Origin of the sequence: Amycolatopsis sp. NPDC051045 (genome assembly GCF_040682955.1) — a bacterium.
GTDB lineage: Bacteria > Actinomycetota > Actinomycetes > Mycobacteriales > Pseudonocardiaceae > Amycolatopsis.
In genome coordinates this window covers 114,865-341,251 of sequence record NZ_JBFBCC010000009.1, presented here as the reverse complement: position 1 = coordinate 341,251, position 226,387 = coordinate 114,865, and the positions used below count along the sequence as shown (strand labels likewise).

Annotated in this window: 218 protein-coding genes and 2 pseudogenes (2 of these 220 running past the window's edge); 84 read left to right on the top strand and 136 right to left on the bottom strand. The window is 72.0% G+C overall.

Going from position 1 to position 226,387, the window contains the following annotated elements; translation table 11 throughout:
- The 4 genes from AB0M80_RS23420 to AB0M80_RS23405 form a co-directional block, all read left to right on the top strand.
- Window positions 1-837: the 3' portion of an AraC family transcriptional regulator gene (locus AB0M80_RS23420; protein WP_364568422.1), read on the top strand. It extends 141 nt beyond the left edge of the window; the window shows 837 of its 978 coding nt (coding positions 142-978); its start codon lies beyond the left edge, outside the window; the stop codon is at window positions 835-837.
- A gap of 17 nt (window positions 838-854) precedes the next feature.
- Window positions 855-2,312, top strand: coding sequence for a cytochrome P450 (locus AB0M80_RS23415; protein WP_364568419.1), 1,458 nt, complete (start codon window positions 855-857; stop codon window positions 2,310-2,312).
- Window positions 2,313-2,549: 237 nt separating this feature from the next.
- Window positions 2,550-4,367, top strand: a complete 1,818-nt coding sequence (locus tag AB0M80_RS23410; protein WP_364568599.1) for a diguanylate cyclase — start codon at window positions 2,550-2,552, stop codon at window positions 4,365-4,367.
- A gap of 102 nt (window positions 4,368-4,469) precedes the next feature.
- Window positions 4,470-4,931: a peroxiredoxin gene (locus AB0M80_RS23405; protein WP_364568416.1), complete on the top strand. Its 462-nt coding sequence runs from the start codon at window positions 4,470-4,472 to the stop codon at window positions 4,929-4,931.
- On the opposite strand, the gene AB0M80_RS23400 is transcribed toward AB0M80_RS23405, so the two are convergent.
- The 4 genes from AB0M80_RS23400 to AB0M80_RS23385 all read right to left on the bottom strand — a co-directional run bounded on the left by AB0M80_RS23400 (window position 4,897) and on the right by AB0M80_RS23385 (window position 8,840).
- On the bottom strand, window positions 4,897-5,451 hold the full coding sequence (locus tag AB0M80_RS23400; protein ID WP_364568413.1) for a GNAT family N-acetyltransferase: 555 nt from the start codon (window positions 5,449-5,451) through the stop codon (window positions 4,897-4,899). The two genes, AB0M80_RS23405 and AB0M80_RS23400, sit on opposite strands and share 35 nt — an antisense overlap.
- 41 nt (window positions 5,452-5,492) lie before the next feature.
- Window positions 5,493-6,707: an LCP family protein gene (locus tag AB0M80_RS23395; RefSeq protein WP_364568410.1), complete on the bottom strand. Its 1,215-nt coding sequence runs from the start codon at window positions 6,705-6,707 to the stop codon at window positions 5,493-5,495.
- Between the two features lie 96 nt (window positions 6,708-6,803).
- Complete coding sequence (locus tag AB0M80_RS23390; protein WP_364568407.1) at window positions 6,804-8,057, bottom strand: cyclopropane-fatty-acyl-phospholipid synthase family protein; 1,254 nt, start codon at window positions 8,055-8,057, stop codon at window positions 6,804-6,806.
- Between the two features lie 90 nt (window positions 8,058-8,147).
- Window positions 8,148-8,840 (bottom strand): alpha/beta fold hydrolase, encoded by a 693-nt coding sequence (locus tag AB0M80_RS23385; RefSeq protein ID WP_364568404.1) that lies wholly within the window; start codon window positions 8,838-8,840, stop codon window positions 8,148-8,150.
- Window positions 8,841-8,954: 114 nt separating this feature from the next.
- Here AB0M80_RS23385 and AB0M80_RS23380 point away from each other — a divergent pair, with 114 nt between their 5' ends.
- Both AB0M80_RS23380 and AB0M80_RS23375 read left to right on the top strand, forming a co-directional pair.
- Window positions 8,955-9,683, top strand: coding sequence for an SIS domain-containing protein (locus AB0M80_RS23380; RefSeq protein ID WP_364568401.1), 729 nt, complete (start codon window positions 8,955-8,957; stop codon window positions 9,681-9,683).
- Window positions 9,610-10,949: pseudogene (locus tag AB0M80_RS23375) on the top strand (serine hydrolase domain-containing protein). Before AB0M80_RS23380 ends, AB0M80_RS23375 begins: the two are co-directional and overlap by 74 nt.
- A 104-nt stretch (window positions 10,950-11,053) precedes the next feature.
- On the opposite strand, the gene AB0M80_RS23370 reads toward AB0M80_RS23375, so the two are convergent.
- Both AB0M80_RS23370 and AB0M80_RS23365 read right to left on the bottom strand, forming a co-directional pair.
- A complete protein-coding gene (locus AB0M80_RS23370) occupies window positions 11,054-12,925 on the bottom strand; it encodes an ABC transporter ATP-binding protein (protein ID WP_364568398.1) in 1,872 nt (623 codons plus the stop codon).
- Window positions 12,926-13,022: 97 nt separating this feature from the next.
- Complete coding sequence (locus AB0M80_RS23365; RefSeq protein ID WP_364568395.1) at window positions 13,023-13,469, bottom strand: MarR family transcriptional regulator; 447 nt, start codon at window positions 13,467-13,469, stop codon at window positions 13,023-13,025.
- Between the two features lie 71 nt (window positions 13,470-13,540).
- Between AB0M80_RS23365 and AB0M80_RS23360 the strand changes: the two genes are divergently transcribed.
- Window positions 13,541-14,395, top strand: a complete 855-nt coding sequence (locus AB0M80_RS23360; protein ID WP_364568392.1) for an LLM class flavin-dependent oxidoreductase — start codon at window positions 13,541-13,543, stop codon at window positions 14,393-14,395.
- Between the two features lie 46 nt (window positions 14,396-14,441).
- A complete protein-coding gene (locus AB0M80_RS23355) occupies window positions 14,442-15,824 on the top strand; it encodes a hypothetical protein (RefSeq protein ID WP_364568389.1) in 1,383 nt (460 codons plus the stop codon).
- On the opposite strand, the gene AB0M80_RS23350 is transcribed toward AB0M80_RS23355, so the two are convergent.
- The 5 genes from AB0M80_RS23350 to dgt form a co-directional block, all read right to left on the bottom strand.
- Complete coding sequence (locus AB0M80_RS23350; RefSeq protein ID WP_003071237.1) at window positions 15,811-16,020, bottom strand: helix-turn-helix domain-containing protein; 210 nt, start codon at window positions 16,018-16,020, stop codon at window positions 15,811-15,813. The two genes, AB0M80_RS23355 and AB0M80_RS23350, sit on opposite strands and share 14 nt — an antisense overlap.
- A 177-nt stretch (window positions 16,021-16,197) precedes the next feature.
- Window positions 16,198-17,826: an ABC-F family ATP-binding cassette domain-containing protein gene (locus AB0M80_RS23345; protein ID WP_364568387.1), complete on the bottom strand. Its 1,629-nt coding sequence runs from the start codon at window positions 17,824-17,826 to the stop codon at window positions 16,198-16,200.
- A 153-nt stretch (window positions 17,827-17,979) separates the two neighbouring features.
- Window positions 17,980-18,630, bottom strand: coding sequence for an acVLRF1 family peptidyl-tRNA hydrolase (locus AB0M80_RS23340; protein ID WP_364568384.1), 651 nt, complete (start codon window positions 18,628-18,630; stop codon window positions 17,980-17,982).
- Between the two features lie 96 nt (window positions 18,631-18,726).
- Entirely contained in the window at window positions 18,727-21,651 is a 2,925-nt protein-coding gene (locus tag AB0M80_RS23335) for a S8 family serine peptidase (RefSeq protein WP_364568381.1), read from the bottom strand.
- A 274-nt stretch (window positions 21,652-21,925) separates the two neighbouring features.
- Window positions 21,926-23,497: a dGTP triphosphohydrolase gene (dgt, locus tag AB0M80_RS23330; protein WP_364568378.1), complete on the bottom strand. Its 1,572-nt coding sequence runs from the start codon at window positions 23,495-23,497 to the stop codon at window positions 21,926-21,928.
- A gap of 74 nt (window positions 23,498-23,571) precedes the next feature.
- On the opposite strand from dgt, the gene AB0M80_RS23325 reads away from it, so the two are divergent.
- The gene (locus tag AB0M80_RS23325; RefSeq protein WP_364568596.1) at window positions 23,572-23,913 is read left to right on the top strand and encodes a PASTA domain-containing protein; all 342 of its coding nucleotides are present in this window, start codon (window positions 23,572-23,574) and stop codon (window positions 23,911-23,913) included.
- A gap of 6 nt (window positions 23,914-23,919) precedes the next feature.
- On the opposite strand, the gene AB0M80_RS23320 is transcribed toward AB0M80_RS23325, so the two are convergent.
- Both AB0M80_RS23320 and AB0M80_RS23315 read right to left on the bottom strand, forming a co-directional pair.
- Complete coding sequence (locus tag AB0M80_RS23320) at window positions 23,920-24,555, bottom strand: SRPBCC family protein (protein WP_364568375.1); 636 nt, start codon at window positions 24,553-24,555, stop codon at window positions 23,920-23,922.
- A complete protein-coding gene (locus tag AB0M80_RS23315; RefSeq protein ID WP_364568372.1) occupies window positions 24,552-24,926 on the bottom strand; it encodes a metalloregulator ArsR/SmtB family transcription factor in 375 nt (124 codons plus the stop codon). Before AB0M80_RS23315 ends, AB0M80_RS23320 begins: the two co-directional genes overlap by 4 nt.
- A 136-nt stretch (window positions 24,927-25,062) precedes the next feature.
- On the opposite strand from AB0M80_RS23315, the gene AB0M80_RS23310 reads away from it, so the two are divergent.
- Window positions 25,063-26,727: a GGDEF domain-containing protein gene (locus AB0M80_RS23310; RefSeq protein ID WP_364568370.1), complete on the top strand. Its 1,665-nt coding sequence runs from the start codon at window positions 25,063-25,065 to the stop codon at window positions 26,725-26,727.
- Window positions 26,728-27,214: 487 nt separating this feature from the next.
- Here AB0M80_RS23310 and AB0M80_RS23305 read toward each other — a convergent pair whose 3' ends face one another.
- The 3 genes from AB0M80_RS23305 to AB0M80_RS23295 form a co-directional block, all read right to left on the bottom strand.
- Complete coding sequence (locus AB0M80_RS23305; protein ID WP_364568367.1) at window positions 27,215-28,105, bottom strand: NmrA/HSCARG family protein; 891 nt, start codon at window positions 28,103-28,105, stop codon at window positions 27,215-27,217.
- Between the two features lie 119 nt (window positions 28,106-28,224).
- A complete protein-coding gene (locus AB0M80_RS23300) occupies window positions 28,225-28,650 on the bottom strand; it encodes a MarR family transcriptional regulator (RefSeq protein ID WP_364568364.1) in 426 nt (141 codons plus the stop codon).
- Between the two features lie 346 nt (window positions 28,651-28,996).
- The gene (locus tag AB0M80_RS23295) at window positions 28,997-29,626 is read right to left on the bottom strand and encodes a TetR/AcrR family transcriptional regulator (RefSeq protein WP_364568361.1); all 630 of its coding nucleotides are present in this window, start codon (window positions 29,624-29,626) and stop codon (window positions 28,997-28,999) included.
- Between the two features lie 45 nt (window positions 29,627-29,671).
- Between AB0M80_RS23295 and AB0M80_RS23290 the strand changes: the two genes are divergently transcribed.
- Window positions 29,672-30,868: a nucleotide disphospho-sugar-binding domain-containing protein gene (locus AB0M80_RS23290; protein WP_364568357.1), complete on the top strand. Its 1,197-nt coding sequence runs from the start codon at window positions 29,672-29,674 to the stop codon at window positions 30,866-30,868.
- A gap of 16 nt (window positions 30,869-30,884) precedes the next feature.
- On the opposite strand, the gene AB0M80_RS23285 is transcribed toward AB0M80_RS23290, so the two are convergent.
- From AB0M80_RS23285 to AB0M80_RS23270, 4 genes are read right to left on the bottom strand one after another with little or no spacing between them, the layout of a single operon-like run.
- Entirely contained in the window at window positions 30,885-32,045 is a 1,161-nt protein-coding gene (locus tag AB0M80_RS23285) for a sulfotransferase (protein ID WP_364568355.1), read from the bottom strand.
- An 18-nt stretch (window positions 32,046-32,063) separates the two neighbouring features.
- Window positions 32,064-32,852 carry an SDR family oxidoreductase gene (locus AB0M80_RS23280; protein WP_364568353.1) on the bottom strand — a complete coding sequence of 263 codons (789 nt, stop codon included), beginning with the start codon at window positions 32,850-32,852 and terminating at the stop codon, window positions 32,064-32,066.
- Window positions 32,849-34,039: a hypothetical protein gene (locus tag AB0M80_RS23275; RefSeq protein WP_364568351.1), complete on the bottom strand. Its 1,191-nt coding sequence runs from the start codon at window positions 34,037-34,039 to the stop codon at window positions 32,849-32,851. The genes AB0M80_RS23280 and AB0M80_RS23275 overlap by 4 nt, the downstream gene beginning before the upstream one ends.
- A complete protein-coding gene (locus tag AB0M80_RS23270; RefSeq protein ID WP_364568348.1) occupies window positions 34,036-34,515 on the bottom strand; it encodes a nuclear transport factor 2 family protein in 480 nt (159 codons plus the stop codon). The genes AB0M80_RS23275 and AB0M80_RS23270 overlap by 4 nt, the downstream gene beginning before the upstream one ends.
- Window positions 34,516-34,554: 39 nt before the next feature.
- Here AB0M80_RS23270 and cysD point away from each other — a divergent pair, with 39 nt between their 5' ends.
- Genes cysD through AB0M80_RS23255 form a run of 3 tightly spaced genes read left to right on the top strand, consistent with a single transcriptional unit; the run spans window position 34,555 to window position 37,764 of the window.
- The gene (cysD, locus tag AB0M80_RS23265) at window positions 34,555-35,487 is read left to right on the top strand and encodes a sulfate adenylyltransferase subunit CysD (protein ID WP_364568593.1); all 933 of its coding nucleotides are present in this window, start codon (window positions 34,555-34,557) and stop codon (window positions 35,485-35,487) included.
- Window positions 35,487-37,298, top strand: coding sequence for an adenylyl-sulfate kinase (cysC, locus tag AB0M80_RS23260; RefSeq protein WP_364568345.1), 1,812 nt, complete (start codon window positions 35,487-35,489; stop codon window positions 37,296-37,298). Before cysD ends, cysC begins: the two co-directional genes overlap by 1 nt.
- Before the next feature lie 31 nt (window positions 37,299-37,329).
- Complete coding sequence (locus tag AB0M80_RS23255) at window positions 37,330-37,764, top strand: VOC family protein (protein WP_364568343.1); 435 nt, start codon at window positions 37,330-37,332, stop codon at window positions 37,762-37,764.
- Window positions 37,765-38,053: 289 nt separating this feature from the next.
- Here the strand turns inward: AB0M80_RS23255 and AB0M80_RS23250 are convergent, their stop codons facing one another.
- Genes AB0M80_RS23250 through AB0M80_RS23240 form a run of 3 tightly spaced genes read right to left on the bottom strand, consistent with a single transcriptional unit; the run spans window position 38,054 to window position 40,458 of the window.
- On the bottom strand, window positions 38,054-38,707 hold the full coding sequence (locus AB0M80_RS23250; protein WP_364568340.1) for a response regulator transcription factor: 654 nt from the start codon (window positions 38,705-38,707) through the stop codon (window positions 38,054-38,056).
- The gene (locus AB0M80_RS23245) at window positions 38,704-39,930 is read right to left on the bottom strand and encodes a histidine kinase (RefSeq protein ID WP_364568338.1); all 1,227 of its coding nucleotides are present in this window, start codon (window positions 39,928-39,930) and stop codon (window positions 38,704-38,706) included. Before AB0M80_RS23245 ends, AB0M80_RS23250 begins: the two co-directional genes overlap by 4 nt.
- Window positions 39,931-39,987: 57 nt before the next feature.
- Window positions 39,988-40,458 carry an Lrp/AsnC family transcriptional regulator gene (locus tag AB0M80_RS23240; RefSeq protein ID WP_364568335.1) on the bottom strand — a complete coding sequence of 157 codons (471 nt, stop codon included), beginning with the start codon at window positions 40,456-40,458 and terminating at the stop codon, window positions 39,988-39,990.
- A gap of 109 nt (window positions 40,459-40,567) precedes the next feature.
- Between AB0M80_RS23240 and AB0M80_RS23235 the strand changes: the two genes are divergently transcribed.
- Window positions 40,568-41,458, top strand: coding sequence for a DMT family transporter (locus AB0M80_RS23235; protein ID WP_364568332.1), 891 nt, complete (start codon window positions 40,568-40,570; stop codon window positions 41,456-41,458).
- Between the two features lie 138 nt (window positions 41,459-41,596).
- Here AB0M80_RS23235 and AB0M80_RS23230 read toward each other — a convergent pair whose 3' ends face one another.
- A complete protein-coding gene (locus AB0M80_RS23230; RefSeq protein WP_364568330.1) occupies window positions 41,597-42,139 on the bottom strand; it encodes a snapalysin family zinc-dependent metalloprotease in 543 nt (180 codons plus the stop codon).
- Between the two features lie 184 nt (window positions 42,140-42,323).
- On the opposite strand from AB0M80_RS23230, the gene AB0M80_RS23225 reads away from it, so the two are divergent.
- Window positions 42,324-44,270, top strand: a complete 1,947-nt coding sequence (locus AB0M80_RS23225; RefSeq protein WP_364568328.1) for an AarF/UbiB family protein — start codon at window positions 42,324-42,326, stop codon at window positions 44,268-44,270.
- Here the strand turns inward: AB0M80_RS23225 and lepB are convergent.
- Together lepB and AB0M80_RS23215 are read right to left on the bottom strand one after the other, a co-directional pair.
- Window positions 44,194-44,949 (bottom strand): signal peptidase I, encoded by a 756-nt coding sequence (lepB, locus tag AB0M80_RS23220; protein WP_364568590.1) that lies wholly within the window; start codon window positions 44,947-44,949, stop codon window positions 44,194-44,196. The genes AB0M80_RS23225 and lepB overlap by 77 nt on opposite strands.
- A 38-nt stretch (window positions 44,950-44,987) precedes the next feature.
- Window positions 44,988-45,320 carry a YnfA family protein gene (locus AB0M80_RS23215; protein ID WP_364568326.1) on the bottom strand — a complete coding sequence of 111 codons (333 nt, stop codon included), beginning with the start codon at window positions 45,318-45,320 and terminating at the stop codon, window positions 44,988-44,990.
- A gap of 18 nt (window positions 45,321-45,338) precedes the next feature.
- On the opposite strand from AB0M80_RS23215, the gene AB0M80_RS23210 reads away from it, so the two are divergent.
- The gene (locus AB0M80_RS23210) at window positions 45,339-46,133 is read left to right on the top strand and encodes a DUF4184 family protein (protein WP_364568324.1); all 795 of its coding nucleotides are present in this window, start codon (window positions 45,339-45,341) and stop codon (window positions 46,131-46,133) included.
- Here AB0M80_RS23210 and AB0M80_RS23205 read toward each other — a convergent pair.
- From AB0M80_RS23205 to AB0M80_RS23175, 7 genes are all read right to left on the bottom strand, one after another.
- Window positions 46,123-46,518 (bottom strand): metal-sulfur cluster assembly factor, encoded by a 396-nt coding sequence (locus AB0M80_RS23205; protein ID WP_364568322.1) that lies wholly within the window; start codon window positions 46,516-46,518, stop codon window positions 46,123-46,125. The genes AB0M80_RS23210 and AB0M80_RS23205 overlap by 11 nt on opposite strands.
- On the bottom strand, window positions 46,515-46,964 hold the full coding sequence (gene sufU / locus AB0M80_RS23200) for a Fe-S cluster assembly sulfur transfer protein SufU (RefSeq protein WP_364568321.1): 450 nt from the start codon (window positions 46,962-46,964) through the stop codon (window positions 46,515-46,517). The genes AB0M80_RS23205 and sufU overlap by 4 nt, the downstream gene beginning before the upstream one ends.
- A complete protein-coding gene (locus AB0M80_RS23195; RefSeq protein WP_364568318.1) occupies window positions 46,961-48,214 on the bottom strand; it encodes a cysteine desulfurase in 1,254 nt (417 codons plus the stop codon). The genes sufU and AB0M80_RS23195 overlap by 4 nt, the downstream gene beginning before the upstream one ends.
- Window positions 48,215-48,332: 118 nt before the next feature.
- Window positions 48,333-49,103, bottom strand: coding sequence for a Fe-S cluster assembly ATPase SufC (gene sufC / locus AB0M80_RS23190; RefSeq protein WP_364568315.1), 771 nt, complete (start codon window positions 49,101-49,103; stop codon window positions 48,333-48,335).
- Window positions 49,104-49,136: 33 nt separating this feature from the next.
- On the bottom strand, window positions 49,137-50,309 hold the full coding sequence (sufD, locus tag AB0M80_RS23185; RefSeq protein ID WP_364568312.1) for a Fe-S cluster assembly protein SufD: 1,173 nt from the start codon (window positions 50,307-50,309) through the stop codon (window positions 49,137-49,139).
- Between the two features lie 2 nt (window positions 50,310-50,311).
- The gene (gene sufB / locus AB0M80_RS23180) at window positions 50,312-51,760 is read right to left on the bottom strand and encodes a Fe-S cluster assembly protein SufB (RefSeq protein ID WP_364568309.1); all 1,449 of its coding nucleotides are present in this window, start codon (window positions 51,758-51,760) and stop codon (window positions 50,312-50,314) included.
- A complete protein-coding gene (locus tag AB0M80_RS23175; RefSeq protein ID WP_364568587.1) occupies window positions 51,757-52,533 on the bottom strand; it encodes a metalloregulator ArsR/SmtB family transcription factor in 777 nt (258 codons plus the stop codon). Before AB0M80_RS23175 ends, sufB begins: the two co-directional genes overlap by 4 nt.
- A 172-nt stretch (window positions 52,534-52,705) precedes the next feature.
- On the opposite strand from AB0M80_RS23175, the gene mptB reads away from it, so the two are divergent.
- The 7 genes from mptB (at window position 52,706) to AB0M80_RS23140 (ending at window position 58,714) form a co-directional block, all read left to right on the top strand.
- Window positions 52,706-54,337: a polyprenol phosphomannose-dependent alpha 1,6 mannosyltransferase MptB gene (mptB, locus tag AB0M80_RS23170; protein WP_364568585.1), complete on the top strand. Its 1,632-nt coding sequence runs from the start codon at window positions 52,706-52,708 to the stop codon at window positions 54,335-54,337.
- A 6-nt stretch (window positions 54,338-54,343) separates the two neighbouring features.
- Window positions 54,344-55,270, top strand: coding sequence for an ABC transporter ATP-binding protein (locus tag AB0M80_RS23165; RefSeq protein WP_364568306.1), 927 nt, complete (start codon window positions 54,344-54,346; stop codon window positions 55,268-55,270).
- Complete coding sequence (locus AB0M80_RS23160) at window positions 55,267-56,052, top strand: ABC transporter permease (RefSeq protein ID WP_364568304.1); 786 nt, start codon at window positions 55,267-55,269, stop codon at window positions 56,050-56,052. Before AB0M80_RS23165 ends, AB0M80_RS23160 begins: the two co-directional genes overlap by 4 nt.
- A gap of 89 nt (window positions 56,053-56,141) precedes the next feature.
- A complete protein-coding gene (locus AB0M80_RS23155; protein WP_364568301.1) occupies window positions 56,142-56,336 on the top strand; it encodes a hypothetical protein in 195 nt (64 codons plus the stop codon).
- Window positions 56,337-56,420: 84 nt separating this feature from the next.
- Window positions 56,421-57,386 carry a COX15/CtaA family protein gene (locus AB0M80_RS23150; protein WP_364568299.1) on the top strand — a complete coding sequence of 322 codons (966 nt, stop codon included), beginning with the start codon at window positions 56,421-56,423 and terminating at the stop codon, window positions 57,384-57,386.
- 63 nt (window positions 57,387-57,449) lie between these two features.
- The gene (locus AB0M80_RS23145; RefSeq protein WP_364568296.1) at window positions 57,450-58,367 is read left to right on the top strand and encodes an acyl-CoA desaturase; all 918 of its coding nucleotides are present in this window, start codon (window positions 57,450-57,452) and stop codon (window positions 58,365-58,367) included.
- A 146-nt stretch (window positions 58,368-58,513) separates the two neighbouring features.
- Window positions 58,514-58,714 carry a hypothetical protein gene (locus tag AB0M80_RS23140; RefSeq protein WP_364568293.1) on the top strand — a complete coding sequence of 67 codons (201 nt, stop codon included), beginning with the start codon at window positions 58,514-58,516 and terminating at the stop codon, window positions 58,712-58,714.
- 66 nt (window positions 58,715-58,780) lie between these two features.
- Here AB0M80_RS23140 and AB0M80_RS23135 read toward each other — a convergent pair whose 3' ends face one another.
- From AB0M80_RS23135 to AB0M80_RS23125, 3 genes are all read right to left on the bottom strand, one after another.
- Window positions 58,781-59,983 (bottom strand): hypothetical protein, encoded by a 1,203-nt coding sequence (locus AB0M80_RS23135; RefSeq protein WP_364568290.1) that lies wholly within the window; start codon window positions 59,981-59,983, stop codon window positions 58,781-58,783.
- A 374-nt stretch (window positions 59,984-60,357) separates the two neighbouring features.
- Window positions 60,358-61,218: a hypothetical protein gene (locus AB0M80_RS23130; RefSeq protein ID WP_364568288.1), complete on the bottom strand. Its 861-nt coding sequence runs from the start codon at window positions 61,216-61,218 to the stop codon at window positions 60,358-60,360.
- Window positions 61,215-61,517, bottom strand: a complete 303-nt coding sequence (locus AB0M80_RS23125) for a hypothetical protein (protein WP_364568285.1) — start codon at window positions 61,515-61,517, stop codon at window positions 61,215-61,217. The genes AB0M80_RS23130 and AB0M80_RS23125 overlap by 4 nt, the downstream gene beginning before the upstream one ends.
- A gap of 91 nt (window positions 61,518-61,608) precedes the next feature.
- Here AB0M80_RS23125 and AB0M80_RS23120 point away from each other — a divergent pair, with 91 nt between their 5' ends.
- Window positions 61,609-62,577, top strand: coding sequence for a quinone oxidoreductase (locus AB0M80_RS23120; RefSeq protein ID WP_364568282.1), 969 nt, complete (start codon window positions 61,609-61,611; stop codon window positions 62,575-62,577).
- Window positions 62,578-62,639: 62 nt separating this feature from the next.
- On the opposite strand, the gene AB0M80_RS23115 is transcribed toward AB0M80_RS23120, so the two are convergent.
- The 4 genes from AB0M80_RS23115 to AB0M80_RS23100 form a co-directional block, all read right to left on the bottom strand.
- Window positions 62,640-63,197, bottom strand: coding sequence for an FKBP-type peptidyl-prolyl cis-trans isomerase (locus AB0M80_RS23115; protein ID WP_364568279.1), 558 nt, complete (start codon window positions 63,195-63,197; stop codon window positions 62,640-62,642).
- Between the two features lie 10 nt (window positions 63,198-63,207).
- Complete coding sequence (locus AB0M80_RS23110) at window positions 63,208-65,457, bottom strand: AAA family ATPase (RefSeq protein WP_364568277.1); 2,250 nt, start codon at window positions 65,455-65,457, stop codon at window positions 63,208-63,210.
- A 57-nt stretch (window positions 65,458-65,514) separates the two neighbouring features.
- Window positions 65,515-65,916 carry a hypothetical protein gene (locus AB0M80_RS23105; RefSeq protein WP_364568274.1) on the bottom strand — a complete coding sequence of 134 codons (402 nt, stop codon included), beginning with the start codon at window positions 65,914-65,916 and terminating at the stop codon, window positions 65,515-65,517.
- 194 nt (window positions 65,917-66,110) lie between these two features.
- Window positions 66,111-67,091 carry a heme o synthase gene (locus tag AB0M80_RS23100; protein ID WP_364568271.1) on the bottom strand — a complete coding sequence of 327 codons (981 nt, stop codon included), beginning with the start codon at window positions 67,089-67,091 and terminating at the stop codon, window positions 66,111-66,113.
- A gap of 295 nt (window positions 67,092-67,386) precedes the next feature.
- On the opposite strand from AB0M80_RS23100, the gene tkt reads away from it, so the two are divergent.
- From tkt to pgl, 6 genes are read left to right on the top strand one after another with little or no spacing between them, the layout of a single operon-like run.
- Window positions 67,387-69,495: a transketolase gene (tkt, locus tag AB0M80_RS23095; RefSeq protein WP_364568268.1), complete on the top strand. Its 2,109-nt coding sequence runs from the start codon at window positions 67,387-67,389 to the stop codon at window positions 69,493-69,495.
- A 14-nt stretch (window positions 69,496-69,509) separates the two neighbouring features.
- Window positions 69,510-70,622 (top strand): transaldolase, encoded by a 1,113-nt coding sequence (gene tal, locus AB0M80_RS23090; RefSeq protein WP_364568265.1) that lies wholly within the window; start codon window positions 69,510-69,512, stop codon window positions 70,620-70,622.
- Between the two features lie 8 nt (window positions 70,623-70,630).
- Window positions 70,631-72,253, top strand: coding sequence for a glucose-6-phosphate isomerase (locus AB0M80_RS23085; RefSeq protein ID WP_364568263.1), 1,623 nt, complete (start codon window positions 70,631-70,633; stop codon window positions 72,251-72,253).
- On the top strand, window positions 72,250-73,773 hold the full coding sequence (gene zwf, locus AB0M80_RS23080; RefSeq protein ID WP_364568260.1) for a glucose-6-phosphate dehydrogenase: 1,524 nt from the start codon (window positions 72,250-72,252) through the stop codon (window positions 73,771-73,773). Before AB0M80_RS23085 ends, zwf begins: the two co-directional genes overlap by 4 nt.
- Complete coding sequence (gene opcA, locus AB0M80_RS23075) at window positions 73,770-74,783, top strand: glucose-6-phosphate dehydrogenase assembly protein OpcA (protein WP_364568257.1); 1,014 nt, start codon at window positions 73,770-73,772, stop codon at window positions 74,781-74,783. The genes zwf and opcA overlap by 4 nt, the downstream gene beginning before the upstream one ends.
- Entirely contained in the window at window positions 74,780-75,559 is a 780-nt protein-coding gene (pgl, locus tag AB0M80_RS23070) for a 6-phosphogluconolactonase (RefSeq protein ID WP_364568254.1), read from the top strand. Before opcA ends, pgl begins: the two co-directional genes overlap by 4 nt.
- Before the next feature lie 81 nt (window positions 75,560-75,640).
- On the opposite strand, the gene AB0M80_RS23065 is transcribed toward pgl, so the two are convergent.
- Window positions 75,641-76,204 carry a helix-turn-helix domain-containing protein gene (locus tag AB0M80_RS23065; protein WP_364568251.1) on the bottom strand — a complete coding sequence of 188 codons (564 nt, stop codon included), beginning with the start codon at window positions 76,202-76,204 and terminating at the stop codon, window positions 75,641-75,643.
- Window positions 76,205-76,274: 70 nt separating this feature from the next.
- Between AB0M80_RS23065 and AB0M80_RS23060 the strand changes: the two genes are divergently transcribed.
- Together AB0M80_RS23060 and AB0M80_RS23055 are read left to right on the top strand one after the other, a co-directional pair.
- Window positions 76,275-77,381: an NAD(P)/FAD-dependent oxidoreductase gene (locus AB0M80_RS23060; protein ID WP_364568248.1), complete on the top strand. Its 1,107-nt coding sequence runs from the start codon at window positions 76,275-76,277 to the stop codon at window positions 77,379-77,381.
- 290 nt (window positions 77,382-77,671) lie between these two features.
- Window positions 77,672-78,871: a histidine kinase gene (locus AB0M80_RS23055; RefSeq protein WP_364568245.1), complete on the top strand. Its 1,200-nt coding sequence runs from the start codon at window positions 77,672-77,674 to the stop codon at window positions 78,869-78,871.
- A gap of 359 nt (window positions 78,872-79,230) precedes the next feature.
- Here AB0M80_RS23055 and AB0M80_RS23050 read toward each other — a convergent pair whose 3' ends face one another.
- The 6 genes from AB0M80_RS23050 to AB0M80_RS23025 form a co-directional block, all read right to left on the bottom strand.
- Window positions 79,231-79,575, bottom strand: a complete 345-nt coding sequence (locus AB0M80_RS23050; RefSeq protein ID WP_364568242.1) for an RNA polymerase-binding protein RbpA — start codon at window positions 79,573-79,575, stop codon at window positions 79,231-79,233.
- A 108-nt stretch (window positions 79,576-79,683) separates the two neighbouring features.
- On the bottom strand, window positions 79,684-79,914 hold the full coding sequence (gene secG, locus AB0M80_RS23045; RefSeq protein ID WP_003071471.1) for a preprotein translocase subunit SecG: 231 nt from the start codon (window positions 79,912-79,914) through the stop codon (window positions 79,684-79,686).
- 127 nt (window positions 79,915-80,041) lie between these two features.
- Window positions 80,042-80,827, bottom strand: a complete 786-nt coding sequence (gene tpiA / locus AB0M80_RS23040; RefSeq protein ID WP_364568239.1) for a triose-phosphate isomerase — start codon at window positions 80,825-80,827, stop codon at window positions 80,042-80,044.
- Window positions 80,827-82,050 carry a phosphoglycerate kinase gene (locus AB0M80_RS23035; RefSeq protein WP_364568236.1) on the bottom strand — a complete coding sequence of 408 codons (1,224 nt, stop codon included), beginning with the start codon at window positions 82,048-82,050 and terminating at the stop codon, window positions 80,827-80,829. The genes tpiA and AB0M80_RS23035 overlap by 1 nt, the downstream gene beginning before the upstream one ends.
- 5 nt (window positions 82,051-82,055) lie before the next feature.
- Window positions 82,056-83,060 (bottom strand): type I glyceraldehyde-3-phosphate dehydrogenase, encoded by a 1,005-nt coding sequence (gap, locus tag AB0M80_RS23030; RefSeq protein ID WP_364568233.1) that lies wholly within the window; start codon window positions 83,058-83,060, stop codon window positions 82,056-82,058.
- A gap of 368 nt (window positions 83,061-83,428) precedes the next feature.
- On the bottom strand, window positions 83,429-84,610 hold the full coding sequence (locus AB0M80_RS23025) for a winged helix DNA-binding domain-containing protein (protein ID WP_364568230.1): 1,182 nt from the start codon (window positions 84,608-84,610) through the stop codon (window positions 83,429-83,431).
- 72 nt (window positions 84,611-84,682) lie between these two features.
- Between AB0M80_RS23025 and AB0M80_RS23020 the strand changes: the two genes are divergently transcribed.
- The gene (locus AB0M80_RS23020; RefSeq protein WP_364568228.1) at window positions 84,683-85,330 is read left to right on the top strand and encodes a LysE family translocator; all 648 of its coding nucleotides are present in this window, start codon (window positions 84,683-84,685) and stop codon (window positions 85,328-85,330) included.
- Here AB0M80_RS23020 and AB0M80_RS23015 read toward each other — a convergent pair.
- Window positions 85,311-85,691, bottom strand: coding sequence for a helix-turn-helix transcriptional regulator (locus AB0M80_RS23015; RefSeq protein WP_364568225.1), 381 nt, complete (start codon window positions 85,689-85,691; stop codon window positions 85,311-85,313). The genes AB0M80_RS23020 and AB0M80_RS23015 overlap by 20 nt on opposite strands.
- Before the next feature lie 35 nt (window positions 85,692-85,726).
- Here AB0M80_RS23015 and AB0M80_RS23010 point away from each other — a divergent pair, with 35 nt between their 5' ends.
- The gene (locus AB0M80_RS23010; RefSeq protein ID WP_364568222.1) at window positions 85,727-86,209 is read left to right on the top strand and encodes a nuclear transport factor 2 family protein; all 483 of its coding nucleotides are present in this window, start codon (window positions 85,727-85,729) and stop codon (window positions 86,207-86,209) included.
- Here the strand turns inward: AB0M80_RS23010 and AB0M80_RS23005 are convergent.
- Genes AB0M80_RS23005 through AB0M80_RS22990 form a run of 4 tightly spaced genes read right to left on the bottom strand, consistent with a single transcriptional unit; the run spans window position 86,206 to window position 93,786 of the window.
- A complete protein-coding gene (locus tag AB0M80_RS23005; protein WP_364568219.1) occupies window positions 86,206-86,997 on the bottom strand; it encodes a TIGR03620 family F420-dependent LLM class oxidoreductase in 792 nt (263 codons plus the stop codon). The two genes, AB0M80_RS23010 and AB0M80_RS23005, sit on opposite strands and share 4 nt — an antisense overlap.
- Before the next feature lie 38 nt (window positions 86,998-87,035).
- Window positions 87,036-91,514: a hypothetical protein gene (locus AB0M80_RS23000; RefSeq protein WP_364568217.1), complete on the bottom strand. Its 4,479-nt coding sequence runs from the start codon at window positions 91,512-91,514 to the stop codon at window positions 87,036-87,038.
- Window positions 91,515-91,526: 12 nt separating this feature from the next.
- Window positions 91,527-92,327: a hypothetical protein gene (locus tag AB0M80_RS22995; RefSeq protein WP_364568215.1), complete on the bottom strand. Its 801-nt coding sequence runs from the start codon at window positions 92,325-92,327 to the stop codon at window positions 91,527-91,529.
- Between the two features lies 1 nt (window position 92,328).
- Window positions 92,329-93,786: a hypothetical protein gene (locus AB0M80_RS22990; RefSeq protein ID WP_364568582.1), complete on the bottom strand. Its 1,458-nt coding sequence runs from the start codon at window positions 93,784-93,786 to the stop codon at window positions 92,329-92,331.
- 87 nt (window positions 93,787-93,873) lie between these two features.
- Between AB0M80_RS22990 and AB0M80_RS22985 the strand changes: the two genes are divergently transcribed.
- The 3 genes from AB0M80_RS22985 (at window position 93,874) to AB0M80_RS22975 (ending at window position 97,995) form a co-directional block, all read left to right on the top strand.
- Entirely contained in the window at window positions 93,874-94,311 is a 438-nt protein-coding gene (locus tag AB0M80_RS22985; protein WP_364568213.1) for a PPOX class F420-dependent oxidoreductase, read from the top strand.
- A gap of 39 nt (window positions 94,312-94,350) precedes the next feature.
- Window positions 94,351-95,190 carry a coproporphyrinogen III oxidase gene (locus AB0M80_RS22980; protein WP_364568210.1) on the top strand — a complete coding sequence of 280 codons (840 nt, stop codon included), beginning with the start codon at window positions 94,351-94,353 and terminating at the stop codon, window positions 95,188-95,190.
- A gap of 243 nt (window positions 95,191-95,433) precedes the next feature.
- On the top strand, window positions 95,434-97,995 hold the full coding sequence (locus tag AB0M80_RS22975; protein ID WP_364568207.1) for a PQQ-dependent sugar dehydrogenase: 2,562 nt from the start codon (window positions 95,434-95,436) through the stop codon (window positions 97,993-97,995).
- Between the two features lie 47 nt (window positions 97,996-98,042).
- On the opposite strand, the gene AB0M80_RS22970 is transcribed toward AB0M80_RS22975, so the two are convergent.
- Entirely contained in the window at window positions 98,043-98,411 is a 369-nt protein-coding gene (locus AB0M80_RS22970; RefSeq protein ID WP_364568205.1) for a hypothetical protein, read from the bottom strand.
- A 161-nt stretch (window positions 98,412-98,572) separates the two neighbouring features.
- Between AB0M80_RS22970 and AB0M80_RS22965 the strand changes: the two genes are divergently transcribed.
- Complete coding sequence (locus AB0M80_RS22965) at window positions 98,573-99,139, top strand: hypothetical protein (RefSeq protein WP_364568203.1); 567 nt, start codon at window positions 98,573-98,575, stop codon at window positions 99,137-99,139.
- A gap of 88 nt (window positions 99,140-99,227) precedes the next feature.
- Here the strand turns inward: AB0M80_RS22965 and AB0M80_RS22960 are convergent, their stop codons facing one another.
- On the bottom strand, window positions 99,228-99,836 hold the full coding sequence (locus tag AB0M80_RS22960) for a TetR/AcrR family transcriptional regulator (protein WP_364568201.1): 609 nt from the start codon (window positions 99,834-99,836) through the stop codon (window positions 99,228-99,230).
- A 69-nt stretch (window positions 99,837-99,905) separates the two neighbouring features.
- Between AB0M80_RS22960 and AB0M80_RS22955 the strand changes: the two genes are divergently transcribed.
- Entirely contained in the window at window positions 99,906-100,766 is an 861-nt protein-coding gene (locus AB0M80_RS22955) for a sterol desaturase family protein (protein WP_364568198.1), read from the top strand.
- A 1-nt stretch (window position 100,767) separates the two neighbouring features.
- Here the strand turns inward: AB0M80_RS22955 and AB0M80_RS22950 are convergent, their stop codons facing one another.
- Complete coding sequence (locus tag AB0M80_RS22950; RefSeq protein ID WP_364568195.1) at window positions 100,768-101,727, bottom strand: glucosyl-3-phosphoglycerate synthase; 960 nt, start codon at window positions 101,725-101,727, stop codon at window positions 100,768-100,770.
- A gap of 185 nt (window positions 101,728-101,912) precedes the next feature.
- Here AB0M80_RS22950 and AB0M80_RS22945 point away from each other — a divergent pair, with 185 nt between their 5' ends.
- Window positions 101,913-102,449, top strand: coding sequence for a hypothetical protein (locus AB0M80_RS22945; RefSeq protein ID WP_364568192.1), 537 nt, complete (start codon window positions 101,913-101,915; stop codon window positions 102,447-102,449).
- A 16-nt stretch (window positions 102,450-102,465) separates the two neighbouring features.
- On the opposite strand, the gene whiA is transcribed toward AB0M80_RS22945, so the two are convergent.
- From whiA to uvrC, 4 genes are read right to left on the bottom strand one after another with little or no spacing between them, the layout of a single operon-like run.
- On the bottom strand, window positions 102,466-103,458 hold the full coding sequence (gene whiA, locus AB0M80_RS22940) for a DNA-binding protein WhiA (RefSeq protein WP_364568189.1): 993 nt from the start codon (window positions 103,456-103,458) through the stop codon (window positions 102,466-102,468).
- Window positions 103,458-104,444: a uridine diphosphate-N-acetylglucosamine-binding protein YvcK gene (gene yvcK, locus AB0M80_RS22935; RefSeq protein WP_364568579.1), complete on the bottom strand. Its 987-nt coding sequence runs from the start codon at window positions 104,442-104,444 to the stop codon at window positions 103,458-103,460. The genes whiA and yvcK overlap by 1 nt, the downstream gene beginning before the upstream one ends.
- Window position 104,445: 1 nt before the next feature.
- Window positions 104,446-105,303, bottom strand: a complete 858-nt coding sequence (rapZ, locus tag AB0M80_RS22930; RefSeq protein ID WP_176178290.1) for an RNase adapter RapZ — start codon at window positions 105,301-105,303, stop codon at window positions 104,446-104,448.
- 42 nt (window positions 105,304-105,345) lie between these two features.
- Entirely contained in the window at window positions 105,346-107,301 is a 1,956-nt protein-coding gene (uvrC, locus tag AB0M80_RS22925; protein WP_364568186.1) for an excinuclease ABC subunit UvrC, read from the bottom strand.
- A 224-nt stretch (window positions 107,302-107,525) separates the two neighbouring features.
- Here uvrC and AB0M80_RS22920 point away from each other — a divergent pair, with 224 nt between their 5' ends.
- Window positions 107,526-108,305 carry an exodeoxyribonuclease III gene (locus AB0M80_RS22920; RefSeq protein WP_364568183.1) on the top strand — a complete coding sequence of 260 codons (780 nt, stop codon included), beginning with the start codon at window positions 107,526-107,528 and terminating at the stop codon, window positions 108,303-108,305.
- Window positions 108,306-108,326: 21 nt separating this feature from the next.
- Here AB0M80_RS22920 and AB0M80_RS22915 read toward each other — a convergent pair whose 3' ends face one another.
- The 5 genes from AB0M80_RS22915 to rpe form a co-directional block, all read right to left on the bottom strand.
- Window positions 108,327-108,725 carry a PH domain-containing protein gene (locus tag AB0M80_RS22915; protein ID WP_364568576.1) on the bottom strand — a complete coding sequence of 133 codons (399 nt, stop codon included), beginning with the start codon at window positions 108,723-108,725 and terminating at the stop codon, window positions 108,327-108,329.
- 44 nt (window positions 108,726-108,769) lie between these two features.
- A complete protein-coding gene (ribH, locus tag AB0M80_RS22910; protein ID WP_364568180.1) occupies window positions 108,770-109,276 on the bottom strand; it encodes a 6,7-dimethyl-8-ribityllumazine synthase in 507 nt (168 codons plus the stop codon).
- The gene (locus AB0M80_RS22905) at window positions 109,273-110,601 is read right to left on the bottom strand and encodes a bifunctional 3,4-dihydroxy-2-butanone-4-phosphate synthase/GTP cyclohydrolase II (protein WP_364568178.1); all 1,329 of its coding nucleotides are present in this window, start codon (window positions 110,599-110,601) and stop codon (window positions 109,273-109,275) included. Before AB0M80_RS22905 ends, ribH begins: the two co-directional genes overlap by 4 nt.
- On the bottom strand, window positions 110,598-111,227 hold the full coding sequence (locus tag AB0M80_RS22900; RefSeq protein WP_364568176.1) for a riboflavin synthase: 630 nt from the start codon (window positions 111,225-111,227) through the stop codon (window positions 110,598-110,600). Before AB0M80_RS22900 ends, AB0M80_RS22905 begins: the two co-directional genes overlap by 4 nt.
- Window positions 111,228-111,307: 80 nt before the next feature.
- A complete protein-coding gene (gene rpe, locus AB0M80_RS22895) occupies window positions 111,308-111,979 on the bottom strand; it encodes a ribulose-phosphate 3-epimerase (RefSeq protein ID WP_364568573.1) in 672 nt (223 codons plus the stop codon).
- 122 nt (window positions 111,980-112,101) lie between these two features.
- Here rpe and AB0M80_RS22890 point away from each other — a divergent pair, with 122 nt between their 5' ends.
- The 3 genes from AB0M80_RS22890 (at window position 112,102) to AB0M80_RS22880 (ending at window position 115,181) form a co-directional block, all read left to right on the top strand.
- Entirely contained in the window at window positions 112,102-113,301 is a 1,200-nt protein-coding gene (locus AB0M80_RS22890; protein WP_364568173.1) for a histidine kinase, read from the top strand.
- Window positions 113,298-113,957, top strand: a complete 660-nt coding sequence (locus AB0M80_RS22885; RefSeq protein WP_364568170.1) for a response regulator transcription factor — start codon at window positions 113,298-113,300, stop codon at window positions 113,955-113,957. Before AB0M80_RS22890 ends, AB0M80_RS22885 begins: the two co-directional genes overlap by 4 nt.
- Before the next feature lie 108 nt (window positions 113,958-114,065).
- Window positions 114,066-115,181 (top strand): serine hydrolase domain-containing protein, encoded by a 1,116-nt coding sequence (locus tag AB0M80_RS22880; RefSeq protein WP_364568168.1) that lies wholly within the window; start codon window positions 114,066-114,068, stop codon window positions 115,179-115,181.
- Here AB0M80_RS22880 and AB0M80_RS22875 read toward each other — a convergent pair.
- The 4 genes from AB0M80_RS22875 to ggt all read right to left on the bottom strand — a co-directional run bounded on the left by AB0M80_RS22875 (window position 115,170) and on the right by ggt (window position 120,057).
- Complete coding sequence (locus tag AB0M80_RS22875) at window positions 115,170-115,667, bottom strand: flavoprotein (protein WP_364568165.1); 498 nt, start codon at window positions 115,665-115,667, stop codon at window positions 115,170-115,172. The two genes, AB0M80_RS22880 and AB0M80_RS22875, sit on opposite strands and share 12 nt — an antisense overlap.
- Before the next feature lie 10 nt (window positions 115,668-115,677).
- On the bottom strand, window positions 115,678-117,102 hold the full coding sequence (locus AB0M80_RS22870) for a transcription antitermination factor NusB (protein WP_364568162.1): 1,425 nt from the start codon (window positions 117,100-117,102) through the stop codon (window positions 115,678-115,680).
- The gene (fmt, locus tag AB0M80_RS22865; protein WP_364568159.1) at window positions 117,099-118,025 is read right to left on the bottom strand and encodes a methionyl-tRNA formyltransferase; all 927 of its coding nucleotides are present in this window, start codon (window positions 118,023-118,025) and stop codon (window positions 117,099-117,101) included. The genes AB0M80_RS22870 and fmt overlap by 4 nt, the downstream gene beginning before the upstream one ends.
- Before the next feature lie 232 nt (window positions 118,026-118,257).
- Window positions 118,258-120,057, bottom strand: coding sequence for a gamma-glutamyltransferase (gene ggt, locus AB0M80_RS22860; RefSeq protein WP_364568156.1), 1,800 nt, complete (start codon window positions 120,055-120,057; stop codon window positions 118,258-118,260).
- 202 nt (window positions 120,058-120,259) lie between these two features.
- Between ggt and AB0M80_RS22855 the strand changes: the two genes are divergently transcribed.
- The 6 genes from AB0M80_RS22855 to AB0M80_RS22830 all read left to right on the top strand — a co-directional run bounded on the left by AB0M80_RS22855 (window position 120,260) and on the right by AB0M80_RS22830 (window position 127,238).
- Window positions 120,260-121,078 (top strand): lysozyme, encoded by an 819-nt coding sequence (locus tag AB0M80_RS22855; protein WP_364568153.1) that lies wholly within the window; start codon window positions 120,260-120,262, stop codon window positions 121,076-121,078.
- A gap of 92 nt (window positions 121,079-121,170) precedes the next feature.
- Window positions 121,171-122,511, top strand: coding sequence for a hypothetical protein (locus AB0M80_RS22850; protein WP_364568150.1), 1,341 nt, complete (start codon window positions 121,171-121,173; stop codon window positions 122,509-122,511).
- A gap of 67 nt (window positions 122,512-122,578) precedes the next feature.
- Window positions 122,579-123,229 (top strand): Crp/Fnr family transcriptional regulator, encoded by a 651-nt coding sequence (locus AB0M80_RS22845; protein ID WP_364568147.1) that lies wholly within the window; start codon window positions 122,579-122,581, stop codon window positions 123,227-123,229.
- Window positions 123,230-123,322: 93 nt separating this feature from the next.
- Window positions 123,323-124,123, top strand: coding sequence for a hypothetical protein (locus tag AB0M80_RS22840; RefSeq protein WP_364568144.1), 801 nt, complete (start codon window positions 123,323-123,325; stop codon window positions 124,121-124,123).
- Window positions 124,120-126,000 carry a hypothetical protein gene (locus AB0M80_RS22835; RefSeq protein WP_364568141.1) on the top strand — a complete coding sequence of 627 codons (1,881 nt, stop codon included), beginning with the start codon at window positions 124,120-124,122 and terminating at the stop codon, window positions 125,998-126,000. Before AB0M80_RS22840 ends, AB0M80_RS22835 begins: the two co-directional genes overlap by 4 nt.
- Complete coding sequence (locus tag AB0M80_RS22830) at window positions 126,000-127,238, top strand: hypothetical protein (protein WP_364568138.1); 1,239 nt, start codon at window positions 126,000-126,002, stop codon at window positions 127,236-127,238. Before AB0M80_RS22835 ends, AB0M80_RS22830 begins: the two co-directional genes overlap by 1 nt.
- Here AB0M80_RS22830 and AB0M80_RS22825 read toward each other — a convergent pair.
- From AB0M80_RS22825 to pyrR, 15 genes are all read right to left on the bottom strand, one after another.
- Window positions 127,235-129,328, bottom strand: coding sequence for a primosomal protein N' (locus AB0M80_RS22825; RefSeq protein WP_364568136.1), 2,094 nt, complete (start codon window positions 129,326-129,328; stop codon window positions 127,235-127,237). The two genes, AB0M80_RS22830 and AB0M80_RS22825, sit on opposite strands and share 4 nt — an antisense overlap.
- A gap of 105 nt (window positions 129,329-129,433) precedes the next feature.
- Window positions 129,434-130,636, bottom strand: a complete 1,203-nt coding sequence (gene metK, locus AB0M80_RS22820; protein WP_364568570.1) for a methionine adenosyltransferase — start codon at window positions 130,634-130,636, stop codon at window positions 129,434-129,436.
- Window positions 130,637-130,729: 93 nt separating this feature from the next.
- Window positions 130,730-131,950, bottom strand: a complete 1,221-nt coding sequence (gene coaBC, locus AB0M80_RS22815; RefSeq protein WP_364568133.1) for a bifunctional phosphopantothenoylcysteine decarboxylase/phosphopantothenate--cysteine ligase CoaBC — start codon at window positions 131,948-131,950, stop codon at window positions 130,730-130,732.
- Complete coding sequence (gene rpoZ, locus AB0M80_RS22810; RefSeq protein ID WP_364568130.1) at window positions 131,943-132,212, bottom strand: DNA-directed RNA polymerase subunit omega; 270 nt, start codon at window positions 132,210-132,212, stop codon at window positions 131,943-131,945. The genes coaBC and rpoZ overlap by 8 nt, the downstream gene beginning before the upstream one ends.
- Window positions 132,209-132,877, bottom strand: a complete 669-nt coding sequence (gene gmk, locus AB0M80_RS22805; protein ID WP_364568128.1) for a guanylate kinase — start codon at window positions 132,875-132,877, stop codon at window positions 132,209-132,211. Before gmk ends, rpoZ begins: the two co-directional genes overlap by 4 nt.
- On the bottom strand, window positions 132,874-133,191 hold the full coding sequence (gene mihF / locus AB0M80_RS22800; protein ID WP_003096398.1) for an integration host factor, actinobacterial type: 318 nt from the start codon (window positions 133,189-133,191) through the stop codon (window positions 132,874-132,876). The genes gmk and mihF overlap by 4 nt, the downstream gene beginning before the upstream one ends.
- 107 nt (window positions 133,192-133,298) lie before the next feature.
- Window positions 133,299-134,147 (bottom strand): orotidine-5'-phosphate decarboxylase, encoded by an 849-nt coding sequence (gene pyrF / locus AB0M80_RS22795; protein WP_364568125.1) that lies wholly within the window; start codon window positions 134,145-134,147, stop codon window positions 133,299-133,301.
- Window positions 134,144-137,473 carry a carbamoyl-phosphate synthase large subunit gene (gene carB, locus AB0M80_RS22790; protein WP_364568122.1) on the bottom strand — a complete coding sequence of 1,110 codons (3,330 nt, stop codon included), beginning with the start codon at window positions 137,471-137,473 and terminating at the stop codon, window positions 134,144-134,146. Before carB ends, pyrF begins: the two co-directional genes overlap by 4 nt.
- Window positions 137,473-138,084: a DUF4276 family protein gene (locus tag AB0M80_RS22785; RefSeq protein WP_364568119.1), complete on the bottom strand. Its 612-nt coding sequence runs from the start codon at window positions 138,082-138,084 to the stop codon at window positions 137,473-137,475. Before AB0M80_RS22785 ends, carB begins: the two co-directional genes overlap by 1 nt.
- Window positions 138,081-139,241, bottom strand: coding sequence for an AAA family ATPase (locus AB0M80_RS22780; protein ID WP_364568117.1), 1,161 nt, complete (start codon window positions 139,239-139,241; stop codon window positions 138,081-138,083). Before AB0M80_RS22780 ends, AB0M80_RS22785 begins: the two co-directional genes overlap by 4 nt.
- The gene (carA, locus tag AB0M80_RS22775) at window positions 139,238-140,359 is read right to left on the bottom strand and encodes a glutamine-hydrolyzing carbamoyl-phosphate synthase small subunit (RefSeq protein ID WP_364568114.1); all 1,122 of its coding nucleotides are present in this window, start codon (window positions 140,357-140,359) and stop codon (window positions 139,238-139,240) included. The genes AB0M80_RS22780 and carA overlap by 4 nt, the downstream gene beginning before the upstream one ends.
- Window positions 140,356-140,850, bottom strand: a complete 495-nt coding sequence (locus AB0M80_RS22770) for a transporter (RefSeq protein ID WP_364568111.1) — start codon at window positions 140,848-140,850, stop codon at window positions 140,356-140,358. The genes carA and AB0M80_RS22770 overlap by 4 nt, the downstream gene beginning before the upstream one ends.
- Complete coding sequence (locus AB0M80_RS22765; protein WP_364568108.1) at window positions 140,850-142,136, bottom strand: dihydroorotase; 1,287 nt, start codon at window positions 142,134-142,136, stop codon at window positions 140,850-140,852. The genes AB0M80_RS22770 and AB0M80_RS22765 overlap by 1 nt, the downstream gene beginning before the upstream one ends.
- On the bottom strand, window positions 142,133-143,080 hold the full coding sequence (locus tag AB0M80_RS22760; protein ID WP_364568105.1) for an aspartate carbamoyltransferase catalytic subunit: 948 nt from the start codon (window positions 143,078-143,080) through the stop codon (window positions 142,133-142,135). Before AB0M80_RS22760 ends, AB0M80_RS22765 begins: the two co-directional genes overlap by 4 nt.
- Entirely contained in the window at window positions 143,077-143,691 is a 615-nt protein-coding gene (gene pyrR / locus AB0M80_RS22755) for a bifunctional pyr operon transcriptional regulator/uracil phosphoribosyltransferase PyrR (protein WP_364568102.1), read from the bottom strand. The genes AB0M80_RS22760 and pyrR overlap by 4 nt, the downstream gene beginning before the upstream one ends.
- Window positions 143,692-143,939: 248 nt before the next feature.
- On the opposite strand from pyrR, the gene AB0M80_RS22750 reads away from it, so the two are divergent.
- Entirely contained in the window at window positions 143,940-144,428 is a 489-nt protein-coding gene (locus AB0M80_RS22750; RefSeq protein WP_003096372.1) for a helix-turn-helix domain-containing protein, read from the top strand.
- A 105-nt stretch (window positions 144,429-144,533) separates the two neighbouring features.
- On the opposite strand, the gene nusB is transcribed toward AB0M80_RS22750, so the two are convergent.
- The 3 genes from nusB to AB0M80_RS22735 are packed head-to-tail and all read right to left on the bottom strand — an operon-like array spanning window position 144,534 to window position 146,685.
- Window positions 144,534-144,989 carry a transcription antitermination factor NusB gene (gene nusB, locus AB0M80_RS22745; RefSeq protein WP_364568099.1) on the bottom strand — a complete coding sequence of 152 codons (456 nt, stop codon included), beginning with the start codon at window positions 144,987-144,989 and terminating at the stop codon, window positions 144,534-144,536.
- A complete protein-coding gene (gene efp, locus AB0M80_RS22740; protein WP_364568097.1) occupies window positions 144,989-145,552 on the bottom strand; it encodes an elongation factor P in 564 nt (187 codons plus the stop codon). Before efp ends, nusB begins: the two co-directional genes overlap by 1 nt.
- A 44-nt stretch (window positions 145,553-145,596) precedes the next feature.
- Complete coding sequence (locus tag AB0M80_RS22735) at window positions 145,597-146,685, bottom strand: Xaa-Pro peptidase family protein (protein WP_364568094.1); 1,089 nt, start codon at window positions 146,683-146,685, stop codon at window positions 145,597-145,599.
- 68 nt (window positions 146,686-146,753) lie between these two features.
- Between AB0M80_RS22735 and AB0M80_RS22730 the strand changes: the two genes are divergently transcribed.
- Entirely contained in the window at window positions 146,754-147,173 is a 420-nt protein-coding gene (locus AB0M80_RS22730; protein WP_364568091.1) for a B-4DMT family transporter, read from the top strand.
- Window positions 147,174-147,210: 37 nt separating this feature from the next.
- Here the strand turns inward: AB0M80_RS22730 and AB0M80_RS22725 are convergent, their stop codons facing one another.
- The 10 genes from AB0M80_RS22725 to AB0M80_RS22680 all read right to left on the bottom strand — a co-directional run bounded on the left by AB0M80_RS22725 (window position 147,211) and on the right by AB0M80_RS22680 (window position 156,063).
- On the bottom strand, window positions 147,211-148,692 hold the full coding sequence (locus AB0M80_RS22725) for a beta-xylosidase (protein WP_364568089.1): 1,482 nt from the start codon (window positions 148,690-148,692) through the stop codon (window positions 147,211-147,213).
- Between the two features lie 581 nt (window positions 148,693-149,273).
- Complete coding sequence (locus AB0M80_RS22720; RefSeq protein WP_364568086.1) at window positions 149,274-150,188, bottom strand: GNAT family N-acetyltransferase; 915 nt, start codon at window positions 150,186-150,188, stop codon at window positions 149,274-149,276.
- Window positions 150,185-150,616, bottom strand: coding sequence for a type II 3-dehydroquinate dehydratase (aroQ, locus tag AB0M80_RS22715; RefSeq protein ID WP_364568083.1), 432 nt, complete (start codon window positions 150,614-150,616; stop codon window positions 150,185-150,187). Before aroQ ends, AB0M80_RS22720 begins: the two co-directional genes overlap by 4 nt.
- Window positions 150,613-151,752: a 3-dehydroquinate synthase gene (gene aroB, locus AB0M80_RS22710; RefSeq protein ID WP_364568081.1), complete on the bottom strand. Its 1,140-nt coding sequence runs from the start codon at window positions 151,750-151,752 to the stop codon at window positions 150,613-150,615. Before aroB ends, aroQ begins: the two co-directional genes overlap by 4 nt.
- Before the next feature lie 8 nt (window positions 151,753-151,760).
- The gene (locus tag AB0M80_RS22705) at window positions 151,761-152,285 is read right to left on the bottom strand and encodes a shikimate kinase (RefSeq protein ID WP_364568078.1); all 525 of its coding nucleotides are present in this window, start codon (window positions 152,283-152,285) and stop codon (window positions 151,761-151,763) included.
- Window positions 152,282-153,469 (bottom strand): chorismate synthase, encoded by a 1,188-nt coding sequence (gene aroC / locus AB0M80_RS22700; protein ID WP_364568075.1) that lies wholly within the window; start codon window positions 153,467-153,469, stop codon window positions 152,282-152,284. Before aroC ends, AB0M80_RS22705 begins: the two co-directional genes overlap by 4 nt.
- A gap of 48 nt (window positions 153,470-153,517) precedes the next feature.
- On the bottom strand, window positions 153,518-154,138 hold the full coding sequence (locus AB0M80_RS22695; protein ID WP_364568072.1) for a prepilin peptidase: 621 nt from the start codon (window positions 154,136-154,138) through the stop codon (window positions 153,518-153,520).
- A gap of 395 nt (window positions 154,139-154,533) precedes the next feature.
- Window positions 154,534-155,175: a zf-HC2 domain-containing protein gene (locus AB0M80_RS22690; protein WP_364568069.1), complete on the bottom strand. Its 642-nt coding sequence runs from the start codon at window positions 155,173-155,175 to the stop codon at window positions 154,534-154,536.
- Window positions 155,172-155,684, bottom strand: coding sequence for a sigma-70 family RNA polymerase sigma factor (locus AB0M80_RS22685; protein WP_364568066.1), 513 nt, complete (start codon window positions 155,682-155,684; stop codon window positions 155,172-155,174). Before AB0M80_RS22685 ends, AB0M80_RS22690 begins: the two co-directional genes overlap by 4 nt.
- A gap of 10 nt (window positions 155,685-155,694) precedes the next feature.
- Window positions 155,695-156,063 carry a hypothetical protein gene (locus AB0M80_RS22680; protein ID WP_364568063.1) on the bottom strand — a complete coding sequence of 123 codons (369 nt, stop codon included), beginning with the start codon at window positions 156,061-156,063 and terminating at the stop codon, window positions 155,695-155,697.
- A gap of 105 nt (window positions 156,064-156,168) precedes the next feature.
- Here AB0M80_RS22680 and AB0M80_RS22675 point away from each other — a divergent pair, with 105 nt between their 5' ends.
- Window positions 156,169-156,606: a Rieske (2Fe-2S) protein gene (locus tag AB0M80_RS22675; RefSeq protein ID WP_364568060.1), complete on the top strand. Its 438-nt coding sequence runs from the start codon at window positions 156,169-156,171 to the stop codon at window positions 156,604-156,606.
- A 73-nt stretch (window positions 156,607-156,679) separates the two neighbouring features.
- On the opposite strand, the gene AB0M80_RS22670 is transcribed toward AB0M80_RS22675, so the two are convergent.
- Window positions 156,680-157,135, bottom strand: a complete 456-nt coding sequence (locus AB0M80_RS22670; protein WP_364568057.1) for a PTS glucose transporter subunit IIA — start codon at window positions 157,133-157,135, stop codon at window positions 156,680-156,682.
- A complete protein-coding gene (locus AB0M80_RS22665; protein ID WP_364568054.1) occupies window positions 157,132-157,371 on the bottom strand; it encodes a PTS glucose/sucrose transporter subunit IIB in 240 nt (79 codons plus the stop codon). The genes AB0M80_RS22670 and AB0M80_RS22665 overlap by 4 nt, the downstream gene beginning before the upstream one ends.
- A gap of 243 nt (window positions 157,372-157,614) precedes the next feature.
- Here AB0M80_RS22665 and AB0M80_RS22660 point away from each other — a divergent pair, with 243 nt between their 5' ends.
- The 4 genes from AB0M80_RS22660 (at window position 157,615) to AB0M80_RS22645 (ending at window position 160,838) form a co-directional block, all read left to right on the top strand.
- Window positions 157,615-158,403 (top strand): GntR family transcriptional regulator, encoded by a 789-nt coding sequence (locus AB0M80_RS22660; protein ID WP_364568051.1) that lies wholly within the window; start codon window positions 157,615-157,617, stop codon window positions 158,401-158,403.
- Window positions 158,400-159,635, top strand: coding sequence for a PTS transporter subunit EIIC (locus AB0M80_RS22655; RefSeq protein WP_364568048.1), 1,236 nt, complete (start codon window positions 158,400-158,402; stop codon window positions 159,633-159,635). Before AB0M80_RS22660 ends, AB0M80_RS22655 begins: the two co-directional genes overlap by 4 nt.
- 38 nt (window positions 159,636-159,673) lie before the next feature.
- Window positions 159,674-159,940 (top strand): HPr family phosphocarrier protein, encoded by a 267-nt coding sequence (locus AB0M80_RS22650; protein WP_103335999.1) that lies wholly within the window; start codon window positions 159,674-159,676, stop codon window positions 159,938-159,940.
- 82 nt (window positions 159,941-160,022) lie between these two features.
- The gene (locus tag AB0M80_RS22645) at window positions 160,023-160,838 is read left to right on the top strand and encodes a serine hydrolase domain-containing protein (protein ID WP_364568045.1); all 816 of its coding nucleotides are present in this window, start codon (window positions 160,023-160,025) and stop codon (window positions 160,836-160,838) included.
- Window positions 160,839-161,027: 189 nt separating this feature from the next.
- On the opposite strand, the gene AB0M80_RS22640 is transcribed toward AB0M80_RS22645, so the two are convergent.
- The gene (locus AB0M80_RS22640; protein ID WP_364568042.1) at window positions 161,028-161,963 is read right to left on the bottom strand and encodes a D-2-hydroxyacid dehydrogenase family protein; all 936 of its coding nucleotides are present in this window, start codon (window positions 161,961-161,963) and stop codon (window positions 161,028-161,030) included.
- A 42-nt stretch (window positions 161,964-162,005) separates the two neighbouring features.
- Window positions 162,006-162,569 carry a helix-turn-helix domain-containing protein gene (locus AB0M80_RS22635; protein ID WP_364568040.1) on the bottom strand — a complete coding sequence of 188 codons (564 nt, stop codon included), beginning with the start codon at window positions 162,567-162,569 and terminating at the stop codon, window positions 162,006-162,008.
- Between the two features lie 59 nt (window positions 162,570-162,628).
- On the opposite strand from AB0M80_RS22635, the gene AB0M80_RS22630 reads away from it, so the two are divergent.
- Window positions 162,629-163,939, top strand: coding sequence for a hypothetical protein (locus AB0M80_RS22630; protein ID WP_364568037.1), 1,311 nt, complete (start codon window positions 162,629-162,631; stop codon window positions 163,937-163,939).
- Between the two features lie 25 nt (window positions 163,940-163,964).
- Window positions 163,965-164,624: a TetR family transcriptional regulator gene (locus AB0M80_RS22625; protein WP_364568035.1), complete on the top strand. Its 660-nt coding sequence runs from the start codon at window positions 163,965-163,967 to the stop codon at window positions 164,622-164,624.
- An 18-nt stretch (window positions 164,625-164,642) separates the two neighbouring features.
- On the opposite strand, the pseudogene AB0M80_RS22620 reads toward AB0M80_RS22625, so the two are convergent.
- The 10 genes and pseudogenes from AB0M80_RS22620 to AB0M80_RS22575 form a co-directional block, all read right to left on the bottom strand.
- Window positions 164,643-164,952 (bottom strand): annotated as a pseudogene (locus tag AB0M80_RS22620) (GrpB family protein); the annotation flags it as partial.
- Between the two features lies 1 nt (window position 164,953).
- Entirely contained in the window at window positions 164,954-165,784 is an 831-nt protein-coding gene (locus AB0M80_RS22615; protein ID WP_364568567.1) for a shikimate dehydrogenase, read from the bottom strand.
- Window positions 165,785-165,800: 16 nt separating this feature from the next.
- Window positions 165,801-167,951, bottom strand: a complete 2,151-nt coding sequence (gene mltG, locus AB0M80_RS22610; protein WP_364568032.1) for an endolytic transglycosylase MltG — start codon at window positions 167,949-167,951, stop codon at window positions 165,801-165,803.
- On the bottom strand, window positions 167,948-168,409 hold the full coding sequence (gene ruvX / locus AB0M80_RS22605) for a Holliday junction resolvase RuvX (protein ID WP_051736371.1): 462 nt from the start codon (window positions 168,407-168,409) through the stop codon (window positions 167,948-167,950). The genes mltG and ruvX overlap by 4 nt, the downstream gene beginning before the upstream one ends.
- Before the next feature lie 31 nt (window positions 168,410-168,440).
- Complete coding sequence (gene alaS / locus AB0M80_RS22600; protein WP_364568029.1) at window positions 168,441-171,101, bottom strand: alanine--tRNA ligase; 2,661 nt, start codon at window positions 171,099-171,101, stop codon at window positions 168,441-168,443.
- A 71-nt stretch (window positions 171,102-171,172) separates the two neighbouring features.
- A complete protein-coding gene (locus AB0M80_RS22595) occupies window positions 171,173-171,478 on the bottom strand; it encodes a hypothetical protein (RefSeq protein ID WP_364568026.1) in 306 nt (101 codons plus the stop codon).
- Complete coding sequence (locus tag AB0M80_RS22590) at window positions 171,475-171,861, bottom strand: DUF948 domain-containing protein (protein ID WP_360267303.1); 387 nt, start codon at window positions 171,859-171,861, stop codon at window positions 171,475-171,477. Before AB0M80_RS22590 ends, AB0M80_RS22595 begins: the two co-directional genes overlap by 4 nt.
- A gap of 297 nt (window positions 171,862-172,158) precedes the next feature.
- Entirely contained in the window at window positions 172,159-173,004 is an 846-nt protein-coding gene (locus tag AB0M80_RS22585; protein WP_364568024.1) for an NAD(P)-dependent oxidoreductase, read from the bottom strand.
- Between the two features lie 37 nt (window positions 173,005-173,041).
- A complete protein-coding gene (locus AB0M80_RS22580) occupies window positions 173,042-173,419 on the bottom strand; it encodes a VOC family protein (RefSeq protein ID WP_364568021.1) in 378 nt (125 codons plus the stop codon).
- A gap of 190 nt (window positions 173,420-173,609) precedes the next feature.
- Complete coding sequence (locus AB0M80_RS22575) at window positions 173,610-174,983, bottom strand: replication-associated recombination protein A (protein WP_364568019.1); 1,374 nt, start codon at window positions 174,981-174,983, stop codon at window positions 173,610-173,612.
- A 133-nt stretch (window positions 174,984-175,116) separates the two neighbouring features.
- Here AB0M80_RS22575 and AB0M80_RS22570 point away from each other — a divergent pair, with 133 nt between their 5' ends.
- From AB0M80_RS22570 to AB0M80_RS22560, 3 genes are all read left to right on the top strand, one after another.
- A complete protein-coding gene (locus AB0M80_RS22570; protein ID WP_364568016.1) occupies window positions 175,117-175,812 on the top strand; it encodes a TetR/AcrR family transcriptional regulator in 696 nt (231 codons plus the stop codon).
- Between the two features lie 31 nt (window positions 175,813-175,843).
- Complete coding sequence (locus AB0M80_RS22565; protein ID WP_364568013.1) at window positions 175,844-177,052, top strand: cytochrome P450; 1,209 nt, start codon at window positions 175,844-175,846, stop codon at window positions 177,050-177,052.
- A 63-nt stretch (window positions 177,053-177,115) separates the two neighbouring features.
- Window positions 177,116-177,844: a YfcE family phosphodiesterase gene (locus AB0M80_RS22560; RefSeq protein ID WP_364568010.1), complete on the top strand. Its 729-nt coding sequence runs from the start codon at window positions 177,116-177,118 to the stop codon at window positions 177,842-177,844.
- Here the strand turns inward: AB0M80_RS22560 and AB0M80_RS22555 are convergent.
- The 7 genes from AB0M80_RS22555 to AB0M80_RS22525 all read right to left on the bottom strand — a co-directional run bounded on the left by AB0M80_RS22555 (window position 177,816) and on the right by AB0M80_RS22525 (window position 185,126).
- Window positions 177,816-178,646, bottom strand: a complete 831-nt coding sequence (locus AB0M80_RS22555) for an SGNH/GDSL hydrolase family protein (protein WP_364568564.1) — start codon at window positions 178,644-178,646, stop codon at window positions 177,816-177,818. The genes AB0M80_RS22560 and AB0M80_RS22555 overlap by 29 nt on opposite strands.
- Window positions 178,647-178,782: 136 nt before the next feature.
- The gene (locus tag AB0M80_RS22550) at window positions 178,783-179,964 is read right to left on the bottom strand and encodes a phosphotransferase (RefSeq protein ID WP_364568008.1); all 1,182 of its coding nucleotides are present in this window, start codon (window positions 179,962-179,964) and stop codon (window positions 178,783-178,785) included.
- A gap of 79 nt (window positions 179,965-180,043) precedes the next feature.
- The gene (locus AB0M80_RS22545) at window positions 180,044-180,991 is read right to left on the bottom strand and encodes a DUF389 domain-containing protein (protein WP_364568005.1); all 948 of its coding nucleotides are present in this window, start codon (window positions 180,989-180,991) and stop codon (window positions 180,044-180,046) included.
- The gene (gene aspS, locus AB0M80_RS22540) at window positions 180,991-182,766 is read right to left on the bottom strand and encodes an aspartate--tRNA ligase (RefSeq protein ID WP_364568002.1); all 1,776 of its coding nucleotides are present in this window, start codon (window positions 182,764-182,766) and stop codon (window positions 180,991-180,993) included. Before aspS ends, AB0M80_RS22545 begins: the two co-directional genes overlap by 1 nt.
- 233 nt (window positions 182,767-182,999) lie before the next feature.
- The gene (merB, locus tag AB0M80_RS22535; protein ID WP_364567999.1) at window positions 183,000-183,602 is read right to left on the bottom strand and encodes an organomercurial lyase; all 603 of its coding nucleotides are present in this window, start codon (window positions 183,600-183,602) and stop codon (window positions 183,000-183,002) included.
- Window positions 183,603-183,749: 147 nt separating this feature from the next.
- Complete coding sequence (locus AB0M80_RS22530; RefSeq protein ID WP_364567996.1) at window positions 183,750-184,370, bottom strand: hypothetical protein; 621 nt, start codon at window positions 184,368-184,370, stop codon at window positions 183,750-183,752.
- 258 nt (window positions 184,371-184,628) lie between these two features.
- Complete coding sequence (locus AB0M80_RS22525; RefSeq protein WP_364567994.1) at window positions 184,629-185,126, bottom strand: hypothetical protein; 498 nt, start codon at window positions 185,124-185,126, stop codon at window positions 184,629-184,631.
- A 778-nt stretch (window positions 185,127-185,904) separates the two neighbouring features.
- Between AB0M80_RS22525 and AB0M80_RS22520 the strand changes: the two genes are divergently transcribed.
- Window positions 185,905-186,408 (top strand): hypothetical protein, encoded by a 504-nt coding sequence (locus AB0M80_RS22520; protein ID WP_364567991.1) that lies wholly within the window; start codon window positions 185,905-185,907, stop codon window positions 186,406-186,408.
- Between the two features lie 564 nt (window positions 186,409-186,972).
- On the opposite strand, the gene AB0M80_RS22515 is transcribed toward AB0M80_RS22520, so the two are convergent.
- Window positions 186,973-187,998: a hypothetical protein gene (locus tag AB0M80_RS22515; RefSeq protein WP_364567988.1), complete on the bottom strand. Its 1,026-nt coding sequence runs from the start codon at window positions 187,996-187,998 to the stop codon at window positions 186,973-186,975.
- A gap of 160 nt (window positions 187,999-188,158) precedes the next feature.
- Window positions 188,159-189,571, bottom strand: a complete 1,413-nt coding sequence (gene sthA / locus AB0M80_RS22510) for a Si-specific NAD(P)(+) transhydrogenase (RefSeq protein WP_364567986.1) — start codon at window positions 189,569-189,571, stop codon at window positions 188,159-188,161.
- Between the two features lie 90 nt (window positions 189,572-189,661).
- On the opposite strand from sthA, the gene AB0M80_RS22505 reads away from it, so the two are divergent.
- The gene (locus AB0M80_RS22505; RefSeq protein WP_364567983.1) at window positions 189,662-192,658 is read left to right on the top strand and encodes an AAA family ATPase; all 2,997 of its coding nucleotides are present in this window, start codon (window positions 189,662-189,664) and stop codon (window positions 192,656-192,658) included.
- Between the two features lie 79 nt (window positions 192,659-192,737).
- The gene (locus AB0M80_RS22500; RefSeq protein WP_364567980.1) at window positions 192,738-194,126 is read left to right on the top strand and encodes an FAD-binding oxidoreductase; all 1,389 of its coding nucleotides are present in this window, start codon (window positions 192,738-192,740) and stop codon (window positions 194,124-194,126) included.
- Between the two features lie 16 nt (window positions 194,127-194,142).
- Here the strand turns inward: AB0M80_RS22500 and AB0M80_RS22495 are convergent, their stop codons facing one another.
- Genes AB0M80_RS22495 through AB0M80_RS22480 form a run of 4 tightly spaced genes read right to left on the bottom strand, consistent with a single transcriptional unit; the run spans window position 194,143 to window position 200,076 of the window.
- Window positions 194,143-195,447 carry a glutamine synthetase gene (locus AB0M80_RS22495; protein ID WP_364567977.1) on the bottom strand — a complete coding sequence of 435 codons (1,305 nt, stop codon included), beginning with the start codon at window positions 195,445-195,447 and terminating at the stop codon, window positions 194,143-194,145.
- The gene (locus tag AB0M80_RS22490) at window positions 195,444-197,174 is read right to left on the bottom strand and encodes an IucA/IucC family protein (protein ID WP_364567974.1); all 1,731 of its coding nucleotides are present in this window, start codon (window positions 197,172-197,174) and stop codon (window positions 195,444-195,446) included. Before AB0M80_RS22490 ends, AB0M80_RS22495 begins: the two co-directional genes overlap by 4 nt.
- Complete coding sequence (locus tag AB0M80_RS22485; RefSeq protein ID WP_364567971.1) at window positions 197,171-198,454, bottom strand: SidA/IucD/PvdA family monooxygenase; 1,284 nt, start codon at window positions 198,452-198,454, stop codon at window positions 197,171-197,173. Before AB0M80_RS22485 ends, AB0M80_RS22490 begins: the two co-directional genes overlap by 4 nt.
- Window positions 198,451-200,076, bottom strand: a complete 1,626-nt coding sequence (locus tag AB0M80_RS22480) for an aminotransferase class I/II-fold pyridoxal phosphate-dependent enzyme (protein ID WP_364567968.1) — start codon at window positions 200,074-200,076, stop codon at window positions 198,451-198,453. Before AB0M80_RS22480 ends, AB0M80_RS22485 begins: the two co-directional genes overlap by 4 nt.
- Before the next feature lie 146 nt (window positions 200,077-200,222).
- Between AB0M80_RS22480 and AB0M80_RS22475 the strand changes: the two genes are divergently transcribed.
- The gene (locus AB0M80_RS22475) at window positions 200,223-200,627 is read left to right on the top strand and encodes a CrcB family protein (protein WP_364567965.1); all 405 of its coding nucleotides are present in this window, start codon (window positions 200,223-200,225) and stop codon (window positions 200,625-200,627) included.
- A complete protein-coding gene (gene crcB / locus AB0M80_RS22470; RefSeq protein ID WP_364567962.1) occupies window positions 200,624-200,998 on the top strand; it encodes a fluoride efflux transporter CrcB in 375 nt (124 codons plus the stop codon). The genes AB0M80_RS22475 and crcB overlap by 4 nt, the downstream gene beginning before the upstream one ends.
- 6 nt (window positions 200,999-201,004) lie before the next feature.
- Here crcB and AB0M80_RS22465 read toward each other — a convergent pair whose 3' ends face one another.
- Genes AB0M80_RS22465 through AB0M80_RS22455 form a run of 3 tightly spaced genes read right to left on the bottom strand, consistent with a single transcriptional unit; the run spans window position 201,005 to window position 204,950 of the window.
- Window positions 201,005-201,955, bottom strand: a complete 951-nt coding sequence (locus AB0M80_RS22465; protein WP_364567960.1) for an LLM class F420-dependent oxidoreductase — start codon at window positions 201,953-201,955, stop codon at window positions 201,005-201,007.
- Entirely contained in the window at window positions 201,952-204,051 is a 2,100-nt protein-coding gene (locus tag AB0M80_RS22460) for a prolyl oligopeptidase family serine peptidase (RefSeq protein WP_364567957.1), read from the bottom strand. Before AB0M80_RS22460 ends, AB0M80_RS22465 begins: the two co-directional genes overlap by 4 nt.
- A gap of 20 nt (window positions 204,052-204,071) precedes the next feature.
- Window positions 204,072-204,950: a PPK2 family polyphosphate kinase gene (locus tag AB0M80_RS22455; protein ID WP_364567955.1), complete on the bottom strand. Its 879-nt coding sequence runs from the start codon at window positions 204,948-204,950 to the stop codon at window positions 204,072-204,074.
- 159 nt (window positions 204,951-205,109) lie between these two features.
- On the opposite strand from AB0M80_RS22455, the gene rocD reads away from it, so the two are divergent.
- Together rocD and AB0M80_RS22445 are read left to right on the top strand one after the other, a co-directional pair.
- The gene (gene rocD, locus AB0M80_RS22450) at window positions 205,110-206,342 is read left to right on the top strand and encodes an ornithine--oxo-acid transaminase (RefSeq protein WP_364567953.1); all 1,233 of its coding nucleotides are present in this window, start codon (window positions 205,110-205,112) and stop codon (window positions 206,340-206,342) included.
- An 82-nt stretch (window positions 206,343-206,424) separates the two neighbouring features.
- A complete protein-coding gene (locus AB0M80_RS22445) occupies window positions 206,425-207,783 on the top strand; it encodes a DUF2252 domain-containing protein (protein WP_364567950.1) in 1,359 nt (452 codons plus the stop codon).
- 52 nt (window positions 207,784-207,835) lie between these two features.
- On the opposite strand, the gene AB0M80_RS22440 is transcribed toward AB0M80_RS22445, so the two are convergent.
- A complete protein-coding gene (locus AB0M80_RS22440) occupies window positions 207,836-208,717 on the bottom strand; it encodes an FAD-dependent oxidoreductase (protein ID WP_364567947.1) in 882 nt (293 codons plus the stop codon).
- A gap of 77 nt (window positions 208,718-208,794) precedes the next feature.
- On the opposite strand from AB0M80_RS22440, the gene AB0M80_RS22435 reads away from it, so the two are divergent.
- Window positions 208,795-209,361 (top strand): phosphatase PAP2 family protein, encoded by a 567-nt coding sequence (locus AB0M80_RS22435; RefSeq protein WP_364567945.1) that lies wholly within the window; start codon window positions 208,795-208,797, stop codon window positions 209,359-209,361.
- Here the strand turns inward: AB0M80_RS22435 and zapE are convergent.
- The gene (gene zapE, locus AB0M80_RS22430) at window positions 209,315-210,334 is read right to left on the bottom strand and encodes a cell division protein ZapE (protein ID WP_364567941.1); all 1,020 of its coding nucleotides are present in this window, start codon (window positions 210,332-210,334) and stop codon (window positions 209,315-209,317) included. The genes AB0M80_RS22435 and zapE overlap by 47 nt on opposite strands.
- A gap of 88 nt (window positions 210,335-210,422) precedes the next feature.
- Here zapE and AB0M80_RS22425 point away from each other — a divergent pair, with 88 nt between their 5' ends.
- From AB0M80_RS22425 to AB0M80_RS22380, 10 genes are all read left to right on the top strand, one after another.
- Window positions 210,423-211,163 (top strand): pyrimidine reductase family protein, encoded by a 741-nt coding sequence (locus AB0M80_RS22425; protein WP_364567938.1) that lies wholly within the window; start codon window positions 210,423-210,425, stop codon window positions 211,161-211,163.
- Window positions 211,160-211,714 (top strand): sigma-70 family RNA polymerase sigma factor, encoded by a 555-nt coding sequence (locus AB0M80_RS22420; RefSeq protein WP_364567936.1) that lies wholly within the window; start codon window positions 211,160-211,162, stop codon window positions 211,712-211,714. The genes AB0M80_RS22425 and AB0M80_RS22420 overlap by 4 nt, the downstream gene beginning before the upstream one ends.
- Window positions 211,714-212,121, top strand: a complete 408-nt coding sequence (locus tag AB0M80_RS22415) for a hypothetical protein (protein WP_364567932.1) — start codon at window positions 211,714-211,716, stop codon at window positions 212,119-212,121. The genes AB0M80_RS22420 and AB0M80_RS22415 overlap by 1 nt, the downstream gene beginning before the upstream one ends.
- Window positions 212,122-212,211: 90 nt before the next feature.
- Window positions 212,212-212,649 (top strand): Asp23/Gls24 family envelope stress response protein, encoded by a 438-nt coding sequence (locus AB0M80_RS22410; protein WP_364568563.1) that lies wholly within the window; start codon window positions 212,212-212,214, stop codon window positions 212,647-212,649.
- A gap of 34 nt (window positions 212,650-212,683) precedes the next feature.
- Window positions 212,684-212,860 carry a hypothetical protein gene (locus AB0M80_RS22405; RefSeq protein WP_364567929.1) on the top strand — a complete coding sequence of 59 codons (177 nt, stop codon included), beginning with the start codon at window positions 212,684-212,686 and terminating at the stop codon, window positions 212,858-212,860.
- A complete protein-coding gene (locus tag AB0M80_RS22400) occupies window positions 212,857-213,207 on the top strand; it encodes a hypothetical protein (protein ID WP_364567926.1) in 351 nt (116 codons plus the stop codon). The genes AB0M80_RS22405 and AB0M80_RS22400 overlap by 4 nt, the downstream gene beginning before the upstream one ends.
- A 2-nt stretch (window positions 213,208-213,209) precedes the next feature.
- Complete coding sequence (locus AB0M80_RS22395) at window positions 213,210-213,746, top strand: DUF6286 domain-containing protein (protein WP_364567923.1); 537 nt, start codon at window positions 213,210-213,212, stop codon at window positions 213,744-213,746.
- Window positions 213,743-214,342, top strand: coding sequence for an alkaline shock response membrane anchor protein AmaP (locus AB0M80_RS22390; RefSeq protein ID WP_364567920.1), 600 nt, complete (start codon window positions 213,743-213,745; stop codon window positions 214,340-214,342). Before AB0M80_RS22395 ends, AB0M80_RS22390 begins: the two co-directional genes overlap by 4 nt.
- Before the next feature lie 27 nt (window positions 214,343-214,369).
- Window positions 214,370-215,449 carry an ATP-dependent DNA ligase gene (locus AB0M80_RS22385; protein ID WP_364567918.1) on the top strand — a complete coding sequence of 360 codons (1,080 nt, stop codon included), beginning with the start codon at window positions 214,370-214,372 and terminating at the stop codon, window positions 215,447-215,449.
- Window positions 215,450-215,518: 69 nt separating this feature from the next.
- Window positions 215,519-217,066 carry an alpha/beta hydrolase gene (locus tag AB0M80_RS22380; protein ID WP_364567915.1) on the top strand — a complete coding sequence of 516 codons (1,548 nt, stop codon included), beginning with the start codon at window positions 215,519-215,521 and terminating at the stop codon, window positions 217,064-217,066.
- A 109-nt stretch (window positions 217,067-217,175) separates the two neighbouring features.
- Here the strand turns inward: AB0M80_RS22380 and AB0M80_RS22375 are convergent, their stop codons facing one another.
- The 4 genes from AB0M80_RS22375 to AB0M80_RS22360 all read right to left on the bottom strand — a co-directional run bounded on the left by AB0M80_RS22375 (window position 217,176) and on the right by AB0M80_RS22360 (window position 219,644).
- Window positions 217,176-218,324, bottom strand: a complete 1,149-nt coding sequence (locus tag AB0M80_RS22375; RefSeq protein WP_364567912.1) for a DUF6596 domain-containing protein — start codon at window positions 218,322-218,324, stop codon at window positions 217,176-217,178.
- Window positions 218,325-218,327: 3 nt separating this feature from the next.
- The gene (locus tag AB0M80_RS22370; RefSeq protein WP_364567909.1) at window positions 218,328-218,774 is read right to left on the bottom strand and encodes a VOC family protein; all 447 of its coding nucleotides are present in this window, start codon (window positions 218,772-218,774) and stop codon (window positions 218,328-218,330) included.
- 28 nt (window positions 218,775-218,802) lie between these two features.
- On the bottom strand, window positions 218,803-219,213 hold the full coding sequence (locus AB0M80_RS22365; RefSeq protein ID WP_364567907.1) for a YciI family protein: 411 nt from the start codon (window positions 219,211-219,213) through the stop codon (window positions 218,803-218,805).
- A 188-nt stretch (window positions 219,214-219,401) separates the two neighbouring features.
- The gene (locus AB0M80_RS22360; protein WP_364567904.1) at window positions 219,402-219,644 is read right to left on the bottom strand and encodes a DUF2630 family protein; all 243 of its coding nucleotides are present in this window, start codon (window positions 219,642-219,644) and stop codon (window positions 219,402-219,404) included.
- An 89-nt stretch (window positions 219,645-219,733) separates the two neighbouring features.
- Between AB0M80_RS22360 and trxA the strand changes: the two genes are divergently transcribed.
- Complete coding sequence (trxA, locus tag AB0M80_RS22355) at window positions 219,734-220,105, top strand: thioredoxin (RefSeq protein WP_020645142.1); 372 nt, start codon at window positions 219,734-219,736, stop codon at window positions 220,103-220,105.
- A gap of 8 nt (window positions 220,106-220,113) precedes the next feature.
- On the opposite strand, the gene AB0M80_RS22350 is transcribed toward trxA, so the two are convergent.
- Window positions 220,114-221,043 (bottom strand): proline dehydrogenase family protein, encoded by a 930-nt coding sequence (locus AB0M80_RS22350; protein ID WP_364567901.1) that lies wholly within the window; start codon window positions 221,041-221,043, stop codon window positions 220,114-220,116.
- A 26-nt stretch (window positions 221,044-221,069) separates the two neighbouring features.
- Window positions 221,070-222,698 (bottom strand): L-glutamate gamma-semialdehyde dehydrogenase, encoded by a 1,629-nt coding sequence (pruA, locus tag AB0M80_RS22345; protein WP_364567898.1) that lies wholly within the window; start codon window positions 222,696-222,698, stop codon window positions 221,070-221,072.
- A 124-nt stretch (window positions 222,699-222,822) separates the two neighbouring features.
- Between pruA and AB0M80_RS22340 the strand changes: the two genes are divergently transcribed.
- Complete coding sequence (locus tag AB0M80_RS22340) at window positions 222,823-224,385, top strand: helix-turn-helix domain-containing protein (RefSeq protein WP_364567895.1); 1,563 nt, start codon at window positions 222,823-222,825, stop codon at window positions 224,383-224,385.
- 18 nt (window positions 224,386-224,403) lie between these two features.
- The gene (locus AB0M80_RS22335; protein WP_364567892.1) at window positions 224,404-225,060 is read left to right on the top strand and encodes a maleylpyruvate isomerase N-terminal domain-containing protein; all 657 of its coding nucleotides are present in this window, start codon (window positions 224,404-224,406) and stop codon (window positions 225,058-225,060) included.
- Between the two features lie 61 nt (window positions 225,061-225,121).
- Here AB0M80_RS22335 and AB0M80_RS22330 read toward each other — a convergent pair whose 3' ends face one another.
- Window positions 225,122-226,117: an LLM class flavin-dependent oxidoreductase gene (locus tag AB0M80_RS22330; protein ID WP_364567889.1), complete on the bottom strand. Its 996-nt coding sequence runs from the start codon at window positions 226,115-226,117 to the stop codon at window positions 225,122-225,124.
- Between the two features lie 36 nt (window positions 226,118-226,153).
- Window positions 226,154-226,387, bottom strand: the 3' portion of a protein-coding gene (locus AB0M80_RS22325; protein ID WP_308671184.1) for a DUF6221 family protein. Its footprint extends 159 nt past the window's final position; the window shows 234 of its 393 coding nt (coding positions 160-393); its start codon lies off the right edge, out of view; it ends in the stop codon at window positions 226,154-226,156.

Sequence of the window (226,387 nt, the reverse complement as noted above, 5' to 3'; positions counted from 1 at the left end):
CCCGAGCAGGGCGAGCCCGAGCCGCTGCGTGCCTATGACACCGTCGTCGTGCGCGGGCCGGGCACGTTCACCTTCGTGGACGAGGTCGGCACCCGCGCCGAGCCGGTCGCGTGCGGCGAGTTCTGCGCGACACCCGAGCAGGGCGGGACGCGGCACCGGCGCGGCTGGCACGACGACGGCGACGGCGCGACCACGCTGATCGTCGGCGCCTACCCGGCCGGCGGCGAGGTCAGCCGTCCGCTGCTGGACGCCCTGCCCGTCGTGCTCCGCGTGAGCGGCGGCGGCACGGGCGACGCCGTGCTGGACCACCTCGCCGCCGAAGTTCGCGTCGACGCGCCGGGCCAGCAGGTGGTCCTCGACCGCCTGCTCGACTGGATGCTCGTCTGCACGCTGCGCGCGTGGTTCGACCGGCCCGGCGGTGAACCCCCGGCGTGGTGGACCGCTCAGCGAGATCCGGTCGTCGGCCCCGTGCTGCGCCTGCTGCACGACGCGCCCGCGGCACCGTGGACCGTCGGCGCGCTGGCCGGCCGCGCCGGGGTTTCGCGTTCGACACTGGCCAAGCGGTTCGCCGAACTGGTCGGCGAACCGCCGCTGACCTACCTCACCCGCCGCCGGATGGCCCTCGCCGCGGACCTCCTGACCGAGCGGGCCACCGCCACCGTCTCGGAAGTCGCCCGCAGCGTCGGGTACGCCGACGCCTTCGGGTTCAGCGCGGCGTTCAAGCGGATCCGGGGCACCACGCCGAGCGAGTTCCGGAAGCACCGCCACGGACCACCCGAAAAGACGGCGCCCCAGGTATTGTCAGACCGTCAACAAGGGTGCATCGTGGAGGGGTAGCCGTTCTCGACGGGGAGATGGTCACTTTGCCGGGCACCGTGAGCCGAGCCGCCGAAGCACTGCGCGAACGCGTGCCGCCGCTGACCGCCCTGCCCCTCCCCCGCGGCGTCGACGAGCGCTGGCTGCGCTCGCGCTGGCCCGTCAAGGAACTCGCCACGCCGCCCGCGGGCAGCGGTCTCAAGCCGGTGCTCGGCGACGAAGGACCGCCGCTGGTCGGGCACATGCTCGAGATGATGCGGTTCGGCACCGCCTTCGGGCTGCGCCGCCACGAGCTCTACGGCCCGGTGTCGTGGACCGGCGGGTTCGGCCGCCGGATCGTCGCGCTGTCCGGTCCGGAAGCGACGCAGATCGCGCTGGTCAACAAGGACAAGGCGTTCTCGCAGGAGGGCTGGAAGTTCTTCATCGAGAAGTTCTTCGAGCGCGGCCTGATGCTGATGGACTTCGGCGAGCACCACCTGCACCGCCGGATCATGCAGGAGGCCTTCACCCGCCCGCGGCTCGCCGGCTACGTCGGCGAAATGGGCCCGGCCCTGCGCGAAGGCGTCGCTGGGTGGGGCAGCGGGCGCCCGCGGCTGTACTGGGCCCTCAAGCAGCTGACCCTCGACGTCGCGACGCGCGTCTTCATGGGCATGCCCAGCGGCGACGACGCGGCCCGCGTCAACCGCGCGTTCGTCAGCTCCGTGCGGGCCGGCACCGCGCTCGTCCGCGTCCCGGTGCCGGGCGGCCGCTGGTCGGCCGGGCTGCACGGCCGGAAGGTCCTCGAGCGCCACTTCGGCCAGACCCTGCCCGCCAAACGGCGTTCCGGCGGGGACGACCTGTTCGCCGCGCTGTGCCAGGCCACCACCGAGGACGGCGACCGGTTCTCCGACACCGACGTCGTCAACCACATGATCTTCCTGATGATGGCCGCGCACGACACGACGACCATCACCAGCAGCGCCATGGCCTACTACCTCGCCAAGCACCCGCAGTGGCAGGAACGCGCCCGCGCGGAATCCCTGGCCCTCGGCGACGACCTGCCCGACATCGCGGCGCTGGACAAGCTGGAAACCCTCGACCTGGTGATGAAAGAGGCGCTGCGGCTGGTGGCGCCGGTGCCGTCGCTCGCGCGCAAGACCGTCAAGGACACCGAGGTGCTCGGGCACTACATCCCGGCGGGCACCCTGGTCGGCGTCTCACCGACGGTGAACCACTTCGCCCCCGAGTGCTGGACCGACCCCTTCGCGTTCGACCCGGAGCGGTTCGCGGAGCCGCGCCGCGAGGACAAGGCGCACCGGATGGCGTGGATGCCGTTCGGCGGCGGTGCGCACAAGTGCATCGGGCTGCACTTCGGCAGCCTCGAGGTGAAGTTGCTGATGCACGAACTGCTGCGGGCGTACCGCTGGTCGGTTCCGGAGAGTTACACCGCGCGCTGGGACTACGTCTCGCTGCCGGTCCCCGCGGACGGTCTCCCGGTCCAGCTGACCCCGCGCTGACCCGGATACTGTCCACCACCGCATACACCGGGTAACGAAACGTTACCTTTTGTGGAGATTCGTTCACTCGTTCAGCCGGTAGACACCCCGTGACGTCCATGATGGCGTGGCATCGATCGTGGGCGAAGGCTGCCTGGTGTGGCTTCATGGTCCCCGACACCGTGTCCGACCTGGCCATACCTGTGCGTGAAGAGGTGGAGTGTGCGTGAGCCCGGTGCCGCGCCAGGACTGCTGGACGTGGCGCGCCGGTGGGCGGCGACGTTGGCCGACACCAAAGGAGTAACGCTTCCTCCGGAGAAGCTCGAAGCGCTGCTGCTGGAGGTCGCGCACGACGCGGTCGGCCAAGCCGCCTCGAAGCACGACGGCGCCCTGCAGCGCTTCACCGCGCTTTACGCCGCGTCACCGATGGGGATCGCGCTGGCCGATCCCGACGGCGACATCGTGGAGGCGAACCTCGCCCTCGGCCAGCTGCTCGGCTGCTCGCCGGACCGGTTGCGGGGCAGGCACCTCACCGACCTCGGCTCCACCGACCACGACGTCTCCCGGCTCAAGGCGGGCTTGGAGCAGGTGCGCTCGGGGCGGGACCGCTACCAGGAGCGGATGCTGCTCGACCACACCGAGGACGGGCAGCTCTGGACCGACGTCACCCTCGCCCGGCTGCCCGGCGACCGGCCGGGCTCGATCTACCCGGTGCTGATGGTGTCCGACGCGAACGAGCTGCACCTGCTGCAGGAGCGGCTGCTGCACCAGAACGTGCACGACCCGCTGACCGGGCTGCCCAACGCGTCGTCGTTCACCACCAAGCTCGAAGCCGCGCTCGGCGCCGGCGCGCACGACGACATCGCGCTGATCTACCTCGACGTCGACGGCTTCAAGGTGGTCAACGACGGCCTCGGCGCCGGGGTCGGCGACCAGGTGCTGCGCGGGGTCGCGAACAAGCTGTCGGCGGTGTTCACCGGCCACCACGACGGGTTCGTGGCGCGGCTGTCCGGCGACGGCTTCGCGGTGCTGCTGCGGGGCGAGCTCACGGCGACCGAGGTCGTCGGGCTGGTGGAGCGCGCGCTGGAGGACCTCAACGAGCCGATCTACCTCGGCGGGCACGGCATCGGCGTCAGCGCCAGCGCGGGCATCGTCGTGCGCGCGGCCGTCGAAGGCGGCGCCGCGGAACTGCTGCGGGCGGCGGAGATCGCGCTGCACCGGGCCAAGGAGGCCGGCAAGGCGCAGTGGATGCTGTTCGACCCGGAGCTGGACGCCCGCGACCGCAGCCGCTACCAGCTGGGCGCGGTGATCGCCGGCGCGCTGGAGAACGGCGAGTTCTCGCTGGTCTACCAGCCCACGGTGAAGCTCGCCCGCCCGGACGAGCTCGCCGCCGTCAACGCCGGGCTGCGGTGGAACCACCCGGAGAAGGGCGAGCTGGGCTCCGACGAGTTCTACCCGCTGGCCCAGACCACCGGCATGACGGTCCCGCTCGGCCGCTGGCTGCTCGCCGAGTCGCTGGCGGCGACCGCCCGCTGGCGGACGCACCTGGGCGACGCCGCGCCGGACGTCTGCGTCCGGCTGCCCGTCCGGCTGGCCATCGACCCGGACCTGGTGCTGCTGGTGAAGGAGCAGCTCGACAAGCACGAGCTGCCGGCGAGGGCGCTGCGGCTGTGCACCGACCGCGACTCGATGCTGGACCCGCGCGGCGAGGTCCTGGACTCACTGGCCGTGCTGGCCGACCTGGGTGCGCAGCTGGTGCTGACGATTTCCGGATCGGCGGACCTCGAGCTGATCCCGCAGCACGGCCTCCCGGTGCGGCACGTGATCCTCTCCGGGCCGGTGGTCGACGCGCTCGACGCCGAAGAGCCCGCCGAATCCGACCTGCGGCACCTGAGGCAGCTGATCACCCGGGCCCGCGAGCTGCACCTGAAGGTCGGCGCGGAGGGCGTCCGCACGCACGAACAGGCGGCCCGCCTCCGCCAGCTCGGCGTCATCGCGGCCCGCGGCCCGTTCGTGGCGGACTCGGCCACCGGCGACGAGGTCGACGAGCTCATCGCCCGCCACCCGAGGACCTGAGCCGAACGCAACCGGACCACAGCGGCGGCAGACCAAGCCGGTGGCGCGGCGGCTCCGAACACCGGGCAGGATGGGTTCTGCCGCCGACGAGAAGGGACGTCCATGGACGCCGGAGACCTCGCCCCCGACTTCACCCTGCCCGACGACCGGGGCCGCGAGCGCACGCTCTCGGACTTCCTGGCCACGGGTCCCGTGGTGCTGTTCTTCTACCCGGCCGCGATGACCGGCGGCTGCACGGCGGAGAGCTGCCACTTCCGCGACCTGGCGGCGGAGTTCGCGGCGGTCGGCGCGCACCGCGTCGGCATCAGCCCGGACGCCATCACGAAGCAGCGAGCCTTCTCGGAAGCGAACAGCTTCGACTACCCGCTCCTGTCCGATGTGGAGGGTGAGGTCGCGAAGCAGTTCGGCGTGTGGCGGAAACTCCTGCCGATGCACGCCAAGCGCGCCACGTTCGTGATCGGCGAGGACCGGAGGATCCTCGCGAAGATCAAGAGCGAGCTGAACTTCACCGTCCACGCCGACGAGGCGCTCAAGGTGCTGCGAGAGCGGAACAAGGTGTCCTAGCGAGCCGCCACACGTGGTTGGTGCCGGTGCACGACGGCGCCAGCGGCTTCTCCGCCGGTTCCTCGCGCACCTTGGTGAACCCGAGGCGCGCGGGCACCGCTCCACTTCGGACGTTCAGCTCGTCGTGCTTGATCTCGACGTACCCGGCGCCGAGGCGGAACGCCTCCTCGATCAGCAGCGTGACGGCCCGGGTCATCAAGCCGCGGCCCGTGAAGCCCGGAGCGAGCCAGTAACCGATTTCGACGCCGCCGTCGCGCGTCATCACGCCGACGCCGCCGGCCAGCTCGGCGCCGGCCGCGAGCGCGTATTCGTACGCTTCGCCGCTCTCCCAGCGCTTCACGGTCAGCCGGAGGAATTCCGCCGAGTCGTCGTCGGTGTACCCGCCGGTGGCCCAGATCAGCCAGGCGCCCAGGTGCGCCAGGGACCCGCCGACCACGGCCGTCAGGACGGTGCGGTCGCCGGGGTGCCAGCGGGTCAGCGCCAGGTCACCGTCGCGGAAGGTCTCGGCCGGGGTCTCCATGTGTCCATGGTGCCCCGGCCGGGGCACCGGCCGCGCGGCATTTAGTTCACGATGACGTTGTCCGGCACCGCGGTGTCGTTCTTCAGGGCGTCGAACAGCTGCTTCGACTTGGCCTTGTCCCAGTTCTCCGCCGACCCGCTGGTCACCGGCACCGTCGTCGTCACGACGCCGCCCGAGGAGATCCCGCGCATCGCGATCGCCAGGCCGGCGAGGTTGTGGACGTGGTCGCCCGAGTCCATGGTCAGCGCGTCCGGCGCCGAGGACAGCAGCGGGAAGAGGTCGAACGGGTTCAGCAGCGTGCCGGGGCTGGCGATCTCGCTGACCAGCGCGCCGATGAACTTGCGCTGGTTGGCGACGCGGTCGAGGTCCGACCGCGGTGTCGCGTCGCTGTGGCGCATGCGGACGAAGCCCAGCGCCGACCGGCCGTCGAGCGTCTGGGGGCAGCCCGCCTTGATGCTGATCCCCGTCATCGTGTCGTTCATGTCCTGGTCGATGCACATCTCGACCCCGCCGATCGCGTCGACGATCTTGGCGAACCCGCCGAAGCCGATCTCCGCGTAGTGGTCGATGTGCAGGCCGGTCGCGCCTTCGACGGTCTGCGCGAGCAGCTTCGGGCCGCCGAGCGAGAACGCCGCGTTGATCTTGTTCTTGCCGTGGCCGGGGATCGACACCTGCGAGTCGCGCGGCAGCGACAGCAGCGTCGGCTTGGTGTCGTTGTCCGGCAGGTGCGCGAGCATGATGGTGTCGGTGCGCTGCCCGCCACCCGCCGCGGCGACGTCGCCCGTGGCGAGCCGCTCCTCGTCTTCCGCCGTGAGGCCTTCGCGGCTGTCCGAGCCGACGATCAGCCAGTTGGTGCCGGACTCGGCGACCGGGCGGCCGGAGTAGTCGGCGAGCGCGTCGACGCGCTTGATCGAGAACTCGAGGTAGACCCAGACGCCGGCGAGGAACACGACGAACACCAGCACCAGGGTGCCGAGGACCTTGCCGAAGCTCCACCGGCGCCGGCGCGGCGACCGGGACGGCGGGTAACCGTCGTCGGCCGGACGGCGGGGCGGGTCCTGCCTCGGCGGCGGGGGCGGCGCGTACTGCGGCTCCTGCTCGCGGGTGCCCATCGGGCGGGTGCGCTCGTCGTACGGGCTGCGGCCCCGCCCGGGCAGCGGCATCATCTGCGCGCGCTGGTGGTCCCGGGAGCGTCCGGAAGGCCGGGGCGGCGGCATCCGGCGCCCGCCGTCGTCGCCACGGTACGTCATCACCATCACCCAATCCCGATCCGGACAAACGTGTCGTGGTCAGTACACCGCACGTGCTCGATGGAAGGACGTTCGGCACCGGGGTCGGGTTGCTGCCGGAAGTTACCGGTCGGTCGCCTCGTAGCCGAACTGGTGGACCTTGAGGTACCCGGACCGGAACCCGGCCTCGGAGTAGGCCAGGTAGAACTCCCACATCCGGCGGAAGACGTCGTCGAACCCGAACCCGGCGATGTCGGCCCAGCGGTGCAGGAACCGTTCGCGCCACCACCGTAGCGTGCGTGCGTAGTCCTGGCCGAACTCGCGCATCCCGGCCAGCTTGAGCCGGGTGCCGGCCTTGACGCCTTCCTCGATCGACCGCACGGACGGGATGAGACCGCCCGGGAAGACGTACTTGTGGACCCAGCCGTAGGCGCGTGCCGCCGCCAGCATCCGGTCGTGGTCCATGGTGATGGCCTGCAGGCCGAACCGCCCGCCCGGGCGCAGCCGCTCCCCGATCGTGGCGTAGAACGCCGGCCAGTAGGACGCCCCGACGGCCTCGATCATCTCGACGCTGACCACGGCGTCGTACCGGCCGCTCGACTCGCGGTAGTCGCACAGCTTCACTTCGACGCGGTCGGCGAACCCGGCCGCCGCGATGCGTTCGGTGGCCAGCGCGCGCTGCTGCTCCGAAATGGTCAACGACGTCACGCGTGCGCCGCGGGCCGCGGCGCGGATGGCGAGTTCACCCCATCCGGTGCCGATCTCGAGGACCTCGCTGCCGTCGCGGACCCCGGCGTAGTCGAGCACGCTGTCGATCTTGCGGTGCTGCGCGGCGGTGAGGTCGTCGCCCGGTGCGAACAGCGCCGAGGAGTACGTCATCGACTCATCGAGGAAGGTGCCGAACAGGTCGTTGGACAGGTCGTAGTGCCGGTGGACGTTGGCCCGCGCACCCTCGAGGGTGTTCTCTTCGGACGGCGGCTGCGTCCGCTCGGCGAGCCGGCGGAACTTCTGCAGCACCGGCGGGACGAGCGTGGCCATCCGCTCGGCAAACGGCGTCAGCACGTCGGCCAGGTCGGAGGCGGTCCAGTCACCGGCCATGTAGGACTCGCCGAAGCCGATCTTGGCGTCGACGCCGAGGCGGTGGAAGAACGCGTCCGGGCGCAGGATCCGCATTTCGGGCGCCTCCGAGCCGCCGGCGCCGAGCACGGTGCCGTCTCCGAATGTCACCCGCACGGGGAGCGGGCGGACCGCGCGGCGGAACAGCGCGGCGGCGATCCGCGCGCGCAGCGCGGAGTGCGGCGGCGTGGCCAGGCCCGGCCACCGGGTCCCGTCGGGGGCGTCCGGGGCCGACGCCCGGTCAGTGCTCGAAGTGGTCACGGATGCTCCCTCCGGCCGGCTACGCCGGGGATCGATCCTAGTCGCCGCACCCCGCGGCGCGCTTCGCCGAATGCCCTGTTCGGGGCACTCTCAGACGGGTATCCGCAGCCGCTGCGGCCCGGTCGCGGCCCACGCCCCGCGCAGGGCACCGCCGTCGTCCCCGGCGAGCAGCTCCAGGGTGAAGGCCACGGTCAGCCGGGTCCACACCCGGGCGCGGCGCAGCATCGCGTGACCCTCTCCGGCGATCTCGAACCGGGCGACGCGGGCGGCGACGCCCGCGGCCCGCTCGGCGAAGGCGTGCGACTCCGCCGGGCTCGTCATCCGGTCGCGGGTGCCGTGCACGACGAGCACCGACCGGCCGGCGACGGCCTCGACCGGCTCGCCCCGCGGCGTCCACGGCGCCAGGGCGCAGACGCCGCGCACGGCCGGGTCGTCGGCCACGCGCAAGGCCACCCGTGCCCCCATCGAGTGACCGACCAGCACGACCGGCAGGCCGGGGTGGTCGGCGCGGATGCGTTCGAGGGCCCAGCGGGCGTCGTCGACCGGGTCTTCGGCGGGCGCGTTCCAGCCGTAACGGCGGTTGCGCAGCAGCCGCACCTCGAGGCCGTCCTTGCGGCCGGCCCGGTGCAGGGCCCGCGCGATCGGGACCATCCTGAGGTAGGCGGGCTTCCAGGGCTGCACCGGGCCCGTTCCGTGCTCCGCGCCGCCGTGCAGCACGAGCACGACCGCCCGGGTCCGTCCTCGCGCCCGCCGCACGGACACCGCCGGTTCCGCCTCGCTCACCCGTGTCCTCCTCGCCCGCACCCGGGACAACCCCGGCCGCCCACCCGGCTATTCCACCGCGTAGCCCCATCTTCGCGGTAGATTCGGCGCCCGGTTCCCGACGGAAGGGTGGGTGTGGTGAGCGCCACGGACATCGCAGGCAGCGTCGCCAAGCAGCTGGCGGACGTCGAACAGGCCAACGCCGAAGCGGTGCGTGCCGCGGCGGACCTCGTGCTGGGGGTGATCCGGGCCGACGCACTGGTCTATACCGCGGGCGCCGGGCACTCGCTGGCGGCGGTCGCCGAGACGTTCTACCGGGCCGGCGGGCTGGCCTGCGTCTACCCGCTCTACCACCCGGAACTGCTCCCGCTGCACGGCGCGGTGCCCAGCACGCAGACCGAGCGGCGCAGCGGCCTCGCCGCGGAGGTGCTGGCCGAGCGCGCGCCGGGCCCGGACGACGTGCTGGTGGTGTTTTCGACGTCCGGGTCGAACCCGTACCCCGTCGAGCTGTGCATCGAGGCGCGCAAGCGGGGCGCGGCGGTGATCGCGGTGACGTCGCGGGCCTGCGTGGCGGCGGCGCCGCGGCGGTCGTCGAGCACGCTGGTCGAGCAGGGCACGGTGGTGCTGGACTCCCTGGTGATCCCCGGTGACGCGAGTTACCCGCCGGACGCCCCGCGCACCGCACCGCTGTCCACTGTGGTCAACGCGTTCCTGTGGAACCTGGTGCTGGCCCAGGTGTACGACCGCGGTACCGCCGAGGGCCTCGACGTCCCGCTGTGGCGCAGTTCCAATGTGGAGGGTGGCGACGAGGCGAACGTCGCACTGCTGGCGAAGTACGGCGACCTCGTCCCCCCGCTGCGGTAGTTGGTCGGAAAGCACCGGCCGGGCACGTCTTGACCACGTGCCCGGCCGTCCTAGCGTCGACATACCGACTGGTCGGTGTGGACCGGTCGCCCCCGGAGGAGGTCCGATGGACAGTGCCACGGCGACGGTGCACGGCCAGTGCGCTCCCGGCTTCGAGCCGGTGCGCGAGGCCTTCGAGGAGAACTTCCGCTCCCGGGGCGAGCTGGGGGCCGCGTTCACCGCCATCCGGCACGGCGAAGTCGTGGCGGACCTGTGGGGCGGCTGGTCCGGCCCGGACCGCACCCGGCCGTGGCAGCCGGACACCCTGGCCAACGTCTGGTCGACGACCAAGGGCATGACCGCGCTCTGCGCGCACAAGCTCGCCGACGCGGGTGAGCTCGACGTGGACGCGCCGGTGGCGAAGTACTGGCCCGAGTTCGCCGCGGCCGGGAAGTCCGCGATCCCCGTGCGGTGGCTGCTTTCGCACCGCTCCGGCGTGCCCGGGATCGGCCTGGAGCGGCCGGTGCGGGTCGAGGAGCTGTACGACTGGGACCTGATGACGTCGCTGCTGGCGGCGCAGGAACCGTTGTCCGAACCGGTTCCGCCGGCGGTTACCACGCGCTGGCCTACGGCTGGCTCGTCGGCGAAGTCGTCCGCCGGATCGCCGGGCAGGGCATCCGCGAGTTCTTCGCCGAGCAGATCGCCGTCCCGCTCGGGGCCGACTTCTCGATCGGCCTCCCCGAAGACGCCGACCTCGATCGCTGCGCGACCCTGGTGGACCCCGTCATGACCGAGGAAATGGCGAACGCGCTGGCCACGGCGTTCGCCGACGCGGGCCCGGTCGCGCTGGCTGCGCTGGCGAACCCGCGCGTCCAGGGCCACGACGCCAACGACCCGGCGTGGCGGCACGCGGTCATGCCGGCGTTGAACGGCCACGGCACGGCCCGCGCGATCGCGACGATCTACGGCGCGCTGGCCACCGGCACCCTCCTGTCCGCCCCGGCGCTGGCGAAGGCCCGCGAGAGCCAGGGCAAGGAGATCGACGCGGTGCTCGGCCTGCCGAACGAGTGGGGCCTGGGCTTCTACCTCGGCAGCGACGCCCGCGGCTTCGGCCCGAACCCGGCGGCCTTCGGCCACGACGGCCTCGGCGGCTCCACCGGTGCCGCGGACCCGGAAACCGGCATCGCCTTCGGCTACACCCTCAACCAGCTGGGCCCCCTGATCCGCGACGACCCCCGCAAAATGGCCCTGGTCCAGGCCCTCTACGAGTCCCTCCTGAACACGTAACCCACGTGCTCAGAGCCGGAACTCGCGTGATCAGAGCCGTAACTCGCGAGTTACGGCTTCAATCACGCGAGTTCCGGGCTCAATCACGCGAGTCACGGGGCTGATCACGCCACGGCGGGCTCCTGGTCGGCGAACTGGGTGGCGTGGAGGGTTGCGTAGCGGCCGTTGGCGGCCAGGAGTTCGTCGTGCGTGCCGCGCTCGACGATCTCGCCGTGCTCCAGGACCAGGATCTGGTCGGCCGCGCGGACCGTCGAGAGGCGGTGCGCGATGACCAGGGCCGTGCGGCCCGCCAGGGCGTGCGTCAGTGCTTCGCCGACCGCGGCCTCGGATTCGGAGTCCAGGTGCGCGGTCGCCTCGTCGAGCACGACGATCTTCGGCTGCGCCAGGAGCAGCCGGGCGATGGTCAGCCGCTGACGCTCACCGCCGGAGAGCCGGTAGCCGCGCTCCCCCACCGTCGTGTCGAGGCCGTCGGGCAGCGAATGCACGAGCTCGCCGAGCCGCGCGCGGTCCAGCGCCTCCCAGATCTCGTCGTCGGTGACGCCCGGCCGCGCGTACGCCAGGTTGGCGCGGATCGTGTCGTGGAAGAGGTGCCCGTCCTGCGTCACGACACCGACGGTTTCCCGCAACGAAGCGAAGGTCAGGTCCCGGACGTCCACATCGGACAGCCGCACCGACCCGGCGTCGACGTCGTACAGCCGCGGCAGCAGCGACGCGATCGTCGACTTCCCCGCGCCCGAAGACCCGACCAGCGCCACCATCTGCCCCGGTTCGGCGCGGAACGAGATCCCGTGCAGCACCTCTTCACCGCCGCGGTGGTCGAGCGTGGCGACGTCTTCCAGCGACGCCAGCGAGTACCGGTCGGCCGCCGGGTACCCGAAGCGAACGTCGGAGAACTCCACCGACACTCCCGAAGAAGGCGGCAAGGTCCGCGCGGACGGCTTCTCCTCGATCATCGGCTTCAGGTCCAGGACCTCGAAGACCCGCTCGAACGACACCAGCGCGGTCATGACGTCGACGCGGACGTTGGCCAGCGCGGTCAGCGGCGCGTAGAGCCGGGTCAGCAGCAACGCCAGCGCGACGACGGTGCCCGGGGCCAGCGAGCCGGTCAGCGCGAGGTAGCCACCGAGGCCGTAGACCAGCGCCTGGGCCAGCGCCGAAACCAGCGTCAGGCTCGTCATGAACCAGCGGGTCAGCATCGCGGTCCGCACGCCGATGTCGCGCACGCGCCCGGCGCGCTCCCCGAAGTCCTCGACCTCCTGCACCGGCCGGCCGAAGAGCTTCACCAGCGTGGCGCCGGGCGCGGAGAACCGCTCGGTCATCTGCGTGGTCATCCCGGCGTTCAGGTTGGCCGCTTCCCGCTGCAGCCCGGCCATCCGGCGGCCGAGCCGGCGCGCGGGCAGCACGAAGATCGGCAGCAGCACCAGCGCGAGCAGCGTGACCTGCCAGGACAGCGTGAGCATGACGGCCAGCGACAGCGCCAGCTGGATCGTGTTGGTGACCAGGCCGGACAGCGTCGCGGTGAACGTCCGCTGCGCGCCGATGACGTCGTTGTTCAGCCGCGAGACGAGCGCACCGGTGCGGGTCCGGGTGAAGAACGCGATCGGCATCCGCTGCACGTGCTCGAACACCGCGCGGCGCAGGTCGAAGATGATGCCCTCGCCGATGCGCGCGGACTGCCACCGTTCGACGAGGCCGAGACCGGCGTCGGCGATCGCCAGCCCGGCGATCACGACCGCGAGCCAGACGACCAGCGGCAGGTCGTGCCCGCCGACGATCGTGTCGACCACCTTGCCCGCGAGCACGGGGGTCGACACGGCGAGCACCGCCGAGATCACGGTCAGCACCAGGAAGGCCAGCAGCCGCCGCCAGTGCGGCCGGGCGAACCGCGCGACGCGGTTGAGCGTGCCACGGGTGAGCGCCTTCGGCGTGTCTTCGGCGCGCATCGCCGAACTCCACAGCCCCCACATGTTGTCCATGGGAATCCCCCAGTCTCGAAACCTCTATCTTAACTGAGGTTTTTTCCGGATATGACCTGGACAACGCCACCGCTGTCCGTTTGCTTCCCGATGTCGTTCACTCCCCGCGAACGACCAGGTGCAGCGCGGCGCGCAGCCGCTCGGCATCCTCGGCGGAGAGCGGCTCCAGCAGCAGCGCCTCGGCCTGCCGCGTGACTTCCGCGCCCGCCTCCCGGACGCGCTCCCCCTCGGAAGTGAGCGTCACGAGGCGCTTGCGCCGGTCGCCCGGCGCGACCTCCCGCCGGACCAGCCCCTTGGCCTCCAGCTCGTCGACGAGGGCCACCATCGTCGTCCGGTCGACCCCGAGCCGCGCCGCGCCGTCCTGCTGCGACCGGGCCGGCCCGTCGCCGAAGAGCGTGAGCAACGCGAGCTGCCGCCCGGTGACACCGAGTGGCGCGTACAGCGGCTCGGCCAGCTCGGCGAGCCGCAGCTGGGCGTGCTTCAGCAGGTAGCCGAGCCGGTGGGTGACGGCGGGCGGCGGCCCGGTGCCGAGGTCGCTGGACATGAGAGGACCCTACACCTACACTGATCGTCAGTTTAACTGATAATTCGTTCCACTGATGATCAGGAGTTCCCATGACCACCGTCGGGCTCAAGCCGCCCCAGCAGCACGTCGGCATCGCCGAGCTCCGCGAGATCTGGGCGATCGCCGACGACGCCGGTTTCGACGGCTGCTGGGTGTTCGACCACCTCGCGCCGATGGGCCCCGACCGCACCGGCGACGTCTTCGACGGCTGGAGCCTGCTGGCCGCGATGGCCGAAGCGACGAAGCAGGTGCGGATCGGCTGCCTGGTCTCCGGCAACACCAACCGGCACCCGGGCACGTTCGCCAAGATCGCCGCGACCGTCGACCACCTCTCCGGCGGTCGGCTCGACGTCGGCCTCGGCGCGGGCGGCGACGTGCTGACCGACGGGATGATGGGCACGCCCACGCCACCGCCGGCGGAACGCGTCGAAAGACTGGCCGAAACCTGCGAAATCCTCAGTCTGCTGTGGACGCGGCCCGTCACCGACTACGAAGGCCGCCGCTACACGCTGACCGGCGCGATCAGCGACCCGAAGCCCGTGCAACGGCCGAAACCGCCGCTGTGGCTGGGCAGCAGCGGCGAAAAGCGCGGTTTGCGGGTCGTCGCCGAGCACGCCGACGTCTGGCTCAACGCGGCGCTGCCCGGGACGGAAACAGCCGAGCTGCAACGCCTTTCCGGCGTTCTCGACACGCACTGCGCCGCGGCCGGCCGCGACCCGGCGTCGATCCGCCGCGCCGTGCAGTTCCGCCTGCCGTCCGATGCGGACAGTGCGCTGAGCCTCGCCCGCAGCTACGTCGACGCCGGTTTCACCGAGCTGGTCCTGATGCCGGCCGGGCCCGGGGACGTCGTCCGGGCGGCCGAAGCCGCCGCGAACCTGCTGCCCCGCCTGCGCGAGCTCGGCTGAACCGGGCGGGCGACGGCGATTCCGGCGCGCTCGGTAGCCTGAGGCCGTGGGAACGGAGGTGGGCCAGGCGCCCGCATGGCGACGCGCGGCCCGCCTCTTCACGGCACCGGCGCGCCCCGAAGACTCGGCGCCCCTGCGCTGGGATCTGGGGTTTTACCTCGCCTGCCTGGCTTTCGCACTGCCGACGGCGCTCGCGTCCGAGTTCTACGGCTACCGCATCTGGGGCGACTTCGCGACGGTGGCGTACGCCTTCGGCGCGGCACACAGCGGATACCTGCTGCTGTCCGCGCGCAGCGGGCGCACGCCGCGGGGCGCGTTCGACTCACGCTGGTGCGGCATCGCCGCGGTCGCCCTGTTGGCGATGATCATCCCGTTGACGCTTCTGGTGATTCGCCGGCTGACCGGCGTGGACTGGCTGATCACGCCGTTCTCGTGGGCCGCGCAGCCCGAGGTCTGGGTCATCGAACGGTCCGCGGATCTGCTGCTGCACCACGGAACGCCGTACGTCGACGTCACCGCGCTCGGCCGGGCGCCCGTGGTAAACGATTACACACCGTACGGCCCGGTGATGGCGGTCTTCGGCCTGCCGCGGGCGCTGCTCGGCGGCACCCCGCTGACCGACGCGCTCACCGACGCCCGCTGGATGTTCGCCCTGGCCGCCTGCGCGTGCGTGCTGGGCACGCTGAAGCTGCTGAAGTGGCCGCGGGTGCCCGTCGGCGCCGCACAGCTCGCGCTGGCGTGCCCCCTCACCGCGCTCACCTGGGCCGTGGCCGGCCCGGACCTGGCGATCGTCGGCCTGCTGGTGCTCAGCTGCGCCCTCGCGGCCACCGGACGGGTCGCCTGGTCGGGCCTGGTGCTGGCGCTGGTCCTCAGCGCGAAGCTCATCGTCGCGCCCGCGGCCGCGGTGCTGGCGGTGCTCGTGCTGGTGCGCCGCGGCTCGCTTCGGTTCGGCTCGGTTCAGTTCAAGAGTGGGCTCGACTGGGCGGCACTGGCCCGGTTCGCGGCGGCGCTGGTGGCGACGACGGCCGCCCTGCACCTGCCGGTGTACCTGGTGGATCCGGCGGCGTTCACCGAGCACGTCTTCCGGTTCCCCCTCGGGATGGGCGTCGTGCGGTCGCCCGCGGCCAGCCCGCTGCCGGGCCACCTGATCGCCGAGACCGGCGCGTTCGGCCGGGTGGCGGCGTTCGCGCTGGTCGGCGCCGCGGCCGTGGCGATGCTGGTCTGGCTGGTGCGCCGGCCCCCCGCGAACGGCTGCGGCGCACTGCTGCGCATCGCCGTCGGACTCGGCGCGTTGATCCTGCTCACCCCGGCCACCCGGTACGGCTACCTGGTGTACCCGCTGATCCTGCTCGGGGCCCACCTGGCGTTCCGCGTGGCCGAAGCGCCCACTGCGCCCCCCGCGCAGCAGTCCGCGACTACTTCTTCTTGACCCTCGTGGCCCCGCCGCGCCCCCGCAGCTGGACCCCGGACTCCGACAGCACCCGGTGGACGAACCCGTAGGACCGCCCCGTCGACTCCGCGAGCGCCCGGATGCTCGAGCCCTTCTCGTATTTCTTCTTCAGGTCAGCGGCCAGCTTGTCGCGCGTGTTGCCGGTGATCCGCGCGCCTTTCTTGAGATCAGCCACGTCGATCGCCTTCCCGCCGAGAGTGTTCTGGGCCACATATCGGCCCCTGCCGGGGCAATGATCGAACACTGAGCGCCGGAATGCCAGACGACAGACGCGAAACAGCCGAAATTGCGATCACATTGGGCCATTCCAGTGCTCTGGGGCTGGCGATCTTGCACCCGAATGGACGCACCGTCACGCGAGCTGGACAAGTTCGAGGTAGTCCGCCGACCAGTGGTCCTCGGTTCCGTCGGGCAGCAGGATGACCCGCTCGGGCTCCAGCGCCTCGACCGCGCCGGGGTCGTGCGTCACCAGGACGACGGCACCGGCGAAGCTGCGCAAGGCGTCCAGGACCTGCGCCCGGCTGGCCGGGTCGAGGTTGTTGGTCGGCTCGTCGAGCAGCAACACGTTGGCAGCACTGGAGACCAGGCCCGCCAGCGCGAGCCGGGTCTTCTCGCCGCCGGAAAGCGTGCCCGCCGGCTGGTCGAGTTGTTCGCCGGTGAAGAGGAACGAGCCGAGCAGGTTCCGCAACTCCTGCGCGCCGGTGTCCGGAGCGAGATGTCGGATGTTTTCCCACACCGACGCATCATGATCAAGGGTTTCGTGTTCCTGTGCGTAATAGCCCAAACGCAATCCGTGACCCGGAACGACGGATCCGGTGTCCGGGGTTTCCATTCCGCCCAGCAGCCGGAGCAAAGTCGTCTTTCCCGCGCCGTTCAAGCCGAGTACGACAACCTTCGAACCGCGGTCGATCGCGAGATCGACGCCGGTGAAGATTTCCAGTGAGCCGTACGACTTCGAGAGGCCCTCGGCGGTGAGCGGGGTGCGGCCACAGGGCGCGGGCTCGGGGAACTTGATCCGGGCGACCTTGTCGGCGTGGCGGGTGTCCTCGAGGGCGGAGAGCATCTGCTCGGCGCGGCGCGCCATGTTCTTGGCCGCCACGGCCTTCGTCGCCTTCGCACCGAGCTTCGCGGCCTGCTGCTGCAGTGCCGATGCCTTCTTCTCGGCGTTGGCGCGCTCACGGCGGCGGCGCTTCTCGTCGGTGGCGCGCGCGTCGAGGTAGCGCTGCCAGCCCATGTTGTACAGGTCGAGTTCGCCGCGGGTGGCGTCGAGGAACCACACCTTGTTGACCACGTCGGCCAGCAGTTCGACGTCGTGGCTGATCACGACCAAGCCACCGTCGTGCTGCTTGAGGAAGCCGCGCAGCCAGTTGATGGAGTCGGCGTCGAGGTGGTTGGTCGGCTCGTCGAGCAGCAGGATCGTCTCGGACTTGCCGCCGGCCCCGGCTTCGGCCGCGGCGAACAGGATCCGCGCCAGCTCGACGCGGCGGCGCTGACCACCGGAAAGCGTCTGCAGCGTCTGCGCGAGCACCCGGTCGGCGAGACCCAGGTTGGAGCAGATCCGTGCGGCTTCGCTCTCCGCGGCGTACCCGCCGAGAGAGGCGAAGCGCTCTTCGAGCCGCGCGTAGCGGTTGATGGCCTTGTCACGCGCGGCTTCGTCGACCAGCTCGGCCATCGAGACCTGCGCCTTTTCCATGTCGCGCATCAGCTTGTCCAGACCGCGCGCCGAGAGCACGCGGTCCTTCGCCGTGACCGACAGGTCGCCTTCGCGCGGGTCCTGCGGCAGGTAGCCGAGCGCGCCGGTGCGGCGCACCTCGCCCGCGTGCGCCTCGCCTTCGCCGGCGAGGACCTTCAGCGAGGTGGTCTTGCCCGCGCCGTTGCGGCCGACGAGGCCGATGCGGTCGCCGGGCTGGATGCGGAGGGTGGCGCCGTCGAGCAGGATGCGCGAACCCGCGCGCAGCTCAAGGCCGGTGGCCGAGATCAAGGGAAACTCCCGTGGACGGGGGTGAACGGAGGACAGCGTTGGCGAAGGACAGCGTCGAGCGGCCGCTCGGGCCGCGGGCGTCACTCCAGCTGGATATCCACGGAGCCCAGTGTACGGGGCGGCGTCCACCGGTTTTTCCGGACGTGTGCGGTCTCACCCGTCGCGCAGTGTGACCTGCACCGACAGCGCGCGCACCGCGGCTTCGTCGAGGACGGCGCGGCTCGGTTCGCCGACCTCCAGCACCCGCGGTTCCGCCCGCGCGAACAGCGGGGTCAGCCGGGGGTCCTGACGCAGTTCGTCGAGGGCCCGCCGGTCACCGCCGAGCACCACCGCGTCCACTTCGGACAACCGGGGCAGGAGCACCTCGAAGACGTCCTGCGCCGCCGCCTGAAGGGCGTGGCGAGCCTGTCCGGCCCGACGCCGGGCGAAGCGCTGCTGGGACCAGCCGCCCGCCGCGGACCGGCCGTGGACGAGGTGCCGGTCGGTCCGGGAGAGCTCGACGCGGCCGTCACGGGCGACGCCGACGCTGTGCCCGCCCAGCCGCACCAGCACGAGCGCGATCGTCCGCGGAAGCCGTGCGTGGGCCACGAGCGCTTCGACGGACGGCTCGTCCAGCGGTCCGAAAGGGACGGTCGCGGTCGCCGCGGATCCATCGGCGGCGGTCACGCGAATCTCGTCTTCCGTTCCCGAGGTCGCCACGATCCCGCCGTGCCGCTCGGCGAACCGGTCGAAGAAGCCCGCGAGCCGCTCGGGCGGCACCTCGACCGCCCGCCCGCCGCCCGCGACCTGCCGCGCCTTCGCCATGGGACCCCACGGTACGGGGCCGTGGCCAAGAAGCCGTGAAGGCCACCTCACCGGCCACAAGAGCCGGCAAGGTGGCCTTCACGGCTTTGCGCCGGACTACAGCGGGTGCACCGGGCCGTTGTTCGTGGCCCCCCGCACGTTCGACGGAGCTCCGGCCGCCGGGGGCTGCACGAACCCGTTGATGTGCAGCGCGACCGCGCGGATCGAGCCGCTGTCGCCGCCGGCCGCGTCGACCACCCCGAACGTCCACGTGCCGTCGACGGCCGCACCGGCGAGGTTGCCGGTCAGGGCCTGCGTCGGCCGGTAGGTGCCGGTGAACGGCGCGTTCGCCGAGGTCACCGTGCTGAACGCCGTCGCCGCGTTGTCGGCGAAGACGACCTGGCACAGGTTCTTGCCCGAACCACCGTTGCGCTGGAACACCGTCGCCTTCGCCCCGGAGGGCGCGGTCAGCGTGCCGACCAGGTCACCGACGTACGAGTGGTTCAGGCCCACCGCCGTCGACGTCGGGTCGGTGCTGCAGGTGGTGCCGTCCACGGAGAACGTCACCTTCGACGCGCGGCCGACCCCGGTGACCGGGATGGTCACCGACGCGCCGACCGGGCTGTTGTCCGGGATCGCCACCGGCGTGCCGGCGTAGGCGAAGTTCTGCGCGACCGGCGACGGGGTGCCGACCGGCAGCGAGAACGTCGACGTCGTCGGCGAGTGCGCCCCCGCGAAGGTGACGCGGGCGTTCAGCACCACCGGCGCGCCGAGCTGCTGGCTCGCCGGGACGGTGATGGTGAAGTCGTTGACGCCGGTCTGACCCGGGCTGATGGTGCCGTAGGACTTCGCCCGCGGGGCCACGGTGACACCCGGGGTCGGGCTGGTGAGCACGACGCTGGTGGACACCGCGGTGCCGTCGCCGTCGTTGGTCACCGGCAGCGTCACCTTGGCGGTGTCGCCCGGGTCGAGTGCCGAGCCGCCGTCGGCCGGGGTGACCGTCGGCTGCTTGGCCACGACCAGCGGCTGCGGGCTGGCACCGGTGTAGGCCAGCACCTTGTCCGCGAGGATGACGCCGGCCCCGGTGAAGTTGTCGCGGCCCGGGGTCTCGATGTCGATCGCGGTGTTGATCAGCGCTTCCCGCACCTCCGCGGGCGGCAGGCCGGGGTTGCCGGACAGCACGAGCGCGGCGATCGCGGCCGCGTGCGGAGCGGCGGCCGAAGTGCCGAAGAACGGGTTGAACCCGGTCACGCTGGTGGTGACGCCGTCGGCCGCGGTGATTTCCGGCTTGTTCCGGACCTCACCACCGGTCGACGACACGTTGCCCGGGGTGATCGGCGTGCCGTCGGCCTCGTAGAACACGCGCCGCGGGCCGTCGGAGGTGAACCGCTCGGCCTTGGTGGCCCCGCTGAACGAGCCCGGGTACGGGCCGGCCGGGTTGGCCGGGTCGCCCGGCTCGAGCAGCCGGCCGAACGCCTTGGCCGCCGGGGCCGCCGCGACGCTGAAGGCGTCCCGCGCGGCCGAGTGACCGACCGTCACGCCCGGGGTGTTGTACGCCTTGAGCCCGTCGGCCGAGTCGGAGAACCGGCCGCGCAGCGCCGAAAGCGAGAGGTAGCGGTTCTGGCCGGAGAACTTCACGACGGCCAGCCGCAGCCCGGTGCCGCCGAAGGTCGGCGTCTGCAGGATCTCGTACGGGTCCTGGGTGCCGTCCTGGACGTTCTGGCTGAAGCTGACCACGGCGCCCGCGGAGTTGAGCAGGTAGAGGTCGTAGTCGTTGGCCGAGTGCCCGGTCGGGTCCGACCAGTGCAGCGTCACCGGGACGCCGGCCGAGGACGCGTTCGAGATCGGCTCGTAGATCTGGTTGCCCGCGGCGCCGGCGAAGTTGTGGGCGACGCCGGCGAACTTGCCGACCGACTTGCCGGAGTCGACGAAGTCGCCTTCCCAGTGCCCGGCGGTGCCGCTGGCGACGTTGCCTTCGTTGCCCGCGGACGAGAAGTACAGCGCGCCGTCGGCGGTCACGTCGTTCACGGCCTGGGCGATGATCCAGTCCTGGAACGGCGATTCCTTGAAGTAGATGACGTCGTCGACGATGACGTCGCAGTGCGCCTCGAAGCGAAGTCTGCGGATGTTGTCCGCGAAGCCGGCGTCCGAGTTGAACGCCGTCGCGAAGCCGAGCGCGGCGCGGGGCGCGAGATCGTGGATGATCTCGAGCATCGCGGTGCCCTCGTCGTCCTGGCCCTCCTGGCCGGGGAGGACGTCGACGTCCGGCGGGAGCTCGCCCTTGGCCTGCGAAGCGGCCAGGGAGTCGACGCCGTCGGACAGCGCGCACGCCTTGACGCCGACGCCGGTGACGCCGAACTGCTGGCGCGCGATGTCGGCGTTGTGCGCGCGGTCGCCTTCGCTGGTCAGCGTCGCGGCCGCGGCGGCACTGCGTTGCTGGGACTTGCTCGCCAGGGCCTTCTGCAGCTCACCGGCGATCCGGTCGGCCTTCTGCTGCTTGGTTTCGGCCGGGGCGCCGGACTTGCCGGGCGTCGCGGGCGTGGCCAGTTCCCGGGCGGTCATCGCCTGGTCGGCCTGTTCGACGCGCTGGACGTCGCCCCGCGCGGCGATCTCGCCGACCTTGTCCAGCGGCACTTCGGCGCGGACGCTGGCGTAGCGATCGGACACCGCGCGGATGCCCGCTCCGGCCTTGGTGAGCCCGGCGAGGAGGTCCGGCGAGACCTTGCTCGCGCGGATGTCGACCAGGACAGTCCCGGTCGCGGAAACGGTGGCCCCGGACTGCAACGCGCTGAGCTGCTTCCCCACGCCCTTTTCGGCGACGAGCAGCTTGCTGTCCAATTTGGACTCGGTGGCGGTACGGCCCGCCTTGACCGCCTGCAAAGCGGCGATCTGCTGTTGCGCGGTTTCGCTGAAAGCGTCCGGTGCGGACGCGGTGGCGGCCCCCGCGGCAGGCGGGGACACCAGGCCGAGCGCGGCGAGCAACGCCGCGGCACCGGCTGTGAAGGCGGTGGATCTCGATCTCGTGGAACGGGTACGACGCACGTGCGCCCTCCGAAATCTCCAGGCGCGTGCCCCGACTCACGCTGACCGACAGCCGGTGATCACCGGCTGGATCCAGCTAAGTCCCGGAAGTTCTCCGTAAACATCAGCCGTTCGAGTGACAAAGGACAGATATTTTCCCGAATGGACCGAATGACGTAGGCCGTTCAGCGCAGCGGGGTCCGGATCGCCGGACACGCACCGGACAACGCCGCGGGCGCCACCCCGACCACGGAGTGGGATCGGTGCGCAATGTCCACATGCGCCGGACCAGCGCTCAGAGCACGAACGAGTCCGACCACGGCTGCGCGGCCCGGCCCGACAACGCGTCGAGCAGCGTCACCGCCTGCTTGTCGGTGAGCGAAGCCACGAAGTCGACCACTGCCCGCCCGCGGGCCAGGCCGCGCACCGCGTCCGCACCCGTCACCGGCTCCCCCGTCGCCCCCACCAGCAGCTCCGGCGCGGACCGCGCGAGCTCGGTGTACTCGGCGCGGGCCAGCTCGACGAGGTCGTGCAGCCGGCGCGGCAGGCGAGAGACCTCGTCGCGGTCGAGCAACCACGCGTCGAGCGCGTCGACCAGGCTCTGCACCACCCCGGCCTGGCCGCGCTGGTGGAGCGCGAGGTCGGGGCGCAGCAGCACGAACCGGCGGTGCACGAACTTCAGCACCTGCACCTCGTGCCACTGGGCGGGCCGCAGCGAGACGTGCCCGGTGCGGGTGGACGGCGAAGCCAGCAGGAACACGCCGTCGACCAGCCGGGCGGTCCAGTTCGCGGAGAACGCCGCCGTCGCCTGCTCCGCCTCGATCGAGCCGTCGAACGCCCCGGCGAGCAGCCCGTCGACCAGCTCCGCGAGCACCCGCGCGACGGCGGCGGCGAACGCGTCGTCGTCGACGATCCACGCGTCCTTGACGTGCATGCGGCGGCGGACGCGTTCGAGCGAACGCCCCGGCCGGCGCACCTCCGCCTGCAGCGTCTCGTCGTCCAGCGCGGCCAGTTCGCCCGCGTGCTGAAGCCACTCCCCCAGCTCCGCCGCGACCGGCGCGTGCTGCAGCACCCCGATGCGGTGGAAGTCCTGCAGGTCGTGGATGGCGTAGGCGATGTCGTCGGCGGTGTCCATCACGGACGCTTCGACGGTCTGCTGCCAGCCGTCGACCCGGCCCGCGAACACCGCACGGGCCTGCTCGAAGTCGTCGAGTTCGGTGGCGTAGGCGGAGAACTTGGCCGCGCCGGTGCCCGGCGCCCCGCCCGGTTCGGCGGCACCGCGGGGCGGCACGGCCATCGACGACGGGTGCGGCGCGGGGTGGTGCAGCCGCAGCCACGGGTACTTGAGGACGGCGGCGCGCACCGCGGCGGTCAGGTCGAGCCCGATCGCCGACGGCCCGCGCACGTCGGTCGTGGTGATGATCCGGAACGTCTGGGCGTTGCCCTCGAAGCCGTCGGCGAGGTTGAAGCGGTGCCGGGCGACGCGGTCGAGCGTCTGCTCCCCGAGGTGCCCGAACGGCGGGTGCCCGAGGTCGTGGGCGAGCGCGGCGGCCTCGGCGACGTCGGGGTCGCAGCCGCCCAGCTTGTCGGCCAGCCCGGCGTCGGGCCCGGTGGCGACGCGCTCGGCGATGGCCCGCGCGACCTGCGCGACCTTCAGGCTGTGGGTGAGCCGGTTGTGCAGCAGCCCGGCGCCGCCCGCGCTGACCACCTGCGTCACCCCGCCGAGCCGCGCGAAGAACGGCGAGGCGGCGATCCGGTCGCGGTCGATCCGGAACGGGCTGGTCGCCAGGTCGGTGAACCCGCCGACGTTCGCCACGGGGTCGCGCCGCGCCGCCCGCGGGTCGGGGTGCTCGCTGGCCTGATCCATGCGCCCGACCTTATCCGGAGGTTCACCTGAACGGCGGGCAGGCGCGTGGGTACCCCGGAGGTATGTCCCGACGGATGGTCACGACACTGGCGGCGCTCGCCTTGACCACGGCCGCGTGCGGTACCCCACCCGGCGAGTCCGGCACGACGACCGTGGTCAGCACCTCGACGTCCGCGCCGGCTTCGGCCGCGCTGATCAAGGTCCCGGACGTCTCCGGCATGAACCACCAGGACGCCCAGAACGCGATGCAGCGGGCCGGGCTCTACAACCTGCGCGAGGTCGACGGCACCGGCCAGGGTCGCGCGCTGGTGATCGACCGCAACTGGGTCCAGACGGCCCAGGACCCGGCGCCCGGCACCGAGGTCACGCCCGACGCGGTGATCACCCTGACGGCGGTCAAATACGACGACCGGTGAGGCGCCTCACGCCTCCGGCGGGGTCGTGTACGCCTTCAACGTGCGGTCGGCCGCAGCACGGGCCTTCTCCGGGTCCGCGCCCGCCGCGACGTCCGCTTCGTACCAGGCCTCGTTCGAGGCCGTCATGAAGCGGATGCCCTCGGGCGACATCATCCAGGCCATCGCCGCCTCCGGGTCGACCGCCGTGCCCGGCGAGGCCAGGTGCAGGACCAGGCCGACCAGTGCCCCGTCCCAGCCGATGCCGACCGCGCCCGGACCGAACTCGTCCCAGCGCTCGTCGACGTGGGCGACGTGCTCCAGCTCGAACCGCGTGCCCTCGCCCTCCGGGGTCAGCCGCACCTCGATCCAGCTCACCGCGCCGCCGAACTCCCACGTGGCGGCGAAGCTGTGCGGCGGGTCGCAGCGCTCAACCGTGCCGCCCGCGTTGCCTTCGAACTGGTAGTGCCCGCCGACCTTGAGCTCGCCCGTCACCGGCAGGAACCAGCGGGGGATGCGCTCGGGATTGGTGCAGGCGTCCCACAGGTCGTCGGCATCGGTGTCGTAGACCTGGCTGATCGTGAGAACGCGGGCTTCCTTCCCCTCGAGCACGCGGTCGCCGAGCGTCCTGCGGACGGCGCTGATCTGGTGGCTGACGTCGATCACGAACGTTCTCCTTCTTCGGTGCGGTCTTCGGTGCGGTCTTCGGTGAGGCGGCGGGCCCGCTTGCCGCGGGCGATTTCGGTGGCCAGCGCGTCCAGCGGCGGGGTCCAGTACCGGCGGAACCGGTCGAGCCAGACGTCGACGTCCCGCAGCGGGGCGTGCCCGACCGCGTACAGCCGTCTCGTCCCGTCCTGGCGGACGACCGCGAAGCCGTTCTCCCGCAACACCTTCAGGTGCTGGGAGACCGCCGGTTGCGAGATGCCGAACTCGGCCCGGATGACCTCGGTCACCGCGCCGGCGGCCCGCTCGCCGTCGGCCAGCAGCTCGAGGATCCGGCGGCGGACCGGGTCGCCGAGGACGTCGAACGCGTGCACCCGGCCAAGCTACAAGCAGTGACTTATATAAGTCAACGGTGAAACAGTTACTCCGTTGCAGGGAACCCGGTGCCGCCCCGGTGAACATCAGCCGACATCGGTTTCGTTCCGCCGCGCGACCCGCGACGATCGGGTCGTGAAGTCGCCACGCGCGGTCCGCTTCGCCTTCCAGCCGCTGTACAGCCTCCACACCGGAGGCGTCGTGGCGCACGAAGGGCTGGCCAGGCCCGGCCACGGAACGGTCTCCGCGCTGCTCGCGCAGGCGCGCCGCGACGGCAAGCTCGCCGAAGCCGACCTGGGGCTCGCGGTCGCCGCCGTCCGGCAGGACGAGACGTCCCTGCCGCTGCACCTGAACCTCTCCGCCCGCACCCTCGCGGCGCCACCGGCGAGGTACGACGACCTCCTGGCCGAGCTCGCCGACGCGGGGCGCCGCACCCGCGACGTCGTCCTGGAGATCGGCCCGCCGTTCTCGCCGCTGCCCGCCGGCCGCGCGGTCGCCGGGATGCGAGCGCTCACCGAGCTCGGTTTCCGCCTCGCGCTCGACGGCCTCGGCCGCGGCGACCTGCCGCTGAGCTTGCTCGTCGAGGCGCCGATCGACCTGGTGAAGCTCGACCGCACCGTGCTGCGCGGGCTGCCGGACGACCCGGCTCCGGCGGCCGTGGTCGAGGCGCTGCTGCACTACACGAACCGCACCGGCACCCGGCTCGTCGCGACCGGCGTGGAGACCGACGCGCAGCTCGACGCCGTCCGCGGGCTCGGCGTCCGGATCGCACAGGGGCACCTCCTCGCCCCGCCGACCGCCGCCGGTCCCGCGCCGGCCCTGCTCACCCGGGGCCGCCCCGCGGCCGGACCGGGTGCGGCCGCGCCGTGCGTCGGCGACTTCCTCCGCCCGGCGACGACCCTGCCGGAAACCGCGACGTGCGACGAAGTCCGCGCGGTGCTCGCGGCGGCGGACGCGCCTTCGGGCGTGGTCGGGGTGGACGAGCTGAACCGGCCGCGCTGGTCGGTCGACCGGACCCGGTTCCTGGTCGCGGTCACCGGCCCGTACGGGCACGCGCTGCACGCGAAGCGCCCGGCGGCGCGGCTCGCCGACACCCCGCACACGATCGAGGCCCGCGCCGGCGCGATGGAGTTCCTCGAGCTGGTCACCGACGCCGACTGGGGCCGCACCGGCGACGACGTCGTGGTGGTCGACGAGCTCGGCCGGTGCCTCGGCGTGGTGCTGGTGACCGAGGTGGTCCGCGGCGTGGCCGAGGCGAAGGTCGAGGCGGCGGCGGCGCTGAACCCGCTCACCCGGCTGCCGGGCAGCGACACGATCGCCCGCGACGTGGCCCGCCGCATCACGATCGGCGAGCCGTTCGTGGCGGCGTGGCTGGACATCGACGCGTTCAAGGCGGTCAACGACACAGCGGGCTTCGCGGCGGGCGACCGCCTGATCCGCGAGCTGGGCGCGACGCTGAAGGACCTGTCCGGCGGCCTGCGCCGGATGCGCGTGAGCCATGTCGGCGGCGACGACTTCCTGGTGGTCTGCGACGTCGACGAGATCGCGACGGTGGCGGCGGCCCTGCTGGACCGGCCATGGTCGGCCGAGGGCCTGCCGGTGACGGTGTCACTGGCGACGCTGGTGTGCGCGAGCGAAGCGATCGGCTCGTACCAGGAGGGTTCCCGGCTGTTGGCGCCGTTGAAGAAGCGCGCGAAGGCGGTGCCGGGGCCGAGCTGGGTGCTGAGCCGCCCGGGTTCGGAGCGGGTGGAAGTACTGCGCGGCATCGGAACTCGAGGCCTGCAGGTCGCCGCGGGTTAGTACTCCAGCCGTAGATCTTCATGGCCACTCGAGGGCTGCTTCTCGGCGGTGATAGCGGCTGGTGCGGGCGCGGTGTCGATGGCGTCGGCGCCAGGTTGACCAGGCGTGTGGGCAGGCCGGAACACGTGCGGGCTCGACGACCACGGCGGTGAGCAGCCGGGCTGATCTCGTTGCAGGTCAACGCGATCAGCCCGGCCGGTGCGGGCCGGGCATTGTGCTCGTTCGCGGTGATGACCGCGAGCAGGGCGTGTAGGACGCCAGCTCCCCGGTGCCGCGGTGACGACGCGCCAACAGCCACCAGCACTGGGTGTGTCGCCGCTATCGCCCGCGGACTCCACGGGCGGGAGCAGCCATGCGGGTCGGTGTCACCGGCGTGTTCGGCGATGCTCCAGCAGGAACCGGCCGGCCCGGCGGCGGAGGATCAGGCGGTGATCGTGCCATGTCCGAGACCGCCACGCCGGCAAGATCACGGCCTACGGCTGGAGTACTAGGAACGGACCCGGTCCGCGGGCGCGGTCCAGCCGCTGGCGCGGATCCACTCGGCCAGGTCCCAGGTGGTCGGCTCGATCGCCCGCACTGCTGCGAGGTCCGACGGGTATTCGGACGCCTTGGCGAACTCGCGGAACATCGCCTTGTCGAGGTCGTTGCCGAGGACGCTCAGTGGCAGGGCCTCGTAGCGTGACGGTAGTCCGGCGCGCGCGCCGAACGCGGCGGCGATCTGGGGGCCCGTCGGCTCGTCGCCGATGACCTCGATGGCTCCGCCGGGCACGTCCGCGGTGTCGAGCAGGATCGCGGCGGCGACCTGACCGATGTCCTTGATCGAGATCATCTTCAGGGCGATGTCGTCCGGCAGCGGCAGCCTCAGCACGATCGTTCCGTCCTCCAGGCTCGGCGCCATCACGGTCGCGAAGTTCTCCATGAAGGCGGTCGGGCGAACCATCGTGGCCCTCAGGCCGGAAAGCTTCAGGTATTCCTCGATCCGGTGCTTCGAGTCGTGGTGCGGCACGCCCGTTTCGCAATCCGCTCCGAAGACCGAGTTGAACACGACGTGTGGCACGCGCGCCGCGGCCGCCGCATCGACGAGGGCGGTGCCCACTCGGACCTCCTCCTCGATCTCCTCGAGGCTGTTCGCCTCCGGGGTCATGAAGGAGAACGCATCGACCGCCTCCAGCGCGGCGACCGTTGACGCCGGGTCGTCGATCCGGACAGTCGACAGCTCGACGCCTCGGGCGGCCAGGGCCCGCGCCCGGTCGGACTCAGGGCTGCGGACGAGGGCGCGCACCCGCGCTCCTCGGGCCAGGAGCGCGTCGACGACCGCCCCGCCCTGCTGCCCCGTCGCACCGAAGACCGCGATCGTGCCGTTTTCCCGCGTGACCATGTCGTCACCTCTCGTCAGTTCATGCCATGAACTTCGACTAGTTCATGCCGTGAACCATACTAGTTCACGCCGTGAACTTACGCCAGGCATGGAGGTGCCGAGGAGGACTGCGCGGTACGTCAGGACGAGGTGGACGCCGGGACGCCGGCCGCGTCCACGATGGCGGTGGCGAGGCGTTCGAGGTCGCGCTGGCCGTCGGCGTCGAGGTTCTCCGCGACATCGGGCAGGCGCTTGACGGTCTCGGCGAACACCGCCTCGGCGAGCACCTTCCCCGCGGGCGTCACGCCGAGCATGATGACCCGCCGGTCCTGCTCTGAACTCGCCCGGCTGACCAGGCCGCGCCGCTCGGTGCGGTCGACGAGTTGGCTCAGCGCGTTCTTGGTCATGCCGAGCGAGGCGGCGAGGTACGCCATCTGCCGCGGCTCGTTCCTGACCGCGCACAGCAGCGTGGCCTGCGAGGGCGTCAGGTCGTACTCGGCGCAGATCTGCGCGTACCTGCGCTGGATCAGGACCGAGAGCCAGAAGAGCTTGTCGCCGTAGTCCACGCCCGCCGCCCCTCGTCTGGTACCTGACACCTAGTCTACCGACGCCGACCGGCTTGCCCGACCGTCCAACCGACAGTGAAATCCGCCTTGCCTTGCCTGGAGCGCCGCGACCCCTCCGCGAAGTCCTCGGCGCCTGGCAAATCCTCGTTGGCCGGTGTTCGCGTTGACCTGCAACGAAGTTCAACGGCTGCTCACCAGTCGGAGTACTAGTGCCGCGAACGGACCCGAAGCTTCGGATCTTCGTCTGCCGGGTCAACGTCCTCCGTGTCCTTTTCGGGACCTCCTGACATTTCCCCTCAGTTAGGCGCCGTGCGCAGTGCCGCGTCAACGCATACAGGACCACTTCTCACTCCCAGCCGAGCGTCAGCTGCGCCTGGACTGCCATCACCGCCCAGGCCACGTACTGCTCGTGCGCCCAGCCGCACACCGCGGTCAGGTGGTCGTAAGCCTCGTGCGACAGGATCAGCCCGAGCGCGTCGGCCAAGCGGCCGATCGCTCCGGCGGCGGGTGCGAGCCCGGCCGCCTCGAGGCGGCCCACGATCTCCGCGCGGCGGGCCACCGCCAGCTCCGCGCGGACCGCCGCCACCGCCGGGTCGGCCGCCGCCGCCGTGGTGAACGCGCGCCAGATCGGCAACGACCGGCGCACGCCCTCGGCGACGCGGGGCACCACCGCCGTCCAGTCCGCCGGTCCGGGCGGGCCCGCCAATGCGTCCAGGTCGACCGCATCCGGGTCGCCCGCGAAGCCGTCCCGGAACGCGGCGATCAGCAGCTCCGGCTTGCGGCCCGCCTGCGTCACCGTCTCCAGGCTCACCCCCGCCTCCGCGGCGATCTGCCGCATGCTCGTGCCCGCATAGCCGCGCGCGGCGAACAGCTTCCCCGCCGTCGCCACCACGTGGGCCCGGGTGCGCCGGGCGCGGGCCTCGCGCACCGGCGACTCGTAACGGCGCCGTGCGCCCTCGGCATCAGGTACTGTCATCGATATTGGATAGTACAGCGTATCGATCAATAGCGGGGAGGGACCATGACCCGGGTACTCGTCTGCGTGCAGCCCGCGCGCGGTCACGTCGGGCCGACCAAGCCGGTGGTCGAGGCGCTGATTGCCGCCGGCCACGAGGTCGCCGTCGTCACCGGGGCGCGCTACCGGCAGGCGTTCGAAGAACTGGGCGCCGAGGTGAGCGTGCTGCCGCCGGAGGCCGACTTCGACGAGACCGACCTGGACGGCACGATCCCCGGCCGCGCCGGGCTGAGCGGGCTGAAGCTCGCCCGGTTCGAGCTGGCCCACTTCGTCCGCGCCGTGCCCGCGCAGCTGAGCGTGATCGATGAGCAGGAAGCCGACGTCGTGCTGTGCGACCCGCTGATGATGGCCGGGCTGGCCCTGGTCCGGCGCAACCGGCGGCCACGCCTGTTGACGCTCGGGTTCCTGCCGTTCATGCCACCGGTCCCGACCGGCCCGCCCGGGCATCCCCTGCGCGGCGCGCTCCTCAAGACGCTCGCGCCGTGGGTGACCGGGCCGGCGCAGAAACTGGCGAAAGACCTGCTCGGCGGCGACCCCGGCATGCTGTTCACGGACTGGCCCCTGCACAGCGACGGCGTCCTGCAGATGACCTGCCCCGGCTTCGAGTACCCGCGCGAAGGAGCGCCGCTGCACTTCATCGGGCCGACGACGGTCAGCGCGGCGAGCGAGCACCCGCTGCCGTCGTGGTGGACCGACCTGGACGGCGGTCGGCCGGTGGTGCACGTGACCCAGGGAACGATCGCGAACGACGACCTCGGCCGGCTCGTCGAGCCCACGATCGACGCACTGGCCGAAGAGGACGTCCTGGTCGTCGCGACGACGTGCGGCGGGCGGCTGCGGCCCGGTCCGCTGCCGGCCAACGTCCGGGTGGCCGATTTCCTGCCCTACGACGAACTGCTCCCCCGCTGCGCCGCGATGGTCAGCAACGGCGGGTACGGCGGCGTCAACCACGCCCTCCGCTACGGCGTACCACTGGTCGTGATCGGGGCCAGCGAGGACAAGCGCGAGGTCGCGGCCCGGGTCACCTGGTCGGGGGCCGGGATCGGCCGCGCCCGCGCCTCGGCCTCACCGCGGACTCTGCGGCGGGCCGTCCGCGCCGTCCTGGACGATCCGCGCTACCGCGCCCGTGCGCAGGAGCTGGCCGAAGAAATGGCCGCCGGACCGGCGATGGACGACGTGGTGAAGCTGATCACCGCGGGCTGAGCGGCGATCACCGCGGTCACGACCCGTGGGCCGCCAGGTAGCTCGCGAAGCGCTCGTCGACTTCCTCGGGCGTCAAACCGAAGTCCGCCAAGCTGTAGCGGTGCACCGGTTTCCGTTCCCCCTTCCGGCTCGCCTCGTGCACCGCCGTCATGGCCGCCCGCGCCTCGTCCGTGAACGTCAGTCCGAAGTGGTCGTACACAGTGGACACGGTGCCGATCGGGTCCGCCACGAAGTCCTCGTACCGCACGTCGCAGAACTGCGCCGGGTTGTGGCGCGCCCGAGCCCAGCCGAACTCGTCGGCTCCGCGTGCCCACAGGTCGAGCTGCCCGTGGCCGATCACCTCGCCGCGGAACTTGTCCGACCAGCCGTCCGCGGCTTTCTCGGCGAGGCTGCACATCGACGCCATGATCGTGCGCGGCGCCCGGTGCATCTGGATCACCAGCGCGTCCGGGTAGTTCGCCATCAACGCGTCCAACGCGAACAGGTGGCTCGGGTTCTTGAGCACCCAGCGCCGGCCCGCGTCCGGCAACCCGATCAGCTGCAGGTTGCGCTTGTGCCGGGCGTAGGCGTCCGTCCAGTCCTGTTTGGCCAGCCAGCGCGAGTAGCGCGGCAGGTGCGCGAGGCACTCGAACGACACCGACCGCATGGACTGGCGCAGCAGCTGCCAGCACTCCTCCACCTGGTCGGCGGACATGTGGTGCACGCCCATGAACTCCGGGTGCTCGACGTGGTGGCGTTCGTAGCCGGCCTGGATGCCCTGGAAGATCGGGTTCTCCGCCCACGTCGCACGCGGCGGCCGCGGCTGCGGCACCTCGGCGAGCCACACTTCGAGGCCCTGGTGCGCGGGATCCTCGACAAGCAGCCGGTGCAGCGCGGTCGTGCCGGTGCGGGGCAGGCCGGTGACGAAGATCGGCCGCTCCACGCGGACGTCCGCATACGCCGGGTGCTGCTTCCACGACGCTTCGCTGAGCAGCCGCGCCACGAGCGCGCCGCGCAGGAACGCCCGGTGCACCTTGTTGCCGAACGGGGTCAGTTCCGCGTCGGCTTCGTAGGACTCCAGCAGCACGCGCAGGCCTTCGACGTACTCGTCCGAGCCGAAGTCGGCGAGCCCGGTGAGCTTCGACGCCGAGGCGTGCAGGTCCTCGACGGTGCCCACGTCTTCCCGGCCGGGGAGCATCGGTCCTCCTCGTGAAGGCTAGTGGTGGTACTCGCCGCCGTTGACGTCGAGGCACTGCCCGGTGATCGCGCGCGCCATCGGCGAGGCGAGGAACACCACGGCGTCGGCGATCTCGTCGGGTTCCGGCAGTTTGCGCAGGTCGATCGTGGACGCCGTCTCCGCGTAGACCTCTTCCGGCGTGATACCGCGTTCCTTGGCCAGGTGGGCGAAGTACCACTGGAGGTTCGGCCCCCAGATGTACCCGGGCGCCACGGTGTTGACGCGCACGCCGTCCGGCCCCAGCTCACTGGCGAGGCTCTGCGAGAGCGACAGCAGCGCCGACTTCGCCATCTTGTAGGCGCCGAAGGTGCGCCGCGAGTGCCGCAGCACGGCCGAGTTGATCATCACCAGCGAGCCCTTGCTCTCCTTGAGCGCGGGCAGGAACAGCCGGGTCAGCCGGAGCACCGAAATCGCCGCGGTCTCGAAGCCCGCGCGGACGGCGTCGAGCTCCACCTTGGCCAGATCGGTCAGCGGCGGGACGGCGAAGGCGTTGTGCACGACCGCGTCGACCCGGCCGAACGCCTTGACCGCCTCGGTCACCAGGTTCGCCGCGGAATCCGCGTCGTCGATGTCGGCGCGGACCGCGACCGCCCGGCGGCCGAGGTCGGTCACCTCCTTCGCGACCTCGGTGAGCCGCGACTCGGTGCGGGCGGCGAGCACGACGTCCGCGCCGGCCAGCGCGCTGCGCACGGCGATCGACCGGCCGAGCCCGGGGCCGATCCCCGAGACGACGACCACCTTGTCCTGCAGCAGGTTTTCCACGCTCACCCCAGCATCCGGGCGGCGACGGCGTCCTGCCGGGCCGCGATCCCGGCCGCCCACTGCTCCGGCGTCACGCGTGCTTCGGAGTGGTACGGCAGCCGATCGGGCAGTTCGTCGGTCTTGACCACCTCGACGACCGGGCCGTCGTCCGGGCCGAGGTCGCGCGCGAGCCGCTGCCAGCGGATCTGGACGTACCCGCGGTCGTGCCCGGTGAGTTCGAGCCAGTTCGCCAGGCCGGGGTCGCGCTCGCTGAGCACGAACCGGATCTTGCCGTCCGGGTCCACGCGGGCCTGATCGGCGGTGAGGCTCGTCTGGTGGTTGATGTAGTCGAGTGACACGTACCAGAGGCTGCCGAGCTGGATGCCCTGGTACGGCGCGTCCGCGCAGCGGGGCACGGTGACGATCATGGCCTCTTCCTCGCCGAGCTCGTAGTGCCCGGCCGAGGAGAACTGCGTGGTCAGCCCGCCCGGCGTCGAGCGCGGCTCGGTCATCGTGTTCACCGGCAGGTCGTAGTAGAACCACTTCGGGAAGGCCAGGAACGTCTTGAGCCGGCTCAGCAGGATCTTGCCGGTGACGCCGTAGCGCTTCGCCAGCGCCGAGCGGTCCGGCACCGGCGGCGCCTGGCCCGCGGTGTCGACGCACCGGATGCGGATCTCGCCACGCCGTTCGGTCGCCCAGTCGCTGTAGACCTCCCGGACCACGAGCATCGACGAGCCTTCGCCGAGGACGAAGTAGTTCGGCCCCGGGTTCTCGCGCGCCGGGCCGAAGCGCAGCTCGAACCGGCCGTCCGGGCCGATCTCGATCGCCCGGTCGTCGAACGCGGCGAGGCTGTCGGGCACCTCCACCGGCGAGTAGTCGCCGTTGAGGATCTGGAAACTCAGGTCGGCGGCGGTTCCGCGGACGCCGGTGACCAGGTACTCGCGGTCCGCGCGGATGTTCGCGTTGAAGTACAGCGTGTCCGGGTTGTCCAGGCCCATCTTCGTGTAGGGCCCGGTGGACGCGGTGAAGTACGGGAAGTCCCGCTGGTAGGCCCAGGCCATCTGCAGCGACGCCCGGATGCTGCCCGCGAGGTAGTCGTAGCCCTCGAGCAGGTCCTGCTCGGTCCGCACGTGCGGCGCCTCGGCGATCAGTTTCTCGGCTTCGACGATGGCGTCGGCGAACGGCCGGGTCAACGAGAACTCGTTCTCGATCATGCCGGGACGGCCCAGCGGTTCGCGATCAGCTTGAAGCCCGGCACGCTGTCGAAGGACATCATCGACTCGTAGGTCCGGACGTACCCGATGTGCGACATCCGCCAGACGCCGTCGTGCTCGCGGCGGTAGGTGTCCTCGTAGAACGCGGCACCTTCGATGATCACCTTGTGGTCGGGGACGATCACCCGGTCGGTGAACGACCATCGCCCGGTCGCGGTGTCGCCGTCGACGTCGATCTCGGGCTGACCTGCGTGGTGCACGGTGATGATGCCGTTGCCGAGGCTTTGGGTGAGGAATCCGACGATGGCGTCGCGGCCTTCGAACTGCTTCCCGTCGCCCCCGACGGCGTGGGTCCCGTAGTCGGCCGTGGCGTCGGCGGTGAACGTGGCGGCCACCTCGTCCCACAGTTTCAGGTCCACCCCGCGCAGGTACCGGTACTTCAGCCGCTTGATCTCTTCGAGTACGACCAGGTCCATCCTCACAGGGTCCCGCACCGCTTGACCGATGACAAGAACATGTTCTACTTTTTTCCGGTGTCCGTGACCTCGTACGAGCTCTCGCACCTGGCCGCGCTCGAAGCGGAGGCCGTGCACGTCTTCCGCGAAGTCGCGGCGACCTTCGAGCGCCCGGTCCTGCTGTTCTCCGGCGGCAAGGACTCGGTGGTGATGCTGCACGTCGCCGCGAAGGCGTTCTGGCCCGCGCCGCTGCCGTTCCCCGTGCTGCACGTCGACACCGGCCACAACTTCGACGAGGTGCTGCGGTTCCGCGACGAGACCGTCGCCGCCCTCGGCCTGCGCCTGGCGGTCGCGAGCGTGCAGGACGACATCGACGCGGGCCGCGTCGTCGAGGAGACCGGGCCGCGGGCCAGCCGCAACCGGCTGCAGACGGTGACCCTGCTGCGGGCGATCCGCGAGGGCGGCTTCGACGCCGTGTTCGGCGGCGCCCGCCGCGACGAGGAGAAGGCACGCGCGAAGGAGCGCGTGTTCAGCTTCCGCGACGAGCACGGCCAGTGGGACCCGCGGGCGCAGCGCCCGGAGCTGTGGAACCTCTACAACGGGCGGCACCGGCGCGGCGAGCACATCCGGATCTTCCCGCTGTCGAACTGGACCGAGCTGGACATCTGGCAGTACATCCGGGACGAGCGGATCGCGCTGCCGCCGCTGTACTACGCGCACCGGCGACCGGTGGTGCAGCGCGACGGGATGCTGCTCGCGGCGACCCGGTTCCTGTCGCTCGTGGACGGGGAAACGCCGTACGAGGCGACCGTGCGCTTCCGGACCGTCGGCGACGCCACGTGCACCGGCTGCGTCGAGTCGTCGGCGGCGACACCGTCCGAAGTGGTCGCCGAGGTGGCCGCCACGCGCATCACCGAGCGCGGCGCGACCCGCGCGGACGACCGGATTTCCGAAGCAGGCATGGAAGACCGCAAGCGAGAGGGCTACTTCTGATGCAGCTGCTGCGGATCGCCACGGCGGGAAGCGTGGACGACGGCAAGTCCACTTTGATCGGCCGGCTGCTGTTCGACTCGAAGGCGATCTTCACCGACCAGCTGGCCGCCGTCGAACAGGCCAGCCGCGACCGCGGCGAGGACTACCCGGACCTCGCGCTGCTCACCGACGGACTGCGGGCCGAGCGCGAGCAGGGCATCACCATCGACGTCGCGCACCGGTACTTCGCCACGCCCAAGCGGAAGTTCATCATCGCGGACACGCCGGGGCACCTGCAGTACACGCGGAACATGGTGACCGGCGCGTCCACCGCCGACCTGGCGCTGGTCCTCGTCGACGCGCGCAAGGGCGTGCTGGAGCAGTCGCGGCGGCACGCGTTCCTCGCGTCGCTGCTCGGGATCGGGCACCTCGTGGTGTGCGTGAACAAGATGGACCTCGTCGGCTGGTCCCAGGAGCGGTTCGACGAGATCCGCGAGGACTTCCGCCGGTTCGCGATGAAACTCGACGTCGCCGACCTGACGTTCGTGCCGGTTTCGGCGCTGCACGGCGACAACGTCGTCCACCGCAGCACGAGCATGCCGTGGTACGAGGGCACTTCGCTGCTGCACCAGCTGGAGGAGGTGCACGTCGCCTCCGACCGCAACCTCATCGACGCGCGGTTCCCGGTGCAGTACGTGATCCGCCGGTCCGACTTCCGCGGCTACGCGGGCACCATCGCCGGCGGGGTGTTCAAGCCGGGCGACGAGGTCGTGGCGTTGCCCTCGGGATTCACCTCGAAGGTGCGCGCGGTGTGGGGTCCCGGCGGGCAGCCGCTGGAAGAGGCGTTCACCGGCCAGGCGGTGGCGGTCGAGCTGGCCGACGACCTCGACCTCGGCCGCGGGGCCATGCTCTGCCGCCCCGGCAACCGGCCGGAGTCGGCCCGCGAAGTGGACGCCCTGGTCTGCTGGTTCTCCGACCGCGCTGCCTTGACCCCGGGCGCGACCTACGCGGTGCGGCACACGACCACCGAAACGCGGGGATCGGTGGAACGGCTGGAGTACCGCCTCGACGTCACCACCCTGCACCGCGACGACACGGCGGAGTCGTTGCGGCTCAACGACATCGGCCGGATCCGCCTGCGCACGCGGGCACCGCTGCTGTTCGACCCGTACCGCCGCAACCGGGTCACCGGCGGTTTCCTGCTGGTCGACGAGCACACCGGCGACACGGTCGCGGCGGGCATGATCACCGGCGCTCCGGCGTCCCCGGTGGTCTGGCACACCGCGGCGGTGCGGCGCGAGGACCGCCCGACCCGCGGCGCGACGGTGTGGCTCACCGGGCTTTCCGCGTCGGGCAAATCGTCGGTGGCGGTCGAACTGGAACGCCGCCTGGTCGCGGCGGGCCGGCCGGCGTACCTCCTCGACGGCGACAACCTGCGCCACGGGCTCAACGCGGGTCTCGGGTTCAGCCCGGCGGACCGGGCCGAGAACGTCCGGCGGGTGGCGGAGGTGGCGCGCCTGTTCGCGGACGCGGGCGTGGTGGCGATCGCCTCGCTGATCAGCCCGTACGAAGCCGACCGGGACCGGGCCCGGGCAGTGCACGACGGGCTGCCGTTCGTCGAGGTCTTCGTCGACACGCCCCTGGAGATGTGCGAAGCTCGCGACCCGAAGGGCATGTACGCGAAGGCGCGCGCCGGGGAAATCACCGGCTTCACCGGCATCGACGCGCCCTACGAGCGCCCTTCGTCGCCCGATCTGGTCCTGCGTCCGGCCGACGGCGACCCGGCGGCGATGGCGGCGGCGATCCAGGGCCTCCTCGAGGAATTCGGCTGAAACGTGGTGCCCCGCGCTCTATGGTGGCCTCATGACGTCGGTCAGGCAGGTCCAGGTCACTTTCGACTGCGCGGAACCCGAGCGTGTCGCCCGGTTCTGGTGCGAGGTGCTGGGGTACGTCGTACCGCCGCCCCCTCCGGGGTTCGCGACGTGGGCGGATTACGACCGCTCGCTGCCGCCCGAGCGTCAGGGTGCGGGGTTCGTCTGCCAGGATCCCACCGGCGCCGGCCCGCGGCTGTACTTCCAGCGCGTGCCCGAAGGCAAGGTCGTCAAGAACCGCGTGCACCTCGACGTGCGGGTCGGCACGGGGCTCGTCGGTGAAGAGCGGCTCGCCGCTCTCGAGGCCGAGTGCGCGCGCCTGGAGGTGCTCGGCGCGAAACGTCTGTGGCTCCAGGAGGCGGACGAGTACAACGAGTCGTGCCTGACGATGCAGGACGTCGAGGGCAACGAGTTCTGCCTCGACTGAGCGCAGTCTCATTCCACCGGAACGTAGTCCCCCCTTTCCGGGCGGCGGCGAGATCGGCGTACGCGGACCCGGCGGTCGTGAACCGCCCCCGGACCACGCGGACGTAGGAACCGTCCAGCGGAAAGACGAGCACGAACTTCGACCCGGCCGTTCCGCGCAGAACGGCTCCCTGTTTCAGGTTGCCCCGGCTTCCAGGGCGAAGAAAAGGAAGCTCGGGAAGTGTCGAGGATCCGGCGCCCGGCCACGTCTCCGGCGAGTGCCAGGGTCGCGGGCCGTTCGTAATCCCGAATCAGCGCGACGGCGTCACGAACCCCGAGTCGTACGCCCGGATGACCGCCTGGGTGCGGTCCCGCGCCCCGAGTTTCGCCAGGACGTTGCCCACGTGGGTCTTCACCGTCTGGATGCCCACGTACAGCTCGCCGGCGATTTCCACATTGGACAGCCCGCCCGCCATCAGCCGCAGGACTTCGCGCTCGCGCTCGGTCAGCCCGGCCGCGGCCAGGCCGTCGCCGGCCGGGGCCGGGGCGTGCTGGGCGGCCAGCCGCCGGATCGCCGTCGGGAACAGCAGCGATTCGCCTGCCACGACTGTCCGGATCGCCGCGACGATCTCCTCCGGCCGGGCGCGCTTGAGCAGGAAGCCGCTGGCTCCCGCGACGAGCGCGTCGTAGACGTAGTCGTCGTTCTCGAAGGTGGTCACCACGATCACCTTCGGCGGATTGTCCAAACCGGACATCAGGTGCGTGGTGGCGCGGATCCCGTCCACCGCGGGCATCCGCACGTCCATCAGCACGACGTCGGGGCGCAGCCGGGCCACCAGCCCGGGGACCTCGGCGCCGTCGGCGGCCTCGCCGACCACCGCGAGGCCGTCCTCGCTGTCGACGATCGCCCGGAGCCCGGCCCGGATCAGCGGCTCGTCGTCGACCAGCAGGACGCGCACCCTCATCGCCCGCTCCCCCACGGCACCCGCACCACGACCTCCCACCGCTCGTCCACCGGTCCGGCCGACAGCTCGCCGCCGAGCACCGCCACCCGCTCGGTCATCCCGCGCAGGCCGCGGCCGCCGCCGGGCCGGCGCGGGCCGCTCCCCAGCGGGTTGGTCACCCGCGCGACCAGCTCGTGCGCGGCGACGTCGACGACCACCGCCACCGGGACCCAACCGGCGTGGCGCACCGCGTTGGTCAGGCATTCTTGCAGGATCCGGTACACCTCGCGGGACACCACCGGCGGCACCGCGGCCAGGTCGCCGTCGACGGCGGCGGTGACGTCGGTGCCGGCGAGCCGGGTCGTTTCGAGCAGGGCCGGCAGCCCGGCCAGCGTCGGCTGCGGCGTCCGGCCCGCCGCCTCCTCCCGCAGCAGGCCGAGCACGTGGTCGAGGTCGTCGAGCGCCGTGCGGGCGGACTCCTCGATGGCCCCCAGCGCCCGCTCGGTGAAGTCCGGGTCGGTGCGCAGGGTCCGCCGGGCGGCGCCCGCCTGGACGGTGACGACGCTCAGCGCGTGCCCGACCGAGTCGTGCAGCTCCCTGGCCAGGCGGTTGCGTTCGGCGAGTTGCTCGGTCCGCCGTTCGAGCCGGGCGATCCGGTCGGCGGCGGTCGTCCCGAGCAGCCGGGCCGCCGCCCGGCGCAGCAGCCCGCCGACCACCCGGACCGCGTAGATCAGCAGCACCAGGCCGAACACGAAGACCACGGGGAGCCACACCGACGCCCAGCCCGTCGGCACGGTCACCGCGTCGCCGCCGTCGGTCTGGAACAGGCGCCCGGTGAAGACCGCGCTGATCGACAGCCCGATCGCGACGGGGGCGGCGAGGCTGAAAGAGCTGACGACGAACCCGGCGCCGACGTGCAGCACGAACATCACGGCGGCGCGCGATCGGCCCCGGCGGGTGTGCGGTTTCGCGGGCGCGTCCGGCACCGGGTCGTCCAGCAGCTCGCGGACCGCGGTGGACTCGAGGACGTGGACCGCGGGCAGGAACGCCGTCCCGGCCAGGACGGCCAAGGTGAACAGGCCGCCGACGACGGTCGCCCGCTCCGGCGTGGTGACGAACGGCAGCAGCGACGGCACGGCGACCGCGGAGAACAGCAGGTAGGGCACGCTGATGGCGCCGCCGAGGACGAGGTAGACCCAGCGGCGGTAGGTCGCCTTGCTCGTCAGGGGCCGGAGGATGCGCACCCGCCGATCTTCGCAGCCGGACCCCGGCCGGCGCCTCCCTCTCCCGGTGGAAGCGCCTCACGCCTCGCCGTCGGGCGACGGCGGCGTCACCACGGTGCGGCGGAAGTGGTTGAAGATGACCGAGGTCCGGACGTCGACGATCTCCCGGCGCTGGGTCAGCCGATCGAGGACGAACCCGCTGAGGTGGTCGTTGTCGGCGACCGCGATGTGCAGCAGGAAGTCGTCGCTGCCGGACATGACGAAGACCGACAGCACTTCGGGCAGGCTCGTCACGAAGGCGCGGAACGATTCGATCACCGCGCGGTCGGGCGGGCGCAGCCGCACCGCGACCATCGCCTGCACCGGACGGCCGATCTTCTTCAGGTCGACGTCGACGTGGTGCCCGCGCACGATCCCGCGCCGGGTCAGGTCCCGCACCCGTTCGAGGCAGGTCGACTGGGCGATGTGCAGTCGGCGGGCGAGCTCCTTGTTGGTCTGCTTGGCGTCCTCCTGGAGCAGGGTCAGCAGGGCCGTATCAAGTTCGTCCATCGGGACCACACTCCTCTGGCAGGCTCGCGAAATTCGCTGTTTCGGCTGGTTCGCCGAATCTAGCACGGCGTTTTCCGGAGGAGTTCTGGTTCGTGTTTACCGTTGCCCCATGATCACCGAGTCTCCGGCGCGCGCCGGGTTTTCCGTGGCCGCCGTCCTGGGGGCCGCGCTGATCTGGAGCAGTTCGTTCGCGGTCACCAAGGTGGCACTGGCGGAGGTCCCGCCGATGACCCTCGGCGCGCTGCGCTTCGTCCTGGCGGCGCTCATCCTCGGCGTGGCGGTGCACACGGGCCCCGACCGGCGGCGGCTGCCGTCTCCCCGGCAACGGCTGTTCATCGGCGCCGCGGGCCTGCTCGGGATCACGGCGTACTTCGCGCTGGAGAATGTCGGCGTCGACCTGGCCACGGCCTCCGACGCGACGCTGATCGTGGCCTCGTACCCGATCATGACGCTGGTGCTGGAGGTTTTGGCCGGCCGCACGGCGGTCTCCCCGGTCCGGCTGACCGGCATGCTGGTGGCGATCGCGGGGGTCTGGCTGGTGGTCCAGGGCCAGCAACGCGGCGAGCACTCGCTGTGGGGCGACCTGATCCTCATCGCGGGCGGCCTCGTCTGGGCGGTGTACAACATCCTGGCGCGACGGGATGGCTCCGGCGCGTCGCCGATCGTGGTGACCTACTACCAGACCCTGGCCGGGGCGGGCGGGTTCGTGCTGCTCTCGCTGTCCGAAGTGGACCGATGGAGCGTCCCCGGCGGGGGAACCGTGCTGCGGATCGGCTTCTTGGCGGGGCTGTGTTCGGTCGCGGCGTTCCTGCTGTACAACCACGGCCTCCGCGGGCTCGAACCGAGTGTCGCGGTGAACCTGCTGAACATCGTGCCGGTGGCGGGTCTGGGGTGGGCGGTCCTGCTGGCCGGGGAGCGGCTCACGCTCGTGCAGGTCCTCGGCGGGGCCGTGGTCATCGCCGGGGTGACGCTGGGCCTGCACCGGAAGAGGACCGGATGAGCAGCCCCCACCCTCTCCGGGGGGCGTCCCAGGTCCAGTCTATCGGCGATGCCCGACGAAACGCCGGGAAAGCCGCCGCCCGGGCCTGGTTGTCCCCATCTCGGCCGGGGTGTGGACAACCAGGCCCGGGCGCTCGGTTCAGTGCGCGGCCGTGTGCATCTCGGCCGTCTGGGCCACCAGACCGTTGACCCACAAGGACTGCACCTTCGCCGCCTCGCCCGTGGACGGTTTGGCGTTCTTGCACGCCGTTCCCGGGCCGTGGCCGGACATCAGCTCCGTGCACGGTCCACTGTAGTGATCCGGCAGGCCGAGGTTGTGCCCGAGCTCGTGCGCCGCGATGCGCGTCGGGTCGTAGCCCTCCGCCACCTGGCTCGTGTCCAGGTAGATCTGGCCGCGGCCGTGGCCGTTGGTGTTCGTGTACGAGCCGCCGCTGTGCACTTCGTGGAACACGATCGTCGCGCCCGTGCTGCGCTTGACCAGCTTGACGTCGCTGACGGCCGCGTTCCAGTTGGCCGCGCCCTGATCAATCTGGGTGAGGTAGTCCGGCGCGCCCGACGAGCTGTAGTACAGCGTCGTGACCGCCGCCGCCGAGGCGGCCGGGGCGGTGGCGAGGCCCAAGCCCAGCGGGGCCGCGACGGCCATGGCCAAGGCCACGACCCGGCCGATCACGCGTCCGTTCATTGAGACTCCTTCGTCCGGTTCGCAGAGCACTTCACCGTGATTCGCGCGACCAGGTTAGAAGGTCACCAACCGCCGGGGCCACGGCCGAAAGTCGTTCCCTCTCGGGAGGGAGACCGCTCCCGCCGCCGCGGGAGCCCCCGGCCCCGGCCGCCGTGGTCTGCTCGTCCCCGGCGAAAGGGAACCGATGGACATCTTGCTGGGCCTGCTGACCCTCCCCCTGTACGTGCTCGTGCTGTGGCCACTCGTGGCCGCGTCGCGGCGGGTGCTCGGCGTCCGGATCGGCGCCGTCCGCGCCCTGTGCGCCGCCGGGTTCGGCTGGCTGGTCGCGGGCGGCATCGGACAGGCGTTCCCGGTTCCGCTGCTGCGCAACGGCGGTGCGGCCTTCGGCCTGCTGATCCCGTTGGCGGGCAGCGCTTTCCTCGCGACGCTGATCTTCCTGTTCGTCGCCGAGATAGCCCTGCCCGACGGCGTCGGGCTCGGCCGGCTGCGGGGCCGGATCGCCCGCAGCCGCCGGTACGCCCAAATCAGCCGGATCGCCATCAAGCATGGGCTCGGCCGCTACCTGACCGGCCGGCGTGAACCCGGTCTCGCGCCGGGACGGCACGCCAAGCTCGCCCGGTCCCTGCGTCGAGCCCTCGAGGAGGGCGGCGTGACGTTCGTGAAGCTCGGTCAGCTGCTCTCCACCCGCGCGGACCTGCTGCCCCCGGTGTTCGTCGACGAGCTCGGCCGGCTGCAGGACCAGGTCGCGCCCGCCCGCGCCGAAGCCGTGTGGGCCCTGCTGGCCGCCGAACTCGGGGGCTCCCCCGACGACGTCTTCGCCGAGTTCGACCCGGAACCCCTGGCCGCCGCGTCGGTCGCGCAGGTCTACCGCGCGAAGCTGCACAGCGGCGAAGACGTCGTGGTCAAGGTCCAGCGCCCGGGCGTGCGGGAGCAGGCCGAGCGCGACATCGGCATCGTCCGCCGCGTCGCCGCGGCGCTGGCGGACCGCGCGGACTGGGCGCGGTCGCTCGGCGTCAGCGAGCTGGCCGACGGCTTCGCCGCAGCGCTGGCCGAGGAGCTCGACTTCACCATCGAAGCGCGCAACATCGCCGCCGTCGCCGCCGCGGGCCCGCCGGACGTCGCGCTGCCGAAAATCCACAAAGGACTATCGACCGACCGCGTGCTGGTCATGTCCCGCTTGGCCGGCCGGCCGCTCACCACGGCGAAGGACTCCCTGCCCGCGGCCGAGCGGAAACGGCTCGCACGATCGCTCCTGCGCTGCCTGCTCGACCAGGTCATGATCGGCGGCGTCTTCCACGCCGACCCCCACCCGGGCAACCTGATGCTGCTGGACGACGGCCGCCTCGGCCTGCTCGACTTCGGCTCGGTCGGCCGCCTCGACGCCGGACTGCGCGGCGGCCTGCAGAACCTGCTGCTCGCCCTGGACCGCGGCGACCCGGCCGGCCTGCGCGACGGCCTCCTGGAAATCGTCGACCGCACCGGCGAAATCGACGAACAGCGCCTCGAACGCGCCCTCGGCGCCCTGGTCGCCCGGCACTTCGGCCCCGGCCGGACCCCGGACCTCGACCTGTTCACCGGCCTGTTCCGCGTGGTCGCGGACTTCCGGCTCAGCGTGCCACCGCCGGTGGCCGCGGTCTTCCGCGCCCTGGCCACGGTGGAGGGCACCCTCGCCGCGCTGGATCCCGGGTTCGACATCGTCGCCGAGTCCCGCGCGTTCGCCGTCGAGCAGGTCGGCGCCGGGCTGCGGCCGGGCCCGCTGGGCCGCACCGCGGTCGGCGAACTGACCGCACTGCTGCCGGTGCTGCGCCGCATCCCCCGCCGCATCGACCGGATCGGCGCGGCCCTGGAGGAGGGCAGGCTGTCGGTGAACGTCCGGCTGTTCTCCGACGAGCGCGACCGCGACGTCGTCACCGGCCTGGTCCACGAAGCCCTGCTGGCCTTCGTCGGCGCGGCGACCGGGCTGATGGCGGTCCTGCTGCTGACCGGCTCGGGCGGCCCGCGGATCGCCGCGGACCTGACGCTGCACCAGGTGTTCGGCTACAACCTGCTGGTGATCAGCGCACTGGTGGGCCTGCGGCTGCTTTTCGTCGTTTTCCGGCGTTCCGGACGAGCGTCACGATCAGCCCGATGAAGCCGGCGATGAACAGGACGACGCCGCCGAGGATCCACCACCGCAGGCCGGTCAGGGCGCCGTCGGAGTACGGCGCTCCGGGCAGGCCCGCGTCGGTGAACGCGCTGACCGGGGTCAGCGGCTTCGGGGTGACGACCGTGCCGGTGGCGACCACGAGCCCGATGAGGCCGGACGACCGCACCGGGCCGCCGAACCGTGAGTCGTCGGAATTGCCCCGGTTGTCACCTTCGACGAAGATCGCGCCCTCGGGCACCTTGGCGGAGAACTCGAAGAGACCTTCGTAGCCGGGCGTGATGTAGGGCTCGGTGATCGGCTTGCCGTTGACCGAGAGGTGCTCGTCGGTGCAGCAGGCGACCGTGTCCCCCGCGACCCCGACCACACGGACGACACTGACTCCCTCGCGGGGCGATGCGGTGTACGCACTCATGTCGATGGCGACGAGATCCCCGCGGTGCACCTCGGCGGCGCCGGCCCGGCGCACGACGAGCCGGTCGCCGGTCGCCAGGGTCGGGCTCATGTTCCCGCTCTGCAATACGTAAGCCTGGTACCCCAGCGTCAGCCGGCCGAAGCCGTAGACACCGGCGCCGACGCCGAGCACCATGACGGCGATCATCATCAGCAGCAGCTTGGAGCCGCCGGAGCGTTTCGCTGCGGATGGCGGCGCGGGCGGGAAAGACATTTCGGTCACGAAGATCTATCGCACCCTCGTCGGCGGCGTTACCCCGCGCGCGGGGCGTACATGATCACCGCGACCCCGGCCAGGCAGAGCAGCGCGCCGAGCACGTCGTAGCGGTCGGGGCGGTAACCGTCCGCGACCACGCCCCAGGCCAGCGAACCCGCGACGAACACGCCGCCGTACGCGGCGAGAATGCGGCCGAAGTGGGCGGCCGGCTGGAGGGTCGCCACGAAGCCGTACACGCCGAGCGCCACCACTCCGCCGCCGATCCACAGCAGACCGCGGTGTTCGCGGATGCCTTGCCAGATCAGCCAGGCGCCGCCGATTTCGCACACCGCCGCGGCCAGGAACAGGACGATCGACCGCAGGACCACCCCGGGATACTAACCCCCGTGCCGTTCACGCTGAGTCACCCGGCCGCCGTGCTGCCGCTGGCGAAACACCCCCTGGTGCCGTCGGCGCTCGTCGCCGGGTCGGTCGCGCCCGATCTCTTCTGGTTCCTGCCCGCGCCGGAAGGGCTCGGCCTGTCCCGGACTCACGAGTTCACGGCGGTCCTCTGGCTCGACCCGCTCCTCGCGCTGGCCCTGCTCGCCGTCTTCCACGTGCTGCTGAAGGGGCCGCTCCTGGCGCTGGCGCCGAAACCCCTGGCCGAACGGCTCCCCCGCCGCTTCGGCTGGAAGCGGCCGGGGTGGATCGCCTTGTCACTCGTGCTCGGTGCCGCCACGCACGTCGGCTGGGACGCCTTCACCCACGAAAGCGGCGGGCCTTCGTTCCTGCGGATCCCGATCGTCACCGGCGTCGACGTCGGACGGCTGATCCAGCTGGTCAGCACCCTCGCCGGGGCCGCCGTGCTCGGCTGGTGGCTGTGGCGCTGGTACCGCACCGCGCCCGTCGCACCGGCGCCGCCCGGCACCCGCCACCGGAAGACCGTCGCCGCGTTCCTGGCGGCCGGCTCGCTCACCGGAGTGCTGGCGTCCGTGCTGCCTTTTTTCGCCCACCACGACCCGATGACCCCTGCGGGCGTGGTCGGCAACGCGACCTACCTGCTTGCCACCGGCGCCTGCAGCGGTTTCGCCGTCGCGCTCGGCCTCTACGCGCTGACCTGGCACGTGCGGTACAGGTCGTTATACACCAAACGGGCCACCCCGGAGGGTGACCCGTTCGATGCGGAAGAAATCAGACGGTGAAGCCGAGGGCGCGCAGCTGCTCGCGGCCGTCCTCGGTGATCTTCTCCGGGCCCCACGGCGGCATCCAGACCCAGTTGATCCGGAAGTCCTTGACCAGGCCACCCGACGTCAGCGCGGCCGAGGTCTGGTCTTCGATGACGTCGGTCAGCGGGCAGGCCGCCGAGGTGAGCGTCATGTCGATCGTCGCGGTGTTGTCCGGCTCGACGCGGATGTCGTAGACCAGCCCGAGGTCGACGACGTTGATGCCGAGCTCCGGGTCGACGACGTCGCGCATGGCTTCCTCGACGTCCTCGAGCTTGGCGAGCTCGATGTCCTGCTTCGCGGTGGCCTCGGCGTCGAGGTCGGCGGCGGTGCGCCCCTCACGAGTGGCGGTTTCTTCGGTCATGCTTTCCCATCTCCACTGGTGGTCCGGGCGACGGCGTCCTTGAAAGCCATCCAGCCGAGGAGGGCGCACTTCACGCGGGCGGGGTACTTGGCTACGCCCGCGAAGGCGATCCCGTCCTCCAGCACGTCCTCGTCCGGCTCGACCTTTCCCTTGCCCTGCATCAGTTCGACGAAGGCGTCCATGGTGGTGAACGCCTCCTCGAGCGTGTGGCCGACGACGAGATCCGTCAAGACCGACGTCGAGGCCTGGCTGATCGAGCAGCCCTGGCCATCGTAGGAGACGTCGGTGACCTTCCCGTCGTCGAGCTTGACCCGCAGGGTCACCTCGTCGCCGCAGGTCGGGTTGACCTGGAACGACTCGGCGTCGAACGGGTCGCGCAGGCCGCGCCCGTGCGGGTTCTTGTAGTGGTCCAGGATGATTTCCTGGTACATGCTCTCCAGGTTCACTGCCCCACCCCGAAGAACTTCTGGGCCTCGCGCACACCCGCCACCAGCGCGTCCACTTCGGACAGCGTGTTGTACAGGTAGAACGACGCCCGGACGGTCGCCTGGGCGCCGCAGGCCCGGTGCAGCGGCCACGCGCAGTGGTGGCCGACGCGGACCGCGATGCCGAGGCTGTCGAGCACTTGGCCGGCGTCGTGCGGGTGCACGCCGTCGATCACGAACGACACGGTCGCGCCGCGATCCTTCAGGTCGGTCGGTCCGACGATCCGGACGCCCGGGATCGCGCCGATGCCCTCAAGGGCTGCCGCGGCGAGCTCGTGCTCGTGTGCCGCGATGCGGTCCATGCCGATGCCCGAGAGGTAATCGACGGCCGCGCCGAGGCCGATGGCCTGCGACGTCATCGGCACGCCGGCTTCGAACCGCTGCGGCGGCGGCGCGAAGGTCGAGCCCTCCATGCGGACCATCTCGATCATCGATCCGCCGGTGAGGAACGGCGGCATCGCCGACAGCAGCTCGGTGCGCCCGTAGAGGACGCCGATGCCGGACGGGCCGAGCATCTTGTGCCCGGAGAACACCGCGAAGTCGACGCCCAGCGCGTGGAAATCAACGGCGAAGTGCGGCACCGACTGACAGGCGTCGAGCACGGTCAGCGCGCCGACCGCCTTGGCCTTCTCGACCAGCAGCGAAACCGGGTTGACCGTGCCGAGGACGTTGGACTGGTGCGCGAACGCGACGACCTTCGTGCGCGCGGTGATGAGCTCGTCCACTTCGGACAGATCGAGCCGGCCGTCCGCGGTCACCTTGAACCACTTCAGCGTCGCCCCGGTGCGCTGGCACAACTGCTGCCACGGCACGAGGTTCGCGTGGTGCTCCATCTCGGTGATGACGATCTCGTCGCCCGGCCCGACCCGGAAGCGCTCGGCCTCCGGGCCGCCCGTGGCGGCGTTGCTCATCGAGTACGCGACGAGGTTGATGCCCTCGGTCGCGTTCTTGGTGAACACCAGTTCCTCGGGCTCGGCGCCGACGAACTCCGCGATCTTCGCGCGCGCGGACTCGTAGGCGTCGGTGGCCTCTTCGGACAGCTGGTGCGCACCGCGGTGGACGGCGGCGTTCGAGGTGAAGACGTAGTCGCGTTCGGCGTCGAACACCTGCGTCGGGCGTTGCGACGTCGCCCCGGAGTCCAGGTACACCAAGGGTTTCCCGTCGCGAACCGTGCGCGACAGGATGGGGAAGTCGGCCCTGAGGGCCGCCACGTCGAGTGGCAGCTCTGCCGAAGCACTCTTTCCCGCTGAGGCAGCATCAGCAGAGCTGGCCGAGGTGGTGGTCATCGGGCCGACTCCTCTCGTTCTCGGTGTAGTACTGGGAAAAACGTCAGAGCGCGGCCGGCTCGGGCTTGCCGGCGTACTTGACGTAGCCGTGCTCCTCCAGCTCGTCGGCCAATGCTTTCTGGCCCGACTCGACGATCTTGCCGCCGGCGAAGACGTGCACGAAGTCCGGCGTGATGTGCCGCAGGATCCGGGTGTAGTGCGTGATCAGCATGACGCCGACCTCGCTGTTCGCCTTGTACTGGTTGACGCCCTCGGACACGACGCGCAACGCGTCGACGTCGAGGCCGGAGTCGGTCTCGTCGAGGATGGCGAACTTCGGCTTGAGCAGCGCCAGCTGCAGAATCTCGTGGCGCTTCTTCTCGCCGCCGGAGAAACCCTCGTTGACCGAGCGCTCGGCGAACTCCTGCGAGATCTCGAGCTTGCCCATCTCCTCCTTGACCTCCTTGACCCAGAGGCGCAGCTTGGGAGCCTCGCCACGGACCGCGGTGGCCGCGGTGCGGAGGAAGTTGGACATGGACACGCCGGGCACCTCGACCGGGTACTGCATCGCGAGGAACAGGCCGGCGCGGGCGCGCTCGTCGACGCTCATCTCGAGCACGTTCTCGCCGTCGAGCAGCACCTCGCCGGAGGTCACGTGGTACTTGGGGTGACCGGCGATCGCGTAGGACAGGGTGGACTTGCCGGAGCCGTTGGGGCCCATGATCGCGTGCGTCTCGCCTGAGGAGATCGTCAGGTTGACGCCCTTGAGGATCTCCTTGGCGCCTTCGTCGGTGTCGACCGAGGCGTGCAGGTCCTTGATTTCCAGGGTAGCCATTCTTCGTTTCCTAAAAGTCTGCGGTGGACGGCGTCAGGCGCCAACGGCTTCGAGCTCGGCCTCGATCGCGGCCTCGAGGCGCTCGCGCACCTCGGGGACGTCGATCTTCACCAGGATCTCGTGGAAGAACCCGCGGACGACCAAGCGTCGAGCGGCTTCTTCGGCGATCCCGCGCGACTGGAGGTAGAACAACTGCTCGTCGTCGAACCTTCCCGTCGCGCTCGCGTGGCCGGCGCCTTCGATCTCGCCGGTTTCGATCTCCAGGTTCGGCACCGAGTCCGCACGCGCCCCGGGCGTGAGCACCAGGTTGCGGTTGAACTCGTAGGTGTCGGTGGCCTCGGCCGCGGCCCGGATCAGCACGTCGCCGATCCACACGGTGTGCGCGCCTTCGCCCTGCAGCGCGCCCTTGTAGCCCACGCGGGACTTGCAGTTCGGCACCGCGTGGTCGACGAAGAGGCGGTGCTCCTGGTGCTGGCCACCGTCCGCGAAGTAGACGCCGAGCATGTCGACGTCGCCGCCCTTGTCGGTGAAGGTCGCCGTCGGCGAGACGCGGACGAGGTCACCACCCAGGGTGATCACGGTGTGCCGCAGCGCGGCGTCGCGGCCCAGCTTCAGGTGCTGCTCGGAGACGTGCACCGCGTCGTCGGCCCAGTCCTGGACGCTGACCACGGTGACCTTGGCGCCGTCGCCGATGACGAACTCGACGTTGTCGGCGTAGGTGCCCGAGCCGACGTGGTCGAGCACGATGACGGCCTCGGCGAACGCTTCGGCGCGGACCTGCAGGTGCCCGTAGGCGACCTGGCCCTCGCCCGGGCCGTGGATGCGCAGCACCGACGGCTTGGACGCCTTCGTCTCCTTCGGCACCGTCACGATGGTGGCCTTCGTGAACGAGGAGTACGCCTGCGCGGCGATCCGGTCGCTCGGGACGCCGGCCTGGCCCAGCCGCGGGTCGTCGCGGCCGACGGTCACGATGCCCAGCTCGGGCGCGGCGTCGGCTTCGAGGGTGATCTCGCCGGTGGCGGACGCGCTGCCGTCGTGCAGGCCGCGCAGCCGCTTCATCGGCGTGAAGCGCCAGTTCTCCTCACGGCCGCTCGGGACCTCGAAGGCCTCGACGTCGTAGGAGGTGAAGCGCTCCGCGCGGGAGGCCGCCGGAATGACGGCCCCCTCGCGCAGCGCGCCGGAAACGTTGTTCTCGGTAACCGACATGACTAGCCGACGGACCCTTCCATCTGGAGCTCGATCAGGCGGTTCAGCTCGAGCGCGTACTCCATCGGCAGCTCACGCGCGATGGGCTCGACGAACCCGCGCACGATCATCGCCATCGCCTCGGCCTCGTCGAGGCCGCGCGACATCAGGTAGAACAGCTGCTCTTCGCTGACCTTCGACACCGTGGCCTCGTGGCCCATGGACACCTCGTCGTTGCGGATGTCCACGTACGGGTAGGTGTCCGAGCGCGAGATGGTGTCCACCAGCAGCGCGTCACAGACGACGCTGGAGCGCGAGTGGTGCGCGCGCTTCGCGACGCGGACCAGGCCGCGGTACGAGGTGCGGCCACCGCCGCGCGCCACCGACTTCGACACGATCGTCGAGGACGTGTACGGCGCGAGGTGCTCCATCTTGGCGCCCGCGTCCTGGTGCTGGCCCTCGCCCGCGAACGCGACCGACAGGACCTCGCCCTTGGCGTGCTCGCCCATGAGGAACACCGACGGGTACTTCATCGTCACCTTGGAACCGATGTTGCCGTCGATCCATTCCATGGTCGCGCCCGCTTCGCACTTGGCGCGCTTGGTGACCAGGTTGTAGACGTTGTTCGACCAGTTCTGGATGGTCGTGTAGCGGCAGCGGGCGCCCTTCTTGACGATGATCTCCACGACCGCCGAGTGCAGCGAGTCGGACTGGTAGATCGGCGCCGTGCAGCCCTCGACGTAGTGCACGTAGGCGTCTTCGTCGACGATGATCAGGGTGCGCTCGAACTGGCCCATGTTCTCGGTGTTGATCCGGAAGTAGGCCTGCAGCGGGATGTCCACCTTGACGCCCTTGGGCACGTAGATGAACGAGCCACCGGACCACACCGCCGTGTTCAGCGCGGAGAACTTGTTGTCCCCGGCGGGGATGACCGAGCCGAAGTACTCCTCGAACAGCTCCGGGTGCGTCTTGAGCGCGGTGTCCGTGTCCAGGAAGAGCACGCCCTGCTTCTCGAGGTCCTCGCGGATCGAGTGGTAGACGACCTCGGACTCGTACTGCGCCGCGACACCGGCGACGAGGCGCTGCTTCTCCGCCTCGGGGATGCCCAGCCTGTCGTAGGTGTTCTTGATGTCCTCGGGCAGCTCTTCCCAGCTGGTGGCCTGCTTCTCGCTGGAGCGCACGAAGTACTTGATGTTGTCGAAGTCGATCCCGGAGAGGTCCGCGCCCCAGTTGGGCATGGGCTTCTTCTGAAAGAGCTTGAGCGCCTTCAGTCGCGCTTCGCGCATCCACTCCGGCTCGGACTTCTTCGAGGAGATGTCGGTGACGACGTCCTCGTTCAGCCCGCGGCGGGCGGTCGAGCCCGCCTCGTCGGAGTCGGCCCAGCCGAACGCGTACTTGCCCAGGGACTCGATGGTCTCTTCCTGGCTCAAGGGCGCGGTGGTGGGAGTGCGCTGCTCGGCAGCGGCAGTCATGCGGGTTTCCCTCCATTCGGGATCCGTGCTGTGCGCCCAGTGGGCACCGTGCTTCCCGGCTCGGGATGGGCCGGGTGACCCGTCGTAACGGGTACGTGGGTGGTGCACGCGGAATCACCGCGCGCGATGGTCGCCAGCCGCTGGACGTGGGTGCCCAGCAGCTTCGCGAACGCCTCCGTCTCGGCCTCGCACAGCTGCGGGAACTCCGCGGCCACGTGGGCGACCGGACAGTGGTGCTGGCAAAGCTGCGCGCCGACGGTTTGACCCGGGGCCGGAGCGCCGACCTGACGGGTCGACGCAGCGTAGCCCTCCCTGGTCAGCGCGGTCGCGAGGGCCTCCGCGCGCGTCGCCGGATCACTCGCTCCGGTGATCGACAGGCGGTGGGGCTCGACCAGCTTCGCGACGCGGCGCTCGGCGAAGGCGCGCACGGCGTCTTCGCCGGCGTGCTCGGCGAGGAAGCGGATGGCCGACACGGCCAGGTCGTCGTAGGCGTGCCCGAACCGGGCGCGCCCGGCCTCGGTGAGCAGGAACAGTTTCGCCGGACGACCCCGGCCTCGGGGTCCACGGCGCGGCGCGTCCCGCGTCTCGGCTTCGCCATCCGAGAGAAGAGCTTCGAAGTGGCGGCGGACGGCGGTCGGGCTGATCCCGAGCTGCTCGGCGACCACGACGGCGGTCATGGGACCCTGTTCCAGCAGCAGCCGGGCGATCTCGTGCCGGGTCTTGCCTTCGGCGCTGACCTGCGACGGAACGTGCGGATGCGTGGCCCGCGGCAGATCGCCGCCCGCCCGCTCGCTCGCCTCCGTCTTTTTCACAACACAAGTGTGTCTTATTTCCCCGTGATCGGCAAAGGCGGGGTGTCCGGCAGTGACTCGACTCACTCCGGGACGGCACCGATACCCTGCAGGCGTGGCAGTGGGCGAACACCCGGCGCAGCAGGGCCGGCAAGTGGAACGAATCGCGACCGAGCGTGTCCACGCGGTGACGATCTCGCCCGTCCGCCCCCGCGAACCGCTCCCCCTGGAGGCCGGCGAACGGCGCGCGCTGAACGTCGTCCGCCGCTTCGGCACGATCGGGTCGCTCTTCCTCGCGCTCGGCTCCCTCGGCGCCGGCGCCGCCCCGGTGATCAACCCGGTGCAGGAGATCCCGGTGCTGCGGCTGTTCACCCGGATCCCGACGGTGTCGCTGGCCATCGCCATCTCCGGGATGGGCATCCTGGTGCTGAGCTGGCTGATGCTCGGCAAGTTCGCCCTCCCCGACCGCGCCCGCCTCGCGTCGCAGGGCCAGCTCGCGCGCACCATCGCGCTGTGGGTGCTGCCGCTGCTGGTCATCCCCCCGCTGTTCTCCCGCGACGTCTACAGCTACCTCGCGCAGAGCGAAATCGTGCACCGCGGGATGGACCCCTACACCCTCGGCCCGGCGCAGGCCCTCGGCGTCGCGGACAAGTTCACCGCGGGCGTGTCGAACATGTGGCGCGAGACGCCGGCGCCGTACGGGCCGTTGGTGCTGCGCCTCGGCGGCTGGCTCGCGCCGCTCGCCGGCAACAGCATCGCCGTCGGCGTGCTGCTGCAGCGGCTGCTGGCCCTGGCCGGCGTCGTCCTCATCGTCTGGGCGCTGCCCCGGCTGGCCCGCCGGTTCGGCGTCCAGCCCGCGACCGCGCTGTGGCTCGGCGCGCTGAACCCGCTGCTGATCTTCCACTTCGTCGCCGGCGCCCACAACGACGCGCTCGCCGTCGGCCTGATGCTCGCCGGCCTGGAGGTGGGCATCCGGCGGCTGCCGATCCGCGTCAAGGGCGATACGCCGCCTCCGCTCGCGCGCGGGGAACTGCTGTACATCGCGCTCGGGGTCGCGATCATCACGCTCGGCGTCGCGGTGAAGCTGCCCGCGGTGTTCGCGCTGCCGTTCTTCGCCGTGATGGTGGCCCGGCGGTGGCACGGCCGGCTCAAGGACCTGTTCTCGGCCGGGGCACCGATGGCGGCGTGGTTCGGCGTGGTCCTGGTGGCCGTCTGCTTCGGCACCGGGCTGGGGTTCGGCTGGGTCGGCGCGACGTTCAACACCCCCGGCCTGGTCCGCTCCTGGATCTCCCCCACCGCCGAGCTGGCCAACCTCTCCGGCGTCCTCGGCATCGCGCTCGGGCTGGGCAACCACACGAACGCGCTGGTGCCGATCCTCGGCGCGCTCGGCTACCTCGTCGCCGTCGGGATCACCTTCAAGTTCCTGTGGGACAGCTTCAAGTGGCGCTACCGGCCGATCATCGGCCTCGGCGTCGCACTGGGCGCGGTGATGATCCTGCAGATCAACCTGCAGCCCTGGTACGTGCTGTGGGCGGTGATCCCGCTGGCGGCGGCGGCCGGGACGTCCCGGTTCCGGGTGGCCGCGACGGTGCTGTCCGCCGCCCTGCCGTTCCTGCTCCCGCCCACCGGCAGCACCTTCGACGGCCGCCCGTACGTGCTGCCGTTCGCCTACGTCGCGGCGATCGTCGTCTGCGGCGCGGGCATGCTGATCGTGCGGCGGCTCGCCCCCGTGTTGCTCTCCCGGCCGTCCCCGCGGGTGCCCGCGCGGGCCGACGCCGTATCGTGACCCGACGTGAGCGTCCCTGCCGTCGAGATCAGCGGGCTGGTCAAGAACTACGGCTCCACCCGCGCGGTCGACGGCCTCGACCTGCGGATGGAGCGCGGCAGCCTGCTCGCCCTGCTCGGCCCGAACGGGGCCGGCAAGACCACCACCGTCGAGGTCTGCGAAGGCTTCCTGAAGCCTGACGCCGGCACGGTGCGCGTGCTCGGCTTCGACCCGGTGCGGGAGTCGGCGGCGCTGCGCCCCCGCATCGGGATCATGCCCCAGGGCGGCGGTGCGTACCCGGGCGTGCGGGCCGACGAGATGCTGCGGCTGGTGGCTTCCTGCGCGGCCTCGCCGCTGGACCCGGCGTGGCTGCTGGAGGTCCTCGGGCTGGCCCCGGTGCGCCGGACGCCGTTCAAGCGCCTCTCCGGCGGGCAGCAGCAGCGGCTTTCGCTGGCGTGCGCCCTGGTCGGGCGGCCGGAGCTGGTGTTCCTCGACGAGCCGACCGCGGGCATGGACCCGCAGGCCCGGCACCTGGTGTGGGACCTGCTGGGCGCGCTGCGCGCCGACGGCGTTTCGGTCCTGCTGACCACGCACCTGATGGAGGAGGCCGAGGCGCTGGCCGACACGGTGGTGATCGTGGACCACGGCAAGGTGGTCGTTTCCGGCGCGCCGCAGTCGTTGACGGTGGACGAGTCCGGCAATGCCGGGCTGCGGTTCAAGGCCCGCACGCGGCTCGACACGGCGCTGCTGACCGCGGCGTTGCCGGAGGGCTACGCGGTGCGCGAGTCGGCGCCGGGGATGTACGTGGTGCTGGGCTCGGTCGATCCCCAGGTCGTGTCGACGGTCACGGCGTGGTGCGCGCAGCAGGGCGTGCTGCCGGAGGAACTGCAGGTCGGCAAGCGAACCCTGGAAGAGGTCTTCCTGGAGCTGACCGGACGGGAGCTGCGGGCATGACTTCGTTTCCCGCCGGGACCTTCACCCCGGCCCCCGGCCGCGGGTCACTGGGCCGGATGCTGCGGACGCACGCGCGGGTCGAGGCGAGCCTCACCCTCCGCCACGGCGAGCAGGTGCTGCTGACCCTGCTCATCCCGCTGGCCCTGCTGATCGGCTTGTCGCTGCTGGACATCCTGCCCGCCTCGCAGCTGGGCTCGACGGCCAAGGTGGACTGGATCACGCCGCGGATCCTCGCGCTGGCGGTGATGTCGTCGGCGTTCACGGGCCAGGCGATCGCGCTCGGGTTCGACCGGCGTTACGGCGTGCTGAAGCGCCTCTCGGCGACGGCGCTGCCGCGGTGGCTGCTGGTGGCCGGCCGTCTCTCGGCGGCGCTGGTGGTCGTGGTCCTGCAGGCGGTGATCATCGGCGTGGTGGCGGCGTTCCTGGGCTGGTCGCCTTCGTTCCCGGGCCTCGCTGCGGCGGTGTTGCTGCTGGTACTGGGAACGCTGGCGTTCGGGGCGCTGGGCGTGCTGCTCGGCGGGGCCCTGCGGGCCGAAGCCGTGCTGGCGCTGGCGAACATCGTCTGGTTCGCGCTCCTGCTGGCCGGCGGGATCCTGCTGGCGCCGTCCGCGTTGCCGCCGGGCCTGGCGGTCGTCGTCGAGCTGCTCCCGTCGGGAGCGCTGGCCGAAGGGATGCGGGCGGCCTTGGTGGACGGCTCGTTCGCCCCCGGGCCGATGGTGGTGCTCGCGGTGTGGGCGGTTCTCGCGGGAGCCCTGGCTTCGCGCACGACGAAGCTCACTTGATGTTCCGCAACGGGTAAAACTGACCTCACGGACCCCGCGTCGCCTTGGGAAGGTCAGCCGGACCGGATCCGGACCCGAGGGGCAGTCACATGGTTTCTAAAACGCGCGTCGCTCTGTTCATGCTCGTCATGCTCGCCGTGTTGATCGGGCTGATCGTCCTGCTCGCGTCGCTCGGCGCGGGCGCCTTCTGGGTCAAGACCGTCCCCATCGCCGTGCTGTTGTTCGGCAGCGTGTTCGCCCAGTCGATGGGGCTCTTCCAGAAGAAGGTCAAGAAAACCGAGTGACCTTGGTCCCTTGCGCCGGCTGAGCCGTTCTGGGCGCCGGGACCTGCCGAAAGCCGGATCCCGGCGCGCTCTACCATCGGTGCCGTGCCGTTCACCAGCCTCGTCGCCCGTCTGCCGTTTCCCTCCGCCGCCGTGCAGCGGGCCGTCGGGATCGCCGCGGTCCTCGCGCAGGCGCTGATCGGCGTCACGGGATCCATCGTGCGCGTCACCGGGTCCGGGCTCGGCTGCCCGACCTGGCCGGAGTGCGTCGCCGGGAGCCTGGTGCCGAAGCACGACTCCGGGATCGACGCGCTCAACCAGTGGATCGAGTTCGGCAACCGGCTGCTCACCGGCGTCGTCATCGTCGTCGCCGCCATCGCGGTCGTGACGGCGTGGCGCGTGCAGCTCGACCACCCGGGCCGCAAGCGCCTGGTCAAGCTGGCCTGGACGATGCCCGGCGGCGTTGTGCTGCAGGCCGTCGTCGGCGGTCTCACCGTGCTCGCGAAGCTGGAGTGGTGGACGGTCGCGATCCACTTCCTCGCGACGACTCCCCTGGTCTGGCTCGCCGTCTTGCTGCTGCGTGCGTTCCGCGAAGGCGACGAGCCCGCGCGGTCGCTGGTCCCCGCCTCCGGCCGGGGCATCCTGGTCGCGCTCGCCGCCGTGATGTGGCTGGTGCTCGTGGCGGGCACCACGGTGACCGGCGCCGGCCCGCACGGCGGGGACATCAACACCCACCGCCTCGACGCCCCGGTCGAGGCGCTCGCCCAGGTCCACGGCGGACTGCTGGTGCTCTACCTGCTGTTGCTCGCGGTGTTCGGGCTGCAGCTGCTGCGCGTCGGCGCCCCGAAGAGCCTGTGGCAGCGCTACACCTGGGTCTGGGTGGTCGCCGTCGCGCAGGGCGGCCTCGGTTCGCTGCAGTACGCGCTGGGCGTGCCGGAGGCGATGGTGTCGTTCCACGTCCTGGGCGCGATGGCGGTCATCATCGCGACGGCGACGCTGTGGACGGGCAGCCGCGACCGCGGTCCGGTGATTTCGCTGGTGCCGGCACCGCGCGAGCTCACCGCCGCCTGACGTCAAGGCGGGCTTGACTCCGCGTCGGCGTGTGCGTCCCGGCCGTGGGTTAGGGTTCGCGCCATGACCTCGCGCACCGCGCCCAAGCCGCTAGTCTCCCACCGCCGCGGCACCGGCGAGATGATCGTGCTCAAGACCTTTCTGCTGGTGCCGTTCGCGGCACTGCTCATCGCGGTCCCGCTGGTGTGGGGCTGGGGCATGAGCTGGATCGACCTGATCCTCGCGGCGGCGTTCTACACGTTCGCGACGCTCGGGGTGACCGTCGGCTTCCACCGCTACTTCACCCACGGCGCGTTCAAGGCGTCGCGTCCCCTCCGGGTGGTGCTGGCCATCGCGGGCAGCATGGCGGTGCAGGGTTCGGTGATCTTCTGGGTGGCCAGCCACCGCAGGCACCACGCGTTCGCCGACCGCGAGGGCGACCCGCACTCGCCCTGGCTGTTCGGCACATCGCCGTCGGCGCTGCTGCGCGGCTTCTGGCACGCGCACATGGGCTGGATGTTCGGCCGCGAGGTGACCAACGCGGACCGCTTCGCCCCCGACCTGGTGGCGGACCCGGACGTCCGCTGGGTGAACCGCTACTTCTGGCTGTGGATCACGCTGAGCCTGACCCTGCCGGCGATCCTGGGCGGGCTGATTTCGTGGTCCTGGTGGGGCGTGGTGACGGCGTTCTTCTGGGCGGGTCTCGTGCGGATCGCGTTCCTGCACCACGTGACGTGGTCGGTCAATTCGGTGTGCCACCTGATCGGGGAGAGGCCGTTCGCGAGCCGTGACCGCGCGGCAAACTTCTGGCCGCTGGCCCTGCTGTCGATGGGCGAGTCCTGGCACAACTCCCACCACGCGGACCCGACGTGCGCGCGGCACGGGGTGCTGCGGGGGCAGGTCGATGTGTCGGCGAGGGTGATCTGGGCGTTCGAGCGGCTCGGCTGGGCGACCGATGTGCGGTGGCCGCGGGCGGAACGGCTGGCCGCGAAGCGGGTCTAGGCGGGCGCTTGGCCACAGAGATTGCACGGCCCACCACAGCTTAATGCGGCAACACCGACACGAACGAGAAACGTGAGCTCTCGATCGTGTCGTCCGCCCTGCCTCTACCGTGAGTAAACTTTCCGATCAAGCAAAGGAAACTCAGGGTGGACCCCGACAAGAGCAGTCCGCGAAACAAGACGACCTGGCGCACGTCAGTGGTCGTGCTGGCCATTGCGGTGAGCCCGATGAGCGTCCCGGCGCCGACTGCGCCGGAACCGACGAACACTGTCGTCACCGTCGCGGCGCCGGCCGGGCCACACGGCGGCGGCGGCAACACCGGCAACGAAGTAGATATCATCAGCTGAACAAGACCGGATCGTCGTCGATGAAGGGGGGAGAAATCCTCGTCACCAGACGTGAACTCGGTTCGGTCACGGGGATTTCCACCTGAAAGCTATCCCGTAACACTCCCGTGGATGGCATCCGTCGATGAAGGTGTGCCGGACAAAACCGTCCTCGACGGCGAGCAGATGCGGATCACCGTCCGGCGGCCGGCACCGCCGTTCGTATTCAGTTTGCTCCGCATACCACCAGCAACCTTCGGGAAGATCTTTCTCGTCGAAAGTGATCTGCACGGTCAGGCCGGCGACCGGCTTGCCGTCCGGAGCGCACACGCCGGGCGCGATGCCGTGGTGATCGACGTCGACGTTGACCCAGCAACGCTCTTCGTCGAGTTCCCCGTCGAGGGCCTCGGACACGAAGGCGTATCGCTCGTCCCTGCGAAGCGTCCGACGGAAGCGCAGGCGCGCCCGCACGGGGTCGCCCGGATGCGCGCCGGGTGAGGCAACCAGCCGACACGCCCAGAGAGCCGTCATCGGAATTTGCTCCGGCTCGTGCGTCCAGCCGGTCAGCGCGTGGACGTCATACCCGTCGACGCCGTCCTCGCAGGCGATGATGTCGCGTTCGGTAATCCGGCGCCGCACCGTTCTGCGGTGCATCACCACCGTTACGATCATGCGCTCCACGAACACGGGCTGCGCCCCTTTGGAAGCCGCTCGAGCTTGCCAGCTGGTGCGCCTGTCGCTCGTCACTGCGGCCACCGCACGCCCGATGTCGATGTAGGACCGCCAGCCTTGCTCGTCCAGTGAGACCAGTTTCTCCGCCAGGCAGGCGGCCAACCCGCAGACCGCCCGCCGCCAGGCCTTGTGCATCGGGGTGGTGGTGCTGGGTGGCGGGTCGCCGAATACGCCTTGCAGCCGCATCAGTTGCTTGAATCGGTCGTCGAGGGTCGCCTTCCAGGCGGTTTCGCCAGGTGCCGGCGGTACCCGGAACGCCGCCATCAAGGTGTTGCGGCGGCGGGAATCCCCGGCTGAGCCGAGCTTGCCGATCTCGTCGACGATCAGTCCCCACACGGCGAAGGCGCGCGTCTCGGCCGCCTCAGCGGACAACAACGCCGTCGGCGCCACCAGCGGGCGAAGGGCAGCGGCCGACTTGCTCGCCGGTTCTTCGATCGCGTAGCGGAGGAACCGGAGCGGTTCACCGTCCTTGCAGGTCGCCAGCCAGCGCAGCGCGAGTTCGATCACCGAGGGCGAAGAGACTTCGTTGACGCGTTCGCGGTCCATCCGGATGGTCACGACACCCTCCACCGACAATGATCGACAATTCCTCGGCAAGCCCGGACAACGGCGAGAACTGCGGCGGCAGCCATCCGGCAACGAAAAACTCGCTCCGAAAAGAAGAGATCATTTCCGCTCCGAGCCGCCACCGGTCACCATTACCCCTAGGCGTACTAGTACACCATCAAGAGGGGCGGAACAATGGCCAAGGACGTCGTCGGCAGATCGGCTGCGCCGCCTCCCCCGCGGGACGACCGGGGCTTGCGCGAGCTGATCAAAGCGGGTCTGGCCGGGGTCGGCGGCCTTTACGTGGTCACCGGCTCGATAGCGGTGACCACGATTGGGGCGGTCGTAACGCTCGTCTTGGTGGTCGTACAAGCGTGCAGAGGAAACTAAGCCAGTTGCTGCCGCACCGCCGAAGCGAACCTCATCGCCGCTGCCGAGTCCGTCTGGCGGAAGCCCAGCGATGGCTCCGTCAGCTCCAGCTCCAGCAGCAACGGCTTCCCGTCCTCCCCACGCACCAGATCGACCCGCGCGTACAGCAGCTCCGCCCGCAGGATCCCCAGCAACGCCGACGCCGCATCCAAGACGTCCTCAGCCAGCGCCACCGCGTCCGCCGGCGGCTCGGCCGGCGCCAGCTTCTCCGACAGGCACAGCCCCGAAGAATCCATTGTGGACCCGAGCATCGCGCCCTTGGTGAACGCGTGGGAATAAACCCCACCGAGGTACACCAAAGCCAGCTCACCCGAAGTGTCCACACTGGATTGGTACGGCTGGATCAGCGCCGTGTGGCCCTCGGCGTGCAACGCGGCCACGTGCGCAGAAGCATCGGCACCCGCCGCGAAGCGGGCCGCGCCGCGGGAACCCGCGCCCACCGATGGCTTGACCACGAAGGCGGACGCCGGGAAGCGGGCCGCGGAGCCGGGCGAGACCAGCGCAGTCGGCACCACCGCCAACCCCGCGTCGAGCAGCTCCGTCAGGTACGACTTGTCCGTGTTCCAGCGGACCACGGCCGCCGAGTTGAACAGGGACGGCACCGACTCGCACCACGACAGAAACTCAGCACGACGGGACGCGTAATCCCAGGTCGCGCGCAGGACCACCGCGTCCGCCGAAGCGAAGTCGTACCCCGAGTCCCAAGGTGCCCACGCCACCGAAAACCCCAATGAAGACAAAGCGGGCACCACCGCGTCGTCGTCGCCGTCACCGGAAGGGAGTTCCGCGCAGCTGACCAGGACCGCGGTGCCGGTCACCGGCCCGCCATCTTGCGGCGGTGCTCCGGGCCGATCCTCGTCTGGTTGACCGTCTCCGCGTCCCACGTGGCCGGCGAGAGGTCCTCGACCGCCTCGACCAGCGCCTCGCCGGTCGCCACCGAAGGCACCACGACGTCACCCATGGCGCCGTCCGCGCCGACCAGCACGACCCGGGCCCCCGCCCGGCCGATGTTCTCCACCACCGCGCGGGACGGCTTGCCGTGCGCCTTCACGAACTTGCGGGCCGCACCCAGCTGCGCGCTGGTCGGCGAAACGACAGTCTCAGATGATTCGGACACGTACCGAACGATAACCAAAGACCGGCCGGAACGCGGAACAGCGTGGCCTCGGCCATAGTTGCACCGGGAGAACCCGACCCGAGGAGGACCCATGCCCACCGCAGTGCAGGTGACGAAGACCGGCGGCCCGGAAGTGCTCGAACCGGCCGAAGTGGACGTCCGCGCCCCGCAGGCCGGCGAACTGCTGGTCGACGTCGCCGCGGCCGGGGTCAACTACATCGACACCTACCAGCGGCAGGGCCTCTACCCGATGGAACTGCCGTTCGTGCTCGGCCTCGAGGGCGCCGGCACGGTCGTGGAGGCGGGCGCCGAAACGGGCTTCAAGACCGGCGATCGCGTCGCCTGGCAGGGGTCGATCGGCAGCTACGCGGCCCGCAAGCTCGTCCCGGCGTCGGTCGCGGTGAAGGTGCCCGAAAGCGTCTCCCTCGAGACCGCGGCCGCGACCATGCTGCAGGGCATCACCGCGCACTACCTGGTCGCCTCGACCTTCGAGGTCAAGCCGGGTCACGACGTGCTGGTGCACGCGGCCGCCGGCGGCGTCGGCCTGCTCCTGGTGCAGCTGGCGAAGGCGCGCGGCGCCCGGGTCATCGGCACCGTGTCGACCGAAGAGAAGGAGAGGCTGGCCCGCGAAGCCGGCGCCGACGAGGTGATCCGCTACGACCGCGACGACTTCGCCAAGATCACCCGCGACCTGACCGGCGGCGCGGGCGTCGACGTCGTGTACGACGGCGTCGGCAAGGACACCGTCGACGGCAGCCTGGCCAGCCTGAAGGTCCGCGGCCTGCTGGCGCTGTTCGGCGCCTCCAGCGGCCCGGTGCCGCCCCTGGACCCCCAGCGTCTCAACTCCGGCGGCTCGCTCTACCTGACCCGCCCGACGTCCGTGCACTACGTCCGCACGCGCGAGGAGCTGGACTGGCGCGCGAAGGAGCTCTTCGACGCCATCATCGCCGGGCAGCTGACCATCCGCATCGGCGGCAAATACCCCCTGGCCGACGCCCGCAAGGCCCACGAAGACCTCCAGGGCCGCCGCACCACCGGCAAGCTCCTGCTCATCCCCTGAAATCCGTGAATGCCACCTTCACGGACCAAGTGTCCCTGAAGGTGGCATTCACGGGCTTGGACTCAGGCGGCGGCGACCGACACGGCGTCGGTGACGAACACCAGCGTCTCGTTCGGCTGGATGCCGTTGCCGCCCTCGCCGTACGCCAGGTCCGGCGGGATGATCAGCAGCCGGCGGCCGCCCTGCTTGATGCCCACCAGGCCCTGGTCCCAGCCCGGGATGACCTTGCCGGCGCCGAGGGTGAGGTCGAACGGCTTCTGGCCGAACGAGCTGTCGAGCACCTGCTTGTCCGACCAGGTCACCAGGTGGTAGTTCATCTGGAGCTGCTGGCCGGCCTTCGCGCCCTCGCCGGTGCCCTCGGACAGGTCCTTGGTGATCAGCTTCTTCGGCGGGTCGCAGTCGTCCGGGATGGTGATTTCGGGCTTCTCACCGAACTTGCCCGTCGTCTTGACGTCGTCCGCGGTGCATTCGCGGCCCTTGCTCTGGGGCGCCTGCGCGGCGCTCGACGACGGGTCGGACGGCCCCGCCGGGGCCGCCGTCTGGGGCTTGGCGTCCTGGCCGCACGCGGCCAGCGACAGCGCCGCCGCGGCGACGACCACGATCTTCCCGATGTTCTGCATGCCGGGCACCCTAGCCAAGCACGGAGAGTGCCGGCACCGCGTCACCGGTGGCGACCACCCCGAGCCGCCGGGTCGCCCGCGTCAGGGCCACGTAGAGGTCGTTGAGCCCGCGCGGCGAACCCGCCACGACCTCGTCCGGCGCGAGGAGCACCACGGAGTCGAACTCCAGGCCCTTCGAGCGCTCCACCGTCAGCACGCTCAGCCGTTCGTCGTACGAGCCGAGCAGCGCCGAAACCGCGGCGAGCCGGCCGGCCGGCACCAGCACCGCCACCGTGCCACCGTCCACAGCGGACAGTTCGGCGGCGGCCAGCGCGGGCAGCTCCGCCGCCAGGTCGGCCGGGCGCACCGACCACGGCGGGATTCCGGTCTCCCGCACCGACGACGGCACCGACAGGGAGGGGTCGACCTCGGCGAGCACCCGACCGGCCACGGCCATGATCTCGGACGGTGTGCGGTAGTTCACGGTCAGCTCTTCGAGGCGCCACCGGTCCTCGACGTACGGCGAGAGCACCTCGCCCCACGACCGCGCCCCGCCCGCCGCGCCGGTCTGGGCGACGTCGCCGACCAGCGTCATCGACCGGTTCGGCGTCCGCCGCATCAGCAGCCGCCAGTCCATCGCCGAGAGCTCCTGGGCCTCGTCGACGATCACGTGCCCGAACGTCCAGGTCCGGTCCTGCGCGGCCCGCTGGGCGGCGGTCAGTTCGCTGCGCGCCTGCTGGCGTTCGGCGAACAGCTCGGCGTCGAGGACGTCGGAGACCCGCAGCAGCTCTTCGTCGATGATCTCCTCGTCCTGTTCGAGGATGTCGAGCACGCCCTCGGCGTACGCGCGGTCCTCGCGCTCACGGCGTTTGCGCTCGACGCGGGCCTCGGTGTCGTCGACGCCGATCAGCTCGGCCAGCTCGTCGAGCAGCGGCACGTCGGCCGGCGTCCACTTCGCGTCGCGGCCGCTTTCCAGCAACGCGCGGTCCTCGGCGGACAGCAGCTTCCCGGCCGCCCGCGCGAGGCGTTCGCGGTCGGCGAACAGGTCGTCGAGCACGCCTTCCGGGGTCAGCACCGGCCAGAGTTCGTCGAGCGCGGCGGCCACGTTTTCGTCGGCGGCCAGTTCGGCGCGGATGTCGGCCAGGTCCTGGCCGTCGAGCAGGTCCGGCCCCAGTTTCCGCGCGGCCTGGCGGGTCAGCGCGTCGAGGACGTCGGAGACGAACAGGCGCCGCGCCGGGTTGTGCGGGCGCCGCGACCGGCGGGCGCGGGTCCGGGCGTCGGTGCACGTCTTGCGGTCGAGCTTGAGGACGTCGTGCTCGTACTCGATCTCCATGACCGGCTCCGGCACGCGCTGGCGGTCGCGGACGGCGTTGGCGAGCACCTCGGCCAGCACCAGCCGCCCCTTGACCTCGGTCGTCTCGCGCGGTTCCACCCCGTCGGCGATCAGGCCCGGGTAGAGCCGGCCGATGGTGGCGAGCAGCACGCCGGTCTCGCCCAGCGACGGCAGCACCTGGCCGATGTAGCGCAGGAACGTGCTGTTCGGGCCGACGACGAGCACGCCGCGGGTGGTGAGCTGCTGGCGGTGCGTGTAGAGGAGATACGCCGCGCGGTGCAGCGCGACGGCGGTCTTGCCGGTGCCCGGGCCGCCCTGCACGACCATGACGCCGCCCAGCGGGGCGCGGATGATGCGGTCCTGCTCGGCCTGGATGGTCGCGACGATGTCGCTCATCTCGCCCGTGCGGCGCTGCTCCAGCGCGGCCAGCAGCGCGGCTTCGCCGGCGAGCCCGAGGTCCTGGCCCTGGTCGGCAGCGGTGAGGTCGAGGACCTCGTCGTCGAAGCCGGTGACCTTGCGGCTCAGCGACCGCAGGTGCCGTCGCCGCCTCACCCCTTCCGGTGACGCGGCGGTGGCCAGGTAGAACGGCCGCGCGACGGGCGCGCGCCAGTCGACGAGCAGCGGCTTGTAGTCGTCGTCCTCGTCGAACAGCCCGAGCCGGCCGATGTAGGTCGTCTCCTCGGCGCTCTCGGGGACGAAGTCGAGCCGGCCGAAGGCCAGCCCCTGCTCGACCGAGCCGAGCTGGGCGAGCCGGTCGGTGTAGAGGGTCGTGGCGACGTCGCGCTCGGTGCGGGCCTGCGGGGTGCCCCCGGTCTGCCGCAGCGTCTCGTCGAGGCGCCGCTGGGCTGCGAGGCGCTCGACGTCGAGCTTCGCGTAGAGGGTGGTGACGTACGCCTGCTCGCGGGCGAGCTCGGCGGAAAAGTCGTCCGAGGAGACGGACAAGAGCATCCTGCTTTCGCCTCAAGGAAAAAGAGCCAACGAAGTCTAACGACGCCCGCGGCGCGATCATTCCGGCCGGAGGTCGCAGTACGGGAAGACCTCACTGCCGGCCGGGAGGACGGCCGGCAGTTCCCGCTCCCCCGGTGCGCACGAGACGCTCGCCGGGGGCAGCTGCGCGCCGCCGTCGATCCGCCCGGCCGCGTCGCGGTGGAGGACCGCGGCGCCGCGGCTGGTCAGCGCCCGGCAGTTCGCCGAGCGGTAGCGGACGCCACCCGGGACGGGTGTCGCGGTCACGGGGGTGAAGCCGCCCAGTGCCTCGGGCGCGAGCCAGATCACCGGGCCGAGCGCGGGCCGGTCGAGGACGACGCCGATCCGCTGCCCCGGCGTGAGCACCGGCACCTCGAGAGTCCGGGGGCCGGACGTCACGGGAATCCGGTAAGCGGCCAGCGTGCTGGTGTTCTCCAGCACCGCGGCCCCCGCTCCCTGTTCGGCGACGCGGACACCGCCGCCGTCCGGCGCCGGACCCGGCAGGGCCGTGATCCGGGACGGGATGGCGCAGCCGCCGGTGAGCAGGCTGTCGTCCAGGGCCGGCAGCTTCCCGCGGCCGAGGAGGACCAGCAGGCCCAGGACGACGACCGCGGTGACCGCGGTCCCGAGCCGTCTCAGAACGGCAGGCCGAGGGTCGGCAGGCCGATGGCCGAGTCGACGGCCAGGGCCACGAACACGATCATCAGGTACGTGTTCGACCGGTGGAACAGCGCCATCGGCTTGGTCTCCTCACCACGCCGCACCGCCGCCTGCAGGCTGTGCGCGTAGAAGAGGAACCAGCCGCCGGCGAGGATGGCGAAGGTGCCGTACAGCCACGACGTGACCGGGAGCAGCAGCAGCGTCCACGCCACCATCACCCACGAGTAGATGACGATCTGGCGGGCGACGTGCTGGGCGGTGGCGACCACCGGCAGCATCGGGACGCCGGCGCGCTCGTAGTCGTCGCGGTACTTCATGCCCAGCGCCCACGTGTGCGGCGGCGTCCAGAAGAAGATGACGCCGAACATCACGAACGCCGGCCACTGCACGGTGCCGGTGACGGCCGCCCAGCCGATCACGACCGGCATGCACCCCGCCGCGCCGCCCCAGACCACGTTCTGCGCCGTGCGCCGCTTCAGGCCGAGCGTGTACACGAAGATGTAGAAGAGGATCGTCGCGACCGCGAGGATCGCCGAGAGCAGGTTCACCGTGAGGTAGAGCACCACGGCCGAGGCAACCCCCAGCACCAGGCCGAAGACCAGTGCGCCCCGGCGGGGCACCGAGTCCTTGACCAGCGGGCGGCGCTTCGTGCGGTTCATCACCTTGTCGATGTCCGCGTCGATCACGCAGTTGAGCGCGTTCGCGCTGCCAGCGGCCATCGTCCCGCCGACCAGCGTAGCCAGTACCAGCCACGGCGACGGGATCTGACGGCCGGCGAGGAACATCGCCGGGATGGTGGTCACCAGCAGGAGCTCGATCACCCGCGGCTTCGCCAGCGCGGCGTACGCGCCGACGACCTGGCGGAGGCTTCGCCGGTCACCGTGCGGTCGTTCACCGGTCGGGTGCACGGCGCTGGTGTCGTCACTGCGTCCGTGCGCAGCGTTCACCAACGACATTTCACTCCCTGCGTCAGGTTCGGGTGGGCCGCAGCTCGGTTAGGCGTGGTGGAACCGAGGAACCCGCCGGACTGAACCCTGAACCGATGTTAGACGTGGTGAATCCCGTGGGTGATCGCGGGTCCTCGACCGGCCCAAGCACTAGGCTGGCCGCGACGGGCCGCGATTGCCTCTGCGCAGGGTCGCGAGCAGGAATATCGTCCCTTCGGGATCGATTGAGATAGATGACCCCGCGCACGGGTAACCGGAACGAGGAAGACCAGCCGCAACCATCATGACCGGGAGTTGGAGTTCAGTGTCCGATACTGCCCCTACCAGCGAGAACAACCCACTCCTCCGGCGTAACGTCCCCGCCGACTGGACCGACACCGACACCCGCGCCGTGGACACCGTCCGGGTGCTCGCCGCGGACGCGGTGGAGAACTGTGGCAGTGGCCACCCCGGCACCGCGATGAGCCTGGCGCCGCTGGCCTACACGCTGTTCCAGCGCGCCATGCGCCACGACCCGAACGACCAGCACTGGCCGGCCCGCGACCGCTTCGTCCTCTCGGCCGGTCACTCGAGCCTGACCCTCTACATCCAGCTGTTCCTCGCCGGCTACGGCCTCGAGCTCGAGGACCTCAAGCAGCTGCGCAAGTGGGGTTCGAAGACCCCCGGCCACCCCGAGTACCGCCACACCGACGGCGTGGAGACCACCACCGGCCCGCTCGGGCAGGGCCTGGCGAACGCCGTGGGCATGGCGATGGCGGCCCGCCGCGAGCGCGGCCTGCTGGACCCGGACGCCGCGCCCGGCGAGAGCATCTTCGACCACCACATCTACGTGATCGCCTCCGACGGCGACATCGAAGAGGGCGTCACCTCCGAGGCCTCGTCCATCGCGGGCCGCCAGGAGCTGGGCAACCTGATCGTCTTCTACGACGACAACAAGATCTCGATCGAGGACGACACCAACATCGCGCTGTCCGAGGACACCGTCGCGCGCTACGAGGCCTACGGGTGGCACACCCAGGTGGTCGAGGGCGGCGAGGACGTCGTCGCGATCGAGGAGGCCATCAAGGCCGCCAAGGCCGAGACGCAGCGGCCGTCGTTCATCGCGCTGCGGACCGTGATCGGCTACCCGGCGCCCAAGAAGATGGGCACCGGCAAGGCGCACGGCGCCGCGCTGGGCGGCGAAGAGGTCGCCGCGGTCAAGAAGATCCTCGGCTTCGACCCGGAGCAGTCCTTCCAGGTCGAGGACGACGTGCTCAAGCACACCCGCCAGGCGGCCGAGCGCGGCCGGCAGGCGCACGCCGAGTGGCAGGAGAAGTACGAGGCGTGGGCCGCGGCCAACCCGGAGCGCAAGAAGCTGGGCGACCGGCTGACCACCCGCACGCTGCCCGAGGGCTTCGCCGACAACCTCCCGCACTGGGAGCCGGACCCCAAGGGCGTCGCCACCCGCAAGGCCTCCGGTGAGGTGCTCAACGCCCTCGCCGAGCCGCTGCCGGAGCTGTGGGGCGGCTCGGCCGACCTGGCCGAGAGCAACAACACGACGATGAAGGGCGCCGACTCGTTCGGCCCCGAGAAGGCCGCCACGGACATGTGGCAGGCCAACCCGTACGGCCGGACGCTGCACTTCGGCGTCCGCGAGCACGCCATGGGCTCGATCCTCAACGGGATCGCGCTGCACGGCGGCACCCGCCCGTACGGCGCGACCTTCCTCATCTTCTCCGACTACATGCGCCCGCCGGTCCGGCTGGCCGCGCTGATGAAGGCGCCGGTCACCTACGTGTGGACGCACGACTCGATCGGCCTCGGCGAGGACGGGCCGACGCACCAGCCGATCGAGCAGCTTTCCGCGCTGCGGGCGATCCCGGGCCTCAACGTCGTCCGCCCGGCGGACGCCAACGAGACCGCGTACGCCTGGAAGGCCGTGCTGGAGGACACCGACCACCCGTCCGGGCTGGCGCTGACCCGCCAGAACGTGCCGGTGCTCGAGGGCACCAGCGCCGAGGGCGTGAAGAAGGGCGGCTACGTCCTGGCCGACTTCGGCAAGGCGGACGACGAGCACGTGGTGCTCATCGCCACCGGGTCCGAGGTCCAGCTCGCGGTCGAGGCCGGCAAGGCCCTCGCCGAGGAGGGCATCGCCGCCCGCGTGGTCTCGATGCCGTGCGTCGAATGGTTCGACGCGCAAGACCAGGCGTACCGCGACTCGGTGATCCCGCCGTCGGTGAAGGCCCGCGTGTCCGTCGAGGCGGGCATCGCCCAGTCGTGGCACCGCTTCACCGGTGACGCCGGGGTGAACGTTTCGATCGAGCACTTCGGCGCCTCCGCCGATGCCGCCACCCTGTTCCGTGAGTTCGGGTTCACCGCGGAAGCCGTCGTCGAGGCCGCCCGCCGCTCGATCGCCAACACCAAGAATTCCTGAAGGGGATGACAGTAATGAGCAACGACAAGCTCGCGCAGCTGTCCGCAGCCGGTGTCTCGATCTGGCTCGACGACCTTTCGCGTGAACGCCTGAACACCGGCAACCTGGCCGGCCTGGTCCGCGACAAGCACGTCGTGGGCGTGACGACCAACCCGACGATCTTCGCGAACGCGATGTCGAAGGGCGAGGCCTACGACGAGCAGACGAAGGAGCTCGCCGCCCGCGGCGCCGACGTCGAAGCGACCATCCGGGAGCTGACGACGACCGACGTGCGCAACGCCGCCGACCTGTTCCGCGACATCTACACCGCCACGAACGGCGTCGACGGCCGCGTCTCGATCGAGGTCGACCCGCGCCTGGCCAAGGACTCCGACAAGACGGTGGCCGAGGCGCAGGACCTGTGGAAGACCGTGGACCGGCCGAACGTGCTGATCAAGATCCCGGCCACCGAAGAGGGCCTGCCGGCGATCACCAAGACCCTGGCCGAGGGCATCAGCGTCAACGTCACGCTGATCTTCTCCGTCGAGCGGTACAAGAAGGTCATCGAGGCCTTCTTCGCGGGCTTGGAGCAGGCGAAGGCCAACGGCCACGACCTGCGCGGCATCCACTCCGTGGCCTCGTTCTTCGTCTCCCGCGTGGACACCGAGATCGACAAGCGGCTCGACGCCATCGGCACGGACGAGGCCAAGGCGCTGCGCGGCAAGGCGGCCGTCGCCAACGCCCGGCTCGCCTACGCGGCCTTCGAGGAACTGTTCGCCACGGACCGCTGGAAGGCCCTCGCGGCCGACGGTGCCAACGCGCAGCGCCCGCTGTGGGCGTCCACCGGCGTGAAGGACCCGAACTACTCCCCCACCCTCTACGTCGACCAGCTCGTGGTGAAGGACACCGTCAACACGATGCCGGAGAAGACCCTCGACGCGGTGGCGGAGCACGCCGAGCTCACCGGCGACCAGGTGACCGGCCGCGGCGCCGAGGCCCAGGAGGTCTTCGACAAGCTCGAGGCCGCCGGCATCGACATCACCGACGTGTTCCTGGTGCTGGAGAACGAAGGCGTCGAGAAGTTCGAGAAGTCCTGGACGGAACTGCTCGAAACCGTCAAGGGTCAGCTCGAGAACGTGAAGGGCTGAAGCACGACATGACGACAGGGGAAAAAACCGGCGTCGAGATCGTGGACGCCGAACTGGCGGAGCGTGCTGCGCCCCTGGTCGAACGGCTGGTCACCGACCAGGCCGCTTCGAAGCTGGCGGCGCAGGACGCGACCCTCTGGGGACCGGAGGCCGAATCCGAGGCGTCGATCCGGCTGTCGTGGACGACGCTGCACAAGTCGTCGCGGCCGCTGATCGGCGAGATCGAGGCCCTGCGGACCGAACTGCAGTCCGAGGGCGTCGACCGGGTCGTGCTGGCCGGTATGGGTGGCTCGTCGCTGGCGCCGGAGGTGATCACCGCCACCGAAGGCGTCGCGCTGACCGTGCTCGACACCACCGACGCCGGCCAGGTCGCCGACGCGCTGGCCGGTGACCTCGACCGCACGGTGATCGTGGTGTCGTCGAAGTCGGGCGGCACCGTCGAGACCGACAGCCACCGGCGGATCTTCGCGAAGGCCTTCGCCGACGCCGGGATCGACGCGGCGCGGCGGATCGTGGTCGTCACCGACCCGGGCTCGCCGTTCCAGGAACTGTCCGAAAAGGAGGGTTACCGCAAGACCTTCCTGGCCGACCCGCACGTCGGCGGCCGCTACTCGGCGCTGACCGCGTTCGGGCTCGTCCCGGCCGGGCTCGCCGGCGCGGACGTCGCGCGGCTGCTCGACCAGGCGGCTTCGGTGGCCGAAGAGCTCGGCGCGGACTCGGCGGACAACCCGGCGGTCAAGCTGGCCGCCGCGTGGGCCGCCGCGCACGAGGCCGGGGCCGAGAAGGTCGTGCTCGCCGACACCGGCTCCGGGATCAAGGGCTTCCCCGACTGGGCGGAGCAGCTGATCGCCGAGTCCACCGGCAAGCAGGGCACCGGCCTGCTGCCGGTCGCGGTCGAGAGCCCGGAAGCACCCGGCTTCGCCGACGCCGGCCCGGACGCCACGCCGGTCGCGGTCGGCAGCCCGCGGGGAGCGGCGAAGATCGCCGTCACCGGCTCACTCGGCGCGCAGCTGCTGCTCTGGGAGTTCGCCACCGCGCTGGCCGGCCGGCTGATCGGGATCGACCCGTTCGACCAGCCCGACGTCGAAGCCGCGAAGAAGGCGGCGCGCGCGCTGCTGGACGACCCGGAGAAGCTGAAGGGCGGCGAGTCGCCGTCCAATGTGGACGGCGCGGTCGAGATCTTCGGCAGCGACGGGGTGTCCACCGACGGCAGCCTGACCGACGTGCTCCGCGCGTTCTTCGCTTCGGCGCCGGACGCGGGCTACATCGCGGTGCAGGCCTACCTCGACCGGCTCGACGACGCGTCCACGGCGCTGCTGCGCGGCGAAATCGCCAAGCGCACGCAGCTGCAGACGACGTTCGGCTGGGGCCCGCGGTTCCTGCACTCCACCGGCCAGTACCACAAGGGCGGGCACCAGAACGGCGTCTTCCTCCAGCTGACCGGCGCGGTGGAGCAGGACCTCGAGGTGCCCGAGCGGCCCTACACGCTGGGGCAGCTGCAGCACGCCCAGGCCCTGGGCGACGGCCAGGTGCTCGCCGAGCACGGCCGCCCGGTGCTGCGCCTGCACCTGACCGACCGGGCCGCGGGGCTCGCGGCGGTCGTCCGCGCGGTACAGGAGGTCGGCGCATGACCTGGAGCAACCCGCTGCGCGACGAGCGGGACAAGCGGCTCCCGCGGATCGCCGGGCCGTCCAGCCTGGTGATCTTCGGCGTCACCGGCGACCTGGCCCGCAAGAAGCTGATGCCCGCCATCTACGACCTGGCCAACCGCGGGCTGCTGCCCGCGGGCTTCTCGCTCGTCGGGTTCGCCCGCCGCGACTGGGAGCACCAGGACTTCGGCGAGCTCGTGCACGACTCGGTCAAGGAGCACGCGCGGACGCCGTTCAAGGAGTCGGTGTGGAACCGGCTCGCCGAAGGCATCCGGTTCGTGCAGGGGACCTTCGACGACGACGACGCCTTCGACCGGCTCGCGCAGACGGTCCGCGACCTCGACGCCGAACGCGGCACCGGCGGCAACACCGCGTTCTACCTGTCGATCCCGCCCGGTGCGTTCCCGGTGGTGACCAAGCAGCTGGCCCGCTCCGGGCTCGCGAACGCCGACGAGAACACCTGGCGGCGGGTGGTCATCGAGAAGCCCTTCGGGCACGACCTGAAGAGCGCCGAAGAGCTCAACGCGATCGTCAACGACGTCTTCCCCGAGGAGTCGGTGTTCCGCATCGACCACTACCTCGGCAAGGAGACGGTGCAGAACATCCTGGCGCTGCGCTTCGCGAACCAGCTGTTCGAGCCGATCTGGAACGCCAACTACGTCGACCACGTGCAGATCACCATGGCCGAGGACATCGGCCTCGGCGGTCGCGCGGGGTACTACGACGGCATCGGCGCCGCCCGGGACGTCATCCAGAACCACCTGCTGCAGCTGCTGGCCTTCACCGCGATGGAGGAGCCGCTGTCGTTCGACCCGCGGGCCCTGCGCGCGGAGAAGATCAAGGTCCTCTCGGGCACCAAGCCCCTGGGGCCGCTGAGCGAGACCACCGCGCGCGGCCAGTACGCGGGCGGCTGGCAGGGCGGCACCAAGGTGCCGGGCCTGCTGCAGGAAGAGGGGTTCGCGAAGGACTCGAAGACCGAGACCTACGCCGCGGTGACCCTGGAGGTGCAGAGCCGCCGCTGGGCCGGGGTGCCGTTCTACCTGCGCACCGGCAAGCGGCTCGGCCGCCGCGTCACCGAGATCGCCGTCGTGTTCAAGCGGGCGCCGCACCTGCCGTTCGACTCGACGTCCACCGAGGAGCTGGGGCAGAACGCCCTGGTCATCCGGGTGCAGCCGGACGAGGGCATCACCCTGCGGTTCGGCTCGAAGGTGCCGGGGACCACGATGGAGGTCCGCGACGTCACGATGGACTTCGGGTACGGCCACGCGTTCACCGAGTCCTCGCCCGAAGCCTACGAACGGCTGATCCTCGACGTCCTGCTCGGCGAGCCGTCGCTGTTCCCGGTGAACGAGGAGGTCGAGCTCTCCTGGAAGATCCTCGACCCGATCCTGGCGCACTGGGCCAAGGAAGGCGCGCCGGAGCAGTACGCGCCGGGCACGTGGGGCCCGCCGTCCGCCGACGAAATGCTGGAGCGCACCGGCCGGAAATGGAGGCGCCCGTGATCATCGACCTGCCGTCCACCACGACTTCGGCACTCAACAAGAAGCTGGTGGAGATCCGCGAACAGGGCGGCCAAGTCGCGCTCGGACGGGTCCTGACGCTGGTGATCGTGGCCGACGACGACGCCCGCCTCGAAGAGGCCATCGAAGCGGCCAACGGCGCGAGCCGCGAGCACCCGTCGCGGGTGATCGTGGTGGCCAAGGGCGCGCGCACCGCGGCCCCGCGGATCGACGGCCAGATCCGGGTCGGCGGCGACGCCGGCGCGAGCGAGGTCATCGTGCTGCGGCTGTACGGCGCGCTGGCCGCGCAGGGCCAGAGCGCGGTGGTGCCGCTGCTGCTGCCGGACGCGCCCATCGTCTGCTGGTGGCCCGGCGCCGGCCCGAAGGACCCGGACAAGGACCCGCTCGGCGAGCTGGCCCAGCGCCGGATCACCGACTCGGCCGCGGAGAAGAACCCGGTCAAGGCGCTGACCACGCGGGCGAAGGCGTACACCGAGGGCGACACCGACCTGGCCTGGACGCGGCTGACGCACTGGCGGGCCCAGCTCGTCTCGGCGCTGGACCTGCCGCCGTACGAGAAGATCACCGCCGCGACGGTGACCGGCGAGGCCGACTCGCCGTCGACCGAGCTGCTCGCCGCCTGGCTGGCCGAGTACCTGAAGGTGCCGGTCAAGCGGGTCAAGAGCTCCGGGGCGGCCGGGATCATCTCGGTGACCCTCGACCGCCGCTCGGGCCCGGTGGAGCTGCACCGGCCGGACGGGCGCGTCGGCACGCTGACCCAGCCGGGCCAGCCGACCCGCCGGATCGCCCTGCAGCGGCGCAGCACGCAGGACTGCCTGATCGAGGAGCTGCGCCGGCTCGACCCGGACGAGGTCTACGAAGCGGCCCTGCGTGGCCTGGGCAAGATCACGTCGGGCACGAACGGCAAGACGGGCGCTCCCCCCAAGGCGGACGTCACCTCGCCGGCCGCGGCGGCGGCGGCTTCGGCGGCGCCGGGCAAGGCCGGGAAATGAGCAAGACGGAAGTCGTCGTGTACGCGAACCAGGACCTCCTGGCGGCCGCCGCGGCCGCCAGGCTGGTCACGCGGCTGGTGGACGTCCAGGCGGCCAAGGGCTCGGCATCGTTGGTGCTGACCGGCGGCGGCACCGGCATCGCGGTGCTGTCGGAGTTGCGGGCGTCCTCGGCCCGGGACGCGATCGACTGGTCCCGGCTGGACATCTACTGGGGCGACGAGCGGTTCGTCCCGGCGGATTCGGACGAGCGGAACGAGAAGCAGGCCCGCGAGGCCCTGCTGGACCACGTCCCGCTGGACCCGAAGCGCATCCACGCCATGGCCCCGTCGGACGGCGAGTTCGGCTCCGATGTGGACGCGGCGGCTGCGGCTTACGCTGAGGTGCTGGCGTCCCACGCGGGGCCGGAGGACCACGGCGACGTGCCGTCGTTCGACATCATGCTGCTGGGTCTCGGGGGTGAGGGGCACACGGCATCGGTGTTCCCGGAGTCCCCGGCGGTGTACGAGACGGAGCGTTCGGTGGTGGCGGTGCGGAACTGCCCGAAGCCGCCGCCGACCCGGGTTTCGTTGACGCTGCCGGCGATCCGGCGGGCGCGTGACGTGTGGCTGATGACGGCGGGCGAGGCGAAGGCCGACGCGGTGGCGTTGGCGTTGGCGGGGGCCGGCGAGGGCCAGCTTCCGGTGGCCGGGGCTCGTGGGCATCGGCGGACGCTGTGGCTCCTCGACCGTGCTGCGGCGGGGAAGCTGACGAAGGTGTACCAGCCGCCTACGGCTTGAGCGTTTTGGTGTGAAGGCCTCCTGCTCCGGCAGGGGGCCTTCACTCGTTTGTGCGTGTTCACCCCCGGACAGAGCAGGGGGTCACTCGGTCCGCCAGCCCCGCTCCAAGCGGGCGAAGATCTCCTCCGCTGCCCGACGCGGGTGCTGGTCGGCCAGGATCAGTTCGCGGGACGCCAGCGCGAACCGCGCCAACGCCGCGCACGCCACGTCACCCTCCGGGGCGCCGGTCTCCTCGGCGATCGCCCGGGTCAGCGCCGTCTCGTGACGCATCCACATCCGCCGGGCGTAGTCGCGCAACACCGGTTCGCTCTCGATGAGCCGGATGAACTCGTCGCTCGGGCCGCCGTGGGAGACGATCCGCAGGAGGTGCTCGCGCAGCGCGTCCACGACCGTGTATCCCGGCGGCCGCCCGTGCACCGCGCCGACCAGGGCCGCCTCGACGTCTTCGTCCTGGTCGAACACCAGCGCTTCCTTGCTGGGGAAGTACTTGAACAACGTCGTCACCGAGACGTCGGCGGCGTCCGCGACCTCCTTCACCCCGACCTGGTCGTAGCCGCGTTCGAGGAACAGCTCGAGCGCGGCGTCGGCGAGGGCCTTGCGGGTCTGCGCCTTCTTGCGCTCGCGGCGTCCGATCACTTCGGTCATGGGCCAAAGTCTAACTCACTACGAAAGTTAAGTCGTTGCACGTTTTGAGTCACTATGCTTTCGTAGTGACATGACCTTCACTGGTATCGCCATCGCCGGCGCCGGCCTGGGCGGACTCGCCTGCGCCCGCGTCCTGCAGCTCCACGGCCTCGACGTCACCGTCTTCGAGCAGGAGCCCGCCGCCGACGCGCGGCCGCAGGGCGGCACGCTCGACATGCACGGCGACACCGGCCAGGTCGCCCTCCGCACCGCGGGTCTGTACGAACAGTTCCAGGCCTCCGCCCGCCCGGAGGGCCAGCAGATGCGCGCGCTCGACCCGCACACCGCCGAAGTCGTCCTCGACGAGATCCCCGCCGAAGGCGACGACTTCCGGCCCGAAATCGACCGCGGCCAGCTCCGCGGGATCCTGCTGGACTCCCTCTCCCCCGGCACCGTCCGGTGGGGACGACCGGTCGCCGAGGTCACCGCGACCGGCGACGGCGCGCGCCTGACGTTCGCCGATGGCGCGTCCCAGGACTTCGACCTGGTCGTCGGCGCGGACGGCGCGTGGTCCCGCGTCCGGCGCGCCCTGACCGGCGTCCGGCCGGAGTACAGCGGCGTCACGTTCGTCGAGTTCGGCCTCGACGACGCCGATCGCCGCCATCCGGCCCTGGCCGCGTTGACCGGCCAGGGGATGCTGATGACGAAGGTCGACGGGAAGGCGCTCATCGCGCAGCGCAACAGCAACGGCCACATCCGCTGCTACGCGACCTTTTACGCGCCCGAGGACTGGGCCGTCGGTCTCGACTTCGCCGACACCGGCGCGGTGCGGACCCACCTGCTCGGGCGCTACGCCGGCTGGCACCCCGGCCTGCTCGCGTACCTGCGCGAGAACGACGGCGAGTTCGCGCACCGGCCGCTCCACGTCCTGCCCGTGCCGCACGCCTGGACGTCCACGCCCCGGCTCACGCTGCTCGGCGACGCCGCCCACCTGATGCCGCCGCTCGGGGTCGGCGCGAACCTCGCCATGCTGGACGGCACCGAGCTGGCAACCGCGCTGGCCACGGCGCCGAGCGTCGGGGAAGCAGTCCGGGCGTACGAGGCGGGCATGCTGCCGCGGTCGATCGAGGCCGCGAAGGCGTGCGCCTCCGGTCTGCACGACCTGCTGAGTGACGACCTCAAGTCGATGGCGGCCTGAGAACTACCGTCGGGGGGCCACACGTGGGTAACATGATTCCCACGATGTGGTCGTCTTGGCGCACACTGGGAAACAGCACACCCACCCTGGGTAGCATCCCTCGCCGACTCTCCCCCGGACGGCCCAGTCGATTGCGGAATTCGGACGCCGGAGCGTCGACTGCGCGTGAAACTAACTGTCTTCGCCCGCGACCTCGTTAGCATCCGCACATTTGTCGGCCGCTACGCGTCCCGATCGGGCCCTGAGCGCCTCTCACCTACAAGTCCACAAGACGAATGGGGTCGCCAGCGATGAGTACAGAGGGACTCTCGATTCCAGGCATCTCGATCGCCGGCTCGGGGCCGTCGGCCGCCGAGCGGGTGCGCAAGCGCGGTCTGAGCCTGTTCGGCTCGGTGCCCCGCCCCGCTGTGGTCACGTTCGCCATCGAGGCGGCCGCGGTCATCCTGGCCGTGCTCGACGTCTGGCTGGTCATTCCGGAGAAGGCCCAGCCGTACTCGATCTACCTGTCCGGCGCGGCCTGCCTCGCGGTGGTGTTCCGCCGGAAGTTCCCGTTCCTCGCCGTGCTCGTCGCGGTCCCCGGCTTCCTGGCCGGCTGGGCCCAGCTCGCGTCCATGATCACGCTCGGCATGCTCGCCACCCGCCGCCAGCTGCACTGGCAGACGTGGGTCGGCGCCGCGCTGGTGTGGATGTGCCGGTTCGTGCAGTGGCCGCTGGAGGATTTTGCCGAGCTCAGCTGGCGCGAGCACATCCTCGACGGCATCTACGGCGTGCTGGTCGCCGGCATGCCGATCGCGATCGGCCTGCTCGTCGGTGCGCGCACCGAGGTTTCGAACAAGCTCGCCGAGCTGGCCACGAGCCGCGACCGCGAGCGCCGCTTCCACGCCGACGCCGTCCGCGCCGAGGAACGCGCCCGGCTGGCCCGCGAGATGCACGACGTCGTCTCGCACCAGATCACGCTGATCGCCATGCAGGCCGGCGCGCTGCAGGCCCAGACCACCGACGACCGGGCGCTGGAGACCGCGCAGGTCATCCGCATGTTGTCCAAGCGGACCCTGGAGGAGCTGCGTTCGCTGGTCAGCGTCCTGCGAGCCGGGTCGGACGACGACGGCCCGCGGCCCGGCATCAACGAGCTCGACCGGCTGATCCGCACGTCCGACGTCCCGGTGCACCTGACCGTGGAGCACCTGCCGGAGGCCCTGCCGAACCAGGTGTCCGCGGCGGCCTACCGGACAGTGCAGGAGTGCCTGACCAACGTCCACAAACACGCCCCGGGCGCGACGGCGACCATCCGCATCCAGGGTGAGCACGGCGCGCTCAAGATCGAGGTCCGCAACGAGCGGGCGAGCCGGCCGGCGGAGGGGTTGCCATCGGGAGGCCACGGCCTGACGGGCCTCGCCGAGCGGGCCCGCCTCCTGGGCGGCAGTTTCGAGACATCGGGAACGGACGACGGCGGCTTCCGGGTGCGCGCCCGCTACCCGCTGGATCGCTGACCTCCGGCCCCCGGTATCCAGCGTACCGGCGGGCACCGACGATTCCGGAGCACCGTAAGCCGCGAGCGGCGGATTCAGGTCCATTTCGGGCCGGGGGCCGCCGTTCGCGGCTTTTCCGTCCCGCAAACTGTCGGTGCCCACCGGTAGCGTGGAAATCGGGGGCCGCTCACCACGACGGGGCCGCTCACCACAGCAGGGCCGCTCACCACGACGGGGCCGCTCACCACAGCAGGGCCGCTCACCACGACGGGGCTGCTCACCACGACGGCGGCCACGCGTGCTCCCCGTCCGAGCGCGCGGAAAGCCACCTCGAGGGCTCCGCTTCCCTCGGGGTGGCTCTTCGACTGAAAGAAACCCTCTTAGATGATTTCCCGGCGCTTGCGCAGGCGGGCGAGGGCCTCCGCCAGGATGGCCTCGCCGTCGGCGTCGCTGCGCCGCTCCTTCACGTAGGCCAGGTGCGTCTTGTACGGCTCCGTCCGCGGCGCGGCCGGCGGGTTCTTCTCGTCCTGCCCGCCGGGGAGCCCGCAGCGGGGGCAGTCCCACTCGTCGGGGATCTCCGCGTCGAGCGCGAACGACGGCCGGGCCTCGTGCCCGTTGGCACACCAGTAGGAGATGCGGCGGCGCGGTGCCGACTCACCTCGTTCCGATTCGCCCGTCGGACCGGCACCTACCCGGGTGCCTCGAATCGCGTTACCGCCTACCATGAATCCTCACACCTAGGAATCGGCGGCGCGCCCCCCAATAGGCACGCCGAATCGCTGCGCACCGCCGTCTTGACCCGGTCGCGGCCCGACGACGAAACGCCGGACGCCTCACACCTTGAGCAGCAGACCCAGGCCCACGATGCTGATCAGCCAGACCGCGCCCAGCAGCAGGGTGATCCGGTCGAGGTTCTTCTCGGCCACGCTCGACCCCGCCAGGCTCGACTGCATCCCGCCGCCGAACAGCGACGACAGGCCACCGCCCCGGCCACGGTGCAGCAGCACAGCGACCACCAGCAGGACGCTGGAGACGATCAACAGGATTTGCAGGAACAGCTTCATGTCATCCCTTGGGCTCTAGGTGAATGCAGGGGTACGGCATGGTCGTTTCCGACCACCACCGTACCCCTGGACTCGTCCACTGCTGTGTGACGGACCGGATACACAGGCTACCCGGTCGTGGCCTCGATCAGGGCAGCGGCCCGCCAGCGGCGAGTGCGCAGAGTTTCGTGAACTCTTCACCGTCGAGGCTCGCTCCACCGACCAGGGCACCGTCGATGTTGTCGCAGCCCACCAGCTCGCTGATGTTGCCCGACTTCACCGATCCCCCGTAGAGCACCCGGACGGACGAGGCGACCTCGTCGCCGTACTTCTCCTGGAGGGTGGCGCGGATGGCCTTGCAGACCTCTTCGGCGTCCGACGACGACGCGACCTTGCCGGTGCCGATCGCCCAGACCGGCTCGTACGCGACGACCACGTCCTTGACCTGCTCGGCCTTGAGGCCCTTCAGGCCCTCGATCAGCTGCGTCGTGGTGTGGTGGATGTGCTCGCCGGCCTCGCGGACCTCGAGCTTCTCCCCGATGCAGAGGATCGGCGTGATGCCGTGCTTGAGCGCGGCCTTGACCTTCTTGTTGACCAGCTCGTCGGTCTCGGCGTGGTACTCGCGGCGCTCCGAGTGCCCGACGGTGACGAAGCTGCAGCCCAGCTTCGCCAGCATCACGCCCGACACGTCCCCGGTGTAGGCGCCGGAGTCGTACGGCGAGAGGTCCTGCGCGCCGTAGGTGAGCGACAGCTTGTCGCCGTCGACCAGGGTCTGCACGCTGCGGATGTCGGTGAACGGCGGCAGCACCGCCACGTCGACCTTCGCGTAGTACTTCTCCGGCAGCGCGAAGGCGATCTTCTGCACCAGCGCGATCGCCTCGAGGTGGTTCTGGTTCATCTTCCAGTTGCCGGCGATGAACGGCTTGCGTGCCACTAGTTCTTCTCCTCCAGGGCGACCACGCCCGGCAGTTCCTTGCCTTCGAGGTACTCGAGCGAGGCCCCGCCACCGGTGGAGATGTGCGAAAAACCGTCCTCGGGCAGGCCCAGCTGCCGCACCGCGGCCGCCGAGTCACCGCCGCCGACCACCGTGAACGCGTCGCTGGCGACGAGCGCCTCCGCGACGGCGCGGGTGCCGCCGGAGAAGGCCTCGAACTCGAACACGCCCATCGGGCCGTTCCAGAACACGGTCTTGGCGTCGGCCAGCTTGCCGGCGAACAGCTCGCGCGTCTTCGGGCCGATGTCCAGGCCCTCGCGGTCGGCCGGGATGGCAGTGGCCTCGACGACCTCGTGCTCGGCGTCGGCCGCGAACCCGGTCGCGGCGAGGACGTCGACCGGCAGCACCAGTTCGACGCCACGCTTCTCGGCCTCGGCGAGGAAGCCCTTCACCTGGTCGAGCTGGTCGGCCTGCAGCAGCGAGTTGCCGACCTCGTGGCCCTGGGCCTTGAGGAAGGTGTACGCCATGCCGCCGCCGATCAGCAGCCGGTCGACCTTGGTGAGCAGGTTCGCGATGACGCCGAGCTTGTCGGACACCTTCGCGCCGCCGAGCACGACCACGTAGGGCCGCTGCACGTCGTCGGTGAGCTTCTTCAGCACGTCCAGCTCGGCCAGCACCAGGCCGCCCGCGTACGCCGGGAGCACCGAAGCGACCTCGTAGACCGAGGCCTGCTTGCGGTGGACGACGCCGAAGCCGTCGGAGACGAACGCGCCACCGGGAACGAGGGCGCCCAGCTCGGCGGCCAGCTCGGAGCGGTCCACGGCGTCCTTGCTGGTCTCGCGCGCGTCGAAGCGCACGTTCTCCAGCAGGACGACGCTGCCGTCGGCCAGGCCGCCGGTCAGCGCCTTCGCGGACTCGCCCACCAGGTCACCGGCCAGCGCGACCTCGGCGCCGAGCAGCTCGGAGAGCCGCTTCGCGACCGGGGCGAGGGTGTACTTCGGGTCCGGCTCGCCCTTGGGGCGGCCGAGGTGCGCCGTGACGACGACCTTGGCGCCCGCGTCGCCGAGCTTCTTGATCGTCGGCAGGGCCGCGCGGACCCGGCCGTCGTCGGTGATGCGGTCCCCGTCGAGCGGGACGTTCAGGTCGGAACGCACGAGTACGTACCGGCCCTGGACACCAGCACTGTCCTCGCCCAGCAGGTCGTCGAGGTTCTTGACGCTCATCGGGTTCAGGACAGCTTCGAACCGACGAGCTTGACCAGGTCGGCGAGGCGGTTGGAGTAGCCCCACTCGTTGTCGTACCAGCCGACGACCTTGACCTGGTTGCCGATGACCTTGGTCAGCGGCGCGTCGTAGATGCAGGACGCCGGGTCGGTGACGATGTCCGAGGACACGATCGGGTCTTCGTTGTAGCGCAGGTAGCCCGACAGCGGCCCCTCGGCGGCGGCCTTGTACGCGGCATTGACCTCTTCGAGGGTCGCGGCCTTGGTCAGGGTGACCGTGAGGTCGGTGGCCGAGCCGGTCGGCACCGGGACGCGCAGCGCGTAACCGTCCAGCTTGCCCTGCAGCTCCGGCAGCACCAGGCCGATGGCCTTGGCGGCACCGGTCGAGGTCGGCACGATGTTCAGCGCGGCGGCGCGCGAGCGACGCAGGTCCTTGTGCGGGGCGTCCTGCAGGTTCTGGTCCTGCGTGTACGCGTGGATCGTGGTCATCAGGCCCTGCTCGATGCCGAACGAGTCCTGCAGGACCTTGGCCAGCGGGCCGAGGCAGTTGGTGGTGCAGGAGGCGTTCGAGATGATGTTCTGCGAGCCGTCGTACTTGTCGTCGTTGACGCCGAGCACCACGGTCAGGTCCTCGCCCTTGGCGGGCGCGGAGATGATGACCTTCTTGGCGCCGCCGGCGATGTGCGCCTTGGCGGCGTCGGCGTTGGTGAAGAAGCCGGTCGACTCGACGACGACGTCCACGCCCAGGTCGCCCCAGGGCAGGTTGGCCGGGTCGCGCTCGGCGAGGGCCTTGATGGTCTTGCCGTCGACGACGATGCCCTCGTCGCTGACGCTGACCTCACCCGGGAACCGGCCCAGGATGGAGTCGTACTTCAGCAGGTGGGCCATGGTCGCGACGTCGCCGAGGTCGTTGAAGGCGACGACCTCGATGTCGTGGCCGCTGGCCTGCACGGCGCGGAAGAAGTTGCGGCCGATGCGGCCGAAGCCGTTGACACCTACGCGAACGGTCACTGCTGCCACTCCTCTGAGGATCGGCCGGGACCCCCGGCCGTGACTTGCGGGCTCGCGGCCACCCTAGCGTGCGGGCGTGCGCGTCCCTGACTGCCCTGACGAGACTTCCACCACTTGGCGAACGGGTCAAGAATCGATTAAGAAGCCTAGGGGAATCCGGGTGGCCGGTGCGCGCCTTCGTCCACCGGACGACGAGGGACCAGGGAGCCTTCCCGCCGGAGATCCGAGCTGCTGAGGTCGGGTCCGGCCGGGCGCACCGCCGGCACAGGACCGCCGATGAAGCAACCTCCTGTATCGATCAAGTCGACGACTCACCGGAGACCGCCGGTGGCCGCCGAGAGCCCGGTGGCGGATCCGGACGAGCCCGCTCATCCCGACAGCTCCCGCTCCAGCGGCGTCCGGAACCGCGGCACCGCCCGGACCTCGCCGAACCACCCGGCGCACCGCTCCGCCTCCCGCTCGACCGCCGCCTTCACCTCCGTGCCCACGTCCTCCAGGAGGCGGTACGCGATCTCGCCCGAAGGCCGCTGGGCCCAGCCGCCCACCACGCGGCCGTCCGACCAGATCGTCGGGCCGATGTTGCCGCTGCGGTCGAACAACGCCGCGCGGTGGGGGCCGAGGAACCAGTCGCGGTCCTGCCAGCCCATCGGAGTCGGGTCCAGGGCCGGGAGGAACGCCACCCACGGCGGCGGGACCGGCACCGGCTCGAGGTCGTCGGCCAGGGCCACCCCCGGCTCGCCGTCCAGGTCGACCTCGGCCGGGCGCAAGACCGCCAGTGCCTTCTTCGTCTGGCCGGCCGTCCAGCCCGTCCACCACCGGAGGTCGGTCGCCGGGGCGGGACCGTACGCGTGCAGCCACCTGCGCGCCAGCTCCGCCCGGGCCTCGTCCGCGTCCCACGGAGGCAGCCCGCCCGGCACCCACTCGTCCAGGGGGTGCCAGACGTACTGGCTGCTGAGCCAGCTGCCGCGGGGACGCCCGCGCGCGAGCCGGCCGCCCGCCGCCAGCAGGAACAGCACGCGGCTCGTCACGTTGCCGATCGCCTCGTACGGCTTGCCCGCCGCCATCAGCAGCTGCTGGCGCAAGCGGGGCTCGTCCTCGCTCAGCTGCTGCGCCGTCGCCGAGCCGCGGGCCCGCAGCGCCGCCTCGACCGACGCCTCGACGTCGGCCAGCCACTTCCCCGGCTCCGGCACGTTCTCCGGATGACCCTGCCGGCCGAGGTGCTGTTCGAGCAGTTTCCGCTGCTTGACGACGATGTCCGCGGCGCAGCCGGCCTGCACGAGCGCCGCGGTGTCCAGGCCGGTGACGAACACCGTGCGGCGCATGCCGAGCAGCCTCAGCAGGGTGCGGTCTTCGTAGAGCGCCCGCTCGACGTGGGCGACCGCCGGCGACGCGAGCCGGGCGGACGCGGACAGGTGGACGGTCGCCGGGTCGGTGGCGTGCAGCGCGACGACCCCGGCGACGGCGTCCGCCACCGAGGCCGCGGGCGCGGCGAGGTGGTGGCGGACGGCGAGGCGGGCCCGGCGCTGCTCGATGCTGATCTTCGGAGGCACCCGTTGTTCCTACCAGCCGGCACCGACAAAAACGCCTGGTCGTCCGGTGCGGGCAGGCGATAGCCTCGCGAAATGGTCTCCGGTGCGCACTTGGCGGCTTTCGCCGCGCTGACGTTCCTCATGGTCGTGGTCCCCGGGCCGAGCGTGCTGTTCACGATCAGCCGCGCGCTCACGGTCGGGCGGCGCGACGCGCTGCTCACCGTCGTGGGCAACTCGGTGGGGGTGTACACGCAGGTCGTCGCGGTCGCGTTCGGCCTCGGCGCACTGGTGACGACGTCCGCGGCGGTGTTCACCGCGATCAAGGTCGCCGGCGCGGTCTACCTGGTGTACCTCGGGGTCCAGGCCGTGCGCCACCGCCGGAAGCTGACCGACGCGATGGCCGCGAAGGTGCACGCCACGCCGGGCCGCGTGCTGACCGTGCTGCGCGACGGCTTCGTCGTCGGCTTCGCGAACCCGAAGTCGATCGTGTTCCTGGCGGCGCTGCTGCCCCAGTTCGTCGACGCTGACATTCCGCAGTCCGTGCCCGCCCAGATGTTGGTCCTCGGCCTGTGCCTGCCCGCGATCGCGCTGGCCACCGACAGCGCGTGGGCACTGGTCGCCGGCACCGCGCGCGCGTGGTTCGCCCGCTCGCCGCGACGGCTGGAACTGATCGGCGGCACCGGTGGCCTGGTGATGATCGGCCTGGGCACCACCGTGGCGTTCACCGGCCGGGGTGACTGAGCAAGGAGGGTTCGCGCAGCACCAGGTCGAGCAGGCCCGGGAAGGCGGCGTCGAATTCGGGGCGCCGCAAGCGGTTCAGCCGCCGCGAGCCTTCGTCGCGCTGCTCGATCAGGCCCGCCGCGCGCAGCACGGCGAAGTGGTGGCTGCGGGTCGCCTTCGCCACCGGCAGGTCGAACGTGCCGCACGCCTTCGTCCACTCCGGCACGGCGGCCAGTTCGCGCAGGATGCTGCGGCGCACCGGGTCGGCGACCGCGGACAGGGCGTCCTGCAGCGAAACCTGCGTCGGGAACGCGTGCGTGAGCCCACGCGCCCGTGCCGTGTTCGACGTCCGCGTAGTGTTCGATGATTGTCGTACACTCATGAGGTCGACCTCCATCGAACACTCTAGGAGCAACCGTGCCGCGACACCTCGACGCCACCTTCGGCCCGGACGCGCGCAACCGGCTCGACGAAGCCGGCCGGCCCGGCCGCGAGGGTGCGCTGGCCGCGCTGGAATCCTTCTACTACGCCTTCAACCAGCGCGATCTCGACGCCTTTCGCCGGGTCTGGACGCGCGATCCCCTGGCCCAGCTGAACAACCCGCTCGGCGGCATCCTCCGCGGCGGCGAAGCGATCACCGAGCTGTACGACCGCGTCTTCCACGGTCCCGCCCGCGTCACCGTCACCTTGGGCGACATCGTCGAGTACTCGGGCGAAGGCCACGCGGTGTTCGCCGGCCGCGAGACCGGCGAGTACCGCGTGACCGAAACCGTGGCCCTGACCATCCGGACGACCCGGTTCTTCGCCTACGAAGCGGGCCATTGGGTGCAGGTCCACCACCACGGCAGCATCGACGACGCCGATGAGCTCGCCGCCTACCAGAAGGCGATCCGCGGTTAGGCCAGCGCCCCGGCCAGCTCCGGCCACCACTCCCGCGGCAGGCCGTCGAGCCGGACGACCACCTGGTCGGCGCCTGCGGCCCGGTACTCCCGCAACTGCGCGACGACGCCGTCGAAGTCACCCCACACGGTGAGGCCGTCGACCAGCCGGTCGGACAGGTCCGCGATGTCCGCGTCGGTGAAGCCCATGCGCCGGAAGTTCGCCGCGTAGCCGGGCAGCCCGGCCAGGAACTTCAGCGAGCCACCCCGGACGGTCTCGCGCACCGCGGCCTGATCGGTCTCCGCGACCACGTTGAGCAGCACGGCCAGCTGCGGGCCCGCACCCAGGATCTCCCGCGCCGACGCGACGTAGTCCGTCGTCACCAGGTACGGGTACGCGCCCGAGGCGCGGTCGCGCGCCAGGCCGAGCATCCGCGGCCCGAGCGCCGAGAGGATCCGCGCGGACGGCGGGACGGCCTCCTCGATCTCGTCGAGGTAGTCGTTCAGCGCCGCCAGCGGGCGCGGGCCGTGCGCTCCGCCGAGGCCGACGACGAACCGTCCGGCCGGCAGATCCGCATAGGCCGAAGCGACGGAGGCCGACGGCACCCGGTCGACCGACAGGATCCCGCTCGCCACCTGGATCCGCGAAGTCCCGCGGACGACCTCGGCGATCCGCGGCAGGTTGTTCCCTTGGCCGCCGGCCAGCCACAGCGTGGCGTAGCCCAGCTCCTCCAGCTCGGCCGCGGTCGCCACGGCGGCGTCGGTGTCCAGTGCGGTGTGGGTGGCCCCCAGCGGCCCCAGGTTCGTCATGCGCGGGGGAACCCCGGACCGACCGGTGTTGTTCCGTCTCAGGCCGTTTGTTCGTCCTCAGCGGAATCAGCGGAATCAGCGGAGTCCGCGGGGCCTTCCGCGGCCCGCGTGAACATCCGCGTCGCCGAAAGCCGCGCGACGCCGTCCGGCTCGCCGAGGTCGTCCAGTGAGTTCCGGACCGTCGCGTCGACCGACAGGTACTTCCGGCCCGCCCGCAGGTCGGCGTCGTTGCGCAGCCGCACGATCAGCGGGAACTCCGCCAGCGCGCCCGCGTCGAACAGGCCCGTCGTGTAGATGAGCTGGACGCCCAGCGCCTCGGCCACCGCCCGCTGCAGCTCCAGCAGGTAGCCCGCCGACGCGCGGCCGATCGGGTTGTCGAGGAACAGCACGCCCGAGTGCCGGTTGCGGACCTTGCCGCGGTTGTTGGCCCGCAGCGCGGCCAGCGTGCAGTACAGGATGATCGCCGCGGTCAGCTGCTGGCCGCCGGAGAAGACGTCGCGGATCTCCGAGACGCGCTGGCGTTCGGTCCGCAGCACCGAGTCCGGCTTGAGCATGTCGACGCGGAACCCCTTGGGCGCGGCCGCCCGCACCCCGCGCAGCACCAGCGAAAGCCCGTCGCGCTTGACGTCGCGGCCGTCCGCGGTCTTGCCGACGGCGGCTTCGTCGACGACCTCGCCGAGCTTCTCGGTGAGCGCGTTGTCCTCCAGCTCGGTGAAACGGATGCGGAGGAACTCCTGCCCGGACCAGTCGCCGAGGCCGTCCGGCAGCCGGGAGACGCGCTGCGCCGACCGCAGCATCCGCAGCGCGCCGTCGACCATGCCCTGCAGCCGCGTGATGATGCCGCCGCGGTGCCGGTCGATCTGGGCGAGGTCGTCGGTGAGCGAGCGCAGGCGCGGCCGCAGCGCCTCCGCCCACTCGGCGGCGTGCGCGGGCAGCTGGTCGCGCTTGACCGAAATGACCTGCTGCCGCACCGGCGTGCTCAGCTTCTCGAACCGCTTCTCCGTCGCGTACTGCGCCAGCTGGTCCGCGGCCGCGCGCACCCGCCGGTCGCCCGCGTCGGCGGCTTCCTGGGCTTCGGCGAAGGTGGTGTTCAGCCGCGCGTGCTGGGCGCGGGCGGTGTCGACGTCGCCGTCGTAGGCGGCCGCGTCGGTGTCGGTCACCAGGTGGGCCATCGACTCGGCGAGCAACGCGAAGCCCGAGGCCGACGTGCGGGCCGACTCCAGCGTCGCTTCCGCCGCCGCGCGGCGTTCCTGCAGTTCTTCCCACTTCCGCGCGGCCGCCGACGCCTCCAGCCCGGCCGCGTCGATCAGCTCCAGGCCGTGCTCGATGTCGCGCGGCTTCTCCCCCGTGACGCCGTTCTGCAGCGGCAACGCGTCCAGCTCGGCGCGCCGCGTCGAGACGAGCCCGATCGCTTCGGTGCGCTCGTCCTCGAGGCCGTCGACGACGCGGCGGGCGCGTGCCAGCGCGGCCGCGCGGGCGGAAGCGTCGGAGCCGTCGGGCGTCTCCAGGAGCTCGGCCGCGCGAGCGCGGACGGCTTCGTCGAGGGACTCGACGGCCGAGCCGGCCGCCGCTTCGGCGGATTCGGCCTGCTCCAGCTCGCTCCGCAGGTCGCTGCCGACCTCGACCTTCGCGTAGGACTCCGACGCCGACAGGTAGGTCCGGCGCAGCGCGTCGACCGGTTCGCTGGGCGGCGGCCCGGCGGAAGCGTCGGCCGCTCCGGGCACCTCGGCCAATTCGGCGCGCGCGGTGGTCGCGGTCCGGCGGTGACCGTCGGCGGTGCGCTGCTCCTCCCCCGCCTGCTCGCGCAGCCGGGCGGCCTTGCCCGCCGCGTCGGCGGCCTGCAGGTCGGCGCGCTCGGCGATCTCGGTGGCACGCTCGACGTCTTCGGTCCACTCCGCGATCCGGGCGCTGCGGACCCCCAGCTCGCCGAGCCGCCGGGCCTTCTCCTCCGCCTCGGCGGCGGCCGCGCGCAGCTCCGGGACGCGCTCCCGCAGCGACGCGGCCTTTTCGCTCAACCGCGCGAATTCGGCGTCGGCCTGGTCCAACGCGGTCCGTGCCGTCTCCCGCGCGGTCCGGGCCGCCTGGGCCTGCTCGGCCAGCGTCGCGATCGCGCCCGGCGGGTAGTCCTCGCGCCAGGTCGTGAGCTTCCACGTCAGGGCGCCGTCCGCGGACAGCTTGGCGGACAACGCTTCGAGCCGCCGCTGCCGCTCGGTGTGCCGCCGGGCGACGGCTTCCCGCTCGGCGTCGGCGGCCTCTTCGTCGTACATCGCGGGGTTCGGCGGCACGAGGAACTCGACGCCGGGCGCGGCGGGCGCCTCGGCCAGCAGAGCTCCGGTGGTGCCGACGGCGATGGTCGCGGACGGCAGCAGCCGCCGCTTCGTGAGCACATCGCGAGCGCGGTCGACGTGCGCGGCGTCGTTGAGCAGGACCCCGGAGACCAGCTGAGGCAGGCTTTCCAGCACCTCGGCGCGTCGCGAAGCGTCCAGTTTGGACAGGTAACGCCAGCCGGACCACGCGGTGATCCCGGCTTCTTCCAGCGCGTCCAGGGCCGCCTGGACGTCCTCCGGCGGCGGCAGCAACCCGCCGGACCCCAACGCGGCCAAGGCCCGCTCGTCGGCGGACTCCTCCATCCGCAGCGCGGTCTGCTCCTTTTCCACGGCCGCGCTCGCTTCGCGCAGCCGGTCCAGCAGCACCGGGAGGTCGCTTTCCAGGCTGACGTCGTCGGCGCCGAGCAGCTCGACGAGCCGGCTCTCGGCGGCGAGCGCGTCGGTCCGGCGGTGCGCGCGGTCGAGGTCCTCGGTGGCGCGTTCCAGGCGGTCCTGGGTGGTGCCCGCGAGCTGGTGGGCCTCGTTCACGGCCCGTTGTGCCGCTTGGAGATCCGCCGCGACGCGGTCGAGTTCCTGTTCGCGGCGGGTCAGTTCCGAACCAGCCTGCTCCGCTGCGGCGAGAGCGGCCCGCGAAGCTTCGGCGACGTCGGCGCCCGAAGGCAGCAACCCCGCGCGTACGGCGGCCTGGACCTCTTCGCGCAGCTCGGTGATCCGCGCGGTCAGCCCGCGCGCTTCGGCACGCCGGGCGGCCGCGAGATTGGCGGCTTCGTCGCGTTCGGTCTGCGCCTTCTCCGCTTCGGCGCGCAACGCACCGGCGTGCGCCTCGGCCTTGTCGGCCTGCCGCTGGGCGTCCTGCGCCAGCGCGTGCAGCCCGCGAGCGAGCGCCGAAGCGGCGTCGTTGCGCGCCTGAAGCGCCGGACGTGCCTTCTCTTCGCGGCTGCCGACGAGGTCCCGCAGGTCCTTCGCCTTGCGGGCCGCGTTGAGCTGGTTGAGCACGGTCGCGGTCTCGCGCCAGGCCTCCGCCTCGGTTTTCGCCGAAGCCAGCTCGGCGTCGACGCGCTTGCGGACCTCCTGGGCCTCCTCCAGCCGCAGCACCGCGACCAGACGGCGCAGTTCGGTGACGGCCGCGGCGAGCCGGCGGTGGTCGCCCTCGGCGAGCTTCTCCGCGGATTTCACCTCGGCGACGTGGTCCTCGAGCCCGGACAGCCGCGCGTTCTCCAGCTCGTTCCGGGCGACGACGCGGCCGGCGAGCTCGGCCATGTCGGCCTTGGCCGACGCCGCGATCTTCCGGGACTGTGCAGCGACCCCTTCTTCGGCGGCCAGCGGCCCCAGCAGCTCCAGGGCGCCCGCCACGAAGTCGCGTTCCGCCAGCAGGTCGCCGCGCTGGGCCAGGTTGTGGGCGTAGGTCGCGACGACCTCGGCGAGGTCCTTCGGCTCGTCCTCGGAAATGACCGCGCGCAGCAGGAAATCGACGAACGCGTCGTCGGTGCCGAAGGCGAACGCGTCCGCCGCCTCGCCTTCGCCGGCGTTCATCGCGCGCTGGTAGCGGAACAGCTCGGTGTCGAGGCCGAGGCCGTCGAGCCGGCCGGTCCACTCGTGGTGGCGGCGGGTCCAGGACAGCTCCAGCTCGGGCTCGGCCAGCTGGGCCGCGGTGAGCTTGTCGTGGAAGCCGGACATGGTGAGCAGCCGGCCGTCCTGGGTCATCGGCAGTGAATCCAGGCCCAGCGCGGACGTCGGGCGGAAGCAGTACCAGGAGTCGACCAGGTTCTCGGAGTCGGCGGACACGACGTGGCCGCGCCATTCGGAGACCTTGCCGGTGATGATCCGGTGGCCGCTTTCGACGTGCAGCCACTCCAGCACGACGTGCGAGACGTCCTTGGCGGCGACGAACTTCTCGAGCACCTTGGTGCTGGTGGTGCCCACGACCTGGCGGCGGCCGGGCAGCATCACCGAGAAGATCAGCTTGATGAGCACCGACTTCCCGCCGCCGTTCTCGAGGAACAGCACGCTCGCCGGCGACGGGCGGCGCAGCTCGGCCGGCCCGGTCGCGTGGATGCCGGCGCTGAACAGCGCGTCCTGCTTCGGCGCGGTGATCTTGGCGCCGACGCCGCTGAAGTCGAGCACGACGTCCTGGTAGCGGGCACCCGCCGGGCCCACCGAGTGCAGGCGGACCCGCGAAAGCTCGTACATCGGTTCCCCTCGTTAAAGCATGTCCGAAGCGGCCGCGCGCAGCGTGCCCCCGGCGGTCGCGACGGCCACGACGTCGAGCGCGAGCAAGTCGTCGAAAGCGGCGTCGGCGGCGAGTTCGCGGACCTGGATCTGGTAGCGCGGCGTGGTGCGGTAGGTGCCGCCCTGCTCGTCGCTCACCGGGACCAGGAAACCCTGGTCGGCGAGGAACCGCAGGGCGCGGCTGACCATGCCGCGGGTGGTGTCGGCGGCGAGCCTGCCGTCCTTGGTGGCGGCCGCGGCGGGACGACGGGCGTAGGCGCGCCAGGCCTGTTCCAGCTCGGGCGCGTCGGCCAGGGGGTCGTTGTTGGCCTCGGCCTGGGCGGCGCGTTCGTCGAGCATCCGCGCGGCTTCGCGGACCATCGCGTCGACCTGCTCGACGCTGACGCGGCCGATGTAGGTGTCGTTGGCGAGGTCGTCGGGACGCGGATAGCCGAGGGCGGCGGTGGCCAGGTGGATCAGGCCGTGCAGCACCTTCTCGGTCTCGCGGCGCTCGCGGATCTTGGCCTGCCGGGCGTAGGAGTCCATCTTGATCTCGAAGACCGACTCATCGGTGGCCGCGAGCACGGCGCCGGCCTGCTGGTTGACCTCCAGGACCATGAGCCCGAGCCCGGCGGCGACGGCGTGGGTGAGCGCCTTGAACGCGTTGTCCTCGCCGTAGCGGCGCACGAGGTCGCCGTAGACGACGTCGCGGGCGGGCAGCTGCTTCGGCCGCATGCCGAAGGCGACCAGCCGGGCCGCGGCTTCGGCGTCCACGCTGCTGTGGGACAGCGCCATGTCAGGCGACCTCCTCGTTCTCTTCTTCGTCGGCGCGCTCGACGGCGGCCGTGGACAGCAGCAGGTCGGCGCCGCCGAACTCCGGGTCGTCGAGCAGCGTGCCGTCGTCGACGGCCAGCAGCACCTGCCGGTCGCCCTGGCGCCGGGCGGCCCCGACCCCGGGACTGTAGGCGTGGACCGCGCGCAGCGCGACCAGGGCGGGGAGCCCGGGCTGGCGGCTGCGGCGGGCTTCTTCGAGCAGGCCCGACAGCCGTCGCGGCACCTCGGGCAGGTCCAGGAGTTCGTCGGCGGCGCGCCAGACGTCGTCGCCGAACTTGTCGGTGACCTCGGCGGGCATGAGTTCCGGCTCGGGGATCTCCCCGACCAGGTGATCGCGCTCCGGCGCGGGCCGCAGCAGCAGCGAGACGAGCGACGACAGCGACGGCACCACCGGCGGGGTGATCCCGGCGACGGCGTGGAAGAAGTGCTCGACCGGCGCGACGGCGTCGGCCAGCGGCAGCCCGAGCGTCGGCACGAGGAGCTGGCCGAAGAGGTCCAGGGTGGCGCGCTGGGGCGGGCCGGAGAACTGCTGGCGGTCCTGTTCGGCGCGGAACACCGCGCCCGCGTCGGCGAGCCGGGACTGCAGGCGGGTGTGGCGGCGGATGCAGTCGCCGACGATGTCGACGAGCTCGGCGGCGCGGCGCTTGCGGTCGAGGTCCTCGGTCTCGTCGCGGGCGGTGGTGATGTTCTTGAGGATGGCGTTCTCGGCGCGGAACCGGGCCTCGATGTGGCTGAGCGCGTTGTCCAGGAGCTCCGGGACCTCGCGCTCCCAGTCGACCGAACGGACGTCGCGGCGGGTCGCGTCGAGCTTCGCGCGCAGCGTCTCGCCGTACTGGACGGTCCGGTAGCGGGCCTGCTCGGCGGCCAGCTTGGCGTCGGCCAGCCGGCCGCGGTTGATGAGGTTCTCCAGCTTGACCTCGGCGGCGATCTGCGCCGATTCGACGTCGGTGTCGAGGGCGCCGACGAGCACGTTGATGGCCTCGTCGGTGGCGCGCAGGTAGACCTCGCCGTCCGGGGCGGCGAGCTCGACGAGCAGCTTGAAGTCGAACTGGCGCCGCTGGTAGCCGCCCGGCCCGATCGAGCCGTAGACGCGGCGGAACCCGCGGTCGGTGGTGCCGACGTTGATCAGGTTGTCCAGGACCCACTTGGCCACGCGGACGTGCTCCTCGGGCATCCGGGACGGCGCCTGCTGTGCGATGAAGGGCAGCAGCCGATCGATGACCTCGTCGTGGCCGGCGCCGGTGTCGAAGTCCATGGCGATGGTGACCTGGTCGATCGTGTGCAGCGCGATCTCGGCCATCTGGTAGATCGTGGCGTCGGCCCAGTCGAGCTTCGCCTTCCGCGCGTCCAGGTCGTGCAGCGGCGCGGTGCAGGCCAGCGCCTTGAGGCGGCGGGTCAGCCCCTCGTCGGCCAATCCCATCGCGGCCCTGTCGTCGTCTCGCACAGCAGGCCAGGCTAGTCGGCCACCCTCTGCGCACGCGCGGGTGACGGGATAACGTCCTCACTCATGCGTGAGATGAGCCGTGAAGAGTGGTGGCAGTTCGCTTCCGAGGGGACCCGGACCGGCAAGCTGGGCCTGGTGCGGGCCAACGGCGCCGCGATCGTCACCCCGATCTGGTTCCTGCTGGACGAGACCCCCGACGGTGACGAACTGGTCTTCACGACCGGCACCGACACCCTCAAGGGCAAGGCGATCGCCCGGGACCCGCGGATCTCCCTGGTCGTCGACGACCAGGAACCGCCGTACTCCTACGTGCAGTTCACCGCCGAGGCGCGGCTGACCCACGACTACGACGAGATGCTGGCCTGGGCGACCGAGCTCGGCGGCCGGTACATGGGCGCCGAGCGCGCCGAGGAGTACGGCAAGCGCAACGCCGTCCCCGAGGAATCCCTCGTTCGGGCGAAGATCACCAAGGTGATCGCGCGGGCCGAGATCGCCGGCTGACCGCGGTTCGCTGGTAATCTGCCCCCCGGGGGTGGGGGCATGCCTTCAGGGGACAGACGCGACGCCGTCAAGGCGATGATGCGTGCCGGGCAGCGGGAGCTCGTGGCGGAGCTGGAACGGCTGGACGGCGGGGCCCGCTTCGGCCGCTCCGGCGGGGCCCGGCTGCTGGAAGACGGGGACGTTTTCGAGCGTGCTTGCATCCGCTCCGCCTCGACGGCGGACGACGGGTTCTTCGCGGCCGGGCTGTCGGTCGTGCTCCACCCGCGCAACCCGTACGTCCCGGCGTTCGAGGCGCATTTCCGGTACTGCGAATCCGGGGACCTGTGGTGGTTCGCCGGCACGGTGGACCTGAGCCCGTGCTACGGCTTCGCCGAAGACGCGACGCACTTCCACCGGACGCTCAAGGCGTACTGCGACACGTGGGACCCGGCGTTCCACGCGCAGGCGAAGCGCGCCTGCGACGACCACTTCCGGCTGCCGCACCGGGACGAGCCGCGCGGGATCGGCGGGATCGCCTTCGACCACCTGCGCCTGCCGGGCCCGGACGGCTGGCGGCGCGCGGCCGCCTTCACGGTGGCGGGCATCGCCACGATCGCGCCCGCGTACCTCCCGATCGTGCGGCGCCGGGCGGCCCTGCCGCACGGCGAGCGCGAGCGGCGCTGGCAGCTCTGCCGCCGCGGCCGGTACGTGGAGTTCGCCCTCGTCCACGACGCCGCGGCCGCCCGGCCGACCGACGCCGAAGCGATCCTGATGGCGCTCCCGCCACTGGCGCGGTGGGAATCCGGCTGCACGCCGGAGCCGGGGAGCGCGGAGGCCGGGCTGAGTTCCTTCCTCGTTCCGCGCGACTGGGCGGCCGAAACCCCGGTGATCGCAGGCTGACACCCCAGCGCCCCGAGGCCACATCGGGCCGTTGGGGCTGCGCCGTCCGGGCGCTTTCGCCCCGCTGAGCGGGAAAGCGTTTTTCACGGTGGGTAAGGCATCGTGTCCGGTATTGACACGGCCCGCTCGGAAGGTGTGTGATCTGTTCCATAGATAGGAAAGTTTCCTAACTATTGTTGCCGGTGGTCCGCCGACTGTCCGCCCCGGTCACCCCCTGTCCCCGACCCACGCAGGAGGCTCCCAGTGGCACCCCGTCCACCGTGGCGCGCAGTACTGGCCGGTACCGCCGCCGCGGCGCTCGGCCTCACCGCGCTCAGCCCGGTCACCGCTTTCGCAGCGGACACCGCCTACGAAGCCGAAAACGCCACCATCTCGCAAGGCGTCGTCGAGTCGAACCACGCCGGCTACTCCGGCACCGGCTTCGTCAACTTCGACAACGTCGCCGGCAGCTACGTCGAATACGCCGTGAACGCCGCCCAGGCGGGCACGCACACGCTGACCTTCCGCTACGCCAACGGAACCCCCGACAACCGGCCGGTGAAGCTGACCGTCGACGGCGGCGACAAGGGCACCGTCGACTTCCCCGGCACCGGCGCGTGGACGACCTGGAAGACCGCCACCGCGACCGTCCAGCTGACCGCCGGCGTCAACCGGGTCCGCACCACGGCGACCACCGCCAACGGCGGCCCGAACGCCGACCAGCTCACCGACACCTTCACCGCGCCGGTGGACCCCGAACCGCCGTCGCCACCCACGAACCTCAAGGCGAGCACCATCCTGCCGACCGCCGCGACCTTCACCTGGACCGCCGCGACCGACAACGTCGGCGTCGTCCGCTACGAGATCAACCGCGGCGGCAACACCCTCAAGACCGTCGACGGGAACACGACCAGCGCGACCGTCGACAACCTGACGCCGAACACCGCCTACGACATCTCCGTCGGCGCGTTCGACGCCGCGGGCAACCCGTCGCAGCAGAGCAACGTGGTCACCTTCACCACCCCGCCGAGCGACGACACCACCCCGCCCACCGTGCCGGGCAACCTGCGCTCCACCGGCGTGACCGCGAACAGCGTTTCCCTGGCGTGGAACGCCTCCACCGACACCGGCGGCACCATCGCCGGCTACGACGTCTACCAGGGCGCCACGAAGGTCGCGACCACGACGTCGCTCGGGACGACGGTCACCGACCTCAGCCCGAACACCTCCTACACCTTCACCGTCAAGGCCCGCGACCCCAACGGGAACAGCTCCGCGGCGAGCAACGCGGTCACCGCGAAGACCAGCGCTCCCGGCGGCGCCGGTGGCATCCCGGAGTACGACAAGGACATCGCCAAGGTCGACCTCGGCTGGTCGGTGGGCTTCCTGCCGAACGGCAACGCGCTGGTGACCGAGCGCGACCGCTTCGAAGTCCTGCTCGTGACGCCGTCCGGCCAGAAGGCCACGCTGGGCAAGGTGCCGGGCGCGGTCGGCACGAATGGCGAAGGCGGCCTCCTCGGCCTGGCGATCTCGCCGAACTGGGCGGCCGACCACGCGATCTACCTCTACCACACGGCTTCCGGCGACAACCGGATCGTGAAGATGACCTACGACGGCACCACGCTGTCCTCGACGTCGACGCCGGTCCTCACCGGGATCGCCAAGAACCGCTACCACAACGGCGGGCGCATCAAGTTCGGCCCGGACGGCAAGCTGTACGCCACCGTGGGCGACGCGAAGAACAGCGACAACGCGCAGAACAAGAGCTCCCTCAACGGGAAGATCCTGCGGCTGAACCCCGATGGCTCGGCGCCGTCCGACAACCCGTTCTCCGCCACCGGCGGCAACGCGCGGTACGTCTGGAGCTACGGCCACCGCAACCCGCAGGGCCTGGCCTGGGATTCCCGCGGTCAGCTGTGGGCGGCGGAGTTCGGCGAGAGCAGCCAGGACGAGCTCAACCTGATCCAGAAGGGCGGCAACTTCGGCTGGCCCAGCTGCGAAGGCACGCAGGGCAGCTGCAGCGGCTACATCGCGCCGAAGAAGACCTGGTCGACGTCGCAGGCCGGGCCGAGCGGGCTGGAGATCGTCAACGACTGGATCTACATCGCCGGCGTCACCGGTCAGCAGCTGTTCGCCACGCAGATCAACGCGGCGGGCACCGGCGTCGGGACGGTGTCGACGCTGTTCTCCGGCCGCTGGGGCCGGCTGCGCTCGGTCACGAAGACCCCGGACGGCGGGCTGTGGCTGACGTCGACGAACAACGACAAGAACGGCGGCACGCCCTCGGCGCTGGACAACGTGATCGTGCGGCTGAGGTTCCCCGGTGGCACGCCGGGCGGCTTCAAGCTGACCAGCGCCGCCTTCGCCGACAACGCCACCATCCCGGACAAGTACACCTGCGCCGGGGACGGCACGGCGGGCCAGGACCCGTCGCCGCCGCTCGCGTGGGGGGCCGCCGACGGCGCGAAGGGCTACGCCGTCGTGTTCGCCGACGTCGCCAACAGCGGCAACAAGCTGCACTGGGCGATCTGGGACGTCCCGGCGTCGGCGAGGTCGCTGCCGGAGGGCCTCGGCGCCGGGTACACCGTTCCGGACCAGGGCGGCGCCAAGCAGAAGGCGATGGGCAGCGGGGCGAACGCGCAGAAGTTCTTCGGCCCCTGCCCGGGTGGTGCCAGCCACCCGTACACGTTCACGCTGTACGCCCTGAACACCGCGACGGTCCCCGGCCTGACGTCGTCCTCGACGATGGCCCAGATCGAAACGGCGATCAAGGGCGCGTCGACGGCCGGCGTCGTGCTGCGCGGCAAGTCCAGCGCGGCGGCCTAGAAGCCGCGGCGGGGGTGACCGGAGCGGCGCCGGTCACCCCTGCCGCCCTACCCCTGTTCGGCGACGCTGCGCAGGTGGGCGTCGACGTCGAAGCCGTGTTCCTCCAGCCGGCGGCGGGCCAGCAGGAGCTCGTCGGGGGTGAACAGCTCGGCGTACTCCTCGCGGAGCATGGTCGCCTCGGAGCTGCGGCCGAGCTGGTTCTTCTCCCAGAGCACGGTGAACCCGCCGGCGGTGCCCGCCCCGCGCAGCAGCAGGCGGGCCGCCTCGACGCCGCCGTGCTCGCGCACCATGCGCTCGAACTGGGCCGGCCGGTAGCCGAAGTCCTCGGCCATGACCCGGCAGCCGTCGAGCAGGTCCTCGGTGAACCGCGCGGCGAGCCGGGGGTCGGCCGGGGCGGATGCGGCAGGTTCGGGCATGGGACACCTCTCGACGGAACGGCTTCCCTGATTAATCGTGAACCGGCGCGGTTTCGCTACGCCATTCGGGAAGAGAATCGCCGACGAGCACTCTCCGTGTCGCCAAGACGGCAAAAGCGGCAAAACGGGAACTGTCGGTGCTCCCTGCCATCATGACCGGCATGCGAACCGTGGTGCACGGCGACATCCACGTCCACTATGGACAGATCTACGTCCACAGCGAGGGCGGTGCGCCCTTCGAAGGCGACCTCACGGCCTGCTTCGCCGGCCAGCGGAACGGGCTGTGCGGCGCCGCCGTGGCGGGGACGCTCTTCCTGATCACCGGGCTGCACACCGGCGAGGTCGGGTTCACCGCCGAGGTGCACGAGACCGAGCCGCCGGACGACGGCGGCGAGGACGTCGTCGAGGTCTCCTTCCGGGCCGAGGGGCGCGCCAGGCTCGTCACCTGGGGCGGTGAGGACTGGTGGGACCTCGAACTGGCGCCGGGCAGCTACCGCGTCCGCTACAGCGGCACCGGGATGGACGCGGCCCGCGAGCTCGACACCCGAGTCGGCGGCGAGCCCCCGCGGGACAGCTACCTGCTGCGGTTTTGGCCCGCGCCGCCGTCGCCGGACGTCGTCGTCCGGCAGACCAGCGCGGCCGCGGCCTACTGGCACGACTTCGCGCGAAAGCTGCCCCCGCCGCCGAGCTCGCCGAACGGTGAGCGGCGCGCCGGCGGGCCGAACTGACCGGCGCCTCCCGACCCGGCTCCACCTGCCGACCGAAGCCCACGCGGGCGCTGACCGAACCGACCGGACCTCCGAACCCGGCCACGGCTCACCAGCCGAACAGGCCGCCCATGATCCGGGCGCAGCGGGCCGTCATCGCCGCGGCGTCCTCGTCCGGGCGGTCGATCCACCAGCTGATCAGCGAGTCGACCACGCCGGTCCACACCCGCGCGACCGCCTCGATGTCGGCCGGGTCGGCCAGGCCGCGCGAGGTCAGCAGCTGCGTCGCGCCGAGCACGGCGAACGCGTCGAGGCGGCGGCGGTGGTCCGCGGCCGCGGCGGCGATGTCGCCCGTGGCCGGCACCGTCGCGTCGCGCAGGAGGCGCCACGCGTAGCGGTCGTGGTCGAACGTCGTGAAGATCGCCGAGAGCACCTTCAGCGGCATTTGGTCGGGCGCGCCGCCGGCCGCCATGGTCATCGCGACGCCTTCGGTCAGCCGGTCGCCCGCCCGGTGCAGGCAGGCCAGGTAGAGGCCGTCCTTCGAGCCGAAGTACTGGTACAGCAACGGCTTGGTGACCCCGACCCGGCGCGCGATCTCGACCATCGACGCGCCCGCGTACCCGGCCCGGCCGAACTCCTCGGTGCCGGCGACGACGAGCTGGACCTCGCGCTCTTCGCGGGGCATCCCCTTGGTCCCGACCGGCCTTGACTCCGTCACGGGCGAGAGCCTACCGTGCGTAAAGTGACCCAAGGGTAAGTTACCGTCAGGTCAGATCAAGGAGGCGACGTGGCCGAATTCCTGGCGCACCTGCGTGACCCCGTGCTGTTCGCGATTCCGGTGTTCCTGCTGTTCGTGACGATCGAAATCGTGGCGGTGCACGTGCTCGGCCACGACGACAACGTGCTCGGCTACAGCGTCGCCGACACCCGCACCAGCATGCTGATGGGCACGGTCGCGGTCGGCGTCAACGCACTGTTCCGGCTGGTGATGCTCTTCGTCTTCGCCGCGCTGTCCGAGTTCGCTCCGGTCCGGCTCGACCCGCGCGACTGGTGGACGTGGGTGCTCATGCTGCTCGGCCAGGAGCTGGTGTTCTACGCCTACCACCGGGCCAGCCACCGCGTGCGGCTGCTCTGGGCCGGGCACCAGGTGCACCACTCCAGTGAGCACTACAACTTCTCGACGGCGCTGCGGCAGAAGTGGACGCCGTATTTCCAGCTGCCGTTCTGGTCGGTGCTGGCGCTGGGCGGGATCCCGCCGTGGATGATCCTGACCGGCCTGTCGATCGACCTCGTCTACCAGTTCTTCGTGCACACCGAGAAGGTCGGCAAGCTGCCGCGCTGGTTCGAGTACGTCTTCAACACCCCGTCGCACCACCGCGTCCACCACGGCAGCGACGCGGAGTACCTGGACGCCAACTACGGCGGCATCCTGATCATCTGGGATCGGCTGTTCGGCAGCTTCGTGCCCGAAGGCAAGCGGCCGACGTACGGGCTGACGACGAACATCGGGACGTACAACCTGATCAAGGTCGGCTTCCACGAGTACGGCTCGATCCTGCGCGACCTGCGCGCGGCGCGGACGTGGCGCGAGCGCGCGGGGTACGTGTTCGGGCCGCCCGGCTGGCGGCCCGAACACGTGCCCGCGTGAGCTACGCGATGTCCCGCAGCGCGAGGCTGTCCAGGGGCGGCCGCTGCGGTGAGGTCAGGTCGGTCAGTACGATCTCGCGCTCGACACCGGGTGACGTCCCGCGCCGGAACTGCGCGAGCAGCGTCGCCGGCGGGGCCGCGGTGACCATCCGGCCATGACGCTCCAAGCGGTCGAAGAGCGTCTGCATGATCTGCCCGGCCATCCGGCCCAGCGCCTGGGTGCTCTGGTGGCGGTGCGCGCGGTGGCCGAGGTCGACCTGGGCGAGCGCGTCCAGGCCGCGCTGTTCCAGCAGGTCGATGAGGTGCCCGACCTCGACGCCGTAGTTCGCGACGAACGGGATGCTCTCCAGCACTTCCCGGCGGCCCGCGTATTCACCGGCCAGTGGCTGGACGAACCCGGCGAGCTCCGGCCAGAACATGTTGAGCAGCGGGCGGGCGACGAGTTCGGTGACCCGGCCGCCGCCGTCCGCCTCGGTGCCGAGCGGACGGTGGTAGAAACCCTTGACGTAGGCGACCGACGGGTCGGTGAGCAGCGGGCCGAGCAGCCCGGTGACGTAGTCCGTGGTGAAGTCGTGCAGGTCGCCGTCGACGAAGACGACGAGATCACCGCTCGTCGCCGCGACGCCCTTCCACAGCGCTTCACCCTTGCCGGCCAGCCCGCCGAGCTCGGGGAAGACGGCGTCCTGCGCGACGACGGTGGCCCCCGCGGCGGCGGCCACTTCGGCCGTGGCGTCGGTGGACCGGCTGTCGACGACGAGGATCTCGTCGACGAGCACGCCGTACAGCTCGTCCCGGATCGCCGCGACGATCGCACCGACGGTGGCTTCCTCGTTCCGGGCCGGAATGACCACCGACACCGTGGTCCCGCGCTTGGCCGCGACGAGCTCCCGGGTGGTCCAGTCCCCGGCCTTGCTGCTGCGCCGGGTGATCCAGGTGCCGATTTCCGGCGAAACCTGCAGCATGCGTTTCCCCTTCCCTCGTTCGCTTCCGAGGTTCCGGGTGCCGCGTTTCGAGGACCGCTCCGCGGCGCTACCGCGGTGTTACGAGATGGCCGATCGCGTTAACGGGGCGCGCGGGAACCTGCTGACCAGCGACGGCGCGCGTCGACCCCGCGCGACGCTACGATCCAGGCGGCAAAGGGGGGCTCATGACAGCTGCGCACGACGACAAGGACCGGCGATTCCGCCTGGACGTCCTCGCCACCACCGTCCAGGAGGAGCTGATGGCGGCCGGGCTGCCGGTACTGTCCGGCAACGATCCGATCGGCTCGGTCGGCGCCGTCGTGCACGCCGACGTGCCGGGGCTTCGCGGTGTGACGGTCGACTGGCAGGCCCACACCCTCTTCTGGGACGCGAGCCAAGAGGCCATGGCCGAGGACCCGCACCAGGAAGGCGCCGAAGGCCAGGCTTTCGGCCGGCTGGCGGTCGCGGTCGGCGAGGCGATGGCCGAGGCGATGCGGAAGATCCTCACCGCAGCCGGGCTCGAGGTCGCCGACAGCGGCAACGACTACGCGCCCGATCAGCTGCTGGTCACCCGGTGCCTGGCCCGCTCGCCCTGGCAGGTGCGCCGCGATGCCAAGTTCGAACGGCAGCAGGAGGCGATGCGCGCGGCCTGGAACGCGAAGCACGAGGCCGAATGCCCGCACCACGGGCCCGCCGCCGGCCGCGCGGACGACGACCGCTGACCGCGCCGCGGGCCGGTCAGGCGTCTTCTTCCTCGAGCATCTCCGGCGTGACCGCCGACTCGGTGTCCGGGATGTTCAGGTCCTTGGCCCGCTTGTCCGCCATCGCCAGCAGGCGGCGGATGCGGCCCGCCACCGCGTCCTTCGTCATCTGCGGCTCCGACAGCTGGCCCAATTCCTCGAGGGACGCCTGCCGGTTGGACAGCCGGAGCCGGCCCGCCGCCAGGAGGTGGTCCGGGGCCGTGTCGCCGAGGATCTCCAGCGCGCGCTCCACCCGGGCCGCCGCCGCCACCGCCGCGCGGGCCGAGCGGCGCAGGTTCGCGTCGTCGAAGTTGGCCAGGCGGTTCGCCGTCGCGCGGACCTCGCGGCGCATCCGGCGTTCTTCCCACTGCAGGACGCTCGCGTGCGCGCCCAGCCGCGTCAGCAGCGCGCCGATCGCGTCGCCGTCGCGGACGACCACCCGGTCGGCGCCGCGGACCTCCCGGGACTTCGCCTGGATACCCATCCGGCGCGCCGCGCCGACGAGGGCCAGCGCCGCCTCCGGGCCGGGGCAGGTGACCTCGAGCGACGACGAGCGGCCCGGTTCCGTCAGCGACCCGTGCGCGAGGAACGCGCCCCGCCATGCCGCTTCCGCGTCGGCCACGCCGCCGGACACCACGGCCGCGGGCAGCCCGCGCACCGGGCGGCCGCGCTGGTCGATCAGCCCGGTCTGCCGGGCCAGGCCCTCACCGTCCTTCACCACGCGCACGACGTACCGGGTGCCCTTGCGCAGCCCGCCGCTGGCGGTGATGACGTGGACGTCCGAATGGTGGCCGTAGAGCTCGTGGATCTCCTTGCGCAGCCGTCGCGCGACCGAGCCCGTGTCCAGCTCCGCCTCCACGACCACCCGGCCGGCCACGATGTGCAGCCCGCCGGCGAAGCGAAGCAGCGACGCGACCTCCGCCCGGCGCGGCCCGATCTTCGTGATCTCCAGCCGGCTCAGTTCGTCCTTCACCGAAGCGGTCATCGCCATTACTGCCCCTCCCTGCCTTTCGCTCCTCCCCCGTGCTCCCCGCCGAGACCGAGAGCCTCCCGCATGCACAACGCGAGCGCATCAGGATCATGCCGTCCCGCCACTTCGGGGTCGGCGACCGCCCCCAGGTGCGTCCGCCCGCCCAGCCGTTCCGCCGCGCGGCGGAGATTCGCCGGGTCGGGCACCGAATCGCGGTCCGCGATCACCGCGTCGACCCGCAGATCGGGCGCGTGCTCGAAGAGTACGTCGAGGTGCCGCTCCGGCGAGAATCCCGCGGTTTCCCCCGGCTGGGGGACAAGGTTGAGGACGAGCACCTTCGTCGCGGCCGTCCGCACCAGTGCGTCGTGCAGCCCGGGCACCAGCAGGTGCGGCAGGACGCTGGTGAACCACGAGCCCGGGCCGAGGAACACGACGTCGGCGTTCAGCACCGCTTCCACCGCTTCGTCGCACGCCAGCGGCGGGCGTCCCGAACGGCCCGGCGAACGCAGGCTGACGCGCTGCACCTGCCCGGGCGTCGACGCGATCGCGACCTGACCGCGGATCGTGCGCACCGCCGCCGGGTCCTCGCTGTCGAGGCCGCTGACCTCGCCCTCGATGTCCAGCGGCTCCGGCGACATCGGCAGCACGCGGCCCGAGACGCCCATCAGCCGGCACGCCTCGTCGAGCGCGGCGACCGGATCGCCGAGCACTTCGAACAGCCCGGCCAGCAGCAGGTTCCCCACCGCGTGCCCGGCCAGGGCGCCGTCGCCGCCGAAGCGGTGCTGGAAGACCTCGGCCCACAGCGTGCCGCCGTCCTCCGCGGCGAAGGCGGCGAACGCCTGCCGGAGGTCGCCCGGCGGCAGCAGCCCGAGTTCCCGCCGCAGCCGGCCGGACGATCCGCCGTCGTCGGCCACGGTCACGACCGCGGTGACGTCGGGGGTGACCCGCCGCACCGCGGACAGTGTGGCGTGCAGTCCGTGGCCGCCGCCGAGGGCGACCGCGCGCACGTTATTCACGACCAAGGTCGCGGTGCACCACCTTCACGGCCATCCCGTCCTCATTGGACAGACGCTGGGCGAGCTCCTCGGACAGCGCCACGCTGCGGTGCTTGCCGCCGGTGCAGCCGACGGCCAGCGTCAGGTACCGCTTGCCCTCGCGCTTGTAGCCGGCGCCGATCAGCCGCAGCAGCTGGTGGTAGCGGTCCAGGAACTCCTCGGCCCCCTCCTGCGAGAGGACGTAGTTGCGGACCTCGCCGTCGAGCCCGGTGTGCTCGCGCAGCTCCGGGATCCAGAACGGGTTCGGCAGGAACCGGACGTCCATCACCAGGTCGGCGTCCATCGGCAGGCCGTACTTGTAGCCGAACGACAGCACGGTGACCCGGGTCTGGGTGCTCGCCTCCGAGCCGAACGCGTCCTCGATCTTGGCCCGCAGGTCGTGCACCGAGAGCGACGACGTGTCGAGCACCAGGTCGGCCTCTTCGCGCAGCGGCTCCAGCAGCGTCCGCTCCGCCGTGATGCCGTCGGCGAGCCGGCCGTCGCCCTGCATCGGGTGGCCCCGGCGGACGGCCTCGAAGCGCCGCACCAGCACGGCGTCGGTCGCCTCCAGGAACAGCACCCGCGGCTTGTAACCGCGGGCGTCGAGGTCCTTGATCACCGAGGCCAGGTCGTCGGTGAAGGCGCGCGACCGCACGTCCATCACCACCGCCACCTTCGTGATCGCGCCGCGCGCCTGCGCGCCCAGCTCGACCATGGTGGCGATCAGCTCCGGGGGCAGGTTGTCGACGACGAACCAGCCCAGGTCCTCCAGGCACTTGGCCGCCGTGCTGCGGCCCGCCCCGGACAGCCCGGACACGACCGCGACCTCCATGCCGGAGCCGCGGATCTCCTCTTGCGCACTCACTGTGTTTCCCTACTCCCCTGCTCCTGTGCCGTTGCTCGCGCCGGACTCCCCGGCCAGCGCGGCGACCACGGCCTCCGCGGTGCGCCTGCCGAAGCCGGGCACCGCCTCGATCTCTTCGATCCTGGCCTGCTTGAGCTTCTTCACCGAGCCGAAATGCTTGATCAGCGCGGTCCGGCGAGCCTGCCCCAGCCCGGGCACACTGTCCAATTCGGACGTCACCAGCCGCTTGGAGCGCTTCTCGCGGTGGTAGGCGATGGCGAAGCGGTGGGCCTCGTCACGCAGCCGCTGCAGCAGGTACAGCCCCTCCGACGTCCGCGGCAGGATCACCGGATCGGGGTCGGCGGGCAGCCACACCTCTTCGAGCCGCTTGGCCAGCCCGATCACCGCGATGTCGGTGATGCCGAGCTCGGCCAGCACGTCCGCGGCCGCGGTGGCCTGCGGGCCCGCGCCGTCGACGACCAGCAGGTTCGGCGGGTAGGCGAACTTCTTCGGCCGCCCGGTCTCCGGGTCGAGGCCGGGCTTGCTCGTCTCCTCCGCCGTTTCCTTGAGGTAGCGGTAGAACCGCCTTCGCACGACTTCGGCGATCGAGGCGACATCGCCCTCCGTGGCCGCTTCCCGCAGCGCGAAGCGCCGGTACTCGGACTTGCGCGCGAGCCCGTCTTCGAACACGACCAGCGACGCGACGACGTCACTGCCCTGGATGTGGCTGATGTCGATGCACTCGATGCGCAGCGGCGCGGTGTCGAGCCCCAGGAACTCCTGCAGCTCGGTGAGCGCCGCCGAGCGTGCGGTCAGGTCACCCGCCCGCCGCAGCTTGTGCTGGGTGAACGCCTCCCCGGCGTTACGCTGCACGGTCTCGGCGAGGGCCTTCTTGTCGCCGCGCTGCGGCACCCGCAGCTGCACCCGCGACCCCCGCAGCCCGGTCAGCCACTCCGCGACCGCGTCGGCGTCCGCGGGCAGCTCCGGGACCAGCACCTCGCGCGGAACCACCGGCCCCGCGTCGACGTCGTCGCGGGCGTCCAGCTCGGCCTCGTCGCCGTAGAACTGGGTGAGGAAGTGGTCGACCAGCGCCGGGACGTCCATTTCCTCGGCCTTGTCGATCACCCAGCCGCGCTGGCCGCGCACCCGGCCGCCGCGCACGTGGAAGACCTGGACCGCGGCTTCGAGGTCGTCGTGGGCGAACGCCACGACGTCGGCGTCCGTGCCGTCGCCGAGCACCACGGCCTGCTTCTCCATGGCCCGGCGCAGCGCGCCGAGGTCGTCGCGCAGCCGGGCGGCCCGCTCGAACTCGAGCTCTTCGGATGCGGCCGCCATCTCGGTTTCGAGGCGCTTGATCATCACGTCGGTCTTGCCGGCGAGGAAGTCGCAGAAGTCCTCGACGATGTCGCGATGCTCGTCGGCGGAGACGCGCCCGACGCACGGCGCCGAGCACTTGTCGATGTAGCCGAGCAGGCAGGGCCGGCCGATCTGGCCGTGCCGGCGGAACACCCCGGCCGAGCAGGTGCGCGCCGGGAAGACGCGCAGCAGCAGGTCGAGCGTTTCGCGGATGGCCCACGCGTGCGCGTACGGGCCGAAGTACCGCACGCCCTTCTTGCGCGCCCCGCGGTAGACGTGCAGGCGCGGGTACTCCTCGCTCAGCGTCACCGCGAGGACCGGGTAGCTCTTGTCGTCGCGGTAGCGGACGTTGAACCGGGGGTCGAACTCCTTGATCCAGTTGTACTCGAGCTGGAGCGCTTCGACCTCGGTGGCGACGACCGTCCACTCGACGCTCGCGGCCGTGGTGACCATCTGGCGCGTGCGCGGGTGCAGGCCGGAGAGGTCGGCGAAGTAGGAGTTCAGCCTGCTGCGGAGGCTTTTCGCCTTGCCGACGTAAATGACCCGCTTGGCCGCGTCGCGGAACTTGTACACGCCAGGGGCGTCCGGGATGCTCCCCGGCGAGGGACGGTAGGTGGTCGGGTCAGCCACCACCCCAGCCTATTTGCCGCCACCGACAGTTTTCGCGCGCCCCCGGCGGGCCCGCCGGAAGCAGGGTGCCGGGCCGATCCCGACCGTCGTCGGTGTGCCCCCGGGTGACGCGGTGGTTACTTTCCGACCGACCGGTTGGGGCGCCCGGGTGTACGTCAACACGCCCGGCGCGACGGCTCGCCGCGCCGCCCGTTCCTGTCGGTGGGGTGTGGGATGCTCACGGCATGCGGATCGCCACCTGGAACGTGAACTCCATCGTCCCCCGCCTGCCGCGCGTGCTGGACTGGCTGGAGAAGACCGCACCGGACGTGCTGTGCCTGCAGGAGCTGAAGAACACGACCGAGGCGTTCCCGGCCGCGGAGATCGAGGCGCTGGGGTACGAGGTCGCCGCGTACGGGCTCGGGCGCTGGAACGGCGTGGGGATCGTCTCCCGGGTGGGGCTGGCCGACGTCGTGCGCGGGCTGCCGGGCGAGCCGCAGTTCGACGGGGCTTCGGAGGCCAGGGCGATCGGCGCGACGTGTGGTGGCGTGCGGGTGTGGTCGGTGTACGTGCCCAACGGGCGCGAGCCGGACAACCCGCACTACGCGTACAAGCTGGAGTGGCTGGAGGCCCTGCGGTCGCTGGTGGCTTCGGAGGTTTCGGCGGATCGCCCGTTCGCGGTCCTGGGCGACTTCAACGTGGCCCCGACGGACGCGGACGTGTGGGACATCGCCCTGTTCGCGGAGTCGACCCACGTGACCGAGCCGGAGCGCGACGCACTGGCCCGGCTGCGTGACCTCGGGCTGTCGGACGTCTTCCCGCGGCCGCTGAAGTACGACCACCCGTTCACGTACTGGGACTACCGGGCGGGGAACTTCCCGAACAACAAGGGCATGCGCATCGACCTGGTGTACGGGAACGCGCCGTTTTCCGGCGCCGTGACGGATTCCTATGTGGACCGTGAGGCGCGGAAGGGCAAGGGACCGTCGGACCACGCGCCGATCGTCGTCGACCTGGACCTCTGACGCCGGTTCCGGCGTCAGAGCTCAAGAGTTGGCCGCGCGGTGCAGTTTCCGCAGGGCCCGCACCGCTTCCACCGCGCGGTCCCGGTCCACGGCCTGCACCGCCATCACCGAGTGGTACTCGTCGTCCGGCAGCTCCAGCCGTGCCCACGAAGCACCGTCCGGGAAACTGACCGACAGCACGTCGCTCCACGCGAACCGGCGGGTCAGCAGCACGTTCCGGACCTCGATGCCGTCCGCGTCCGCCCGCACCCGCGCGACCGCGAACAGCATCACACCCGCCGCCAGCAGGATGCCGATGCCGACCATCGCCGCCTGGTCGGAGCGCTGGAAGCGCACCCCCGTGTCGCCGTTGCGCAGCAGGACCGCGACCACCACGAACACCGCCAGCAGCGCCACCGCCAGCACGCTGCACATGATCATCGCCCGCCGGGGGCGGATGACCAGCGTCGAAGAAGTACCCACGCTCACACGAAACCCCGCTCGGTCCACGGCTGGCGCAGGCCCCGCAGCACGTGCGCGGAGTCCAGGGCCGCCACCGTCGCCTCGTAGCCCTTGTCCTCCTTCGAGCCCGGCCGGCCCGACCGGTCGACGGCCTGCTCGTGCGTGTCGCACGTCAGGACGCCGTTGCCGACCGGGGTGCTCTCGTCGAGCGCCACCCGCGTCAGGCCCGCCGTCACCGCGTCGCACACGTACTCGAAGTGCGGGGTGCCGCCCCGGATGACCACGCCCAGCGCGACCACCGCGTCGTGGTTGCGGGCCAGCGCCTGCGCCACCACCGGCAGCTCGACCGCGCCCGCGACGTGGACCACGGTCGGCGCTTCCTCCAGCTCCGCGTCCTTCGCCGCGGCCAGGGCCCGCTCCAGCAGGACGTCGGTGATGTCCGCGTTCCACCGGGTGGCCACGATGCCGAGCTTCAGCGCCTTGCAGTCGGAGAGGTCCAGCTCGACGTCCGGACGGCCTTCGCCGCTCACAGTGCTCCTCCATCCGCGTGCTCGGGGCCGGCGCCGACCTGGTCGTAATGCTCGAGCTGGGCCAGGTCGTGGCCCATCCGGTCGCGCTTGGTCCGCAGGTAGCGCAGGTTCTCCGGGTTCGGCGAGATCGGCAGCGGCACCCGGCCGGTGACGCGCAGGCCGTAGCCCTCGAGGCCGACCCGCTTGGCCGGGTTGTTCGACAGCAGCCGCATGGTGCGGACGCCGAGGTCGCAGAGGATCTGCGCGCCGGTGCCGTAGTCGCGGGCGTCGGCCGGCACGCCCAGTGCGAGGTTCGCGTCGACGGTGTCCGCGCCGTCGTCCTGCAGCTGGTAGGCCTGCAGCTTGTGCAGCAGGCCGATGCCGCGGCCCTCGTGGCCGCGGATGTAGAGCACGACGCCGCGTCCCTCGGTGGCCACCGCTTCCAGCGCCGCCTCCAGCTGCGGGCCGCAGTCGCAACGCAGCGAGCCGAAGACGTCGCCGGTCAGGCACTCGGAGTGGACGCGCACCAGGATGTCCTGGCCGTCGCCGATCTCGCCGTAGACGAACGCGACGTGCTCGATGCCGTCGAGGAGCGAGTCGTAGCCGACCGCGCGGAACGTGCCCGCGGCCAGCGGGATGCGCGCCTCGGCGACCCGCTCGACCTGCTTCTCGGTGCGACGGCGGTAGGCGATCAGGTCGGCGATGGTGATGATCGCGAGGTCGTGGTCGGCGGCGAACACCTCGAGCTCGTCGCGGCGCGCCATGTCGCCTTCGTCCTTCTGCGACACGATCTCGCAGAGCACGCCGGCGGGGGCGAGCCCGGCCATCCGGGCCAGGTCGACCGAGGCCTCGGTGTGCCCGGGACGGCGCAGCACGCCGCCCTCCTTCGCGCGCAGCGGCACGACGTGCCCGGGACGGCGGAAGTCCTTCGCGGTGGACGCCGGGTCGGCGAGCAGCCGGATCGTGTGCGCGCGGTCGGCGGCGGAGATGCCGGTGCTGATGCCCTCGGCGGCGTCGACCGTGACGCTGTACGCGGTGCCCCGCGCGTCCTGGTTGGTGTGGTACATCGGCGGCAGGTCCAGCCGGTCGGCCTCGGCCTCGGTCAGCGCCACGCAGACGTAGCCCGAGGTGTAGCGGACCATGAAGGCCAGCAGCTCCGGCGTCGCCTTCTCGGCGGCGAAGATGAGGTCACCCTCGTTTTCCCGGTCCTCGTCGTCGACCACGACGACCGGGCGGCCCGCCGCGATGTCCGCGATCGCCCGCTCGATGGCGTCGGCGTCGAACACCGCTCCGGCACCGCACGGGGTCCAGCCTGCTTCGGGCTCTGCCGCACTCGTCTCACTCATGACCGCTCCTCCGTGCCGCCGTCCCGATTCTGCACCTGGTCGCGGATATGTGCCTCGGCCAGCTTCTCCACGTACTTCGCGACCACGTCGACCTCGAGGTTCACCAGGTCGCCGGGCTCGCGGCCGCCGAGGGTCGTCGCGTCCAGCGTGGTCGGGATCAGGGCGACCGCGAACTGGTCGTCGCCGATCGCCGCGACGGTCAGCGACACGCCGTCGACCGCGATGGAGCCCTTCTCGACCACGTACCGGGACAGGTGCTTCGGCAGCGCGAACGTCGTGACGCCGTTCCCGTCGCGGCCGAGGAACACGCCGGTCCCGTCGACGTGGCCCTGCATGATGTGCCCACCGAGCCGGCCGCCGGCCGGGGTGGCGCGTTCGAGGTTGACCCGGTCGCCGACCGCGACCTTGGCCAGGCTCGACCGCTGCAGCGTCTCGTCGACGACGTCGACGGTGAACTCGCCGCCCGCCACCTCGACGACGGTCAGGCACACCCCGCTGACCGCGATCGAGTCGCCGTGCCCGGCGTCGCTGGTGACCAGCGGGCCGCGGACGCGCAGCCGGGCCGCGTTGGTCAGCTGCTCGACCGCGGTGACTTCGCCGATCTCCTCGACTATGCCGGTGAACACGTGCGCTGCCTCCTTGTGAGCCGGTCCTCCCATCCAACACCCGCCGCGGCCCGGTGGCTTCTCCGGTGCCGCTGCGGGGTTCAGCCGGCCCGGCCGCGGGCCGCCTGTTCGCGCAGCGCGGCGACCGCCTTGCCCGGGTCGGCGGCGCCGTAGACGGCGGATCCGGCGACGAAGCAGTCGACGCCCGCCTCGGCGGCCTGTTCGATGGTCTCGGCGTTGATCCCGCCGTCGATCTCGACGATCAGCTTGAGGTGCCCGGTGTCGACCAGCCGCCGCGCCGTGCGGACCTTCTCCAGGACGTCCGGGATGAACGACTGCCCGCCGAAGCCCGGCTCGACCGACATGACCAGCAGCGTGTCGTAGTGCTTGAGCGCGTCGAGCCACGGCTCGAGCGCGGTGCCCGGTTTGATCGAGAGGCCGGCCTTCGCGCCCGCGGCGCGCAGGTTCTTCGCCAGCGCCACCGGGTCCTTCGCGGCCTCGGCGTGCACGGTGACGTTGTAGGCGCCGGCCTCGGCGTACCCGGTCGCCCAGCGGTCCGGGTCGTCGATCATCAGGTGGCAGTCGATCGGCAGGTCGGTGCTGTCGATCAGGGCCTTGGCCACGGGCAGGCCCAGGGTCAGGTTGGGCACGAAGTGCGCGTCCATGACGTCGACGTGGACCCAGTCGGCGCGGGTCTCCCCACCGCCGGCGACGGCGGCGATCTCTTCGCCGAGCCGGGCGAAGTCCGCCGCGAGGATGCTGGGTGCGATCAAAGGTCGGTCTGCCACGTTCCGAGTGTAGGAGGACCGCGCTAACGCTCGCTAACCGGTTGTGACCAGGATCTGGCTCCGGAGAGGGAGGTCACGCGGCACCGGCGCACCCTAATCTCGGCGGCATGTCCGGTTTCGCGAGATCCCTGCTGCGCCCCGATGGTTACCGCAGCGTGCCCTATGCCCTGCTCGGGATGGCGCTGGCGCTGCCCGCGATGCCGTTCGCCCTCGTCGCCGCGTTGTTCCCCGGTACGCCCCGGCTGCTGTTCGTCCTCGCGCTGGTGCCGGTCGCCACGGTGCTGGCGGTGGCCGGGCTGAGCGGGCCCATGCGGCGCTTCGGCGTCGCCGTCGCCAACGCGGTGCTCGGCACCGAGCTGCCGTCGCCCGGCCGGGTGCGGCCCGCCTGGCCGGACCGGCTGCGCTCGGCCGCCTGGCTGGTGCTGCACGCCGGGCTGGGCGTGCTGCTGCTCGCGGTGGAAGGCGTGCTGCTGATCGGCGTCTTCATCCCGGTGATGTGGCTGAACGGCGACCAGGGACAGTTCGCGTTCTTCGGCACGACCGCCGTCGCCGGCGCGTGGACGGTGCCGGTCGCGCTCGGCATGCTGGCGCTCGCGCTGCTGGTCGCCGCGGCCGCCACCCCCGTGTTCCGGGCCGGCGCGACGGCGCTGCTGAGCCCTTCGGCGACCGAACGCGCCGCGCTGGCCGAACGGCGCTCGGCCGTGCTCGCCCAGCGCAACCGCCTGGCCCGCGAGCTGCACGACTCCATCGGGCACACGCTCACGACGTCGACCATCCAGGCGGCGGCCGCGGCCGACCTGGTCGAGGCGGACCCGGCCCAGGTCCGGCGCGCACTCGGCACGATCGAAGAAGTTTCCCGCAACGCCCTCGAAGACCTCGACCACGTCCTGGGCCTGCTTCGCGAGGAGCCGGCCGCGAAGGCGCCGACGCGGACGCTGGCCGAAGTGGACGTCCTCGCCGTGCGGGCCCGCGAAGCCGGGCTCGACGTCCGCCTGGCCGTCACCGGGCCGGTCGCCGCGCTGCCCGCCACGGTGTCGCGTGAGGGCTACCGGATCGTCCAGGAGGGCTTGACGAACGCACTGCGCCACGCCGGTCCCGGCGCGGTCGACGTCCGGGTCGAGGCCGGGCCGGACCGCCTCGGCATCGCGGTCGTCAACGCGCTGGCCGGCGACGGGCCGCGGACCGGGCGGCGCGGGCTGGCCGGGCTCGCCGAGCGCGTCGAAGCCCTGCGCGGCGAGCTCGACGCCGGCCCGGACGGCCGGCAGTGGCGGCTGAACGCGACCATCCCGCTGCGGGCGGGCGCGTGACGCCGTCGGTGCTGCTCGCCGACGACGAGCCGCTGGTCCGCACCGGGCTGCGGGCGCTGCTGGAACAGCAGGGCCTGCCGGTGGTCGGCGAGGCGGCCGACGGCGGCGAGGTCCTGGAAGCGGTGCGGCGGACCCGGCCGGACGTCGTGCTGATGGACGTCCGGATGCCCGGCACGGACGGCATCGAGGCCACCCGACAGGTGCTCGCGGCGCTCGCGGACCCCCCGAAGATCCTGGTCGTCACGACGTTCGACAACGACGACTACGTGCACGAGGCGCTGCTGGCCGGGGCCAGCGGGTTCCTGCTGAAGCGGGCCCGCAAGGAGGAGATCGCGCACGCCGTGCGGACGGTCGCCGCCGGTGAGTCGCTGCTGTTCCCGGCGGCGATCCGGCGGCTGGTGCACGGACGGCTCGCGAGCGGCGAGCACGCCCGGGCGGCGAAGACGCTCACCCGCCGTGAAGCCGAAGTGCTCCGGCTCATCGCCACCGGACTGTCCAATCAGGACATCGCGGTCGCGCTGGTGATCAGCCTGGAGACGGTGAAGACGCACGTGGGCAACATCTTCGCCAAGCTCGGTGCCGGCAACCGCAGCCAGGCCGTGGTCATCGCGTACGAGGCCGGGGTGGTGCGGCCGGGGCACGTCGCCGGCCGCTGACCCGAGTGGAGGTGGGGTTTACCCCAGGAAGATCCGGTGGTCTGCCCCATCCCGCCGGGTGGCCCGGTTCCCCTAGCGTGGGGGATCGAGACACCAGGGGGTTCATCCATGCGAAAGTCCTTACGCGGCAAGCGAACCGTCGCCGTCGGCACGCTCGTCGCGCTGCTCGCCGCCACCACCGCCGCACCCGCGCTCGCCACCACGGCGGATCCGGTGCAGGACAGCCTCGACGTCCTCACCGCCCAAGACGGCGTGCCGGGCGCCGAAGCCGTCGTCCAGGACGGCCGGCGGACGCGGGTCGTGCGCAGCGGCACCGGCGACGTCCTCACCGGGAAGCCGTTCCCGCGTGACGGCTCGTTCCGCGCGGGCAGCGTCACGAAGACGTTCGTCGCGACGGTGGTCCTGCAGCTGGTCGGCGAAGGCCGGGTGAAGCTGGACGCCCCGGTCGAGCGGTACCTGCCGGGCGCGCTCCCCGACCCCCGGATCACCGTGCGGCAGCTGCTCCAGCACACCAGCGGGCTCTACAACTACACGCAGGACTTGGCCGGCGTCGACCCGGAAACGCTGCGCCACCGCGGCGCCGAACCGGCCGAGCTGCTGGCGATGGCGCTGAAGCACCCGCCGCTGTTCCCGCCCGGCGCGAAGTGGTCGTACTCCAACACCAACTACATCGTGGCCGGGATGATCGCCGAACGCGTGACCGGGCGTGACCTCGGTGGCGAGATCGCCCGCCGGATCACCCGGCCGCTGGGCCTGCACGGCACCTACCTCCCCCGCCGCGGCGACGAGAAGCTGCCCGCGCCGCACGCCGTCGGCTACACGCCCGTCAGCGGGCAGCTGGTCGACTTCAGCGACTTCGACGCGACGATCGCCGGCGCGGCGGGCGGCCTGGTCACGACGCCGTCCGACCTCGACCGGTTCTACGGCGCACTCCTGGCCGGGCGGCTGCTGCGCCCGGCCGAGCTGGCGGAGATGCAGCGCACGGTCCCGGCCGAGCTGGGCATCCCGGGTGCCGGCTACGGCCTGGGGCTGGGCAGCATCCCGCTGTCCTGCGGCGGCGTGGCCTGGGGGCACGGCGGGTCGATTCCGGGCTTCACGACGATGTCCGGGGTGGCCGCGAACGACCACCGGGTGACGCTCGTGGCGAACCAGGACCCGCTGCCGGACGGCGCGTCGGCGCACGTGATGGCCGCCTTCGACGCCGCCGCCTGCTCAGGGCAGTAGGTCCAGGGCCTCGGTCCACGGCCGCCGGACGTCCAGGCGGTGCAGCGTCACCCCGGCGCCCGCGAGGGTGTCGAGGTGGCGCTGCCACGCCGGGTGGTGCACCCGGGTGTCCTGGATCTGGTACGCCACGACGATCGTGGTCCCCGGCGCACCCAGCACGTCGCCGAGCACGGTCAGGGCCTGGTTGTCCGCGATGCCGAGCGCGAGCTTGGCGACCGAGTTGGCCGACGCCGGGGCGAAGAGGAACACCTCCGGATCGGGGTGCGGCCGCGGTTCGCCGGGCAGCCGGGACACGCTGCGGACCGGCAGGTCCGTGCACGCGGCGAGGTCGTCGAGGCCACCGGTGGACTCCAGCCAGCGCATCGCGGCCGGCGTCAGCGTGATCGCCGGCCGCCAGCCGCGGGCCGCGGCGGGTTTCGCCAGCTCGGCGGCGAACCGGACGTCCAGTCCGCCGCACGAGCTGGCGACCAGCCCGAGATCTCTCACGGTCGGCCCGTCACGGTTTGCGGAGCACGGCGCAGAACATCGCGTCCGTGCCGTGGCGGTGCGGCCACAGCTGCACGTACGGCCCGGCACCGAGCTGCGGGACGTCGGGGAAGAACGCGCGCGCGTCCAGCACCTCGCCCTTCAGCCGCCGCGCCGTCTCCGCGAAGACGCCCTCGGTTTCGGCGAGGTGCGGCGAGCAGACGACGTAGGTGAGCGCGCCACCGGGCCGCAACAGGGCGTAGGCCGCGGTGATCAGCTCGCCCTGCAGCTTCGTGAGGTCGGCGACGTCGGACGGCTGACGCCGCCAGCGCGCCTCCGGCCGCCGCCGCAGCGCGCCGAGGCCGCTGCACGGCGCGTCGACGAGGATCCGGTCGTAGCCCGGCTCCAGGCCGCTTTCGCGGCCGTCGCCCACGTGCACCTTCACCGGCAGGCCGATCGTGGCCTTCTCGACGAGCTTCGCGCGGTGCGGCGCCTTCTCCACGGCGTCGACGGTCGCCCCGCTCAGCGCCGCCAGCGAGCCGAGCATCGTCGCCTTGCCGCCGGGGCCGGCGCACAGGTCGAGCCAGCGTTCGTCCGAGCCTTCGAGAGGCACCTTCGTCGCGGCGATCGCGCAGAGCTGGCTGCCCTCGTCCTGCACCGCGGCCAGCCGCTCGCGGACGGGCTCGACGTCGGCCGGGTCGCCGGCGCCGGCGGGCAGCCGGACGCCGTAGGGCGAGTACGGCGCCGGGTCGCCGCCGGTGATCGCGGCGAGCTCGTCGGCGCTGATCTCACCGGGGCGGGCCACGAGGTGCACCTCGGGCCGCGCGTCGTCGGCTTCGAGCGCGGCCTTCAGCTCCGCGCCTTTGTCCCCCAGCGCTTCGGCGAACGACCGGGCGATCCAGCGCGGGTGCGCGGTGCGCAGCGCGAAGGCGCCGATCGGGTCGGTGCCCTCGTCGGGCGCCAGCTCGTCCAGCCAGGTCTGCTCGTCCTTTTCGGACACCTTGCGCAGGATGGCGTTGGCGAACCCCGTGGCCCACGAACCCGCTTCCGCGCGCACGAGGTCCACAGTGGACGTGACGGCGGCGTGCTCGGGGATGCGCGTGCGCAGCAGCTGGTAGACGCCGAGGCGCAGCGCGTCGAGCACCGCGGGGTCGGTCTTGGACAGCGGCCGCTCGGCGCAGGACTCGATGATCGCGTCGAGCAGGCCCTGCGCCCGCGACGTGCCGTACGTCAGCTCGGTGGCCAGCGCCGCGTCCCGGCCGGTGATCCGCCGCTCGCGCAGCAGGTCCGGCAGGACCAGGTTGGCGTAGGCGTCCTTCGTCCGGACGGCGGCGAGGACGTCGAACGCGGCCTGCCGGGCCGGGTCCACCTCGGGCGGGCGGCGCGGCCCTTCCTTGCGCGGTGCCGGACGGCCCCGCTGCGGCCGTGACGGACGTCGTTCCTTGTGGTCGTTCACCGGAGGCGCTCTCCCTGGTCGATCCTCGTACCGCGCGCCCAGTCGGTGGCCGCCATCCGTTTCTTGCCGGGTGCCTGGACCTCGCCGAGCCGCAACGGCTTCGTCGCCGTCCCGACCAGCACCCGTTTGCGTTCGACCACGATCTCGCCCGGCGGCGGGCCGGGTTCGTCGAGCACCGTGACCGGGCCGAGCTTGAACCGTTCCCCGCGGAACTCCGCCCACGCGCCCGGTTCGGGGGTGACCGACCGGATCTGCCGGTCGACCGCCGAGGCCGGGTCGGCGAAGGACACCCGCGCGTCCTCGACCGTGACCTTCGGCGCGTAGCTGACCCCCTCGGCGGGTTGCTCCCGCGCGACCAGGCTGCCGTCGGCCAGGCCGTCCATGGTGGACAGCAGCAGCTTGGCCCCGGACTCCGCGAGCCGCCCGAGCAGCGCGCCGGCGGTGTCGGTGGCCCCGATCGTCTCGGTGACGACGCCGTAGACCGGGCCGGCGTCCAGTTCCTTGACGATCCGGAAGGTCGAGGCGCCGGTGATCTCGTCCCCGGCGCGGATCGCGGCCTGCACGGGCGCGGCCCCCCGCCACGCGGGCAGCAGCGAGAAGTGCAGGTTCACCCAGCCGAGCCGCGGGATGTCGAGGGCCGGCTGCGGCAGCAGCGCCCCGTAGGCGACGACCGGGCAGGCATCCGGCGCGAGCTCGGCCAGGCGCGCGAGAAAAGCCGGATCGCCGGCGCGCGCGGGCGTCAGGACTTCGATGCCGTGTTCGTCGGCAAGCGCACCGACGGGCGACCGGACGACCCGCCGGCCGCGCCCGGCCTGCGCATCGGGCCGGGTGACCACGGCAACGACCTCGTGCCGGCCGGAATCGAGCAGGGCGCGCAGGGCGGGGACCGCCGGGTCGGGAGTGCCGGCGAAGACGAGCTTCATCGGCCCACCCCCGGCGGAAGCAGGGTTTCAGGTGGCTGGAACATCAAGGCCGAGTCTAGAAGGCCCCCTTCACCGGGGCGCGCCCAGCTCAGGCCTGGTTGTCCACAGGGTCACCGTGATGTGGACAACCGGGCCTGGCCACGGTCTTTCCCGGCTTTTCGTCGGCCCCCCTCGATACACTGGAGCCGGGGCCGGTCCCCCGGAGAGGGCGGGGGCCGCCTCGGGGCGGCCGCTACCAGCCGGCTGGCCACACCACCTGGGCCGCGCCCTGGCCGCGCCGGACCGGTTCCGCCGCCGCCAGCCAGCGGCCGTCGCGCAGGCGCTCGACTCCCGTTGCCGCGCCGATCTCCGCCGGTGCCGTCGAGAAGCCCTGACCGCGGGCCCTCAGCGCCGCCGTCTCCGGCTGGTCGAGGAACGCCTGCTCCACCTGGGCGGCCGCCGAGTTCCGCTGGGACGCGCGCGGCGCCGCGATGGCGTCCTCCAGGGACAAGCCGCGGTCGACGCGGCCGAGGATCACCTGGAGCACCGTCGTGATGATCGACGCGCCGCCCGGCGAACCGGCCGCGAAGAACGGGCGTCCGTGGTCGAGCACGATCGTCGGCGCCATCGACGAGCGGGGGCGCTTGCCCGGGCCCGGCAGGTTCGGGTCGGGCACGCCCGGCGTCACCGGCGTGAACGAGAAGTCGGTCAGCTCGTTGTTGAGCAGGAACCCGCGGCCCGGCACGACGATGCCGCTGCCGCCCTCCTGCTCGATGGTCAGCGTGTAGGCGACGACGTTGCCCCACTTGTCGGCGACCGTGAGGTGGGTGGTGTTCTCGCCTTCGTACGGCGTCGGCGCGGCGGTCGCGCCCGCGGCGCACGGCACCGGGTGCCTCGGGTCGGCCGGGGCGACCGGGCTGGTCGCGGCCTTGTCCTTCGAGATCAGGCACGCCCGCGAGTCGGCGAAGCGCTGGCTGAGCAGCTCGCGCGCCGGGACGTCGACGAAGGCCGGGTCGCCGATCCAGCGGTTGCGGTCGGCGAAGGCGAACCGGGTCGACTCCAGGAAGTACTGCAGGTAGTCGGCCTTGCTCGCGTGCTTGAGGTCGAAGTTCTCGAGGATGTTGAGCGCTTCGCCGACCGTCAGCCCGCCCGACGACGGCGCCGGCATGCCGTAGACGTCGAGCCCGCGGTAGGTCGCGTGGGTCGGGCGGCGCTCGATCACGTCGTAGGCGGCGAGGTCGCCGGTGGTCAGCTTCCCGGGCCGGACGTTCAGCGTCGAGGCCGGGTCGACCGGCGGTTTCTGCACGGTCTTGGCGATGTCCGCGCCGATCGGGCCGTGGTACAGCGCGTCGACGCCGTAGCGCTCGAGCTGCGCGTACGTGGCGGCCAGGTCGGGGTTCTTGAAGACGGTCCCGGGTGCCGGCGGCGCGCCGCCCGGCAGGTACAGCGACCGTGTCGACGGGAACGCGGAGAACCGCGCGGCGTTGTTCGCGATCTGCGTCTGGAACGTCGGGTCGACGACGAAGCCCTTGCGCGCGAGGTTCTCCGCGGGCTTCAGCGCCTTCGCCAGCGGCCGCGTCCCCCACTTGCGCAGCGCCTCGGCCCAGGTCGCGGGTGTGCCGGGCACGCCGACGCTCAGACCGCTGGTGACGGCGTCGGCGAACGGCAGCGGCTGGCCGTTCTCGACGAAGAGGTTTTCGTCGGCGGTCTTCGGCGCGGTTTCGCGGCCGTCGAGGGTGTGCACGCGGTGGGTCTTGGCGTCGTAGTAGACGAAGAACCCGCCGCCGCCGACCCCGGCGGAGAACGGATCGGTGACGCCGAGCGCGGCGGCGACCGCGACGGCGGCGTCGACGGCGTTCCCGCCGTCGCGCAGGACCTGGGTGCCGATCGCGGTGGCGTCGGCGTCGATGCTGGCCACGGCGCCCCCGAAGCCGGTGGCGACCGGTGACTTCGGGGTGGGGGTGGCCGCGGTGGCCGGTCCGCTCGCGACGGTGGTGACGAGCGCGGCGGCAGCGGCGATGACGAGGATTCGGCGGCTTCTGTGCGCGGGCATGCGGGCGAGTCTGCCCCTCGCGCCAGGCGGCTACAAGACACCAAGGGCGCGATTCGCCCGCATTGTCAACTTTTCACGCACTTTAGGGGTTCGCGAAATTGATTCACATGGAGCAGTGACGCTGCGGCCCTCGCTGTAACAGAATCGTGCGGCGCGGCCTGCACACCGCGCACCGCGAGGGCAAGCGAAAGGACAACCGAAGATGACCGCACCGCGAAGGGGGTGGCGCCGCCTGCTCGGCGCCGCGCTCACGGTCTCGACCGCCCTGCTGGTCGTGACCGCCGGCACCGCCGAGGCGTCGCCGCCGCTTCCCGAACAGGACGCCACCGGCAACCACGAAATGGGCGCGGCGATCCGCGCCCATGACGGGGCGGCACCGGCCGGGTTGGCCCCGGCGTCGGTGGACGCGAGCGTTCCCGGCATCGATGTAAGCGCTTACCAGGGCACCGTGAACTGGGCGTCGTACTGGAGCGCGGGCAAGAAGTTCGCCTACGTCAAGGCGACCGAGGGCACCGGCTACCAGAACGCGTACTTCAGCCAGCAGTACACGGGCTCCTACAACGTCGGCATGATCCGCGGCGCGTACCACTACGGCCGTCCGGACACCTCCGGCGGCGCGGCCCAGGCCGACTACTTCGTCGCCCACGGCGGTGGCTGGTCGAAGGACGGCAAGACGCTGCCGGGCACGCTCGACATCGAGTGGGGCCCGGACAACGCCTGCTACGGCAAGACCCCGGCGCAGATGGTGGCGTGGATCAAGGCGTTCAGCGACGAGTACCACGCGAAGACGACCCGCTGGCCGGTGATCTACACGGCGACGAACTGGTGGAGCCAGTGCACCGGCAACACCGGCGACTTCAGCTCGACGAACCCGTTGTGGGTGGCGCGCTACGCGTCGTCGGCGGGCACACTGCCGTACAACTGGGGCTTCTACACGTTCTGGCAGTACAGCTCCTCGCCGATCGACCAGGACACGTTCAGCGCGGACATCACGCGCCTGAAGGTGCTGGCGACGGGCTGATTTCCCGAGCCGTTCCCGACTTATGCGGGTTACGCGGGTGGCGCGGTCGCCGGAAGACTCGACCGCGTCACCCACGCCGTGGAGGGAATCCCGTGCGCCTGTCCGCTCTGCTCCCCCTGCTCGCCGCCGTTCCGCTTTTCGCGCTTCCCGGCACCGCCGTGGCCGCGCCCGGCTGCTTCGACCCGGCCGCGCCGCTGACCGTGGAGGAACAACGCCTGACCGCCACCCTGCCGGCCGGCGGGCCCGCCGTCGGGCCCGAGCTCGTCCGGCTGGCCGGGCTCGACCCGTTCGTCGCCGACGTGAAGCACGACCTCTGCGCGGCGCGCACCCCCCGCCGGGCCGAACGCGTCGTCACGCAGGCCGGCGCCCGGCTGTGGCGGACGGCCGTCGACCGCGCCCAGGGCCGCCGTCCCGATCTCGGCACCCTCGACCGGTTCGACGACCGGCCGCTGTACTGGGCCCGGCTGCAGCTGAGCAGCGCGCTCCGGCAGTGGCGGCCGTCGTTCCCGCTGCCGGACCGGAAGGCCCTGCTCACGGCGTTCGACCGCGGCTCCCGCGGCCTCGACGACGTCCGGTTCCCGCTCGGGAAGACGCGGCGGGTCATGGTGAGCGGCTTCGACCCGTTCCAGCTGAACGGCCCGGGGCTCACGATTTCGAACCCCGCCGGGGCGTCGGCGCTGCAGCTGGACGGCCGGGTCCTCGACACCCCCTCGGGCCCGGCCGTGGTCCAGGCGGTGAGCTTCCCGGTGGTGTGGGGGTACTTCGACGAAGGCATCGTCGAGGCGGCGTACGGCCCGGCTCTGCGCGACCGGGCACGGCGGCCGGACGTCGTGCTGACGATCAGCCAGGGCCGCCCGGGCCGGTTCGACGTCGAACGCTGGGCGGGCGCCTGGCGCGGCGGCTTCCCGGACAACAACGACGCGTCGGTGACGGGCGGAGTCCCGCCGGCGGCGGGCTGGCCGCAGCCGGACGTCCAGTTCATCGAGACGACGCTGCCGTACTCGCGGATGCTCGAGGTGCCCGGCGCCTACCCGGTGAACTTCAACCAGGCGTTCTGCGTGTGGCCGGACGCGGCGCACCCGGGCACGGGCACGCCGGTGTGCCGTTCGGACGCCCCGGCGCCCGGGGAGATCGCGGCTTCGGGCGGCGGCGGGAACTACCTGTCCAACGAATCGATGTTCCGGGCGAACCGGCTCCGGCTGGGACTGGGCCTGACGTCGGTGGCGGGCGGTCACCTGCACACACCGGTGCTGGGCCAGCCGACGGGGTTGACGGACCCGGCGTTCGAATCCCGCCGGCAGGCGATCGCGGCCCAGGTGATTTCGTTGACGGCGGCCGCCGCGGGCGGACCCGGCCCGGAAATCCGCCCGCAGCAAGCAGAATCCCCGCAGGCGGCGCTGGAATCCTTGTCAGGCACGGTGTTGGGCCGCTGATCCGGCGGAAGTTACCGCGCGCGATTCGTCATTGTGCGCACGAGTCGTAAAGGGTATATCACCAAGTGTGACACGTGGGTTTCGCGCGCTTCTGGGAGAGGACCGATGGAACCGGCTCCTGAACCATGGCGTCGAGCGGGTGTACCCGCCGGGAAGCCGCCTGCTCCAGCAGGGCGATCCGGGCTCGGCGGTTCTCGCCCTGGTTTCCGGACGCGTCAAGGTCCTCGGCACCGAACCCGACGGCGGACAACTGCTGATCACCCTGCGCGGAGCCGGAGATCTGGTCGGCGAGATCGCCGCCCGGCGGCTGTCGAAACGCACGGCCACCGTCGAAACGATCGATCGCTGCACGGCCCGCGTCCTTTCCGTCGACCGGTTCAACGCGTTCCTGAACAGGTACGACGGACATCCGGCCCTTACCGATTACCTGGTCACGAAACTCTCCCAGACGGTGCCATACCAGGTGGAACTCGTGCACTTCGGCCCCGAACGCAAAATCGCGCGCCTGCTACTCGAGGTCGTCGCACTCGCCGACTGGTCATCGGCCAACCCGGACCGGATCCCGTTCTCCCAGCAGGAGGTAGCCGACGCGCTGGGCATGGCGCGCAGCACCGTCGCCCTGCACCTGCACCGGCTCCGCGAGATCGGCGCGCTTCGAACCGGGCCGCGTCTGATGGTTTCCGACCTCGAGGTACTGAAGGCCTCCGCGGGAGTGTGATACAGATCACTTTTCAACTGTCCGGCGGCGGACAGTACACGCTTGCGATCCTCGCCACCCTCGTCGTCGGAGCTCGACGACAAGGAGAAGCACGTGACGCGAACAACCACTGAACTGCCTCCCTACCGGGCCCTGCTCGCCGTGGACATCAGGGACTTCAGCGGCACCCTCGGAAAGGACCACGCCCGGATCACCGATGCGGTGCCGACGATCCTGCGTTCCGCGTTCCAGCGGTGCGGCCTCGCCGACGCATGGGCGGAGAAGCGGTTCGGCTTTGGCACCGGCGACGGCTATGCGCTCGGGCTGCCCTCGGCCGTGCTGCCGTTCTTGCTGAACCCGTTCCTCTCTGCTCTGCAGGAGGAACTCCTTTACCGCGACGAAGTGGACGCCGACCCGGTGCCGTTGCGGATGCGCGTCAGCGTCCACGTCGGTCCGGTGACCGATTCGGGGCAGGGACTGCTCAGCGAAGGGAGCGGAACTGCTCGCATCGAAACGCATCGGCTGCTCGACGCAGCGCCGGTCCGTGAGCTGCTGAACCGGTCCGGTCCCATGACCCGGGTGGCGGCGATCGTCTCCGCCCGCGCGTACCAGGACGCCGTGCTCTCGGGATACGCGGCGGACGCGCCCGAGCACTACGTGCCCGCGCCGGTCGAGGTCAAGAAGCTGGTCGACACCGGCTATCTCCGGGTGCCTTCTCCCAGCGGCGACCTGCTTCGCGACGGGTTCCTGTCGCGCATCGCCGATCCGGCGGCCGCCGAGGACGAAGCCCGCCGCGGCGGCGAGCCGGACCAGCCGGGGGACGGACCGCGGAACGCTTACACCTTCCACGGTTCCGGCTTCGTCCACGGCGGCACCGGCGACCAGTACAACCGGCCCGACGACCTGCGGCCGTGATCACCGTGCCGAACGACTACACGTTCGACGGTCCGGGCTTCGTCCACGGTGGCACCGGAGACCAATACAACTACCTCGTCGCGGAAATGCGGCGACGGCGACCGGCCCGGTTCGTGGCGGGGGAACACATCAGGTGGCTCGCCCAGCGTTTCATCCGGCCCGAGCCGCTGACCGGGAGTGTGTTACGGGATTCGCACACCCTCGTCCTCACCGGCCCTGAAGGCGCCGGCCGCCGCAGCGCCGCACTGATGTGCCTCACTGAGAAGGCGACCTTGGATGCCGGCCGCCTGCGCGAGCTTTCCGACCGCAGCGAAGACGACGAACCCGCCTTGGACCCAGCGGACATCAGACCGGGTGAACGACTCCTCCTCGACCTCACCCACACCGATGAAGAGCACGTCCGCGGACTCCGCCGCGAACTCGAGGGGTTCCGCGCGGCCGTCGACGACCACGACGCCCGACTCGTCGTGGTGATCCGGCGCGAGCAACGTGCCCTGTTGCCCGAATCGCTCACCGCCGCGATCACACCGATCGACCGGCCCTCGGGGGTCGAGGTGTTCGAGGCGTATCTGTCCGCCGAAGGCTTTCCTCTACCCAAGCCGTTCGCGGCGCCGGAAGCCCTCGTTCCGTTCCTGGCGACGTCACCGATGCGCGAAATCGCGGAACTGGCGTCGTTGACCGCGACGGTGGCCCGGAGAACCGGGCGCGGGTCGGTCGCCGAGTGGGCGCACGAGGCCGTGGAGGCGCACTCCGAGCGAGGCGAGCAAGCCGCCGCTTTGTTCCACGAGCACCAGGATCCCAGGCTTCGTGCCCTGCTCGTGGTCTCGGCGTTCCTCCCGGGCGCGACGTTGGAGGTGATGGTCGAAGCCGAAGACGCCTTCAGCCGGATCGTGAACCTTCCTCGCGAGGAAAAGCACACCCTCGACGGCAGCTACTTGGCCGAGCGGATGGCGAAGGTCAGACTGCACACCGACGGCCGCAAGGCCGTCGAATTCAAAGAGCTGGCCCTCGACAAGGCCGTGCGAACGCACTTTTGGACCTACTTCCCGGATCTGCGCGTCAGGATGGCCGAATGGGTCGCGGCGGTGACCGCTCTCCCCGGCGTCGAGGCACCCGTCGCCGCAGCCCTCGTGGACCACTACGCCGACCAAGTCCTCACGACGGGCCCGGTCGCTCCTCTTCAAGACCTGGCGCGCCAGTGGTCCACCAACCGCGACCGGAAAGTCCTCGCGCTCCAGGTTTTGGACGCCGGCCTGCAAGACGCCACGTACTCACCGGAGTTCCGCCGGTTCGTCTACCAGCGCGCGCGGAACCCGAGCACCGAAGCCGGGTTCGCCGAGGTGTTGATCGAAGCGTGCACCGAGACAATCGCACCGGACCGGCCGACACAGGCGATGGTGCGCCTGCACTACTTCACCGGGCACAACGACCCTTCCGTCCGCGCTCTGGCCCACTGGCGTCTGCTCACCTTGGTCAGCGCCCGGGGTTTCGAGCGATGGCTGCTCCACCGCTTGGCCACCGTCGGCCCACGGCCGGCCGACAACGCGCTCCTGCTGGCGCTGGACATACCCGCACGGATGGCCGCCGAACGCGGCGCGAAGGCCGACCTCTGTGTCCTCTGGCACCGGCTGCTCGCGGACGGGATCGGCACGCTGCCGGAGGCGTCGGTGCAACGCTGGCTCGACCAGCACCCCGCCCTGCTCGTCGAAGCATGTCATGGGCGGGCACACCTGCTCAGTACGCTCTACGCGTTCGCTCGTGACCAGGTGGATCGGGCGGTCGACGCGGAAGCACGGCAAGTCCGGCGGGAAAGCGCGATGACGCTCCAACACCTCATCGATGGCGCGATGGTGCCCGTCCGTTCCCAGGAGCTGTGATGAGCAAGGAAATCACCGAAACGATCGTCGGCGGCGCTATCGCCCTGCTCCTGTCCTTGTGCGCCGGCCTCGCCGCGGACTGGCCCGTTTGGGTTACCGTTCTGGTGGCAGCCAGCGTCGTCGTCGTTACGGTGCTGGGATTGCGCAGCCGCCGCTTCCGCAACGAACAAGCGCAGCTCCGTGCGGAAGCCGCGTACCGGCAGCAGAGGGCAGCGCAGCAAACGCCGCCGCCCCCGCCACCGGCCCCCGGACCGCCACCGAGCGGAGCCGTCGCCCCGATGTCGCTGCCCAGCTCACTGGACGGCATCCCGTTCACCTTCGGGTGCACGGTCCACTGGAATCCGGTCGACCCGCGGCTCGAGCAGGGGCACGCCGATCCGGCCGCGGTCGCCACCGCGGCGATCGTGGAACGGGCCCGGGAGATCAGCCGGTCCCACCACCCGGACGACGACGCTGTGGTCCATGCGCTGGCCGCGGCTCTCGGGCGGCCCGCCGTCACTGCCGACCGGCAGCTGCAGGCTTGGGCGACCGACGTGAAGGCCGATGTCGGTCAGCGACACCGGGAACACCTCAACGCTCTTGCCACTCTGCGCAGGCAGCAACAGCTGCAGGAACAACGCATCGCGAACCAGCGCATGATGCGCACCTACCTGGGCGACGAAGTCCTGACCGATGTCGGCAGCACAGTCGTGTGGTGGCTCGCACGAAACGAAGAGGGGGTACGCGAGACCGTGGATCTCCTCGGAACGCTGGCGAGGCTCTCCGCGGCCGCCAACAACGCGGAAGTGGACGAGTTGTACCAGCACCTCCTGCCGGAAAGAATCGCTCCGCAGCCGACGATGCCGGCACCGTCGTTCTTCACCTCGCCGGAGCCGGCGGTTGTCGGCGACGGCGCGGGCGAAGCCGATCCGGCGGCGGAACAACGAGGTGGCGGCGTCGATCTGCTGCCCGATCCGGACGACTCCCGGAACAGTCTCTTCGGGCACCAGTTGGCGGATCTTGCCGAGCGGCACGGACACTCCGAGCTGGCCCAGGAGTTCCGCGAACGGTACCGGACGATCGACGCCACCGAGCCTCCCGATGCGGCTGTTCCCCTCGATGACCAGCATGGCTTCTTCGGGCGCGAGGCAACCGCCACGGAGTCTTCGACGGGGAACGGCGCGGTCCCCCAATACCCGGATGACGCCGGCCGGGAACCACAGGAGGAAGACCGGCGTGACTGGGGCGCCGGGGGCTAGATGAGGTCCAGCGGGTCCACCTGGACGCGGATCGGCTCGGTTGCCTTACGGGCGTCGCGGCGGGCCGCCGCCGCGTGGATGGACGCCGCCAGGGCCTTGCCCTCGGCACGGGAGACGCGGACCAACGCCCGCTCGCGCTCCGCGTTGCCCTCTTCGTCGAGTTCGCCGATCGGGACCGGGCCCAGTACTTCACCGGACGAAGGCAACGGGAGATCCGCCAAGAACCCGGCCACCGCATCGGGGCTGCCCTCGACGCTCGCCATGCGCATCGCCGGGGGGAAGCCCAGCTCGCGGCGCTCCGCCAGCTCCTGGGCCGCGTGCCAGGCCGGGTCCCAGCGGACCAGCGCCTGCACCACCGCGAGCCCCGCCTCCGCGCCGACGATCACCCGGCCGCCGTCGGATGCCGGGCGGACCAGGGCCGCCGCCGCCATCCAGCGGCGCAGGGTCTCCTCCCCCGCCCGCAGGTCCTGGCGGCCCAGCAGGGCCCAGCCGTCGAGCAGCAGCGCCGCGCCGTAGCCGCCTTCCGCCACCGGCTCCGCACCCGGGGTGCACACCACCAGCGACGGTTTGCCCGGCACCGACGCCAGGACCTCTGCCGCGCCGGACGTCCGGATCGGGATGCCCGGGAACGCGCGGCCGAGCTCCTCCGCCGTCCGCTTCGCGCCGACGACCACCGCGCGCAGCCGGACCGAGCCGCACGCCGGGCAGCGGAACGCCGTATCCGGGACGCCGCACCAGCGGCACGCCGGCGGTTTCGGCTGCCCGTCGAGCGATCCGCCGGGCAGGGCCAGCGGCCCCGCGCACCGGCGGCAGTGCGCGGGCGTCCGGCAGTTCCCGCAGGCCAGGCCGGGCACGTACCCGCGTCGCGGCACCTGCACCAGTGCCGGGAGGTTCGCCGCGAACGCCTGCCGCGCGGCCTCGAACGCCACCGCCGGCAGCCGCGCCACCCGGGCGGCCTCGTCGCGGGCGAGGTCGAAGTCCTCGCCGACCGGGGTGACGCGGGGAGCCGCAGACCGCAGCACCGCGCGCTCGGCCAGCACCGGCGCGGCCCACCCGGATTCGACGAGCAGCTGGGCCTCGGCCGTCCGGGCGAACCCGCCGACCAGCAGTGACGCCTTCGCCGCGTGCGCGCGGTCCATCAGCACGTCCCGGACGTGGGGGTACGGCGCGTGCTGGTCGAGGTGCAGGTCGTCGCCGTCGTCCCAGACGGCGAACAGCCCGGGGTCGTGGACCGGCGCGAACATCGCCGCCCGGGTCCCGACGACCACCCGGACCGCACCGCGCAGCACGGCCAGCCAGCGCCGGTACCGCTCGGCGGGCCCGAGCCCGGCGATCAGCGCCACCACGGCGTCCTCGCCCACCAGCGCCGCGCAGGCCTCGTACACCCGGGTCAGATCGCGGTGGTCCGGCACCACCAGCACGGCCCCGCGGCCCGAAGCGGCCACCGTCGCCGCGGCCTCGGCGAGCCGGCGCGGCCAGTCCTCGCCCGGCAGGGCCTGCCAGACGGCGTTCGCCGGCTTGCCCTCGGCGAGGGCCTCCAGGAACGCCGGGCCGCGCTGGTAGCGCCCCCAAGCCGCGGTGTCGGGCGGCTCCGGGAGAGCCGCGGGTGGTGGCGGCGGCTCGCCCTCGGCCTTCGCGTGCCGGGGCGGGAGCGCGAGCCGCAGGACGTCGGACAACGTGCCGCCGTAGCGGTCGGCGACCGACCGGCACAGCGCGTGCAGCGACGGCGGCAGCACCGGCTCGGCCGACGTCACGCGGTCCAGGAACGCCAGCTTGCTGCCGTAGTCGCTGGTCTCGCCGCGTTCGATCAGGTAGCCGTCGACCAGCTGGCCGGCGAACCGGACGCGGACGCGGCACCCCGGCACGGCGGCGTCGTGCAGCTTCTCCGGCACGAGGTAGTCGAAGGTGCGGTCCAGGTGCGCCAGCGGGATGTCGACGACGATCCGCGCGATCGGCCGCTCGGGCGCGGGCTGCTGGGCACCCTTCGGCTTCTGCGCCTTCGACGGTTTCCGGGCACGCGACGGCGCCGCCTTGGCGGGAGGCGGCTCCTCCGGGAGCTCCCAGAGGGCGGCGGACTCGGAACTGCTCACGCCGTGATCTCTACCAGACCCCACCGACAGCCCCGGCGCCAGAAGCCGTGAATGCCACCTTGAGGGACTCAGCGTCCCTCAAGGTGGCATAAGCGGCTTTGCGGGTCAGGCTCCGGCGGCCGACTTCAGGGCCTCGGCGCGGGCCGTGCTCTCCCAAGGGAGGTCCAGCTCGGGACGGCCGAAGTGGCCGTACGCCGCCGTCGGCGCGTAGATCGGGCGCAGCAGGTCGAGGTCGCGGATGATCGCCGCCGGCCGCAGGTCGAAGACCTCGATGATGGCCTGCTGGATCTTCGACGGGTCGACCGTCTCGGTGCCGAACGTCTCGACGAACAGACCGACCGGGGCCGCCTTGCCGATCGCGTAGGCGACCTGCACCTCGGTCCGCGTGGCCAGCCCGGCCGCGACGACGTTCTTGGCCACCCAGCGCATCGCGTACGCGGCGGAGCGGTCGACCTTGGACGGGTCCTTGCCGGAGAACGCACCACCGCCGTGGCGGGCCATGCCGCCGTAGGTGTCGACGATGATCTTGCGCCCGGTCAGCCCGGCGTCACCCATCGGGCCGCCGATGACGAAGCGGCCGGTCGGGTTGACCAGCAGCCGCGCGCCGGAGGTGTCGATGCCCAGGCCTTCGAGCTCGGGGCCGACGACGTGCTCCTTGACGTCGACGCTGAGCATCCGGTCCAGGTCGATGCCGTCGGCGTGCTGCGAGGACACCACGACCGTGTCGAGGCGCACCGGCTGGTCGCCGGCGTACTCGATGGTCACCTGGGTCTTGCCGTCCGGGCGCAGGTACGGCAGCACGCCGTCCTTGCGGACCGCGGTCAGGCGCTTCGACAGCCGGTGGGCCAGCGCGATCGGCAGCGGCATCAGCTCGGGGGTGTCCGAGCAGGCGTAGCCGAACATCAGGCCCTGGTCGCCGGCACCCTGGCGGTTGATCTCGTCCTCGTCCGACTCGACCCGCGACTCGTACGCGGTGTCGACGCCTTGGGCGATGTCGGGCGACTGAGAGCCGATCGCGACGTTGACGCCGCAGGAGTTGCCGTCGAAACCCTTGGCGGAGGAGTCGTAGCCGATCTTGAGGATGACGTCGCGGACGATCGTCGGGATGTCGGCGTACGCCTCGGTGGTCACCTCACCGGCCACGTGCACCTGGCCGGTGGTGATCAGGGTCTCGACCGCGACGCGGCTGCGAGGATCCTTCGACAGGAGACCGTCGAGGATCGAGTCGCTGATGGCGTCACAAATCTTGTCGGGGTGCCCTTCGGTCACCGACTCCGAGGTGAACAATCTGCTGCTAGACGCGGTCACGGTGGCCGTCACTTCCTCACCTAGACGTCGGATGCCCCGAAACTTAGGCACCCCTTACCTGTGCAAGCGTACTGACTATCGCTCGGGGGACAGTCAACGCTTCATGAAGCTCACAACAGCGTCCCACACCGTGGACGCCAGTTCGGCTTTCTGCGCGAGAGGTAGGGGTTTTTCCGTGGAATCGGCCCCTAGGAGCCAACCCGAGTTGTCTTCGGTGCCGAAGGCCTTGCCGTCCCCGACGGCGTTGACGACCAGCAGGTCGGCGCCCTTGCGCTTGAGCTTCGCGCGGGCGTGGTCGAGGACGCTGCCGTGCTCGTCGCCGGTTTCCGCGGCGAAGCCGACGACGACCTGGCCGGGCCGCCGGTGCCGCACCAGTTCGGCCAGGATGTCGGCGTTGCGGTCGAGCGTGATGACCGGGTCCGGCTGGTCGTCGGACTTCTTGATCTTGTGCTCGGCCCGGTTGGCCGGCCGGAAGTCGGCGACGGCGGCGGCCATCACGACGACGTCCGCGGACCGGAACGCGGCGTGCACGGCCTGCCGCAGCTCCTCGGCCGTCGACACGTGCTGCACGGTGGCGCCGGCCGGGTCGGGCAGGGCGACCGTGTGGGCGGTGACCAGGGTGACGTCGGCGCCACGCTGGGCGGCGACGCGGGCCAGCGCGTAGCCCTGCTTGCCGGACGAGCGGTTGCCCAGGTAGCGCACCGGGTCCAGCGGCTCGCGGGTGCCGCCCGCCGACACCACCACGCGGACGCCTTCGAGGTCGCGCGGGAGAGCGTCGGGACGGGCCAGCAGCAGCTTGGCGAGGTCGACGATCTCGGCCGGGTTCGCGAGGCGGCCCTTGCCGGTGTCGGCCCCGGTCAACCTGCCGGCATCCGGCTCGGTGACGACCACGCCGCGCGAGCGCAGCAGGGCCACGTTGTCGCGGGTCGCGGGGTGCTCCCACATCTCCGTGTGCATCGCCGGGAAGAAGGCGACCGGGCACCGGGCGGTGAGCAGGGTGTTCGTCAGCAGGTCGTCCGCGAGGCCGTGCGCGGCCTTCGCGAGGAGGTTCGCCGTGGCCGGGACGACCAGGACGAGGTCGGCCTCCTTGCCGACGCGGACGTGCTGGACCTCGGGCACCTCGGTGAACACGCCGGTGTGCACCGGGTGCCCGGAGAGGGCTTCGAAGGTGGCCGCGCCGACGAAGTTCAGCGCGGCTTCGGTGGGGACCACGCGGACGTCGTGACCGGACTCGGTCAGCCCGCGCAGCACCTCACAGGCCTTGTAGGCGGCGATGCCGCCGCCCACGCCCAGGACGACGCGGGGTTTACTCACCCTCGGTGTGCTCGAGCAGGCCGCCGTGGATCTCGCGCAGCGCGATCGAGAGCGGCTTCTCGCGCGGGCCCGGCTCGACCAGCGGGCCGACGTACTCCAGCAGGCCTTCGCCCAGCTGGGCGTAGTAGTCGTTGATCTGGCGGGCCCGCTTGGCCGCGTAGATCGCCAGCGCGTACTTCGAGCTGACCTTCTCGAGGAGGTCGTCGATCGGCGGGTTGGTGATGCCCTCGAGCTCTTCGTGCAGGGGCGCCTGGGTCGTCACTCGTGGTGCTCCGAATCCGTTGGGCTACCGGCGGCAAACTGCTCGCCGGTAATCAAGTTTAGCAAGTGCTCGGCGGCCTCCCGCACGTCGGCGTTGACGAGGCGGTGGTCGAACTCGCCGGCGGCGGCCAGCTCACGCTCCGCTTCGGCCAGCCGGGCCTGCACGGCGGCTTCGTTCTCGGTGCCGCGCCCGGTGAGCCGGCCGACCAGTTCCTCCCAGGACGGCGGCATCAGCATCACCAGCCGGGCCTCCGGCATCGCCGCGCGGACCTGGCGGGCGCCCTGCAGTTCGATCTCCAGGACGGCCGGGCGGCCTTCGGCGATGGCCTTCTCGACCGGCTCGCGGGGGGTGCCGTAGCAGTTGCCCGCGAACTCGGCCCACTCCAGCAGCCGTCCGTCGGCGACCATGGTGTCGAACTCCACCCGGTCGACGAAGTGGTAGTGCGCCCCGTCGACTTCGCCGGGGCGCGGCTTGCGCGTGGTGACCGAGACGCTGAAGTAGATGTCGGGCTCCAGCTTCCGCAGCTCGCCCACCACGCTCGACTTCCCGACCCCCGAAGGCCCCGATACGACGGTGAGCCGGTGCCGGGAGAGGTCCCCCGTCACCGGCTCACCGCCGCGGTCGGCGCCCCGGCTCACCGGGTAGTCCTGACCGACGCCGTTCACTCGCCGCTGAACTCGGCCAGCAGCGCCTTGCGCTGCCGGTCGCCGAGGCCGCGAAGGCGACGGCTGGGGGCGATCTCCAGTCGTTCCATGGTCTGCTGCGCGCGGACCTTGCCGACGCCCGGAAGGGCCTCGAGCAGAGCCGAAACCTTCATCTTGCCGAGGACTTCGTTCTCCTCGGCCTGCTTCAGCACGTCGACCAGAGTGGTACCGCCCCGCTTCAGCCGCTCCTTCAGCTCAGCACGGATGCGGCGGGCGGCGGCGGCCTTCTCCAGCGCCGCAGCGCGCTGTTCCTCTGTCAGCTGGGGAAGTGCCACGTTTTCCTCCGGTAGTTCTCAAAACTGGGTGGGTGACGCGACGGTACCCACCCGTGAGCACCGGCCACAATGCGGGGGTGGCTGGTGGGGACCGATTCCGGGTCCTGCTATTGGCCGTTTTCCTGCGGGTCGGCCAGCACTTCGGCGACCCGTTCGACCGCTTGGCGCAAAGCCGGTTGCTCCGGACCGTGCTTCAGGATGTCCCGGGACGACGCGGGCAACACGCCCGGCAGCGAAGCCCCGAACAGGGCCCGCAAATCGGCCACAGTGGCTCCCTGGGCCCCGAAACCGGGCGCCAGCACGGGACCGTTCAGGCGCGAGAGGTCGAGCTCTCCCGGCGGAACGGTGGCCCCGACGACGACACCCACATCGCCGAGCGGTTCCGCGCCTGCGTTGAGCGCCGCCGCGGAATCGACGATCGCCTGCGCGACCGTGCGCCCGTCGGGCAGCTTCGCGTTCTGCACGTCGGCCGCTTCGGGGTTCGAAGTCCGAGCAAGCACGAAGATGCCGCGCCCCGCCGAGACGGCCGTGGCGGCGCACGCGTCCAGCGAGCCGAAGCCGAGGTACGGCGAGACGGTGATGGCGTCGGCCGCGATCGCCGCGCCCTCGGCGACGTACGCGGCGGTGTAGGCCCCCATCGTGGAACCGATGTCGCCGCGCTTGACGTCCAGCAGCACCAGCGCGCCCGCCTCGCGCGCGGTCTCGACCACCCGTTCCAGCACCCGGACGCCGGCCGCCCCGAAACTTTCGAAGAACGCCGACTGCGGCTTCACGATCGCCGCGTGCGCCGCCAGGACCTCCGTGGCGGACAGCGCGAACCGTTCCAGGCCCGAGACGTCCACCGGGAGGCCCCAGGCTTCGATCAGGCCCGGGTGGGGGTCGATCCCGGCGCACAGCGGGCCGCGGGCCGCGACGGCCTTCGCCAGCCGCGCCCCGAACCGCTCCCGCTCGCTCACGACTTCGCCTTCAGCGCCGCTTGGAGCTCCTGCAGCGACTTGACCCCGATGTCGCCCCGGATCAGGGCTTCGATGCCGTGCACGGCCGCCGCGGCGCCCTGCACGGTGGTCACGCACGGGATGTCGCGCGACACCGCCGCGGTGCGGATTTCGTAGCCGTCGACGCGCGGACCGCTGTTCCCGTACGGGGTGTTGATCACCATGTCGACGTCGCCGTTGAGGATGACGTCCACGATGTTCGGCTCCGCCTCGGTGGAACCCTCGTAGTGCTTGCGCACCACCGTGCACGCGATCCCGTTGCGCCGCAGCACTTCCGCGGTGCCGGAGGTGGCGAGGATCTCGAACCCGAGGTCCGCCAGCCGCTTCACCGGGAACACCAGCGAACGCTTGTCGCGGTTGGCCACCGAGACGAACACCCGGCCGGACGTCGGCAGCGAGCCGTAGGCCGCGCTTTGGGACTTCGCGAACGCCTTGCCGAAGTCGACGTCGACGCCCATCACCTCGCCGGTGGACTTCATCTCCGGGCCCAGCAGCGAGTCGACGCCGTGGCCTTCGGGGGTGCGGAAGCGGTGGAAGGGCAGCACGGCCTCCTTCACCGCGACCGGCGAGTCGGCCGGCATCCGCCCGCCGTCGCCGTCGGCCGGGAGCACGCCGCTCTCGCGCAGGTCCTTGATCGTCGAGCCGGTCATGATCAGCGCGGCGGCCTTCGCCAGCGGCACCGCCGTCGCCTTGGACACGAACGGCACCGTCCGCGACGCGCGGGGGTTGGCCTCCAGGACGTACAGGACGTCGTCCTTGAGCGCGTACTGGACGTTCAGCAGGCCGCGCACGCCCACGCCCCGGGCGATCGCCTCGGTGGAGGTGCGGACGGCCTGCAGGTCGGTGTGCCCGAGCGTGATCGGCGGCAGCGCGCACGAGGAGTCGCCGGAGTGGATGCCGGCCTCCTCGATGTGCTCCATGACGCCGCCGAGGTAGAGCTCCTCGCCGTCGAACAGCGCGTCGACGTCGATTTCGATGGCGTCGTCGAGGAACCGGTCCACGAGCACCGGGTGCTCGGGGGTGATCTCGGTGGCGCGGCCGATGTAGCCGGCCAGGGTCTCCTCGTCGTAGACGATTTCCATGCCGCGCCCGCCGAGCACGTAGGACGGCCGGACGAGGACGGGGTAGCCGATCTCGTCGGCGATCCGCTTCGCGCCCTCGAACGAGGTCGCCGTGCCGTAGCGCGGGGCGGGCAGCCCGGCGGCGCTGAGGACCTCGCCGAACGCGCCGCGGTCCTCGGCCAGGTGGATCGCCTCCGGTGGCGTCCCGACCACCGGGACCCCGGCGTCGGCGAGCTTCTTCGCCAGGCCCAGCGGGGTCTGGCCGCCGAGCTGGACGATGACGCCGGCGACCGTGCCGGACGTCTGCTCGGCGTGCACGACCTCGAGGACGTCCTCGAAGGACAGCGGCTCGAAGTACAGCCGGTCGGAGGTGTCGTAGTCGGTGGACACCGTTTCCGGGTTGCAGTTGACCATGACGGCCTCGAACCCGGCCTCCCGCAACGCGATCGCGGCGTGCACGCAGGAGTAGTCGAACTCGATGCCCTGCCCGATCCGGTTCGGGCCGCTGCCGAGGATCAGCACCTTCGGCTTGTCCGACTGGGTGGCCACTTCGGACTGGGCGTCCGGGTCGGATTCGTAGGCGGAGTAGTGGTACGGCGTCTTGGCGGCGAACTCGGCCGCGCAGGTGTCGACGGTCTTGAACACCGGCCGCACGCCGAGGCGGTGGCGCAGCGTGCGGACGCCGTCCTCGCCGGCCAGTTCGGGCCGCAGCGCGGCGATCTGCCGGTCGGACAGGCCGGTGCGCTTGGCGCGGCGCAGCAGGTCGCCGTCCAGGACCGGCGCGTCGCGGACCTCGGCGCCGACCTCGCCGATGTAGGCGATCTGGTCGATGAACCACGGGTCGATGCCGGAGGCCTCGTGCACCTGCTCGACGGTGGCGCCCAGGCGCAGCGCCAGCTCCACTTCGTACAGCCGGCCCTCGTGCGGCGTGCGCAGCGCGTCCAAAGTGGACTCGAGCGTCGCACCTTCGGGGTCGGGCAGCGTCCAGAAGCCGGACGCCTTGGTCTCGATCGAGCGCATCACCTTGCCGAGCGCCTCGGGGAAGCTGCGGCCGAACGACATCGCCTCGCCGACGCTCTTCATCGTCGTGGTCAGCGTCGGGTCCGCGCCCGGGAACTTCTCGAAGGCGAACCGCGGCATCTTCACGACGACGTAGTCCAAAGCGGGCTCGAACGCCGCCGGCGTCTCGCCGGTGATGTCGTTGGTGATCTCGTCGAGGGTGTAGCCGATGGCGAGCTTCGCGGCGATCTTGGCGATCGGGAAGCCGGTGGCCTTGCTCGCCAGTGCGCTGCTCCGGGACACGCGGGGGTTCATCTCGATGACGACCATCCGGCCGTCGTCCGGGTTGATCGCGAACTGGATGTTGCAGCCGCCGGTGTCGACGCCGACCTCGCGCAGCACCGCGATGCCGACGTCGCGCATCACCTGGTACTCGCGGTCGGTCAGGGTCATCGTGGGCGCGACGGTGACCGAGTCGCCGGTGTGCACACCCATCGCGTCGATGTTCTCGATCGAGCAGACGACCACGACGTTGTCGTGCTTGTCGCGCATCAGCTCGAGCTCGTACTCCTTCCAGCCGAGCACGCTCTCCTCGATGAGCACCTCGGTGACGGGCGACTCGGCGAGGCCGGTGGAGGCGAGCCGCTCGAGGTCCTCGGGCGTGTGCGCCATGCCGGAGCCGAGCCCGCCCATGGTGAACGACGGCCGGATGACGACCGGCAGGCCGAGCTCCTCGACGGTGTCGCGGACCTCGGCCATGTCGTGGCAGACCCGGCTGCGCGGCACCTCGGCGCCGATGGTGCGCACGATGTCCTTGAACTTCTGCCGGTCCTCACCGCGCTGGATGGCGTCGATGTCGGCACCGATCAGCTCGACGCCGTACTTGTCGAGCACACCGCGCTCGTGCAGGGCGACCGCGCAGTTCAGCGCGGTCTGCCCGCCGAGGGTCGCGAGAAGAGCATCGACGGGCCGCCCGTGTGCGCTTTCAGTGGCGATGACCTTCTCGACGAAGTCCGGCGTCACCGGCTCGATGTAGGTGGCGTCGGCGAACTCGGGGTCGGTCATGATGGTGGCCGGGTTCGAGTTCACCAGTGACACGCGCAGGCCTTCGCTGCGCAGCACCCGGCAGGCCTGGGTACCGGAGTAGTCGAACTCCGCGGCCTGCCCGATCACGATCGGCCCGGAGCCGATCACCAGCACGTGCTGGATGTCCGTCCTCTTCGGCATCAGTTTCCTTCTTTCACCAGGCGCCGCAAGCCGTCGCGGAATACCTGAAAGCTTTTGGATCGGTTGTTCTCGATGTCCATGTGGGGCGCGATCTCGCTCGCCGCCCGGATCTTCTGGAGGCCCTTCCGGTGGTACCCGTGCTTCTGCAGGACGTGTTCCAGTCCTTCCCACGCACCACCGGGAATCACCTCCGGGTCGCGGAACTTCGTCTGGCTTCCCAGGCTCGGAGGCACCTTGGGGTAGGCCGCGTGCAGCGCGGGCACGTCGCCGAGGAACCACGCTTCGAGCTCTTCGATCACGATGCGGAACAGAGTCGCTTCATCGGGCAATCCCGCTTCGTGCGCGATCTCGACGAGCCGACTCTTGAGCTCGGCGCAGTCGTCGTCATCCCGGTCGAGCAGGACGACGATTCGCAGGCCCGTGTCGGCCCAGTAGTACGTGTAGTCCCGAAGCCGGACGGGCAGTTTGCGCAGCAGGTCGCCCTTCCCATGGAAGGAAATGATCTGGAAGACGACACCAGGAACGATCTTCGGGAGAAGCGTCTTCAACGCCGCTTCGGCGGACTGTTCCTCGACGAGCACTTCCAAGCGGGCGGGAGCGAGCACCGTCATGGTCGCTCCGCGAACGGGTCGCCGAACCGGAAGTATCCCTCGGTCCAAAGCTCGCCGAGCGCTCCGCCGGACTCGACCATGCGGACGACCGGCGCTTCGTCGGAAGCCCGTTTGGTCTTGGCGTAGCCGTCGTGCCCCCGGGCGAACGTCCAGACCTCGTCCGGTCGCAACGCGTCGACGAAGCGAGGTGCGTGCGTCGCGATGATGACCTGGTCGGCTCGCGCACCGCGCGCGTCTTCGGCGAGTGAATAGTGGAGCCGCGGGTGGACCTGGTTCTCCGGCTCCTCGAGGAGGAGGACCGACGTGCCCGTGCGCAACGCCACCAGGTAGCCGAGCAGGAGCAGGGTGCCGTCGGAAATGTTCTCCGGAGCGACGAGGTCTTCCTTGCCCTGCTCGCGCAGGCGGACGATCCAGGCGCCGTTGCCCTGTTGGAACGGCTCGATGTCATCGAATCCCGGTACATACCTTCGCAGCGAAGCACGGAGGTCCTCCCACTCGCCGGGGAAGCCGCGGCGGAGGCGCTGGACGATGGCCCCGACGTTCCGGCCATCCGGCTTGAGCCGGGTCGTCTTGTCGTCCTTCGCGCCGTTGCGCATCGCGTCGAGATCCAGGTCCGAGAGGCCGATCTCGGCGATGAACCGGTGGAACTTGCCGACTCCGGCTGTGGCGGCGAGTTGGCTGACCACACCTACGCCGAGCAGGTCCGGCGTGGCCAATACAACCTGCTCCCCGACAGCGCCCAGACCGGTGACCCTGCCGGTCCCACCCCGGAAATCCAGCGTTTCAGAAGGCGCCTCGGCGCCCTTCGACTGCCAAGTCAGCTTCTCCTCGGCCACCACCGGGACGTCATCGTCGTGCTCGATGACGAGCCGGTACTCACCCACCGCATCCTCAACACGACAGGTCAGTTCGATCTCGACCGGCCCGGCCGCGCCGTGGGTGACGATGTCAGCGGCACCGCCGCGCTGCTCCCACGCCAGGCGAAGCCCGCTACGGAGTGCCTCAGCCAAGAAGTCCAGCGCGTCGAAGACCGTGGACTTGCCACTGCCGTTCGGGCCCAGCAACGCCGTCACCGGCGTCAGACCGTTCAGCTCGACGTCCCGGAGCACCCGGTAGTTCCGGATCCGGAGCCGCTCGATCCCGGTCGTGAGCGTCACGACCGCTTCTCCATGAGCGTAACGAAATCGTCGAACAGCGGCGCCGCGTCGTGCGGGCCGGCTGCGGCTTCGGGGTGGTACTGCACCGAGAACGCCGGGACGTCGAGCGCGCGCACACCCTCGACCGTGTCGTCGTTGGGGCAGTAGTGGCTGATCTGCGCCGCACCGAACGGTGACTCGAAGCGCTGCCCCGGCTCGCCTTCGAGGGCGAAGCCGTGGTTCTGCGCCGTGATGGCCACCTGGCGGGTGGCCACGTCGATCACCGGGATGTTGATGCCGCGGTGGCCGTAACGCATCTTGTACGTCCCCAGGCCGAGCGCGCGGCCGAGGACCTGGTTGCCGAAGCAGATGCCGAACAGCGGGATCTCGCGGCCGAGGACCTGCTTGGTGAGTTCGGTCGCGTGCGTCGTCGTGGCCGGGTCGCCCGGGCCGTTGGACAGGAACACCCCGTCCGGCTCGATCGCCAGGAGCTCATCGAGACTGCTCGACGAGGGCAGCACGTGCACCTCGATGCCGCGCTTGACCATCTGCCGCGGGGTGTTGGACTTGATGCCCAGGTCCAGCGCGACCACGCGGAAGCGAACGTCACCGGAAGGCGAAACCACGTACGGCTGAGGCGTCGTGACCTGGCCGGCCAGGTCGGCGCCCTCCATCTTCGGGCTCGCCAGCACCTCGGCGACCATGTCGTCGACGCTGCCGAGCGCGTCGCCGGAGAACACCCCGGCGCGCATCGCGCCGAGCTCGCGCAGGTGGCGGGTCAGCGAGCGGGTGTCGACCTCGGCGATGCCGACGATCCCCTGCCGCACCAGCTCCTCGTCGAGCGAGCGCTTCGAGCGCCAGTTGGACGGCGTGCGTGCGGGGTCGCGCACCACGTAGCCGTTGACCCAGATCTTCGAGGACTCGTCGTCCTCGTCGTTCCAGCCGGTGTTGCCGATCTGCGGCGCGGTCTGCACCACGATCTGCCCGTGGTAGGACGGGTCGGTCAGCGTCTCCTGGTAGCCGGTCATGCCGGTGCAGAACACCGCCTCGCCGAGGCTCCGGCCCTGCGCGCCGTACGCCGCGCCGCGGAACACCCGGCCGTCTTCGAGCACCAGTGCGGCTTGAGCGCGCGCGTTCACTGGGCACCTCCCTTGATCTTGAGCTGTTCGATCCACTGTGGATAGTCGTCGAGGTCGTCGCCCCGGAAGCCGGTGTCGAGCTCGACGTCGCCGAGCCGCCAGGTGAGGACCAGCAGCGCGTCCGTGCCCATCACCTTCCCGGCGATCTTCGTGTCACGCCGGACACCGGTGACCGCCTCGCGCGGGATCCAGAAGCCGGGCGCGCCGCCGCGTTCGACCGTGATACCGCCGCCATGCAGCCGCCAGACCGCGCCGGTGCGCAGCCCCGCGCCGCGGGTGACGATCCGGTCCTGCCAGTTCCCCGCGGTCGTGGTGGCCAGGTAGACGCCGGTGGACTCCAGCAGCACCGCGCCGGCGTCGTCCGGAATCGCGGGGAACGGCGGCACCCGGGCGCTCTGCGAGCGGGACTTGCGCCGCCAGCCGACGTACATGCCGTACAGGCAGAGCAGGAAGAAGGCGACGATCGCCAGCACGAGCCAGAAGCGCTCCATCAGCAGATCTTCCCGTCCCGCGCGGTGATCCGCCCGCGCAGCAGCGTCGCGGTCACCACGCCGGGCAGCCGCATTCCCTCGTACGGGGTGTTGGCCGCGATGCTGGCCAGCTCCGCGCCCCGGACCGTCCACCCGGCGTCCGGGTCGACCAGCGTGAGGTTCGCCGGCTCGCCCACCGCGATCGGGCGGCCCTGGTCGGCCAGGTTGCCGATCTCGGCCGGCCGCTCGCTCATGACGCGGGCGACGCCGCGCCAGTCGAGCAGGCCGGTGCGGACCATCGTCTCCGTGACGATCGACAGCGCCGTCTGCAGCCCGAGCATGCCGGGCCGGGCGGCGGCCCACTCGGTGTCCTTGTCCTGGATCGCGTGCGGCGCGTGGTCGGTGGCGACGCAGTCGATCACGCCCTCGGCCAGCGCGGTCCGGAGCTTTTCGGCGTCGGACGCGGTGCGCAGCGGCGGGTTCACCTTGTTCACCGGGTCGTAGGTGGCCAGGCGCTCGTCGGTGAGCAGCAGGTGGTGCGGGGTGACCTCGGCCGACACCTTGGTGCCGCGGTCCTTCGCCCAGCGCAGGACGTCCGCGGTGCCCGCGGTGGAGACGTGGCAGACGTGCAGCCGGGCGTTCGCGTGCCGCGCGAGCAGGCAGTCGCGGGCCACGATCGACTCCTCGGCCGCGGCGGGCCAGCCGGTGTAGCCGAGCCGGGCCGCGCGCTCGCCCTCGTGGGCCTGGGCCCCGACGGTCAGCCGCGGCTCTTCGGCGTGCTGCGCGATGACGACGTCGAGCGCGGTCGAGTACTCCAGCGCGCGGCGCATCAGCAGCGGGTCGGCGACGCAGAGCCCGTCGTCGGAGAACACCTTGACCCGCGCCTGCGAGGCGGCCATCGTGCCCAGCTCGGCGAGCTTCTCGCCCTTGAGCCCGACGGTGACCGCGCCGACCGGGTGGACGTCGACGAGGCCGACCTCCTGGCCGCGCCGCCACACGTGCTCGACGATCACGGCGTTGTCGGCGACCGGGTCGGTGTTGGCCATGGCGAACACGGCGGTGTAGCCGCCCAGCGCCGCCGCGGCCGAGCCCGAGTCGATGGTCTCGGTGTCCTCGCGGCCGGGTTCGCGCAGGTGGGTGTGCAGGTCGACGAAGCCGGGGAGGAGGACATGGCCGCCCGCCTCGACGACTTCGGCGTCTTCCGGGACGTCGACGGTGCCGATGGCGGTGATCACCCCGTCCTCGATCAGGACGTCGACCGGGTCGCCTTCGCCGTAGGGGCGGGCACCCTTGAGCACGGTGCTCACGCGGCGGCTCCTTCGCTGGCCAGCAGGTGGTAGAGGACCGCCATCCGGACGTGGACGCCGTTGCGGACCTGTTCGGTGATGGCCGAGGCCGGGGAGTCGGCGACCGCGCTCGCGATCTCCATCCCGCGCAGCATCGGGCCGGGGTGCAGCACGACCGCGTGGTCCGGCAGCAGCTTCAGCCGCCGTTCCGAAAGGCCGTAGGAGATCGAGTACTCGCGCGCCGACGGGAAGAAGCTCTGTCCTGGGCCCCCGCCAGCCATGCGCTCGGCCTGGACCCGCAGCATCATGACCGCGTCGACCGCGGGCAGCTCGGCGTCCAGGTCGTGCGAAACGGTCACCGGAAGGCTTTCGACGCCGTAAGGCAGCAACGTCGGCGGCGCGACGAGCACGACTTCGGCGCCGAGCGCGGAAAGCAGGTGGATGTTCGAGCGGGCGACCCGGCTGTGCAGGACGTCCCCGACGATCGCGATCCGCCGGTCCTTGAGGGACCCGAGCCGCTCCCGCAGCGTCGCCGCGTCGAGCAAGGCCTGCGTCGGGTGCTCGTGGGTGCCGTCGCCGGCGTTGACCACTGAGGTGCCGGGCTCGGCCAGCCACTCCGAGAGCCGCTGGGCGGCGCCACTGGCCGGGTGCCGGACGATCACGCAGTCCGCGCCCGCGGCGGCCAGCGTCAGCGCGGTGTCGCGCAGCGATTCGCCCTTGTTGACCGAGGAGCTGGAGGCGGAGACGTTGATCACGTCGGCGCTCATCCACTTCCCGGCGATCTCGAACGACACCCGCGTGCGGGTCGAGTTTTCGTAGAACAGGGTGATCACCGTGCGGCCGCGCAGCGTCGGCAGCTTCTTGACCTCCCGGCCGAGCAGGGTGTGCTTCAGCTCGTCCGCGGTGTCGAGCACGGCGGTGGCCAGCGCCGGGTCCAGCCCGTCGGTGGCGAGCAGGTGCTTCACGAGTCCTCTCCAGGAGCGTCGGTCGGGCCGCTTTCGGACGGACGCAGCAGCACCGCGTCGCGGCCGTCGATCTCGGCCAGCAGGACGGACACGCCCTCGGCGCGGGCGGTCGGCACGTTCTTGCCCACGTAGTCCGCGCGGATCGGCAGCTCGCGGTGACCGCGGTCGACCAGCACCGCCAGCTGCACGGCGCGGGGACGGCCGTGATCACGCAGGGCATCGAGCGCGGCCCGGATCGTCCGGCCGGAGAAGAGGACGTCGTCGACCAGGATCACGACGCGGTCGTCGATGCCGCCGGTGGGCAGCTGCGTCTGCTCGAGCGCACGCGGCGGGCGGCGGCGGAGGTCGTCCCGGTAGAGGGTCACGTCGAGGGCGCCGGTGGGCGGGCGGACCCCGGAGAACTCGCCGATCTTGTCGGCCAGGCGGACCGCGAGCGGCGTGCCCCGGGACGGGATGCCGAGCAACACGGGCGGGGTAGTGCTCTCCGCACCGTTCGCGGTCTTTTCGATGACCTGATGGGCCATTCGGGCGATCGTGCGCGCGACATCGCCGGCCGACAGGAGCTCGCGCTCCCCGGCCGAACCAGCCGCGCCACGCGGACGTGACGACAAACCGGACTCCTTCCCCGCCTCACCGGACGGGTCCTTAAAGGACGTCTGTTCCCCTGCTGGTCGGGGCTTTCGCACCGACAGTAGCAGGCACTTTGCTCAGTCTTCCGGGTGGTGTGGCGTGATTCGCGGCAAGCTTCTGCTTGACCTGGTGACAACAATGCGTAACCATTACTCTGAGTATTCGACTCAGCGAGTCCCCCGCTCCGGTCACCCCGACCGGAAGGGGGTGAAGAACGGAGAACGACCAGATGGGCGATTACGCCAAGGCGCTCGGGGCCAAGCTCCGCGGGATCCGCCAGCAGCAGGGCCTGTCCCTGCACGGGGTCGAGCAGAAGTCCGGTGGGCGCTGGAAGGCCGTCGTCGTCGGCTCGTACGAGCGTGGCGACCGCGCCGTCACCGTCCAGAAGCTGGCCGAGCTGGCCGACTTCTACGGTGTGCCGGTGGTCGAGCTGCTGCCCGAGGGCCGGGTCCCGTCCGGTGCGGAGCCCGCCACCAAGATCGTGATCAACCTGGAGCGCCTGCAGCAGCTCCCGGCCGAGAAGGTGGGCCCGCTCGCCCGCTACGCCGCCACCATCCAGAGCCAGCGCGGCGACTACAACGGCAAGGTGCTCTCGATCCGCACCGAGGACCTGCGGTCCCTGGCGATCATCTACGACATGACCCCCGGCGAGCTGACCGAGCAGCTCATCGACTGGGGTGTCCTTCCCCCGGAGGCGCGCCCGTCCAAGGAAGACTGATCGCCAGTGTGTGTGTTGCGCCGACGCAGTGAGCGTTCCCGGTGGGGCACCGGAGACGCTCACTGACTTCGTCGGGGGGCTCGCAGCACCCGGATGTGCTTCTCGTCAGAGGACGGCGCGGAGGCGGTCGGCGATGGTGCCGATCCGGCCCAGGACGCCGTTGATGAACCGCGGCGAATCGTCCGTGGACAGTTCCTTCGCCAGGCCGACGGCCTCGTCGATCGCGACCGGGTCCGGCACGTCCTCGGCCCAGAGCAGCTCGTAGACCCCGACCCGCAGCACCGCGAGGTCGACCTTCGGCATCCGGTCCAGGGTCCAGCCCTGCGCGTGCTCGGCCAGCAGCTCGTCGATCTGCACCCGGCGGGCGGTGACGCCCTCCACCAGGCTGATCGTGTAGTCCCCGATCGGGTCGACCTCCGTCGCGCCGACCCGGTCGGCCAGCAGCGTCACCGCGTCGGCGTCCCGCTGCGAGGCCTCGTACAGCATTTCCACCGCGCGGCGGCGCGCCTGACGGCGGCTGATCGCGCCGCCGCGGTTCGGGTGGGGTTTCGACGTCGGCATCAGCTGGAGACGCGGCCCAGGTAACGGCCGTCGCGGGTGTCGACCTTGATCTTCTCGCCGGTGGACAGGAACAGCGGGACCTGGATCTCCGCGCCGGTCTCCAGCGTCGCCGGCTTGGTGCCGCCGGTGGAGCGGTCGCCCTGCAGGCCGGGGTCGGTGTGCTGGATGACGATCTCGACCGACGTCGGGAGCTCGACGTACAGCGGCTCGCTCTCGTGCACCGCGACCTGGACCTCGGTGTTCTCGAGCATGTAGTTGGCGTTGTCGCCGACGACCTCGGCCGGGACCGTGATCTGGTCGTAGGTGTCGCCGTCCATGAACACGAAGTCGGCGCCGTCCTTGTACAGGTACGTCATGTTCCGGCGGTCCACCGTGGCCGTCTCGACCTTCGTGCCCGCGTTGAACGTCTTGTCGACCACCTTGCCGGTGAGCACGTGCTTGAGCGTCGTGCGCACGAAGGCGCCGCCCTTGCCCGGCTTGACGTGCTGGAACGCGGTGACGGTCCACAGCTGGCCCTCGAGGTTGAGGACGAGCCCGTTCTTCAGGTCGTTGGTCGTGGCCACGAGCTTGCAGTCTCCTGTGTCGATCTTCGGGTCCGCGGCCGCTGTCAGACGACCACGAGGTTCTTGGTGCTCAGGGTGAGGAGTTCGGGCTCCCCAGCCCGCACGACGAGCGTGTCCTCGATGCGCACGCCACCGCGCCCCGCGAGGTACACGCCGGGCTCGACGGTGACCGCCATACCGGCGGCCAGTGTACCGACGCCCGTGGCGGCGAGGCTGGGCGCCTCGTGGATCTGCAGGCCGACGCCGTGGCCGAGGCCGTGCGCGAACTCCGGCCCGCGGCCCTCGGCCACGATCACCCCCCGCGCCGCGGAGTCCACTTCGGACACCGGGACGCCGGGGACGACGGCGGCGAGCCCGGTGGCCTGCGCGGCGTGCACGAGGTCGTAGATCTCCCGCTGCCAGTCCGCCGGTTCACCGAGCACGAAGGTGCGGGTCATGTCGGAGTGGTAACCGTCGACGGTCGCGCCGAAGTCCATCTTGACGAAGTCGCCGCGCTTCAGCTCGGCGTGCGTGGGCCGGTGGTGCGGGATGGCCGAATGCGCGCCGGCGGCGATGATGGAGGCGAAGCTGGGCTCGCTCGAGCCGTGCTCCAGCATCCGGTTCTCCAGGTCACGGGCGACCTCCAGCTCGGTCCGCCCGGGCCGCAGCCCCCCGGCGGCGAGCAGGTCGTCCAGCGCCCGGTCGGCGGCGGCGCACGCCTGGCGCAGCGCCTCGACCTCGGCTTCGTCCTTGATTTCGCGCAGCTGCTCGACCAAGCCGGGAGTCCGCTTCAGGGGCACCTGCTCCCGGAGGGTTTCGTACTCCTCGACGCTGACGTGCCGGCTCTCGAACCCGAGCCGCCCGTAGGTCTTGGTGTCCTCGGCGGCCTTCGCCACGAGGGCGGCGGCACTGGCCCGGTCGACGACGGTCTCGAGGTCGGGCACCTCGGCGGCCGACTGGGTCGTGTAGCGGCCGTCGGTGCAGAAGAGCGTCTTCTCGTCCCCGCCCGCGTGCAGCAGCACAGCGGCGTTCGAGCCGGTGAAACCGGTCAGGTAGCGGATGTTCAGCAGATCGGTGACCAGCAGCGCATCCACTCCGGCTCCGGTCAGGAGCCCACGCAGCGCGCCGCGACGTCGTCCATGGGTTTCAGGCACCCGTCCACCCTAGTGCGCGGACTTCCCGGGGGAAGCGACTCGCCAGTAGGCCGCCTACACTCCGCAGGATGAGCGCCTGGGTGATTCGCGGACTGGTGATGGCGGTGCTGCACGGCGTCGCCCTCACGTTGCTGGCCAAGTACGCCGTCTACCACCCGACCGACCAGACCCTGGCGGTCTCGCTGGCGCTCGCTGTCCTGGTGGGAGCGGCGGCGCTGTGGAGCGCCCTCGACGCCTGGCGCGGGCTTGCCGACCGCGGACGCGTCTGGTTCATTTCGGCGCTGGTGGCGGGCCCGGTGGCGGGGATCCTGTACGTGCTCGGCCGCGCGGTTTTCGTGGACCAGACGGGCGTGTCCGAGCTGGGCGGCGCCCTGACCGGCGGGGCGGCGTTCTCGGCGCTGCTGGTGCTGATCCCGGCCGGGCTGGGGTTGTTCGTCGGCGGGCGGATCGGGCGGTCCCAGCCGCCGGGTGAGGACAGCGTGGGCTGAAGGGGCAGGTGCGGCCCCGTCCTCTCTGCCGCGGCCTTCAGCCGACCAGCGAGGAACCCCGTGGGTAGCCATCCCACTGCGCGGTGGTCACCGGGAGCGCCGTCGAGCCGTTGTTGCCCACCACTCCCCCGTCGGGTACTCGCCACCGCCGCCGGTCGTCGAGGACGAAGGCGAACCCGCGGTCCGGTGCCTGCACCGCCTCCGCGCCCGGCCGCAGCCGCGCCGCGACCGGCAGCGTCGCCAGGGCCGGGGGTGCCTTGTCGAGGACCTCGCCGGCCAGCGCCACCGCCACGACGCGCCGGTCCACCCGGACCCGCGCGCCCGCGCGGACCAGGTCCATCGTCCGTTCCGGGGACGGCGCCGTCACGCCGTCGAACGTCGCGGCCACCCGGCCGGGGTTCGCGCAGGCCTGGCTGCCGAGCAGGTCCAGCCCGAAGTGGCGCAGGTCGGTCGGGGCGCCGGCCCCGCCGAGCCCGGTCGCGCGCACGACGTCGAACGGCACCCGGTCGCAGGGGTCGGCCGACGACAGCGGCGCGTGCCCGTCCGCCCGGCGCACCAGCCCCGGCCCCTCCTTCCACGGGCCGGGCAGCACCACGGGCCGGAACGGGTGCTCGGTGAAGTCCGCCGTCCAGAACGTGAGCGTCGTCCCGCCGTCGGTCTCGTGCGCGACGACGAACGCCGCGAGCGCCCCCACCCACATCAGGTCCGCGCTGAACCCGTCGACGATCGACCGGGCCCGCGGCGCGGCCGTCGACGTCACCGGCACGAACCCGCCGACGTCCAGTGCCTGCACGCCCGATCCGAACGCCGGGTCGCGCGAGCGGAGCAGGAACTGCCCCGCACCGTTCCAGCCCGCGGCGCGGCCGGTGGTGTCGGTGAACATCAGGTAGAACCAGCCGTCGAGGTAGACCACCGACGGCTGGCCCGCGCCGTAGACGTTCCCACGGTGCACGTCGTGCGACGGCCCGAGGATCGGCCGCCCGCCCGCCGCGCGGGTCCAGTGGATCCCGTCGGGGCTGGTCGCGAGCCCGATCGAGTTGCCGAGCGCGTGGTCACCGGCGGCGCCGGTGTAGTACAGGTAGTACGTCGAGCCGACCCGCAGCACCGACGGGTCGCAGGTGTGCATGCCGTCGAACTGCCCGGGCGCGCCGGAGAACACGGCGGCCGGGATCCCGCCGCCCGGTCCGGTGAACGGCCCGTCCATCGATTGGGCTTGGGCGTAGAGGATGTCGTCCCCGGCCGGCCCGGCGCCGCCGTACTGGCTGCACCACCACATCCGCGTCTGCCCGCGGTCCAGCATCACCGACGGCCCGTAGTTGTAGACGGCGTCCGCCCCACCGGCGGCGATCACGCCACCACTCTGCCGGGGGTCACCCGAAGCGAGCTGGACGTCGCTGGGCCGCGGCGGCACGGCGGTCTTCCCGCCCGCGATCGCCGGCTGGTCCCCGGCGGCCTGCGGCTGGGCGTAACCCTGGGTGCAGCCCGCAAGGAGAAGGCCCGCCAGGACACTGGCGAACAAGGCACGAGCGGGTCGCCGACCCCCTCGACGAAACGGGCTCACGACATCGGAGTGTAGCGAGATGCCCCCTGTCCGGGCGGCGGCGCTCCTGTTCGAGGGTCACTCGATCAAGCGGAGGCCGGGCCGGTCACGCTCTGACAGGGGCGCTGAGCCGCGACCTGCTCGACCTCGGACGGCCCGGCAGCAGGCCTCCCCGGCGGCGCGCCGTCTCGTGGGCCAGGCAGCCGCCCAGCCGGTACGGACTCCCGCGGCCGCCCGGCCCGAACACCCGCGGGCGGCCCCTTCGACCGCTACCAGCTCCACCTCGAACCCGGTCTCGTTCTCACCGATCGCCCGGCCCGATCACACACCAGCGGGCGGCCCCTCGACCGCTACCAGCTCCACCTCGAACCCGGTCTCGTTCTCACCGATCGCCCGGCCCGATCACACACCAGCGGGCGGCCCCTCGACCGCTACCAGCTCCACCTCGAACCCGGTCTCGTTCTCACCGATCGCCCGGCCCGAACACCCGCGGGCGGCCCTTCGACCGCCACCAGCTCCACCTCAGACCCGGCCTCGTTCTCACCGATCGCCCGGCCCGATCACACACCAGCGGGCGGTCCCTCGACCGCCACCAGCTCAACCTCGAACCCGGCGTCGTTCTCCAGGTAGGCCGCGTAGTGGGCCGCGCCGCCCGCGTGGGGGTACCGGTCGGCGAACAGCGGGCGCCAGCCGTGCGCGGCGGCCCGGGCGGCCAGGTCGTCGACCTGGGCTCGGGTGCCCACGTGCAGCGCCAGGTGGTTCAGGCCCGGCCGGGTGCGCTCGTGCTCCGCCGCGCTCAACGCGGGCGACGCCTCGACCACGAGGTACGTCCCGCCGAACCGCCAGCTGACCCCCGCGGGCCAGCGCTGGAACTCGCGCCAGCCGAGCTCGCCGAGCAGCCAGCCCCAGCTGCGCTCGGCTTCGGCGAGGTCCGGCACCCACAGCTCGACGTGGTGCGGCCGCCCGTGGACAGCGGGCAGCGCCACCAGCACGCGGTGCAGGTCGCCGTAGTGGACGCCGCTGCCGACGTCGAGGAAACCCAAGCGCCCGGCCACTTTCCGGCTCGCCGCGTTCCGTTCGTGGATCAGTGCCCAGATCGCCGGGAGCCCGAGCGTGCCGAGCCCGTGGTCCAGCAACGCGCGGGCGGCCTCGGTCGCCAAGCCCTGTCCGGCGTGCGCACTCGCCACGTAGTAACCCAGCTCGGGCACCCCGCCCGGCAGCTCCCACGACGGCCGCAGGTGCGCGACGCCGACGACTTCGCCGTCGCGCTCGATCGCCCAGTGGCCCTGGCCGGCGGGCCCGCGGTAGGCGAGCCGCCGGTCCACCATCGCACCCGCCACGGCCGGGTCGGCGAAGTCCACGGCGAAGAACCGGCTCATCTCCGGGTCGGAAAACACCTTCACCACGGCTTCGCGGTCGGCCTCGGCCAGCTGCCGCAGCACCAGCCGCGGCGTCGCCAGGGTCGGCAGGGTCATCCCGGGTGCGCGGCGAGCCAACGCAGAGCGAGCGGGTAGCCGTCCACGCCGAAGCCCGCCATCACGGCGGTCGCGATGTCCGACAGCACGCTGTGGTGCCGGAACTCCTCCCGCTTGTGCACGTTCGAGATGTGCAGCTCGATCAGCGGCGCGGTCAGCTGCGCGGCGGCGTCGCGCACCGCGATCGAGTAGTGCGTCCACGCGCCGGCGTTGAGGACCACCGGGTGGCCGCCGTCGGCCGCCTCGTGCAGCCAGCCGACCAGCTCGCCCTCATGGTCGGTCTGCCGGACCTCGACCTCGATCCCGAGCTCGTCACCGGTCTTGACGCACAGCGCCGCGAGGTCGTCGTGGGTGGTGGAGCCGTAGACCGACGGCTCGCGCTTGCCGAGCCGGCCGAGGTTGGGGCCGTTGAACACGAACGCCTTCACAGCAGCACGCTCCCGCCGCTGCGGGTCGGCTCCGTCGCGATCGCCGAGTACGCCGCCGCGAGCAGCGCCGGGTCCGGGCCTTCGAGCCGGCCGGGCTTGCCGAGGGCGTCGAGGACGACGAACCGCAGCGCCCCGGAGCGGGTCTTCTTGTCGCCCTTCATGGTTTCCAGCAGCTGCGGCAGCGCGTCGGCGTCGTAGGTCGTCGGCAAGCCGAGCAGCTTCAGCACGGCCGCGTGGCGTTCGGCCGTGGCGTCGTCGAGCCGCCCGGCCAGCCGCGCCAGCTCGGCGGCGAACACCAGGCCGACGCTGACCGCGGCGCCGTGCCGCCACCGGTACCGCTCGCGCCGCTCGATGGCGTGGCCGAGGGTGTGGCCGTAGTTGAGGATCTCCCGCAGGTCGGACTCGCGCAGGTCGGCGGCCACGACGCCGGCCTTCACCTGGATCGACCGCCGGACCAGCTCGGCCAGGACGTCACCGGTCGCGTCGAGCGCCCCGGCCGGGTCCGCCTCGATCAGCTCGAGGATCCGCGGATCGGCGATGAAGCCGGTCTTCACGACCTCGGCCATCCCGGCGACGAGCTCGTTGCGCGGGAGCGTCTCCAGCGTCGCGAGGTCGACGAACACCGCGCTCGGCTCGTGGAACACGCCGACGAGGTTCTTGCCGGCCTCGGTGTTGATGCCGGTCTTGCCGCCGACGGAGGCGTCGACCATGCCGAGCAGCGTGGTCGGCACGTTGACCAGCCGGACCCCGCGCATCCACGTGCCCGCGACGAACCCGGCGAGGTCGGTGACGGCGCCACCGCCGAGGCCGACCACGACGCCGCGGCGGTCCAGCCCGATCCGGCCCAGCACCTCCCAGCAGAAGCCCGCGACGGTCAGCGACTTGCCGTCCTCGGCGTCCGGGATCTCGACGCGGTGGGCGTCGAGACCGGCCGCGTTCAGCTCGTCGCGGATGGCCTCGGCCGTGGTGGTCAGCGTGGGCGGGTGGATCAGCGCGATCTTCGAGGCGCCGGCCAGGTGCTCGGTGAGGTCGCCGAGCAGGCCGCGCCCGACCACGACGTCGTAGGGCTGGGCGGTGGCGACCGGGATGCGCACCGGGTCGGGCTGCGCCGGGTCGGACTGCACCGGATCGGACACTGGGTGACTCACTCCTTGGCTTCGGCGGGAGCGGCGAGCTCCGCCATGAGGTGCGCGACGATCTCGGTGGGCGTCCGGTCGTCGGTGACGATCTCGACGGTGGCGACCTCGCGGTAGGCGGGCACCCGCTCGTCGAGCAGTTTCTTGAAGGTGGCGCGGGGGTTCACCCCGGCCAGCAGCGGTCGTGCGGAGGACAGCCCGGTGCGCTGCACGCCCGCGGCCAGGCCGACGTTGAGGAACACCACGGTGTGCCGGGCCAGCCGCGCCCGGGTGCCCGGGGTGAGCGGCGCGCCGCCGCCGAGGGAGAGCACGCCGTCGTGCTCCGCCAGCGCGGCGGCGACCGCCTCCGCTTCCAGCGCGCGGAAGGCCGGTTCCCCGTCATCGGCGAAGATGTCGGAGATGCTGCGCCCGGTCCGCGCGACGATGTCGTCGTCGCTGTCCCGGAACGCGACGCCGAGCTCGGCCGCCAGCAGCGGCCCGACGGTGCTCTTGCCCGAGCCGGGCGGCCCGACGATCACCGCGCGAGGACTCACCACCGCTCCTCGAGGGCCTTGAGGTACCCCTCGGCGTTGCGCTTGCTCTCGGCGAGCGAGTCGCCACCGAACTTCTCCAGCGCGGCGTCGGCGAGGACGAGCGCCACGACCGACTCCAGCACGACTCCGGCGCGCGGCACCGCGCAGACGTCGGACCGCTGGTGGATGGCCACCGCGGGCTCGCCCGTCTTGACGTCTACTGTGGACAGTGCCTTGGGGACGGTCGAGATCGGCTTCATCGCGACGCGCACCCGCAGCGGCTCGCCGTTGGTGATGCCGCCTTCCAGGCCGCCCGCGCGGTTGGACCGGCGGGTGACGCCGACCGGGCCGGAGCCCCGGTCCATCTCGTCGTGCGCCTGGCTGCCCCAGCGGCGTGCGGTGGTGAAGCCGTCGCCGACCTCGACGCCCTTCATCGCCTGGACGCCCATCAGCGCGCCGGCCAGCCGCGCGTCGAGCCGGCGGTCCCAGTGGACGTGGGAGCCGAGACCCGGCGGGAGGCCGTAGGCGAGGACCTCGATCACGCCGCCGACGGTGTCGCCCGCCTTCCGCACGGCGTCGACCTCGGCGACCATCGCGTCGGTGCCCTCCTGGCCGAACGCGCGCACCGGGCTCTCGTCGATGGCGGGCAGGTCGGCGGCGACCGGCAGGGGGCCTTCGGGCGCCGCGGCGCCACCGATCGAGACGACGTGGCTGAGGATCTCGACGCCGAGCAGCTGCTTCAGGTAGTTGCGGGCGACGGTGCCCAGCGCGGTCCGCGACGCCGTCTCCCGCGCGCTCGCCCGCTCCAGCACCGGACGCGCCTCGTCGAAGCCGTACTTCTGCATGCCGGGCAGGTCCGCGTGGCCCGGGCGCGGCCGGGTGAGCGGTTCGTTGCGCGCGAGGCCCTCGAGCACCTGCGGGTCGACCGGGTCGGCCGCCATGACCTGCTCCCACTTGGGCCACTCGGCGTTCTCGATCTGCACCGCGACCGGGCCGCCCTGGGTGAGGCCGTGGCGGACGCCGCCGAGGAACTGGATGTGGTCGGTCTCGAAGCCCATCCGCGGGCTGCGGCCGAAGCCGAGGCGGCGGCGGGCCAGCTGCTCGGTGACGTCGGCGGTGGTGACAGCGACCCCGGCGGGCATGCCTTCGAGCACGGCGGCCAGCGCGGGTCCGTGCGATTCACCTGCGGTGATCCAGCGCAACATGGGCTCAATCCTGTCACGGGCGCGGTGCGGTGCGGGACATGCCTCCGGTCATGCCGCACCGGGGAAGAGCGCGCACAGCCAAGCGGCGGCGAGCAGCGCGGGCCCATGGGGGACGCGCGAGTTCCGCCGCACGGCGGCAACCGCCAGGCTGAGCAGCGCGGCCACGACGGCCGCGAGCGCGAGGGCGGGCCAGCCGGCGGCACCGAGTACCGCGCCGAGGCTGCCGGCCAGCTTGACGTCGCCCGCGCCGAGACTCCCCGGCGTCGCGCGGCGGATCAGCGCGTGGGCGCCGCCGAACAGCGCAGCCCCGGCCGCGGCGCGGACGGCGAGCGACGGGCCGCCGCCCCCGAGCGCGGCCGCGCCGACGGCGGCGCCGAAGAGGGGGTACGCGGGCAGGGTCAGCACATCGGGCAGCCGGAGGTGCCGCAGGTCGGCGAGGGCGAGCGGGACCGCGACGACGGCCAGCAGCGCGGGCACGGGCAGCCACCAGCCGGGCCAGCCGCCGGCAAGCCAGCGCGCGGCGGCGACGGCCACGCCGAGGGCGGCCAGGACGGCGGTGAGGGACACCGGGATCGGCGCCGAGGCGCGCTTCAGCAGTGCCGCGGTGACGGGCGCGGTGGCGGCGCCGGTGGCGGCCGCGGTGGTGGTGACGAGGATCGGGAAGGTCATGGACCCCAGCCTGCTGCGGCGGGGTTGAGCAGGGCAAATGTCGGGCGTCGCGAAAGGACCGTTCGCTACGTTTCCGGCCGGGAATCACTCCTGTGGGCGACGTCGCGGGTGGCTCGGGAGTGGGTCATCGCGGAGGCGGAGGGGGCAGCTTGCGGGCCTGGAGGGTCGGCTCGCGGACTGGGAAGGCCAACTCACGTACCCAGAAGGCCGACTTGCGTACCCAGAAAGCCAACTCACGTACTCAGAAAGCCGACTTGCGTACCCAGAAGGCCGACTTGCGTGACTGGGAAGCCGACTCGCGGGACCGGGCGGGCATCTTGCGTGGTTGGGCGAGGGTCGTGAGGGGTGGGTGGCTCATCCGGAACCCCCTGCGGCCCGGATGAGCCACCCACCCCTCACAACGTCAGCCTGAGCAGGGCCAGTCCGCTGCCCGCGCGGACTTCCAGGGCCGCCAGGTCCGGCGTCTTGAGCGCCGTGCCGATCACGATGCGGGCCGTGTCGTCCGGGACCGCCTTCCACGTCGCCAGTTCCGTCTCCGCGCCGTTGCGGCCGATCGCCACGAGGATGTACTCGCCGCCGCTGCGGCCGCCCGTGTAGCTGCACGACATGTCGACCTGCGTGCCCCAGTCGAACGCCGCGAGGCGCGCGTCCGCGCGGACCGGGAACTGGCCCAGCGCCGTCATCGCGACCGACGGCGGCGGGGCGGGGGCCGGCCAGGACGCCACCACGCCCAGTGCCACGCAGGCCGCCACGGCCACCGCCACCGACGTGGTGGTCACCGCGAAGCGGATCCGGCGACCGCGCCGGACGCGGCGGAGCACCGCCGGCAGCAGGTCCGGCGGGGGCGGGCCGGGGTCCGGGACGACCGCCGGGGTGTCCACCCTGGCCAGCAGCCCGGGCAGCCCGGCCAGTTCGCGCACCGAAGCCGCGCACCGGTCGCAGGTTCGCAGGTGTTCCTCGAAGCGCTGCCGGTCCTCGGGGGAAAGCGCCCCCAGCACGTACGCGGCGTCGAACGTCGCGAACGGGTCTTCGCTCACTGGGTCACCCCCCTCTCCTCGAGCACCAGGCGGAGCGCGCGCAACGCGTAGTGCGTGCGCGACTTGACCGTTCCTTCGGCCACCCCGAGCTTCCGCGCCGCGTCGGCGACGGAGTAACCCTGGAAATAGCACAGCAGCAGCACTTCGCGGTGCCGTTCCGACAGCTCGGCCAGCGCCTCGGCGACCAGCCAGCCCTGGACGGCGCGGTCGGTGCCGTCGGCGACCGGGCGGTCCGGCGGCCGGTCCGTCACGACCTCGGACCGGGCCGACGCCGAGCGCCAGCCGTCGATGGCGATCCGCCGGGCGACCGTGAACAGCCACGCCCGCGCCGAGCCCTGCGACTGGTCGAGCACCGTCGCCGACCGCCAGGCCCGCAGCAGCGTCTCCTGCACGACGTCCTCGGCCCGGATCCGGTCGCCGGAGGTCAGGTGCAGCGCGTAGGACCACAGCGCGGCCGCGTGCTCCTCGTGCAGCGCGCGCATCAGCGCCTCTTCGGCGACGTCCTTCACCGGCAGGGCCTCAGACCGCCGCGCGGCGCCGGTCCTTCAGGAACATCAGCGCCAAGCCGCCCACGATGCAGACCGCCTCGGTGATGACGCCCCAGTACTCCGGCTGGCTGTTGAACTGGTCGTGGTTGCCGGCGAACCCGACCGTCGCGGCCAGCACGTACGCGCCGAGCGTCAGCGCCCCGAAGCCGGCCGCGCCCAGCGCCGGCAGCCAGTGCCGCCAGGCCAGGACCGCGATCGCGAGCACGAGCCCGGCGATCGCGTCGAGCAGGAACAGCGGGCCCACGATGCCCGGGTAGTCCTCGGTCCACAGGAAGTAGTGCACGCCCGCCGAGCCGAGCAGCGCGGCCGCCACGACGATGCGTAGAACCCAACTCACCATGATCGTTCCTCCACTCCACACCCACTCCGGTACATACACGGAGCAGGGGCCGATCCGGTTCACCGGGAATTGAACCGAACGGGTGGCGATCACGTTCTTTAGGTCATGACAGCCGAACTGCACTCCCGCCGCACCGTCCTGTCCACCGGTGCCGCCGTCGCCGGTGCCGCCGTCGGCGCCGTCGCGCTGACCGCCTGCTCGTCGGAGCCGAACGGCAAGTCGGGCACCGCGCAGGCGCCGATCGCCGCCGGGACGCCGCTGGTCGCGCTCGCCGACGTCCCGGTCGGGGAGGCGAAGGCGGCCAAGGCCCCGGACGGCTCCGACGTGATCGTGGCCCGGACGTCCGAATCGGCCTGCGCCGCGTTCAGCGCCGTGTGCACGCACCAGGGCTGCACGGTCACCCCGAAGGGCGCCGACCTGGTCTGCCCGTGCCACGGTTCGGTGTTCAACGCGCTCACCGGCGAGGTCAAGCAGGGCCCGGCGAACAAGCCGCTGCCCTCCGTGCCGGTCAAGGTCGAGAACGGGAAGGTCGTCACCGGCTGACGAGCCGGGGGACGCCGGAGGGCGCTTGTGGACGATCACCGTCCACAAGCGCCCTTCGTGTGACAAACCCGGTTCAGGAGTCCCAGGTGAACAACCGGTCGCCGGCGGCGACCTCGCGCTCGGCGTCCAGCCCGGACAGGACGTCCGCCGAGGCGTCCAGCGCGACGACCGGGACGATCGCCGAATAGCCCGCCGCGGTCACCGCCTCCGGGTCCCAGCTGACGATCGGCTGGCCGGCCCGCACCTGCTCGCCCTTGACGACGTGCAGGGTGAAGCCCTCGCCCTTCTCCTTGACCGTGTCGATCCCGAGGTGGACGAGCACGGCCTTGCCGTCCTCGGTCGCCACGACGTAGGCGTGCGGGTGCAGCGTCGCCACCGTGCCGTCGATCGGCGCGACCGCGTCCGACCGGCCGCCCGTGGGCTGGACCGCGATGCCCGGACCCACCATGGCCTGCGCGAACACCGGGTCGGGGACCTCGGTGATCGGCACCACGCGCCCGGCGACCGGGCTGAGGATCTCCGAACTCACAGCAGGTCCTCGATGTCGCTGGCGATCGTGTCCGCCTCCGGCCCGACGATCACCTGCAGGGCCGTCGACCCCATCTTGACCACGCCCATCGCCCCGGCCTTCTTGAGCGCCGCCTCGTCGACGAGGCCCATGTCCTCGACCTCGCAGCGCAGCCGCGTGATGCAGCCCTCGACCTCGGTGAGATTGTCCGCGCCGCCGAGCGCCGCGAGGATCTTTTCGGGCCTGTCATCCGCCATCGCGGTCTCCTTGATCACTGTTTGTTCCCAACCTGACGCGAACCGCGTGTCCACCTGTACTACGCCGTTCGTCGGCATGCACCCCGCCGCGGGCCACGAACGGATAACGGTGGTTGACACCCGTCCGCACGGCGGAGCATCCTGCCCCATCGGATCATTGGTCTAGACCGGAACGTACCAATGTTCCGGACCGGACGCGAGCACCGGTCCCCCGGTGAAGCGAGAACGAGGAGGGTGACGCCGATGAGCGCGGCCGCGCACGTCCCGCCACCCGACCGGGTCGTCAACGGGCCCACGCCCAAGCACGCCCAGCTGCGGGAGATCCTGCGCCGCACGGTGGAGCGCGAGCTCCCGCCGGGTGCGCCGATCCCGTCGGAACGCGAGCTGGCGCAGCGCTACGGCGTGTCGCGGCTCACGGTCCGGTCGGCGATCGGCAAGCTGGTCGAGGAGGGCCTGCTCGCCCGGGTCCGCGGCAAGGGTACGTTCACCGCAGCCCGGCGGATGGAGCTGCAGCTCTACCTGATGTCGTTCACCGACGACATGCGGAGGCGGGGGCTGACCCCGACGACCGAGGTGGTTTCGGCCGCCACCGCGGTCCCGCCCACCGCCTCGGCGCACGCACTCGGCCTGACCGAGGGCGCCCCCGCACACCACCTGGTGCGGTTGCGCCACGCCGACGGCGTGCCCCTGGCCGTCGAGCGCGGCTGGTACCACGCGGGCCGGGCCCCCGGCCTGCTCGAGCTCGATCTGACCCAGTCGATCTACGCGCAACTGGCCGAGACGTACGACGTGCGTCCCGACCAGGCGTGGCAGACCGTGTGGGCCGAAGGCGCGGACCGCGAGACGGCCCGGCTGCTCGGCATGCGCGCCGGCAGCCCACTGCTCGTGTTCCGGCGGGTCTCCAGCGCCAACGGCGACCCCATCGAAGACATCACGTCCTGGTACCGGGGAGATCACTACCAGGTGACCATGCAGTTGGACCGGAACACCCCGGAACCCGGTCGACAACCCCACTATGGAGGATCCAGATGAGCTCCACCACCGCGGAGGGGGCGAAGAAGAGCGGCAGCGGTCTCGCCGGTCTTCAGCGCTTCGGCCGTAGCCTCATGCTCCCCATCGCCGTGCTCCCGGCGGCGGGCATCCTGCTCCGGTTCGGGCAGGACGACATGCTCGGCAAGGACGGCCTGGGCTGGAACAAGGTCGCTTCGGTGCTCGGCGCCGCGGGCGGCACGCTGTTCAACTGGCTGCCGCTGCTGTTCGCGGTCGGCATCGCCGTCGGCTTCGCCAAGAAGGGCGACGGCTCGACCGCCGTCGCGGCGGTCGTCGGCTTCTTCGTCTTCAGTTCCGTCGTCCAGGTGTTCGCCCCGCTCAAGGACCTGCCGAAGTACACGGCCGGTGTCACCGAACTCCAGCCGATCAAGTGGCCGTACTCGGTGCTCGCCGGCGTCGTGGTCGGCATCGTGGCGGCGCTGCTGTGGCAGAAGTACCACCGCATCAAGCTGCCCGCCTACCTGGCGTTCTTCGGCGGCCGTCGGTTCGTGCCGATCATCACCGCGGGCGTCATGGTGATCCTCGGCGTGCTCTTCGGCCTGGTCTTCCACTGGGTCAACAGCGGCATCGAGGCCGCCGGCGACGCGGTCACCGCCTCCCCGATCGTCGGTGGCGGCATCTACGGCGCGCTGAACCGCCTGCTCATCCCGGTCGGCCTGCACCAGCTGCTGAACGTCCCCGTCTGGTTCATCTTCGACGGCGGCGACATCAACAACTTCGTCGCGGGCAAGATGTCGGCGGGCGCCTTCACCACGGGCTTCTTCCCGATCTTCATGTTCGCGCTGCCGGCGGCCGCCCTGGCCATCTGGCAGACGGCCCGCCCGGCGCAGAAGAAGGTCGTCGGCGGTGTGATGATCGCCGGGGCGCTGACCTCGTTCCTCACCGGTGTCACCGAGCCGATCGAGTTCTCGTTCATGTTCGTCGCGTGGCCGCTGTACCTGTTCCACGCGATCATGACCGGCACCTCGCTGGCGATCTGCAACGCGCTGGGTATCCACCAGAGCTTCAACTTCTCGGCGGGCGCGATCGACTACCTGCTCAACTTCGGTGCCCCGGCGGCGCAGAAGCCGTGGCTGCTCATCCCGATCGGCCTCGTGTACGCGGTGATCTACTACGTCGTGTTCCGGTTCGTGATCACCAAGTGGAACCTGCGCACCCCGGGCCGCGAAGACGACTCGATCCAGTCGGACCTCGAGGCGACGGCCGCCAAGTAACATCACCACCGACGTGAACCAGTAGGGAGAGGACGAACATGCCGGAGAAACGCGTCGCCGTGGCCAGCAAGGTGGGCCTGCACGCCCGGCCGGCCGCGCTGGTGGCGAAGGCGGCCGCGGCGCAGCCCGTCGCGGTGCAGATCGCCAAGGCCGGCGGGAACCCGGTGGCCGCCGGCAGCGTGCTCAACCTGATGACGCTGGCCGCCGGCTACGGCGACGAGGTCGTCATCAGCGCCGAGGGCGAGGGCGCCGAGGAGGCCGTGGAAGCGGTCGCCCAGCTGGTCGCCACCGACCTGGACGCCTGAAAAAACACCCCTGCGAAGGCCTTCGCACCGGCTCCCCGACAGCCGGTGCGGAGGCCTTCGCGGCGTTTCGTAGGCTGGCCCCATGGAGAGCGTGCGCCTGATCGACGAGTGGCCCGTGGACAACGCCGCGACGGCCGTCGTGTCGGCGATCGGGGTGGTGCTGGGCCGGCACGGCGACACCACGCGGAAGTTCCGGCTGGCCTCGGTCACCAAGCCGCTGACCGCCTACGCCGCGCTCATCGCGGTCGAAGAGGGGGTCGTCGAGCTGAACACCCCGGCCGGGCCCGAGGGCTCGACCGTGCGGCACCTGCTCGCCCACACCTCCGGCCTCGCCTTCGACGCCCACAAGGCGATGGCCGCGCCCGGCACCCGGCGGCTCTACTCCAACGCCGGGTTCGAGCAGCTGGCCGACGTGCTGGCCGAGCACTCCGGCATCCCGTTCGCGCAGTACCAGGCCGAGGCACTGTTCGCCCCGCTCGGCATGGCGAACACCACCCTGGACGGCTCCCCCGCGTCCGGCGCGGTGTCCACTGTGGACGACCTGGTCGCCTTCGCCGCCGAGCTGCAGGCCCCGAAGCTGCTGGATCCGGTCACCGTCGCCGAGGCCACGGCGGTCGTCTTCCCCGGCCTTTCCGGCGTGCTGCCCGGCTTCGGCCACCAGAAGCCCAACGACTGGGGCCTCGGCTTCGAGATCCGCGACCACAAGAGCCCGCACTGGACCGGCTCGGCCAGCTCCCCGCGGACCTTCGGGCACTTCGGCCAGTCGGGCACGTTCCTCTGGGTCGACCCCGGCGCGGGCGCGGCCTGCGTCGCGCTGACCGACCGCGCGTTCGGTCCCTGGGCCGCCGAGGTCTGGCCCCGCTACACCGACGCCGTCCTGGCGGAATTGAGCGCCTGAAGGGGGCCGCGACGCGGTTCCCTTTCCCGGAGGGAAAATCGCCGACCGGACGTGCTGCCCAACGGCCCGGGCGGGACAGGGTCCAAAGCCTCTGCCGCCACCGTGGGCCGGGGTGGTCTCATCTAGGGGTGCAGGCCCGCCGCAGGGCCGGTGCGGGGACCTCGGGCCCCGGCGGGCCGCACACCTTCTTCACTCCGCCATGACGCGGATCGGCTTCCCCGCCTGGTAGGCGGCGATGTCTTCGACCGCGTCGCCGTAGAAGATCTCGTAGACCTCCCGCGTGACGAAGCCGATGTGCGGGGTCAGGACCGCGTTGTCGAGTGTCCTTAGTGGATGGTCGGCGGGGAACGGCTCGGTGTCGTAGACGTCCAGCGCGGCGGCGCGGATCTCCTTGCGGCGCAACGCGTCCACCAGCGCTGCTTCGTCGACGATCGGGCCGCGCGAGGTGTTCACCAGCAACGCCGTCGGCTTCATCGCGGCGAGCTCGGCCGCCCCGACCAGGCCGCGGGTGCGCTCGCCGAGCACCAGGTGGATGGACAGCACGTCCGACCGCGCGAACAGCTCGTCCTTGGTCACCGCGGTCACGCCGTGCGGATCCGCCTTCTCCTGCGTCAGGTTCTGGCTCCAGGCGATCGTCTCCATCCCGAAGACCTGCCCGATCTTCGCCGCGCCCGCGCCGAGCCGGCCGAGGCCGAGCAGGCCGAGCGTCTTGCCGTGCAGCATGGTGCCGACGCTCGTCTGCCAGCCGCCCTCGCGCATGGACCGGAATTCCTGCGGCAGGTTCCGCGACGCGGCGAGGATCAGCGCCCAGGTGTGCTCGGCGGTCGGCTCCCCGATGTACCCGGTGGCGGACACGACGACGTTGTTGCGTCGCGCGGCCGCGACGTCGATGGCCGCGTTCCGCTTACCCGTGCTGACCAGGAGCTTCAGGTCGGGCAGCCGGTCGAGCACGTCGGCCGGGAACCGGGTGCGCTCGCGCATCGCGACCACGCATTCGAAGCCCCGCAGCTGCTCGACGACGTCGGTCAGCGGCTCGGTGAAGACCGTGATGTCGGCCTTGAGCGAGTCCCAGTCGCCGAAGGTGAGGGCGACGTTCTGGTAGTCGTCGAGAATCGCGATCCGCATGGCCTCACCGTAGTAGGTGGTGGCGCGGCTGCCGTGCACGACTCATTCACGAGGCGGCGCCTCGGTCGTGCCGGTGGCGGGTGGTTCGCCGGGGAAGAGGATCGGGCTGAGCAGGTACCGGCTGCGGCCGGGTGCGGCCGGGTTGGCCAGCCGGGGGAGGATCGCGGCGCGCAGTTCGCTGATCAGGGCGGTGAGTTCGTCCCGGTCGAGCCAGATCGCGTGTTGCTGGTAGCCGACGGGGTCGACGGCCGGGTCGGCGTTGTCGCGATCGAGGTAGGCGTTGAACTCGGCGACCAGGGCGGCCACCGCCACGCCGAATCCGCGCCGGTGGTCGTCGAGCGACATCGACGCGGCCGTGGCGGGGTCGATGGAGGCCCGTTCCCGGCGCAACCGGTAGTGGCGCTCGACCGCGCCGCGGACACGTCGTTCGTCGGCCACCTCCAGGATTCCGCCGGCGGCGAGCAGATCGACGTGCCGGTAGACCATGGCTTTCGAGACGTCCGGCAGGAGTGCACCGAGCTGAGCGGTGGTCAGCGTCCGCCCGCCCCGCATGGCGTGCACGATCCGCAGCCGCACCGGGTGCCCCAGCAGTTCCAGAGTGTCCACTACCCAACAGTCTCATACGGTGATACCGTTCGCAAAATACGAGAACGGTGGGGGTCGGGATGAAGGCAAGCACGGGTCCGGCGGCGGTCGCCACGGCGGTCGTCGGCATGGCGGCAACGGGACGTTTTGCCGAGGTCGAGGAGCTGTTCGCGCCGCGGTTGCGGGCGGCGGCGTCCGCCGAGACGCTGCGGGTCGGCTGGGAGACGGAGATCGCCAAGATCGGGCCGGTCCGGGCGGTCGGTGGGCCGGTGAGCGAGCCGGCCAAGGCGGGGCTGGTCCGGGTGAGCGTCCCGGTGACCGGTGCGCACGGGGGCCTCACGGTGGTCATGTCGGTCGACGACGCCGGCCTGCTGCACGGCCTCCGGCTCGCGCCGCCGGCCGGCACGTCCTGGGAGCCGCCGGCCTACGCCGAGCCGGAACGGTTCACCGAGCACGAGGTCACCGTCGGCTCCGGCCCGCTCGCGGTGCCCGGCACGATCACCCTTCCCCGGGGGCGTGGCCCGTGGCCGGGGGTGGTGCTGCTCGGCTCGGGGCCCGCCGACCGCGACCTGACGACCGGGCCCAACAAGCCGTTCAAGGACCTGGCGTGGGGGCTGGCCTCCCGCGGCGTGGCGGTGGCCCGGTTCGACAAGGTGACCCACGTCCACCCCGAGGTCGGCTCCGCACCCGGCTTCACGATGGTCGAAGAGTACGTGCCGCACGCGGTCGCCGCCGTTCGCCTGCTCCAGCGGCAGCGCAACGTGGACCCGGCACGGGTGTTCGTCCTGGGACTCAGTGGCGGCGCCAAGGCGACGCCCCGGGTCGCGGCCGCCGAGCCGTCGGTCGCCGGTCTGGTCAGCCTGGCCGGTGACACGCTGCCGCTGAGCCAGGCGGCCGTCCGGGTCGCCCGCTACCTGGCCGAACTGAACCCCGGCCCGGCCACCACGGCGGCCGCCGAGTCGGTCGCGCGGCAGGCGGCGCTCGTCGAAAGCCCCGGCCTGTCACCCTCGACCCCGGCGGCGGACCTGCTGTTCGGCTGGCCGGCCTCGTACTGGCTGGACCTGCGCGGCTACGACCCGGTCGCCACCGCGGCCGGGCTGGACAAGCCGATGCTCATCCTGCAGGGCGGCCGCGACTACCAGGTGACCGTGGCCGGCGACCTCGTGCGCTGGCAGGCGGGCCTGGCCCAGCGGCCCGACGTCACGATCCGCGTCCACGACGCCGACGATCACCTGTTCTTCCGCGGCGAAGGACCGTCCACACCCGCCGGATACGAGTCGCCGCAGCACGTCGACCCGGCCGTGGTCACCGACATCGCGGAATGGGTCGGCACGCCGCGCTGCATGGCCGAAAACGGCGTGCCGCAGGTCCCGCCCTTCCCCGCGCCCTGACTCCGCCGGCGCTAACGTGCAGCGCGTGGCCAAGAGCGAGGAAACGCGGTCCCTGATCGTCACGACCGCGATGCGGCTGTTCACCGAGAACGGTTACGACCGCACGACGATGCGCGCGATCGCCGCGGAAGCCGGCGTCTCCGTCGGGAACGCCTACTACTACTTCTCGTCGAAAGAACAGCTGATCCAGGGCTTCTACGACGAGATCGCCCGCCGGTACCTGGCGGCGGCCCGGCCGCTGCTGGCCGGCGAGCCCGCCTTCGCGGTGCGGCTCAAGGCCGTGCTGCTGTGCTGGCTCGACATCGCCGAGCCCTACCACCGCTTCGGCACGCAGTTCTTCGTGAACGCGGCCGATCCGGAGTCGCCGCTGAGCCCGTTCAGCGACGACTCCTCGGCCGCTCGCGAGGCGTCGATCGGCCTCCTGCGCGAGGTGGTCGACGGCTCCGACGTCAAACTGGACCCGGAGCTGCGCGAACAGCTCCCGGAGCTGCTCTGGCTCTACCAGATGGGCGTGGTGCTGTTCTGGGTCCACGACCGCTCGACCGGCACGAAACGCAGCCGGATGCTGGTCGAGCGCAGCGTCCCGCTCCTCGCCCGGCTGGCCGCGCTCTCCCGGCTACGGGTGTTCCGCCCGGTCAGCCGCGAGATCGTCGACCTCATCCGGGACCTCGCCAAGCGGGACTGACCGAAGCGGCCCGCGCTACTGCTCGGCCCGCCCGCGGCCGAGGATCTCCTCCACCACCTCCGTCTTGGCGTCGGCGTAGTTCTGGATGTACTTCCACGTCTTCGCGGCGAGTTCACGCTTCTTCGCCGCGTACAGCTGCAGCAGGTTGATGTTGGTGTCCGGGCCCTTGGCAGCGGTGCTTCTCCCAGTCCGGCTGGCGGATGACGAGCCGGTAGCCCGCCGCCTCCAGCGCCGGGACGTAGGCGGCCTCGTCGCCGGAGTCCGGGACCTCTAGGAGGATGTCGACGATCGGCTTGGCGCACAGTCCCGGCACCGACGTCGAACCGACGTCAGGCGATCGGCAGCGGCAGCAGGTTTCCCGTCGCCTCGCGCAGCGCGTCCCGCATCGCCGCGCGCGGGGCCGGGCGGCCGGTGAAGTGCTCGGCCTGGCCGAACGCCTGGTGCAGCAGCATGTCCAGGCCGGTCGCGAGCCGGCCGCCGCGCGCCGCGACCGCTTCGGCGAGCGGCGTCGGCCACGGGTGGTAGATGACGTCGAGGACGTGCGTGACCGCGGCGAGGTCGGCCACGTGCGCGGCGACCGCGTCCGGCGGCACGGTGTTCACCAGCACCGCGGCCCCCGCCGCCAGGGCCGCGAAGTCCGTCTCGGACCAGCGCAGGACGTCGACGTCGAGCGCGGCCCGCTTCGCCGCGTCGAGGGTTTCGCCGGCCCGGGCGGGTTCGCGCACGACCAGGCACACCTGCCGCACGCCGAGGCCGGCGAGGCCGACGACCGCGGCCGCCGCGGTCCCGCCGGCGCCGAGCACCACCGCGGTGTCCGACGACGACGGCTCGTAGCCACCCGCGGCGCGCAACGCCCCGGTGACGCCCTCGACGTCGGTGCAGTCCGCGAGCCAGCCCCGCGCGGTGCGGACGAGGGTGTTGGCCGCGCCGACGGCGGCCGCGCGGGGCGTCACCTCGTCCGCGTGGTCCAGCGCCGCACGCTTGCCCGGCATGGTGACCGAAAACCCGGCCCACTCCGGGCCGAGGCCGTCGAGCAGGCCCGGGAGGTCCTCGGCGCTCGTCTCGATCCGCTCGTACGTCCAGCCGGTCAGGCCGAGCGCGGCGAACGCGGCCCTGTGCAGCACCGGGGACAGCGAATGCGCCACCGGCTTGCCGAGCACAGCGGCCTTCCGAGCCTCAGATGACACCGCGTTCCCTGGCCAGGTCGCGGTTCCGGTTCTGCTCGTCGTTCGTGACCGCGAAGCAGGACAGGCCGTTCTTCTCGCACTTGACGAAGTACACCCAGTCCCCGGCCGGCGGTTTCACCGCGGCCTGGATCGCGTCCGGGCTCGGCACCGAAATCGGGGTCGGCGGCAGCCCGGTGTTCTTGTACGTGTTGTACGCGCCGGACTTCAGCCGCTCCGCTTCGTCGGTCAGCAGCGTCGGCCGGTCCAGCACGTAGTTGACCGTGGAGTCCATCTGCAGCCGCATGTTGATCTTCAGCCGGTTGTAGATGACCCGCGAGAGCTTGCCGAAGTCGGCCTTCACCGCTTCGCGTTCGATGATCGAGGCGATGATCAGCGTCTGGTACGGCGTCATGCCGGGACCGGTCGACTGCGGGGACAGCCCGGCGTTCTGGAGCGCTTCGGTCGAGCTGCGCACCAGCTGCCCGAGGATCTCCGGCGCGGTGGACCCCGGCTTGACGTCGTAGAGGCCGGGCGCGATCAGGCCCTCCAGCCTCCGGTCCTTGCGGTCGGCCTTGTTCGCGGGCTCGACCGCCCAGTCCGGCACGCCGAGCTGCTTCAGGTCCGCCGCGTCGACGGCCTTGCGCAGGTCGTCCGCCGAGATGCAGGTGCTCTTGCCGTTGAGCTGCGCGCAGGACGCCTTCGCCATCAGGCTGTACACGCCGGGCGTGACCTTGCCGTCGGGCTGGGTGATGTCGTCGAACTGCGTGTACGGCCGGATCTCCAGCTGCCCGACCCGCGAGGCCGGGGCGGTGATCCGGTCGACCGCGCTGGCCCCGGACATGTGCGACTTCATCACGTAGAAGCCGTGCTGGATCCGGGCGAGCTTCGGGTTGCCTTCGCCGGCCTTCACGAACGCCTTGCCGCTGGCGACGATGCCCGCCGTGGTGAGCTTCGCGCCGATCGCCGACGTCGAATCGCCGTCGTCGACCTGGAAGAGCACGTCCTCGGTGCCGGCGCCTTCGAAGTCGTCGTAGCCGAAGAACGAGTTGAAGCCGTACCAGGCGCCGCCCACGAGCAGGGCGATCACCGCGATGGCGGCCACCCAGCCGAGGGCGCGCTTGCCCTTCTTCTTTTTCCGCGGCTTCTCCGGCTCTTCGTCGTAGCCGTCGTAGTCGTCGTACTCCGACTCGTCGTAGTCGTCGTAGTCGTCGTAGTCCGCGTACTCGTCGTCTTCGGCGAAGTGCTCGGGCTCCTCCTGCGGCGCGCGGGGCGGCTCGGCCGGGGGCGGCGGTGCCAGCGCGGGCAGGACGTCGGTGACCGGTTCCTCGCGCACCGGCGGGGGCGGCGGGCGGCGGCGCCGCGGCGGCTCGACGCCGGGTTCGGGCACGCCTGCGGTGCGGTCACCCGGCTGGCCGGGCCGCCGGGCGGGCGGTTCGGGGGCCGGACGGCGGCGCTGCGGGGGTTCGGCCGGCTCGTCCGGTTCCGGGGCCGCACGACGCCCGCGCGGCGGCTCGGCCCCCTCGACCGGTTCGGGAGCCGGGCGGCGACGCCGCGGAGGCTCGGCCGGCTCGATCCGTTCCGGGGCCGCCCGGCGCCGGCGCGGCGGCTCGGCCACCTCGTCCGGTTCGGGAGCCGGGCGGCGACGCCGCGGAGGCTCGGCCGGCTCGATCCGTTCCGGGGCCGCGCGACGCCGGTGCGGCGGCTCGGCCACCTCGTCCGGCTCGGGAGCAGCGCGACGCCGGCGCGGGGCCGGTGGCTCGATCTCGGAGCCCTCGTCGAGGCCGTGGCGGGCGTGGGCGGCGCGGGCCGGGGCGGCCCGCCGCTCCTGCGGGTCGAGTTCGGCGTCGGCCGGGGGCAGGGTGGCCGGCGGTTCGAGGCGGCGACGGCCGGACTGCGGCGCGTCGCGGCGCGGGTCGTAGGCCGGCGGCTCCGCGGGCCGGGCCCGGCGGGACGGCTGGGGCAGGTCGTACTCACCGCTGGGTGCCTGCCCGCGACGCGGCGGCAGCTCGTGCTGCCCGCTCGGGGTGCGCCGCGGATCCGCGGCGCGGGGATCACGCGGGTCCACGCGGCGCGGTGCGGGCCGGGACGGCGGCGGGGTGGCCGCTTCCGGTTCGCGCAGTCGCCGGCGCCCGCGTGGGGGCTCGGGTGGCTGCTCGTTCATCGGTCTCCCTCCCGGGCGCGGTGCGCAGCGGCGGCGTCGATCCAGGCCTGCAGGATCTCGACGGCGGCGGCCTGGTCGACCACCGCGCGCTGCTTGCGGCCTTTGACCCCGCGCTGGGAGAGGATGCGGGATGCGGTGACCGTGGTCAGCCGCTCGTCGCCCAGCCGGACCGGCACGGGCGCTATCCGCCCGGCCAGGCGTTCAGAATACGCGATGGCCAGCTCGGCCGCCGGGCCCTGGCGGTTGGCGAGCGTTCTGGGCAGGCCCACGATCACCTCGACCACCTCGTGCTCGGTGACGAGGGCGGCCAGCTGGTCCAGATCACTGTCGTCGGTCGCATCGCGGGAGAGGGTAACCAATGGCGAGGCGAGCACGGGGGCCGGATCGCTCAGCGCCACCCCGACCCGGACGGATCCGACATCCACACCGAGCCGCCGGCCCCGGCCCGGATCGCCCACCCCGGGGCGGTCCGGGTCGCGGTTTCCGCGGTTAACCAATGCCGGCAATCGCCGTGCGGAGGGCCTCGACCGCCTCGGCCGCACCGGCCGGGTTGGTGCCGCCGCCCTGGGCCATGTCGGGCTTGCCGCCGCCCCGTCCGCCGATGTGCCCGGCGAACGACGGGACGAGCTTGCCCGCGGCGATGCCCTGCTCCTGGGCCGCCTTGGTCGTCGCGACGACGAAGCTCAGCTTCTCGCCGGCCGGCGAGAAGAGCGCCACCACGCCGGGCCGCGAACCGAGCCGGCCGCGGAGGTCCGACGCGAGCGCGCGCAGGCCGTTGCCGTCGACGTCCGGGACGACCTCGGCCACCACGGTGACGCCGCCGATTTCCTGCGCCTTGTCGAGCAGCGAGCCCGCCGAGCCCAGCACCTGCTGGGTCTTGAGCTGCGCGATCTCCTTCTCGGCGTTCTTCAGCCGGGTCAGGACGTCCTCGATGCGGCCCGGCAGCTGGTCCGAGGGCACCTTGAAGGTGTTCGCCAGCTGGGAGACCAGCAGCTGCTCCTTGCGGACGTACTTCAGCGCGTCCGTGCCGACCAGCGCCTCGACGCGGTGCACGCCGGAGCCGATGGAGGCGTCGGAGACCAGCTTGACCAGGCCGAGCTGGCCGATCCGGTCGACGTGCGTGCCGCCGCAGAGCTCGCGGGAGTACTCGCCCATGTCGACCACGCGGACGTCGTTGCCGTACTTCTCGCCGAACAGCGCGACCGCGCCCAGCTCGAGGGCCTTGTCCTTGGTCGTGGTGAAGCTCTGCACCTCGACGTTGGTCTGCAGGTAGTCGTTGACCTCCTGCTCGACCTCGGTCAGCACGTCGGCCGACACCGAGCCGGGCGTGGTGAAGTCGAACCGCATGCGGCCCGGGGAGTTCAGCGAACCCGCCTGCGCCGCGCGCTTGCCGTAGGCGCCGCGGACGGCCGCGTGCACCAGGTGTGTCGCGGAGTGCGAGCGCTCGATGGACAGCCGCCGGTGCGCGTCGACCGAGCCGGTCAGCTTGGTGCCCAGGCCGACCTCGCCTTGCGCGACCTCGACGCGGTGCACGAACAGCCCCGGCACGATCTTCTGGACGTCCAGCACCTTCAGCTCGACGCCGTCGCCGAGCAGGACGCCGGTGTCGGCGACCTGGCCACCACTCTCGGCGTAGAACGGCGTGCGGTCGAGGACGAGCTCCGCCTTCTTGCCCGCGGTGACGCTGCGGACCGGCTGCCCGTCTTCGAGCAGGGCGACGACCTTCGCTTCGGCCTGCAGGTCGGTGTAGCCGAGGAACTCGGTCTCGCCGTGCTGCTCCAGGACCTTCCGGTACTCCGAGAGGTCGCCGTGGCCGGTCTTGCGCGACGCCGCGTCCGCCTTCGCGCGGGTGCGCTGCTCGTTCATGAGCGTGCGGAAGCCGTCCTCGTCGACGGTCAGGCCCTGCTCAGCCGCCATCTCGAGGGTGAGGTCGATCGGGAAGCCGTAGGTGTCGTGCAGCTGGAAGGCCTTGTCGCCGGCCAGCACGTCGCCGCCGCCGCGCTTGGTCTCCTCGGCGGCCAGGTCGAAGATGCGCGAACCACTCGTCAGGGTCGAGAGGAACGCCTCCTCCTCGATCCGGACGACCTCGTTGATCCGGTCGAAGCCGCTGACCAGCTCGGGGTAGGTCGGGCCCATCGTGTCGCGCACGACCGACGCGAACGCCTGCAGCACCGGCTCGTGCACGCCCAGCAGGCGCGAGGAGCGGACGATGCGGCGCAGCAGCCGGCGCAGCACGTAACCACGGCCGTCGTTGCCCGGGGTGACGCCGTCGCCGATCAGCATGACGCCGGTGCGGGCGTGGTCGGCGATGACGCGGAAGCGGACGTCGTCGGCGTGGTTGGCGCCGTAGCGGCGGCCCGAGAACTCCTCCGCGCGGCCGATGACCGGGCGCACGAGGTCGGTCTCGTAGACGTTCTCGACGCCCTGCAGGATCGTCGCTACGCGCTCGACGCCCATACCGGTGTCGATGTTCTTCTTCGGCAGCTCGCCGATCGGCCGGTGCCCGAGCTTGGGGCTCAGGTCGCCGCGGACGTCCTGCATGAAGACGAGGTTCCAGATCTCGATGTAGCGGTCCTCGTCCGCGACCGGGCCGCCCTCGCGGCCGTACGCCGGGCCGCGGTCGTAGTAGATCTCCGAGCAGGGGCCGCCGGGACCGGGCACGCCCATGTCCCAGTAGTTGTCCTTGCCGTCGCGGGCCTGGATGCGCTCGCCGGGCAGGCCGGTGAGCTTGCGCCAGAGCCCGGCCGCCTCGGAGTCGTCGTTGTAGACCGTCGCCCAGATGCGGTCGGGGTCCAGGCCGAAGCCGCCGTCGCTCTGGGGCTTGGTGATCAGCTCCCAGGCGGCCTCGATGGCGCCTTCCTTGAAGTAGTCGCCGAAGGAGAAGTTGCCGGCCATCTGGAAGAACGTGTTGTGCCGGGTGGTCTTGCCGACCTCGTCGATGTCCGGCGTGCGCACGCACTTCTGCACGGAGGTCGCGCGCGGGTACGGCGGCGGCGCCTCACCGAGGAAGTACGGCTTGAACTGCACCATGCCGGCGTTGACGAACAGCAGGTTCGGGTCGTCGAGGATCAGCGGCGCGCTCGGCACGCGCGTGTGGCCCCTCGCTTCGAAATGGCGTAGGAAGCGGTCGGTGATTTCGTGTGTGTCCACGGGTCAATCCTTGTGCTGGTGGCGAAGAACGGGTTCGGCGGCGACGGCGGAGGGCTCCGGGCAGGCCCGGATCAGCCCTCCGCCCGGCGAGCTCGCCGGACCGGGCGCCGGGCCACGGCGGCGTGCCGTCCCTCGGCGCGGGGCGCGGTCACGCCCGTCCGCTCCTCGACCATGTCGTGCAGCTCCTGTTCCCGCTCGCTCATGCCCGCGCGCACCTCGGCGCCGAACGAACCCACGGCGCCGGCCAGCTCGCGCACGGCGTCTCCCAGGTTCGAGGCTAACCCGGCCGGGGTGGCCTGACGAGCGGTTTCGGCGGCCTTGCGGGACAGGGTGACGCCGGCGACGACCCCGACGCCGAGCCAGAACAGCCGCTTCATTTGCCGGCCTTCCTCGCGGCCTTCAAGGCGCTCTTCTTCTTGCGCGCCTTGATCGCCTTGTTGAGCCCGTAGGACAGCGCCGCGGTCTTGACCAGCGGGCCGCCCAGGGTCGCGGTGAACACCGACGCCAGCGCCGAGACGTTGCCCGTGACCGCCTGCGCGTTCGCGGTGATCCCGTCCACCCGCTCCAGCTGGGTGTTGACGTGGGTGATCGTCTCGTTCGCGCCGATCAGCAGCGGATCGGTGTTGCTGTTGGTGCGCTCGATCGCCTCGGTGGCCGCGTCCAGCGTCTTGCCGAGCTTGATCAGCGGGATCGCCAGCAGGACGACCAGCACCACGAATGCTCCTGCGGCGATCAACGCGGCGATCTGCCCTGCCGACACGGGCCCTCCTCGGTTCAGGGGTCGGGATGCCGCCTGAGGTTACCGCCTGGCCGGGTTCCCGACCGTGTCACCCCGCACAGGGCGGAAAACGGCTCGCCGCGGGGCGGTGGGCCGGAGCGATGGGACCCGCCCGCCGGGTGCTCGCCGGACCGGGCGGGCACCGCGGCCGACGTGCGGCCCGGCTGCCCGGGACCGACCTGACACGGTCCGGCTGGAGGTGGCCCGCCGCCGGGCGGCGAAGCTGACCGCGACCGGCGTGCTGCGGCGGCACCGGACCGACCGGCTCGCGACGCTCCTCTAACGCTCCTTCAGCACCGCGCGGTAGAGCGCGGCCATGTCCTCGTCGCCGTGGCCCGCCGCGACCGCCGCCTCCAGGTGCGCGAGAGCCGCCTTCGCGCCCGCCACGTCGACGTCCTCGCCGGCCGCCTCGACCACCAGCCGCGCGTCCTTCGCCGCCAGGCCCGCCGGGAACGCCGGCGGGTACTCCCCCGACAGCATCGCCCCGCCCTTCACGTGCGCGTAGCCGACGTCCAGGCCCCCGCCTTCGATCGTCTCCAGGAACAGGGCGGGGTCGAGACCCAGCGCACGAGCCAGGCCCAGGCTCTCGGCCGTCGCGTTCGTCAGCGCGAGCACCCAGGCGTTCATCACCAGCTTCAGGCGGCTGCCCCGGCCCGCCGGGCCCAGCCACAGCGTCTTCAGGCCGACCGCGTCGAACACCGGCGTGGCCTTCGGGCGCGCCTCCTCGGGGCCGGACGCCAGCACCTGCAGCTGCGCCTGCTCCGCGGGCTGCCGGGTGCCGAGCACCGGCGCGTCGACGAACACCACGCCCGCCTGCTCCGCCGTCGCGGCGAGCCGGTCGGTCCAGTCGAGGCCGACCGTGCTCATCTGCAGCCACAACGTGCCCGAAGCCGGCGAAGCGGCTTCGAACGCCGAAGCGACGGCTGGGCCGTCCGCGAGCATCGTCACGAGGATGTCCGCGCCGTCGGCCGCGGCCGCCGCCGAATCGGCGACCGTGGCGACGTCGGCGAGCGGCTCGGCCTTCTCCCGGGTCCGGTTCCAGACCCGGACGTCGAGGCCCGCCTTGGCGATGTTGGCCGCCATCGGGGCGCCCATGATCCCGGTTCCGAGAAACGCGACAGTCATGCCGCCATCGTGCCGAAGGCGCGGCACGCCCGCGCGCTCAGTAGTCGCCCAGCAGGCAGAACGGGTGGCCCGCCGGATCGGCGTAGACGCGCCAGCCGCGGCCGCCGAGGTCCGGGTCGAGCAGCCGGCCACCGTGCACCAGGACCAGGTGGTGCGACGCCCGGAAGTCGTCGACCTCGAAGTCGAGGTGGAACTGCTGCGGGAAGGCCGGGTCGGGCCAGTGCGGCGGCCGGTGGTCCGGCGCCCGCTGGAAGCCCAGGACCAGCCCGTTCACGTGCAGGGTCGACCAGTCCTCGTCGACCCGCCACCGCGGATCGGGCCGATCCACCTCCCCGCCGAGCAGAGCCTGGTAGAAGCGGGCGAGCACGAGCGGTTCCGGACAGTCCAGGACGATGCACTGCAGCGTCGCGGGCACGGGTCGCCTCCTGCCGTGGCTGGGGCCCTCCCTTGTTCAGGGCCGCCTCGAAGCGCGAAGCTTACGAAGCCCGATGATCTTGGCCACCCCGGCCCACACTCCGGGCGAACGGCGTTCAACAGCGGGTGAAGCCCGCTTCACGCACTGATCACCGTCGCTGCCCACCTCAGTGCCCACGTCGCTGCCCACGTCACTGCCCGCGGATCGTCCGGCGCAGCTTGGGGACGCGCTCGGCGAGCGGCCGCTCGGCGCCGCGCTGGGTGGGCTCGTAGTAGTCCCGGCCCACCAGTTCGTCCGGCGGGTACTGCTGCGCCAGCACCCCTTCGGGCACGTTGTGCGGGTACCGGTAGCCCTGCGCGTTGCCCAGCTTCTTCGCCCCCGCGTAGTGCCCGTCGCGCAGGTGCGGCGGGACGGTCCCGGCCAGCCCCCCGCGGACGTCGGCCAAAGCGGCGTCGATGCCTTTGATCACCGCGTTGGACTTCGGCGCGGTCGCCAGGTGCACGGTCGCCTGCGCGAGCGCCAGCCTGCCCTCCGGCATGCCGATGAACTGCACCGCGTGCGCGGCCGCGACCGCCGACTGCAGCGCCGTGGGGTCGGCCATCCCGATGTCTTCGCTGGCGTGCACGACCAGCCGCCGCGCGAGGAACCGCGGGTCCTCCCCCGCCTCGATCATCCGGGCCAGGTAGTGCAGCGCGGCGTCCACATCGGACCCGCGGATCGACTTGATGAACGCGCTGATCACGTCGTAGTGCTGGTCGCCGTCGCGGTCGTAGCGCACCGCCGCTTTGTCCACAGTGGATTCGACGGTGGCGAGGTCGATGGTCTTCGCGTCGGTGGCCGACGCCGCGTCCGCCGCCGCCTCCAGCGCGGTGAGCGCGCGGCGCGCGTCCCCGCCCGCGAGCCGGACGAGGTGGGCGCGCGCGTCCTCGCTCAGCGTCAGCTCGCCGCCGAGGCCACGCTCGTCGGCGAGCGCGCGCTCGATCAGCGCCGTGATGTCGGCGTCGGTCAGCGGGCGCAGCTGCAGCACCAGCGAGCGCGACAGCAGCGGCGACACGACCGAGAACGACGGGTTCTCGGTCGTCGCCGCGACCAGCAGGACGGTGCGGTCCTCGACCGCGCCCAGCAGCGCGTCCTGCTGGGTCTTGGAGAACCGGTGCACCTCGTCGATGAACAGCACGGTGTTTTCGGCGTTGTACTGGCGCCGCCGCCGCGCTTCCTCGATGACCCCGCGGACTTCCTTGACGCCCGCCGAAAGCGCGGACATCGCGACGAACCGGCGGCCGGTGGCGATCGACACGAGATTGGCCAGCGTCGTCTTGCCGGTGCCCGGCGGGCCGTAGAGCAGCACCGACGCCGGCGCGGCGCCCTCGACCAGCCGTCGCAGCGGAGCCCCTTCGCGCAGCAGGTGCTGCTGGCCGACGACCTCCCCGAGCGAGCGCGGGCGCATCCGCACGGCCAGTGGGGAGCCGGCCGGGTCCGCCTGCGGTTCCGCCGCGTTCGACGTCGTGCGCTCTGGCGGGGGCGCCACGTCGGAGTTCACGGTGAAGAGTTCGTCCTGTGCCACGGAGATGACGTTAACCGACGGCACCGACAGAACCACTTGCCCCGGTCTCCGGATCGGCGCTACCGTCGTCGACGACCGGTTGACCGAAAGTGCGGTTCCGGTCAAACAGTCAAAGATCGACGGAACGAGACGCATGAGCCATCCCAACCGCGAGCGCGCCGACCGGATCCTGGACGCGGCGGGCGAGCTGCTGCTGCGCATGGGCTACCGCAAGGTGGCGATCGACGACGTCGCGCGCGCGGTCGGCATCGGCAAGGGCACCGTCTACCTCCACTGGCGCACCAAGGAGCTGGTGTTCCAGGCGCTGATGATGCGGGAGTCGGCCGACCTGACCGACGAGCTGCTGACCGCGATCAAAGCCGACCCGGCCATGATCCTCCCGCACCGGATGATCCCGCGGTCCTTCCTCATCACCCAGCGCCGACCGCTGGTGATGGCGATGCTGCGCGGCAACGCCGAGATGTTCGGCTCGCTCGGCGACCTCGCCTTGAAGAAGCAGCAGGACGAGCTGCGCACGCGGTTCGAGGAGGCGATGCTCCGGTGCGGGCTGCTCCGCTCGGACGTGCCGAACCTGACCTACGCGCTCAAGACCGCGACACTCGGCTTCTACGTCGGCGACACGCTTTCCGGCGACTTCGAGGGCATTCCCCTCGAAGAGAAGGCGGACGTGCTCGCCCACCTGATCCGCACCGCCTTCGAACCGCCCGGGGAGCCCGATCCCGGCGCGGTCGCGGAGGTGGCGGCGGAACTGAGCTCGGCGCTCGAGGAGCTCGTCTCGAGCTACCGGGAAGGGATCTACGCACACGATCCCACCAGGGCACCCGGCTGACGCCGGGGCCACACCGGGGAAAGGGGCGGAAATGACCACCACACTCGCCGACACCTGGGGACTCCACGAGGCCCAGTTCTGGCTGCGAGGCAAGCAACCGGAGAAGCGGGTCGAGTTCGCCGCGGAACTGGGGATGTGGAACGTCTACGGGCACCCGGAGATCGAAGCGATCCTCCGCGACCCGGCGACGTTCTCCTCCGACACCTCGCGGCTGGTGCCGAAGGAGATGCTGCCGGATCCCGGCCAGGACACGGCGACGGGCAGCATCCTGCAGCTGGACCCGCCGCTGCACAACAAGATGCGCAAGCTCGTCAGCCGCGCGTTCACGCCGAAGGTGGTGGCGGACCTCGAGCCGAGGATCGCCACGCTCACCCACGAGCTGCTCGACGCGGTCCCCGCCGGCGGCCGGCTGGAGCTGGTGGAGAGCCTGGCCTACCCGCTGCCGGTGATCGTCATCGCCGAGCTGCTGGGCGTCCCGGCGAGCGACCGATACCTGTTCAAGGGCTGGGTGGACAAGATGTTCGAGTCCACCGACCAGGTTTCGCTGGTGCAGAAGGACGAAAAGCAGGATGCGGCGATCAGGAAATCGCTGGAGGGCCAGAAGGCCCTCACCGACTACCTGGGCGTGCACGTCGACGAGCGGCGGCAGCGGCCGAGGGAGGACCTGCTGACGAAACTGGTCGAGGCCGAGCTGGACGGCGAACGGCTCTCCCGCGCAGAGGTCGTCAACTTCGCGAACATCCTGCTGCTGGCCGGGCACATCACGACGACGATGCTGCTCGGCAACGTGGTGCTGTGCCTGGACACGTTCCCGGAGTGGGACGAGCGGGCGCGGGCGGACCGGTCGCTCGTGCCGCCGGTGATCGAAGAGTCGCTGCGGTACCTCACGCCGTTCGCGGCGGTGGGCCGCGCGACCATGCGGGAGGCGGAAATCGGGGGCGTCACCGTGCCGGCCGACCAGATGCTGCTGCTCTGGGTGGCGGCGGCCAACCGGGACGAGCGCGTGTTCCGCGCCCCGGGCACGTTCGACCCGCTGCGCGCGGAGAACCCGCACCTGGCGTTCGGCCGCGGGATCCACTTCTGCATCGGCGCGCCGCTCGCGCGGCTGGAGGGCCGGGTGGCGCTGAACGTCCTGTTCGACCGCTACCCGGCGTTGCGCACGATCCCGGGCGAGCCGCCGAAGTTCCAGGTCAACCCCAACATGACCGGAGTGCGGGACCTGCCGCTCGCGACGAAGTAGGCCGGGTTGCGCCCTGGGCGAAATCGCTCGCCCGGGGCGCCCGGCGTGCCCGATGGTGGACCGGTGAACGTGGCGGTGCTGGCGGACATCCACGGCGTGCTCCCGGCGCTGGAGGCCGTCCTGGCGGAGCCGGACGTCCGGGCGGCGGACCGGATCGTGCTCCTGGGAGACCTGCTCGCCGGGCCGATGCCCGTGGAGACCCTCGAGCGGTTGCAGGCGCTCGGCGACCGCGCGGTGTGGGTGCGCGGCAACGCCGACCGCGAGCTGGCCGAGTCGGCGCGCACCGGCGGCTCGTTCGTCCCGGATCCGATCTTCCCGTGGGCGGCGAAGCAGCTGCGGCCGGCGGATCTGCCGGTGCTGGACGCGCTGCCGCTCACCGTGACCTTGGGCGAGGTGCTGTTCTGCCACGCCACCCCGCGGAACGACACCGAGATCGTGCTCGTCGACAGCCCGCCGGAGCGCTGGGCGGAGGTGCTCGACGGCGTGACCGCGCCAACCGTCGTCCTGGGGCACACGCACATGCCGTTCGTCCGGCTCGCCGACCGGCGGCTGGTCGTGAACCCCGGCAGCGTCGGAATGCCTTATGGGACAAGGGGTGCGCACTGGGCGTTGCTCGGCGACGGCGTCCGGCTGCGGCGCACGGAGTACGACGCCGAGGCAGCGTGCCGGTTCCTCGCGCAGCACTGCGCTTATCCGGACATCGAGGAGTGGGCGGACTTCTTCGTCCGCAACCCGGCTTCGGACGTGGAAGCGTTGCGGGTGTTCAGCGGGCGCGGAACGAGTCCCACATGATGACGGCGGCGTAGGGCAGGAATTCGCGGCCGCGGCGCCAGAGCCACGGGATGCCCTTGAGCACCAGCCAGCCCACGTGTCCCGACGTGCTCGGCTCGACCCCGCCGCCGCAGGTGAGGCTCACCGGCTCCGGCACGTCGAACCCCGCTTCGGCGAGGAGCCCGGTGAAGCCGCGCGCGAGCATCCGGTGGCCCCGCTCGGACGGGTGCAGCCGGTCGACGCTCCACGACGTCAGGTCGTAGGCGCCGGGCAGCCGGGCCAGGTCGAGGCAGGGCACGCCTTCGCGGCCGACGACCTCGTCGACGGCCGCGTTGAGTTCGGCGACGCGGGCGCTGAGGGCGCGCTTCAGCGCCGGCGGAAGGCGGAACACCTTGCTGTGGTCGTGGAAGCGGACGGGCAGCACGGTGGTCCCGGTTTCGCCGAGGCGGCGGATCACCTCGGTGAGCTCGGCGGCGACGCGGGCGGCGTCGAAGTCCGGGCGGAGGGTGTCGTTCATGCCGGCCACCAGCAGCGCCACGTCGGGCCGGTGGGCCACCGCCGCGGGCACCTGTCCGGTGAGCACGCAGCGCATCCGGGCCCCGGTGAACGACGGATTCAGGTAGCCGCCGGCCTCGACCCCGAGCGCGGCGGCGACCAGCGGGCCGACCCCGCGCCAGCCCCCGCGCCGCGGCAGCGGATCACCGAGCCCGACGGCGGTGGAGTCCCCGAGCACGACCAGCCGCCGCGCCCGCTTGAGCGGCACGACCGGCGCAGGCCGGGAAGGCTCGGGAGGGCCGGGAACGGGAGTGACATCGACGCTCATCACGGTCACGCCCACGACCTTCGGCCACGCAGGCTCACACCCGGTGAGGACGAGGTAACACGCCTGCGACACCGGGCCTAATTCTTGACGCGGCCCGTACCGGAGCCGGAAAAGTCCTGTTCGCGGCGGGTCCGGCTCAGCGGAACGCGGGGTAGAACGCCAGGTCGGCGTGCGGCCCCAGCCGGGCCGCCAGCGCGGCCGCCACCCGGGCCGCGAACTCCGAGACCGCGGTCATCCGGACGTACCCGGCGTGCTTGGCCAGGTCGCGCCACCACGTCACGAACGCCGCCTCGCGGCTGACCGGGGGCGCGTGGCGGGCCAGGTTCAACGAACCCAGCTCCTCGCCCGTGATCAGCCACACCCGCAGCAGCTCGCTGGCCGTCAGGTGGGCGGCGAGGGCTTCGTCGTCGGCGAAGGCGGGCCACACCTCCACCACCTCCGCGCGCCACGCCGCGATCATCGCCTCGCTCATCCCGGCCGGCAGGGCGAGCGCGTCCGGCCAGCCGGCGAACGGCAGCCGCAGGTCGGCCGCGTCGACCAGGGCCGAGCGGACGCAGCCGTTTTCGAAGTCGAGGAACCGGACGCCCTGGCCGGTCACGAGGTTGTTGTCCGGGCTCAGCTCGACCGGGCTGAACGCCCGGAAGCCCGGCGCGCGCGACTGCTCGAGAGCCGCCGTCACCTGCGCGCGCACTTCGCGGGGCACCGGGATGCCGAGCCGCTTCCGGATCAGCGGCGCCACCCGCTCGCAGAGCTCGTCGACGTTGCCGGAGTCGCTCTTCGCCGGGCCGCCGAGCCGCCGCAGCAGCGCGTTGAAGTCGGCTTCCCGCCCGGCGGTGCTCGCGTGCAGCCGGCCCAGCGACCGGGCCCAGGACAGCAGGGCGCGCTCGGCCGCGCGGGAGTCGCGCGCGTAGAGCTTGTCCTCCAGCGTCGGCGTGCGGCCGAGGTCCTCGAGCACGAGCACGCGGGCGCGGCCGTCGTGAGCCACCAGCTCCGGGCACATCCGCTCGTCCGGCGAGAGCGCAGTGAACAACTGGTAGCTGACCGCCTCCTGGGCGAACGGATCGGCGCCGGAGGCCGGCCGGTCCCGGTAGTGCTTGATGACCAGCGTGCGCGGCAGCGCGAACGACGACACCACCCGCGCGCGGATCACCGTGGCCGGCCCGCTCCCCGCGAGGTCCTCCGGCGTCACCAGGGTGATCGCGCTGCCGAACCGGCGTGAGAGAACGGACTCGCCCGCCGCGACCGCCGCGGCGACAGCGAGCTGTTCGGCTCCTGCCCCGACTCCTGCGTCGCCGGCGGAGGAGGTGTCGACTGTCATTGTCACCGACCCTACTCGTGACTGAGCAACCATGACTACTGACATCCGGGCAAGAAGGTGCATCCCACCCCGATTCGCATCACCCGCGTGAAAGCGGACGCGTTCCCACCGGTGAACGTTGCCCATTCCGGCGCACGATCAACACAATGGCCGCTGCTGCAACGATTCCGAGAAGGTTGACCAGCAGCTGCCCGACGGACTGGAGACACCGGCTCCACTCCCCCGCCACGGCCGCGACGACCGCGTACCCCGCGGCCGGCACCGTGGTCACCGAGATGAACACGCCCACCAGCGCGGCCGACTTCGCCGACGTCATGGCGAGCATCCCCGCGGCGCCGGCGAGCATCGCCACGACGAGCGACGGCGCCCCGACCGAGAAGACGAAGTCGACGTCGTTGTGCTGCTGCAGCTCGAACGCCTTCTCGCCGAAGACGTCGGTCGCCCGGACCAGCAGCGTGCCGCCCAGCGTGACCACCATGGCCAGCGGGAACCCGATACCCAGCGCGGCCGCGGCCTGCCGGACCAGCTGCCCGTGCCGCAGCACCAGGCCGACGGCGAGCGCCGCCAGCGGCCCGAACTCCGGCCCGACGACCATCGCGCCGACGATCGTCACCGAGGAGTCGGTGAGCACGCCGACGGCGGCGAGCAGGCAGGCGATCGTCAGGAACGCCAGGAACGTCACGTTCAGCCGCGACTCCTCACCCGTGCGGCCGATCAGCTCCTGCCACACGACGGCGTCGGCCGCTTCGCCCGGCGCCGCTTCTTCCGCCTCGTCGGCGGCGTCGGACAACGCGGTGTCGAGCGCTTCGAGCGTGATCCCGCCGGTGTGGTCGAGGTCGAGCGCGCACAGCGCGTCGACGATCTCGTCCGCCGCCTCGCGCGCGATGTCGGCCTCGACCAGGTCTCCCACGGGCTCCACGGCGGCGCCGCGGTGCACGATGAGGTGCGCGGTGCCGGCGTGGGCCCGCAGGATGTCGAGCGCCTCGGCGGTCTTGTCCTGCGGGCACACGGCCCTCAGGTGCAGCACTAGTTCTGCGGAGCGGCGGCCGGTTTCGCGTCGATCCCGGCTTCCTTGCGCTGCTGCGCGGTGATCGGCGCGGGCGCCGCGGTCAGCGGGTCGTACCCCCCACCGGTCTTCGGGAAGGCGATCACGTCACGCAGCGAGTCGGCCTTGGCCAGCAGCATGACGATGCGGTCCCAGCCGAACGCGATGCCGCCGTGCGGCGGCGGGCCGAAGGCGAAGGCGTCGAGCAGGAAGCCGAACTTCTCCTGCGCCTCCTCCTCGCCGAGGCCCATCAGGTTGAAGACGCGCTTCTGGACGTCGCCGCGGTGGATACGGATCGAGCCACCGCCGATCTCGTTGCCGTTGCAGACGATGTCGTAGGCGTAGGCGAGCGCGTTGCCCGGGTCCTGTTCGAACTTGTCGATCCACTCCGGCGTCGGCGAGGTGAACGCGTGGTGCACGGCGGTCCACTTGCCGGAGCCGACGGCGACGTCGTCGCCGATGTCCTCGACCGGCGCGAACAGCGGCGCGTCGACGACCCACACGAACGACCAGGCGTTCTCGTCGATCAGGCCGAGACGCTTGCCGATCTCGTCGCGCGCCGCGCCGAGCAGCGGCTGGGTGCTCGACGCCTTGCCCGCGGCGAAGAAGATGCAGTCGCCCGGCTTGGCGCCCGCCGCGGCGGCGACGTTCTCGCGCTCGGTCTCGGACAGGTTCTTCGCGACCGGGCCGCCGAGCGTGCCGTCCTCGTTCACGAGGATGTACGCGAGGCCGCGCGCACCGCGCTGCTTCGCCCACTCCTGCCACGCGTCGAGCTGGCGGCGCGGCTGGCCGGCGCCGCCCGCCATGACGACCGCGCCGACGTACGGGGCCTGGAACACGCGGAACGGCGTGTCGGCGAAGAACTCCGTCATGTCGGTGATCTCGAGGTCGAAGCGCAGGTCCGGCTTGTCCGAGCCGTACTTGGCCATCGCGTCGTGGTAGGTGATGCGCGGGATCGGCCGCGGGATCTCGTGCCCGATCAGCTTCCACAGCGCGGAGACGATGTCCTCGCCGAGCGCGATCACGTCGTCCTGCTCGACGAAGCTCATCTCGATGTCGAGCTGGGTGAACTCGGGCTGCCGGTCGGCGCGGAAGTCTTCGTCGCGGTAGCAGCGGGCGATCTGGTAGTAGCGCTCCATGCCGCCGACCATGAGCAGCTGCTTGAACAGCTGCGGCGACTGCGGCAGCGCGTACCAGGAGCCGGGCTTGAGCCGGGCGGGCACCAGGAAGTCGCGCGCGCCTTCGGGGGTGGAGCGGGTCATCGTCGGGGTCTCGATCTCGACGAAGTCCTGGTTGTGCAGCACCTCGCGCGCGGCGCGGCTGACCTCGCTGCGCAGCCGCATGGCCGCGGCCGGGGCGCTGCGGCGCAGGTCCAGGTAACGGTGCTTGAGCCGGATCTCTTCGCCGACGTCGACCCGGTCGTCGATCGGGAACGGCAGCGGCGCGGACTCGGACAGCACGTCGAGCTCGGTCGCGAGGACCTCGATCTCGCCGGTGGGGATCTCGGCGTTCGCGTTGCCCTCGGGACGCTTCGCGACCTCGCCGACGATCTTGACGCAGAATTCGGAGCGCAGCGCGTGGGCGCGCTCGGCCATCTCGCCCTCGCGGAAGACGACCTGGGCGACGCCGCTCGCGTCGCGGAGGTCGATGAAGATGACGCCGCCGTGATCGCGCCGCCGGGCCACCCATCCGGTGAGGGTGACGGTCTGTCCGGCCTGCCCGGCACGCAGGGTGCCGGCTTGGTGAGTGCGGAGCACTGCGACTGCTCTCCTTCGACATGGGTGGTTCTCGCCGCTTGAAAGGCTAACGAACCGCCCAGCCTACGACGTCGGCAGGCTGGCCCGGCGCGGTGGTGTGCCGCCGTGGCGGGGAGGCTTCGGAGCCGGGTGAACCAACCAGACAGTTCCTCCCCCGCCGCCCGCAAGCGCGCGGCCGTCGGCGACGGACTAACCAGACCGTTCATTGCCTCATCGACAGCCGCCCACCGGCGTCAGAGGACGTACTTGGGCCGCGCTTCCAGCGCGCCCACCAGGCGGTGGGCCTGAGCCAGGTAAGCGCCCACCTGATAAATCCGCCCGCCCGGGTGCGTCACCAGCCAGTTCGCCGCCGCGGTCGCGGAGGCGAAGAACGGCTGGCCCGCGCACGCCATCGCGTCCACCCCCGCCAGCCCGAACCCGAGGTCGACGGCCGCGACCACCGCCGACGGCGGGTCGACCAGCAGGATCGCCTGGGACATCAGCTCGACGCGGATGCGCGTTCCGGTGACCGGGCAGCTGGCCGCCGCGTGGACGCGCTCGCCGGTCGCGATGGCCAGGAGGAACATGTCGACCGTGCCGTCCGGGCCCGCGCCGAGGGTGCCCTCGGCGGGCTGGAGGCGGTGGTGGGCGCCCCGGGGCGCCGGGCCGGTCGACACCAGGTCGCGGTGCAGGGTGAACCCGATCAGCTCGACCAGCCGCCGGGCTTCGGCCGGGGCGACGCCGACCGTCGCGGCCAGCCGGTCGACGCCCACCGGGTGCCGGCCGGCCCGGGTCAGCTTCAGCGCGGCCCAGGCGAGCCGGGCGGCCGCGACCCGGTCGGTCTGCGAGGTCGTCAACGTCCGGGCTCCTTCCGCACTCGATCCCTTCGACGTTAGGCGCCGGTGACACGCGACGACAACGACACGATCGGACATTTTGCCGCAAGCCGAAGACAACACCCCCGAACGGACCAGCGCATCACCCTTCTGGTCCACAAAGGACCCTCAGAGCAAGCGCAGCTGCTCCACCGGAGCGGCCTCCGGCGCGGCCGGCGAAGGGCCCCGCAAAACGAACCCGGTCTTGCGGTCCAGGCCGTGCCGCCGCAACAACGGCCCCACCCGCTCCGCCAGCCCCTCCCGGTACGCCTTCCGCACGTAACTCCCCCGCGCGTACAGCTCCCGGTACCGCGGGACGAGCTCCGGGTGCGTGCCCGCCAGCCAGCGGCCGAACCACTCGCGCGCCCCGGGCCGCAGGTGCAGGGCGAACGCCGTGACGCTCGACGCGCCGACGTCGGCGAGCTGCGCGAAGAGCGCGTCCAAGGCCTCCTCGGAATCGGTCAGCCACGGCAGCACCGGCGCCACCAGCACCGAGCACGGCAGCCCGGCCTCGCGGGCCTTGCGGACCAGCTCGAGCCGCGCCCGCGGGCTCGGGGTGCCGGGCTCGAGGCGGTGCTGCAGCTCTTCGTCGAGCAGCGCGATCGACACCGCCAGCCCCACCGGCACGTCGCGGGCGACGTCCCGCAGCAGCGGCAGGTCCCTGGCCAGCACCTCCGGCCCCGCCTTCTGACGAGACAGTCCGGCGAGTGTCGACGCTCGAGTTGTTTCGGCGATCTCGTTGGCGCGCATCGGCCTGCGCCCGCCGGCGGGGCTACAATTCGTTGGCCGGTGATCAGCGTGGACGCGAAGAAGAAGCTCGGGCTGCTGTCCATGAACGGGCGAGAAACGCGCTGGCGATCCCGGTGTCGTGGGGTTTGGGCTAGTGCGCGGCGCGTAGTCCGGTGCGCGGCCCGGGAGATCTGGGCAGATGCGCGGCGGGTTCTCTTTGGCAGGGTCGGCGAGGATCGTGGCGGTGTGGCCCCAACGGCTCCGGGGCTCACCTACTCATCAGGAGTGGTTCGCGGGGAGGTGGGCGGCCAGTTCGGCTTCGAGATGCGGATCATGGATGTCGGCCCGGCGGAGCTGCCGGGCGATCGTCAGCGACTCGAAGTCGCTCTCGCTCTCGCACGCCAACCCGATGCGGAGCGCGGCCTCGGCCGCCTCGGGGACCACGCCGAGACCGATCCCGTAGCGGGCCTCCGCCCTGCCTCGACAAGGGCCGGCATTGATCTCGTCGGTCCTGTTCACGGTCCAACCGAACTCTTCGTCCCACTCAACGCCCACCCAGACGTCACAGGGTCCGATCCACGGAAAGTACTCCCAGTCGAGCATCCATAGTGACGCGGCACGCCTGAGCTTGGTCGAGCTGTTCTTGGGGTCCTGGGTCCTGATTCTCAGCTCGTTCAGTTCGCGGGCAACGGCCCTGACGTAACCGAGATGGCTGGTGCGGTGCCAGTTCATTGGCATGTCGCCACTGGTGGGCCCCCGGTCGCCTGATGCGCCCACGAAACCTCCCCGGGGCCACCTCATCCCAGCTCAGAACACGTCTTCGTCGCGACGATCCACTCGGCCACCCGTTTGATCCGGTCCGCGTTTCCCACGGAGGAACCACTGTATTTCTGGACGACGAGCGCCACGTCGCTCAACCCTCTCCTCAATCGCTTCAGACCTGCCGAGGTGAGCCTACCTGCAGCTGGTAACCGGTTTCGTTCCTCGTGTGGCGGCGGCCACTTGGCCTGACAACCTCCAGCCTGGTCGTCGTGTCCACGACGGAGGTGACTCGCCAACCAGTCCAGGACGAAGTGTCCACGGCCGAGCAGGAGACGACAGAAAAGATCTTGCACAGTGCGGCGGGTCGCACTGCTGCTCGCAACGGCACTGGTCTACCTGGCCATCCGCGAGTTCGGCCTGCTCGTTCTGTCGTGGATGAGCTTTCAGACGCGCTTCCCGATCGGCGAGACGCTCACCTCGTGGGACGCCGACTGGTACCTCGGTATCGCGGCAGGCGGTTACGACAACGTGCCCGGGCGTCTGGTGGACGCGTACAACCAGCGCAGCGCAGAGACCCCGCTGGCGTTCTTCCCCGGCTACCCGAAGCTGATCAACTACCTGGACGAGGCGTTCGGCGGCTCGGAGAACGCGCGCCTGGTCGCCGCGTTCACGATCACCATCGTGGCCGGCGTGTTCTGTGCGTACGCGTTGACGCGGATCGGGCGAGATCCCCGGCGGCACCTACCGAATCGGGCTGATCCTGGTTGCGCTGTTCGCGGCGGCTCCCCTGATCATGCCGTACTCGGAGGCGCTGTTCCGCGCGCTCGCCGCATGGGCGTTGGTCGGGGTACTCGAACGGAACTGGATCATGGCCGGACTGGTCCGTCCGACCGCGGCGGCCCTGGTGCTCGCTGTGGGGCTGGCCGCCCTGGTGGCGGTGATCCAACGCCGGGACGGATGGCGGCTCTGGGTGGGCGGGCTGCTGCTTCATCCGCAAACCTGCCCGCCCGCGCGGCCGGGCTGTTTCCGCCCCACCTCCAAAGTGGTGCTTCGGGATGCTGATGTGCGGTGGGTGCATCGCTATCCACAATGCCCCGGCGCCTGCGCCTATCGCCGCTCCCAGCTCGAAGACGCCGATTCCTTCCGCGATGCAAGCGTCCCAGAAGCAAGCGCCGTTGAGATCCGTCTGGTGGATCGGATCCTGAGGGTAGATACAGTCGTCAACGTTCCCGCCTTCGACGGGATCGACGGACAGAAACCGGACGAGAACCGGACTGTAGGCGAGGCCGGGGGGTGACGTCGTTGCTGTACTCCCACGCACTCTCGAGCGTGCCGCCGGCGGTGCCGATGCCCGTGGTGTAGGCCTGGGAGCGCCCGTCAATGTGAGGTTGTCGTAGTAGGCAGCGGAGAGGCCGTTATGCCTTCGTCGTATCCAGTGTGGGTATGTGCAACCGCGCTGGCGCACGCTGCGGTCGGGTTCTGGCTGGTGAAGCACGATGCCGGAGCGGGACCGTAGGTCGGTCGGGCGGTCGGCGTAGTCGTCCGCCGGGTCGTACCGGTAGGTCCGGCCTGGCCTCGGCTGGCCGATTGCGGGGACGGAGAAGCCGACTCCGGCAGCCTTCGGCTTCGCGGACGTGTCGTAGCTGACCGTGGTGGTCAGGTCGCCCCTCATTGGCCTTGCGGTTGGCCGGGTCGGCGGCGATCCAGTCGTTGGCCAGGCTGCTGCGGGTGCCGGCGAGCAGGCCTCGGGCGTTGTAGCCGTAGTCGTGATCTCCGAGCCCGGGTCCTCGATCCGGGCGAGGCTCAGGATTCCGGTGCCGGTGCCGGTGTACCAGAGGTACCCAGGTGTGAGCCCCCCGCGTCACAAACAGTTGTGCGACACCATGCCGTCGGCCACGAAGTCGCCGGTGCCGGTGGTGATGTCGAACAGCGGCAGCTGCAGGCCCAGCGGCTCGATCGCCTCCACGCGCCGCCGGCTCGCGCCGATCACCGCGCCTTCGAGCGACCGCTTCCACGTCACGGCGGGGTTGCTCACGTGCAGGAAGCGCAGCACCTCGCCGACGCCGCCGAGCAGCCGGATCTCCTGGCGCGTCGGGAACTTCGGCACCTCGTCGAGCTGGTGGGCGAAGCCGAAGCGGGCCAGCGCGGCGGTGAAGGCGTCGGCGATCTCGGGCTCGTCGTGCGCCACCGCGAGGACGCCGCGGCCGTAACCGCCCGCGAGGTCGAAGACGCCGGCGAGGAACCCGCGCTGCCAGTGCGCGTCCGGGTCCGGCGGCACCTTGAGGAACCCGACCGAGGCCCCGAAGTCCGGGAGGTAGCGCAGCGCGCGCGTGGCGGCGTCCGGCTCGGCGGCGAACCCGCCGGAGCGCAGCATCCCGCACAGGTAGCCGGCCCGGTAGCCGAGCGTCTCGTCCGGCGTCGGCTCGAACCGGCCGACGCCGATCAGCTCGGTGCCGGGCTCCAGGTGCGGCCGCTGCGCGGCCCCGAACTTGCTGCCGGTGACGTGCTTCCAGCCCTTCGCCGTGAGGAACCGGTGGTCGCCGCCGGCGACGAGCCGGGTGCCGTCTTCGAGCGTCACCCGGTAGGCCGCGCGCAGGGTCGTCCAGTGGGCGAGCACCTTGGTGGGGACCAGCCGCCGGGACGCGCCGTGGCCGCGCGTGCCGTAGATGTCGTCGCCGACCTCCAGGTCCGACAGCGCCTTCGTCCGGCCGTCCGCCATCAGGATCCGGGTGCCGCCTTCGAGGCAGTACGTGCAGGCGTGGGAGCAGCCGCGGTAGGGGTTGACGGTCCAGTTGAAGGGCACGCCGGAGCCGGCCGGCACCTTGTTCAGCACCGACCGCGCGTGCACCTCGTGAAAGGTGACGCCGTCGAATTCCGGTGACCGCACCGATCGCACCAGGCCCTCGAGCCCGGGCAGTGCCGGTTCACCCTCCCCTGTCCGCTGCCGATCCCATCGCACGGCGTCAGTCGAACATATGTTCTAGACGAGTGTCAAACCGGTTCGGGGCAGGCGCATCGGGTGGTGCTGGTGTGACTGCTGGGGCAGGTCAGGACGAGAAGCGTTCCAGGGCCCGGATCTTGTTGGTCGCGTCCAGCGCCGCCACCTTGTACGCCTCCGAAAGGGTCGGGTAGTTGAACACCGCGTCGACGAGGTAGTCGACCGTGCCGCCGCAGCCCATCACCGCCTGTCCGATGTGGACGAGGTCGGTCGCGCCGGTGCCGAACACGTGCACGCCCAGCAGCTTGCGGTCCGCTGTGGACACCAGGAGTTTGAGCATGCCGTAGCTGTCGCCGGTGATCTGGCCGCGCGCCAGCTCCCGGTAGCGGGCGATGCCGACCTCGTACGGCACCGACGACGACGTCAGCTGGGCCTCGGTCGCGCCGACGTAGGAGATCTCGGGGATCGTGTAGATGCCGATCGGCTGCAGCGCGCCGAGCTCGCGCGCCGGCTCGCCGAACGCGTGGTACGCCGCGAGCCTGCCCTGGTCCATCGACGTCGCCGCCAGCGCCGGGAAGCCGATCACGTCGCCGACCGCGTAGATGTGCGGCACCTGGGTGCGGTAGTTCTCGTCGACCACGAGCCGGCCCCGCTCGTCCGCGGCCAGGCCCGCCGCCTCCAGCGCGAGCTCGCCGGTCACGCCCTGGCGGCCGGCGGAGTACATCACGCCGTCGGCCGGGATGCGCTTGCCGCTGACCAGCGTCGTGATGGTCGCGTGGTCGGACACCGCCACGTCCGCGACCTTCTCGCCGAAGCGGAACGTGACGCCGAGGTCGCGCAGCTGGAACTTGAGCGACTCGACGATCTCCGGGTCGCAGAAGTCGAGCATGTGGTCGCGCTGCTCGACCACGGTGACCCGCGAGCCGAGCGCGGCGAACATCGACGCGTACTCGATCCCGATCACCCCGGCGCCCACCACGACCAGCGACGACGGGATCTGCTCGAGCCGCAGGATCTCGTCGGAGTCGAGCACGCGGGCGGCGTCGAAGTCGACGTGCGCCGGCCGCGCGGGGCGGGTCCCGGTGGCGATCACGATGTGGTCGGCCGACAGCGTCCGCCGGTCGCCGCGGTGGCGGCCGTCGACGAAGAGGGTGTGCGGGTCGGCGAAGGAGGCGGTGCCGTCGACCAGGTCGATGTGGTTGCGCATCAGCTGCGCGCGCACGACCTGGACCTCGCGCCCGACGACGTGGTGGGTGCGCGCCAGCAGGTCGGCGATGGTGATGTCCTGTTTGACCCGGTAGCTCGCGCCGTACAGCTCGCGCTGGTTCATGCCGGTCAGGTAGAGCACGGCTTCGCGCAGCGTCTTGGACGGGATCGTGCCGGTGTTGACGCACACCCCGCCGACCATGTCGTGCCGGTCGACGACCGCCACCCGCTTGCCGAGCTTCGCCGCGGCGATCGCGGCCTTCTGGCCGCCGGGGCCCGAACCGATGACGATGAGGTCGTACTCGTGCTCGCTCACGACGTCGAGCCTGCGCACCCGGCGGTCCCGGCGCAACCCCCGCCGGTGAAAGATCCGCGCGCGAACCCCGCCCGGGACTAGCGTGACCTGATGCTGCGCGTCTCGCTGCTGGGCGAGCAGGTGATCGCCGACGACGAGTCCGGCGCCGTGCTGACGCGGTCGCCGCGGTCGGTCGCGCTCGTCGCCCACCTCGTCGTGCACGCCGGCCGGGCGCAGCCGCGGCGCCTGCTCGCCGGGCTGTTCTGGCCGGACTCCACGGACGCGCAGGCCCTGACCAACCTGCGCCGCGAACTGCACCAGCTGCGCCGCGTGCTCGGCGATCCGCCCTCGCTGACCGTCACCGGGCAGGACCTGTGCTGGCGGGACACGTCGTCGAGCCGGGTGGACGTGCGGGAGTTCGACGTCGCCCGCATGGCCGCGCTGGCCGCCGCGGACCCCGGCGAAGCCGTCGCCCACGCCGGGGCCGCGCTCGCGACCTACCGCGGCGAGCTGCTGCCCGCGCTGGCCGACGACTGGGTGCTGGCGGCCCGCGCCGAGCTCGACCGCCAGTGCGTCGAACTGTGCGACCTGATCTGCCGGACGTCTTCGGCCGACCCCGCAGCCGCGCTCGCCGCGGCCCGCCGCCGGATTGCGCTGCGCCCCCTCGAAGAGACGGGCTACCGGACGCTGATGGGACTGCAGGCCGAGGCCGGGGACCGGGCGGGCGCGGTGAGCACCTACCACCGGTGCGCGTCGATCCTGGAGCGCGAGCTCGGCGTCGTCCCGGCCGAGCCGACGCGCGCGGCGCTGCGCCGGCTGCTCGCCCGGCCCGACCACGAGCCCCGGCGGGCGGCCGCGCCCGGGCTCGTCGGCCGCGCCGCGGAGCTGGCCCGCCTCGGCGAGACGTGGCGGGCGGCCGCGGCGGGCCGGGCCGGGTTCGTCCTCGTGCGCGGCGACGCCGGGGTCGGCAAGACCCGGCTCGTGGCCGAGCTGGCCGGGCTGGCGCGCGCCGAGGGCGCGGTCGTGGCCGCCGGCCGGTGCTTCGGCACGCCGGGGCGGCTCGCGCTGGCGCCGGTGGCCGACTGGCTGCGCACCCCGGCCGTGCAGCGGGCGGCGGCGGCGCTGGACCCGGTGTGGCGCGCCGAGGTCGACCGGTTGCTGCCGGCCACGCGGACGGCCGTGGGCGGGCCCCTGCGGGACGCGGGCGCGTGGCAGCGCCTGCGGTTCTTCGAAGGGCTGGCCCGCGCGCTCACCGCCGGCGGGCGGCCCGTCCTGCTGGTCCTCGACAACGCGCAGTGGTGCGACGAGGAGACGGGCGCATTCCTCACCTTCTGCCTCGGCCTGCTTCCGGACGCGCCGCTGCTGGTCGCCGGGACACTGCGCGAGGGCGACCAGGACCGCGGCGTCACGGCCTGGACGGCCCAGCTGCGCGACGACGGCAGGCTGACCGAACTGCCGCTGCGCCCGTTCGACGCCGTCGGCACGGCCCGCCTCGGCGAAGCGGTCGCCGGGCGTGCACTGTCCGCTTCGGACCGCGAACTGCTGTACGCGGCCACCGGCGGATACCCGCTGTACGTCGTCGAAGCCTTGCGGGCGCACGATTCCCCACCCGCCGAGGGGCTGGCCGCCGTCCTGCGGACGCGGCTCGAGCAGCCGGGGCCGGCGGCCCGCGAGATCGCCGGGCTCGCCGCCGCGGCCGGCCGGGACTTCACCCTCGACCTGCTCACCGAGGCGAGCGATCTGGACGCCGACACCGTCGTCGACGCCGTCGACGAGCTGTGGCGGCGCCGGATCGTGCGGGAGTTCGGCGGCGCCTACGACTTCACCCACGACCTGCTGCGCGAGGCCGCCTACCAGCAGGTCAGCCCGCCGCGGCGGTGGCTGCTGCACCGGCGGCTGGCCCAGGGCCTGGAGCTGCTGCACGCCGAGGACACCGACGCCGTGGCGGCGCAGCTGGCCGTGCAGTACGCCCGCGGCGGCCGGCCGGACCGCGCCGTCGCGCACTACCGGCGGGCCGCCGCCGTCGCCGCGGGCACCTTCGCCCACGCCGAAGCGATCCGGCTGCTGCGGGAGGCACTGGTCCTCGTCCGCGCCCGGCCGGCGAGCGGCCACCGCGACCGGGACGAACTGGCCGTCCTCGAAGCGCTCGCCGGGCCGCTCAACGCCCACCAGGGCTACTCCTCCCCCGAACTGCAGCGCACCCTGGAACGTTCGCTGGCGCTCGCGGAGTCGCTGGGCGACGGGGAAGCCGCGCTCACCGCGTTGCTGGAGCTGTGGTCGTCGCGGTTCGTCCAGGGCCGCACGGCGGACGCGTACGAAGCGGCCGAACGCGCCCTCGCGCTGATCGTCCCCGGAACCAGCGCCGAGCAGAGCGGCTCGGCGCACTTCATCGTCGCGGGTTCGTCGCTGAGCCTCGGGCACGACCCGGCCGAGGCGCTGCGGCACTTCGACCTGGGCGCCGAACGCACGCGCGGCGCGTCGTCGTGGCCGATCGGCACCCGGCCGGACGTGCACGGACCGGCCTGGGCGGCGCACGCCCACTGGCTGCTCGGCCACGACGACGCGGCCGTGGCGTGCGGCGCCGAAGCGATCGCCCTCGCCCGCCGGATCGACCAGCCCTACAGCCTGGCCATCGCGCTGGCGTACGCGGGGATCACCCACCAGATGCGCCGCGACCGCCGGGCGCTGGGGGCGGTCGCCGCCGAACTGCGGGCGCTGTGCGACCGGTACGGCTTCGCCTACTACCGGGAGTGGGCGCTGGTGCTGGGTGGCTGGTCCCTCGGCGGCGCGGCCGGGCTGGCCGCGGCGCAGCGGGGCCTCGCGAACCTCAAGGCCGAGGGGGCGTTCGCCCGGATGCCGTACTGGCTGGCACTGGTCGCCGAACTGTCGGCTCCGGACGCGGCCCGCGCGACGCTGGACGCCGCGCTCGCCGCCGGACAGGCCCGCGACGACCGCTGGTGGCTGCCGGAGGTGCTGCGGCTGCGGGCGGCGTACGACGCCGACCCGGTCCCCCGCCTGCGGGCCGCCGCGGAGCTGGCCCGCGCCCAGGGCAGCGTCGCCCTGCTGCGGCGGGCCGAAGCCGACCTGGCCGGCCGGTCCCCGTCCTGACCGGCACGAACGGGCCGAACGCTGCGCGAACGCCGGCTGCCTACGTTCCCTCGGGTACCGGAAATCCGAGAGGGGCACCATGACCACCACCGCCTTGCCGCACGAGGAACTGGCCGCCGCGCTGCGCGGCGACCTGATCACGCCGGCCGGCCCGGGCTACGACGAGGCCCGCGCCGTCTACAACGCCATGATCGACAAGCGGCCGGCGGCGATCGCCTACTGCCGCGACGCCGCCGACGTCGTCACCTGCGTCCGCTACGGCCGCGCCCAGGGCCTGGACCTCGCCGTGCGCGGCGGCGGTCACAACGCGGGCGGCCTCGGCGTCGCCGACGGCGCGCTGGTGATCGACCTGTCGCTGCTGCGCAGCACCACCGTCGACCCGGTGCAGCACACCGTGCGCGCCGACGCCGGCTGCACCTGGGGCGACGTCGACCACGCCACGGTCGCGTTCGGGATGGCGACGCCGTCGGGCATCGTCGCGTCCACCGGCGTCGCGGGGCTCACCCTCGGCGGCGGCATCGGCTACCTCGCCCGGCGCTTCGGCCTGACGATCGACAACCTGCTCGGCGCGGACGTCGTGCTCGCGGACGGCTCGTTCGTGCACGCTTCGGAGTCTTCGCACTCCGATCTGTTCTGGGCCCTGCGCGGGGGCGGCGGCAACTTCGGCGTCGTCACCTCGTTCACCTTCCGCTGCCACGACATCGGCGAGCACGGCGTGATCGTCGGCGGGCCGGTGCTGTACGACCTGGCCGACACGCCCGCCGTGCTGCGCTGGTACCGCGAGCTGCTGCCGTCGCTGCCCGAAGAGCTGAGCGGCTGGTTCGGTCTGCTGACCGTGCCGCCCGCGCCGCCGTTCCCGGAAGAGCTGTGGGGCCGCAAGGCGTGCGGCATCATCTGGTGCTACACGGGTCCGCACGACAAGGCCGACGAGGTGCTGGCCCCGGTTCGCGACTTCGGTACGCCGTTGCTGGTCGGCCTGCAGGAGATGCCGTACACGGCCCTGCAGGGCGCGTTCGACGGGCTGTACCCGGCCGGGCTGCAGTGGTACTGGCGCGCGGACGTCTTCCACGAGATCTCCGACGCCGCGATCGACATCCACCTCAAGCACGGCGAGGGCCTGCCGAGCATGCACTCGTCGATGCACCTGTACCCGATCGACGGCGCGGCGAGCCGGGTCGCTCCGGACGCGACGGCGTTCCCGCACCGGTCCGGCGGCTGGTCGGGCGTGATCGTGGGAGTCGACCCGGCACCGGCCAACGCCGACGCGATCGCCCAGTGGACGCGGGACTACTGGGAAGAGCTGCACCCGACTTCGGCGGGCGGGGCGTACGTCAACTTCATGATGGAGGAGGGGCAGGACCGGGTGAAGGCGTCGTACGGCGCGAACTACGACCGGCTGGCCACGGTGAAGCGGCGGTACGACCCGGACAACCTGTTCCACGTCAACCAGAACATCCGCCCGGCTTGAAAGTCGGCGGGGGTGGTCAGGAGCGGAGGGCGCCGCGGCGGCGCTGCCAGTCGGTGACCGTGTCCAGCCCGGACTCGATCTCCTCGGTGAGCAGCGCCGTCAGCTGCGCCGCCACATCCGCGCCCAGCAACTGCCCCACCCGGTCCAGCAGCGACAGCGCTTCCCACGGCGAACCCGCCAGCGCACCGGCCGCGGTCCCCGGCTCGGGCGGCGCCAGGCCTTCCTCCAGCCCGAACCGCCCGGCGGCGAGCAGCGCCGCGACGACCAGGTGGGGCTGGGCGTCGGCGCCGGCGAACCGGAACTCCAGCCGCCGGTTCCCGCCGGTCCCGGCCACCCGCACCGACGCGGTCCGGTCGTCGTGGCCCCAGCGAACCTCGCGCGGGGAGAACGGCGCGGTCCGCAGCCGGACGTAGGAATTCCACGTCGGCGCCCACACCGCCGTCAGCGCCCGCGCGTCCCGGAGGACACCGGCCAGGAAGCCGCCCAGCAGATCGGGTTCCGAGCCGTCCACAGTGGACAGGGAAAGGTGCACGTGCCCGGAATTGCCCTGCCCCGGCTCCGGTGCCGCCAGGTAATCGGCGGTGACGCCGTGGCGCGCGGCGACCCGGCGCACGATCAGCTGCTGCAGCAGGACGTCGTCGCACGCGGCGAGGGCGTCGCGGTGGCGCAGCACGATCTCGTACTGGCCAGGGTGGCACTCGGCCCGCGCCGACTCGACGCCGAGCCCGGCGTCGTCCAGCGCCGTCCGCACGTCGTGCAGCAGCGGCGTCAGGCGTTCGGTGCCGCCCACCGCGTAGTCGGCACCGTGCGCGGTGAGCGGCCCGTCGGCGTCGGAGAACACCACCTCGTGCTCGATCCCCACCGATGGCACCAGTCCCAAGCCCTCCAACGCCGCGAGCTGCCCGTGCAGCACCTCGCGCGGCGCCAGTTCCGCGGTGGCTCCGGACGGCCATTCGGCGTCGCACACCACCGCCCAGGTCCGCTCCCCGAGCGGGATCGCACTCGCCGCGTCCGGCCGCATCCGCAGGTCGCCGAAGCCTTCGAGGTAGCCGCCGAGCACGCCGGACGCCGGCAGCGGTGCCCGCTCGGGTGTCCACGCGAAGACGTAGCTGCAGACGCCGTAGCCGTCGGCGAGGACCTCGGCCGCGAACGGCGCGGCGAGCTCCACCGCGGCGAACCGGGCGTGCGGGTCCGGTACCAGCAGGAGCAGCCGGGCGCCGTCCTCGGCGAGCACGCCGCGCAGCACCGCCTCCCCCGCCGCGGCCGCCGCGCGCCGGGCGGCCAGTGACCGCGGCCCGGCCGGCCGCGCGAACGCCGTCACCACGCGCCGCCCGGATCCGGGGCGTGCAGCGGGTTCGGCACCCGGCCCCAGCGGACGTCGAACTCGTCGTCGCGCTCCACCTTGTCGAAGCCCTGCCCGGCGAAGTGTTCCCGGTTGAGCGTCACGCGCTCGACTTCCGGGGCGAACAGGCGGCACGCGTCGAAGCGCGCGGCCAGGTCCGGGTTCTCGTCGCGGTACCGGCCGACGATCTCCCGCACCGGCGCCCAGAACGCCGCCCGCGGCAGGCCGAGTTCGTCGAGCAGGAGCTCGGCCCAGAACCGGAACTGGCCGGAGAACACCGAGCTGAACAGCGACTGCGCGAGCAGGTGCGCGGGCCAGCGCAGCATGTCCGCGGCCGCCTCGGGCGGCAGGCTCTCGTAGCTGGGGAGCTGTTCGTCGAGCAGGTCGACGCCCTGGGCGAAGTCCTTGATCAGCACGCGTTGCGGTGCCCCGGCGGCGTCGACGACCAGGACCAGGTTCTGGCCGTGCGGGCAGAACCCGACGCCGTGGCGCAGCAGCCACTGCAGCAGCGGCGTGAGCACCAGGTCGAACAGGCGCGTCAGCCACGCCACCGGATCGCCGCCGCCGATCAGGTGGGCCAGCACCGAGACGCCGTCCGGCCCGCGGTACGGCAGCGCGGCGAACGAAATCGCGCGCTCCCCTTCCGCGAGCCGGATGGGCTCGCGCCACAGCGCACCCAGGGTTTCGTGGAACCGGTACGGCAGTTCCTCGAGGTGCCCGAACAGCGGGTGCTTCACCGACACGCTCGCGACTTCGCCGAGGAGCCCGAACCGGTACTTCTCGGTCAGCAGCGGGTCGGCCGCGCCGATCCGGCGCAGCCACGTCGTCACCGACGGCCCGGCGAGCGTCGCCGCGGCGTTGAGCCCGCGGTAGACCAGCGTGTTCCGCACGGACACGGCGGTCTTGACGTCGTGCCGGCCGGGCGTGCCGACGTTCGCCAGGGTCCGGACCGTCTGGTGCGGCCGGTAGGCGTCGGCGCTTTCCCCGAGGTCGATCACGACGCCGGTGGCGAGCTCGGCGGCGTAGAGCGTGCCGAGGATTTCGTCGGCCTGCCACGGGTGGACGGGCACCCAGACGTAGTCCTCGGGCGCCTTCGCGGCGAACTCGTCGCGCAGTCCGCCCAGTTCGGCGTCCAGCAACGCGTCCCGGCTCAGCTCGTCGACGCAGCGGAACTCGGCGTGGCCGGGGTGGACGGCGAACCAGCGCAAGCGGAGGTCCGCCCCCGCCTCGGGCGCGTACCGGGCGCGATCGGCCGCGGAGAACCCGACGCGGCCCTTGTTGAGCACGAGCCGCGGGTGGCCGGTGAGGTGCCCGTCCGCGACGTTGTAGTCCATTGTGGACAGTGTGGCGGCGGTCGGCGCGCGCCGCAGGCGGGCGGCCTCGTTGGCGACCGTCGAGGTCAGCTCGGCGAGCACGTCGGCCAGCCGCAGACCGCTCAGGCCCAGTACCGCGCGGGCATCCACGACGAGGGTGCGCGGGTCGGTGACCGGTTCGCCGTTGCGGTGCGCGCTGCCCGGTTCGACCGTCCAGGCGTCGAACGCGCCCCGCCGCGCCCGGAACGCGTAGGCGGCGCCGGGCAGCTCCAGCCGGTACGCATCGCCGTGCGCGACCGGTTCCAGCATGTGCTCGTAGGACAGTTCGCCGAGCATCTTGTGCGTGATCAAGGCGCCGGCCGCGCGCCAGGCGGCCGCCTCGTCCAGGGTCACTTGTCCTCCAGGCCGAACGTGGTGAAAGCGGTGCGATCGGGCAGGTCGTGCACGGTCTTTCCGCACACGGCGTTGAGGATCACGGCCGCCCGCCACGCGCCGAGACCGAGGTCGGGGGCCCCGGGACCGTGGGTGTGCCGTTCGGCGTTCTGCACGAACAGCGACCCGGGCACGTCGAGCGCGACGCGGTAGTCAGGGCCGACTTCGAGGCGGCCCCGCCGGTCGCGGTGGACGACGTCGCCGAGCCCGGCCAGCAGCGGCCCGGCCGGCGCCTCCGCGTACCCGGTGGCCGCGACGACGGCGGCGGTGCGCAGGGTGCCACTGCGGCCCTGCTGCGCGTGCCGCACGCCGAGCTCGATTTCGCCGTCCACTGTGGACGCCGAGACGACTTCCACGCCGGGGGTCAGCACCGCGCCGGGCGGCCCGGTGATGCTGCGGCGGTAGAGCTCGTCGTGGATCGCGCCGATCGTTTCGGCGTCGATGCCCTTGTAGAGCTGCCACTGCGCGGGCAGCAGCCGGTCGCGGACGGCTTCGGGCAGGCCGTGGAAGTACGCGGTGTAGTCCGGGGTGAACTGCTCGAGCCCGAGTTTCGAGTACTCCATCGGCGCGAAGGCGGGGGTCCTGGTGAGCCAGCGCAGTCCGTCGACAGTGGATCGTGCGCGCAGGAGGTCGAGGACGACCTCGGCCCCGGACTGCCCGGACCCGACCACGGTGACGCTCTCGGCGGCCAGCAGGGCGTCCCGGTGCGGCAGGTAGCCGGCCGAGTGCACCGCCAGGACGCCGGGATCGGCGACGAGGTCGCGCAGCGGTTCCGGCACCGACGGCACCGAGCCGACGCCGAGCACGACGTGGTCCGCGAGGACCGGCTCGGTGCCGGCGACGGTCAGCTCGAACGCCGCCTCGGCGTCGTTCCAGCGGACGCCGGTGACCTCGTGGCCGAACCGGCACGACGGCAGCCGCGCGGCGGCCCAGCGGCCGTAGTCGTCGTATTCGACGCGCGGGAGGTGGAACCGCTCGGCGAAGTAGAACGGCAGCAGCCGGCCGCGGTCGCGCAGGTAGTTGAGGAACGAGAAGGGGTTGGTCGGGTCGACCAGCGTCACCAGGTCGGCCAGGAACGGCACCTGCAGCGTCGCGCCCTCGACGAGCAGGCCGGGGTGCCAGCGGAACTCCGGGCGGGCGTCGAAGAAGACGGCGTCGAGGCCGTCGACGGGGGCGGCCAGGGCCGCGAGCGAGAGGTTGAACGGCCCGATCCCGATGCCCGCCAGGTGGTGGCGCCTCACGAAGCGACCGGGCTTTCCCGGCCGGCCACCAGTTCGGCGCCGGCCGTGGCGACGATCCGGTCCAGCAGCGGGCGGTAGTCGTCGGCGGTGGTGTGCGGGTGCAGCAGCGTCAGCTTGAGCCACAGCTGGTTCTCGCCGCTGGGCCCGGTCGGGAGCGCGGCGCGGCCGATGACGGCGGTGCCCGCTTCGAGGAGGGCACGGCGGACGCGCGCGACGAGTTCGTCGCCGCCCGTCTCGTCGGCGACGACCGGCCTCAGGACCACCGTGGACAGTTCCGGCGGGCCCCAGAGCCGCAGGCCGGGGTGCTCCTCGACGCGCCGGGCGACCTCCGTCGCGGTGGTGCAGCAGCGTTCGACGAGCGCGCCGAGCCCCTCGGTGCCGAGCGCGTGCACGGTGACGGCCATCCGGAAGGCGTCCGGCCGCCGGGACGTCCGGATCGACCGGCCGAGCAGGTCCGGCAGGCCGGCCTCGGTGTCGTCGTCGGCGTTGAGGTACTCGGCGCGGACGGTGAGCGCGCCGAGGTCGGCGGCCTCCCGGGCGGCGAAGAGCCCGGCGGCGACCGGCTGCCAGCCGAACTTGTGCAGGTCGAGCGCGACGGAGTCGGCCAGCTCGAGCCCGTTGAGTTTGGTCTTGAGCGTTTCGCTGCACAGCGCCATGCCGCCGTAGGCCGCGTCGACGTGCAGCCGGGCTTCGTGACGACGGCAGATTTCGGCGATTTCGGGCAGCGGGTCGAGGGTGCCGGTGTTGGTGGTCCCGGCGGTGGCGACGACGACGGAGTCCGCGGTGAGGACGCCGGCGAGGGCGCCGGGGAGCAGCCGATCGCCTTCGCACGGGACGACGATCGGTGCGGGCAGGCCGAGCAGCCAGGCGGCGCGGGCGACGCTGTGGTGGGCGTTGGCGCCGCAGACGGGCTGGGTACGGGGGTTGCGTTCGCGGGCCAGGAGCAGGCCGAGGAGGTTGGATTCGGTACCGCCGGTGGTGACGACGGCGTCCGGGGCTTCCGCGCCGGGGTAACACAACCGGGCGATGCCGGTGGTGAATTCGCGCTCGAGTTCGCTGGCGACGGGAGCCTGGTCCCAGGAGTCCATGGAGGGGTTGAGCGCGCTCGCGACGACATCGGCGGCCACGGAGACGGCGAGGGGCGGGCAGTGCAGGTGGGCGGCGCAGGCGGGATCGGCGGGATCGGCGGAGCCCGCGGCAAGCAGCCGGCTGAGCTCTTCCAGCGCGGCTTCGGCACCGACGCCGCGGCGGGGCAGGGCACCGGTTCCGGCGGTGGGGACGGCTGCGGATTCGGTGCTGCGCACCGCACGCCCGCCGGTCCGCGCAGCTGCGGCCACCGGCTCGCCACCCTCGGCCGCCAAACCCGGCGCCACAACAGGCCCGCGGCCCGCACGCCCCACGGCCGGCCCCGGCTCGCCACGCTCGGCATCCAGCGCCGCGGCCACGGACCCCAGCTCGCCGCCCTCCGCCACCAGGGCCGCGGCCACCGCTGCCGGGCCGCCGGCCGGGACCGGGCCGCCGCGCTCGGCGATTCCGGCCGCCATCCCGCGCAGGGCCACCGGGATCAGCTCGCCGAGCCGGTCCGCGCCGCCCTCGCCTCCGGCCAGCCCGTCTGCCCGCATGTACCGCCTCCTTAGGGTTGCCTTGCCTACGCTGAGCAACAGTACGGCGACCGACGGCTGCCTGTCATCCGGCCCCGTCCAGCATGCTCGACCGGGTGGCGGCGACGCGTCGGCCATCGGGAGTAGGTTCACCGCGAGGCGAGGAGGTGATCGGCGTGCCCCGGTGGGACGTCCTGCTCACCATCGGCGCCGGCGGCGCGCTCGGCAGCCTCGCCCGCTACGGCCTGTCGGTGGCGCTCCCGCACGCGCGCGGCGAGTTCGCCGTCGCGACGCTGCTCACCAACGTGCTCGGCTGCCTGCTCATCGGCGTCCTGATGGCAATCCTGACGACCACCGCGCGCCCGCACCCGCTGCTCCGGCCGTTCCTCGGCGTCGGGATCCTCGGCGGCTTCACGACGTTCTCCACGTTCGTGACCGACACCCTCGACGCGGCGACGACCGGGCGGCTCATGCCATCGTTGGCGTATGTGACCGCGTCGCTGGTGCTGTGCCTGACGGCGGTCGCGGCCGGGCTGACGGCGACCCGAGCCGTGCGAAAGGGACGCGCATGACGCCGGTCCTGGTGGCCCTCGGCGGAGCGGCGGGCTCGATCCTGCGCTACCTGACCGACCGGCGGGTCCAGCGGTGGCGCAACTCGCCGTTCCCGTGGGGCACGCTCACGGTGAACATCGTGGGCTCGGGCATCCTGGGCTTCCTCAGCGGCTGGCTCCTGCACGGCGCGGAGCCGTCGTCGGTGCGCGCGCTGGTGGCGGTGGGCTTCTGCGGCGGCCTGACGACGTTCTCCACGTTCGGCTACGAGACAGTCCGGCTCTTCCTGGAAAAGACGCGGTTGTACGCGGTGCTGAACGTCGTGGTGACGGTGGCCGCGGGCCTGGCGGCCGGCGCCGCCGGGCTCGTGCTGGCCACCGTCACCTTCAGTTGAGAAAGGTCAGCGCGGCGCCAGGCCACGCACCTGCTCGAAGGGATCCTCGCCCGTCGGCAGCAGCGCGACGATCGGCGTCGTCAGCCCGTTGTCCACATAGGCCTGGACCTGCTCCCGGCACGACTCCACGCTGCCGTGGATCACCAGCTCGTCGACGACCGAGTCCGGGATCACCTGGTTGGCCTTCTGCCGGTCGCCCGCCTTCCAGGCTTCGTGCATCGGCGCCAGTGCCTCGCCGCGGCCCAGCCAGTCGTGGAACGCCGCGTACACCGGGACCGTCAGGTAGCTCGAGATCAGCATCCGGCCCAGGCCGCGCGCCGCCTCCGCGTCTTCCGTCGGGCAGACGAAGATCCGGGCCGCCAGCTCGACGTCGGGACCGACGACGGAACGCACCCGGGGGACGTCCGAAGCCGCCAGCCAGTTCGTGATCGCGCCGTCGGCTTCGCGCGCCGCCAACCGCAGCATGCCCGGACGCAGGGCCGCCAGCATGACCGACGGCGGCGGGTCCGTGGGCCGCTCCAGCCGGAACTTCGACACCGCGAACGTCTCGTACTTCTCGCTGACCTTCTCTCCCGCCAGCGCCGAACGCAGGAAGCGCAGCGTGTCCCGAGAGCGCGCGAAAGGCTCTTCGAAAGCGGCCGCGTTCCACTGGGAGACGATCACCGGCGAAGACGCGCCGATGCCGAGGACGAACCGGCCCGGGGCCAGCTCCGCGACCGTCGCCGCCTGCATCGCCAGCAGACCCGGGCCGCGCGTGTACACCGGCACGATCGCCGTGCCGAGGCGCAGCTGGGGTGCCCACTGCGAAGCCAGCACCAACGGCGTGAACGCGTCGGTGCCCGCCGTCTCGGCCGTCCACGCGTCGGTGTAGCCCAGGTCCGGCAGCTGCTCGACCAGCTCGCGGTGCGCCGTCAGCGGCACCCCGGTCAGCGGAATCGTGATGCCCCAGCGGCTCATGAAATCTCCTTTTCGACGCTGGAAAGCTCGCGCAGCAGCCAGTCCACCTGCGTGCGCATCAGGTTCTCCGCGACCTCTTCGGCCTGCGGCGTCATGTGGGTGGCGCCCGCCAGCGGCAGGAAGACGTGCGGGCGGCCCTTCGCCAGCAACGCCGACGACAGCCGCAGCGCGTGCGCGACGAACACGTTGTCGTCGGCCAGCCCGTGCACGATCAGCAGCGCGCGGCTCAGCTCGCCCGCGCCCTCGATCAGCGAGTTGTGCGCGTAGCGGGCGCTGTGCTCTTGTGGCTTGCCCAGATACCGCTCGGTGTAGTGGGTGTCGTACAGCGACCAGTCGGTGACCGGCGCGCCCGCGACCGCCGCGTGGAAGACGTCCGGCCGGCGCAGCACCGCCAGCGCCGACAGGTACCCGCCGTAGGACCACCCGCGGATCGCGACGCGCTCGGTGTCCAGCTCCGGAAACTGCGAAGCCGCCGCCTGCAGCGCATCGACCTGGTCCTGCAGGGTGACGTCCGCGAGGCGCCCGGCGATCTCGCGCTCCCAGACCGCGCCGCGGCCGGGGGTGCCGCGGCCGTCGGCGACGAGCACCGCGAAGCCCTGATCGGCCAGCCACTGCGAGGTCAGGAAACTGTTGCGGCTCTGCAGCACGCGCTGGGCGTGCGGGCCGCCGTACGGGTCGAGCAGCACCGGCAGCTTGCCCTCGCTCGGCTCGTACCCGCGCGGCAGCAGCAGCGCCGCGCGCAGACCGCGCTCGCCCAGCGTCAGCCAGGTCAGGTTCGGCACGACGTCGGGGTCCACAGTGGACGACTCGATCGACGCCACCGGCGCGCCGTCCCGCAGCACCGAGACGCGCGGGCCGCTGTGCTCCAGGCTCCACGACGAAAGCACGGTGACCGCGGCGGACCCGGCCCCGACGTGCACGCCGTCCACAGTGGACAAGCGGCGGACGGAAGCACCTTCCGTCCGGAAGACGTGGATCTGGGTCGGGTCGTCCTCGGAGGCGCTGAACAGGATCTCGGCGCCGACGTCGAGGACCGCCCGCAGCTGCAGCCCGGCCGGGGTGACGGCCTCGCCGCCGACGAAGAGCCGGTGGTCGCCGTCGACCACGCCTTCGGTCACCAGGCGCCCGTCGGGCGTCCACGCCGGGACGCCGCCGACGATGTCGACCCAGTGCTGGTCGGTGGCGGTGTGCACGACCGTCGTCGTGCCGTCGGTGACGTCGAGGGCGAGGACGTCCATCCGCTTCTGGTCGCGCGGCTGCACGGCGAGCAGCGGCGCGCCGCCGGCCGACCAGTGCACCGACGCCAGGTACTCCCATTCGCCGGGCGCGACGTCCACGCGGGAGCCGTCGAGACCGAGCACCGCCAGCGACACCAGCGCGTTCGTGGTGCCCGCGGCCGGGTAGGCGACGACGTTCGCCGGGTGCTGCGGGTGGGCGGGGTCGGCGATGGTCCAGCGCGGGACCGGGCCGCGGTCGGAGCGTTCGGCCAGGATGCCGCGGCCGTCCGGGGCCCACCAGTAGCCGCGGGTGCGGTCCATCTCCTCGGCGGCGATGAACTCGGCGAGGCCCCAGGCGATGTCCTCGCCGTCCTCCTCGACGAGCACGCGGTCGTCGCCGGTGGCCAGCTCGAGCACGTGCAGGCGCCGGTGCTGCACGTACGCGACGTGGGTGCCGACGGGGTTCGGCCGGGGGTCGATGACGGCGCCGTCGACACGCAGCGTCACCTCGCCCGAAGCGAGATCCAGGGTGTAGAGCTTGCCCGACAGCGAGAACACCGCGACGGTGAAGCCCGCGTCGACGGCGTAGTGGACGACGCCGCCGCCGGGCTCGCGGGCCCGTTCGCGCCGCGCGCGCTCTTCGGCGGGCAGCTCCTCCTCGCCGGGCAGCAGCTCGGCGGCGTCGACGAGCTTGGTCTCGGTGCCGGTCGCCAGGTCGGCCGACCAGAGGCTGTGCCGGGGGTCGGTGCCCGACTCCGCGCGCAGGAACAGCACGCGCGAGCCGTCCGGCGCGACCCGGAACTCCTTCGGCGCGCCGAGGGTGAAGCGCTGGGTCCGGGCCTGTTTGCGGAGGAAGGGGAGGTCGTCGGCTTCGGTCACGCCCGCACTCTTCCAGACGATCACGAGGAGACGCCAACACCCTTCAGCTTGGCCAGCTTGGCCAGCTTGGCCAGCTTGGCCAGCTCGGCGTCCGCGTCGAAGTCCGGCTCGGGGAACGCCGGGCGGAGGTCCGCGATGGTTTCGATGAGCAGCTCGGCGACCGCCCAGTTGCGGTACCACTTGTGGTCGGCCGGCACCGCGTACCAAGGCGCGTGCGGGGTCGACGTCTTCTCGAAGATGTCGGCGTAAGCGTCTTGGTAGGCCGGCCAGTGCGAGCGCGCGTCGAGGTCGCCCGGGTTGTACTTCCAGCGCTTCTCCGGCGTGACCAGCCGGGCCTCGAGCCGCTTCAGCTGCTCTTCCGGCGAGATGTGCAGGAACACCTTGACCACGGTGGTGCCCGCCTCGGCCAGTTCCGCCTCGAACGCGTTGAGCTCGGCGTAGCGGCGGCGCCGTTCGGCCTTGGTGAGCAGCCCCGAGACGCGTGGGACCAGGATGTCCTCGTAGTGCGAGCGGTCGAAGACACCGATCTGGCCGGGCGCGGGCAGCTGCTTGCGGATCCGCCACAGGTAGTGGTGCCGCCGTTCGGCCGCGGTCGGCTTCTTGAACCCGGCGTAGCGGACGCCCATCGGGTTGACCAGGCCGAGCACGTGCGACACCGTGCCGCCCTTGCCGGAGGTGTCCATGCCCTGCAGCACCAGCAGGACGCTGCGCCGGCCACCCCCGACGCCCTCGGCGTAGAGCGCCTCCTGCAGCGCGGAGAGCCGCTCGCCCGCGCTGTCGAGCCGCTCGAGCGCCTTGGCTTTCTTGCCGGGCCCGACCGGGGCCGAACCCGGGTCCGGCAACGCACCGCCGACGCGCAGCGCGTCCCGGACCGGGCTGCCGTCATCCTTCTTCGCCATCCGACGAAGCTACCCGTTCAGGCGACAGCCTTCTCGGTGAAGAACTCCAGCAGGGCTTGCAACGATTCGAGGGTGCGATGCGGATATTGCGCAACGAACACCGGGTCAAAGCAATGATTCCCGGCTGAACTCTGCGTGTTCTGCCTCTAACCTGAACACATGACGACGTTCGCCGGCCGGGAGACCGCCGCCCCCACCGCCGCGAGCTTCATCGAGCTCGACGAGCGGTGGAGCACGCACAACTACCACCCGCTGCCCGTCGTGATCGCCGAAGCCTCGGGCGCCACGGTGACCGACGTCGAAGGCCGGGACTACCTCGACTTCCTGTCCGGGTACTCGGCGCTGAACTTCGGCCACCGCCACCCGGACCTGATCGCCGCCGCCGTCGAACAGCTCGGCCGCGTCACGCTGACCTCGCGGGCGTTCCACCACGACCAGCTCGGCCTGTTCTGCTGCGAGCTGGCCGAGCTGACCGGCACCGAGCTGGTGCTGCCGATGAACTCCGGCGCCGAAGCCGTCGAGTCCGCGGTCAAGATCGCCCGCAAGTGGGCGCACCGCGTGAAGGGCGTCCCGGACGGCACCGCGGAGATCATCGTCGGGGCTGAAAATTTCCACGGCCGGACCACCACGATCGTGTCGTTCTCCACCGACGAGACCGCCCGCGCCGACTTCGGCCCGTTCACCCCGGGCTTCGTCACCGTGAAGTACGGCGACGCCGCCGCGCTGCGCGACGCCATCACCCCGCGCACCGCCGCCGTGCTCCTGGAGCCGGTGCAGGGCGAGGCCGGGGTCATCGTGCCGCCGGAGGGCTACTTCGCCGAGGTCCGGCAGGCCTGCGACGAGCACGGCGTGCTGCTGATCGCCGACGAGATCCAGTCCGGGCTGGCCCGCACCGGCACCGTGCTGGCGCTGGACCACGAAGGTGTCCGCGCCGACGTCTACACCCTCGGCAAGGCCCTCGGCGGCGGGATCCTGCCGGTGTCCGCGGTCGCCGGCCGCCGGGACGTGCTCGGCGTGCTGAAGCCGGGCGAACACGGCTCGACCTTCGGCGGCAACCCCCTGGCCTGCGCGGTCGGGCGGGCCGTGGTGCGCCTGCTCGGCACGGGTGAGTTCCAGCGGCGGGCCACGGAGCTGGGCGCCCACCTGCACACCCGGCTGAACGCGCTGATCGGGCACGGGCTGGCGGAGGTCCGCGGCCGCGGGCTGTGGGCGGGCATCGACATCGCCCCCGGCGGCCCCGAAGGGCGCGCGGCGTCCGAGGCACTGGCCGACCGCGGCGTGCTGTGCAAGGAAACCCACGAGCGCACCCTGCGCGTCGCCCCGCCGCTGGTGATCACCCGCGAGGAGCTGGACCGCGGCATCGACGCGATCGCCGAGGTGATCCGCGCCTGAAACCACCCGGACGCCGCCGGGTGAGCCTCCCGCCCCGGCGGCGTCCGGGAGCACAACGTCCCGTCCGGACGTTGGGCCCGGTATGGGATCAGGGGACTGGGTGGAACGGCCGCTGGTCGGCACCGTGAGCGTGACGCCGGCCGAGCTGTACGAACAGGGGAAGCGGCTCCGCGAGAAGACGCCGGCCGCGGCGCACGACCACGAGGCGGCCGCCGCGGACCGGCCGACGCCGCACGAGTACTTCGAGGCCACCAACGCCGGACGGCTGCCGGAGCTGACCGAACTGCGGCGGGAGCGGATGCTCGCGTCGCCGTTCACCTTCTTCCGCGGCGCGGCCGGGCTGATGGGCGCCGACCTCGCCGGCACGCCGTCGTCCGGGGTCACCGCGCAGCTCTGCGGCGACGCGCACGCGGCGAACTTCGGGCTCTACGGCACACCCGAAGGCAAGATCGTGATGGACATCAACGACTTCGACGAGACCGTGCCGGGCCCGTGGGAATGGGACCTCAAACGGCTGGCGGCCAGCCTCGTGCTCGCCGGCCGTGAAGGCGGCATCCGCGAGGCCGGCTGCCGCGAGGCCGCCGAAGACGCCGTGAAGTCCTACCGCCGGACCGTCCGCGCGCTGGCCGAGCTGCCGTTCCTGCGGTCGTGGAACGCGCTGCCGGACTCGTCGGTGCTGTCCAAGGCGCGGGCCGACGAGCTGATCGACGACTTCGCCGACGCGGCCGAGAAGGCCCGCAAGAACGACAGCGCGAAAGTCGCGGCGAGGTGGACCGAGCGCGTCGACGACCACGAGACCGGCCTGGCCCGCCACCGGTTCGTCGCGGACCCGCCGGTGCTGACGCACGTCGGCGAAGAAACCGCCGAGGCCGTCGCCGCCGGGCTGGCATCCTATGTGGACACGCTACGCGAGTCGCGGCGCACGCTGATCGCGCGGTACCGGCTCGCCGACGTCGCCTTCCGCGTCGTCGGCACGGGCAGTGTCGGCCTGCGCAGTTACGTCGCCCTGCTGCACGGCAACGACGACGAAGACCTGGTGCTGCAGGTGAAACAGGCGCAGCAGCCCGCCCTGGCGCCGTATCTGGACCTGCCGCCGGCCGCGCACGAAGGGCAGCGCATCGTCGACGGCGCCCGGCTCGTGCAAGCCGAGACCGACATCCTGCTCGGCTGGACCACGATCGACGGCGTCCCGTTCATCGTCCGCCAGTTCCGCAACCTCAAGGGCGACATCGACCCGGCGGCGCTGGAGAAGGACCACCTCGACGACTACGGCAGGCTGGCCGGGGCGCTGCTCGCCCGCGCCCACACGCGGTCGCTGCACCCGAAGCTCCTGTCCGGCTACTTCGCCGAGGACTCCGAGCTCGACGAGGTGATGGGCGCCTACGCCGTGCGGTACGCCGACCGGACGGAGGCCGACCACGCCGCCTTCTCCCGGAGCTGACCGGGGAACCCACGCCCCGACGGGAACCACCTTCGCGCCCGCGGCGCGCTCATCACGCTGTGACCAGCTCGGTGACGTCCGCGGCGCAGCCCCAGGCCAGGGTGATTCCCGCTCCCCCGTGCCCGTAGCAGTGCACCACGTCGCCCACCCGCTCCAGCCGCACCTCGCGGCGGAACGGGCGCAGGCCCACCAGTGACCGCAGCACCTCCGCGTCCGCCAGGCGTGGCTCCAGCTCGCGGCAGCGGCGCAGGATGTCCGCCGTCACCGCCGGGTTCGGGTCGGTGTCGCCGCGGCCCGGCTCCTCGGTGCCGCCGCACACCACGTGGCCGCCGTGCGGGATCACGTACGTCACGCCCGGGCCCGTCTCGTCGACCACGAACTCCGACAGGCCCGGGTCGGTCACGTGCACGACCTGGCCGCCGACCGGCACCATCGTCGCGTCGCCCGCCAACGCGCCCGCGCCGAGGCCCGCCGCGTTGACCACGACGTCCGCGCCGAGTCCCCGCAGCGACGTCAGGGACCGGTACTCCACCCGCACGCCCAGCGCGCCCACCCGGGCGAGCAGCCACTCCAGGTAGACCGGCGTGTCGACCACCGCCGTCGTGAACTCCACGCGGTCGCCGTCGCGGGTCGCGTCGTCCACCGCCGGGAGCCACTGCGGGTCCGGCTCAGCCGCCGCCAGCAGGACCCGGCCGCGGCGGAAGCGGACGCCCGGCGTGTCATGCCCGCGGAACACCGCGAGGCTCGCCGCGGTCCACCGCACGATCCGCTCGTCCAGGCGATCGCCCGGTGGGTACACCACCCCGCCCGCGACCGCCGACGTCGACTCCCGCGGCGGGGCCGCCGCCACGACCGTGACGTCGTGGCCCGCTTCCGCCAGCCGGTACGCGCAGCTCAGCCCGACGATCCCGGCGCCGGCGACGGTGACCCGCATCCGTTCCTCCCAAGTCGGTCCCCCCGGCATGGTGACGCACCCGCGGCAGCTCCGGGGCCCCGGCTACCCTCGCGCGGGTGAGGACGATCCGGGTACCGGCCGCGGTCTGCGGCCTGCTCGCGCTGCTGCTGGGCCTGCCGTTCGCCGGCGGGACCACGCCCGGCGCGGTCGACGACGCCGCCGCCGGCGCCGTGGCCCACCTGAGCCCCGGCGTGCTGCGGGTCCTGGTGTTGCCGACCGAGCCGTACGTGGTGCTCGCGCTGGGCCTGCTCGCGGTCTTCCTGTGCCTGCGTGCCGGGCGGCGGCGGGAGGCGGGACTCGCGCTCGCCGCGCCGGTGCTGGCGATCCTGCTGACGAGCTGGCTGCTCAAACCCCTGTACGACCGGTGGAAGAACGGCACCCTGGTCTACCCGAGCGGGCACACGGTGAGCCTGGTGGCGGTGCTGACGGTGCTGGTCCTCGTCACGCGCCGCGTGGTCGTGGCGGTGCTGGCCGCGGTGGCGCTGCTCGCCGCGGCGGCCGGGCTGGTCGGCATGGGCTACCACTACCTCACCGACGTCGTCGGCGGGACGCTGTTCGCGGTGGCGGTCGTGCTCTTCAGCTGGCCGGCACCGCGTCCCGCGCCAGTGCCGTCAACCGGCTGACCGCGCGCAGGTACTTCTTGCGGTAGCCGCCGTTCACCATCTCCTCGGTGAACAGCGTCGGCAGCGGCTCGCCCGACACCACCAGCGGGACGGCCCGGTCGTAGAGCCGGTCGGCGAAGGCGACCAGCCGCAGCGCCACGTTCTGGTCCGGCGCCGGGTGGATGTCGCGCAGGTGCACGCGGGTGACGCCGTCCAGGAGCCGTCCGTAGCGGGAGGGGTGCAACGAAGCCAGGTGCTCGCACAGCGCGTCGAAGTCGTCCACAGTGGATCCTTCGTGCGCTTCGGCGGACGACTCCAGCTCGTCGGCGGAGACCGGGGGCGGGGCGTCCGGCAGACCGCGGTGGCGGTAGTCCGGGCCGTCGACGCGGACCACGCCGAAGCGGGCCGACAGCGTCTGGATCTCGCGCAGGAAGTCCTCGGCGGCGAACCGGCCCTCCCCCAGCTTCTCCGGCAGGGTGTTCGACGTCGCCGCGACGTGCACGCCCGCGTCCATCAGCTCCTGCAGCAGCCGCGTGACCAGCGTGGTGTCGCCCGGGTCGTCCAGCTCGAACTCGTCGATGGCCAGGATCCGGTGCTCCGCCAGCCGCCGCACGGCCTCGGCGAAGCCCAGCGCGCCGACCAGGTGGGTCAGCTCGACGAACGTGCCGTACGCCTTCGGCGACGGCGCGGCGTGCCACGTCGAGGCGAGCAGGTGGGTCTTGCCGACGCCGAACCCGCCGTCGAGGTAGAGCCCCATCGGCCCGGACGGCTCCGCCGAACCGCCGAAGAGCTTGAACCGCTTCTTCTCCCGGCGAGCGCCGACCTTCGCGGCGAAGTCCGAGCAGGCACCGACCGCGGCGGCCTGGCTGGGCTCGTCGGGATTCGGGAGGTAGGTGTCGAACCGGACGGCGTCGAAGCGCGGCGGCGGCACCAGCGCGCCGATCAGCTCGTCGGCGGACAACTCGGGACGGCGGCCGGTCAGGTGCGCGGGCATGGTCGCAGAGCCTATCCGCGCACCTGGTGCCGGTCAGCGGCATATGCCCCGGTAGAGACGTGCTTCACGCCCGTGCTGGGATGATCACGTGCGGAGCGTGTGGCCCCTTGCGACGGGCGAGCTGACCGGGACGGACCTCGAAGGGATCTACGCCTATCCGGCCGATCTGTCCAGACCCTGGGTGCAGGTCAACTTCGTCGCGTCGGCCGATGGCGCCGCCGAGATCGACACCACTTCGGCGGGGCTGTCGCACGCCGCCGACCGGAAGGTCTTCCTGCTCGGCCGCGACCTCGCCGACGTGCTCCTGGTCGGCGCCGGCACCGTCCGCGCCGAGGACTACCGCGGGGTCGTCGCGGGCGCGAAACGCCTGGAGCGCAGACGACGTCTCGGGTTCGTCGGTGTCCCGCCGATCGCCGTGGTCACGCGCACCGCGGACCTGGACCCCGCGTCCCGGCTGTTCACCGAAACCGCCGTGGCCCCGATCGTGGTCACCACGGACACCGCCGACACGCGCGCGCTCGAAGCCGCCGGGGCCGAAGTCCTGCGGGCGGGCGAGGAAGACGTCGACCTCCCCCGCGCCCTCGGCCTGCTCGCCGCCCGCGGGCTGCGCCGGATCGACTGCGAAGGCGGCCCCGCGCTCTTCGCCCGGCTCGTCGCCGCCGACCTCGTCGACCAGCTGTGCCTGACCGTCGCGCCGCTGCTGGTGGCCGGCCCGGCGGGCCGGATCGCCGCGGGGGCCGCGCCGGCGGTGCCGCGCCGGCTCGCGCTGGCGTCGATCCTCGTCGAGGACGGCTTCACGCTGCTGCGCTACCGCCGGGACGCCGGGTGAGCGACGACGCCGTCCTGCTCGCCCGGGCCGCGGGCGGTGACGACGCGGCGTTCGGCGCGCTGGTGCGGCGGCACACCCCGCGGATGTACCGGGTCGCGCTGCGGATCACCGGCAGCGCGGCCGAGGCCGAGGACGTCGTGCAGGAGGCGTGGCTCGCCGCGTGGCGCTCCCTGGCCGGCTTCCGGCAGGAATCGGCGGTGTCGACGTGGCTCTACCGCGTCGTCACCAACAGCGCGCTCGCCGTGCTGCGCCGTCGCCGGCCGACGCTCTCGCTCGACGACCCGGCCCCACAGTCCACTGTAGACACGGCGTTGCTCGCTGCGGCGGTGCCCGGCCCCGAAGGGCGCGTCGTGCGGGCGGAAGAGGTCGACGCGGTGCTGCGGGCGGTCGGCAGGCTCGAGGTGTCCCAGCGCGTGCCGTTCGTGCTGCGCGAGCTGGAGGGCCTGAGCTACGAAGAGGTCGCCGAAGTGCTCGACGTGAACGTCGGCGCCTTGCGTTCCCGGCTGCACCGGGCCAAGGTGGCGCTGCTCGCCGAGTTGAGGGAGCGGTGATGGCCGAGACCGAGGAGCCCGAGCGGGACCCCCGCTGGGAAGCCGTGCGCGCCGCGGCCCGGCGCCGGGTGCCGACCCCGCCCGGCCTGGTCGAACGCGTGCTGCGGGCGGTCGCGCGCGGCCGCCGGACGGCGGTGGAGGTGCCCGGCGAGGCGGGCCGCCCGCGCGGCCCCGAAGGCGTCGTCGCCCGGCTGGCCCGGGCGATCGCCGCGGACCGGGCCCCGGACGGCGTGCGGGTTTCGGCCGTCGCGGTCGAGGACGACGTCGTGCAGGTGCGGGTGTCGGTCCGGCCCGGCGTCGTGGCCGGCGAAGCCGCCGAGGCGCTCCGGCGGGAGATCACCGCCGAGCTGGCCCGGCAACTGGGGGGCGCGGTGAACGTGCACGTCGTGGACGTCCACCCGGGGTGAGCGTTACCCCGATCGGGCGACCTTGCGTGAGGATTTCCCCCTTCCGGGCATCGTAAGCGCGTGAACCCGCCGCGAGAGGAACCCGCACGCATGCACCCGGAACGGACCGAAAGCCCCGGCACGGTCACCCCGCTCAACGAAGAGGGCACCGCCGGCCGCACCACCATCTCGTCGCTGGTGGTGCAGAAGATCGCCGGCCTGGCCACCCGGGAGGTCGCCGGCGTGCACACGCTGGGCGGCGGCGGGGTGTCGCGCGCGATCGGCGCGCTGCGCGAACGGATCCCCGGCTCCGGCACGGTCACCACCACCGGGGTGTCGGTCGAGGTCGGCGAGAAGCAGACCGCGATCGACCTCGACCTCGTCGTCGAGTACGGCGCGCGCATCACCGACGTGGCCCGCGCCGTGCGGCGCAACGTGATCACCGCGGTCGAGCAGATCACCGGCCTCGAGGTGATCGAAGTGAACATCGCGGTCAACGACATCTTCCTGCCCGGCGAGGAAGAACCCGAATCGGCGCGCGTGGAATGACCACGCGGCACGGTGACCCGTCCAAGGAGGACATGTGAGCGCAACGCAGACCGGGCTTCTGGCCGGCTTGATCCTCGGCTTGGCCGCGACCCAGGGGTTCGCCGCGTTCCTGGTGACCCTGGCCGTCGGGATCATCGGCCTGGTCGCCGGCCGGGTCCTCGACGGCGAACTCGACCTCGGCGAGCTGTTCGGCAAGGGCCGCGACAAGTGAGCCCCGCCCTGGACGTGCCGCGGGAGCTCGCCGAACCGGCCGAGCGCGGCACCCTCACCATCGGTCACGCGGTGGTCCGCAAGGTCGCCCAGCACGCCGCCGGACAGGTGCCGGGCACCGCGCGGGACGGCAAGAAGGGGCCGAAGGCGAAGGTCGGCGGCCACGACAATGACGTCGACCTCGCGCTCGACCTCGCCCTGCGCTACCCGGCGGCGGTTCGCGCGGTCGTCGGGGACGTGCGGGCGAAGGTGGTCGAGGAGGTCGAGCTGCTCACCGGCTACCACGTGCGGACCCTGGCCGTGACGGTGTCCGCGCTGCTGCCGGACGTCCCGCCGAGGGTGCGGTAGCCGTGCGCCCGTTCGTCCGCATCCTCGCCACCCTGCTCGGCCTGGCCGCGGCGGCCGCCGGGGCGCTGCTCGCCCTGGAAGTCGGCTGGCACTGGTGGCGCCCGGGCTCGGCGCCGCTGCTGGTGCCGTGGCCGCGGTGGCGGGCCGAGCTCGCGTCGCTGGGCTGGGACGCCTACGCGGTGCGCGTCGGGGCCGGCGTCCTGGCCGCCGCGGGCCTGCTCCTGGTGGGGTGCGCGCTGGCCGCCGGGAACCGCGCGGTGCGGCTGACCGACCCGGCCGGCGAGGTGAGCGTCTCGACGTCGCCGCGCTCGCTGGCCCGGCTGGTCGGGCTCACCGTGCGCGCGCAGGACAACGTCGCCGGCGCGTCGGTCACCGCGAGCGCCCGCCGCATCCGCGTCCGCGCGAAGAGCACCCTCGAAACCGAGGGCGAGCTGCGGCCGCGGCTCCTCGCAACGGTGTCCGCGCTGCTCGACGACATCCCGCTGGTGCGACGGCCGAAGGTGACCGTCGTGGTCGATTCGCCGAAGGACCGCCGATGAGCAAGACCGCCGCCGCGAAGGCCCTTTCCCGGTCCTCCACGGGCGAACGCACGCTGACCTTCCTCGTCGGGCTCCTGGCCTTCCTCGGCGGGACGCTGGCCCTGGTGGTCGGCCTCGGCGGGCTCGGCGAGTTCCGCGGCCGCCGTCCGCTGCTGGACCCGATCGCCGTGGACTGGCTCGGCGGCCACGCCACGCCCGCGCGCACCACCGCGATCGTGCTCGGCGTCCTGCTGTTCGTGCTCGGCCTGCGCTGGGCCCTGCGCTCGCTGCGCCCGGAACCGCGGCCGGACCTGGAGCTCGACCGCACCGAAGGCGCCGAGCTGGTGGTCACCGCGGCCGCGGTCGCCGGCGCGGTCCAGGCCGACGCCGAACAGCTCGCCGGCGTCAGCCGCGCCCGGGTCCGCGCGGTCGGCTCGCGCACTTCTCCGGCGTTGCGCATCACCCTGTGGCTGCACGAAGGCACCGACCTGAAAGGCGTCTGGGCGGAACTCGACGAGCGGGTGCTGGCCAGGGCCCGTGCCTCGCTCGGCCTGGCGTCACTGCCTGCCGCGGTGCGTCTGGAACTCGACACGAGCCCGGCGAAACGCGTGCGCTGAGCCGGGCTTTTCCGCAGAATGCGGGGCATGCCCCTACCGCTGCAGCCGCCGCTGAAGCCGATGCTCGCCAAGCCCGCGAAGGCCATCCCGGACTCCGGTGGCCTGCTGTTCGAACCGAAGTGGGACGGCTTCCGCTGCATCGTCTTCCGCGACGGCGACGAGCTGTACCTGCAGTCCCGGGCGGAAAAACCGCTCAACCGGTACTTCCCGGAGGCGGTCGCGCGGCTGCTGGACATCCTGCCGCCGCGGGTCGTGCTCGACGGCGAGCTCGTCGTCGCGCGCGGAGGACGGCTCGACTTCGACGCCCTCACCGAGCGCATCCACCCCGCCGCGAGCCGGATCACGCTGCTGTCGGCCGAGCAGCCCGCCGAATTCGTCGCCTTCGACGTCCTGGCCCTCGGCGACGAGGTCCTGCTCGACGAACCGACGTCCGTGCGCCGCGAACGGCTCGTCGAGCTGGCCGGCGCCCGGTTCCCGCTCACCCCGGCCACCACCGACCCGGCCACCGCGCGGCACTGGTTCGAGCTGTTCGAGGGCGCCGGCCTCGACGGCGTCATCGGCAAGCCCCTCGACGAGCCCTACACCCCCGGCAAGCGCGTGATGGTCAAGTACAAGCACGTGCGCACCGCGGACTGCGTGCTCGCCGGGCTGCGCTGGCACGTCGACGGCGGCCCCGGCGAACTCGTCGGCTCCTTCCTGCTCGGCCTGCACGACGAGAAGGGCGTGCTGCACCACGTCGGCACCGTCGGGTCGTTCCCCAAGGAACGCCGCCGCGAGCTGGCCGAAGAGCTGGCCCCGCTGGTCACCGACGGCGAAGACCACCCGTGGGGCGGCCGGGCCACCGGCGAGGCGCAGCGCATCCCCGGCGGCATCACCCGCTGGCGCGCCACCGAGCACGAATGGGTGCCGCTGCGGCCCGAGCGCGTCGTCGAGGTCGCCTACGAGAACACCGAAGGCGGGATGCCGTCGCGGTTCCGGCACAACGCGCGGTTCGTGCGGTGGCGGCCCGACCGCGAACCCGCGTCGTGCGACTACGGCCAGCTCGACGAGCCGGCCCGCTACGACCTCGACGCCGTCTTCCGCGGCCAGGTCGTGCGGACCCGCTAACCCGCGTCCCACACCGGCCGTGCGAAGCTCGGCTCGCCCGTGATCGACGTTCTACGTGAGGACACCCCCGTGCGCCGCCGCCGTACCCGTCTCCTGGCCGCGCTGCTCGCCCTGGCCGCCGCCGCGGGCTGCGCCGCCGGGCCGTCGGTTCGCCCGGCGCTGGTCGAGAACGACGGGAAGACGACCGGCAGCACCCCCGCCGGGACGCCGGGAGTGCCCCTGCCGCCGCTGGGCGAGCCGCAGTCGGCCTCGCTGAAGTGGGGTGACTGCGACGACGACACCCGCCAGCGCATCGGCACCCCCGGCGTTCCGGACAGCCTGCACTTCACCTGCGCCCGCGTCACCGCGCCGCTCGACGCCCCCGGGGAGCCGCGGCGGTCGGTGGTGCGGCTGCTGGCGCTGAAGGTCGGCAGCGGCCCGGTGCCGCTGGTCGTGGTCAACGACATCGACGGCGAGCCCGGCACCGTGTACGCCGCGCGGCTGGCCGCGACGCTGCCGCCCGCGTTCCTGGAGAAGTTCTCGCTGATCGGCCTGGACCGGCGGGGCACCGGGCTTTCCGGCGCCGCCCAGTGCGTCCCCGCCGACATCCGGCACGACCTCATCGACGCCGACCCGGCGGAAGGCGGCCTGGCGGACGTGCTGGACGCGGCCCGCAAGGCCGGCCAGCAGTGCGCCATCGAGCTGGACGACTCCCAGACCGCGCTCGACAGCTGGCGCAGCGCGGGCGACCTCGACGAGCTCCGCAAGCAGCTGGGGATGGAGCGGCTCGACGCGCTCGGCCACGGCGACGGCTCGAAGGTGCTGGCCGAGTACGCGGTGCGCTTCCCCGGCCAGGTCGGGCGGATGGTCCTCGACGGCGTCCCCGACCCGGGCGCCGACACCGCCGCGGTCCTCGACGCGGTCGCCGCCGGCGCCCAGTCCACATGGGACGTTTTCGCCGCGGACTGTGCGACGCGGCACTGCGCTCTCGGCGATCCGAAAGCGGCGCTTTCGGCGCTCACCGACCAGCTGCGGCGCACCCCGCCGTCGACCGGCGACGGCGTCGCGTTCGGCCCGGGCGTCGCGATGTTCGCCGTCTACTCGGGACTCGCGCAGCGCTCCCGGTGGCCGGAGCTGGCCGACGCGATCACCGCGGCGCGCTCCGGGGACATCGGTCCCCTCACCGCGTTCGCCGCGCCGGTGCTGCGCGACACGCGGGCCCAGCCGTCGCGGATCGACGCCACGATCGCGACCCGCTGCAACGACAGCCAGACCCGCCTCTCGGCCGACCAGCTCGACCAGATCGTGGCCGGCATGCGCGGCAAGTACCCGCAGTTCGGCGCGGTCGTCGCCCAGCAGCTGGCCTGGTGCGGCCCGTGGCCGGTGCGCACCGAGCCGCTGCCGCCGCCGGGGGCGCCCGGGGCCCCGCCGATCCTGGTCGCGGCCACCGCGAGCGACCCGGTCACGCCCCAGGTCGGCAGCACCCGCGCGGCCGACCAGATGCCGTCCGCGGTGACGATCACCTGGCAGGGTGCGGGTCACGGCGCGATCGGCGTCTCCCCCTGCGTCACCGACGCGGCCCGCGCCTTCCTGATCGACGGCAAGATCCCGGCGGACGGCACCCTCTGCCCCGCCTGACCGACGTAACCCGCGTGATCGAACCCGGATCCGACGTGATCAGAGCCGTAACTCGCGTGATTAAGGCCGTAACTCGCGAGTTACGGCCTTAATCACGCGAGTTACGGGCTCAGTCACGCGAGTTCCGGGTGTTGAGGCGGGCGGCCTGGCGGGTGAGGTGGTCGACCTCGGCGAGGTTCGACGCTTTTGCCGCGGCCTCGGCGTACAACCTCGCCGCCGTCTCCAGGTCACCGTCGCGCTCGTGGAGGTACGCCGACACCGCGGTGTAGCGCGGCACCGTGTCGTCCAGCTTCGCGAGCGCCGCCAGCCCGGCACGCGGCCCGTCCGCTTCGCCGACGGCGACCGCGCGGTTGAGCCGCACGACGGGGCTGCCGGTGAGGCGGAGGAGCTCGTCGTACCACTCGACGATCTGCACCCAGTCGGTCTCCGCGGCGGCCTGCGCGTCGGCGTGCAGGGCCGCGATGGCGGCCTGGGCCTGGAACTCGCCCAGCTGGTCGCGGGCCAGCGCCGCCTGCAGGATCGCCACCCCTTCGGCGATCAGCGCGGTGTCCCACCGCGACCGGTCCTGGTCGGCGAGGGGCACCAGGCTGCCGTCGGCCGCGGTCCGGCTGGCGCGCCGGGCGTGGTGCAGCAGCATGAGGGCGAGCAACCCGGCCACCTCGGGGTGGTCGATCGCCGCCGCGAGCTGCCGGGTCAGCCGGATGGCCTCGGCCGCCAGGTCGACGTCCCCGGAATAGCCCTCGTTGAAGACCAGGTAGAGCACGCGCAGCACGGTGGCGACGTCGCCGGGCTGGTCGAACCGCACCCCCGACACGGTCCGTTTGGCGCGGCTGATGCGCTGCGCCATGGTCGCCTCGGGCACCAGGTACGCCTGCGCGATCTGCCGCGTGGTCAGCCCGCCTACGGCCCGCAGCGTGAGTGCGACCGCGGACGACGGCGTCAGCGACGGGTGGGCGCAGAGGAAGTACAGCCGGAGCGTGTCGTCCACCGCCGCCGTGGGCCCGGGCGCCACCTCGGTGTCGACGACGTCCTCGCGGTTGCGGCGGGCGGCGTCCGCCCGGGTCGCGTCGAGGAACTTGCGCCACGCCACGGTGACCAGCCAGCCCTTCGGGTCCCGGGGCGGGTCGGCCGGCCACGCGCGGAACGCCTCGACCAGCGCCTCCTGGACGGCGTCCTCGGCCGCCGCGAAGTCGGCTCCGCGGCGGACGAGGACGGCCAGGACGCCCGGGGTGAGGCTCCGGAGCAGGGCTTCGTCCACGCCTCAGCCGATCCGCTCGGCCAGCTCGACGATGATCCCCTCCGGGCCGCGGACGTAGCAGAGCTTGAAGCTGTCCTCGTACTGCACCAGTTCGCCGACGAGCTCGGCGCCGTGTGGCCGCAGGCGCGCCAGGACGTCTTCGATGTCCGCCACCTCGAACAGGAGGTGGCGGAGCCCGGGCGCGTTCGCCGGCGCATCGGGGTCCCCGCCCGGCCCCGCCGGGGTCCGGTACCGGATGAGCTCCAGCTTCCCGTGGCCGCCCGGCGTCCGCAGCATCGCCAGGTCCGACCGGACGCCGTCCAGCCCGGTGATGCGGTCCACCGCGTGGCCCTCGACGGTCATCTCGCCTTCGACCTCGAGCCCGAGCTCGGTGAAGAACGCCTTCGCCGCCTCCAGGTCCCCGACGACGACGCCGACGTGCTCCAGCCGCGGCAGCACCCGGTCACCCATGGTGCTTCCCCTCCCGCAGGCCGTCCGGTCATTCCGTGATGGTGGGCGGGGCCGTCAGGAACGGGCGCAGCTCGAGCCACTCGTGGATCGGCTGCCCGCCCGGGCCGGGTGCGGCCGACAGCTCCGCGGCCAGCTCGAGGGCGCGTTCGTAGCTGTCGACGTCGATCACCGTCCAGCCGGCGATGAGGTCCTTGGTCTCGGGGAAGGGGCCGTCGGTGACCGGCGGCCGTCCCTCGCCGTCGTAGCGGACGAACGTCCCCTCCGGGGCGAGCGCCTGGTGTTCGACGAACTCGCCGGTGGCCTCGAGCTTGGCCCCGAAGTCCTGCATGTACTGGACGTGGGCCGAGATCTCCGCCGGCGTCCACTGGTCGATGGGCGCGTCGCAGTTCGCCGGGGCCGGGGCGCCGCGGTAGTGCTTGAGCAGCAGGTACTTGGCCATCGTCGTGACTCCTCGGTGGTCGGGCGACCCATTCTGGCCGCTCTCACCCCGGGGACGGAGCCGGTTCCCTCTTTTCGACATCACTGCTCGAAGTCACTGCTCGAAGTCACTGCTCGACATCACTGCTCGACATCGCCGCCGGAAGAATTTGGCGGCCGCCCCGCGCGGGGCGGCCGCTCGGCGTCGGCCTACTGGCGGTAGGACTCCACCTCGGAGACCGGGCGGGCCGCGGCGTCGTCCGGGTTCTCGTGGAACTCCGTCTTCGCACGCCGCTGCCGCAGCAGGTCCCAGCACTGGTCGAGCTGCTGCTCGACCGCGGTGAGCCGGTCGCGGTCGCCGCCGCTCAGCCCCACGCCGACCGAGCGCGACCGGAGCTCGTGCTCCTCCGCGATCAGCTCGTCGATCCGGCCCAGGATCTCGCCGTCGGCCATCGTGTTCCTCCTCGTGCCTGACATTGCGCTCGTGCTGACGCTACCCCGGCCCCGGGAATTCCCGCCGTGCCCGGTTCGTTGACCAGGGCATGAGCACCGTTGAGCTGACCGCCGAGAACTTCGACCAGACGGTAAACGACAACGAGTTCGTCCTGATCGACTTCTGGGCGAGCTGGTGCGGACCGTGCCGCCAGTTCGCGCCGGTCTACGAAAAGGCCTCCGAGAAGCACGAAGACCTCGTGTTCGCGAGTGTCGACACCGAAGCGCAGCAGCAGCTGGCCGCCGCCTTCGACGTCCGCTCCATCCCGACGCTGGCCATCATCCGCGACAAGACGCTGATCTACGCCCAGCCCGGCGCGCTGCCCGAGCCCGCCCTCGAAGAGCTCATCAAGCAGGCTCGCGAGGTCGACATGGCCGAGGTCAAGCGCAAGGCCGCCGAAGCCGAGGCCGAACAGGCCTGACCGGCTTTTCAGGAGCGGGTGGCCAGGCCGCGCAGGAAGAACGCCAGGTTCGCCGGGCGCTCGGCCAGGCGGCGCATGAAGTAGCCGTACCACTCGTCGCCGTAGGGCACGTAGACGCGCATCCGCGCACCCGACGCGGCGATCCGCCGCTGCTCCTCCGGCCGGATGCCGTAGAGCATCTGGAACTCGTGGTCGTCGTCGGTGCGGCCGTGCTCCTCGGCCAGTGCGGCGGCGATCTCGATCATCCGCGGGTCGTGGGAGGCGACCATCGGGTAGCCCTCGCCCGCCATCAGCACGCGCAGGCAGCGGACGTAGGACCGGTCCACCTCGGACTTCTCCGCGAACGCCACGGACTCCGGCTCGGCGTAGGCGCCCTTGCACAGCCGCACCCGGGAGCCGGGCCCGGCCAGCTCGCGGCAGTCCTGCTCGGTGCGGCGTAGGTAGGCCTGCAGCACCGCGCCCACCCACGGGTACTCGCCGCGCAGCTCGCGCAGGATGCCGAGCGTCGAGTCCGTGGTGGTGTGGTCCTCCATGTCGAGCGTCACGGTGGCCCCGACCGCGTCGGCCGCCGCGCAGATCTTCCGCGCGTTCTCCAAGGCGACGTCCTCGCCGTCCGACGGCAGGAACTGCCCCACCGCCGACAGCTTCACCGAGACGTCCGCCCCCTCGGCCAGCCCGTCCGCGGCCAGCGCGGTCAGCACCGCCTCGTAGGCCCGCACGATCGCCGCCGCCTGCGCGGCGTCGGTGGTGTCCTCACCCAGGTGGTCGAGGGTGATCCGGCGCCCGTCCGCGGCCAGTTCCCGGGCCACGCGGACGGCGTCGGACGCCTCGGACCCGGCCACGAACCGGCGCACCACGGACCGCGTGGCGGGCACGGCCTCGACGAGCCGCCGGATGCCCTGCGAGCGGGCCGCGGCGAGCAACGGGGCACGCAGCATGACGGAACCTCCAGTCTCGAGCGGGCTCAGCCCTGGTGCGGGTAGCGGACGCTGGTCGGCGGGACGAACGTCTCCTTGATCGAGCGCGGGCTGGTCCAGCGCTGCAGGTTGAGGATCGAGCCCGCCTTGTCGTTGGTGCCCGAGGCCCGCGCGCCGCCGAACGGCTGCTGGCCGACGACGGCACCGGTCGGCTTGTCGTTGACGTAGAAGTTGCCCGCGGTGAACTTCAGCGCCTCGGACGCCTTCGCCACGGCGGTGCGGTCGTTCGCGATCACCGCGCCGGTAAGCGCGTACGTGGCCGTCTCGTCGACGAGCTTCAGCACGGCGTCGAAGTCGCCGTCCTCGTAGACGTACACGCCGAGGATCGGGCCGAAGTACTCGGTGCTGAACATCTCGTGCGCCGGGTCGTCGGTGACGAGGATGGTCGGCTGGACGAAGTACCCGACGCTGTCGTCGGCGGTCCCGCCGGTGAGGACCTCCACCGAGGCGTCGTTCTTGACCCGCTCGAACAGCGCGGCGTGCTTGTCGAACGCCCGCCGGTCGATCACCGCGCCGCCGAAGTGCGAGAAGTCGGTGACGTCGCCGTAGGTCAGCGCCTCGGTTTCGGCGACCAGGCCGTCCTTGAGCCGGTTCCAGACGCTGCGCGGGATGTACGCGCGCGAAGCGGCGGAGCACTTCTGGCCCTGGTACTCGAACGCGCCGCGGACCAGAGCCGTGCGCAGGACGTCGACGTCGGCGGAGGCGTGCGCGAGCACGAAGTCCTTGCCGCCGGTCTCGCCGACCAGCCGCGGGTAGCCGCGGTAGCCCGCGATGTTGGCGCCGACGGTGCCCCACAGGTGCTGGAACGTCGCGGTCGAGCCGGTGAAGTGGATGCCGGCCAGGTCGCGGTGGGTCAGGGCGACCTCCGAGACGGCCTTGCCGTCCCCCGGCAGCAGGTTGATCACGCCCGGCGGCATCCCGGCCTCTTCGAGCAGCCGCATGGTCAGGTGCGCCGCGAACGACTGCGTCGGCGACGGCTTCCACAGCACGGTGTTGCCCATCAGCGCGGGCGCGGTGGGGAGGTTGCCGGCGATCGCGGTGAAGTTGAACGGCGTGATCGCGTAGACGAAGCCCTCCAGGGGGCGGTGCTCCAGCCGGTTCCACACGCCCGGCGAGCTGATCGGCTGCTCGGCGAGGATCCGGCGGCCGAACTCGACGTTGAAGCGCCAGAAGTCGGCGAGCTCGCAGGCGGCGTCGATCTCGGCCTGGGTCGCGGTCTTGGACTGGCCGAGCATGGTGGCGGCGTTCAGCGTGGCGCGCCACTTGCCGGTCAGCAGGTCGGCGGCGCGCAGCAGGATCGCGGCGCGGTCGTCGTAGGACAGCGCACGCCACTCCGGGGCGGCCTTCGCGGCGGCCGCGATGGCGTCGGTGGCGTCCTGCCGGCTCGCGCTGTGGATGGTGCCGAGGACGTGCGCGTGGTTGTGCGGCTGGACGACGTCGATCTTCTCGCCGCCGCCGGGGCGCTGCTCGCCGCCGATGGTCATGGTCAGGTCGACCGGTTCCGCCTGGCCCAGCCGCTTCAGCGCACCCTCGAGCTCGGCGCGCTCGGCGCTGCCCGGCGCGTAGGTGAGCACCGGCTCGTTCTTCGGGGCGGGGGTCTGGGTCACGGCGTCCACGGCGGCTCCTCTGCCATTCCTGCTACGTCTGGATGCCCCGAACGGTAACTGCGGACACTCCCCGGCGGCTTGTCCGAACGGCTAAAATCGCTCGTGTGATCTTGTTCGATCGGATAGCGCTCTCGTGACCACCGAGACGTCGCTGCGGCACGTGCTGGCCACGCTCGGCGAACCGCTGGTCGAGGTCGTCGTCGCCCCGCACGGCCTCGGCGTCGGCGTCACCGACGTCGTGATCCTCGACCCCGAAGATCCCCTGGAAGCCTCGCCCGGCGACCTGGTGCTGGTGATCGGCGCCCGCGGCCGGGCGGCGGCCCCGGCCATCCGCGCGGCCGGGCGCGGCGGCGCGGCCGCGGTGGCGGTCAAGGGGGCGACCGGCGCCGACGTCGCCGCCGACGCCGGCGTCGCGCTGCTCACCGTCGGCGCCGAAGCGCGCTGGGAGCAGGTGGAGTCACTGGCGCGCGGGGTCGTCGAAGCGGCCCGGGCGGGCGGCGAGGCGGCCGGCGGCGAGGTGCTCGGCGACCTGTTCGCCCTGGCCCAGACGATCGCCACGCTCACCGGCGGCCTGGTCAGCATCGAGGACACGGCGAACCGGGTGCTCGCCTATTCGCGGGCGGGCGACGAGGTCGACGAGCTGCGGCGGCTGTCGATCCTCGGGCGCGAAGGCCCGGAGCGCTACCTCGCGATGCTCCGCGAATGGGGTGTCTACCAGCGGCTGCGCGCCGGGGAAGGGATCGTGCGGATCGACGAGCGGCCCGAGCTCGGCATCCGGCGGCGCATCGCGGCGGGCATCCACGCCGGCCGGCAGCCGCTCGGCACCATCTGGGTCCAGGAGGGCGCCCAGCCGCTCACCGAACGGGCCGAGACGGCGCTGCTCGGCGCGAGCCGCACCCTGGCACCGCAGCTGATCCGGGCCCGCACGCGGCCCAGCCCGGAACTGCGGCTCCGGGAAGACCTGCTGGCCAGTTTGCTGGAAGGTCGGCTGGACGCGGAGTCCGTCGCCGACGACATCGGCGCGGACCCGGCGCGTCCGGCGCAGGTACTGGCGTTTTCGCTGGAGCGCTCGGACAACCGGCAGCTGCGGCGCGCCGAGCTGGTGCACCTGATCGCCGTGCACACCGCGGCCTACCGGCGCAGCGCGCTGGTGAGCGTGATCGGCGGCCGCGTCTACGCGCTGCTGCCGGACCTGCCCGAGCACTCCGACGCGGCGGTGCTGGCACTGGCGCGCGAGATCGCCGGCACGGCCCGCCGGCACCTGGACGTGCCGGTCCGCGCGGCCCTCGGCGGTGTCGTGCCCCGGTTGTCCGACGCAGCCGCGTCCCGGGGCGACGCCGACCGCGTCCTGGCCGCGATGACGCGCGGGCACTGGGCCGCCGACGTCGCTTCGCTGGCCGACGTCCGCGCCGAGGTGCTGCTCTCGGAAGTCCTGGCCTACCTGGGGCAGCAGCCCCGCATCCGCGACCCGCGGCTGACGGCGCTCGTGGAGCACGACGCCGAGCACGGGGGGATCCTGGTGCCGGCGGTCATGGCCTGGCTGAACGCCTTCGGCGACGTCCGGGCGGCGGCGCGGGTCCTGAACATCCACCCGAACACCGTCCGCTACCGGATCCGGCGTGCGGCCGAAGTGTCCGGAGTGGACTTCGACGACCCGGCGCAGCGGCTCCTCGCCCAGCTGCAGCTGCGGCTCTGATCCTGCTAGCTTCGCCGGGTGGAGCTCTTCTCGCGCACGTGGGCGGCGTTGCGCGCCGCGGTCGCCGCCCTTCCCGACGAAGACTTCGCGAAGCCGTCCGGCTGCCGCGGCTGGCTGGTCCGGGACCTGGTCTGCCACCTGGTGATCGACGCGCAGGACGTGCTGATCACCCTGGTGACCCCGTCGGAAGCGGAAACGACGCACGACGCGGTGTCGTACTGGGCGGTGGCGGACACGCCGCCCTCGGGCGACGACCCGCTGGACGCCCTGATCGGCCGGCTGGCGGCGGCGTACGAAGACCCGGCGCTGCTCAAGTTCCACCTCGACGACGTCGGCTCCGCGGCCGGGCGCGCGGCCGAGCTGGCCGACCCGGGGATGCGGGTGACCACGCAGGGCATGGTCCTCACCGCCGGCGACTACCTCTCCGCGTACGTCCTGGAGTGGACGTTGCACCACCTCGACCTGGTGGCGCACGTGCCTTCGGCCGCCCGGCCGCCGGCCGAGGGGTCGGCGCGGACGCGGGCGGTGCTGGAGAAGATCGCCGGAGCCGCGTTCCCGGCGTCGTTCTCCGACGAGGACGTCCTGCTGGTCGCGACGGGCCGCCGGGCCCCGACGGAGGCCGAGACCGCCGAACTGGGCGACCTCGCCGGGCGGCTGCCCTTCGTTTTGGGGTGAGCCACCGGAAATGCGTCGTCGGTCAGATTCCGACGCGATATCCGGGCATCGGGAAATCGAATCACGCGAGCGCGCGAAGCCCCGCCAGTTCCGCGAGCGCGGCGAAAGAATCGAATCGCGCGGATTGGTCGTGCGCGGCCGTCGTCGCCAAAACTTCGCCGGCCCCCGCGGCCGCGACCAACGTCCCCAGCCGGTCTTCCACCTCGGCCGGGGTACCGGAGATCTGGCCGTCGAGGGTCTCTTCGAGCCGCCTGCGCTCGCGTTCGGTCATCGGTGCGGCGAGGATCTCGCCCGGCGGGTCCAGGGGCGGGAAGACGCCGTGGGAGCGCGAATACACCGTCGCCCAGGCCTCCGAGACGAGCAGCCGCCGCGCGTCCGCCGCCGAGCCGGCCACGGCGATCGCCGTCGACACCACCACGTACGGCTCGCGCGCCCACGCCGACGGCCGGAAGCCGTCCCGGTAGCGCGTCACGGCTTCGGCCAGCGCCCGTTCGCCGCGCACCGGGGCGATCACCAGCGGCAGCCCGAGTTCCGCGGCGAGGTCCGCGCCGGACCCGGTGGCCAGCAGGAACGGCGGCACGCGCAGGCCCTCGGCGGGATAGGCGTGCACGCCGGGGTAAGCGTGGTCCCCGGTGAAGAACCCGAGCAGTTCGCGGACCTGCGCACCGAAGTCCTCGGCGGCCTCCTTGCCGTGCCCCAGCGCCGATCGCACGCCACCGGTGAAGCCGACCGACCGGCCGAGCCCCATGTCGATCCGGCCCGGGTGAAGCGCTTCCAGGACGCCGAACTGCTCGGCCACGACCAGCGGCCGGTGGTTCGGCAGCATCACGCCACCGGTGCCGACGCGGATCCGGGTGGTCGCCCCGGCGACGGCGGCGGCCAGCACGGTCGGCGCGGACCCGGCGACGCCCGGCACGCTGTGGTGCTCGGACACCCAGAACCGGTGGTAGCCCAGCCGTTCGACGCCGGCGGCGAACACGACGGTGTCCCGCAGTGCCTGCGCGGGTCCGCCGTCCCGCCGCACCGGCGAGCGGTCGAGCACGGAGAACAGCGTCACCCCGGGTGCAACGCCCGGCGCGCGGCGGGATTCCCGTCAGGGACGCCAGCGCTCGCTGTACTCCGGGTGGTCGGCGTAGGGCAGGGCCAGCAGGCGCAGCGTGAGGCACCAGTTGGAGCCGGCCTCGTCGGCGGGCACGTGGCAGGTCTCACACCAGTATTCGCTGCCGTAGAGCGGAAAGCCGGGAACCTTCTCCGACACCGTGGTGCGGTGGGCAAGCAGGATCCGCCGGGTGGCCTCGATCTCGTTGATCATCTGGTTGACCACGTC

Bases quoted from the DNA above. Each gene is read 5' to 3' on its own strand.
- AB0M80_RS23415 (WP_364568419.1), top strand. From the start codon at position 855: ATGGTCACTTTGCCGGGCACCGTGAGCCGAGCCGCCGAAGCACTGCGC.
- AB0M80_RS23405 (WP_364568416.1), top strand. From the start codon at position 4,470: ATGGACGCCGGAGACCTCGCCCCCGACTTCACCCTGCCCGACGACCGG.
- AB0M80_RS23400 (WP_364568413.1), bottom strand. From the start codon at position 5,451: ATGGAGACCCCGGCCGAGACCTTCCGCGACGGTGACCTGGCGCTGACC.
- AB0M80_RS23395 (WP_364568410.1), bottom strand. From the start codon at position 6,707: ATGGTGATGACGTACCGTGGCGACGACGGCGGGCGCCGGATGCCGCCG.
- AB0M80_RS23370 (WP_364568398.1), bottom strand. From the start codon at position 12,925: ATGGACAACATGTGGGGGCTGTGGAGTTCGGCGATGCGCGCCGAAGAC.
- AB0M80_RS23365 (WP_364568395.1), bottom strand. From the start codon at position 13,469: ATGTCCAGCGACCTCGGCACCGGGCCGCCGCCCGCCGTCACCCACCGG.
- AB0M80_RS23360 (WP_364568392.1), top strand. From the start codon at position 13,541: ATGACCACCGTCGGGCTCAAGCCGCCCCAGCAGCACGTCGGCATCGCC.
- AB0M80_RS23340 (WP_364568384.1), bottom strand. From the start codon at position 18,630: ATGGCGAAGGCGCGGCAGGTCGCGGGCGGCGGGCGGGCGGTCGAGGTG.
- dgt (WP_364568378.1), bottom strand. From the start codon at position 23,497: ATGGATCAGGCCAGCGAGCACCCCGACCCGCGGGCGGCGCGGCGCGAC.
- AB0M80_RS23325 (WP_364568596.1), top strand. From the start codon at position 23,572: ATGGTCACGACACTGGCGGCGCTCGCCTTGACCACGGCCGCGTGCGGT.
- AB0M80_RS23305 (WP_364568367.1), bottom strand. From the start codon at position 28,105: ATGGTCACGCGGGAAAACGGCACGATCGCGGTCTTCGGTGCGACGGGG.
- AB0M80_RS23295 (WP_364568361.1), bottom strand. From the start codon at position 29,626: ATGACAGTACCTGATGCCGAGGGCGCACGGCGCCGTTACGAGTCGCCG.
- AB0M80_RS23290 (WP_364568357.1), top strand. From the start codon at position 29,672: ATGACCCGGGTACTCGTCTGCGTGCAGCCCGCGCGCGGTCACGTCGGG.
- AB0M80_RS23285 (WP_364568355.1), bottom strand. From the start codon at position 32,045: ATGCTCCCCGGCCGGGAAGACGTGGGCACCGTCGAGGACCTGCACGCC.
- AB0M80_RS23275 (WP_364568351.1), bottom strand. From the start codon at position 34,039: ATGATCGAGAACGAGTTCTCGTTGACCCGGCCGTTCGCCGACGCCATC.
- AB0M80_RS23270 (WP_364568348.1), bottom strand. From the start codon at position 34,515: ATGGACCTGGTCGTACTCGAAGAGATCAAGCGGCTGAAGTACCGGTAC.
- cysD (WP_364568593.1), top strand. From the start codon at position 34,555: ATGTTCTACTTTTTTCCGGTGTCCGTGACCTCGTACGAGCTCTCGCAC.
- cysC (WP_364568345.1), top strand. From the start codon at position 35,487: ATGCAGCTGCTGCGGATCGCCACGGCGGGAAGCGTGGACGACGGCAAG.
- AB0M80_RS23255 (WP_364568343.1), top strand. From the start codon at position 37,330: ATGACGTCGGTCAGGCAGGTCCAGGTCACTTTCGACTGCGCGGAACCC.
- AB0M80_RS23250 (WP_364568340.1), bottom strand. From the start codon at position 38,707: ATGAGGGTGCGCGTCCTGCTGGTCGACGACGAGCCGCTGATCCGGGCC.
- AB0M80_RS23240 (WP_364568335.1), bottom strand. From the start codon at position 40,458: ATGGACGAACTTGATACGGCCCTGCTGACCCTGCTCCAGGAGGACGCC.
- AB0M80_RS23235 (WP_364568332.1), top strand. From the start codon at position 40,568: ATGATCACCGAGTCTCCGGCGCGCGCCGGGTTTTCCGTGGCCGCCGTC.
- AB0M80_RS23230 (WP_364568330.1), bottom strand. From the start codon at position 42,139: ATGAACGGACGCGTGATCGGCCGGGTCGTGGCCTTGGCCATGGCCGTC.
- AB0M80_RS23225 (WP_364568328.1), top strand. From the start codon at position 42,324: ATGGACATCTTGCTGGGCCTGCTGACCCTCCCCCTGTACGTGCTCGTG.
- lepB (WP_364568590.1), bottom strand. From the start codon at position 44,949: ATGTCTTTCCCGCCCGCGCCGCCATCCGCAGCGAAACGCTCCGGCGGC.
- AB0M80_RS23205 (WP_364568322.1), bottom strand. From the start codon at position 46,518: ATGACCGAAGAAACCGCCACTCGTGAGGGGCGCACCGCCGCCGACCTC.
- sufC (WP_364568315.1), bottom strand. From the start codon at position 49,103: ATGGCTACCCTGGAAATCAAGGACCTGCACGCCTCGGTCGACACCGAC.
- sufD (WP_364568312.1), bottom strand. From the start codon at position 50,309: ATGTCGGTTACCGAGAACAACGTTTCCGGCGCGCTGCGCGAGGGGGCC.
- sufB (WP_364568309.1), bottom strand. From the start codon at position 51,760: ATGACTGCCGCTGCCGAGCAGCGCACTCCCACCACCGCGCCCTTGAGC.
- AB0M80_RS23160 (WP_364568304.1), top strand. From the start codon at position 55,267: ATGACTTCGTTTCCCGCCGGGACCTTCACCCCGGCCCCCGGCCGCGGG.
- AB0M80_RS23155 (WP_364568301.1), top strand. From the start codon at position 56,142: ATGGTTTCTAAAACGCGCGTCGCTCTGTTCATGCTCGTCATGCTCGCC.
- AB0M80_RS23145 (WP_364568296.1), top strand. From the start codon at position 57,450: ATGACCTCGCGCACCGCGCCCAAGCCGCTAGTCTCCCACCGCCGCGGC.
- AB0M80_RS23120 (WP_364568282.1), top strand. From the start codon at position 61,609: ATGCCCACCGCAGTGCAGGTGACGAAGACCGGCGGCCCGGAAGTGCTC.
- AB0M80_RS23115 (WP_364568279.1), bottom strand. From the start codon at position 63,197: ATGCAGAACATCGGGAAGATCGTGGTCGTCGCCGCGGCGGCGCTGTCG.
- AB0M80_RS23110 (WP_364568277.1), bottom strand. From the start codon at position 65,457: ATGCTCTTGTCCGTCTCCTCGGACGACTTTTCCGCCGAGCTCGCCCGC.
- AB0M80_RS23100 (WP_364568271.1), bottom strand. From the start codon at position 67,091: ATGTCGTTGGTGAACGCTGCGCACGGACGCAGTGACGACACCAGCGCC.
- tal (WP_364568265.1), top strand. From the start codon at position 69,510: ATGAGCAACGACAAGCTCGCGCAGCTGTCCGCAGCCGGTGTCTCGATC.
- AB0M80_RS23085 (WP_364568263.1), top strand. From the start codon at position 70,631: ATGACGACAGGGGAAAAAACCGGCGTCGAGATCGTGGACGCCGAACTG.
- zwf (WP_364568260.1), top strand. From the start codon at position 72,250: ATGACCTGGAGCAACCCGCTGCGCGACGAGCGGGACAAGCGGCTCCCG.
- pgl (WP_364568254.1), top strand. From the start codon at position 74,780: ATGAGCAAGACGGAAGTCGTCGTGTACGCGAACCAGGACCTCCTGGCG.
- AB0M80_RS23065 (WP_364568251.1), bottom strand. From the start codon at position 76,204: ATGACCGAAGTGATCGGACGCCGCGAGCGCAAGAAGGCGCAGACCCGC.
- AB0M80_RS23060 (WP_364568248.1), top strand. From the start codon at position 76,275: ATGACCTTCACTGGTATCGCCATCGCCGGCGCCGGCCTGGGCGGACTC.
- AB0M80_RS23055 (WP_364568245.1), top strand. From the start codon at position 77,672: ATGAGTACAGAGGGACTCTCGATTCCAGGCATCTCGATCGCCGGCTCG.
- AB0M80_RS23050 (WP_364568242.1), bottom strand. From the start codon at position 79,575: ATGGTAGGCGGTAACGCGATTCGAGGCACCCGGGTAGGTGCCGGTCCG.
- secG (WP_003071471.1), bottom strand. From the start codon at position 79,914: ATGAAGCTGTTCCTGCAAATCCTGTTGATCGTCTCCAGCGTCCTGCTG.
- AB0M80_RS23035 (WP_364568236.1), bottom strand. From the start codon at position 82,050: ATGAGCGTCAAGAACCTCGACGACCTGCTGGGCGAGGACAGTGCTGGT.
- AB0M80_RS23020 (WP_364568228.1), top strand. From the start codon at position 84,683: ATGGTCTCCGGTGCGCACTTGGCGGCTTTCGCCGCGCTGACGTTCCTC.
- AB0M80_RS23015 (WP_364568225.1), bottom strand. From the start codon at position 85,691: ATGAGTGTACGACAATCATCGAACACTACGCGGACGTCGAACACGGCA.
- AB0M80_RS23005 (WP_364568219.1), bottom strand. From the start codon at position 86,997: ATGACGAACCTGGGGCCGCTGGGGGCCACCCACACCGCACTGGACACC.
- AB0M80_RS23000 (WP_364568217.1), bottom strand. From the start codon at position 91,514: ATGTACGAGCTTTCGCGGGTCCGCCTGCACTCGGTGGGCCCGGCGGGT.
- AB0M80_RS22995 (WP_364568215.1), bottom strand. From the start codon at position 92,327: ATGGCGCTGTCCCACAGCAGCGTGGACGCCGAAGCCGCGGCCCGGCTG.
- AB0M80_RS22990 (WP_364568582.1), bottom strand. From the start codon at position 93,786: ATGGGATTGGCCGACGAGGGGCTGACCCGCCGCCTCAAGGCGCTGGCC.
- AB0M80_RS22985 (WP_364568213.1), top strand. From the start codon at position 93,874: ATGCGTGAGATGAGCCGTGAAGAGTGGTGGCAGTTCGCTTCCGAGGGG.
- AB0M80_RS22980 (WP_364568210.1), top strand. From the start codon at position 94,351: ATGCCTTCAGGGGACAGACGCGACGCCGTCAAGGCGATGATGCGTGCC.
- AB0M80_RS22970 (WP_364568205.1), bottom strand. From the start codon at position 98,411: ATGCCCGAACCTGCCGCATCCGCCCCGGCCGACCCCCGGCTCGCCGCG.
- AB0M80_RS22965 (WP_364568203.1), top strand. From the start codon at position 98,573: ATGCGAACCGTGGTGCACGGCGACATCCACGTCCACTATGGACAGATC.
- AB0M80_RS22950 (WP_364568195.1), bottom strand. From the start codon at position 101,727: ATGCTGCAGGTTTCGCCGGAAATCGGCACCTGGATCACCCGGCGCAGC.
- AB0M80_RS22945 (WP_364568192.1), top strand. From the start codon at position 101,913: ATGACAGCTGCGCACGACGACAAGGACCGGCGATTCCGCCTGGACGTC.
- whiA (WP_364568189.1), bottom strand. From the start codon at position 103,458: ATGGCGATGACCGCTTCGGTGAAGGACGAACTGAGCCGGCTGGAGATC.
- rapZ (WP_176178290.1), bottom strand. From the start codon at position 105,303: ATGGAGGTCGCGGTCGTGTCCGGGCTGTCCGGGGCGGGCCGCAGCACG.
- AB0M80_RS22920 (WP_364568183.1), top strand. From the start codon at position 107,526: ATGCGGATCGCCACCTGGAACGTGAACTCCATCGTCCCCCGCCTGCCG.
- AB0M80_RS22915 (WP_364568576.1), bottom strand. From the start codon at position 108,725: ATGATCATGTGCAGCGTGCTGGCGGTGGCGCTGCTGGCGGTGTTCGTG.
- AB0M80_RS22905 (WP_364568178.1), bottom strand. From the start codon at position 110,601: ATGAGTGAGACGAGTGCGGCAGAGCCCGAAGCAGGCTGGACCCCGTGC.
- AB0M80_RS22890 (WP_364568173.1), top strand. From the start codon at position 112,102: ATGTCCGGTTTCGCGAGATCCCTGCTGCGCCCCGATGGTTACCGCAGC.
- AB0M80_RS22880 (WP_364568168.1), top strand. From the start codon at position 114,066: ATGCGAAAGTCCTTACGCGGCAAGCGAACCGTCGCCGTCGGCACGCTC.
- fmt (WP_364568159.1), bottom strand. From the start codon at position 118,025: ATGAAGCTCGTCTTCGCCGGCACTCCCGACCCGGCGGTCCCCGCCCTG.
- ggt (WP_364568156.1), bottom strand. From the start codon at position 120,057: ATGCCCGCGCACAGAAGCCGCCGAATCCTCGTCATCGCCGCTGCCGCC.
- AB0M80_RS22855 (WP_364568153.1), top strand. From the start codon at position 120,260: ATGACCGCACCGCGAAGGGGGTGGCGCCGCCTGCTCGGCGCCGCGCTC.
- AB0M80_RS22830 (WP_364568138.1), top strand. From the start codon at position 126,000: ATGAGCAAGGAAATCACCGAAACGATCGTCGGCGGCGCTATCGCCCTG.
- carB (WP_364568122.1), bottom strand. From the start codon at position 137,473: ATGCCGAAGAGGACGGACATCCAGCACGTGCTGGTGATCGGCTCCGGG.
- AB0M80_RS22785 (WP_364568119.1), bottom strand. From the start codon at position 138,084: ATGACGGTGCTCGCTCCCGCCCGCTTGGAAGTGCTCGTCGAGGAACAG.
- AB0M80_RS22770 (WP_364568111.1), bottom strand. From the start codon at position 140,850: ATGGAGCGCTTCTGGCTCGTGCTGGCGATCGTCGCCTTCTTCCTGCTC.
- AB0M80_RS22750 (WP_003096372.1), top strand. From the start codon at position 143,940: ATGGGCGATTACGCCAAGGCGCTCGGGGCCAAGCTCCGCGGGATCCGC.
- nusB (WP_364568099.1), bottom strand. From the start codon at position 144,989: ATGCCGACGTCGAAACCCCACCCGAACCGCGGCGGCGCGATCAGCCGC.
- AB0M80_RS22730 (WP_364568091.1), top strand. From the start codon at position 146,754: ATGAGCGCCTGGGTGATTCGCGGACTGGTGATGGCGGTGCTGCACGGC.
- AB0M80_RS22720 (WP_364568086.1), bottom strand. From the start codon at position 150,188: ATGACCCTGCCGACCCTGGCGACGCCGCGGCTGGTGCTGCGGCAGCTG.
- aroC (WP_364568075.1), bottom strand. From the start codon at position 153,469: ATGTTGCGCTGGATCACCGCAGGTGAATCGCACGGACCCGCGCTGGCC.
- AB0M80_RS22695 (WP_364568072.1), bottom strand. From the start codon at position 154,138: ATGACCTTCCCGATCCTCGTCACCACCACCGCGGCCGCCACCGGCGCC.
- AB0M80_RS22680 (WP_364568063.1), bottom strand. From the start codon at position 156,063: ATGGTGAGTTGGGTTCTACGCATCGTCGTGGCGGCCGCGCTGCTCGGC.
- AB0M80_RS22675 (WP_364568060.1), top strand. From the start codon at position 156,169: ATGACAGCCGAACTGCACTCCCGCCGCACCGTCCTGTCCACCGGTGCC.
- AB0M80_RS22665 (WP_364568054.1), bottom strand. From the start codon at position 157,371: ATGGCGGATGACAGGCCCGAAAAGATCCTCGCGGCGCTCGGCGGCGCG.
- AB0M80_RS22660 (WP_364568051.1), top strand. From the start codon at position 157,615: ATGAGCGCGGCCGCGCACGTCCCGCCACCCGACCGGGTCGTCAACGGG.
- AB0M80_RS22655 (WP_364568048.1), top strand. From the start codon at position 158,400: ATGAGCTCCACCACCGCGGAGGGGGCGAAGAAGAGCGGCAGCGGTCTC.
- AB0M80_RS22650 (WP_103335999.1), top strand. From the start codon at position 159,674: ATGCCGGAGAAACGCGTCGCCGTGGCCAGCAAGGTGGGCCTGCACGCC.
- AB0M80_RS22645 (WP_364568045.1), top strand. From the start codon at position 160,023: ATGGAGAGCGTGCGCCTGATCGACGAGTGGCCCGTGGACAACGCCGCG.
- AB0M80_RS22640 (WP_364568042.1), bottom strand. From the start codon at position 161,963: ATGCGGATCGCGATTCTCGACGACTACCAGAACGTCGCCCTCACCTTC.
- AB0M80_RS22630 (WP_364568037.1), top strand. From the start codon at position 162,629: ATGAAGGCAAGCACGGGTCCGGCGGCGGTCGCCACGGCGGTCGTCGGC.
- mltG (WP_364568032.1), bottom strand. From the start codon at position 167,951: ATGAACGAGCAGCCACCCGAGCCCCCACGCGGGCGCCGGCGACTGCGC.
- AB0M80_RS22595 (WP_364568026.1), bottom strand. From the start codon at position 171,478: ATGAAGCGGCTGTTCTGGCTCGGCGTCGGGGTCGTCGCCGGCGTCACC.
- AB0M80_RS22585 (WP_364568024.1), bottom strand. From the start codon at position 173,004: ATGACTGTCGCGTTTCTCGGAACCGGGATCATGGGCGCCCCGATGGCG.
- AB0M80_RS22570 (WP_364568016.1), top strand. From the start codon at position 175,117: ATGAGCCATCCCAACCGCGAGCGCGCCGACCGGATCCTGGACGCGGCG.
- AB0M80_RS22565 (WP_364568013.1), top strand. From the start codon at position 175,844: ATGACCACCACACTCGCCGACACCTGGGGACTCCACGAGGCCCAGTTC.
- AB0M80_RS22555 (WP_364568564.1), bottom strand. From the start codon at position 178,646: ATGAGCGTCGATGTCACTCCCGTTCCCGGCCCTCCCGAGCCTTCCCGG.
- AB0M80_RS22550 (WP_364568008.1), bottom strand. From the start codon at position 179,964: ATGACAGTCGACACCTCCTCCGCCGGCGACGCAGGAGTCGGGGCAGGA.
- AB0M80_RS22530 (WP_364567996.1), bottom strand. From the start codon at position 184,370: ATGCGCGCCAACGAGATCGCCGAAACAACTCGAGCGTCGACACTCGCC.
- AB0M80_RS22520 (WP_364567991.1), top strand. From the start codon at position 185,905: ATGCCGTACTCGGAGGCGCTGTTCCGCGCGCTCGCCGCATGGGCGTTG.
- AB0M80_RS22505 (WP_364567983.1), top strand. From the start codon at position 189,662: ATGCTGCGCGTCTCGCTGCTGGGCGAGCAGGTGATCGCCGACGACGAG.
- AB0M80_RS22500 (WP_364567980.1), top strand. From the start codon at position 192,738: ATGACCACCACCGCCTTGCCGCACGAGGAACTGGCCGCCGCGCTGCGC.
- AB0M80_RS22480 (WP_364567968.1), bottom strand. From the start codon at position 200,076: ATGCGGGCAGACGGGCTGGCCGGAGGCGAGGGCGGCGCGGACCGGCTC.
- crcB (WP_364567962.1), top strand. From the start codon at position 200,624: ATGACGCCGGTCCTGGTGGCCCTCGGCGGAGCGGCGGGCTCGATCCTG.
- AB0M80_RS22465 (WP_364567960.1), bottom strand. From the start codon at position 201,955: ATGAGCCGCTGGGGCATCACGATTCCGCTGACCGGGGTGCCGCTGACG.
- AB0M80_RS22455 (WP_364567955.1), bottom strand. From the start codon at position 204,950: ATGGCGAAGAAGGATGACGGCAGCCCGGTCCGGGACGCGCTGCGCGTC.
- rocD (WP_364567953.1), top strand. From the start codon at position 205,110: ATGACGACGTTCGCCGGCCGGGAGACCGCCGCCCCCACCGCCGCGAGC.
- AB0M80_RS22445 (WP_364567950.1), top strand. From the start codon at position 206,425: ATGGGATCAGGGGACTGGGTGGAACGGCCGCTGGTCGGCACCGTGAGC.
- AB0M80_RS22440 (WP_364567947.1), bottom strand. From the start codon at position 208,717: ATGCGGGTCACCGTCGCCGGCGCCGGGATCGTCGGGCTGAGCTGCGCG.
- zapE (WP_364567941.1), bottom strand. From the start codon at position 210,334: ATGCCCGCGCACCTGACCGGCCGCCGTCCCGAGTTGTCCGCCGACGAG.
- AB0M80_RS22415 (WP_364567932.1), top strand. From the start codon at position 211,714: ATGGCCGAGACCGAGGAGCCCGAGCGGGACCCCCGCTGGGAAGCCGTG.
- AB0M80_RS22410 (WP_364568563.1), top strand. From the start codon at position 212,212: ATGCACCCGGAACGGACCGAAAGCCCCGGCACGGTCACCCCGCTCAAC.
- AB0M80_RS22390 (WP_364567920.1), top strand. From the start codon at position 213,743: ATGAGCAAGACCGCCGCCGCGAAGGCCCTTTCCCGGTCCTCCACGGGC.
- AB0M80_RS22385 (WP_364567918.1), top strand. From the start codon at position 214,370: ATGCCCCTACCGCTGCAGCCGCCGCTGAAGCCGATGCTCGCCAAGCCC.
- AB0M80_RS22370 (WP_364567909.1), bottom strand. From the start codon at position 218,774: ATGGGTGACCGGGTGCTGCCGCGGCTGGAGCACGTCGGCGTCGTCGTC.
- AB0M80_RS22365 (WP_364567907.1), bottom strand. From the start codon at position 219,213: ATGGCCAAGTACCTGCTGCTCAAGCACTACCGCGGCGCCCCGGCCCCG.
- AB0M80_RS22360 (WP_364567904.1), bottom strand. From the start codon at position 219,644: ATGGCCGACGGCGAGATCCTGGGCCGGATCGACGAGCTGATCGCGGAG.
- trxA (WP_020645142.1), top strand. From the start codon at position 219,734: ATGAGCACCGTTGAGCTGACCGCCGAGAACTTCGACCAGACGGTAAAC.
- AB0M80_RS22350 (WP_364567901.1), bottom strand. From the start codon at position 221,043: ATGCTGCGTGCCCCGTTGCTCGCCGCGGCCCGCTCGCAGGGCATCCGG.